This is a genomic window from Pseudoalteromonas sp. N1230-9, assembly GCF_032716425.1.
Lineage (GTDB): Bacteria > Pseudomonadota > Gammaproteobacteria > Enterobacterales > Alteromonadaceae > Pseudoalteromonas.
Genome location: NZ_CP090419.1, coordinates 1,028,015 through 1,258,700 on the forward strand (window position 1 = coordinate 1,028,015; position 230,686 = coordinate 1,258,700).

The window sequence follows — 230,686 nt, forward strand, 5'->3', positions numbered from 1 at the left end:
TTTCAACGGTGGCTTCATTTGCTGCCCTTTTAGCAAAATCTAAATTAATGCTGAGTGCGGTAAGCTTATGGCCGAGTGAGTCATGGAGCTCGCGTGATATACTTTGTCGCTCTTGCGCTGCATGCATCGCCCCCATCATGTGTTGGGTGGCTTTTAACTCTTTGTAGTTTTGGCGGGATTGGTAATGTGTATTTAAACTTTCGACAATACGCCGGCTAACAAACCAATTCATCAAGCAAAAGAAGAACCAAATTGTAAACGTGATCCAAGGAATGCCATTTTCCCAGCGCGAATAATGCGTTAAACCATACACCAGCATGGCGGCCACAACACAAGCCAGTATTTTAGGAAGCGAAAAATGAGGACTAAAAACCGCTGTGAACATCACTAGGTGGATAAAAACTAAGGACGTTGAACTCAGTTGTATCATGGTCAAAATAAGCAGGAAGTAGCCAAGCGCTACGCCATGAACAAATTTGTTGGGCTGCTTTAACACATACAGCAAAATGGCTAAAATGGAACCACTTACTATGATTTGCAAATATAGTGCTAATTCTGAGTTTGCATAATAGGCACACGCCGATGTCACCCCAAGCCACGATGCCAATGTTGAGAAATGCCAATCGGTTGTATGTCGTATAGTTGATTCCATTACTGCGGCCATCTTTTTTTAGCAATTATTGCAGAACTCGCGTTGTAAAAACAGTGACATCTGTCATAGCCCAAGCTATGAGCTTTGTGACTAGTGTCATTAAGCCCCATTCATTTATGCTTTATTAATAAAAATTAGTTGGGCACATTAATGAATAAAGACAGTCGATTACATTACATTGATAATTTACGCAGCCTCGCGCTATTGCTCGGCATTGTATTTCATGCCGCTTTAGCCTATAGCCCGTTTTTTAGTAATATTTGGTTTACGGCAGACCCAAGCACACATGGCCTTTTTGATTATATTACGCATACGCTGCACTTATTTCGGATGCCTTTATTTTTTATTATTGCAGGGTTTTGCAGTGCGTTATTAATAGTTAAATCGAGCAACACGCGATTTTTACGCCATCGCAGTCAACATATATTTCTGCCTTTTATTGTATTTTTACCGTTAAGCTTTGCTATTTACTACCACGCATTGAGTTTTGGTGCCGATATAGCCAATCCAACACCGCCAATTTTTGCTGTGTTTCAAGTCATTAAAGAGCCTGTTGTTAGCACTATGCACTTATGGTTTTTGTGGAATTTATATCAGTTTTGCTTAATTCATTGGTTGTTGAAAGCAACTAACTTATTTGGTAATAAATTCGATGGGCTTAGCGTTCACCCTTTATTTATGTGGGTTGTGCTTCCCATCGTGTTAACACTTTCTTTGATGGGGCAATCTATTCCATTTCCTGCTCCCGATAAACTCACGCCACAGTTGTGGTCGTATGGTTTTTACGGCAGTTTTTATTGCTTAGGAGTGGGGCTTTATAAAAAACAACAACTCATTTCGTTATATCATAGGTACTTATGGCCTCTAATTTTGGGTGCTGCAATATCACTGACTGGTTATTTTTCTCTATTACCAGCCGCACCAAGCTTAGATGAAGTGATTGCTGCCGCAACTACGGGTTATTTTGCCGCGGCGGGAGAGCTATATGTATTGCATGTTTTATCACAAGGATTGAGTGTTATTTTGTTAACCGCCATAACGTTTTTACTTGGGCATCGCTTTTTAAATCACAAAAGTAAGCTCAGTCGCAGCATATCAAATGCATCATATTGGGTTTATTTAATACATGTGCCAGTGCTGATTTATATTCAGATGCTATTGATTAATACTAATTTACCAGTTTTAGTAAAGTTTATAGTTAGCGTGGCTGTTACATTACTTATAGGTCAAATAAGTTATTTATTATTAATTAGAAATACATGGTTGGGCGCACTGCTTAACGGTAGGCAAACCAAGAGAAAGATAATACAGTCAGCTTAAATATCGTCACGAGGTAATGACTTAAAATCAGCAAAGCTGACACATTAAGAGCTACATAAAGGGATACCATTATGCATGCAATAACAATCAAATCGACAATCGCCACGATTCAACAAGGGGCAATCAAAGCCGACGGCAGGTTTTGGCTAACCAACACCGATATTCATTTTGCACCGTTTAATGCACAATTTGGGTTAGGTCCTTATACGTTTGCACGGCGTGAAATTGTAAAAGTGAGTAAGTGCACTGGTAAAGTTGCGGGTATTTTGTCTTATACACGTGATGCAATTGAAATCGTATTAGTAGATGGTAATAAATATCAATTCATTGTGTCGAATCCAATTGAGTGGATTAAATTAATTAACCAATAGTTTGAAGCACAAACGCTTGTAGTTCATAAAAGTAACTATTGTTTTAATGTACCTAATAATGCACGGTAAAACATGTCACTATTTTATTGGGAATATAGTAAGCACATGGATTTGATAAAAACGCTTTTGCTCAAGCTCCATTTAGGTAAAAAAGCCTACCCCCATCGTTTTAGGGAAAACTATCAAACAACAATAACGTGGTAGCTAAGTCGCTTGAGTTATATTGTTTTTCGCCTGATGTATATTTCGACGATATCAGTGAGTTGAGAAAGACAATTGTTTTATTGAACCTGTAGATGATGTAAGCCCTGTTGATGCATTGGTGGGAGGCAGAGTAGTGCAAGTGCCGTTTTTTGGAACACCATGGGTCAGGCCTTTCTTTTGTCTGACCTTTTCACCAAGTCAAAACCAATACTATGCTGTTAGCACCTAGCACCTAGCACCTAGCACCTAGCACCTAGCACCTAGCACCTACAACTGATCTTTCATATACTGCAATTGTTTTTTGTGGCGTCTTTTATGCCTTTTTATAACAAGCGCACTTGTTTTAAGCTGCTTACTAAAAAATAACACCGCTAGTAATAAATTAAGAAAAAGAAAAAAGCTTGATACTTTTAAGGCATTAATAGATTGAGCATGAAGGTCAGCGAATAAAGTCATAAACAATGTGTAAAGTGAGATTAAAATCGCTGTGAGAACTAGCCCTTTAAAAACTTTTATGACCCATGTTTTCCCGATAGATAAAAGTACACCTAGTGTTATACATGCAAATGTTCCAGTGAAGAAAACTATTACTCTAGGAGTTAAATCGTTAATAGATTCATAAGGCCAAAGAACCATTAATACTAAAAATGCAACCGATGAGTAGCTAACAACGCTAGCAACTATAGAGATAGCGCGAGTTAAAATATATTTTAACTCAGGGATGGAGTCACTTAAGGGGAGATCTTCAGCTTTCACTTTTTAAGCTCTCATTTACCAATTGCAATTCCTTTAATTTCATCATTGTGCGCTCTTAGGTTCAATATGTATTTTTAACTTCAAGCAATGAGTTGGTAGTTTTATTGTTGGTGAAATTAACTGTATTAATGGCAGGGCATGACCTTTCCCCCAAAACTAAACTGATTTATAGTAATTGATACAACTTAGAGCTCTTTGAGCGCGACAATGAAGTTGCTATCACTCATTACCTGTGTTTATATAAATTTTAAATACCTAGTTTTTTCAGGTCTATTTTAATTTAGTTCAGGAAAGTACAATTATAATTAAATGGAGTTTATTTTATATGGAAGTTCATTTCTATCCTGGTCAACACCTTTTAATTGTTAAGAAGAATGGCATTAAATTTGCCGAATTCGAAGCAATGGGGGGTCCTTCAAAAGTTGGTAATGACCCTTATATGGCCGAAGAGCCAACTACTGCTGGGCATTTTATTATCGATAAAACTGAAGCCTATCGAACGCCAACGTGGCCTATGTCAAAATTATCGTGGGGGACAAAGCTCAGGGATATGCCGTCAAAAGGAGACATCTGGTACGCCTTACCTAGCGGTAAGTGGGGAAGTTTAAATCAGTTATATAATACGCCTGTTCGAAGCGCCATAATGGAAATGCATAAAGAGCTATATGGTAAAGCTATTGTACCTGAAAGTTGGGTTTTTAATGATTTTGGCCCCACAGCTATTCGTTGGTTTAAAGATCTTAATGGTAATAAAGTACTTGATGGGAATGAGCGTCTTTCAGGGCAGATGTTTCATACAACGCCAGAAAATGAAGCAGAGGAAGCGACAGGTTCAACAATTCGGTTAGTACCTTCACACGGTTGTATTCATCTAAAACCCAACGATAGAGATCGCTTGTTCACCCTAGGCGCTTTTAAACGAGGCACATCCTTTACGGTACATAAATATCATGAACGTTATAAACCTAATTAGTAGAAATATCTGCACTTTATTAATATTTTTGAGTACTTGCTTTTTTAGCTCTTACCTTTTTGCCTCGGCTTCGCATTTGTTACCGAATGACATTAAAGTACCTAATGATCTCGATAGTATTAACACAACTTTTGAGTCAAATGATGGCTGGTTTATTGGCGGTTATAAAATAATAGATGAGAGTAATGCAGCTGTTGTAGTTTTTGTTCCTAACGATGAAAGTGCAATAAAATACTGGTCTTTGGACACAGGATATGTTTCTCAGTTTTTTAAGGTTAATGATAGCTTTTATGTTCTAAGTTCTGCCGGAGAGGCTTTAAAAATAGAGAAAGACAGGCTTGTTGCAACTAGTTACAAGGTTAAACCAAAATCGACTTTAATCGTTGAGGAACCTTATTTAATTGCTTGTCATCCCAGAGGGTGGGCCAAGCTTAGCTCTGTGAATACCGGTAGTTGTTACAGGTTAGATGGGGTTTGGGATATTGATTTATCTTGGACTCATATAGGTACCCCACCAAAACTGTGCGATGGAAACTTAAAAGTATTAATAACAACTAACAAAAGTTGGAGTGTAGTTTCTATTGATCTCGAAACAGGGGAAACCCTACAAAGCAGAAAAGTAGCCAAACCTAAAAGTGATGTATCATTATGTGAGCTTTAAAAGTAGCCAATCAAACAAAGTTTTATTTTGGGAAGCACCGTAATGTTGAAAATAAAAGCAATTTTTATTTCTCTCGTTGTTTTGGTTAGTTGCTCTAGTGTTGCCACAACTAAAAAGGAAAGTGATGCGTTGCTGGAGTTTGCTAGCGCAAATTGCTTGTTTTGGTATTTTAAGGCAAATGAAATTCCAACTAAAGATATTCAAACTATATCTGGTGGAATCGTAGAAAAGAGTCGTTATTCTGCTGACAAATTCCAACAGGTTGCTCTATTGGTTAAAGGTTACACTCCAAAAATAAAAACAAAACATGAGGTAGATTTGCACTTAGCTAGATGCTTCATGCTACGAGAAGATCATGAATTTTTGAAAGAAATTAAAAAAATTAGTGACTCTTAATAAGTTTATTTAAAAAGACAATTTGTTTTTAATAAAGCCCTATCTTTTTAGAGCTTTTATCTTTTACTTAAACAGACTAGCAGCTGATTAAAGCTCAGTGCCTTATAAAAAGTTTGCTATGAGAAGTAAGCTCGCAAGTACTTTATCGCAAAAAAATCGATAATGAGGGTTTTTCCATGAATTCTAAAACATTGGCACTATCTCTTGCTATTTTTAGCTGTTTAGCTTGTTCTCAGGAGTCGAGTTTAGAGAGAATTGGTAATAATCAACCGATTCAGGTAATTAAGGGTCAGTTAAATAACGAAGCTGTTACTTATTTGCGCTATAACACTGAGGTACAACCTTGTATTACACTAAAATTGGACAGTGTGGATAAACAAAAGCAGCTATGTATTTTTACCGATCAACAAGGGAATACTGTTGATGTAAGAACAGATGTTGCTGGAGTTGACTATTTATCCCCCGCCTTTTCTGAAAGTGCCTTCACAGTAACTTTAGATCTATTTAGCTATTACTTAGATTGCAAAATTACCCTTACAAATAAATCAGTAAAAGATCCTGTGTGTCAATTTAGAGATATGGATTAAGAAGATTTATAAATAAAAGTTAATTCTGAGGGCTTTTGTCTAATGATTAGCTTTAAAACCTACCTAGTAGGCAAGTTTCACATATTCATTTAACAGTTTTTGCCAGTGAAAAACCTAATGATTTGTACTTAAAAAACACATAAAAGTTAAATTTATGTAAATATTTCTTGCTTTCGTACCTGTTTGGTCTATGTTTTTGGTCGGAGGTCACTCCTCCAACCTGATAGATAAAATGACAATCAACAGGAACACACATGAAAATAAAAACACTCTCACTAGTGCCAGCTTTAGTGTTGGCAGCGGGTATCAGCCACAGTGCTTTTGCTGCGCAAGGAGTCGCGTTTGTGCACGGTACAGGCCAGCAAAGCGATGCGTATAATGACTATTGGACAGGTAGCTTTGTCGACACGGTTCGTCAAGGTTTACCTAATAGCAGTAATTACACAGTCATTAATTGTGATTTTGAGCAGTATATGTGGGCAGATGCGGCATCTGGCTGTTTAGCGGGGCAGCTTACTACATTTATCAATAATAAAAACATCACCGATTTAACTCTGATCACTTATTCTAATGGCGGTAATGTGGTGCGTTGGATTTTATCTAACCCAACATGGGATAGCCGTTACCCAAATATTATTAGCAAAGTCACGCGTACAATTGCACTGGCTCCTTCAAGTGGTGGCACGCCTTTGGCTGATGCGGTTATTGCAGGTAATTCGTTTGAGCAAAGCTTGGGTTGGCTGTTAGGTTATGGCAACGATGCGGTTAAGCAACAACAGGTATCTTGGATGGCGTCGTATAACGCACAGTGGCTATACGGCACACCGAACCGCCCAAGCTTACCGTCTCGATTCGAAACTGTAGTAGGCAGTGACGTTGAATCAGCGGTATGGGACAGCGACAGTTATTGTGGTGGCTACCAAAATCAAGTGGGTCTTGAAGTAACACAAAACTGGTTAGACAGCTGCTCAGATGGCTTTTTAAATTGCAGTTCTCAGTCGTTAGCTGGGGTGGTGTGGTTTACCGATAAGTCGCGAACTCAAGGTAGCGAGCCTTTGAGCCATCAGCAAAGTCGTCGCAATTGTTTTGGCTTACCAAACATACTTAAAAATCGAATTTAGGAGCTAAGCCATGATTAATAAGTTAACCACACTTTGTGCTGCAATGATGCTTGTAAGCACTGCGTCGTATGCTAATGAGCAAACGGTTTATCAATTTCCTCAGGTGCAATCTTCATCTGCGGTGCAGTTACAAATGCTTGAAAAAGATAGCGTTGAGTATTGGCAAAAGGTTTCGGGCAAAGAGCTTAAGCGCGGTGTGCCACTGTATGTAAACCAAGTTGATAATTTTATTCGTATCGCCCCAAAAGCACGCTTTGATAGTGGTGAGGTGTTTAAACCTGATGATTTACAGCTCGATAAGTTATCAATTAAAGATGCAAACTCGCAGCCGTTATCAGTACAAGCCGTTGCGTCACAACAAAAAATGCAAAATGCTGGATTTAATGACGGTAGTGTAGGGCTTAGGCTTGGTCAGGTAGGTGCTAAGGCAATGTTAAAAACAAGCCAAGCCCTAAACGACAGCGACACTTATTTAGTACATGTAATTGAAAAAGGCTCACGCAACGCCTTACATGCTAAAACACAGTTTAAAGTGAAGGATCAGCAGCAACGTTTAGGCATACAGCTAAGTATGGGTCAAAAGCGCTTTAAAGATAAGCAGGTGAAACTAAGTTTATACAGCCCTGAAGGCGAACAGCTTGATGTGCGTTATGAAAATGGTGAAGCGGTGCTTAAATACCCACTTGAAACCCTAGGTGCCGTAAATGGTTACTATGAACTTGAGGCAAGTGTTAAAGCGGTGGTAAATGGGCAAATAGTGAAACGCTCTATAAAAATGCCGTTTGTACATAGTTCGCAAACCATCACTATGGATAACGCGAAAGTGACAGCACTTGGTAATAACCAATTCCAAGCTCAGGTACCTGTGCAAGTAACCGATGCTGGCCGCTACGCGATTCGCGCAACGTTAACAGGCATGGGCGATAAAGGTAAACGTGTAAAGCTTGCGACGGTTGAGGTTGCAAAGCAGATTAATGGTCAAGATAACTTTATGATGCCGTTTTCTGTGGCTAAAGCTGCCAAAGCACCATTTGAGTTGGTGGATATTGAACTTACCGATCAAACGCGAATGTTAAAGTTTGCAGGAGAATAAAGGCCAAGCAATATGCAATGGGTTGGAGGTTGTAGTGCAACCTCCGACTTTTTAGGGGCTATTTTTAGTTGCTTTAGGGAGTTATTTAGCGAGTATGAATACGGTGGTAATGGGTTTATTCGTTATTCGCCAAAACGGGTTTTTCTGTCATTGTGTTTACTATCTTTTCAATACATGCGTGCTTGTCTACAACCCACAGTCCGTAGCTTATGGGTAGCATCTCAATGCCGGCACGTTTGAATCGTTTATAGGTGTTTAGCTCAAAAAAGGTGGCCCAAGGGCCAGGAAAACCAATGAGATCAACCGCTAAGTAGCGGCCATTGTGACGACATAAAATATCAACTTCTGTACCTGCTATTGTGTAACCAGGCCATGTTTCAATGGCTCGTTTATTCAGTTCATTGATCACCTCATGCTGAAATTGATCAAGTTGGTTTTGAATAGAGTGTTTAGCTTCAAATTCACTGATGCTTGTAAGGTACTTTTGTAATAAATTTTGTTTGGGAAGTTGGGTTTCATCAACCGATAAAAATAGCACTTGTAGTTGGCGTGCTCGGGTGATTGTGACGTTAAAAACATCAGCTTTATTTAAATAGGCTGCGGCTCGTTTAGATTTATTGTCGAGTGAAAAAGAGATCAACATTATATCCCTTTCTTCGCCCTGAAAGCCAAACGGGGTAGCGGCACGTATTTTATGTTTTGTTATCTCCGATTCACTAAAGGTTGTGGCTATTTCTTTAGCTATGTCGTCGGCTTGTTGCCTAAACGGTGAAATTACCCCTATGCTATGGTTAACCCCCGTTTTTTCATCTTCCTGTATTTGTGTTTTTATAAACTCTATAACACTCAAGGTTTCTTGATGATTTACCCCTGTTTTGTTTCTGGTGCCGTTAATGCGTTTTACATGTAAATAGCCGCTGCTGGTACAGGGTTTATGTTGCATTACTTTCAATTTATTTTGATAAAAGTGCTGGTTACTAAAGTGAATAAGCTCTGGCTTACTTCTAAAGTGTTCATCAAGAAACGCAATGTTTGCTTGGCTATTAATTGAGCTCAGTGCTAAATCTAAAATTGAGTTATCACGATAACTTACAACACCTTGGCTATTATGAGATAAGTTATGCTGTGTTTTAAATTGTGCTTCTTTATGTTTTGCCAAAAAAGAGTAGTGCCTTAATTGTTTAGTATCGCCTACGATAAGTGCTCTTTTAGCGCGATAAAGGGCAGGAATACAGCTACTAATATTACATTGGGTTGCTTCATCAATAATAACAAGATCAAACATTTCTGCTTTTAGTGGCAGAACACGGTGTAAGGTATTTAAGCTCACTAACCACACAGGAAATGCAGACAAAAGCGCACTGTATTCAATATTATCAAATAACTCGAACTGTCGTTTTGATGTGCGGCTACGTATTGCTTTATTAAAGGCCTGCAGAGATTGGCGCTGTGTTTCTACAAGTGTTTTAAGGTTTTTGAGTTTCAGTGCATTTAAATAGTTACTCGCGAGTAACTCTCTTTGCATATGTTGCGTGTTTATTTCATCTAAGGCTGACCACTGCTTTGTTAGTTGTTGAATTTTGCTTTTCACTAAAGTTAAGTAAAGGCGCTTTAGCCATTGAGGCGATTTGTCTTCAATATTTTTTAACCGTTGTCCTCTGATAATCGCTTTTTCACAAAACTTAAGGAAGCGTAGTTCTAGCGTATTTAATTGGCTGTTGAGCTGTGTAAGCTCTTGCTCACACTCATTGGGCTCTTTATTTAATTCATTTGAAAAATAGCCTGCAAGTAAAGATTCTAAGTAATCTTTTAGCTTGGATAAAAACGCGTTTTGACCGGCTCTTATAGAGATATCACTTAAGTTGAAGTTTTCATCGAGTTTACTGGCAATGACGTCTAAAGCCGCATCATTATTTGCAACAACAAGCACTGACTGACCCCTTGCTATGTGCTCAGCAGCAACAGCGGCTATGGTGTAGCTTTTTCCTGTTCCTGGCGGGCCAGATACACACCCTAGTGAGCTATTAGCAGCAATTTCAATCACTTTTTTCTGCGAAGAAGAGAGTAATCCTGGCAAGTAATTAAACTTTAGTTGTGCTGCGTTACCTGTTGTATTTGTATGGGTAAAGAGACTAGCCAGTGGGGCAGGCAATGTGTTTGAAGCTGTAATTTCTTCTAACTCATGGAGTATACCGCGAGAGCTTCTTGAGCGCTCAACAAAGGTAAGCATAGATACCGGTAATAACGAGGCTGTTTTTCTTTTTAAAGCACGCTGAATGGCGTCTGCATCTGTAAGCTCGGGATAGTTAAGTAACTCAAGTAGGTTAAGCTCAATAGGACTGCCTTTGAGTAGTGAAGTCCAATAATGAGGTGATTGAATATCTACAGAGTTGGTAATGTGGTGAACTGAGTCTTCCTCAGGCATCAGTAGTTGAATCAACGATTCATTGACTTCAGGCACTGGGTTATTAGTTGAAAAGTAATAATCCTCACCGTCTTTTTCTATGCTTGCTTCGTTGAATAAAATAGGGGAAACAACCGATTTCATTTCACCTTTTATTTCTAATTTACCAACGACAATAAACCTGACATAAAGCAAAACCCGCTCGCGTTGATATATTTCAACACGTTTAACCATTTGCTCGGCAAATTCGCTAGGCAATGGAAGCCGAGGTAAAAAGCCTGAGCCCAGCTCATCTTTTCCTTCGAGAACGAAACTGTCTTCCTTCTTTAACTTATTGAGATTCCATAAATTAAGGTCTGCGCTATCTTCTTTATAGCAATCTCGATAATAAGAAAGGATATTTTGAACGTTCAAGATTAAATTCCATTTTTAAAAGTCAGTTTGCTGGTAATTTATAACATAAAACTTGTGGGTTAACAGTGTTTCTGAAGGGGAGGCTGATGCTAGGTATCGGCATAGATTATACAAAGTTCGTTCGTAAAAAGTGTTACATCCGCTTTTGTAATCGCCTAAATGAAGTCATATTTATATACTATGGGTTTTAGTAAAAATTATTTATTATTTAATGCGTTACATTATTTGTAACGCATTAAATCGGGTTAATCAATAAGAGGGGAAACAAGTTATTTGACTTTTAAGGTTATCTTTATCGCCAGTAAAAGTTATCCGGCAAGTATACTTTTTGGCTCTACTGTAATTAACAATTGCATTGTGGATTTTTTGAGTTCTTTCCCAATAGTTTAAATCATTGCCTTTTTCAATTTCAAAAACTAATTTATTATTAGCGAGACTTAAAACAACAACTTCCGGCATATCCTCACAACCAGATGCTGTAATTTCACAGACCGACATTGCAACTCCATTTCTAGAGTTTACAACAAATTTTATTGGGCTTTCTTTTGTCTTCTGATCCTTTGCTTTATCAAATATTTCGTTGACGGAACGGGTCCCTAACTGGGTTGCGATGCCTTCGATAAATTTGTTTGCTATATTTTTTCGGCCAGAGACTTGTTCTCTTACAAGTGGTACAGATGAGCTTACATCGCTATTGCTTCCAGAGCCCACAAAGTGAGCTACATTGCATGTAGGACAAGGAGCTCCATTTTGAGTATATATGTAATTTTGTTGAGATAATGTTGAAACAACATAGTCATAAAAGGCCTCTTCAGGCTCTATATCGTCAGGAATAATGAATGTGTAATCTATTTCTCCCATAGCAGAGTCGGAAGCAGAAACCTGTATTTCCTCTCCATACCTATTTTCGTAAAAAAAGATTAATTTATCGTTACTTAGTACAGGGGCAGAGTATGTAAATAGGTAAAGTATGATAGATACAATTAAAAGTTTGAAGTTAGGCATATAATTTCCTTATTGTTTTATAAATTTGCGATTAATCTAAAAACGTACCAATCCATATGGTTCACGCTAACCCTAAATTTCTCTTCATATGAAGTCAAGCTGTACTCGACAACAGCTATTAGTTTTGGAGGAATGTGCTTGATGGCCGTGGAGAAAAGAAAGAAGGCTTTAGCTGTACAAGGCAATTGAAAGTGGATGATATTGTATTAACGTTTGATTTGGAAAACACTCATATCCCTGTTTCTAAACACATTGATGAGTTTCTTGTAAATCAGTTAAATAACTGGCGCTGTGATTAAGGTAACTTTTTAATTAAATGATGTGTATAGTATTATATTTTTATAGGTGTTAAATACATCTTAAATATTCTCACGTAAATGAGAGGACTTTGAACTACTTAGCTCACCTTTATTTTGCAAAACCGACAGCAGATTCACATTTTGGTAATTTGCTGGGGGATTTTGGCGGGCGTAGACATGTAAACGGTTTGCCCGTAACAGTCAAAAATGCGCTTGAAAATCACTATTTAGTAGACCGGTTTACCGATGCACATCCTTTAGTAAAAGAAGCTAAGCACTTCTTTTCACCACAGCGTAAGCGTTTTGCCAGTGTTGCCATTGACGTGGTTTTTGATCACTTTCTTATTCAGCATTGGCATCGTTTTAACGACCAGCCATTAGCAGATTTCAAACATCAAAGTTATGGGCTGTTAAATGCACGTCAGGCCTTGATGCCCGCACGTATGCAACAAGTTGTCACGAGTATGACCAATAATGACTGGTTCAAAGAATATGAAACGGTCGCTGGAGTAGGGCTTGCGCTTGATAATATCGCAAGGCGTATTCGTTTTAGTAATAACTTTTCAGGGGCTGCTGAGGATATTACCCGTCACTACCATGAATTAGATGCCTCTTTTTTAGCATTTTTTCCAGAGCTAGTTGAGCACGTGAAGATACACAATCTTGAAAGATGAGAGGTTGTAATAAATAGTGATATGCCTTTACTGTTTAGCTAAGCAAGTATTGGTACTTTATTTATAAAAATAGAATAATTAATGCGCTGTGTTTTTCTTTGTACTATTTATAATATATTTTAAGCTAAGTTTAATTTTTACTTATTTTATTCTTTCGCTCGGTTTGATGTTTGATAATTATTTGATTCTATATATTTCATGTGCGATTTAAATTAATACAGTTGAAGCCTTAAGCCTTATTTAGTATTGTTTTTTCGTAATATATTTAACAAGGAATTTAATAATGTTTAAAAAAGTAACTGTTGCGTTAATTGCAATTTCGACCTCGGTTTTAGTGGGCTGTGGCTCGACTCCACCAATTCAAGCGCAAGATAAAACAGTTTCTTATCAAGGAAAAACACTTACTTTTGGCGGTCAGTACGATAAAAGTCGTAATGAATTAGCGCTGACTGTAAATGGTGATCCTGTGATGAAAGGGCGTTTTCCTCCTTACACACCAACATTAAACTTAAACGCAGATTATCAAGAGCTTGATATTTCAAGTTATTGCTACTTTGGTTCAGTGTTAAGTCGTGATGGCGGTGTTTTCGGTATTGTTGCCGGTGCAGTACAGAGCGCAACGTCAAAAAGTGGCGATAAATGCGAAGTTAAAATTGCTGGTGAAATAGTAGAACATCTGTATTTCTAAGCTCGTTTTAACTAGCTGATGTTGTAATAAAAAGGTTTAACACTGTTGATAAATGAAATGACGTATTAAAAATAAAATTTTATCTACTGGTGTGGTTAAATCGTTTATTTAAAGGTGTGAGCTTTACTTAAGTTCACACCTTTTTAATTATAGGCTCAAGTTATACCATGTACGGTATTAAAACAGCTACTTGTCGATAGACAAAGTTAATCATCAGGGCCTTTTAAGGTAAACACTAAGTGCCTGCGCATGTCTTTTAGAATCACGCCTTTTTTCAGCATTGCTGCACTCAAGCGTTTCTGCCATTTCAACAGCTCAGGGGTCGCTGCATCGAGTGATTGTTGGTTTTCAAATTGAAAGCACAAAAGTAAAGATCCTGGGAATAAGTGATATTCAACATCAAACCAGCATTGCAGCATACCTTCAAGTTCAGCGCGGCCTTGCTCTTCAAGGGCGTCGGCAACATTAAGAACCAGTGCCTGTTGCTTTTGTTGTACTTTCGAGAGTGTTTTCATTGGGTGCCTTGTATTCATCAACAAAATTTAAATCATTAAAAGTAGCCACTTCTAATGATTGCGTGCAATTTACCATAGATTTTTTATTTGATGGCATTTTAGTTTTGAGCGAAGTTCGTTTTATGTTTACTCATAGTGATGGTTCAGGTATAAAATCTTTAAATAGCAATAAGTTACTTATTACAAATTTCAATATAAAAAGGAATTTTTATGGGGTCGATGGCCAAGCACTCACTTGAATTAGATTTAAATGACAAAAACTGGTTTCGATACGCCGCTTTTAAAGGGAAGTCATCATTAACCGAGGATTCAATAACTGAGTTAGAGACATTACCAGGCCTTGCGGTTTTATCTGGCAGGGCAGAAGTTCTGTTTGCATTTATGGTATTCGCTATTTCGCTTTCGGCCTTTTATTTAAAAGATGCAGTGCTCCCTTGGTTGGCTTTTTTGATTTGTCTTGGCAGTTTTTTAGCTGTGTTTATCACAAAACGCATCATGACTTACAAAAAGTATGGCTTTGGCTTTAAATGGGCAATGAGCATAAGCAAGAATGAGCTTAAAATTGATAAATTGACGTTTAAAAAGCACACAAATCGTACAGTCACAATTGCTAGAGACGACATTGCAGAGGTGATATTTAATTATACAATGGATCTTAAGCACAGGCGGAAGTTTGGTGAAGCACATAGGAGGCTACCAAGTTTGCATGTTTGTGAAATCCACTTAAAAAATGGCGATACGCTTGAAATTGACGGGATGCGGGTAGGGCTATTTAACGTTTTATACTTAATGGTTTTCCATGATTACCCGCTTAGTTTTAGGGGGACGCTAGCGGGTGGAGCAGGCAATGTTTCAATTTTACTGCTTCGCATGTGTGCTCTTTCGGCAATTGCGAGTTCACTTAGTATGCTTTTTTTTAATTTGAAATAGAGTGTATGTCAAAGCTCACATTACAGACGTTCTGTGAGCTTTAATAATCGTATTAGTTTGCTAATTGACAAGCATCATTAGCAAGTTTCCAAACGCCCCATTGATCTGAGGTAGTCGGTTGTTCACCTTTAGTCCACCAACCGGCTCTATAAATATTTCCTTCATAGTTTACTAGTTGGTTTGCTAGATAGACTGTGTCTTTATCCCATTGGCTTGCACATAGTGTGCTGTCAGAAATTGTGATAGTTCTTACCTCTGTTGAGGTTTGTGAAGCACTGTCAGATACTGAATAGGTAAGGGTGTATTGACCAACTCTTGAGTTATCAACATGACCTGAAACCGAGACATTAGCTGTTAAATCACCGTCCTCAGTGTCATTTGCTGTGACACCCGCCATTGGGTCAAAAGCACTACCTAGGGCAAGCTTCACGTTGTTGACCCCACTGAATAAAGGCTTATCACTAAACACCTCGACTTTGCGGCTTTCTTTACTTTCGTTACCTGCAGAATCTTTAACAGTATAAACGAGAATATATTGTCCGAGAGTTGATGTATCGACACTACCCGTGACGATAATACTACTGGTGAGGTTATTGTCTTCTTTATCGATGGCGCTTACATTTGCTAGCTCGTCAAATGAGGCTCCTTGGCGAACTCTTGCGTCAGTGATACCACTCAGTACAGGTGCATTTTTTGGTGGTTCAATAATTTGACCATGAATAAAGGGGCCATAGTTTTTTATAAACGTGCTGTTATACATTGTACCTGCGGCATTCGTCCCCATGTCCCAATTGATAGACCAAGTCATCACGCCTTTAAGCGGTTGTCCTTGCTGTGTTAATTGATTAAATGCATTGTAGAGGTTTTCAGGATTTTGAATAAACCCAGATGCTGCTGCATCCATATTGGCAGGAATACCAAACACGAGTTTATCATTCGGGATTTTATGAAAGCCGCGAGTACCATTTGCTAAAGAGTCAGCCATATAGTAGATGAACTCCTGCTTTAGAGATTCATTTGTTTGGGCAACCCAACCTACGCCATCAACAAAAACACCGTCACCACCTTGATTGTAAAACTGCGGGTTTATCCAGTCATAATATCCTGCAAGTGCGGTAATATAAGGAATGTACTTACCCCCTTGTCTAAGATAAGGAAATTCTGGAGCCATGGTAATCAAAAAGTTTTTACCTTGCGCTTTGTAATGATCTTTTACCAAGCGAAGTGCGGCAGGTATAACGGTTTGATTATCAGCTGCTGTTACGGCTGCTTGCTCAAGATCAATATCGAGTCCGTCAAAGCCAAATTTATCGGTAAGGCGAATTATTTCGTCGGCAAAAGCGCGTTCATCACCCTGTTGTAACTCTATATGGGCATCGGCACCACCTAAAGCGAGTAATACGCTACGCCCTTGGCGGTTTAATTCACTAATTTCATTAATAAACGCTTGTTCTGATAAACCTATGTTTGGATCTAAGCGAAAAGTGGGAATGCGGCCTTCTGCTACATCAAATACTTTCATAAATGAGACATTAACCACGTTATATTGGCTATTAACTTGTTTTAAGCTAACACAAGGTGCCTTACCGCCTTTATAGCCTGCACCATCACACCAATTGTGCCAATAACCGACGACCACGCCACTTTGTTGATTGACCATTAGGTTACCATCATTTGCATTTGCTGGGAGTATTGAGAGTACAGATACGCTTATTGCAGTCATTGCAAACAGGTTTTGGGTTATTCTGATCATGTTGTTTAATTCCTTTCATAAAAAGTTACTTTCCTACTAAAAGCATACGTGCGTTTAGTTGATTAAACTGAACTTTGAACCGCTATTGGGTACAATGTTCAGTGTTAAGTTATCTCTCTTGATGTGAATTTAATGTGAATAACAAGCAGCTTGATAAGCGTTTAATTAACTTTTTATGTTTGGAATTAAAGGCGTTATTTTTAGCGCCTATATCAATACAGGCGCATTATTGTGTTTAGTTTGAGGTTTAATTAGGCAATAAAATCTAATGTGAGTAGTAAGCGCTTTTCCCCAGTTGCAACCTGTGGCGAGCGATGTACAAGGCCTAAACCTTCATTGCCTTGCCATGTTTCTCCTTTTAATAAGGCAACATCACCGACAGTTAATGATTGCACTTTAGTGTGTGGGGCAATTAAACCAGAGTCCTGATCACTTAAACCTTGGTTTCCTGCGCCAAGTTTACTGCGGTCGAGTCCGCTATTATGTAGCCATTCAGAGCCACTACCGCTATAGGTACTCACTAATCGACAAGGAACACGATCCACATGAAAGCGTGGACACATAGCCCGCTCAAGTACTTTTAGTCTTAAACCCACACGATTAAGCTCAAATAAATAGCAAAACATATCAACCAGCTGAACAAGGTCGGCTTTAAGCGCTTCTGCTTGAGGTAGTTTTTCGAGTGCTTTATCAATGTCTGCCACAATCGCGTTTTGATTAATTACAGCGTTAATACTGAGATCTGCAAAGGCTGCAACAGTCTCGGTTACTTCAGTTTGCAGCTGCTGTGATAAGCTACGCTGCCAAATCGCGATGTTATGCTCGGGTTTATAGATTTGTGAAAATACCACTGGGCTCAATGCTATTGCTGCCTCTGTTGGTAGGTTATCAGGATTATGTTCAAATGCGTGGGCTGTCATTTATGCTTCCTCCCAAATTGGAAACGGATCGGGTAGTGTTTGCCAAAGCTCTTTTCCTGCTAGCAGTTCATCATCGCTAAGCAAGCAGTTGTCGAGTGCGCGTGTGATTTCTACTTGATTGAGGTTTTGACCAATAAAAACCAGTTCTTGACGCATATCGCCAAAGGGTTCTTGCCAAACTTGGTTAATTGAATTTAGGTAATCGTTGTCGGTTGGCCACTGATCTTTTGGTAAGGCCTTCCAAAATATCCCGCCAAAACCATAACGTGCAATACCGCCAGCTTGGTTCCATTGACAAGCAAACTGTGGTCGAGAGGCTAGCCAGAAATAGCCTTTTGAACGGAGTAGTTTGCCTTCGCGTTGATTATTATGAATAAAGTTATAAAATTTCTCGGGGTGAAAAGGACGCCTAGCCTCATAGGTAAAGCTACTAATACCGTATTCTTCGGTTTCTGGGATATGCTCACCGCGCAGCTCTTTTAACCAGCCTGGTGCTTGTTGTGCTTTTTCAAAATTAAACAAGCCCGTGCCTAAAATTTCATTGATATCAATTTGGCCATTTTCAATGGCAATAAGCTCTGCGGAGGTATTTAATGAGCTTAAAATGGCTTTTAAACTTTCAAGTTCATCTGCGTTAATTAAATCGGTTTTACTAATCAAAATTACATCGGCAAATTCAACTTGATCAATCAGTAAGTCGGCAACGCTGCGCTCATCTTCGTCACCTAAGTGTTCACCGGTTTCTTGCAAAAATTTGGCTTCGTTAAAGTCTTTTAGAAAGTTTACGGCATCAACTACTGTGACCATGGTATCAAGTCTAGCCACATCTGAAAGTGATACGCCATCTTCATCGGCAAAGGTAAATGTTTCGGCGACCGGAAGGGGTTCTGAAATACCGGTTGATTCGATAACCAGATAATCAAATTGCCCCGTCTCTGCTAAAGCGCGTACTTCTATGAGTAGGTCTTCACGCAGAGTACAACAGATGCAGCCATTACTCATTTCAACCAGTTTTTCTTCGCCGCGACTAAGCGACACATCGTTTTTAACTGTCGCTGCATCTATGTTTATTTCGCTCATATCATTGACGATGACAGCGACTTTTTTGTCTTGACGGTTATTCAAAATATGGCTGAGTACAGTGGTTTTACCTGCACCCAAAAAGCCAGAGAGCACGGTGACGGGGAGTTTGCTCATGTTAGTGACCCTTAAGTAGATTAAAAAAATAACGCTAAATGTTTTGTTATAATATATCAACTTTGTGTCGTTTAGAAATAGCTATACCTGATCTCGTTAGACTATTTGGCAGTGTACTTATAGGTACAGCTCACTTAAGCTTTATAATCGACTGCTTAATAAGGATTTATATGCGCTTAACCAAACTGTTCTTACCGCTTTTTATTACTTGTTTGCCTTACACTTTATCGGCAAATGAGGAATTCGCACCTGAGCTTCCCGAGGCTATACAAGAAATTTACCCAACAGTAATGAATAAACAAATCTGGGTTGCTGGCGGTATCTCTACTGAGTTGTCAGAGTCAACGGGTAAAATGACGGAAAAAGTTCACTTTTGGTCACCTGATTATGCAACTTGGCAATCAGCTCCTAGCTTGCCTGAAGGACGCCACCACACCTATTTAATTGCAGTAGAAAACAAATTATTTGCCTTTGGTGGTTTTGTTAATACCCAAGGTCAGTGGACGAATAGCCGTGATGTTTTAATGCTAGATAAGGGCGCCAAAGCATGGCAAAAGGTGGCGCGCTTACCTTTTGCGTTAAGTGAAACAGTAGGTGCAGTGCTTGATGGAAAGGTGCATTTAGTGGGTGGCCGCAGTCCAAGTAATGAACAAAATGGGCAGTGGCAACATAGTTTAGATAAAGCAGAACACCTTGTGTTCAACCCAAATAATTATGAGTTTGCTAAAGCAGCACCGTTACCCTTTGCACGTAATAGTGCGGCAACTGTGCAGGTGAATGGCCGTTGGTTTGTGCTTGGCGGCAGAACCGTTGGTGGCGAACCTTTAAAAGATGTACTTGAATACGTGCCAGAGCAAGATCAGTGGCTAACTCATCCAGCCTTGCCAAAAGGTAGGGCAGGGCACGCTGCGGCAGCAATCGACAACATGATCTACATTTTTGGAGGGGAGCATAATCAAACTGTCGATAGTGAAATCTTTAAATATGATGTACTTAAAAAGCAATGGCATAAAGTGACAACGTGGTTAGCCCCTCGCCATGGCTTAGGTGCTGTAACTTTAAATAATCAAATTTGGCTCATAGGCGGCGCAAAGGCTGTCGGATTATCACAAACGACCAATGAACTCACATCTGCGCATGAGCTATTAAATAAGCGCTAATACAAAAATGTAGGATTTTGACTTGGTTTTAACTCATTAAAATCAAGTCAGAAAAGATTACAAACGTTATGTAATCTATTTACTTTATATCGTAACGTCCTTTCTTAACTTATTGTTTATAAAGCTATTCTTTGTTGGCTTCTTTTTTGCTGACTAGTCTTTCACGTGTATTACGCGATGTTATATAAACGAGTAAATAAGAAAGGGAAACTCATGGCAGAGTCATTTAAATATTCAGGTCAAAAAGGGCATGGTGGCGAGCTTCACCAAACAGCGAACAATCAACATCCCACCATGACAACAGCACAAGGTTGTCCTGTTAGCGATAATCAAAACTCCTTAACCGCAGGTAAACGTGGTCCAACATTAATGGAAGATCACGTCTTCCGTGAAAAGATATTTCATTTTGATCATGAACGTATTCCAGAGCGAGTTGTGCACGCAAGAGGCTATGGTGCACATGGTTACTTTGAAACATACGATACACTTGAAGATCTTACGTGTGCGGATATTTTTCAACGCAAGGGAGAAAAAACACCTGTTTTCACACGTTTTTCGACTGTAGCAGGTAATAAGGGCTCACCCGATTTAGCACGAGATGTGCGTGGGTTTGCAGTAAAACTTTACACCAAAGAAGGTAATTGGGATTTAGTTGGCAATAATATCCCTGTTTTTTTCATTCAAGACGCAATGAAATTCCCAGATTTAATCCACAGTGCCAAAGCCGAGCCTGATCGTGGTTTTCCGCAAGCACAAACGGCGCATGATAACTTTTGGGATTTTGTGAGTTTATCGCCTGAGTCTATGCACATGGTCATGTGGGCAATGTCAGACAGAGCGATTCCACGCTCATTACGTTTTATGGAAGGCTTTGGTGTGCATACATTTAAGTTTGTTAATGCGAAAGGTGAACAGAAGTACGTTAAATTTCACTGGAAACCAAAAGCAGGAATGCAGTCTGTGGTGTGGAATGAAGCATTAAAACTTAATGGTGCAGATCCTGATTTTCACCGTCGTGATATGTGGGAATCAATTCAAAATGGCGATTTTCCAGAATGGGAGCTAGGTGTACAAGTATTTGACCAAGCTTTTGCAGATAAATTTGAATTTGATGTTTTTGATGCTACAAAACTCATACCTGAAGAACAGGTGCCAGTAAAAATTATTGGTCGCATGGTGCTCGATAGAGTTGTCGATAACTTTTTTGCAGAGACAGAGCAAGTTGCTTTTTGTACTCAAAACATAGTACCTGGCATTGATTTTACCCCTGATCCACTATTGCAGGGTCGTAACTTCTCCTATTTGGATACGCAAACAAAGCGTTTAGGCGGGCCAAACTTTACTCATATTCCTGTTAATGCACCTAAATGTCCAATGCATCATTTTCATCAAGATGGTCATATGGCGATGCATAACCCTAAAGGGCGAGTAAATTACGAACCCAACTCTTGGCAAGGTGATGAAAACAACCCTCGCGCATGCCCTGCATATGGTTTCAAAAGTACAGACGAAGACACACAAGGTGGCAAGCTGAGATACCGCTCAGACACCTTTAGCGACCATTACAGCCAAGCAAGGCAGTTTTATTTAAGTCAAACTCAAGTAGAACAATCACATATTCAAGATGCGCTGGTTTTTGAGCTTTCAAAAGTTGAGCATTTAGCGATAAGGGAGCGTGTCGTGTCTCATTTACTTAATATTGATAGCGAATTAGCTAAATTAGTGGCCTCTGGCTTGGGCTTACAAACAATGCCAGAACCTGCCGAAGCAGCACTCGAAACACGCCAAGACCTTCCAGTGTCTGATGCTCTAAGTATTCAAAAAAGTGCGTTAAATACATTTAAAGGGCGTAAGCTGGGTATTCTTGTGAGTGATGGCTTTGATGCTCAGTTATTTGATTCATTGCGTTGTGCGCTTAAAGAGCAAGGTGCAAATTTTGAAGTTATAGCCGCTCAAGTTGGTGGTGCGAAAAGCTCGACTGGTGAGCATCTAAGTGCCGATCAAGTTATTAATGGTGGTCCTTCGGTTTTGTATGATGCGGTGGCGCTACTAACAACAAAAGAAGGGGCTGAAAAACTGAGTCAAATTCCTGAGGCAAAAGACTTTGTTTCAGATGCGTTTTCGCATAACAAATTTATCGGTTATACCAAGGATTCAGTTGAGCTGCTAAAAGCGGTTGGACTTACTGAAAACCAAGATGATGGCGTCATTGATTTAGGCACCTGTCAGGTAGATGAGTTTTTAAATACATTAAAAAACCTTCGCTATTGGAAACGATAGAAACACACCTTAAGGCGGGCTTAGCTCGCCTTGAAAGGCTGTATTACTTAAGGTAGTGAGGAAATGTGATGAAACTGATTTATGTTGATGATAATTTGCCTGGAATTACTCGAAAACGGCATTCAAAGTGTTGGCTTTACTACGACCCTACCGGCAAACGAATTACAGCAAAAAAGGAAATTAAGCGTTTAAATGCGCTGGCATTCCCTCCTGCTTACAAAGATGTTTGGCTTTGTCCTGAAGAAAATGGGCATATTTTAGCGACAGGCTATGATACAAAAGGCAGAAAACAATACCTTTATCATCCAGATTTTAGAGAGCAGCAGGAACTAAAAAAGTTTGAGGCCTGTGAGCTTTTTGGCACCAAACTTCCTTTGTTGCGAGCTAAATTATCTGAATACTTACAAGGTAATGAGCTGGATTATCAACGGACATTAGCTGCGGTTGTCCGGTTAATGGATTTAGGTTCATTACGCGTAGGCTCAAAACGAAACGCGAAAGAAAATAACAGTTTTGGTGCAACAACGTTACGTAATCGCCACGCTAAATTAACGGGTAAAAATATTCGCTTAGAATATAAAGCTAAATCTGGCAAAGTGAGAGAGGTTAATCTTACAGATCGTGTTTTAAGCAGCATTATTAAAGAGTTGCAAGATTTACCAGGGCAAAATCTCTTTCAATATAAAGAGGGTGATGAATGTATTCCCGTGACCTCCCGTGAGGTTAATCAGTTTATTCAGCAAGTGATGGGAGAGGAGTTTAGCGCTAAACACTTTAGAACGTGGCGCGCTAGTGTTTTAGCATTCGAAGCTTTTTATAATGCTAAGAAAAAGCTCCCTTTGTGCGACATGCTAGAAACGGTATCGAGCCATTTGGGTAATACGCCAACGATAGCCCGTAATTCTTATGTTCATCCTGCACTGATTGATTTGTGCAAAGAATGTGAAGCCACACAGGTACGTACAAGACAACAACTTAAGTTACCTCGTAAAACAAAATACTTGAGCCGGTATGAACGTGGCTTACTACTTTTTTTAGCGCAGTAACAGCTGCGTTGTTTTAAATGGTGAACAGTGCAATACAGCTATAGATACCAAAGCTTGAAGTAAAACCCAATAACTCATAATGCGTCGTCATAAAGATAATAAGCATCGTGTCAATACGATGGTTTAGGTATGGCTGCGCTAGTTTAGTTAACTCCTCCAAATTAGCGGTAAAGTTACTTTATCAATAAGGAGGTTAATTATTTAGAGTAAATTAAACGATATAAGTATAAATAGTTTTAAACCTGCTATTGACCTAGATTCCCTAGTAAAGGAGAATCGCGCGCTTAAATTTGTTCAATTAAGCAACTTAATTTTGAACACTTCTCAACAAGAGGGAATTTCTTTTTTGCTCTTGATATGAGTACGGGAACATAACAATAATTTTATACTGTTTAGGATAGGGAAATGACCAAGCTACCATATCTTGCGTTGCTGTTTTGCTCGCAATCACTTTTAGCCACAGAAAATACTACGTATTATAACCAATATGGTGATGCGACACTTTTGAGTTCGCAACAGATTAACTATGAAAAAACTTATTTTACTAGCCGCGATAAAAACAATTCACAACCAAATTTAGATAGAACTTCTGGGCTAAACTTATCTAATGCCCTTGCAGATGAAAGCTTAGAATTAACATCTATATACCGTCGTTACTCTTTGGGTAACTCAACAGGTCTTAAAGGTCTTTATTCTGTTGATTTGTACGGTAACGGTAATAAGCAAATTATTTCAGTGCAACGAAACAATATTAATATTATTGAGTATAAAGATAATCAATATTCAGTTGTTGAAGATTTCGATTATCAGGATTACATCATTGATAGTGCATTGGTAAGAAGCATTGCTGATGATACATATTATTTAATTCTTGTGATGAGGAATCAGATAGTAAAAATTAACTTACTAACAATGAAAACGGAAAGTACGAAGGAAGTATTTTCTAGCCAATCAGTGTTGGCGAGAGATATTAATAATGACGGTCAGGACGAGCTTATTGCTGTTGCCAATAGCCAGATTCTAATACTAGACCAATCAGACCTTTCAGTTATTTCAGAGCTTGAGTATAACGGTAACAAGTTTGTTGTTGGCTCGTTTACAGAACAAAATGTTCACGAATTAATGCTTGAAGATGGCCAGTTGTATCGTATCTCTGAAAATACAATAGATTATATAAAAACATTAAATACTCAACTAACAGGTATCCATTTACAGAGTGTTGATACAAACCAAGATGGCTTAGATGAAGTTATCAATGGAAATAGTTGGTATTCGATTGAACTAATTAGTCCAAACACAGACAGTATCATGTGGACAGCTAATAGCGATTTAGACATTTCAAGAATTATAGTTGCAGATGTTAATAATGATGGTGTCCAAGACCTAGTATATGGCGATGGTCAATGGGGACAAATTCATGCTTTATCTTTAAGTACTGGTCAGGAGTTTTGGCAGATCAATAATCCTGAACACAGTGTTTCAAGTATTTTGGTGGACGATTTTAATCTTGATGGTAAAACAGATATCGCGTGGGGGGCTGGTTATACGTCTTCAGGTCATGATGGGTTTCACATTCATACTGTTGAAGATAAGTCTAAGCAATTGTCTCAAAAGATCTTTACCTATTCGCAGTCTTTATTAGGACTTGCAGATATTGACGGTAAAGGTGGGATTGATGTTATTTTCTCTGAAAATGGCACAAATAAACTTCAAGTTATTGATATAGAAACAAAAGAGCAATTACTAACCAATGTCAATTTAACCGATGGCTGGAATGACTACCAGTATATGGTTACAGCTGATTTATTCAATGATGGTAAAAACTATTTAATCGTCGCTGGCTCAGAAACTTACACAGGAAACATACAAGTATTTTCACCAGATAATGGAAATTTACTGTACACAGTTCCTTTTAAAAGTGGTGACCAAATTTCAACGATTGAAGCCTATGACATTAACCAAGATGGTTTCTTAGAGCTAATTGTTGGTAACGGCGCATCTCACAGCGGAAGCGAAGGCTCATATATACGAGTTTTTAACGGACAAACGGGTGAACTAATTAAGCGTTCACCTCGTTTACAGGATTTTGGGAGTGGGGTATCTGGCATAGTCGTAGGCATAGATACCCAAGTAAATAACAAAGAGCTATTTGCTTTAATTGGTAACCAATTAGTTAAATATAACTACGTTGATAATAGTATAACTAATTACTCATTAGGTAGCAGTTTTAAGGCGCTAGAGGGGATTGTTATTAATGGTGAGAAGTCGCTTTATGCAGCAAATGAATACGGCCTTTTATTCTCTTTGACAGAATCAGGAGAAATGTCAGAAGTTGCGAAACTATGTGACAATTCATTAAACAATGTTGTTTCTACACGTGCAGGCTTCATTCAATTCAGTTGTGAAGATAAGTTTGGAGAATATGACTTAAATAATAATGAACTGGTATATGAAGTAGCGCGTGCAAACCAGCAAAGTTCTATCGTTAGTGCAACTTATAAAGGTGTGGACTATTTATTACTTTCTGGAAAGTCTATAGAAGTGTTCTCGAATGAAGCAGCAACGACGTTAGTTAAACCTGATGATAGTCAAGCTACATCACACGTATTGATGCCTGTAGAGGTTAATCTTTCGTTAGCTGATATTGATTTCGTAGTATTCGAAAGTAGCCCAAGTCTAGGACAATTAACGTTTACTGACCGTCAAACAGGACAGTTTACTTATACACCAAACGGTGATGTAGGCGTAGATGAGTTAGCTTTTTATACAGTAAAAGGTCGTTCACGTTCTGAGCTAGCAACGTTTACTGTTTACTTAACTAACCAAGCTCCAATGGTTGAAAATTCGACGATTAAAACTCACTGGAATACACCGTTGGTACTTAACTTGCCAGCCTCAGATGCAGATAGTGAGCAACTTATTTTCACTGTGAAGAATGCGCCTCAGCATGGGCAGGTCGAGTTGCTTGATCAAAACTCAGGTGAAATAAGATATACCCCGAGTGGTGAATCTTTGCAGCCAGTTTCTATTACTTTTACTGCCAAAGATACGCTTGAAGAGACTGCGCTTGCGAATGTTGTTATTGAATTAACGAATACATCACCAATCGCCACAAATCTAAGTTATGAAACGTATTACTCAACAGTTGTTAATGGTCGCTTAATTGGTACAGGTGCTGACGCAGATAGGTTGGAATTTGAGGTCATATCGAATCCTAGTTCTGGCGAGCTTAGCTTTGATAAAGATACAGGTCTATTTGTGTACAAGCCAGTCGGTGAGTCTTCTCACTCAGTTAACTTTAGTTATCTAGTAACAGATAAGTTTGCCACATCAGAAACTAAAACAGTGACGATTAACGTTGTTGGTAAAGGAAATAGTTCAGATTCAGGCTCCGGTGGTAGTATGTATTATTTAATACCTTTGTTAGTGCTCTCTATTTTACGAAGAAGAAAATACCAAATGTAAGTGGTTTACTTTAGTATTCTGTAATTACGCTTTAGATATGTGCTGTGTCGACTGGATTGGTACAGCGCATTTTTTAGAGTGCATAAAGCCTGACTCAACCCTTAGTATTCAACTTACATTTATCCTCACTGTCTGCTAAAAATGATGTTATATTTGTGTTTTTGACTAAAAGTAATAAAATAATACAAATTAAAATTAACGATCAGGTTTAAACATGACATTACAAACAAACAGCCCGTTAGTCGAACAGCGTGCCGACCCGTTTGTGCATAAGCACAGCGATGGTTTTTATTATTTTACAGGCTCTGTACCAACGTATGATCGCATTGAACTTCGTAAATCTGCGACATTAGAAGGCTTAAAAGACGCTGAGACCTTTGATATTTGGTTTAAGCATGACAATGGCCCAATGAGTCGCCATATTTGGGCACCTGAAATTCATTATCTGGATGGTAAGTGGTATATCTATTTTGCAGCCAGCCAAGAAGACGATATTTGGGCATTACGCCCGTATGTGCTTGAGTGTCAAGGTCAAGATCCGCTAAATGATGAATGGGTTGAGCTTGGTATGATGCAAGCGGCTGAGGGTGATGAAAAGTCGTTCACAGACTTCTCACTGGATGCGACTATTTTTGAGAACAATGGCAAACGTTATTTCTGTTGGGCAGAGAAAACCGGCGGCCAATTTGCTGCATCAAACCTGTATTTAGCTGAGATGGAATCACCAATTAAGTTAAAAACAGCACAGTTTATGCTGACTACACCTGATTACGATTGGGAGCGTGTGGACTTTTGGGTAAACGAAGGCCCTGCAGTGCTTAAGAATAACGGCAAAATTTTTATCGCTTTTTCTGCAAGCGCAACAGGTGCATGTTACTGCATGGGCTATATGGAAGCCGATGAAAACAGCGATTTACTTGATCGAAATTCGTGGACTAAAACACGCATGCCAGTGCTTGAAACAAGCGTTGAAAAGAAAATTTTCGGCCCAGGTCATAACTGTTTTACGGTTGCTGAAGATGGCGAAACACCATTATGTATTTATCATGCCCGTGACTATGAGCATGCAGTCGGTGAGCCAAGTGTGGTGCCAAAAACGGATACACGTCCGCTTGAGGAAATTGTAAAAGATCCGCTTTACGATCCAAACCGACATGCCCGCATAATGGAAGTAAAGTATGATGAAAATGGTCGACCATTATTCGAATTGTATTAATTAATGTTAGCTTCAATTCAAGCCACCTCTAGGTGGCTTTTTTATTTCTGCCCCCCACAGCCTGTTTTCTTAAAGTTAAATTCATTTACATAAAATAAACAAAATACTTTATTTTGGGAACGAATGGTTTAGACTTTACTTCTTAAGTATTTTTATATTACAAATTTAAGAGGGATAGTTTTGAAAACAATAAACGTCATTAAACAAATTGGCTTGGCTAGTCTACTTCTGAGCTGTTTGACATCTTTACCACTACAAGCGGAAGATTGTACTGCAATGCCAGAATCAGGTCAGTTGTATTCCGTTATTAACCGTGGGTCTGGCTTAGCGTTAGATATCAATACAAGTGATACAAGTGCAGCACCTAATGTCATAACTTATGACTATTGGGGGGGAAACAATCAAAAGTTTCAGTTCATTAAAGAAAGCGATGGATATTGGGTTATCCGATCTAAGTACAATAATAAGGTATTGGATGTACTTAACTCATCTCAATCAAATGGCGCTAATGTTATTGTTTATGATGATTGGCAAGGAGCCAATCAACGTTGGCAGCTTAAAGCATCGTCATCAGGTGGGTTTAATATTATTAATAAGTTAACCAATAAATCACTGACTGTGGCAGGCTCAAACAATGTGGCTAATGTGTATCAAAATGATGACGCAGGAATAAGCTCTCAAAGATGGTTTATAAACCCTGTTGATGCAACATGTGGCAGTGACGGAGGCAGTCAGCCAACGCCAAGTGATTTAGTTGGGTTTGCTGCACAACCAGGTCAAGATGGCCTAACGACAACAACCGGTGGCGGTAATGCAACACCTGTTAGGGTTACAAGTTGCAGTGCTTTAAGTGACGCTTTAAGCTCGCCTTCTGCCAAGGTGATCCACATACCCGATAATACGACGATTAACTGTCACACTAACAATAGAACAGTGCAAGCATGTCCTTTAGATTGCGGCCAATGGAATGATTACGGTAAAACATGGTATCGAGTGCCTGTAGGGAATCAAAGCTGTAGTGAGCTGGGCAGCTCTTCCAATTCACCAGTTAATGTAACGCGCAATGACCGTCGTATTATTGTTCAGTCTAATAAAACGTTACAAGGTTTGGGTAAGAACTCAAAAATTGTTGGTGCTAGCTTAGTCATCAGCAAGCAACGTAATATTATTATTAAAAATGTCATGCTGGAAAATATTAACCCAGCACTCGTCGAAGCGGGCGATGGAATTTCAATTGATGATAGTAGCCATGTTTGGGTTGATCATATGGCGTTTAATAAGATCAGTGATGGTTATATTGATGTTGATAATAGTCAGAATATTACCCTAAGTTGGAATCGTTTTTATGGGTATAACACTCAAGTTTGCGCTAATCAGCATTGGTACACGCATTTATTCAGAAACTCACAAGTCACAGCTCATCACAATTTTTGGGATACTGCGGCAGGGCGAAACCCTAAAATAGATGGTTACAACTCACGAGTTCATATGTTTAATAATTACTGGAAAAACATTACCTATTTTGCAATTAGTGCCAGTGATGGTGCAGAAGTACTTGTTGAGAATAACTATTTTGAAAACTCAGCGAAGCCACATTGGAATCAAGGTTCGGGTTACTTCAGTGCATCAGGAAACATTTACACCGGGCGCTCAGCAACAGATCAATACCGTGATAATGGTGCAACAGTGTTTAGTGATGTTCAGCTTTACCCGTATAGATTAGATAATGCAAATACTTTGGAGAGCCAAGTAGATGGAGGAACGGGCCCGCAATAGGCCGTAGGTTTTATTGCTCAGCGAATGCATTAAACACTCGCTGAGCTAATTAACTAGAGTGCTACAAGGCTGTGTTCGAGCATCGCTTTGATTTGTTTAACTATTTTTGCTTCTGTTTCTGGCTCAAATTGCGCAATACGAGGGGTATGAATATGCCCTGTTGGAATATCTGAGTTAAGTTCATCACGAAGGCGAATACTACGGTACGAAATTTCGTTTGATAAGTAACCACCGCCACCACCTTTTACTGCGACGGCACCTTCAAGTTCTTTGAGTGATTTTGGCTCAAAAGCCTTTTCAAGTGTAACGACCTTGTGGTTATCGTTAATTGGGAAGGGGCCTTTCGCTTTTTGCATTTGCTCTACGGGTAGGCTAAACGTCACAAACTCATTACCTGGTAAGGGGCGGTTATGCAAGCTTGATATTTTTGGATTAGTCTCTGTTCCACCATAAACAATATTGGCGTTATCGGGTGCTGTTACGCTGCGACGTTTACCTGGGAAGCGTTCTAAGTCAAAGTCTTTACTACCCATACTGATAGTGGCAATCATATCTACATTGTTCAGTGCATAGTACGGCGCAAGTAATGATTCAATAATACCTTGATCAAAGTCTTCATAGCGCACTGGCACCATCACTGTGTTGATCTCAGCAGTAATACCCTGATAGCTAATTACTTGCCCGTCGAGTAATAATGCGGCAACGCCAGATGGGTTACTTTGGTTGATATTTCTATCAAGTAAAAAAGGATCAAAGCCGGTAATTAATATACGTTTGTCGGTTTTTTTACTGAAATCAAGGTCGGTACGACCACGGCTACCATTTTCTAGCATGGTTAACAGCGCAGCTTGCTCGCTGTCAGTTATTGCAAACTGTGGCTTGTTGGTACGAATAACTTTACTTGAAAGTAAGCGTGCCCAATAAAGTTCACGGTCGTCGTAGCTGTTGGTTTTTTTGATCCGTGCTTTTGCATCACGCCATAATTGTTTTGAGTAGTCATAAATAAGATCACTTGCTTGCTGGTAGCTTGTGGTTGCTTGCCAAGCATTTTTAAAATGACTTATGTCATCACTGAAAGCGTTTAAGACCTTTGGCATTGCCTCTGTCGCTTTTTCAATACGCAGTTCTTCAACAGTTAAATTGGCTGCAAATGCCGTAAATGACGAAGCGATGAAGCTGGTGGCAAGTAAAACTTTTTTCATGATTATCCTATTGTGTAACAGCAAGTTTTTAGGCTTTTGTTAACTATCCTATGGATAAAAGCTGATCGCAAATAAAATCGCCCGTTGGCAAGTAAGTTCATGCTATTTAAGTGAGTTTGATAATTGGTATAGAACTTTTATTTGATGAATTTAATATACCGATTTCAACGCATAATGAGTTTGGTTTTTTTAGTATGCGTATTATTCAATAGTTTGCGGTATCTTGCCGGTGTAATATGCATTATCGCTTTGAACTCTTTAATAAAATGCGGCTGATCAGTAAAGCCACACTGTTGAGCAATATCTGCAAAGCTCATCGTCGGGTTATCTTTTATTGTTTGTTTGGCCATTTTTACGCGGTAAATTCGTTCGAAATATTTAGGTGTAACGCCGCACTGGCTTTTTATTTGCCGTTCGAGCTGCCTCTTACTTAACGGAGCTAGTTGATAGGCGGTTTGCAGTGGTGTTAACTCAATCAGTTTACTAATTAATTGTTTTGCATATGTGTGACCAATGCTATGTCGGTAGTTAAAATGCGTGCTAATGAGCGCCTCAAAAGCCTGCAGATTGGCACTTTTTTGAAGACCTTTGGCAATAGCCATTAATGATTGCTCACAAATAAGTGGGTGATTGTGCTGTTTGAACTCAGCTAAAACAGTTGGATTAAAGCGAATACCACAAAATTGTGCATTTTCTGAAAATGTGATCTTTGCTGCGTGAGTAGACGTTTCTTGAAATGCATAAGGTGGAGAAAGCGCTTTATCATCAAGTAAAAGCGCCCCTGCAAGAGGAAAAATAACCCCAGTCGCACCATCGCAAGCAAGCCATTGCTCACCGTGTGAATGCGCCGTCGCATACCAGATAGCTTGAATATAATTAGCTATATCACCCTCAGGTGTTTTTAGTTCTAAAGTTAAATGGTTACTCATTAAACTCAACGTCAGGTTTAAACATTTTCACAATGCGATTCCAGCTGTTGATTGCGTTAATAGCAATCGTCAGTGCAACTAACCCCTGTTCAGAAAATGTATCACTAAGAGATTGATAGAAAGTATCATCAATAGGTTGGGCAAGTGTCAACTTTTCACATAATTTTAAAGCCAGACATTCTTGTTTTGTATAAATTGGCATGTCTTGCCATGCACTTAAACCAATAATACGGTTGGTCGTTTCACCGTATTCTCTTGCTTGTTTGGTATGCATTGCAATGCAAAAAGCACATTGATTTATTTGTGATGCTCTTAGTTTGATCAGCTCCCATATTGTTAGACCAAAACTTGTTTCAACCGCTTTTTTAATTAATTGCTCTTGCTCAACAAGGTGTTTGATTAATGCAGGTTGAAGGTTGTAATAGTCACCACGTTTCATCGTAAATTAGCCTTTTAAAATTAAATGAGTATTCAGTTTAGGCCGATTGCAAAGTCGAGGATTGCAAAAAAACGACGTTTATATGGGGAAATTCGGTTTACCTAGTTCGCACCAAAATTTCAATCCTGTTATGCTAGGCCGATTAGCAATCACTGAGTATTTAAGATGATTAACGATAACGATGTAATCGAAACTTTAGACGAATTAGAAACGTTTTTACGCCTTGTTGAAAATGGTGGCTTGGGGCTAGAAAATGTTGCGGGTGTTGCGGGTGTTGCGGGTGTTGCGGGTGTTGCGCTTGCTACAAATAACAGTGATGGTCGTCCATTTGTCGCTGTGCTGGATGATAATCATCAGCTTTTATTGGGACGTTATGTGAGTAATGACGTTTATGAAAATGGTAAAGATATGGTGAGATACGGCACTAAAAAACCACATTAAGTACTATTTTGTACCTAAAAAATTTTATTTTAGGCTAGCGATATAATAGTATGTTCTTAATAAACACTGAATCAATATAAAAAAGGGAAGTCTATGAAATTTTTAAGTGTTATTTTATTAGCCGTTTTAATGAGTGGCTGTGCAAGTTCAAGCGACGAGCAAGCAAGCAATGATGGCTTAATTTGTAAAAGGGAAAAACCAACAGGCAGTAACATACCAACACGTGTATGCCGTACTCCTGAGCAAATTGCTGCGATGGAAAAGGAAAGTAAACAAGGTATTCGTGATATCCAGCGAAACAGTACAAATACAGTAAGAATGAATTAGTACAAGTACTAAACGCTTCTGTAGTACAAAAAATGGCCGCACTCATTAAAAGTGCGGCCATTTTGTTTATATCTTTGCGCGTATACCTACAGCAATACTCCGCCCTGGTTGTGGCGCTAGATAGCGTAGATAACTTTGGTGAGGGCGAATTTCTTGGTTTGTAAGATTATTGATATTTATAAAAAATTCATTCTCAAAACCAAACAGTGAACGACTATAACTAAAATTAGCGCCTAAGCTATAGTAACTTGGTGATGCGTGTTCAAACTTTGCAAGTTGTTGTTGCGCTTTGTTGTGTTGGTAATCAACTGACGCCTTAAAACTTTCAAATTGCCAATGCACTGCTGCCCCATAGCTGTCGGCTGGCGTGCGAGGAATACTGTCTCCTTCGAGTCGACGACGAAAGTACTCAGCCATTTGCGCTTCGTCTGGATTAAAAAAGGCCTCAGGAGTGAAGGGGTTATAGCTTCCATCAAATTGATAGACTGGGGTGTTTTTTGTTTCATCTACATAAGCGCTAAAGCTAAAATCGCCTATGTTTTGCGTATTGAGTGTGTAATTAAGCTCAACCTCAAAGCCTTTATTGAGTGTATCCGCTTGACGCCACTCTTTGACATAAACACCTCCTCTGTTGACGCCTGTGCTGCCAAGATAAATATAGTTATCGTAGTTATTTTCGTACCAATTGGCGGTAATACTTAGATTTTTAAATTGCAAACCTGTGCCAAACTCTTCTGCTTTATTGCTCTCTTTTTTGAGATTTGAGTTGCCTTGCTCTTCAATTAAAAGTGCGTAGTGAGGATTGCTTGCATAAAGCTCATTCATGCCAGGTGCACGCTCAGCGTGAGTGAGGCTTGCAGCAATATACCAAAATGAGGTGATGTCCCAATTTAAAGAAACCGAGTGGTTGAATAGGTCATATTTATTATTTTGAACCAGTGCTCCAAGGCCTCGGCCTGGTTGATAGTGACTATTTATAGTGGGTGTGTACTTTACTTCTTCGTAGCGTGCGCCAAGTTGAAGTGAAAGAGGTCCAAACGCTGCGTTTTGCATCATATAGGCAGCTTCGCGTTTGGCTTTAATATCTGGCAAATAGTTATTGTTACCACTGCCTTGCTTTTCACTTTGGTCTATAAACAGGCCAAATGTACCGGTGAATTGTTCACTGAATTGGTAGTTTAAAGTTGGGCTAATTTGCCAGTTTTTCAAAATGAATTTATTTACTCTACGGTGATCAAGGTTTTCGTCATCTGATTGTTTTGAGTAGGCTGCTTTTACATTAAACTGGTTCAAGTATAAATTAGCTGAAAATTGTTTTTGGTAAAGCGCATCAATTCGATATTGCGATGAGTAAATTCGAATATTTCCTGACTGGTTACTCTGTTGTGTGTCATGTGAGTGTTCTCGTTCGCGTATCGGGTGAATAAACCCAGGTATTGCACGGTTGGCGGCATTATAATTTACAGATAAACCGAAAAGCTGCTCATGTTCAAAACGTTGACTCCCCCCAAACGTTAAATTGGTTTGGTAATAACTTGAATTGACCACTTTGTTTGCGGAGTTGGCAAGCTGGTGAGTAATAATTTGCTCATCAATGGGTGTCACATCAACAAATTTGGTGCCGTCATGTTCCCAAGTGGGTCTTGCGAGAGAAACCTGACATTGGCTCGTCAGTTGGCTATTTAAAACTAGTTTCCCCCAGTTGGAGCAATCAGCAGCCTTTGCTGTATTAGGAATTTTATAGTCACTGTGTTCTCGGTAGAGCAGGTTTACGTTATACGCAAAGTCATTTTGCTGACCACCTAGCGTACTAAGTAAAGAGGTTGCAGCATTATAACCCGTTTGAATTTCTACTTTGTCTTCTTTTTCGGCTTCTTGTTGTAAAGGTATGCGACCATCATTAACATCAACAAGACCCGCCATAGCTTCACCGCCAAAAGGAATTGTTGCACGTGCCCCTTTTAGAACAGTAATAGACTCAGCAAAAAAGGGTTCTATGGGAATGAGTTGATCATCGCTGATCGCTGACATATCACGAATTGGCATACCATTGCTTGTGATTAACACGCGTTGCCCACCTTGCCCCCTAATTTGCGGTCGACCCGCAGAAGATCCAAAAAAACTGCTACTTACACTTGGAGTTTGCGATAGGGTATCACCTAAGGTCGATGCTTTTTGTTGCGCTAATAGCTCGCCAGATAGAACCGATTTGCCCACAACAATTTGACTCACGGGAGAGTAGTCTTTTACATAGCTATTTACTTCAATGTGTTCAATGTGTTCAATGTGTTCAATGTCTTGTGCATACAGCGGGGTCGATAATCCTATGCAGAGGATAGGGGATTTGAGTCTCATTATTCACTCTTTGATATGTTATAGTATATCGATTTTACTTTGTATCTGAATGAGGTTCAAATGATAGATTCACTATTTAATCTAGCTTTACTTAAAAATGTTTTACTTTAGGACAGGTTAGCGTGCTCCACTAATTAGGGAGCACGGTAGATTTTTAAAGCATTACTGAGGGAGTTGTTGGTGGATGTTATCAACCAGTTCATTTGGAATACATAATTGATTTGCTAACGCTTCTAAATAATGTTTAGAGATACTCTGATTTAAGTCAATGGCACTAGCGCTTGCAACGTACACTTCAATGCCCATTTGAGCGTTGGGTACAGCATTAACAAGTTCTGATAATTGCATGGGTTTTCTTAGTTCATCGAACAACATCGCTTTTTCTTGTGCACTCAGTTCTAGGGTATCGACTTGTGCAAAAATCTTTTGTCTCTCTGTGTCATCGATATGCCCATCTGCATAGGCGGCAGCGATCATTGCTCGCATTAATAAGAGTTGCCCGTCGGTGTGGTTATCATCAATGACTTCATTAAATGAATGCTCTGGCATTACTGCTGGAGTAAAGTCAAAAGTGCGCGAGGAGGTGGGTTTAGCTGTTGTTGGTTTTTGCTCTGAATATTGTTTATATGCTTTCCAAGCTAGGCCACCAATGGCAGCAAGCGCGCCATATTTTATAGCCTTTTTACCTGTTTTCTTGCTTTTTCCTCCCATCATGCTTGTAAGTCCACTACCAGCCACACCACCTAGCAAGCCACTCAGCGCACCAGATTTGTTTAAGTTACCTACCAGTTTTTGCAAGTCTTTCATTGTTGTCTCCTTATCATCTACTGCTCAGAGTAGAGTTTTTAGAAACAAAATTAAATATGTTTAATGTTACAAAGCATGATAGCTCGTATTTTTTTGACTTCTTAAGTTAATAAAAAACAATGTTAAACATTCTTTATTTTATGATAATCATAAAATATAGTTTGACAGTCATAAACTGGTTGTGTAGTTTTTGAACTATGAAAATACGTATTAATTTAGATGTTGAATTAGCAAAGAACAAAATGCAGCTCAAAGAGTTGTCGCAACGTATTGGTATTTCTATGACCAACCTCTCTTTGCTCAAAAACTCAAAAGTGAAGGCTATTCGCTTTAGTACACTTGCGGCCATTTGTGAGGCATTAAATTGCCAACCAGGCGATATTTTAGAGTACCAAAAGGATAGCGACGAAGATGATAAAGAAAGCAGAATTTAGGAGCGCAAATGCTTAATCGTGATTTTTTACTACCAGGAATAGCGGCGGGGGTGTTAGCTGTTATATTTCCTATGTATTGGATTTCAATTTTTGGCAACACACTCGAAGGATTAGGTGAAGCACTGAAGCTTGATCTACAAAGCTTGAGCTTCTCTGATGCTGTATTTGTGCTACTAGGTGCGTTAGAAATATATGTGTATCTAAGCTTACGTAAAGCACTTAAAGATATGTTTGATGTCGAAATTGTACGTATTATGTTATGTATATTAGCTGTATTGGTTTTATCGTTTCATGCAACAGTTTTGTGTGATGTTTTCCTTGCTGTGAGTAGTGAAACTGTTTCGGCTGCTACTGCTGAAACGGTGGCAGGTATCGCCATGATAGTATCCGCTGGCAGTCTTGGGTTGTATGCTTTAGTTGGGTTAATAACCGCAGCTTTATTATTAACAAAACGTCATGGTACGCCCACTTTATTGACGGTTTTTTCAGTACTTTTATTGATTATGTGTATTTTCCAACTTACCGTGATATTTGCATATATGAACCTAGTTTTATTCCCTGTTGCGTTAATTGTTTTAATGATCTTCTTTATAAAAAAACCAGAGTTAGTCGAGGTTGTGTAACAACTAATAAGGTTATGCTACTGGAACATACCAGTAGCATAGGCATTTTTAGCTGAGCGAGAATGTTCCTTGCATTATTGCGTAGTGACCAGGGTATGAGCAGAAGAATGCATAGCTTTCACCTTCTTTTAATAGGCTTGTTTTAAATGTGACACTTGTTTGTTCACCTCCACCGATGATTTTGGTAGCAGCGAGAACACGCTCATCACCCGGTTTAAGGTAGTTTTTATCAAGCCCTGCACTCATACCGTCACTGGCAATATCAGGAATATTAGCTTGTTTCGATAACACCCAATTATGACCCATCGCATTGGCAGGAAGTGTTCCTGTGTGCTTTAACGTTACAGTGACCTCTTCACAGCTTTTTGGGGCTGATAATGACTTAGTTGAAAATTGCATCATATCATTTGACTCAATTGTTAATTCACACTCGTTGGCATTTGCTGATGCAGCCAATACGAATAAAAGTGAGCCTATGGTTAGTTGTGTGATCTTCATGAATTTCTCCTTGGGTTTATAGTTCGCATTAGAAAGGTTAAACAGTACTTCTTGCTTCTTTAGTAAGCTGAACAAGTGCAACACGTACTGCTTGTGGGCTATCACATTCCTCACTAAAAGGAATGTAGTAGTTTCTCTTGTGGCTTCTGATATAACAGCCTTGTGGTAATAAGCCATTCATGACAGGTGCATGGGCATCTACCTTGTAATGGTGTTTTAAGATCAATCCCATAGCGTCTTGATGATCTTCGTTCATATGATCGATCATCTGTTGTTCTTGGGTGTTATCCCACACTTTTTTCGCTGATTGCCATTCGTCTTTTTCTATCCAGAAAATTTTGCCAAATCCACCAATATAGCGAATACGCACAGGCTCAAGTTGCCATAAATTAAAGTCATGGGCACTACGGTATGTATCAGCTTCAGGGTAAAGGGCAATGTATTTATTCAGCAATTCATCAGCGAGTGCTTGAGGTACTTTAGAGCCGTCACCCACAATTGTTACTCGGCCATGTTCGTTTTGATCCCCTGTATCGGCAGCATCAAAAACGGTGAGGCTCATGCGCTTGTCGTGAGTTAGGTTTTTGGTGTGTTGTGCAATATCGCTAATAAAAAAATAAAGTTTGCCTTGCTCATCACACATATAAGGCGTGACAGAACCAAATGGATAACCACGTAAATTATATGAAAGGGTCGACATAACACCGCTATTTTTTTTATATACCAATTGTTTGGCATGATGGACTGCTTGTGTTCTCATAAAAACTCCTGACGTTGAGAATAGATCATAGGGGCGTCATGCAATGGATGAGGCTTAACATGCAATGGCATGGCATAAATATGATTTAAATTTTGTTCTGTAAGGACATCGGGTGTAGCACCGGATGCTAAAATCTGTTTTTGATGCAACATGATAATGTCGCTGGTATACAGGCCGGCTAAGTTTAGGTCATGAATCGCGATGATAGCTGCATTTCCCATGTCTACGAAGTGCTTTACGCAACTCAGCAGAGTATGTTGATGGCGCATATCAAGGGCAGATGTTGGCTCATCAAGAAGCATCAGCTTAGGCTCGCTATTATCACTAAAAGCATCAAGTTGCGCTAAACAACGGGCCATACTGACCCGTTGTAGTTCTCCACCTGATAGCGCAGTTGTACGACGTTCCTTCAAATGACTAAGTTCCATAAAGTCGATATATTGAGCTACTTTTTTGGCACTTTGTTTAGCTGACTCTTTGTATGAATAACGACCCATTGCAACCAGTTCTTGTACTGTAAAAGCAAAACCCAATTGCTGAGACTGCATGACAACAGCGCGTTTATGTGCCAATTCTATTTGACTATAGTGCGCTAAAGGTTGACTGTGTAATGTCACATCTCCTTGATAGGGGATAGTTCCTGCGAGAGTATGTATAAGAGTTGATTTACCGGCGCCGTTTTCGCCTATCAAACCAACACATTGACCTACCTTTACCTCGCCGGTGATATTTTGCAAGATGCGTGTTTTGCCGTAGCTGACATTAAGATTTCTAAAACTAAGCACCTAGGCCTCCGTGTTTACTTTTAAGGATGAGGTAGATAAATAAAGGTGCACCAAGCAGGGCTGTGATAATACCAATGGGCAGCTCCGCTGGCATAACGAGCGTACGTGCAAGCCAATCAGAGAGCAGTAAAACAATAATCCCGAGCAGCATAGATAAGGGCATCATTATTCGTAAATGCGGGCCAACCATGAGTCTTGCAATATGGGGTACGACTAAACCTACAAAGCCAATTAAACCGGTTAGAGCAACACTTGCGCCAACACCAAGGGCAACTAAGATAATGATTTGGAATTTAAGCGTGTGCGTATTGATCCCCAAATACTGTGCTTGTGATTCGCCAAGTAATAAACAATTCATGGGTTCTTTTAAGTACCAAAGACCGATAGCACTTATCAATAATAAAGGCATTGCTTGGCTTAGATTGGCCCAGTTTGCACCACCTAACGAGCCCATAGTCCAATAGTTGATTAGTCTTAAAGCACTATCGTCGGCATAAAAACTCAATAAACCAATGAGTGCAAAGGCTAAAGCATTAATTGCAACGCCAACTAAAATCAATGTTGTTACATTTACTTGGCCTGCTTGCTTAGCAACTAAGTAAACAAATAGGGTGACAACGAATGCGCCAATAAATGCTGCATAGGGTAAGTATTTATTAGCTTGAAAATCAAATTGAGTACCTAACGCAATAAATGCAACAGCAACAACTGCAGCTCCTGAGCTAATGCCGATAATTGACGGATCAGCAAGGGGGTTACGGCACAGAGCTTGTGTTGCTGTGCCTGTTTGCGCTAAGACTAAACCTATCATTACAGCAAGCATGAAACGTGGCAGGCGTATTTGTGTTACCACGTTAATTTGTAATGCATCAAACTGGGTAAAGTACTCAGGTGCAAGCCATGCGATTGCTAATTGCCAATCCCAGCCAGCAGGGCCAAAGCCTATGCTTATTAGAGATAAAACAGCAATACATAACACGCATGCAATAATCCACTTATTAGGAAAAAACCGAGCAGTCATCTGCAAGGTTATCGAAGCGAATGTACTCATAGGTTATTTTTATAATTGCTTACTTGATTAATGGCCTGTGCAATGCGTGGTGTTAAACCTAATGATAATAAGCTGTCCATCACTAACAACTGACAACCTTGCGCTGCTTTTAATAGCGTTAAACTCGGTTGTTTACAAAATGCTTCTTTGCCACCAAGTGAATAGACTACGTGTGCAGGAGCAACAATAAAATCAGGCTGATTAATTGCGAGAATTTCGCTGTTTAATGGTTTAAAGCCGCGATGTGTTTTAGCCAAGTTTTTAATGCCTGCATAATCAAAGAGCATGTTTGGTACTGTATCAGTACCAGCAGCGACTAACCCACGGTCATTCGCAGATAAAAGAAAAAGCGCTTTGAGCTCAGTTTTTACCGCTTTTTTAGGTAAGGTTTGTTGAATTTTTTGGTTTAAAGCTTGGGCTTTTTTGCTAGCGTTTAGGTGATTACCTAATGTAGTAATCAAGTGTTGAAGGTCATCCACGGTGTCTGGTTTTTTGTACACGCGTAAATTAACACCTGTTGATGCAATTTGCTCTAAAACTTCAGGGCGGCCTGCACCTTCTAATGCAAATACAGCAGTAGGTTTAAGTGAAAGGACGCCTTCAGCGGCTAGATCCCTGTAATAACCGACTTGGGGTAGTTCAGCTGCTGCTTCAGGATACACACTAGACTGGTCAACTCCGACTAAGCTTTGTTGTTTTTCTAGTGCATAAATAATCTCAGTTAACGTGCCACCTGCGCTGACAATACGTTGCTCGGCAAACACAGTTTGAGAAAGTAGTAATAACACGACACTTAGGTATTTCATACGCGAACTCCAATTTTGTTTGTTTCATTATATACATTCATTCGCAAATGAAAATAATTATCATAACTAATTGGATTTTGTGTTTTTACTTTTAAAAATGATTAGCAAGATTACGCTTTGCTCTTATGGCTAATTTATTGTGTTGCGCCCAGAAATTTATTTGAAAAACCAGTGTATTTAGCGTGATAGTTACTGGTACTATTTTGTCACGTGGGTAAAAAAGAGTGGGGCATATGTTAAGATTTTTTTCAATCAACCAAGGCGTAATAACACAAATAGAACCTGCCCCCGACACGCCATTGGCCACATCCATTAAAAATGCCCATTGGATTGATACGATTGACCCAACAGACGAAGAGCGTCGCGCCCTTGCTAGTACCTTAAACATTACTTTGCCTGCGGCTGATGATGTTGAAGAAATCGAAGCATCGTCGCGTTGCTTTATTGATCATGAAGGGCTTCATGTACATGCTCTGTTTATGTCGCCAAATGAAGGACGTTTTAATACGGTGACAGTTGCGTGTTTATTACAAGATAATTGTTTATTGACGATTCGTGATGATGAATTAGCTGATTTTCGTTTATTAAGACTTCGTGCTCGTAAAGGGCAAGTGGCATGTGATAACCCTAAACAATTACTGGTGACTTTATTCGATCAAAAGGTCGAAAATCATGCGGATATGCTTGAAGACATGCATCATCAATTAGAAAACCTCAGTGCCTATGTACTTGAAGAAGATGATTCAGACTTAGAACAAGCAGTAAGTCGAATTGCACGGCTTGAGGACAACAACGGTAAAGTACGTTTATGTTTAATGGATACCCGTCGCAATATTTCGTTTTTACTACGTTACCTTGGCGCACCCACAGAAGATCGTGAGTCACTTCGCGAGATTGTACTTGATATCGATACCCTGATGTCTCACTGTACTTTTTTGTTTGATAAAGTTAATTTCTTGATGGATTCAACCCAGGGTTTTATTAATATTGAGCAAAACCAAATCATTAAAACTTTCTCGATTGCGTCGGTGGTTTTTTTACCTCCCACAGTTGTTGCGAGTATTTATGGTATGAATTTTAATAGCATGCCAGAGCTTGAGTGGGCTTGGGGCTACCCGTTTGCTATTGCCATTATGCTACTGTCCGGCTTCGCGCCTTATTTATTTTTTAAACATAAAGGTTGGCTGTAAGGGCATAAAAAAGCCCAGCGCTAGCTGGGCAAGGGGTCTTCGGAAAGAAGTGTTAACCTTTTAATTCGCCTGTAGATGATTCGATATGTGCACGAACAAACCATTGGAACTGTTCAAGCTCTGCAAGTTGACCTGTGATCATATCTTCAGAAACAGGGTCTAATTCAGCAAGTTGCTCAAGCGCCTTGCGGTGATCTTTATTAACGCCGTTATAAACTTTATCAAGAGCAGTTAAGTGATCAGACACCAGCCCTTTGCCTAGCGAATAATCTTTCCACTCGCGGCGATCAACAATTGACTGTGGTGTGCCAACCGGAACACCGCCCATAGTTGCAATGCGCTCGGCAATAGTGTCGGTCATTTCTTGAACGGCACTCACTTGTGGATCAAGCATTTCATGCACGCCGATAAAATTTGGACCTACAACATTCCAGTGGATATGCTTAAGAGTAAGATGTAAATCGATTAAAGCGACCATGCGCTTGTCTAAAATAGCAATTGTATCGGCTGCTGATTCGTTATTAACGCCTGGGGCCGTGAATTCAGCGACTTTTGATGATGTATTACTCATTACTCCTCCGAGATTCTCTAAAATTGTATTTCCATAAAGCTTTTAAGTTACTTAGTCGTTACTTAAAAAGCGAAGTTATTAGAGTAGAAGCAATCGTTATGCCGATATCTTAAATGATTTTAAGTTTTTGTTTTTAAATGGTTTGCTTTTATTTTTGCTTTGATGGCGCCCAACATGATACTGAATGAATATGAAAAGTCTGCACACTCTATGTAAAAAATTCAGTGTGCAGAAGCGAGGAACAGAAATCGCTAAGAAAGCAGGGCCGCTGCTAAACGAACAAAGTCAGAAGAGGTTAAAATGCCAACTAAGTTATTATCATCATCGACAACGGGCATACAGCCGTGACGATTTTCAACAAAAAACTTAGCTACTTCGTGTAGTGGTTGATTAGGTGAAATACTTGTGAAATCAGTGGCCATAATATCTTGCACTTTAGTTTGCTTTTCTTTGCGTTCAAGTGCACTGGCACTGAAGTTAGCCATAATACTCATAACTTGAGCGATCATGATCTTTTGTGTCAGCATGCCAACTAAACCACCATGCTCATTAATGACAGGAATGTGTCGAATGTTTTTTTCTTTCATTAAGTTATGAGCATCATGCAATGAGTTTTCTGCGGTGATCGCCAGCGGATCGGGCGTCATCAGGTCTGAAACAAGGTGTGTCATGGTAAAGTCCTAGTAATTTAATCACGTTGGTATCAGTGTAGTCTGAATATGATTGGGTGCACTTCACCTAGATCAAAGTTTATGATTAATTACTTAAATTTTTTAATGATAAGGAATTAAAGTTAAACTGTGCAAATGATTAAAGTATGGTTTCAATTCGGTTACGGCCATTGTTTTTAGCCGAATAGAGGGCTTTATCTGCTCGGTTAATTAAGTCGTCAAATGTATCAGCTTGTTGCCAATGAGTTAGGCCAAAACTGGCTGTGAGTGAAATGATTTGTCCCTTATATTCAATTTGACTTGATTCGATAGTTTGGCGAAGCTCTTCAAGCTTTTGGTAGGCTTGATCTGGGGATTTTTCAATACTGAGAATGAGAAATTCCTCGCCCCCTAAGCGGCAGCAAAGATCTTCTTGGTGTAGATGATGTTGCAAAAGTTCGGCAAATACTTCTAGTACTAAGTCTCCTGCTTCATGCCCGTAATTATCATTTATACTTTTAAAAAAGTCGATGTCTAAAGCGCTTGCATAAAGAAAAGCCGCATGCTGATTAGTCAATAACTGCCGTTTTTCCAAAATATACTGAAGACCTCGACGATTGTATAAATTGGTTAGAGGATCCTTGAGTGATAGTTCAGCGTAGCGTCGTTTTTCATCGATTAGCAGAGTAGTGATAAGCCCAAGCCCTGTCATGACAAACACTGTGGCATGAGCAATCACTGTTAATGAGTAAAGTGTCAGTAGGTTATGTGAATGAGTGATAATAGTTAACTGAGTAATAGGCACTAAAAGTAAAATACATTGCGCTGCCAAAAGTACTGTATTGCCTATATTGCTCTTGTGTAGTGCCCGGGTAAAAGTAAAGTAAATAAGGGCAGGTAACACAGTTAGCGTAAAGCATGCCTCAACTAAAGCAAGTTGGTTGATATCGTTTGTAAATAATACGAAAACTGAAAAAATAGCACCGTGGCCAATCATTAACCTATTAAAGCGGCACTTTTCATCGTGGTTATAAATCGAGAGCTGAAGTAGTACCATTGATAGGATATAAATAATAACACTGGGCCGAAAATCACTGGGAAGTCCGAAAATATTTTGTATCCACAGCCAAGCAAAGCCAATAACGCCTAGATAGAAAAAGAAGTTAAAGAAGACAATTGACTTACTTTTAAAACGGCTAATCATGAGCCGAGTAGCAATGACCGAACAGGTTATTACAGTGATCAGCAAAAAAACAAAGAAGCCGTGATAAAAATAACTGTCAAGGTTAATAGCCATAACTCACATAGAAAAACGAGCAATAGTTAAAAGCTTAGCATAGAAAGATTTTTACACTAAAATCTACTCTGTTGTGGCGTTCGCCTTTTGTGCTGCGACAAGTTCAAAATAAGCTAAACAATACAGAAACGATTAATAGCCCTGCCATAATATAATTAAATACTTTTAAGCGTATCGGGTTCCCAAGATAGTGCTGAAGTTTTTGTCCGAGCAAAGTCCAAGAGCATACGCATGGTAAGTTAACGACTCCGAAAACGATACTAACAATAAAAACAGAGAGTAGATTTTTATCAGGTGCGTAAAGACCAATAGCACTTAGTGCCATTGCCCACGCTTTTGGATTAACCCATTGGAATAATGCAGCTTGGGTAAAAGTAAAAGGATCACTGTTGTGGTTAGAGGCTTGTTGCCCATTGCTGGTGGCAATCTTAAACGCAAGATAGAACAGGTAAGCAACACAAAATACTTTGAGAATGAGGTAGCTTGATGGAAATAAGTCAAACACTTGCATAACACCTAGTCCAACAAGTATTAGCATTAACATGAATCCAAGTGTTACGCCAAGTAAGTGTGGCATTGTTCTACGAAAACCAAAATTCGCGCCTGAGCTCATTAACATCAAATTATTAGGACCTGGTGTAATTGATGAAACTAAGGCAAATAGCGCTAGTGCAGTAAGGATCTCAAAAGTCATTATCACTTCTCCATATTTTTAGAAATGCAATTATAGCTTGAGGATGATGCAATTTTGTCGCTTAATATTGTTTATATGGATAGCATAGAGCAACAATAAATGAAAAGAGATAGTATAAATGAGAGAATATTGCATGAGCTAAGGCGCAATGGCCGAATTGCTAATGCTGAACTTGCAGAGAAAGTTGGATTATCACCATCAGCCTGCCTGCGCAGAGTGCAGGAACTTGAACGCTCTGGTGTTATTTCTGGTTATCGGGCAGTGATTAATAACCAAGCAGTGGGTCTAGGGTTTATAGCCTATGTGGGGGTTGGTTTGAATGAACACTCAACACGATCACAGCTAGCATTTGAGCAAGCCCTTGAGTTTATAGCTGAGGTTAAAGAGTGCCATAATGTGACAGGCTCGTACGAATACTTGCTAAGAGTCGAAACAGTCGATCTTAAAGCGTATAAATCATTTCACGCTGATATATTGGGCTCAATACCTCAGGTAAGGACAATTACTTCACATGTCGTTATGGACTCCCCAAAGGATGAGCGAGCCTGAAAGGATAAAATGGTTACTCAATAAAGATATTAAGTAGTTTTATACTACTTAATATCTTATTAATAAAAAATGAATCTCAAATTAATATAAATAACAAAAATACAAATAATAACATTACCTCTGTTAAGCCAAAGTTAATTCTTGTATTGACAGAATGTCCCGATAAAAGACGTATACCGTTAAATATAATAATATTTATAGTGCTTATGTTCTGATGCAGGCTGTTGGACTAATAATTTTTGTTGGTTTATTATCCACGCCTAAAATTTCACATGCAGGGACAATAATAAGAATGGATCTTCACACATTGCTCATTTGCACAGCCTTGGTTAGCTTTATTATGATGCTTACAATGGCTGCGCTTTTCATCGTTAGTCGTAATGAAAAATACTTGCTTGATTGGCTTGTATGTGGAGTCCTATTTTTTGTCTCTAACTTAGTCGGAATTGTAGCGACGCAAGTTTCCCTTTCTTGGATTTTTCACCCCTCGTTTGCTAATGCTTGTTACCTTGGCGCGCATGCCGCCTTATTTAGTGGTGTATCACGTTGTTTGTATGGCCGCTCTACTTGGTTATTAGTTGCTATAGTGTTTGTGGGTATTTACTTACTTAATCTGCTACCTCCAATGGTTGAGTCTGTCGAGTTAAGAATTGTAGCCTTGTATCCGGTGGTTGCAGCACTTGATATTTCAGCAACTATGGCACTTTGGAAACACCGTAAAGAAGAAGTTGGCAGAGGGTATTATTTATTAATAGGCATTTTATTTATATTCGCTGCTCAACTTTTAATACGTGGTTATTTTTTATTAGCAGGTGTAGAGAATTATCCGTGGTTAGATAAAGGCCTATTATTAGATGTTGGCAGTTTAGCTGTTATCGCATTTGTATTTTTATTAACCATTTCCTTTTCAGTGGTCGTAACATGGCGAAAAGAGCTAGCCCTTAGAGAGTATTCTTTTACTGACCATTTAACGGGGTGGTATAACCGAAAAGCACTCGAAAAGGTTGCTAGTAATGAAATTAAACGTTGTTCCAGAAATAATTTTCGCCTTGCATTTATCGTGTTTGATATTGATTTCTTTAAATCAGTGAATGATAGATTTGGTCATATACAAGGTGATAAAGCCTTGAAACATGTAACTAAGATTGCAAAGCAGCAGTTAAGAGGATATGACCATAATTTTCGTTTAGGTGGTGAAGAGTTTGCTGTTTTAGTCAGTCACTTAAAGCCTCAAGATGTCGAATTACTTGCACAGCGTATTCGTAAAAAAGTCGCGAGAACACCCTTGTATATTGAAGGTGAAGCAGTGCATTTAACCATTAGTGCGGGTGTTGCAATATCAAAAAATCAAGAAACCTCTTGGGAAGATGTTTTAAAGCGTGCGGATGATGCCCTTTATCGCTCTAAACATGATGGCCGTAATTTAGTCACTAGTTATGGTGATTTAGCCGAAGCTTAGCACTAGCTTGGTCTAGATTAAGCCTAAATCAATAGCCTTCAGAGCGGCTCGTGTTCTATCGCGCACATCTAGCTTTCGTAAGATAAACGATACTTGATTACGTATTGTACCTTCTGATTTATATAATGCTTGGGCTATTTCTGAATTTGAGTAGCCCGCAGCAATTAAATTAAGTACCCTAAGCTCACTTTTACTTAACTTATCAGGTAATAAGGTTGGCTCACTGTGAGACTTAATTGGGTTGTTAAGTATTCTCTGCGTAATTGCTGGTGAAAGTGCAGAGCCGCCACTAGCCAGTGTTTCGATGGCAGACACTAGTCGTTCTAAATTAATATCCTTTAATGCATAACCTTTTGCACCATAGCGAATACATTCAAGTACTTGCTCACTATCATCGAAAGTTGTAAGCACTAATACGGGTTGAGTTAATCCCTGTTTCTGCATTGTTTTGAGCACGCCAATACCATCCAAAATAGGCATGCGAATATCTAAAAGCACAACGTCCACAGCGCATTGATTAAGTACAGTCAAAGCGGAACGACCATTATCTGCTTCAGCGACAACATGAATGTTGTCTTTTAAGGCTAATAAGCTTTTGAGCCCTTCTCTTAGTAAAGTTTGGTCATCAACCAATAGCACATTAATCATAATGTTACGCCAATGTATGTGGATTAAGTTTATGGGGTAGGGTTGCATCAATCGCAAAGCCGTTATCACTGTGCTTGAACTCAATGGCTCCTTTCACTAAAGCCAATCGCTCTTGCATGCCTTTTAAACCATTACCTAAATTAAGTTCAGCGCTTTTATTGCCATTATCTTTTATATGCAATTGCACCGTTTGATTTTCGAGCCGTAAAGTAATGTTAAGCTCATCGGCATCACTGTGCTTTATGGTATTTGTTATTGCTTCTTGAATTGCATGAAATAAGGTTTGCGCTAAGAGTGCATCACTGATTTTGATTGCCGGATCATATTCAAGTGTGACATTTAAGCCTGCGACATCACTGCATAAAGAGTTCAATGATGCGTATAAGTCGATAGTTTGGTTTTCACGCATTGATGACACTGAATCACGCACGTCACTGAGTAATAAGCGCGTTATCTGCTGGGCTTTAGCAACATGCTTAGGTGCTTGAGCACTTGCGCAGTGACTAGCTACTTCTAAATGAATGCTCAGCCCTGTTAAATGATGGCCAAGCGTGTCATGTAAATCACGGGCTATGCGAATACGCTCATCGCGAGTTGCAGTGTCGTTTAAAAGTGATTGAGTTGCTTTTAATTCGCGTAACAAATGCGCAGCTTGCTCTTTCGCTTTACGTTCAGAAATAAGCCGTGTTGCAAAACGATATGCAAAGCTATTGTACAAGGTAAATGCCAGACCATTTAACAAAACAAACTCTTTTTCGAAACCATAATGAAGAACCAATGCCATAAAAAAGGGCAAGCATATAAGGAGGTAAAGTACTGATTTTCTTGGTTCGTAATCACTGAATTTGACTAAGAAAATGATCAATAAAATTGCCACAAAGCCAATATTAAATAGCCACATTAGTAGTAATACATTGATGATAGTGACGTTTAAAATAACTGTTTGATAACTTTTCAAACGACGCCTAAAAAACTCAAAGTAAATTAAAAATGCGAAAAAGCTAATAAATAAACAGCTGACTATTGCAACATGCATTGGTGTGTAATCGAGTGTTAATGTTTGCCTGTTGAGTGACCATGCATGCGAGGTGTAAATAAATACAAATAGCCAAGTGACTGCTGAAAGCAGAAAGTCGCTGCGCTGTACAAAAAGACGTAAAAATTTGTTCATGTCTTTATTTTAATCCGCATTTATCTGTTTATGTATATGACAAATGTCACGTTTAAACTTGTGACATTTGCAGCATGTTTGCCCATCAGATGAGCGTTATATTGTTATTAAACATCAATATAGGGACATTATCATGACCAAACATGAAATTCTGCGAAATAGTTTATTTTCTTATCCGTTCATCCTTGCTTATTGCTTTGCATCATTATTTATCAACGGTGCTCAAGCAAAAGAGCAAACAGATAAATGGCAAATGGATGTGGGGGCTGGGCAGCTTGCAATCGATACTCCTTGGCATGGTTACGATATACAAGCGATGTCGCTTCCATATTTTAATGTGCGTAAAGGTGCGTGGCGTATTGGTCCTAAATACGGCCTCGTGCAATATGCTTTTTTATATGGAGCAGAATTTGAAGCCACCATGGGGCTAAGTTTTCGTGATGAGACCTACGATAGTAGCTTAATTTTTAGTGATGAGTTGTCAGACGACGAGGTATTTACAAATTATAAAGATGGTAAAGGGGAGCTTACTTTTAGAACTCAGTTACAGTATAAACAGCTGTTTTTACGTTTAGCGCAAGATATTTCTAACCACTCAGAAGGACTTACCTTACTTGCGAGGTATCACCTACCTATTTATGGTAAAGGTTTGGGTTTACAGCTCAGTGCTGATCTTGGTCTCTACTGGCAAGATGAAAAGTACACCCAATATCTCTATGGCATCTCTGAGAAGAACATTGCCCCAGAATACGGTCGATATGCTTATCAAACTCGCTCTGCTATTAATCCATTTACTGCGTTGAATCTTGCTTATATTTTTAACGAACATTGGTCCATCCAAGCGACTTACCGTATTGAAACGTTAGACTCAACAATCAAAAAAAGCCCGTTAGTAGGAGACAGTGCTAAGCAGCAGTTGGCCGTTTTTGTAAATTATCGTTTTGAGAAGTAAAAAAGAAAATGAATCTTGATCACAACTAAAGAGTAACTACAACAGTGATTTATGACATTTTCGTGAATATTGTGATAATGTAACTTTTTGGTGGTTTATTGCTTTATAATGCTTTTTTATTTGTATGATAAAGCTGCTTTCAGCTTGGAGTTAGCATGGTTTCACGTCGAGAATTTTTAGTCGGGGCGGGTACTTTAGCTTTTTTAGGATTGTCTAAAAGTGCCATGGGAAATGTTTCATTAAGTGATCTTAAAACATCAATAAGTGGTTTTGGCCCATTACTTTCAGATCCTAATAAATTGTTAGATCTACCAGCTGGGTTTAGTTATCAAGTTATTTCTAGGCTTGGTGAAAAAATGTCTGATGGATTTACGGTCCCTGATAAAGCCGATGGTATGGGCTGTATCGCACTTGGTAATGATCACGTTGCTTTAGTGCGTAACCATGAACTCAAGCCAAAAGATTTAGCAAAAGCTGAAGCGAGTATTGCAAACCATAAAACCCCCCTCGCATTCGATACCAACAGTGACGGTGTTGCATTACCAGGTGGAACTAGCCACATCATTTATAACTTAAAAACACATCAAAAAGAGCAAGAGTATTTGTCGTTAGTAGGGACTATTCGTAATTGTTCAGGGGGGATTACCCCTTGGGGAACATGGCTAACTTGTGAAGAAACTACCGATACAAAAGCCGATGGATTCAATCAAGATCATGGTTATATTTTTGAAGTGCCAGCAAATAGTAAAGGCCTAATTAAACCAGAGCCATTAACAGCAATGGGGCGATTCAACCATGAAGCTGCAGCGGTTGACCCGCGTACGGGCATTGTTTATTTAACGGAAGACAAAGGCGACAGTGTTTTTTATCGTTTTATTCCTAATGAATATGGCAAGCTGCATAAAGGCGGGCAATTACAAGCTATGGTGGTAAAAGGTAAGCCACAATTCGATAGCCGTAACTGGAATAAAAAAACCATGGGGTTACATCAAGAATTTGAGGTTGAGTGGGTAAATCTAGATAACCCTGAAAGCCCAAAAGACGACTTACGCCTGCGTGGATATAAACAAGGAGCAGCATTATTTGCCCGTGGTGAAGGTATTCATTGGGGTGATAAAGAACTGTATTTTTGTTGTACCAACGGCGGTAAAAAACAACTGGGTCAGGTTATGAAATATCAGCCATCAGCGTTTGAAGGCACGGATAAAGAAGCTGAGCAACCTGGTAAAATCTCCTTGTTTGTCGAAAGTAGCAGCAAAACCCTTTATAACTTTGGCGATAACCTAACCGTGTCACCTAATGGCCATTTAATTGTGTGTGAAGACCAATATACCGATGTAGTTGATAATCACTTGCGTGGTGTAACACCACAGGGCCAAGTTTATAATTTTGCTCGTTTAGTTGCGCAAACTGAGCTGGCAGGTGCCTGTTTTTCACCTGATGGTAGCACTTTGTTTGTGAATGTTTACTCTCCAGCAAAAACATTGGCTATTAGAGGTCCTTGGCATCAATTTAGTGCTTAAGTTATTCGCTCTCATAGTCATTTTTTAAAGTGGCTATGGGCATGCTTTGCTTTAGGTATACTTTTTTGTGACGCTTTATGGGCGTGTTTGCTAATCCATTTGGTTATCTTTTTCATTAAGGCTGGCGGAAAATCGTGACCCATCCCTGGTATAACTTTGAGCTTGCTACGCTTTATAAGTTGCGCCGTATGAATCCCACCAGATAATGGCATAACAGGATCTGCACTGCCATGGATCACTAAAGTAGGGGCTTTAATTTTCTTTAAAAGTTGCTCACGATATGGCGTTGCGGCAATGGCCGCAAGCTGACGTTTAAAACCCTTTTGGTTATTGTGAGCGCGTGTTATATAGCGTTCGGCGTTGGCATATAAAGTGTGTTCATCTTGCGGGTAAGCAGGGCTGCCAATCAATTGGTTTAGCCGAACATTATATTCAATAGCGGCTTCTTTATTGCTGCTGCGAGGCCTTATTTTGGCAAGCTTTACCAGCAGGTTAACATTTGAACTTGAAAACGACAAAGGCGAGCTGCTCGACATAATAGAGGTTAAGCTCAGTATACGTTTTTTATACTTCGCTGCGGCAATTTGCGCAATCATACCGCCCATAGAAGCCCCCACTAAATGGGCTTTTTTTATGTCTAAAGCGTTCATGAATTGCTTTACATCACGAGCCATGTCATCTAACGAGTAAGGTAAATTAGTGCGAATAGGAAAGCGTCGACTTAGCCAATGTTTTAGCAAGCTCGGTTTGCCAAACTCATCTAGTTTTGATGACAAACCTGCATCTCGATTATCAAAGCGGATGACCCTAAAACCTTTTTCAACGAGTCCATAATAAAGGCTATCTGGCCACACCGTGTATTGCGCCCCTAAACCAATGATCAAGATAATAACTGGCGCATGTTTATCGCCTTCATCTTGATAACTAATAGATATGCCGCTGGCTGTAAGGATATGTTCCATAGACTGACAAATAAGCTTACGCAGGTATCATCAGTTTAGTATGTGTAGTTGGCAGTTTAGTGACAGTGAGGTATCGCTACGTAGAAATAAAATGGCAGCCCCGATGTGCTGCCATTTTTTATGTGTAATTGTGGGTTATAGCTTAAAAGTAAGCGGTAACGCCAATCCAGAAGTTACGACCTTTATCTTTCACGTTGTAGTCGTCTGTGAATGTTACTTCGCTAACTACACCGCGACCTGTTAGGTACTCATATTCACCATCACCATTTAGGTCGGTATAGCTAGTGCTATAAGATGTGAAATCTTCGTCTAATAGGTTGTTTACACGGGCATTGATTTGCACGTACTCATTTACATAGAACTGCGCACCTAAATTAAGTAGGTTGTAGTTTTTATAGTAAAGCGCTTTGTCGTGCACGTTATCCCAACCGCGGTAACGGTCAGAACGATACACACCTTGAAGGTACAGATTCATAAAGTCAGTGGCTTCCCAGTTTAGGGTAAGGTTTGCCATGTGCTCAGCTGAGTTAGTTAATGGCTGACCTTCTTCTGGACCGCTCTTTTGTTCGCTATCAGTCCACGTATAATTACCGTTAATCGATACCGTTTTAGTAATAGTGTATTGACCTGCAATTTCAACACCTTGTAGGTCTACTTCATCGATATTGATTTTTTGGCTGTAGCTATCGTAGCCAAGTTGATCGTACTGACCTAAGTTTACACAAGGGCGAACATTGTTCGTTTGCTCACAGCTTAAAATAGTATCGCCGCGGGCAATTTTGTCTTCAAACTTGGTGTTGTAGTAAGTCACATTGATATTGTGATCGCCGTCTAAAGAGTTCCAGTAAAGTGCGATTTCTGAATTCACACTGGTTTCTGGCTCTAGGTCTGGGTTACCCGCAAATGGGCTTGTGCCCTGACCACCAAACCCTGTGATACCGTCGTAAAGATCGGTTGTTTGTGGTGTTTTATAACCTGTACTCACACCCCCTTTTAACGTCCAAGTATCTGATAAGTTGTACACACCGTAAACGCGTGGTGATACTTGGCTGCCAAATACATCATGGTCATCGTAACGAGCACCTAATGTGAAGGTAAAGTTGTCAGTTGCCATCCAGTTATCTTCGGCAAATACTGAGTACATGTTTTGCTCTTGTACTTGACCTGCTTGATCGCTTTCAAGGCCGAATACACCGTCTTTTAACTCACCGTCGATAAGTTGGCCACCAATTGCTAGGTTATGGCTACCAAAACGCCCTGTAATTGGAATATCAAAACGTAAGTCATAGGTGTATTGGCTGCTTTCAAGTGGACGAGCAGGGCGTGGTAAGAAGGTTTCTTCTGCTAAGTCTTTACGTGCCTGCTCATCCAACCCTTCGTATTCGCCAGTGCCATCGTACATAGCTTGCAGCTCTAAACGCTCGCTTACACTAAGTGGTAAAGTACGGCCGTTATTTTGCGTATCAACATAAGAAACAGAGGCCTTAACAGTTGCCCATTCAAGCTCGCCATCGTAACTGAGTGACCACCATTCACGATCAAACTCTTGATCAGCTGCATAACCTGCGCGCGGGTTAACTTGACCACGGCGGTCTTGCCAAATTGATTCAATATTGTCTTTTGTGCCAAGCGGGTAGGTAATCGTGCCCGATTCAATGTCGTAGCTTGGCGTGTTGTCATACACTTGGCTTGAGTTATCATAATCAAAACGTAAATGATGAGACTCAAACGGGGTATAAGTTAAAGTAAAGCCATACTGCTCGTTTGTGTTATCAACCGTACGACCACCACTACCAAAGCCGAGTGAGCGGTTATGTACAACACCATTAGGATCAGTTGCAGGTTCGAATGTTGGCGATGATGCTTGTTGTTCGTATACACTGCCGCGTACACCTAAACTTAATACGTCTTTGATAAGCGGACCCATCACACTAAAGTCAGTGGTAATGTCATCACCAAAATCATCGTTTTGCTGTAATGAACGGCTAAATGAAACAGCACCGCTCCAGCTATCAGTGTGCTTTTTGGTGATGATATTAATTACACCGCCCAGTGCATCTGCACCATAAAGCGTTGATGCAGGACCGCGAATAACTTCAACACGTTCAATGGCATCGACCGGTGGTACGTGGTTAAACGCGTTGCCACCAAAATTGTTTGGATAAATGTCGCCATGGTTATTTTGGCGTTTACCATCAATCAATAACAGGGTGTACTCGCCTGTTAAACCACGCATACTCACACTGCCTTGGCCCGTTTTATCTCGTGTCGTGCCAATGTCGATACCTTCTAAATACTGCACAGCATCTAGCACTGATGTAAATGAGTGAGATTTTATATCTTCGTTAGTAATGATAGAGATACTTGCGGGCGCTTCAGTTACTTTCTGTTCGAAGCCCGTTGCAGTGATTACTAAGCGTTCCATATCTTGCTTAGGCTTAGCATCGTCAGCAAACGCTGAAAACTGAGCTGCAATAGCCAGTGTTAGTAAGCTTGGTTTGATTGATTTCATTGTAGGTTCCAGTTCTTTTTATAAGTTATCCATTTATTGGACGTGCGTATAGTACAGAAATGGCGAATACAATCAATAATAATTTCTATTTAGATTGGTCTTTTTAGAGTAGTTATGACCTAAATTAACGCTTTTTAATAGCATTTAATTCGTTCGTATGAGTTTAAAATATAATGGAATATTAAATGATTACAGAGAACGCCATACTCGAAAAGCTACCTAGGCCCAACTTTACAAAGCCATTAGCAAAGTAAATTTATAACGTGAAATTGCACAACAGCTGCTACCTTTATAAATCACACATTTAACGTTGAGGTGTAACATGGCTGTTTCTGCAATTCCTAAAGGTTTCCATGCGGTAACCCCGTATTTGGTTATAGACGGTGCCACTAAGGCGATAGAGTTTTACAAACAAGCATTTGATGCCGAACTTGTAATGCAAATGCCCTTGCCTGATGGCGGTGTCGCTCACGGCGAAATAAAAATTGCCGACTCTCATATCATGCTATCTGATAATTGCCCTGATATAGAATTTAAGTCTCCACAGCAATTAGGGGGCTCTCCAGTGAGCCTTATGCTGTATGTTGAAGATGTTGATGTGGTATTCGCCAAAGCCCTATCGCTAGGGGCAAAAGAGCTGCGCCCAGTGCACGATCAATTCTATGGCGACAGATCAGGGACGTTAGAAGACCCGTTTGGTCATATTTGGACTATAGGCACACACAAAGAAGATCTTACCGAGCAAGAGCTTATGCAGCGTATGAGTGAGTTGATGAGTAAAGAGCAAGATGCCTAAAAAGTTGTTTCAACCGACATTCCTATTTGCCATGAATCAACGTCTTGGTAACTGCCAAGAGGCGTACTAAAGTCGATATGGATAACATTGTCGTTACTTGAGCGCGATGAATATAGGCGAATACCTACGCCAGCACTGGTTAGCATTGAATCTGAAATATTCGCGGTTTCAGTGCTGCCAAATGCTTGGCCTACATCAATAAAGCCAACAAAGCCTACATCTACAAACTGATACAGATTGATATTAGGGTACATTCTTAGTTCAGCCGTTGCTTGTACGCTTGAAGTACCATGTTGGTAACTTTCTGGGAAGCCACGCATGCCTTCTTCACCGCCAACAGCCAGTGGTTTGTCAGCAAATTCATGGTTTTGCCAATGACCATTTAGATGCGCATAAAAAGCAAATGAGTCTGACCAGCGATAGTTCATTTGTGCTTTTGAATAAAGCGCTAAACGGTCATCAAGCTCAGTTCCGACATTGCCTTTCATTCCAGCGGCAAATCGATACAAGACGTTATTGTTGAACCACGCTTTGGTAAGATTTGTATCAAATAAAAAGCCTTGGCCAAAATTTACGGTATCGATGGCAAACTTTGAATTTAGCTCCCAACCTAGGTTAACGTCTTCGTTGTGGTTTATTAGGTCAATATCGTGTAATACGGCGTAATTGTCTTCTAGCCAATGTAATCCGACCCAAGGCGCTGCAATGGTGTAATCGTTAAGGCCTCCAAGCAAAGGCCCTGTTTCAAAAGGGCGGTAACTTACATCTTCGTAATCAATCCCTGCAAGCCAGTGAAAGGTTTGCTGACTGTCTTGCGATAAAATTTCGCCGTAAGCAAACTGGGCGATTAATTCATCAGTAAAAAACTCTGAACGAGTCATGCCATTTTGATAGATATAACTTTTTTGCTTTTGTGATTTAGCAAAGTAGCGCATTAGTGCGTCACTGCTGCGTTGATAAAAAGGCTGATGATAATCCACTAAAAAGACTTGCCCGTCATCGTAATCATCAGCTTGTAAAGTGAGGGTTGCATGAGGCTGCCAAGGCACTGGCATTTGCAGCACTGAGTGGTAGCCTGAGCGTTCATGATCTGATTTATACTTTAATGATGCGCGAATACCGTAGCCTAAAAAGTTTTCTTCTTTAAAGCCTAAGCTGTATTTATTATTGCCGCTACTACGGCCAAAATTAATGGTTGGCAATAAACTCCAGGTATCCCAAGTATCGATTTGCACCACGCGGGGTTCATCTTCAAGGCAATCTTTTGTATAGCTAACCTTGGCATCTCTTAAGTATTTTTTGCTGCGCAGAATGCGCTCCGCTTCTTGTAGCTGACGCTCACTGACTTGGTCACCCTCTTTGAAGGTAATTTGCTCACTAACAACTTTGTTTTTGGTATCTATGTGCAGCCAGTTTATAAAGCGATGTAGTGCGGTTGTTTCAGGGTCATTTGGATCGAAAATCGTATGCGTATCAATGTTGAGTTTATCAACAGTGATGTCTTTGTCTTCGCTTAACTCTGCAGTAGGTTTGCTTTTTACTTCACAAACCACATCTAAGCTTAAAGGCTCGTTTGCATAAACAGTCCCTGTAGCAGTGCATGTTATTAATAAAACGGGTGTTATTTTATTCATCATTATTATGCCTGCTAAATACCAAGGAGATGCAGCGTGTTTGGCTTTATCAACCTTCAAATTCTTTACAGTTATCAGCATAAAATCGCTAACTTAAGAAAAACTTAACTAAAACTTAAACTTCATTGAAGATTGTAAGTTTATGATTAATAAACATTATGCTAACTAACTGTGACGAAGTTAATCGAGAAATAGCTGGCTTACGTATGATTTCTTAAGGTTTCTAATAGAGTAAATAATGAAAAAGCGTGTTTTATATTGGCTGCAAAATGATTTACGCCTAGTCGACAATGAAATTCTATCTGAGTTAGCTGATTTTGATGGCGAGCTTGATTTAGTGTTTGTGATTGAGCCGCGCTGGTTTAGGCAAACTAACTATCAATCAAAACCGTATGGGACGCATAAATACCACTTTTTACGTGAGAGCCTAGCAGCATTTTCACAAGCTGTTGAGAAACTCGGGCAAACGCTTCATGTGATTACTGGCGAGCCTGAGCAAGTAATCAGTCAGCGTTTGCAAAAATATGATATTGAAACATTGGTTTGTACCGAGCAAGTGGGTTATTACGAGCAAAAGCAGCTAAGTAAAATCAGCGAGTTATGCCCTGATGTTATTATAAAAACCTACCAGCAAGATACCTTGTTTACAGAACGAGACTTACCATTTCAGCTTCATAATTTGCCTAAAAACTTTACTGCCTTTCGCAAAAAAGTAGAGTCTGAGCCAACATTCGTTGCAGCTTCGCTTGAGGCAGTATCTCAACTGCCACATCCTGTACAGCTATGTCCAGAAAACGTGCTCCCTGAAAGTTCAGCTCAGTCTGGGAGTTTTTGTGGTGGTTTAATTGCAGCCCAGCAGCATTGTAATGACTACTTCTCATCTAAAGCACCCAGTAGTTATAAAGAAACACGTAACGAGTTAGACGGCTTTAGCAATAGTACAAAATTCAGTGTTTGGCTTGCCAGCGGTACAATAAGTGTTAAGCAACTTTACCACGAGGTTGCCAAATACGAACAAGAAAATGGTGCGAATGAGTCAACCTATTGGATTAAGTTTGAGCTACTTTGGCGTGAGTATTTTAAATGGCATGCTAAGTTGTTTGGTGCAAAGCTGTTTCGTTTTAATGGGCAAAAAGAGTCACCTCCCTTACATACATTTAACAGTCACCGATTTTTAGCCTGGTGCCAAAGCAGGACGCCATTTCCACTAGTTAATGCAATTATGAACGAACTCAATTCGACAGGCTATATTTCTAATCGTGCACGGCAAATAGCTGCAAGTTGTTTAGTCAACGAATTTGCAGTGGATTGGCGATATGGGGCAGCTTATTTTGAGCAACAACTTATTGATTACGACGTAGCTGCGAATTGGGGGAATTGGCAATATATCGCAGGTGTGGGTGTTGACCCTCGGGGCGGTCGCCATTTCCATATAAATAAGCAAACAGCCTTATATGACCCAACGGGATGTTACGTTCGGAAATGGGACGGAGAAAGGCAAATTACACCGAGTATTGATAATACCGATGTGGTTGATTGGCCCATTTAATCCTTGATTTGCGCTAAATCAAACATTCAATTTTCATTTTTAGAGTTTTTAACCTTTGTTATCTAAAATAATAAATAAGGCTTGCTTTTTCGTGCTAGCCAGATAACAAGGCATGCTATGACATTCAGTGATGGTTATGAAAAAATAAAGTCCCAATTAGGCTTTGATATAGCAGAGTCAATATTAGAGTGTGGTGACGCAGGCATTTGGCTGTGGAACGTACAAACAGGTGAAACCGTTTTTAATGAAAAATGGGCAAAAATTATTGGTTTTTGTTTAGCTGATTTACAACCTGTTTCAATTGAAACGTGGTTAAACCACGCTCATCCTGATGATTTACCCCGTTCACAAGCATTATTAGAAGCACATTTTAATGGCCTTTCAGAACGTTATATCTGCGAAGCTAGGATGAAACATAAAAATGGGCATTGGGTAAAAGTTCTCGATAAAGGTCAAGTAAAAAGCTGGGATAAACATGGCAAACCTGAGTGGATGTTTGGTGTACATATTGATATTACCGAGCAATGGCAAAAAGAGTGTGAAGTAGAATCCTTACATAATAAATTACAAAGGTTTACAGATAACTTACCTGGCTTTGTGTATCAGCACGTTATAGATAAATATGATAACGAATCATTTCCTTTTGCCTCTTCTAAAGTGAAGGACATTTACGGCTGCTCTGCTGAGCAAATTCTTCAAAATGCTGAGCTGGCCATGCAAGCTGTCCATCCTGATGATCTGCAACGTGTTGAGCAAAGTATTGCAGATTCAAAAACAAATCTCACTCAATGGCATCAAGTGTATCGTATAAATCATCCAATAAAAGGGGTTATATGGGTTGAAGGAAAGTCATCACCAATTGCTCAAAGTGATGGCAGTATTGAGTGGAATGGTTATTTAGAGGATGTGACAGATGAGGTTAAGCGTAATGAAAAAATAAAGTTACTCACGGCGGTTTTCTCGACCACAAGTCGGGGGATTTTAATTACCACTCCCGAGCCTAAAATTGTTGATGTAAACCCTGCATTTGAGCGTATAACGGGTTATAAAAAAGAAGATGTCATTGGTAAAAGTCCCGCAATTCTTTCAGCAAAACAACAACCCGCAGAGTTTTATGCAGCTATGTGGAAAGAGTTGCTGTTGTCAGGTCGCTGGCAAGGAGAAGTATGGAACAAGCGTAAATCGGGCGAGGTGTTTCCTGAAATGTTGTCGATTGATGCACTTTATGATGAAGCTGGCTGTGTTAGTCATTATATTGGTGCGTTTGATGATATTTCTTCGGTCGTCGAAAAACGTCAGTTTTTGACAGAACTTGTAAATCAGGATCCACTGACAAAATTGTTGAACCGGCGAGGCTTAGATATTCAGTTACATGCTTTTATGCAAGATAAGCAAGGCACACAGCACTTTGCGATTATCTATATTGATTTGGATAACTTTAAACTCGTTAATGATACATTTGGTCATGAGCAAGGAGACAACTTACTTATTACGATTAGTGAACAGCTATTACTCCAGCTGCGAGAACAAGATATTTTAGCCCGTATTGGCGGAGATGAATTTGTAATTGTGCTACCAACACTAACTAAGCTCAGCGTATGCCAAGAAATTGCACTGCGTTGCCAAAAAGCCGTAGAGTCTGTTGCCCAAAGCTATAAAACGGCAATATCAGTAAGCTCAAGTTGTGGAATTGCGCTTTACCCTGAAGATGGTAAAAATGCTAAAGAGTTATTAGCAAGTGCTGATGAGAAAATGTATAAGATGAAGCTAAAGAATAAAGCCTCGCCATGCGGTTAAGATCTCATTTGTAATACACGGCCAGACTTTATTCAAATTTGCTTTATATTCAGTGTCATCACTTTTGTTTTTTATAACCAATAGCATGCCAAGTTGCTTGTTAAAATTCATCTTTACTTAGCCTACAAACAACGTGCTGAATACGATAAAAGGCAGCAGAGAAAATGTTTGCTTTTTACCACTGGCAAAACCGTTGGGCAATACGAATATTTGATTGTGCGTTCTTTAAATGCGTTAACTGAAGTAAACATAAAGCGGTAAAGTGACTGCGTTTAATCAGCTGGTGGCGATCAAAGCGCATAATCTCATACCACAGCTTAAAGAGCTCATTAAAACGCATCAAGTTCTTATTGTTTAATTGCCATTGTGATTGATAGTCTACCTTGATCGGGCAGGGAACGTGCCCTGGATAGGCTTGCCATGGTGCAAGCATTGCGCGGGGATAGCTGGTTTTTAACCAACGCTGATAAAAGCCATGTCTACGTACATACTCCACTGGTACTGCAAGAGGGTACTGTAATACTTTCCACGAATAAAATGGATGGAAGAACTCCATTTTAAATTCGCATACTTTTTCGTTTGGAATGCTCAAATGATGGTGTTGATCATTGAGCAGTAAAAATAGCTGAAATGCTTTTACGAGAGGGAGCTCTGCTAATGGTTTAAAGCTGAGCTTCAAGTTATCAATAAGCTTTTGTTGCAATTGATTGGCGTTATGCACAACAGATTTTGGTAAATAAGCATATTGCTGCTCCAAATATGCTTGAATTAGCTTATCCAGGTCGTTTTCTTTTGCTGCTGCATATATGTTATCACCATAAAAAACAGCACCTAGGCCAACACTGCCGCCATTACCAGACCAACTTATCTGTGGCCTTGAAACGGTTTTATAGTCATTATGTTTAGCTTTGCGCCAATGTTTACCAAGGCGCTGTTCAACGGATAGTTTTTGCGTGTCGTGCACTTGGATCACTTCAAGTTCAAGTGCGTTTTGAGATGCATATTGTTTCGCGCAATAGAGATCTTGGCTATCTGATTTGGAAAAATTAAACGACTTTAACTGTACGCCTTGACGTAGTAATTCACAATTTATGAGCCGTGAATCAAGGCCACCAGAGAGGGTGCTCAGTACTTTTTTGTCAGTGTATATCGCTTTTGATACGACACTTTGAAATGCCTGCGTAACGCCTGCAATAGCATCGGGGATGGGCATATCTTGTTTAGCAAGCATCACCCAATCAAAGTATTTCTGTTTTATCACACCATGTAGTGCATCAAAACGTAGAATTTCACCAGGGTATGAGCACTTAACATTTTTATAAGGAGTGTGATCAAGTAACGGGTAACCCAGTACTGCAAGTTCTGTGAGCGCTTCGGCATCGCTCTCAAGTTTAATGCTTAACTGTTTAAATAAATTTAAATTGGTAGAGAAAAATAAGCCACATTCAGTTTTTAATGTGTAAAAAGGTTTTAAACCAAGGGGATCAGTGGCGAGCACTAACGTACCTAACTGGCTGTTAAACTGGCAAAAACTGAATACTCCTTCACACTGCTGCAAGCACGTGCTGAGTGATGTTGTTTTTGCCATAGTCTGTAAATCATCACTACGAGAGCTTGTTAGTAATGGGTGACCAATTAGCGTTGCAATTTGCGACTCAGTTTGCAACCAACTTGCTTGTTGGTAAGCATCAAAGTCATATTGAAAAATAGCGCCATTATCACAATCATAGCGATGAACATCAGCTTTTCTATACTGATTAAAAACAGTAGCTAGTTGATTTATATAATGAAGTTCTTTTTTACTAAGAGTATTAAATTGGATATAACCTGCGATAACAGCCATGTTAACCACCTTTCGTTTATTAGCTTAATAGGAAAGTTGCAAAGCACAGGCCAAAACGAAGAAAGGCCTTTCACTACAAGGCCTTTGGGTAACATTACAAAAGCAAATCAGCGATTGCGTAGTTGTTGGTTGATTTCATCAAAAATGCTCGCATCATCAATGGTTGAGGGAATTTGCAGCTCTTCACCATCGACCAATTGGCGCAAGTTCTTTCTGAGTATTTTTCCAGAGCGGGTTTTTGGTAGGCGTTCAACGTGCAAAATATTCTTTAAACAAGCAATGGCTCCTATTTGATGCCTAACCGAATGAATAAGCGCTTGCTCCACCTCTTTGCTGTCGCCCAAATAGTCATCTTTTAGTACAATCATTGCCATTGGCAGTTGGCCTTTTAATGTATCGTTAACGCCAAAAACGGCACATTCGGCTACAGCAGGGTGGGCTGCAACAATCTCTTCCATTTCTCCGGTTGATAAACGATGCCCTGCCACGTTAATAACATCGTCCGTGCGCCCCATAATGAATAAGTAACCGTCATCATCGATGTAGCCGCCATCACCAGATAAGTAATAGCCTGGATACTCACTTAAATAACCCACTTTAAAGCGCTCATTATTTTGCCAAATAGTGGGTAAGCAGCCAGGGGGTAAAGGCAGCTTTATCACAACAGCCCCATTTTCGTTCGGCGCACAACGCTCGCCATTCATATCTAAAATTTGTACATCAAAGCCAGGGGTCGGCACCGTCGAGCTTCCAGGCTTTGTAGCAAGCTGTTCTATACCAATAGGATTACAAGCAATAGCCCAGCCCGTTTCAGTTTGCCACCAGTGATCAAGTATCGGTAATCCGGTGTGTTCTTGAAGCCATTCGTAGGTGGGTGGATCGAGCCGTTCACCCGCTAGAAATAAACGCTTCAATGACGACGTGTCGTACTTTTTAAAGCCTTCTGCGTTAGGATCTTCTTTTTTTATTGCTCTAAATGCTGTTGGGGCACTAAAAAGTGCTGTGACATTATATTCGGCAACAACTCGCCAAAAGGCGCTGGCGTCAGGTGTTCTAATGGGTTTACCTTCGTACAACACCGTTGTACAACGATAAATTAATGGGGCATAGACTATATATGAATGACCTACTACCCAGCCGATATCTGATGCAGCCCAAAAAACCTCACCAGGCTTCATGCCATACACAGTTTCCATGCTGTAATGCATAGCTACCGCATGACCGCCATTTTCTCTAACAACGCCTTTTGGTGTACCTGTTGTGCCAGAGGTATAAAGAATATAAAGGGGATCGTCCCCATTCACTGCAACAGGTTGAGCTTGAGGTACATTTTCACTTGCAGATTGCCAATCAATATCACGGCCATCTTGCATTGTCGCAATAGCTTGTTCACGTTGAAACACAATGCAGTGTTCGACTGGGTGTTTTGCATTGTCTAATGCTTCATCGAGCAGAGGTTTGTATTCAATGACGTGATTAATTTCAACGCCGCAAGAGGCCGTAAGCACCAGCTTTGGCTTCGCGTCGTCAATACGTACAGCAAGTTCATGTGGAGCAAAGCCGCCAAACACCACAGAATGTATTGCACCAAGTCGTGCGCAGGCTAGCATACCAATCACTGCCTGTGGGATCATGGGCATATAAATAACGACTCGATCGCCTTTTGTCACGCCAAGGGATTGCATGAGACCCGCAAATTGAGCCACTTGAGTTTGTAACTCGCCATAACTGTATTGTTGTTTAGTATTGGTAACAGGGGAGTCGTAAATAAGCGCAGTTTGCTCTGCAAATCCAGCCTCGACGTGCTGGTCAAGGGCTAAGTAACAGGTATTCAGCTTGCCGTCGGCAAACCAATGATAAAAATCGTTTTTGTCATATTGATACGGTTCAGTGGGTGCATTAAACCATGGGATCCGTTTACTTTGCTCAAGCCAAAATTGGCCTGGGTCGCGCTGAAATAGTGTATAGTGTTGTTTATATTCGCCCGCCATGGTGAGGCTCCTATATTTTTAGTGAGAGATGTTTACAACATGTTAAAAATATAGGGCGGTTTTTGATTAAATAATATGCGACCTTGGTCGGCAGTAATTCAATGCAGAGTATTAAATACTACTCTTTCGCTGAGGCTTTACTGCGTGGTGCGCCAAGTAAAATCCCGATGTGACAAATACATACGGACAAAAACGCACTTAACCCTAATGCTCCACCATAGCCATCTAGTAGTGGCACTAAATACTCAAATAATATTGAAAAAAGCAATGCCGAGATAGCGAGTGTAAAAATTCCAAAGCGTTTTGGGGCACTCATACCAATAAACGTACCGCCAAAAAAAGCAATGCTATACAGCTCAACATCTGGTGTAATAAAGTACAGTACACAATATGCAATAATTGATAATGATGCAGACGCTCTAATACCGTCAAAGCGATTATGATGAGCTAACAAGTAGGTTGCAAATGCGGCCAGCACAACAAGTAATATGATGACTAAGTTCATGCAACAACTCCTTTAGCTAACATGTAAAGCGCAACACTGGCAAACGCTATACTACCTAATCGCCCACCAAAGCCAGCAAATAGGTTCATGGTTAAAATGTATAAGCATGCACCTAAAAATGAAATAAGCCCAAGCTCCCAATAATTTGCAACTAAGTTTGAAGAGCACATACCCGCGAAACTACCCGCATAAATAGCTGAGTAAGGGTGGGATTTAAAATACCTTGGAAAAGGAATAAAGGTACCCAGTAAACCAGCCCCTGCCGCTGCAATAACAATCGGTACGTTAAACTTGTCGTGCAATATAAAGCTTAAAAAGCAGCCACAAAAGAAACAAATATACTTAACTAAAAAAAAACTAAAATGAGAGGACAAGGTATGAATATAAAGTTTAGAGGATTGTCGAAAGTGCGGCTTGAGCGGTTTCATACTTACTTTTAGGTAGTTATAAAGGCGTTAATTTTCACATTTTATACTCATAAAGTACAATGTGAAAAAGCGCAGTCAATTGGCAGTGCTCAATTTGCGCTTAGCCGTGATTATTTTTAAGCAGGCGCGAGAGCAACGCGCCTGCTTAAATGATTACTTATGATATTGCTTGAACCACGCAAGCGTGTATTCAATTTTTGAAATCATACGTGAAGGGCGACCTGCAATACCATGAGGTGAACCTGGTACACGAATAAGCACGGTATCTACTTTTTGTAGTTTTAGTGCTTGATAGAATTGCTCTGATTCTGAAATAGGTGTGCGGCGGTCTTCTTCACCTGTCATGATAAGTGATGGCGTGGTCACGTTACCCACTAATGAAAGCGGTGAACGTTTCCAATAGTGCTCAACATTGTCCCAAGGCATACCCGGAAATTGGTTGCGAATTTGGCCAATATAGCTGTCGGCAGTCAGGGTTTTACTTAACCAGTTGATCACCGGTTTAGTAATCGCCGCAGCATTAAAGCGGTTTGTTAAACCAACTGCATAAGCCGTTGCAATACCACCCGCTGAACCACCAGCAATAAACAGGTTATTTTTATCAATAAAGCCCTTTTCAATCATCGCATCAACCGCTGAGTTATGATCGGCAAAGTCTTCCTCTGAGCTGTATTTACCATCAAGTAATAACGCAAAGTCTTTACCATAACTTGTTGAGCCACGGTAGTTTACATACACAACTACGTAACCTTCTGCGGCATAGCGTTGTAACTCAGCGGTAAAACTTGGGCCATACGCAAGGTGTGGGCCGCCGTGAATTTCAACCATTAGTGGGTATTGTTTGTTTTCATTAAAATCAGGAGGGGTGATATACCAACCTTGGATTGCTTGGCCATCGAACTGAGACTTAACATTCAACTCGTGTACTTTACCGAGCTTTTTATGGCCTAATACATCTTCATTTAATGACGTAAGAGTTTTGCTTTTACCTTTGTAAAGGTAACCTAGATCAGCAGGGCGGTATTCACTGCCTGTTGTAAAAGCAACGGCCCCATTATTTGCCATGCTAAAACTACCACTAATATATGGGCGGCCAATTGATGTACCCGAGAGCGTGTCTGTTAAGTCAGTGACTTTGCCGCGAGTAGAAACCTTAGCCAATTTACGCTTACCAAAGTCATCATACTGAATGACAAAATCGCCATCTCCAGACCACTTATAGTCTGCAACTGAGCGGTCTAGCTCTTTGGTAATATGATTAACAGACTTATCGTCTAAATCAAGCATTGAAAGGGTTGAGTTAATGTAAGGCACAGGGGCATTGTCGCGAGCGATAAATGCAAGCTCGTCGCCATCTTCACTATAATGAGGATTGGTTTCTCGCCCTGGTTGGTCGGTTAGCTGAGTTAATTCAGCTGTTTTGATATTAATTTCGTAAAGATCAGACTCGGTGGTACGGTATTCCCATTCACTATTTCGATCTGCTGAAAACGCGAGTTTTGTATTATCAGGGCTCCATGCGAGTGGACCTCGATGTTGATAGTCTCCAGAGGTTAATTGACGAGGTGTGCCGCCCGATACAGGGATAACAAATACATGACGGTAGGCAGGCTCAAGCATACCCGCACCATCCGCTTGATAACGTGCTTTCTCGATTACTTTTACAGGTTTTGACCAGTCTGCGCCTTTTGGTTTTTTAGGAAGTTTGACCGATTTAGCAAAGGCTGTTTTGCCTTCAGGGATGTTCATCGTAAAGGCGATTTGCTCTGAGTCATGAGACCAAGTTAAATTGCCAACTGATTTTGGAAGCTGAGTTAAGAGGGCTTGTTTGTCTTGCGCTAACCAATAAACATGTAATTGATTAGAACCACTTACATTGCTGGTAAAAGCAATTTTTTTGCTATCCGGTGACCAAGTCGGTTGGCTGTAACTGTGTTCATCAGCGAAAAGAGGTGTGTGCTGACCTGATTTTAGATCGTATAGCCAAAAGCTACGTTTATTACCATCTTTCATGATGTCGTAGCCGCTGCGTACGTAGACAATTTTTTTCCCATCAGGACTAATTTGTGGGTCGCCAGCGTACTCTAATTGAAAGATATCCTCAGAAACAAACTTGTCGTTTGCATAAACATGGGCCGTATTCGCAGCGCATAGCAAGCTGACCCCGATTATCATTGTTTTTTTAAATTGCATGGTATGGTCTTTTTTATTTAGAAAATTTCATCCTAGAAGTAGACCTTTATTCACGCAAGCTCAATGAGATAAAGTAGCATTAACCAAAGGTGAAAAATCCATCCCAGCGCGCATCTAAACGTTGCTTTGCTGTTTTTAAATCAACCGCTTGATATAAACCGTGAGTTTCTTCAACAAGGTTGAGCTTGACGAGTTTGCTAAGTGCATCGTCAATTTCAAAGTCGAGTTGGCATTGCTGAGTGCTGTAAAACCATGCTTCAATGCGTTGATCTAATTGGGCAGAGCTAATTGCTTCATCTGCTTTGAGTAAAAACGTATAAGCGAGCAGGGCTTCTTTTACATCTTCCTCTTCGGCTGCATCTACTAAGGTATGAAAGACGCCCGCATTATTATCGAGATTTTTAAAATATAAGTTATCTGCCAAGGCTTTCATAAAGCGAATTTTACGGTTTTTAAACTTGCTCCATTCCTTAAAAATAAAGCTGCCAAATACACCCATACCAATGGCAAAAGTAATAAAGTGCTGTTGGCTCATGTGGACTTCTTCGCTGCGCCAGCCTCCCCAAAAAGCAATCATGGCAATTAACAGTAAAATAGATGCACCTAATTTAGTAACCAATACCACAGTTCCGCCTACCAAAGCTGAAGAGCCAATAATAAGTTTATCGATAGGGCGCATTTTCACTTCGCTATTTGGAAATAGCATTTCCAAGTCAGCTTTAGGAACATTCTGAAATAGCTTAACAATGGTTGATCTAGGCTCAAAACCCATAGGCTTTTTGCCCTTCTCTAAAAAATACTGTTCATCTTTAAAGCGAATGAATATGGCAACACGATCGTAATTAGTAAACTGAACTTGCTTTTTTCTTAAGCCCCACCAAGTACGTAACGTTTCTGTTTTTTGAGATTCTCCACGGCGATAAAACACCACTTCGGCAAAGTCATCAAACTCCACAGCTAAACGTACTTTAAAAAGCGACTCTTCATTAAGTGCTTCTTGTAAGTCCTGATTGGTGATGGTTTCATAATTTGCTGCATTAAGCACAGTGGCAAACTGTTGCGCGAATTTAGCTTGGTGCGCTTTACGTGTTTTATCGTCAATCGGGTTTAACAAACGTGTGTCTGCATTGGGATCAAACGGGGCATAATTATTTTTTAATGACTCTAATAGGTCATGGTATTGGTAATGAATAACACTTTGCAAAATAGTCGAAAATTCAGCGAATGACTGATGATCCTCTTCATTTAGATAGGCTTGGCACAGGGAGATAATGTCGTATTTACGAAAAGGAATAAAGCGAGCGTTCGTCATTACTAAATAGCGTGTTATTAAATATGCTTGGCATCATAAAAAAATAATCACGTAAATGCGATATTTTAAACTGAATAAGGCTTAATTTGGGACGTTGGAGTGTTAATCGAATTTGATAGTCGCTTAGAACTCCAGTACGTAAATTACAACAGATAGGTGGTAGTTTATTAGGCAAAACTATGACTTTATTGCCAAACCTTAAAATTCGACGAACACTCCGTATCCCAGCGTATGGCTTCTTCAATTTTAATGCTTTCGTTGATAATTTAGTTAATCCTCGCTGTAATCAAGGCTTTTTTGTCCTTGGGTTATGTTTATTTCAAATGGAGTAAAGTGCCATTGTAAGTATATGTTAACCACGAAGCCAAAATCGCTTGGCCCACAGGGTTGAGTTCTTTAAACCATTTGATAAGGTTATCTGGAACTAAATCTTCAAGGCTTTCATTTTTATGTAATAGGCTCCCAGCTAAACTATCAGAAAAATTTAATAAATGTCCGAGAGTCTGTTCACATTTGATTTTTCTCTTAATAACTTTTTTCTCTATTCCATTTTCAGCTAAGATTCTTTCCACTTCAGAGACTAAACTTTTTCCATTAAACTCAATGGGATCTACCAATATATAAGCTACATATTTCCAATCAATACACTCAGTTGAACTTGAAAACTCTAAACCTTGAGAGCCTTTATTAGGGTAATGAACTTTATCTTTTTCAATAAAAAAATCAGCCAAAGTTGAGAGGGGGATATCATGTTCATTTGGATTGTATTTTTGTTGGCTAACACTCACTTTTGTTACTTTAACATCATCAAGTTCACTCAATACTTTCTCAGAAAGGACGATATTGATAGGGCCAAATGCATTAGGAACGCTGTTTGCAAATTGACCAAAGCGGGCGCCTAAGTCAGTAAAGTTTCCAAAAGTTCTATCCCAGCAGCCTAGTTTGATGTCCTTAGGATCTGAAAAAAAACGTGTGAAGTATGGATTAGCTCTTGATAAACGCTCTCTTGAAAGAACCCCACCTTTTTTTGCATACGTTTTAAAGTCATTCAAAGATATTGCGTGGTATAGCTTTGTATTTAAATCTGAAATACTCAATACTTACTCCTTTAAGTTCTACAGTTTGTTAATGTAAAGTTCCGATAAGTCTCTGTTTTACCTGAGTAGATGACGAGGCTTGTTAATAGTTTTGTTTATGTATGTTAAAAGTTATCAGCATTTTTTATTAATGACAATTAGATTATGGTCTGTAGTGGGTTAGAATAAGGATAGGTGTTAATTAACTTAACTCTCTAAGCTAAGACAGCTGTGCCACAAGCAATATCCTATAAGAGCTAAGCACATCCCTTTAAGCTCATTGGTTCTACTTTAGGTAATTTAAATCATCCTGAAGGATTGCTTTTAGATTAATTACTCCATTCCAAATACTGTTTTTCTCTGAAGATTATTGCAATTTTCTGTACTTATTTTGGCTCTTTGTTACTGTTTTACTCACTTGCCGTCATGGTGGTTGTGCTTGATGAAAAAAACAATGATACCTGTAGAGGACGGTGTTAACTCCCCACCGGCTTCTAAACGATTAAAACAATGCTTTATTAGCTTATTCATTATCACCTTGTTGGGTGTAGTTGTTGGTTATTTGTCGATTTACAATCATCTAGAGGCAGATATTTACATAAATGGCGTACTGTCGGATGTCATCAATTTATTCATTCTGATTTTTATCTTTTCTTTTGTGCAAACCTCGGTAGTTGTCAAAGTCAGCTATCTATTTTTAAGCAGTGGTATATTTCTATGGAGTGTCGGGTTAACGTTTGATTTTTTAGATGAGTTTGTTTATCAGCCTAAGTGGATAGGTATTTACGTTGAAGACATGTTTAGAACAATTGGCATGCTTATTACGGGAGCAGGGCTTTTTTTGGCGCTATCAGATTTATCTAAAGCACATAAAAAGTTAGCTGATGAACTAAAAACAGATGTACTAACCAAGGCTTATAACCGCCGCTATTTCTACCACTTTATGCAGCAAAATCAAATAAAAAAGCATAGTCTAGCAATAGTGGATATTGACCACTTTAAAGCAATTAACGATCAATACGGGCATGATGTGGGCGATCAAGTGTTAATTGATTTTGTTGATAGGTGCCAGCAGAAGCTGGATCCTGCGATTTTGTTTGCCCGTATCGGTGGTGAGGAGTTCGCACTCTATATACCAACAGATGATGTGCTACAGCTAAGGAAAATATGTGAACAATTGCTGTGCTTAGCAAGTAATGTGATGGTTACACCTAATAAAGCATTAAGTGTAAGTGTAGGCTCCGCAATCAAGCGTCACGCAGAGACTTTTGGCTGTACGATGAAGCGTGCCGACCAAGCGTTATATAAGGCTAAAAATGAAGGGCGAGGACGCTATAACCACACTCCGTAAGGGACGGTTAAGGATTTTTGCTGTACGCTAAAATGAATACGACTCTTAAGGATAGATGATGGCAATAGGAAAAAAGCTTAAGCAAAAAACACGGCAGTTTGTTGATTCTAAACATATGCTTAAATCGATTACGGTAGCATCCTTTTTAGAGTCAACCATAGTGCCCATCCCGTTAGAAGCGGTGCTTGTTCCTTTAATGCAAGCGCGCCGTGAAAAACTCTGGCTTATTGCGCTAATGGCGACTGTTGGTTGTATTATTGGTGCAGTATTTGGCTATGCCTTGGGTTATTATTTGTTTGATATTGTTGGTGATTGGGTCATAAATACCTTCTCGAATCCAGAGCAGTTCGAACAAGTGAAGCAAAAAATGCAGTCACAAGGTTTTTGGTTTGTTTTAACGTTAGGTATTGTGCCCATTCCGTTTCAGATTGCGATGCTCGCTGCTGGAGCCACGAAATACTCCATTGTATTGTTTTTATTAGCGACGGTTATTGCCCGCTCAATACGGTATTTTGCTTTAGCTGCCGTAGTATATTATGCGGGTAATCAAGCTGAACGTATTATTCAAAAGCATAAAACCAAGGCGCTTGTAGGTATCTCTATTCTGGTCTTGCTGCTTTGGTGGTTAAGTACACTGATTTAATCCCTACCGCTTGATTTGCTACGGGTGATAGAAAAAAGGTGCTGAGTGACCTCAGCACCTTCCTATTAATTATTTAAGTGCTTTTTTCACTTCACGCCAGTCAATAATTTTAAAGTTTTGCGGCGCTTGTGGCATTCGGTTATACCCATCTTGCACTATGAGTACACCTTCAGGGTAACCAGGTAAAGATGCAGGTGTAACGGTTAAGCCATCAGTTTCTGATACACCGTCAATGGTTTGTTCAAGGTTATTGCTTATTGCAAATTTACCCGCAAATTCAAGGCTAGGTGTACTGCCATCAATTATTTTATAGAGCACATATGTATAGTCACCTTGGCTAGAAACCACTAAATAACGGGCATCTTTAGCGTGGTAGATTTCCATGCCTTCGATATCATCCACCAGTATATCGTTTACGGTTTGTAGCATGACAGGTTTACTGCCAGCGTTTGGCTCAGCACCTATAAACCAAATACCTTCATCTTCTTCGCCTAAGAATAATTCTGCGGTTGTATCATCAGCACTACAACCCTCAGGTTGGCTTGGAACACTAAATTCACGTACTAGTTGTGCTGATACGCCCTCATTATTACCAGTTAGTTTATATTGTTGAAAAAGCCCCGATTTATCATTCATAAACACATAGTTGCCAGTGTTTGATGAATACATACACATACCGTAAATTTCTTTTAGAGTAGTTGGCAGCTCAGCTAAGTGTTGTACTTTATTTCGTTTATCAACGGTATACACACTAATACTGTTATAAGTACGATTACTGCCTGTGATCCACGTATTTGTAGAGTTATCAATGCTTGAATGTTGGCGTACATCTACATTATTTAATCGGCCTGTTTCCAATGCTTGTAATTCTTTTCCTGCAAGATCGTACACCATCAAGCCACGACGTTTATCAGTACCCAGAATTAAGCTGTTAGCTGCATTATTAGGGTTAACCCAAATAGCAGGATCATCGGCGGCATCACCAAAAGCACGCACTGCATCGGTTTGTGCTTGTGCATGGATATAAGTAATAGCCGTTGTTTTAGCCTTGTTTTGCTGCTCTGGCAGGGCGTCGATTTGCCCTTTAAGATAATGACCTGATTCATCATCGTAAAGCACGATATCGGCTTGATTGCTGTTAAAGCGTATTGCAGCAGATTCAATTGCAAGTTCATCTGCAAATTGCCAGTTGTTAAAGCGCTTTGTTTTGCTCTCAAGGCGGTGCAATTGGTTATTTTCTGAGGTCGTGAACCATAAGCTACCGTCACTTGTTGTTGTTAAACCGCCGACCTCAGGGGCTAAAGTGCCGAATGGTGCCATCATAGCAAGGGGTTTTTTATCGGCACGAGATTCGGCATCAGCGTTAATTTGCCAAATGCCTACTTCGCCTTCACTTACATAAAGGGTTTTACTGTTATCATCAACCGCACAGCCTGATGTTTCACTAACCCCTGCAAATTCGCGCAATTCAATATTTAATGAGCGCTTATTTTCAATATCAAATACTAAGGTTTCACGAATAAGACCACGAGCGTCTGCTACAAACGCCGACACAGCTTGAGTCGTTGGGTTTGCAAATAAGCACACTGCCTCTGGTTTTGCTTTTGGTGGTGTAATACGGCTAATTTCAGTTAACTGCCATTTCGGTGTTTTTTGTAAGCTAAAAATAACCGCTTGGTCGGCTTCGTTATCAATACTTGCAACGAGGTAGTTATTATTATTGATTGATTTAACAGATAAGGCTTCAAAATTCCCTTTTTTAAGAATATGCGTAGCGCCTTTCGCATCTATCAGTTGTAAACCTTGGCTTTGTGAACTTAATAGCCAAGCGTCATCAGCAATGGCTGCTGCTTGTGAGCCTTGCATATTTTCAGTTGTGCCAAAGGTAGTTAATTGGTTTTTAACTGGTGCCTCGGTTGCCGTTGTTTGGCTACAGGCTGCGAGGGTGCTTAGTAATATTGCACTGGCAACAAGGTTTAGTGGTTTTGTAAAATTCATGGGATCCCCAATTATAAAACAAGGCAGCAATGAGCTGCCTTAATAACTCTTTGTGTATTAAAACGCGTAGCGCAGCATTAACTGAATGACTGGGCCTGCTTCTTCAGATTCCAGTTCATACTCGTCAAAGTCGCGGTTGATTTGGTCATCAACGGTGTCGAACTTGTTAAAGCTCTCGTCTTTGCTTGCATCTAGTAGGTTTGAACCCACTAAACGAAGCGTGACGTCTTGCCAGCGTTTTTCTACGAATACTTCAAGGTCTGCGCCGTAGTGTGTAGTCACTTCTTCACCCACGATACGACCATAAGCATCACCTTGTTTACGGTAAGTTGCACCGAATGAAGCGCCTAAATCAGGTAGGTCTTGAATAAAACCAACGTTAAATACATAGTCAGATTGGTCGTTAAATTTACGGCTACCAAAGGCGTCATCTACTTCTGAATCAAGCCATGAATAGTTAAAAAACACCCCAGTGTTTGGCATGCTAAGGGCCGAAAGAGGCGTTGATAAGTCAAGTTCAACCCCTTTCACAGTACCATCACCTGTGTTACGTGGTTGTAATATATAGGTGCCTTCGCCTTCTGAACCTTCTACGCCAGTATTCGCAATTTCAATAAGGTCCGAAACATCACGGTAGAATACATTGAGTCCCACTACGCCGCTTTTGCCTAAGCGATACTCATATCCTAGGTCCATACCCCACGATGATTCTGGCTGAAGGTCTGGGTTACCTAAAAAGTCGTTATCGCCTAATTCTTTTTCAAGTAGAGCAGGGGTGATGTAATCAAAGTCTGGGCGGCGTAAGCTGCGTGCAACAGACGCACTTACACGGCCGTTTTCAGAAACGTTGTAGCGTAAATGAGCTGACGGTAAGAAAAAGTCGTAGTCATTGTCTGCGGTTACACCTTCAGTTTTATCGGTAATGTTTGAGTCGGTTGATTCATAACGCACACCCATTTCCCATGAGAAATCTTGATCTTCATGTTTTATCAATGCAAATACATCTACGCGGTCTTCTTTTAGTGTATTTACACCGCCAGCCGCTGCTTCAAACTCGTTGTTAAAGCCTGCCAGTGACAGTGGTGTTTTGCTGAACTGATCCCAGCTTGCAAAGTTTTGTTCGCTTTCCCCTTCGGCTTGATAAACCGCTGTATCACGTTCTTTACCTTGTAAGAACGCGCCAAATTGAATGGTTTTATTTTCACCCGCAAATAGGCTGTGTTGCCATTGCAATGACCACTCTTTATCGTCAATATCAACGGTTTCTTCCTCTTCTTCGAATACCATAGGAAGTTCAGAGGTATCAATTTCTACTTCTTGCTCGTACACAGACTCTTCAAAGCGTGCAAAGCCTAACTTGAATTTACTGGTGCCACCAAAGAGTGGTAGCTCATAGCCTGAGTTGATGTTGTAGTTGGTTTGATCAATATAAGACACATTGGCATTGTCGGTTTCAAGATTACCCCCTTCAATAATCGAATTGCTGGTGGCAGTTGGGTCATCGTATTCAAATGAACGTTCATCTTCTGTTCGGTCGGTATCAACCCAAATAGCGCTTATATCGAATTTACTACCATTATCAAAGGCGATTTCGTAGCTGGCATTGAGTGATGTATCGTCACCGTCGCGGGTGTCGGTTTGATCTTCTCGGTTATCAAACTCTTCCGTTTGATAATTGGCGTTATTTTCAGGGCTGTCGCCATAGCGTCGGCTTGATTTTTGTTTTGGGTTATAACGGCCTTGTAAGTTTGCACCAAGTAATAAGCGGCCACCTACAAACTCAGTACCGTAAACGCCTGCAAAGCTTTCTTTTAATTCGCCATCGTCATAACGTAGGCCACCCGCACGCAAATAACCGCCATCTAAACTGTAGCCATCACGAAGAACGATGTTAAGTGTACCTGCAATCGCATCGGCTGAGCGGTTTGCACTTGATGCACGAATAATTTCTACACGCTCAATTAGCTCAGCAGGAATGCGGTCAACAAAAAATGAGCGGTCTGCACCTGCGCCTGGCACTTCTTCGCCATTAATAAGCACCTTAGTATAAGCAGGGCTCAGGCCTCGCATACGTGCTCCGTCTGACTCTAAAACGTCAGACAAAAACGTCACACTCGGTACACGCTTCAATGCGTCACCTGCGGTAAGTGGTTCAAAGCGCTGGAAGTATTCTTGCGAATACTCAAGTGTGGGGGCAAGTTCTTGTGAACGGTTGCGATAACCAATTTCACCATACACAACAAGCTCTTCAGAGACTTTTACTTTTTTCTCATCTGTCGTTTGTGCATCTTGTGCATAGGCACCGAATTGACATAAGGCGAGGGCGCTGACTAACGCCTTCGTTTTAAATTGTTTCATGGGTTTGCTCCTGGTTGTCCTTGGTTTTGAGAGCAAACTACCCAGCTTAAATGACGCAAATGTGACAAAAAATCGCTAACAGCCAGTAAAAACAAGCAATTAGAGGTGTTTTAAAAGCATTTTGAGCTGCAATCACCCCATTCAATTAAAGTAAATACAACGCTTAAAGGGTTTAAAAGGGGAGCATTGTCGTTTTGCTGTCACATCATTGAGCTAATATGACCCTGCTGCTTTAAATGCTAACGGGTTAGCATGGCAGTGTGATTTATTGTTAGGTATAGAGAATGCGATTTAACCCTTTTACTCATCATCGATTGTTAACCAATGTTGTGATTGCCCTGTTTGTAATTGCATTTTTGCTAAGCGCACAAGCAGGGGAGTTAAAACCACTTGCCGATATTGCATGGTTAGATATTTTAGGTGAAGGTGGCATTGTGTTGATGACACTGACATGGATTGCAGCACTGCTTATTTCAAGGCCTCCCAGTAAAGTCACCACTTTTTTAGTTTTAGGGCTTGGGCTTTTTATGTTTTCAGCCTCTTTGGATTTATTTGATGAGTGGTTACATCAACCAACCAACACTTGGCTAACATGGATCGAATCTTTACCTGCCCCCATAGGGATGATTTTTACAAGCATTGGGCTATATCAATGGCACAAGGAGCAATATGTATTAAATCGCCAACTAAAACGTCGTGAAGCAATGCATCGCGAGCATGAGTTAGTGTGCTCGATAACAGGACTTTACAAAGCCAATTATTTACAAAACGTACTGAAAGACCAATTAACTGTGCCACAACCTTTGCAGTTGGCGGCAATTGATATTCGAGACTTTTCAAACTTTAATGCTGAATTTGGCTTTATGGAAGGCGATCGCTTATTGAGCGAGGTAAGTGAACTGGTGTTAATGAACTGTCGCTTGAGTGATGTTGTATGCCGCTATGCAGGCGACTGTTTTATGGTGTTGATGCCAAATACAACTGAGCAGCAAGGCAAAGAGCTGGTAACGCAAATAGTCGCTGCACTGACACATTGTGCTTTTAAAGTTGAAGGCGCTAAACAGGCTAAGTTTCAACATGTTTCGTCTGCTTTGGTGAGCCGAAAACAAGATGATTCAGCGCACAGTTTGAGCGCTCGCTTGCATACCCAGTTACAACAACAAAAACAACAAAGAGTGAGTCATAGTGAAGCCGTATCTTAATCAAGATGACAAATACCTAACTGCACAGGGGCTTATTACCACGCTAGTAGAGCTTGCTTTGAGTCGTGGAGTGGAGCTTCATAAATTACTTAGAGGCACAGGGGTGTTTGAGCAAGATTTAATGAGTGTGCAACATCAGTTTAGTATTTCACAGCAAGTACGTTTGCTGGCTCAATTTAAGGTCTTGATGAAATCCGCGGACAGTGGGTTTTTGCTTGGCAGCCAGCTTGCTAACGATACCTCCGTTGCCGCCCAAGGCGTACTGCAAAGCCCAAGTATTGGTAAGGCACTTAAGCAATTGCACACGCTGCGTATGCAATTGGCTCCGTTATTGTTTAGCTATAGTTATCTACATAATGAGCAATATCATATTGTGCTGCAAAACGCTGTCGGCCTTGATGATGAAATGAGCCAATATGTTATGGAAATTTACAGTGCAGCGTTTTATCAAACCCTTAAAAAAGTAGCGGGCGAGCGCATTCATTGCCACTTTGATTTTGCTTATAAACGTGCCAGACATAGCCAAGAATACGAGCAACATCTAGGATTAAAAGTCGCGTTTGAAAAGCCAATAACACAATGGATATTTAATAAAGAAGTATTGCGAATGGAAAACCCTGCTTTTAGTAGTTTTCGTTTTTCGCAAATTAACTCACAGCTTGCAGCATACAATTATGCCAATACAACGTTTGTCGAGGCTGTAGGGCGATTAATTTATCAAAATCCTGCTCTTAACTTAGATCAAGTGGCTCATGTTTTTGCCATGAGTTCAGCAACCTTCAAACGCAAACTCAAAGCGCATAATGTGCGTTTTTCAGCATTGTATGATGAGCAAAGTAAGCGCAAAGCGATTTACCTACTTGCCATGCGTAAGCAATGCAATGAGCAAGTGGCTATGCGCTTATCGTTTTACGATATAGCAAACTTTAGGCGTGCGTTTAAACGCTGGACGGGGATCACCCCAAGCCAATTAAAAATTTAGTTAAAAAATAAATTTATTGAGTAGCAGTTATTTTTATAAAGCTAGGTTAGACTGTTGTTATTGATGTATTTAACCGAGTTTGCAGATGATTGAATACCCTGTTGACCAACTTCCGCAGCTCATTGATGAGCTATTACAGTGTGATACCACCACGCGTAAAAACAAGTTACTTGCTGATGCCAAAGAAAAACTCTCTACAGAGCATCTTTCGCTTTTATTTGAAGCCTTACCTAAAGAGCAACGTTTAGAGATATGGCAGCTACTTGATGAAGATACACAACACGAAATTTTCATTAATTTAGGTGGTGATAGTTGTCGTTGGCTATTACAAAGCTTAGATGAAGCTGAGGGTTTCAAGTTACTTGATGAAGTCAGTGTTGAAGAGTTACTTGAACTTGAAGAAATCATTCCTGAGCGGTTTGTTGATTATGCCCGTCGCCAACTCGATGAAGTTCAAACAAAACAATATGAGTTAGCACAACAATATAATCCAGAACAATTAGGTCACTGGTTAGATTTTGATGCCTTAAAAGTGTCGGAAAAGCTCACCGTAGCAGGTGCCCGTAAGATTTTTCAAAAAGGATTACCGCAATATACCGAAGTTATTTATTTAGTGAGCCGCAAGGGCACATTGATCGGTGAAGTGGCAATCAATACTCTATTTAAAGCCAACGATAACGACAGCTTACTTGATTACGCGAACCTTGATGTGTCGGCTTTGCATGCGGATGATGACCTATACGAAGCTGCTGAAGTGGTTATTCATAGCGAAAAAATGGCCATGCCGGTGGTGAATGCCGACAACAAACTGCTAGGCCGCTTATCAGTGTCATCGGCGTATGAATTGCGCCAAGAAGTAACCGACGAAGCCGCTGCTAAAGCCGGTGGTCTTCGTGAAGACGAAGATCTGTTTTCAAGTGTAACAAAGTCTGCAAAAAACCGCGGTATTTGGTTGGGTATTAACTTGGCTACTGCGTTTTTAGCCTCTTGGTTTATCGGCTTATTTGGCGCGACCATTGAGCAGGTTGTAGCACTTGCGGTATTGATGCCTGTGGTTGCGTCGATGGGCGGAATTGCAGGAAGCCAAACGTTAACGGTTATTGTGCGCGGTTTAGCACTAGGTCAGGTGACAGACTCTAACCGCAGAGCATTATTGAAAAAAGAGCTTAGAGTGGGGGCATTAAATGGGTGTGTATGGGCGTTTGTAATTGGTGTGCTCACTTACTTCTGGTTTAACGACGGCATGCTGAGTTTAACAATTACGATTGCCATACTATTAAACTTAGTTGCTGCATCACTATCAGGTGTAGTGATCCCGTCTATTTTGGATAAACTTAAAATAGATCCCGCACTTTCGGGCTCAGTTATTTTGACTACAGTTACTGATATTGTCGGCTTTGTCACTTTCCTTGGTTTGGGTAGCTTACTGCTACTTTAGCGTCAAAAATAAACAAGAAGCCTTTATAAAGGCTTCCTGTTTAATTACATTTGTAACAATAAATTAAAAAATCACTGTCAAAATTAATTCTTTTTTGTTACTTTTTATGTGTGTGCTCACTGAGAAAGTAGTGAATGAAAAATAGATTAATGCTGTTATTACTCGGCTTGTTGCCTTTTCAGAGCAGTGCTTCTGAAAACTTCAGTGACCATGAGGTCTATTGCGCGCAGCAAAAGCAATTAAGTTGCCTAGACTATATCAGCCTACAACTCAAAAACAGTGAACATCATTCAGACCGTTGGTATGAAATTAAGTCGTATCAGTTTGATTATTATTATGATCAAATGGACTTTCTTACCTTAAAAGAACATACCGAACCTTTCATTCAACTAACTGAACTGCCTCAAGTATTTCAAGTTCAGGTGTACTTTTATTATGCTAAATCAATGCACTACCTCGGGGAGCATGATGTCGCTCAAAAGTACGCAACTAAAGCGTTTGAAAAGCTACAGGCTATTTTTGACTCGTTTGGTAATCCAATGCGCATGGTTGAATTGGCAAATTTACAGCATGTATTTGGTAATAAAGAAACGGCTTTACAAATTCTTGATAAAGCCGAGCGTCGATTTGGTAAGAGCAAAGACCCTATTTTTCATTTTGAGTTGTCATCAAACAAAGCCCATGTATTTCATTCTTTGGGTGATTTAGAGAGTGCTTTGATCAGTAGAGAGGCCGCAGTTGACTGGATTTTAAAGACCAGTCATGCTCGTAAAATAACCCTTGCACTAGGGAACTTGGCACGTACTCATCAATTATTAGAGCATTACTCAAAAGCGGCGCATTATTATCAACAAGCACTTGAGCATATGAGTGAATCGACTGATCAACTTATTCTCGCTATCTATAAGTTACGTTTAGCTGAGCTAAACTGGCAAGCAGGTAATCATGAGCAAGCTGTTAAGTGGTTTAAGCAAGTGCATAAAGACGATATTCGTCAAACGCATACCGCTCTTTATACACAGCTTAAAAGTGCGCTTTAGATAGAGTAAAAGCAGCCTGATTTTTCAGCTTCGCCTGGCGCTAAAATTTGCAAATGAGTCGATTCACCCTGCTGCATCATAGGTTTCATAGCCTCATCAAATAACTTAGCCGCTTTTTCCATCTGTTTAGCTTGCTCATTTAACGCTTTAAAGTCGGCATCATGAGAAGCAATGAGCGAATCAAGTTTATGAGTTAATGCATCTTGCTCTTTTAATAAATCTTTGTTGATTCTTAGGTGGTTTTCATCTTCTACCACGGCCTTTTCTGTAATTGCTTCTATTTGCTGTGAATATTCTGTGACTTGCTGCTCCATATCAGTGAGGGGCAGCTCCAGTGACTCAAGCTTTTGTTGCTCACGCTTTAATTGTTGATAGGCGGCGATTTGCTCGTTGTTTAACGTGCCTTCATGCACTTTTTTACAGTCCTTAAAGGTGATAACACGGTAGTTGTTATCGTCAATTGTTGTGCTAGCGTTAGAAAGACCAATACAGGCAGTGGTGGCTGCGGCTAATAGAGCTGATGCTGTGATGCGTACTAAATTCATAATGCTGTCCTTAATGGGTTGCGTTATTAAGTTAGTCGCAGCAAGTGTGAAAAAAGTTGGTTAAATTTTAAATTTATAGCCAACACCATAAATTGACTCAATATAATGATTTTGAGGATCTGCAACCGTGAGCTTCTTACGTAGGTTTTTAATGTGAGAGTCAATACTGCGCTCATAGCTTTCAAAGTACTTACCTTGTGTTAGCGTGAGTAGGTCTTGTCGTGAGAATACCTTGTTGGGTGATGCGATTAAAATTTTCAATAAACTAAACTCATTGATGGTCAGTTTTAGTTCTTCATCTTTTACTAGCACTTTATGTTCACTTGGGTTTAAAACAATTGTGCCTGCTTGAAAAGTGCTGCGGGTGTTAGTCGGCATACGGCGGCGTTTTAAAATTGCTTTCACTCTTGCCATCAGCTCTTTTGGTTTAAAAGGTTTAGTTACGTAGTCGTCTGCACCTACATCAAAGCCAATTAAATGATCAATTTCTTCTACGCGAGCGGTAAGCATTATTATGGGGACATCGCTGGTTTGTCTTATTTTACTGCAAAGCTCAATACCATTAACGCCAGGAAGCATAATGTCTAAAATAATAAGGTCAGGATTAAGTTCGTTTACTGCATTGAGAACCAAGTTACCGTCGTGTATTAAACTTGTTTGATAGCCTTCAAGGTACAGGTATTTTTCGAGAAGTTCGGCAATTTTAACTTCATCTTCAATTATTAGTATGTGCTGCTTAGCTTGGTTTTCTGACATATTATTACGCCTCTAGAAGCGGTAGTTTTAGCGTTATACACAGACCGCCAAGGCGGCTTTTAGTTGCATTTATTTGACCTCGGTGGGCGAGAACTATTTTTTGACATATTGCTAAACCAAGGCCAAAACCACCTGTTTTGCGGTTACGTGAGCTATCTGTTTTAAATAGTCGATCAAATAGCTTGTCAAGAGCATCATCAGGTACCCCAGGGCCTGAATCCTCGATAGATAAAAATACATGTTGTGTGGTTATGATTAGATCTAGCCACACGGTTTCGTGCTCGTCGGTATAGCGTAAATTATTTTCTAAAATATTTTGTAGTACTTGAGTCAGACGGTTTTGATCAGCGTTGATCATGACTGCTTGCTCAGGAAAAGTGGCATTGAGTGTGAGGTTCTTTGTTTGAAACTTTAGTTCATATTTACGAGCCAATGAAGCCGTTAATGCTTTAAAGTCTATAGCTTGCATTTGGTAACTAAAGCTGTGTCTGTCTAGTGTGCTCACCTTGTGTAAATCATTCACCAACCGACTCAATAAAGCGACCTCTTCTTGTAGTGAGGTAATGGCTTTTTGATTTGGTTCGATAATACCGTCATTAATGGCTTCGAGTTCGCCTTCTAAAATGGTTAGCGGTGTACGTAATTCATGTGAGATATCCATAATCCACTGGCTTTGTTGAGATTCAAAGCGTCTTAACTCTGTAGCAATACGATTAAAATCATCGGCAAGCGTGGCAAATTCATCACTAGTTTTAATACTGATTTTAGTATCAAACTTACGTTCGGCAAGCGAATTTGCAGCTTGCTTAAGCTGACCAATTGGATTCGTAAAGTGACGTGCAAGTAAGTAACTAAACAATAGCGAAAGTAGTAATCCAATGCCTGCAGCCCATATACTTATATTTATTTGAGTATTTAGATAATGCTTAGTGAGTGCACTAAGGTGACTTCGATTGGCATGTAATTGTAGTTTAGCGACCAGTTTTCCGTCTAAGTTGATCGCTTGCTCATTTATAATCTCGGTTGTGATGTTTTGGCCAATTAATGTATTGCCATTTGCATCCACTAAAGTTAGTCGTTTTTCAAAAGGAATAAAATTGTCGGCCATGGGGTCACTATGTGGCGGAGGCCTCATACCTTCAAAGCTGGGAGGCTCACCCAATGGGGGGGGCTTATTAAATTCATTCGGGGGTGGTCTGTTGTTCGCCATCTCAGAGGGCGGCATTTTTCCATTAGGAGTGACACCTGCATTAATGGGCATGGTTGGCGAAAACAGTAAGCGGCTTGAATGAAAATTGCGATTTATTAGCTCATACCACAGTGCTTTTGAATCGATAAACATGCCAATGGAACCCGTTTGTTGGTACTGCTGGTTAATTTCTGTAGCAATACGGTGAAAGGCTTCGTTATCTATATCTGCAAAGACATTATTAAGCATGCGCTTGTTAGCCAAGGCATTTAAACCAAACATAGTGAGTACAAGTAGTACAATAATGATTAGGTTAGCAATAAATAATTTGTGAATTAACTTCATAGTTCTGAAAAAACAATACGGACAATGTTCACTATAATGCAGCAGCTTCTATGATGTCTATTTTATGGCATATTGTTCATACACACTCTATAGAAACACCATCATTTCTCCACATTATCTCTACATTTGTTCATTAAACTTTGTATCGTTTTCGCAATGTTGGCAAAGAGGTAGATGATGAAATTAAAACCAGAACTATATTCGCGCAGAAAAATGCTTAAAACTTTGGGAGTATCTGTTGCAGCTGTGCCTATGCTTGCGTTTTTAGGGTGTAATTCAGATGGCATGGGATCAGTGCCTACGGCTGACTCTAATACCGACACTGATACAGGCTCAAACGACACATCAACGCCCACGAATGACAGTGACTATGTTGCTGGCACCACGGCACTCATTACCGAAGATTTTCCGGATGATAGTCTTTTTGCTACGGCTTCCTCTTGTGTTGTGGCGCTAACTAAAGCAACAACCGAGGGACCCTGTTATTTTCAAGCTGATTCAGATGAGGATATTTCTCAGGGGTTAACTGGTCTGCCTATGATGCTTTGTTTACAGCTTATTGATAGTGACTGTAACCCGCTTGCTAATCATGAAATTTCGGTATGGCATTGTGATACGCGTGGTATTTATTCTGCAGATACAAGTAGCAGTTCAGATAGCGGCCGTTTTGCTGGTGACTTTTGTACCGGAGGAGATCAAGAAGCTGAGCTCAGCACTTGGTATAGAGGTTCATTAATTACTGATAGTAGTGGTCGAGTAAACTTTAAAACGCACTTTCCAGGCTGGTACTCTGGCCGAACAATTCATATTCATTTTAAAGTGACAAACAATAATATGGACTCGGTTATAAGCCAATTTTGTTTTAGTGATGAGTTTGCTAAAGAAATTTGTACAACCCATAGTGAATATAAATCTCGTGGTGAACAAGATACGACACTTGCAAGTAACGACAATGTATTTGGTCGTGATTATGAACAATTTATTATGAATACGGCAAAAAATAGTGATGGCACGTTATTGGCGTACCATACTATTCAAATAAGTTAATTGATCATTGTAGGCTAGGGCGTGTTAGCACTGGTTGCTTTCACGCCCTATTTTTTAGAAGTTATAAGTGATGTTACCGTAGATGAAACGGCCATCTAAACTATAAGGTGTAAACGCACTATAAGTGAAAATTTGATTAAAGTCGCTGTAACCTATGTTGCTTACAGTATCTTGTGGGTACTGATCAAATAAGTTGTTTGCGCCAACAGCAAATTTCCATTGTGCAGATGGGCGGTATGCCACCTCTAAATCAGTGATCCATTTTGCATCAATGACTTCATCACCTTCTGGTGTGCTTGATGTATCCACCACTTCGCCGTAACGCGTGGCGCGAAGTGTTGTTTGGAAGTTTTCAACGTCCCATGTTGCAGACAAGTTCCACTTATTTGCTGGCGTGCCTTCTTCGAAGCGAGTAATTTCACGACGCGCAAAGTATTCGTAGCTATCACCAAGGGCTTCAAGCTCAGCAGGATTTTCTTTAACATGAGTGACTTCGGTGTCATTAAAGTTAACGGCTGCACTTAAGCGTAAGTCACCGTAGTTCTCAAGCCCTAATGAATAGGTTGCAACAATATCAACACCTTGCGTACGTGAATCAATGGCATTGGTAAAGTAGCGAACGCTTTGAGTATTTTGCTCACCGGCCCCGGCTAAAATAGCTTCTACGGCAGGGCCACTTAAGTTTTCAGACAACACAATACGGTCATCAATGTCGATACGATATGCATCAAGCGTTAAGCTAAAGTTACCTTGCGTAAAAATAAAGCCCGCAGTCATGTTGACTGATTCTTCTGCATCAAGGTCACGAGCACCCAGTGCGCGTGCCGCAGGTTCATCAACAGGGAACAAACCAACTTCACTTGGAATACCATTTTCAAATACCGTGCTTACCGATTTGTAAGACGTTTGTGCAAGTGATGGTGCTCTAAACCCAGTACTAATTGCACCACGCAGAGACAATGATTCATTTACGCTGTAACGAGAAGCCAGTTTTGATGTAAAAGTACTACCAAAGTCACTGTAATCTTCAAAGCGGCCAGCAAGAACCACATTCCAGTCGCTTGTGAGGTAGGTATCAAACTCAGCAAATACAGCGACATTATGGCGGCTTTCATCAGTTGCACTGTCAGGTGAAAAGCCTGCTAAAACTTGTGCACCACCGGCAGCAACAGGGTTGCCTGCATCATCAAGTACCGTGATATAAGAGGCTGTTTCACCTGCTTTAATTTGGTAGTTTTCGTGGCGATACTCTGCACCAATGGTAACAAACACATCGTCAGGTAAGCCTAAATCAAGCGTGTTGCTGGCATCCATGTTAACTAAGTATTGCTCGTACACAAGCGCACCGTTATCAAACTCAGTTGGGCTATTTACGCCCATTGACGTGTTTAAACTGTTGCTAACACCTAAACCAAAGTCATTACGACCATAGTTGCTGCTTAGATCCCATGTCCACTCATTGGTTTCGCCGTTAAGGCCAATAGCAAATGAGTAGTCATCTACGTCGGTATCAATTTGTGGCAAGAAACCGTCAGGATATACGTCAGGTAAGTTACGAGAGTCTTTCGCACGGCGGTAAAAACCAGCCGAATTACCTTTACGGTTTGAGTAACTAGCAAATGAATACAGCGATAACGTGTCGTTAAACTCATAACCTAGGTTATAGAATAGGGCGATATCTTCAATATCGGCTTTACCAAAACGGTGATTATAGCGGTCAAAGTCGAATTCACGTGGATCTAGGTTACCGTTTGCATCGCGGCTATATTGTTCACGCTGGTCAATACCTGAGCGGTTAGTTGGCTCGTTATTACGTGATTCAATTGAAATATTAATAAAGCCATTATCTGCAAATGAGAAACCCGCATTAGCGCTTGCGGTGCGCGAAATACCATCGTTTAACTTGCGGTCAGCACCTTTTGCAAAGCTTAAGTTGCCTTCGCTATCTGCGCTTGTGCCTAATAATTGTGGCGAGCCTGCCATTTGTGTGTCGTACTCACCATAGGTGTAGCTTACACTACCGCCTTCGTCGGCATCTTTTAGTACAATGTTAATTACACCAGCAATGGCGTCAGAACCATATTGCGCGGCAGCGCCATCACGCAGTACTTCTACGCGTTTAATTGCTGAGGTAGGAATATTATTTAAATCAACCGCCGTTGAACCACGGCCCACTGTGCCACCTAAGTTTAATAGTGCACCCGCATGACGGCGTTTACCGTTGACTAATACCAGAGTGTGATCAGGTGCAAGGCCACGTAATACGGCAGGTTTTGCATGGTCAGTGCCATCGGCAAGGGTTGCACTTGGGTAGTTAAAACTAGGCAACTGAGAGGCAAGTACTTGGCTAATTTCAAGCTGACCTGTGCTTGCTAAGTCGCGGCTTGTTAATAAATCAACCGGAACAGTACTTTCTGACAAGCTACGTAAACTACGACGTGTGCCCGTCACTGAAATAACTTCAATATCTTTTGCTGTATTTTCAGCAGGTTGCTCAGCAGCGATTGCAGTCACTGATGCAGCAAGCGTACTTGCGATTGCAAGTTGCAAAGGTAATTTGTTGAATAATGCCATTATTGATTCCCATCTGACTTATCTATTTTAGCGCAGTGTAAAACGCATAATGGGAACAAACAAATAACATAAAAGTATAGTATATGTGTAACTAACGCGACTTGTTAATTAGTTTTTTACGTTGTTAATTATGTGTTTACGCGCTAATGCTGATCTTGTTGCGTCCCTCTGTTTTGGCACGGTACAACGCGGTATCGGCTGCGCAAACTAACGCCTCTGATGTACGGTATTGGTTATTAAATTCACACGCAATGCCTTGGCTTACACTTATTCTAAAATCACTGGGTAAACCTATATCTGTAAATGACATTGTATTGATTTTAATTTGAATATGTTTTGCAATTGCTGCGGCTGTGTCTTTTTGACATCTTGGTAATATAACGGCAAATTCTTCACCACCATAACGGGCTGCTAAACAGTCATGAGAGGGCAGTAATTCTGCAATTATACTCGCTACTTTTTGTAAGCACTTATCGCCTTTAACATGACCGAACCGATCGTTAAATAGTTTAAAATAATCAATATCAATTAATATAGTGCTAATAGCTTGATTTGTTTGCACACTTTCTTGCCAATGTTTTTTTAATGACTCTTCTAATGTAAGGCGGTTTGCAAGGCCTGTTAAGTGATCGGTTGTGGCTTGTTTTATTAAGCGATTATACTGCTCTTTATGTGATGATAAATCATGTAAAACGCAAATAAATAAGTTATCTGCAATAGCGATATTTTTAGGTAAGCTTGATATACATAAATCAGCATCAAGGGTTTTATTGTCGGCACGATTAATTTTAACCTCATTCGGCCCTAAACTAATTGGTGAGTCTTTATGATCTAACCAGCTTAGTAGTGTATACATGTATTTATCGCGGTCGGTATCGTGCAGGTAATGTAATAGGTTTTGACCAATTAACGCCTCTTGATTATCACCAAAAAGTTGCGCAGCCATCGGGTTGGCAAATTCAAACGTACCTTGACCATTGATGATAAAAACACCCTCAGCCATGTGTTGAAACATCTGTGCAACTAAAGCGAGCTGATCTGAGTTTATAGAGTTAGGTAACGCAGCCTCAGCGTGGTTTGTGATTTTGCTTGTTTGTTTATTTTTGTTGTTGGAAATAGACACTCTCGTTCCTTTTTGCCAATGCAAACGTTTTTGGTGTCTATAAAGTTACTTAAAAAAGTGCAAATAAACCTTCTGGTAACCTTCTGGTTTTAAGTTGTTGTTTTTAAAGGCTCCAAGAGTGGAGCCTAAACTAATTTTCCGTATGGAATTTAAAGTTCTTTATCGTTCTTTACTTGGGGGTCTGTGCTTTCATAATTCGTCCCAGCTTTTTCTGCTATAAAAATCATACATACGATACCCTCATTTTCGTCAGTATCGTAGATACTAATTGATTTGCCTCCATCATTGATAATGTAACTAAAATCATTCTTACAGTTTCCCTCTTTATTACTAAATTTGGCACCAGTAAATAAGAAGCCTTCGTCTAGTGTTTCTTTATCAAGGGTATAGATGCCTAAGCTATTTCTTTCATTGACGGTGCCACCACCTGAAACTTCTTTACCACCTTGGTAGTAAGAAAAAATAGCACTACCTTTGTTATCTAAAATAATTTTAACTGAAAAATTATATATCTTATTTTCGCTCATGTTCTTCCTTTGTTTTCTTATAGTTTAAAGTTGTTTATGCCAATGTTTTTTAACTTTTCTGCTATATTTTTCGCTTTTTCTTTCTCTTTGGAGCATATGTACACTTTTATAAGTGGGTAGTTTAATTTTATGCTCTCTGTTTTTTTTGAAATTTTTAATATTGAATTAATAGATTTTTTGCATGTTTCTATTTTTTTTGTTTCTCCGTCAGAAAGAGTGGAAATTAATAGGTTTAACCTGACTTTTGTAATGATGCTTTCTATGCTTTTACTATTAAATATCTTTGCTAATGCGGTTTTGTCGTTTCTTAGCTCGTATAAAAGATGGGTGGCCTTCTTTTTTTTATTAATTTTAATTAAGTAACTTATGATATTTATCATGATGTTTATAGATTCTATATCATTAAGTTTTCTTGCTGATATGAAGTTAATGATTTCACTCTCTACATTAATATCTTCAGCACCCTTCAGCAATAAGTGAAATGCAAGAGAGCGATAGTACGACATTTGAAACTTCTTATTTCTAGGATCTTGTAACAAAGCTTGATGTGCTTTTTCAGATGCGAATTGAGCTTTGAAAAGTGCTAAAGTTTTGTCTGGAAGGTAGCCAAGAAGGTAGCTTTGCTGAATATATGTATTAGAAACATCGCTTAGGATGCTCGCATCATTAGGAAAGCTTTCAAGCATACTTTCGAGTTCATTTGAAGCGCTATCGTACATACTTAATGCTTCGTGAAAGTTACCTAAATGTTCTTCTGTACTAGCTAACCAGCTAATAGTATCAGCCTTGTCTCTTAATAAATTTTTATCATCAGGTTTTAGCTCTAGTGCTCTGTTTTTGAGTTCTAAGGATTGGGTAAAACTCTGTTTTGCTTGCATGTAGTTAAATTGCTTTAAATACAATGAGCCTAACGAGTTGTAAGAATAAGATAACTCCATAATTGAGTTAAAGTCATTGGGGGCTAACGTGTACATTTGCTCGCTGTATTCTTGATACCGTTTAAACCAAGGTTCGGTCGCATTGTAGTCGCTGTTATCATAATGTAATTGCCCAAGCCAAAAAGCATTGGCACCTGCGAGCATCAGTAAATCAAGGTTATTGGGTTGAATTTTTAGTAAAGACTCTAGTCGAACACGGGCATTTTCAAAGGCGGTGAAGGCTTCGTCGGTTTTGCCGCGCGAGTAGGCCACTTCGCCCATGGCCTCTAAGGTTTGAGCGTACTGAAAGCGGTTATTAAACTGAGCTTGTTTATCACTAAAATCAAACAATGACGCTGCTTCTTCGTCTTGATTGGAAAAATACTCAAGAGCCTTATTGCTAATACCATCCAGTAAATCCATGCGCTTAACGCTTCTGAGTTTGTCGGCAAATTCACCGACCATAAAACCCAGTAAACTCTCAGCTTCTTGGCGTTTTTGTTTTGCTACTTGTTCTGCATGGTAGCTGCGCACGCTCATAAATGTGGCAATAAAGGTTAAGCACACAAGTGTTGCTGCCGTGATTTGTAACACACGTTTTTTACGTTTTGCTTTTTTATTCGAGGCTTTTATTAAAGCAAGTTCATCGTTCGACAAGCTAAACATAGGGTTATTAACAAGGCTATGTGCTTCTTGTAAGGGTTTACCTTGCGCTAGTAGAAAGTCGGTGTGTTTGTGCTCAAGCAGCCATCGCTCGGTGGCAAGTTGTACGCGGCTTTTTATCGCTAAGCTTTGTTGATGCACAGCTACCCAATCGATAGCGCGCTGCCAATGGCGCAGCAGTGCTTCGTGGGCAAGGCTAAAACAAGCTTGTTCATTTTTAAGGTGCGATACAAACAAACGGCTGTCGACCATGGCTTGCACAAGCTTAGTTTGTGCGGGGTTTGTAAGCTCGCTCCAACGTGCAGCGCGGCTGGTGAGTGTTTCACCGTCTGGGTTTAGCGTGATAAGCCTTGAAAGCACAACGGCAAGTTCTGCTTGTTGCTCATTGGGTAATTGGCAAAATACCTGCTCGGCTTTTTGGCCAATCGCTCCTTCGATAGTGCCTAGGGCTTGGTACTCAGAAAATAGCAGTTCGTTGTCTGGGCTGCGTTGCAAATACAGCTGCTGTAAAGTGTATTGCAGCATAGGCAGTGCATCAGGGTTATTGGCGGTGTCGTTACACAGCTGCTCATCAAGGGGGGTGTGATGTTCTGGGTGTGTTTGCCAACTTAAACCCGCTGCAAGTGCAGGCAAGCGGATCATTTGCTTTAGCTCTGAGCGTGTGGGTGCTAATAAATCAAAATGTGCGCCATTGGCTTTACCTGCCATTAAACTTGGTTGACTCACCACTTGTGGGTAAAAATCATTACGACAAGCGCTAAAAATGATTATACAGTCACTGGTTGCTAAGCATTCTATGAGTTTTAAAAACTGACTGCGTTCGTCATTTGTGAATAAAGGTGACGATAATAAGACTTCTAAGCGGTCAATAAATAAAAATAAGTAGGGTTTGGTGTGTTCATTATTAAGCTCAGCCAGTGCAGCTTTGCAGCGACTAATAATATGCTCTGGCTGTGAGGTTAATAACTCGCACAGTGTCTCAGCACTCATATCACTGAGCACGGGGGCATCGTTTATTTCTAAATCGAGTAGGGTAGAGGCTAAATCGAGCAATAAGCGGTCTTTATTTACATCGGCAAAGTCTAGTTGGCAGTAACTATGAACACGTATGCCATCATAGCCACTGGTATTCATTAAGGCAGGTAATACACCCGCGTTTACAAGGGATGACTTTCCTGAACCACTCGAACCTAAAATTAAACAAAAGGCACGGCCATATTGAATCTGTGCAGATACTCGCTGTAATAAGGTTTCTATTTGCTTGTTGCGACCAAAAAACACCCCTGCTTGATCAGGCGAAAAAGCACTTAACCCGACAAAAGGCGAGTCACCTTGCCAAGCTGTTTGGCTGGCTTTTTGCTCTTCATCAAGGGGGAAGTTTATATTGGCAATCACGCGGTAACCACGCTTACGAATGGTTTCGATGTACTGCGGGCTACTGGCTTTATCGTCAAATGCTTTACGAAGCTGCGTTATTACCTTGTGTAGTGGGTTATCGCCAAGCGCTACATTTGGCCAGCAGTGGCTGATAATTTCTTCGCTGGTTAACAGTTCACCCTGTTTTTCGCACAACAGCAATAATACATCCATCGCTTTTGGTTCAAGATGTTTGACTTGTTCACCACGTCGTATTGAATTTGTGCTTGGGGTAACTTGCCATTCGCCAACAAAAAACAGCGCCGTACTCATAGTTTATCTTCTTTTTATTATTATCGGATGGACAGATTCAGATTCTGTTCAGGTAATTCTAGATTAATACAATATTATGAGTTTAACAGCAAGTCTGTTGTCTTTTTTGAAACTAAAAAATTCTTTATATGTCGTGTTTATAAAACTTTTTGTAAAGTTTGTTTGACTTTTTGTTTTTGTAGTTTAATCTTTAGTCAAGTTAACTTTACTTTTAAGGTGAGAATAATGAATCAAACAGGATTAACATTTAAACAGCGCAATAAGCAAAATACCTTAAACCTAGCTAAGTGGACGGTAGCGTGGTTGCTAACGCTTGCTATTGCTTCGTTTGGGCCGCATTTTTTATGGCAAGATCAAACGGTGATAACTGTTGCTGCAATCGTTATAAATGCACTTGTTGGCGTGATGATGATTTTAGCAAACAAGCGACAACTTCAGGGCATGGATGAATTACAGCAACGGGTACAACTCAACGCCATGGGGATCACGCTAGGTGCAAGCTTGGTATTTGGGTTAGCCTATTCGTTGTTACAATCGAGCGGATTAGTGCATTTTAACGAAGATATATCACATTTAGTTTTGTTTATGGGCTTGACCTATTTAGTGTGCATTTTAGTTATGAATAAGCAGTTGAATGACGAGGATGAAGCATGAAAAACCGCTTGAAAGTGCTGCGTGCTGAGCATAATTACACTCAAGCAAAATTAGCTGAGTTACTTGATGTATCAAGGCAAACAGTGAATGCCATCGAAAAAGGTAAATTTGACCCAAGTTTGCCACTAGCATTTAAGGCCGCACGTTTGTTTAACTTGAGTATCGAAGAGATATTTCAGGATGAATAAAGGTGTGCAAGCAGTAGGTGGCGTTTAACAGCGAATGTTAAAGCATTCTTGTTAAACGCCATTTCTCTGGACGATATAAAATCGCAGCTACATTTTTGCTAACTTTCGACTCGTAGCTTTTTCATTTGTATCGCGCTTAATGACCACATTAAAAAGCCACCCAAAAAGAGTGCTGCAGATACATAGCCTGTTTGGCTTGGCAGTGCGCCTTCGGCAATCGCCATACCACCAAGCCAAGGACCAATGGCGTTGGCTGTATTAAACGCACATTGCACGAGTGCGCCTATCATTGCATGGCCTTGTGGTGATACATCCATTAACAGCGATTGGATCACAGTACCTAAACCAACGCTAAAGCCAATAAAGAAAATAACCGCATATAACAGCCAAATATTGTGGCTGGCGCTTACATAACTGGCTGCAAATACAACAGCACCAATTAGCGCTGCCCCAGTGGTTTTTAATGGCGAGCGGTCGGCGGCTTTACCCAGTATATAGTTCCCTAAAGTACAGCCAATTCCAAACATAATCATGGCAATAGAAATCGTGTAAGCTGGTGTGTGAGTCACCACTAAAATAGTGTCGGCTATGTAGGTGTAAACACAAAATACGCCACCAAAACCAATAATAATGATACCTAGAATCGTCCACACCAGCTTGTTTTTAAGCACACTGAGTTCATCTAAAATCGACGTGGGTGTCGTATTTTTTACGTTAGGTACGTACTTAACAATGAGTACCAAAGCCACTAAAGCGAGTAACGCAGTACCTGCTAGGCAATAACGCCAACTAAAGTTTTGCCCAACCAGGGTAACCATAGGCACACCGACAATTGTTGCAATGGTTAAGCCCATAAATACTTTTGACATAAAGCTTGCGCGTTTGTCGGCAGGGGCAATGTCGGCGGCGAGTAAAATAGCCGCGGCAAAGTATGCACCATGTGGTAAGCCACTCAAAAAACGAAATAAAATCAGTTGTTCGAGTGAGTTTGCAAAAGCGCTTAAGCCATTAAATAAAAACATCATACTGACAAACATTAAGAGCGCATTACGTTTACGCATATTTGCTGTGGTGATCATAAAAAGCGGTGCACCCACAACGACACCAATTGCATAGGCACTAATGGCATACCCGCTTTGTGCTGGGGTTGATGAAAATGTTTCGCTGATAAGGGGCAGCATTGGCATCATAGAAAATTCAGACAAGCCTAAAATAAACGTGCCCAAAGCCAGTACTATCAGAATGGTAAACGTGCTTACGTTGCCTTGATTATTGGCTACGGTAGTCATGGAGATCCTTTAAAAATTGATTTTGAAAATGCCAGCAACAGGCAGGCTGTTCTGGTATGAGATGTGTGCCCATTGCTATTGTAATACAAATTAACCACACTGATATAGTACTTTTTGGAACGTTCTACATTTGTTTGTTATAAGAAATTAAGCTGAACTTCTTAAGTCTTTGCTGTTCAAAATAAATACATATAAAAAGCCGACTATACTTGGTTTTACTGGCTTGGTTTGAAGGAGAGCATAATGAAAAAGATATTCGCCTGTATCGATGGTTCATGTATGACCAGTGCAGTGACAGAAGCTGCTATTTGGATAGCCAAGCGTACTGATTACCCAATTAACTTTTTACATGCGTTAGAGCCTCCCTTGCCACAAGGCCGCGATGACCTAACCGCGATTATTGGTTTAGGGTCGCAAACGTCCTTACTTGAGCAATTGACAAAACTGGAAGTTGAACGCAACAAAATGGCCTCTGAGCATGGCAAGCTGCTACTTGAAGAGGCGGTAAAAAAAGCACAACATGCAGGAATGACTGCGGTTGAGCATCAGCAGTTTTCTATGAGTTTAGTGGACGCTTTACTTGATAATGAAGACGATGCAAGGGTGATGATTATTGGCCGTTCTGGCAAGGGCCACTATGATGACTTTAAAGTATTAGGCTCACATATCGAAACTTTAATTCGCCAAGTGCATACACCCGTTGCGATTGTGCCGCCACACTTTCATGAGCCAACTAATTTTATGCTTGCCTATGATGGTAGCGAACATACAGACAAAGCAATAACACAGATTATTAACGGGGGGATTTTAACAGGGTTAGATTGCCATTTAGTGATGGTTGATAAACAAGACGGTCAATGCCAAGACAAGCTAGATACAGCCTCGGCAAGGCTGGTTGAGCATGGTTTTAATGTTAGAACCCGTATGCTTGATGGTGATGTATACGAGGCGTTATGGCGTTATAAAAGTGATCACGCCGTTGACTTAATGGTGATGGGCGCATTTGGACACTCTAAATGGCGACAATTCTTTTTAGGCAGCACGACACTAAAAATGCTCGAAGATAGCCGGATCCCTTTGGTGGTGCTGCGCTAATATTCTGACCCCTGCGCACTGGGTGCGACAATATGTCGCGTGTTCAGACTAATTAATGAGTTTTATAATCTACTCATTAATTAACTATCTTATTTTTAAAGAGTTATGAACACGCAATTCTCTCGTCTAGGTTTTTCATTTTCTAAAATTGCAGCAGCACTTAGCTGTGTTTTAAGTATTTCTGTTTTTGCTGATGATTCGATTGAAGTAATCGAAGTACAAGGTCGTGCCCAAAATAATCATCAACTCGTTGGCTCTGCCGATTCATTGTTATCTGATTTAGGCGTTGATTTTTCAGCGGCAGGTGGGGTGTCTAACTTACCTGTTATGAATGGCATGATGGGCGATAGAGTTAAAGTACTCGTTGATGGTGCTGATGTCACTGCGGCGTGTGCTAATCAAATGAACCCGCCATTATCTTATGTGTCGGCGAATCAAATTTCGTCTTACAGCGTGGTTGCTGGTGTGTCGCCGGTGAGCAGTGGTGGCGATAATATTGCTGGTGTTATTAGGGTAAATACGATTGCCCCCGAGTTTAGTGATACAGATTCACTCAATTGGCGTACAGGTTATGTTACCGCTCAGTACAAAAGTGTTAACGACAGCCAAGCGTATGGCCTAGGTGCAAGCCTTGCAAGTAAACAGTTTAGCTTGTCTTATCAAGGCAGCTTTGAAGATGCCAATAGCTATGATGATGGTCATGGTGATCGCGTACTCGATACTTTATACCGTGTGCAAAATCATGCCTTAACGGGTGCTATCCGTGATGACAAGCAGCAGCTTGTAGTTAAATTAAGCCATCAAAAAATTCCCTACCAAGGCTTTCCCAATCAATACATGGATATGACCGATAACACCAGTTACGGATTAGTTGCTCAGTATCAGCGCGAACTTGCAGACAGTCATTTACATGTGCAAGTGAACTATCATGATGTGAAGCACGAAATGGGTTTTTTTAGTGCAGAAAAAACAGGCATGATGCCAATGAATACAGATGCTAAAGACTACAGTTATCAAGTACATTGGCGCACTGACTTATCAAAGCAATCATCATTAATGCTAGGGCACGAATATTATAATTACCGTATTGATGATTGGTGGCCTGCGGTTGCAGGGTCAATGATGATGGGTCCGAACGAATACATTAATATCAATGAAGGAAAACGCGATCGCCTAGGGGCATTTGCTGAGTATCAAAATCAAGTAAACCAAGCTTGGTGGTTATCGGCAGGTGTGCGTGTTGAGCAAGTAACTACAGATACTGGCGAAGTACAAGCTTATAATGAAGGCGGCATGGGTCATATGGGCTCGATGATGGATATGTCGAAAACCGATGCGCAAGCGGCGATGGAATTTAACCAATTAGACCGTAAACGTGACGACACTTTAGTTGATATGAGCCTACTTGCGCGCTACCAATTAACTAACAACGATGAGCTGCAATTTGGCCTTGCACGCAAAAACCGTGCGCCCAATTTATATGAGCGTTATAGCTGGGGTGTTGGTACGATGGCAACCACGATGATCGGTTGGTTTGGTGATGGTAACGGCTATATTGGTAACCCAGATTTAGAAGCCGAAACGGCTCATACTTTGAGCGCTAGCTACACTAAGCTCGCTAAAGACGATAGCTGGCAAATAACAGCAAACATCTGGTACACACAAGTAAGTGATTACATTGATGCTGAGGTGACTAAAAGCTTTAACCGCACTGACATGGTGCATACAAAACGCAATATTCTGACGTTTACGAATCTAGATGCCACACTTTATGGTGCTAAACTTGCTGGATTAGTTGAGCTTCATAATTCAAAGCAAGCAGGAAAGTGGCAATTAAAAGGCTCATTAACCAGTAGTCATGGCGAACGTGATGATAGTAATGAAGACTTATACCAAATCATGCCACTAAACACTAAGCTGAGTTTGGAGCACGAATACAAAGGTTGGCAAAACGCATTGAGCTGGCAGTGGGTTGATAGTAAAACCAATGTTGATGAGCGTCGTTTAGAAAATAAAACCGACAGCTATCAATTATTGGCTATCTCAAGTCAGAAAACCTGGCAAAATTTAACCTTTAAGTTGGCAATTACTAACTTACTTAATGAATACTACCAACAGCCACTCGGTGGGGTGAGTATTGCTAATTACAAGCAAGATATGAGCGCGGGTTTTGAGCAGGTTGCAGGGCAAGGCCGTTCGTATAATGCCAGCATTAGTTATCGGTTTTAGGGAAGAGGCTTTGTATTTGTAGGCATGAAATTTATTCGCGTGTTGCGCGATGTAAAATCGCGCCTACAATCTGCTTACACGCCTCGTGTTACTTAATCGGCAAATAAATATCTGTTTGCAAGTCGCATTCATCAACTTCATGGATGAGGTTGAGGTAATGAAAGAAACACGGGAAATCACGGACTTCTTCACCACTTTGCACTAGCCACTCACGATACAAGTAGTAAACCGTATCGCTAATAGTATCGTGAGAACCCTTGTGGCGCACAACTGCGCAGCGACCTGCTGGAATTTCACCACTTCGCACACCTTGCGGGTTTTCTGTTATAGGGTGTGTGATACTGCCGGCAAAGTCAAAACGAAATGCATGATCTTCAGTTGTGGCAGGGTCGCTATACGGGATCCCGTAAGTGCGACTGGTTTTAACGGGTGAAAAACCAGATTCTTTACGCCACTCAATAAATTTTGCGGCGGTATTCATAAGTGTATTCGCAGAACCTTGGTGCGTAAGTAACGCCACCGGTTGTGCTTTAAAATCAACAATGTTTACATTCATAGGGCAAACCTTTTTGTCAGGTAATGAAAATTCAAACTGTGTGTGCCAATTAGGCCAGTTTGGTTTGCTTCTGAACTCGCTGGGCGACTGCGTAAAAGTGCGCTTAAAAGCACGGCTAAATGCTTCAGGGCTATCGAATTGTGCCTCTAGAGCGATGTCGATAATTTTTATTTGCTGCTCAAACGCGAGCCGAAATGAGGCGCGTTTTAAGCGAGCAAGTTGCGTGTACTTTGTGATGCTTATGCCTACACCAGCAACAAATAAACGATGAAAATGGTATTTTGAGCAACACGCCACCTCACTTAACTTTTCCAGTGATAGGGGCTCATCGAGATGTTGGCTTATATAATCACAGGCCAGCTCAATACGTTGTTGTTGCTTCGTTTTCATGGTTATTCTTTAATGCTTTTCAGAAGTGAGGCCAGTGTGCCATCACCTAAAAGTACCTACCTGATTGAAATTGCGCATTTTGTTTAACATTCACCAATTGTAGGCGTGAAATTTATTTCGCGCGAAGGAAAGTTTATGTTTTGCGTGGTCTTTAAAACGCGCCAAGCAAGCGTGACGCCTACGTATGATATGGGGGAATTTATTTCGTATATTGCGCGATGTAAAATCGCGCCTACGATAACTTTTTAACTTTCTTGTTCAGCTTCTTGCTGTGCTCGCTTTTCGCGTTCTGCTTTTGAGATATAAGCAGGTTTATTGCTTTTATGCAGTTTCTCATTGGCGCGTTTATCTTTTTGTTTAAGTTTAGTGAAGATCTTTTTTCTACGATTCATGGGGTCAACAAACAATAAAATGGGGTGAGCCGACATTGTACCTTGTAATTAATTTTAAGCCGACATATTTTGCTTAAATAAGAGATTTCATGTCAGGGCTATAACCGTTACAATTAAAACGTACTCTCTAAAAACCTTTAAAACTCTGGAGCTTATCTTGAAACATTCATTACTTGCAGCACTTTTATTAAGTGCATTTTCTAGTCAGGCAGCCGTGTCTGAGCAAAGTGAAAAACTGGCTAATTATGCGGTAAAACAGTATCAACAAGCGCAAATACATACCCTTGGAAATTTGGTCTCTTATCCTACGGTAAACAAAGAAGGCCTTGCAACACCAGATAACCCAGACTTTATTGGTTTTAAGTCGTTTTTAAAAATGAAAGCGGCGCAGTTTGGCTTTGATTATCAAGATTTAGGTTACACCGTTCTGATAGGTATGGGTGATCAAAAAGACAAAGTAACGATTGTCACTCATGGAGATGTACAACCTGCTGATGCCAGTAAATGGCAACAAAGCCCATTTAAAATGGATAAAACCTCAGAGCCTGGCAAGCTTATCGCTCGCGGTACTGAAGACGACAAAGGAGCGATTGCGACTGCGCTTCATGCGATGAAGGCGATTAAAGATAACGGTATTACTTTAAATAACCGTATTGAGCTTATGGTTTACCTTGCAGAAGAGTCTGATTGGGCACCATTACAAGAGTTTATGAAAACTTACCAGCAACCAAAATATGCTGTAACCATTGATGCGTCATACCCAGTGGTTGTAGCTGAAAAAGGCTGGAGCTTAATTGCGCCGACTTTTTCTGCAACGTCAGCGCAAACAAGTTTATATGTGAGTGATTTAAAAGGGGGAGCTTTTGTTAGTCAAATCCCTGAAGATGCGAGTGTACTCGTACATAATGCAGACGCGGCAACAGTGGCTAAATTACACGACAATGTAGCGAAACTTAAAAACGTAAAAGTAGCGATTAAAGAGCAAGCAAGCGGTTTATTAGTGCAAGTGAAGGGTACTTCAGCACATTCCTCTGAGCCTGAGTCAGGTGAAAATGCCATTGCCCACTTAGCTGAGGTGTTTAAAGGGGTTGATCTTGAGAACAACAGTGATGGTCAAGCAATTGAGTTTATTAACCAGTTAATTGGCCTTGATTTATATGGTGCACAATTTGGTGATATTGGTTACGAGCATGATTTTATGGGCCCGATGACAGTGTCGCCAACAGTGCTTACTCGCCAAGGTAATGATATTAAATTGTCTGTTAATATGCGCCGCCCTGTAGGTAAAGAAGAAGCTGTGCTCAAGCAGCAAATTAATGAAGCATTGAGTAAATGGCAGTCACGTAATAATGTGACTTTAAAAGACACGGATATCGTGATTGGCACACCAATGTTGTTAGATGGCGCTCCGCATGCACAAGCACTACTTGATATCTTCAAGCACTTTAGCGGTGACCAAGACGCAGGGTTTGTGTCAATCGGTGGCGGCACAAATGCAAAGCTATTTGATAATGCGGTTTCGTTTGGTCCATCAATGCCTGGTAAAAAATACACTGGCCATTCAGAGCATGAGTTTATTACCGAAGAGCAGCTTGCGCTTAACTTAAAAATGTATACAGCGATGATGATGCAGCTTGGTAACATGTAATAGCAATGTTTAAAATGTAAAACGCCACTTTAAAAGTGGCGTTTTCATTTAGAGTTTTTGACTAGAACTGAGCAACAAACCTAATATTATAGAGCTCTCCAGAGCCTCTTTCAGTGTAATTAGCAGTTACATAGTATTGGTCGTTAAAAAAGTACTTACCTTGTAAAACTAACTCAGAATCATCAATACCTGCACCTATGGCATAGTGATTACCAAAATAGTAGCTTAACATGGCATTGCTTGCAGAGTCATAAACACTGTCTTGGTGACCGACATCAACAGTAATATATTGACTACCGCTTAAATGATTAAAGTATCTGGCAGAGATGTTCCAATAGTCGAGTTCATCATCTGTTTCAGCTGTAAAGCCTAGATAATCTTTCTCATTGATTTGGTGGTTATACTGGGCTTTTAGACGCCAATAATCATCACCATACTCACGCTCATTTTTATTTACAGAAACTTTTAATGCATCTGCAAATAAGTAGCCTACACCGACTGTATAGTTATCTGCATCATCAACATCGTAAATTTCACCTGTAACAAACCAGTTTTTGTAAAACCCTTCACCAAACATACCCAGGTAATCATTGTTATCAGCATTAAAGTAATTTACTCGTATGTTTGAGTCTGTATCGAGGTAGCCATAATCATCGAGTACTCCAGAGCTTTGCTGCTCTTCAAAGTAGTAATGGCTTACTAATTGGTAGCCATCAGAGTTATAATCGTCATGCTCGAGGTAAGTGTAATCAATACTGTTGAACCACTGCTTACTCACTTGTTGCTCTGTTGCTAATGAGCAGCTTGAATAGGCGAGTGTTGCAAGTGCAATGGGGGCTAGTTGTTTAAACATACATATCCTTGTTGTATTTTGATTTTCAAGTACTTTGACTTTCAGGTACATAGTACAACAAGTTGGTTAATGTATTGTAATAAAGTGTTAGAAGTACACGAGTAGAGTTAATTTCGAAGTAGATATAAAAAGGCTCAAAACAAATCGTAGTCGCGACTTTATGTCGCGTGATTTATTAACAAAAGCCACCTTGGTTAGAAGGTGGCTATTTTATTTTAATTGAGCTGAGCTGTTAGCGATATTTCTGCATTCATTAATTTAGAAATAGGGCAGCCTTGCTTGGTTTGTTGGCACAACTGGTTAAATTTTTCCTCTGAGATGCCTTCAATTTTGGCACTAACATCAAGTGCAATGTGGCTTACTTCAAAGCCATCATCTACTTCGTCAAGGCTAACAGTTGCCTTGGTTGTAATATCATCAGCTACAAAATCAGCGTCGGTTAACGCCAGTGATAATGCCATGCTAAAGCAGCTGCTATGTGCCGCAGCAATGAGTTCTTCTGGATTGGTGCCTGGCTTGTCTTCAAAGCGGGTGTTGAAACCAAAAGGTTGGTTATCTAACGCGCCACTTTGTGTACTGATTTTACCCTTGCCTGATTTGATATCGCCAGACCAGTTTGTATGAGCCGTTTTTTTAATCGTCATCGTCATCTCCTTTGTAAATAATTTCGGCTAGTGTGAAATGATTTCAGAGTAGTAGGCCGAAAAGTATGATTCAGTAAAGAAGTTGCAACTTAAACGCCAATTTTTCGCTTGGCTTCACGCTTGCAGCGCTCTGAACAATATTTTACATTTTCCCAATCTCGCTGCCATTTTTTACGCCACATAAAAGGCCGCTTGCAGACAGGGCAAGTTTTGCTCGGTAAGTTAAGCTTTTTATGAGCCATGGCGTTGCCTTTTAAGGCTTTTAACGTGTTTTTGAAGCACAACTTTTGCACCCTGTTTCACATCATCGCGTTCTCTAAAAGACCATAATCGGTCCCGAGCTTGTTTTGCTGCTTGCTCTAAATCGACCATGGGCTCTGGGTAGTCTTCGCCGAGTTTAAAGTCATTAAAGAGGGCTTCCATCGGTGGCTGTAGCCATGGCTGATGAAGATCTTCTATGGGTAAACTTTTAAGTTCAGGACACCAGGTTTTAATAAACATACCCTCTACATCTTTGTCCTCAGATTGTTTTATTGGGTTATACAAGCGAATGGTGTTGGTCCCTGTAACTGACGCTTGCATTTGGATTTGTGGGTAATGAATTCCAGGTTCAAAATCTAAAAAATAACGCGATAGAATTAAACTGACAGGGTGCCAATGAATGTTCATATGATGGGTCATAAAACTCACTAACATGGCACGCATTCGAAAGTTTATATAGCCTGTTGCTGCCAAGCAACGCATACATGCATCGATAATAGGGATACCAGTTTGACCTTGTTCAAAGCGTTTTAAGTGCTCTGTAACAAGTTCATCATCTCGGTAAGGATAATGCAGGTAAGCAGGGTTTTGAGGTGAAAACTCCATACCGCACTGGCTTTCAAACTTTTGCATAAAGTGGCAATGCCAATGCAGCCTTGATTCAAATGCATGTAATGAGCGACGCCAGCTTAGAGGCTGCTTTGCTAAATAGTACTTTAGGGTCTGATAAACTTGCCGAAGGCTTAGGTTCCCCCAAGCTAAATAGGGTGAAAGGCGAGAGCAAGATTCTCTACTTTTTGATGGGCTTGAGATACCGCTTTGATAGCCCTTAGCACGTTGTTCAATAAAGCTTTGTAAACAGGCTCTGGCAGCATGAGGGCCGCCATATTGAAACTTTTCATCTTGTTCTGAAAAGCGCTCAGTGTATTTAGCAACTTGATAATTTTTAGGTAAAACGGTTTTAAAGTTGTGCCAATCTGGCGTCACAAGCGGTTGGTTCATCACGCTGTGCCAATGAGCTTGCCAATCAAATTGTTTTGGTCGCGCTCTTATAACAGCACCAAGCGGGGTTTCATGCCATGGGATTGCTTTGTTATTTAACCAGAGTTTTACCTGTCTATCTCGCTCAAAAGTGTTGTAAAGACCTATTTCTTGATGACTATAAACCCCTGCAATATCAAACTCATCACTTAGCATTTCCAGTAATGTAACCATTTCTTGGTTATAAATTGCGATTTCAGCCTTGTATTTTTCGAGTTGCTGGTTGATGTCTTTGAGAGACTGAGCGACAAAACGCCAGTGCCTTAAGCTGTAATGGGGGTCTTCGAGTAACAGCGGCTCAAAATTATAAATAAGTAAGCAAGGCAGGTCTGATGCAATCGCGGTGGCAAGTGGTTGATGATCAGACAGTCTTAGGTCACGTTTGAACCAAACAAGATTCACTTTTTGTTTTTCTGAGCTTGCCATAATAGTTAGGTTGGAAAATTGCCTTGCCCTTTGTACGTAAAAAGCCACAACTTCGATTAATTACTTATGTGATCCACAAAGTTTCCATATTTGTAGCATATTGCCCACACACTTTTGAATGGTATTCAGATTATGCTTACGGTTAATTGAATGACATAAAAGGTTCGCTATGAAGCAATTATCTGTACTTTCTGTTTTAGCTATTTCGTTGTTAGCCACAGCGCCCGCTTGCTTTGCTCGCGATCATCAAGGCGGTCCTCCCCAGCGACCTGACTTTACGACTATTGATACTGATGGTAATGGAGTAATTGATTTTACTGAGTTTAGTGAACAGTCTATGCCAGAAGATATGCTGCAAACCATTTTTAATGACATGGATGCTGATCAAAATGGTGAAGTAACTGAAGACGAGTTTAATAACCACAAACCACCAAAACGTAAGGAAAATCAACGATGATCAACAGTGTTTCATCGGGTGCGAATTTTCAGCCCATGCAACGACCTCAAGCAGAGCCGTTAACCAGTGAACAAACAGAGCTAATGAATGAAACCTTAGCCCAGTTTGACCCTGAAAACTTAACTACAGAAGACGCGCAATCAATTATGCAAACATTTATGGACGCGGGTATTCAACCGGGTCAGGAAATGGAAGCAATTATGGCTGAAGCTGGCTTTGATGCCGCTGAAGTTGGTGAATTAGGTCGTCCTGAAGGTGAACGTCCTCCTGGTCCGCCACCACCGCCGCCAAGTGGTAACTCACTTGAGCAGGTTAATAGCGAAGAAGTTGTCAGTTATTTAGATGAATTGTTAGCGGAATATTCTGATCAACTTGGAGAAGAAGATAAAGAAGCGATACTCGCCTCTGTGCAAGAAAAGTTTGGTTTATCTGAAGGTGACTCGCTGTTATCGGTCACAGCGTAAATTACAAAGCGGTCATGATGACCGCTTTTTATATCTAGTTTTATTTGTCACTTATTAAAGTGAAGCGGCCAAAGCCTTTATTTCATTTTGAGCTGTTTCTAAGCTTTGTTCAGCCCCAGGCATTGCTAACCCTTCCGCGTAGATAAAATCAACATCAGTCATACCAACAAAACCAAGCACATCTTTTAAGTATTTAGTTTGAGTGTCGATATCACTACCTTGGTACACACCACCACGGGCAGCCAGTACCACGACTTTTTTGTTTTCAACTAAACCAACTGCGCCTTGTTCTGTGTATTTAAACGTAATACCAGCACGTGCTATACGGTCAATCCATGCTTTAAACGTTGATGGAATACCAAAGTTATACATTGGCATACCGATAACGATCAGATCGTTGTCGTTAAGTTCGCCAATTAACTCGTCAGAGATGGCTGCAAGTGCTTTTTGCTCATCGCTACGCTCGTTTGCATCAGTCATCCACGCAGCCATTTCTGTTTGCGTTAGGTGATCAATTGCGTTGCTGCTTAAGTCGCGCTGGGTGATCGTTACTTGGTCTTTTTCAGTCAGTTGACTTACAAATGTGTTTGTTAATTTAGTTGAGTTACCGTTTTCACCATTGAGTGAAGAATTTAAAACAAGTACTTTTTTCATTGTGACACCTGCGAATTAGGAAGTTGTTCTAAGTATAAAAAAGTACAAAACAAAATAATAATGCTATTAATCGAGCAATTTGTTCGTTTTAAGCGAATGTTTGTCTGTGGGGGAAGGGAAGCATCATTGTTATTTAGGACGGTACATACGATAAAGAAAGGGCGACCTAAGCCGCCTTTTTATTGATATGCTAATTCAGCATCAATATTACGCATCAAGTTTGTTACCCAGTTGATGTATTGACGGTGAATCTTCTTACCATCGTAATCTAGGTTGATAGAGTCTTTGTAATCAATAGAATATTCTTTTTCATTAAAGCTAATTTCAACTCGTAATTGATGTTTACGAATATCTAACGTGCCTAAAACCTTACCTTCTTGATTTGCACGACATGTCCATCCAAGCTTCATACATGCCTTGAGTATATCGTTCTCGATACTTTTAAGGTCATGGCTCTTATTGGCTACTGTAGGTATAGGGTTAGAGTCAAAGTTACGAATAGGTACACTCGTGCTACATGCGGACAAAGTCAGCAGTGTAAAAAGTGCAAATACTATCTTTTTCATGGTAAGTCCTTTTTGGAATTAAATCAGCGTGATTATGCGCTTTTTTAATAATTTGGTCTAGGTATCTTTTAAAAACCAAGCACTTACTGCACCAGCAAATCCAAGCACACTATAAAATAAGATCAGCTCAGCGGTGCTTAAATAGCTATTTAGCAAGCCTACGCTACCCAATAGCAGCAGTATTAGCCCTATCACAGTATTACTAACTGACACATAATCAGTACGTTTATTCCCTTCAGCCATATCAACTAAGTAGGTTTTTCGGCCGAGGCGAACGCCTTGATGAGCAACTGTGAGTAAAAAATAACACAGTGGTAGTAACCAAAATTCATTGAGTGTTGTGGGGCTAAAATACGCAACTAAATACACGGCTAAGCCATTAAGTGTGACAAGTACGGCTGCGAAAACTAGCACTCGGCGACTCGATAAGTCGCTTAATCTACCCCAAATTGGTGCTGAAACCAGACTGGCAAGGCCAGAAAGAGCCATAAACGTGGCTAGTAGTGAAAAATCAAAGGCTTGTTCACTGGCAAGTACAATATAAAAGGGAGCGCTTAAAGCTGAGCAAAGTAACAATGCACGGGTAATAATAAAGTGGGCAAATTGTTTATCTTGATAGAGAAGTTTTAACTTTTTTAGAGCATGCAACAAGCCGTTTTCAGCGCCTTCGGTTGCACCTTTATATTCCTTTATTTGGCTGTAACTCAGTGCTGCAAAAAGCCACATGAGCGCAGCTAATATGAGAGCAACATAAACCCCATTGTCATAACCTAAATGTTGTAAATACCATAACCCAAGGCCAAAGGTAAGAGTCGCAAAGCCTGCAAAACTGGCTGCAAGACCACTAATGCTCCCTCGTTGCTGTTTTGGAATAACCTTACCCAACACATCTTTTGCTGCAATTGAATTAAAACCGCGGGCAAGGCTAAAGATAATCAAAATACCTATAATCGCAAAGCCTGCACTCGTGCCTTGTAGAGTGAGGGCGCAAATAAGCATAGCGATAATACACACTGCCTGAATGATAGCCCCAACCACCCACACCCATTTTCTAACCGCCAGCTGGCGAATTAAGTGAGCAATAGCAAGCTGCGGTAGCATAGAACCCGACTCACGTATTGGCACAAGCCACGCTATAAAGCTACTAGGCACATTAATACTTTGTAATAACCAAGGAAGCGTAACTTTAGGATTTAAAAGGGCATCGGCAAACTTGCTAAATAACTGACTCACTAAAAGGGTGATAAAGTTACCTGGCACGACCTTGCAGGCCGCTTCATCTATGGCTTTACATGCGCGCGCATCTTCGGTGTTACTAAGGCGTTGGTAGATCTCTTCTTTACTGAGCTTTTTCATGTTTCAAAGTTAATGAGGGGGTTGGTTGTCGCAATGGGCTGCATGGCAGCCCGATAGTTAAAAGTCATTTTTGCTGTGTCGCTCGGCAAGTTGCTCTGCTTCATCACCCCATGTACGGTTAACACGGCGACCACGTTGCACTGCAGGGCGGCGTTCAACTTGTTTTGCCCAGCGCACAACATGGGTATAAGACTCAACATCTAAAAACTCTGCTGCGTCATATAAATAGCCAAGTACAAGGCTTCCGTACCAAGGCCAAATCGCAATGTCAGCAATTGAATACTCACTGCCTGCCATGTAGTCATGATCGCTTAAATGGCGATTGAGTACGTCGAGTTGGCGTTTAACTTCCATAGTAAAGCGGTCTATTGGATACTGCATTTTAAACGGTGCATAACTATAAAAGTGGCCAAAACCACCACCTAAATAGGGCGCAGAACCCATTTGCCAAAATAGCCAGTTGCGACACTCGGTTTTACTTGTGTGGTCGCTTGGAATAAGTGCATCAAATTTTTCGGCCAAGTACTGTAAAATCGCACCCGATTCAAAAACACGGGTAACAGGCTTGGTGCTGTGATCCATCAATGCGGGGATCTTTGAGTTAGGGTTTACGCTAACAAAACCCGACGAGAATTGGTCACCATCAGCAATTTTGATCAAAAACGCATCATAGTCAGCGTCATCAATGCCAAGCTCAAGTAGCTCTTCAAGCATAATAGTGACTTTTTGACCGTTTGGTGTAGCAAGTGAATAGAGTTGTAATGCATGCTCACCCACAGGTAGATCTTGCTGGTGGGTAGCACCTGAAATTGGGCGATTTGTCTTAGCCCATTCGCCACCATTTTCGGCATCCCACTGCCACACTTTAGGCGGCGTATAACTGTCGTTATTACTCATTGAAACTCCTTTATTTGTGCTTTTGTGAATGTCACTACGAGACTACCATCCTAGTTGATCAACGTGAGCAAGGGAAGTAGAGTAATCAAATTATAAATATTAAGGAGGATGGTATGAAAAAACACGGTTTAACGATTGGCTTAGAGCGCGTTGGCAGTACATTTTATTTAACTTTTAAAGTCGTTGGAAAACTCACTCATGATGACTATACAAAACTCACTCCTTTAATTGAAAATGCGCTAGCGTCAGTCCCTCACGCAAAAATCAGAGCCTATGTTGATATTACAGAGTTAGAGGGATGGGAGCTTCAAGCAGCTTGGGATGACTTAAAGTTGGGGCTTAAGCATAACAAGGAGTTTTGCCGCATTGCTTTATTAGGAAATGCGAAATGGCAACAAGTGGCTAGCAAGGTGGGTAATTGGTTTACCAGTGGTGAAGTGAAGTATTTTGAGGATGCGAACATTGCACGTGAATGGTTACATGAATAAGGTGGCCTGTGATAAAGCATAACCAAATAAAGGTGGCGACATTTAACCTTTATAATTATTTAGCGCCACCGAATGCATTTTATGATTTTCAGCGTATTTATAGTGCACAGCAATGGGCAAAAAAACAGCGCTGGTTAGCTGATTATCTTGAAAACCAACAGCCTGATATCATTGGTTTCCAAGAAGTGTTTAGTATTGATGCTCTAAAACAGCAAGTAAGCGAACAAGGTTATCCTTACTTTGCTGTCGTTGATGAACCCACTGTTATTGATGAGTTTATTTATCGTGATCCTGTTGTTGCGATTGCTTCACGCTTTAAAATAGTGGCTGTTGCCAAGGTAGAGTATGATACAGATTACGCAGCGCAAATGGGGCTTAAAGGGTTTCGTTTTAGTCGCGATATTATTCGCGCTACGATAGATGTGCCACATATTGGCGTTGTTGATTGCTATGTACTGCACTTTAAATCAAAGCGTAGCATGATTGATAACGAATACGATGACACCAGCACTGAGCAACAAAACTTACTTAAGCAGTTAAAAGAGCAGATAGCAGGGCGCTGGGCATCAAGCATACAGCGTGGCAGTGAAGCTGCACTATTATTGATAGAAGTCATCAATCGCAGAGCGCAAACTAATAACCCTGTTATTGTAATGGGGGATTTTAATAATGAGTTGCATGACGGTGTACTCAATCATTTAATTGCCGAGCATTTACGCCTCACTGGAAATCGACAAAACAGTGTGTATCGCTCACATTTTACCTTACAGGATAGTTGGCAGCTTTATCAGCGTCATGTAGTGACCGAAAGCGACAGAGAAGCAACCCATTACTTTGGCAGTAGTAGTTCAGTGTTTGATTATATTTTGCTTTCAAGGGAATTTGATGCAGGGTTTCAAAGCAGTTTTTTTGAAGTTGTTGATTACCATACCTATGATCAGCACTTGATCAACCCACAGTTTGCTTATGATGATCAAAGTACCGACCATGGTGTTGTGATGATCACCATGGCACTTAGGAGTTGAAAATTGATAATAGACATAAAACTGATAAGGTAACTATTAACTTAACAGGGAGTATTTTGTGTGAATGTAGTTTACCTTATCGGAAATGGTTTTGATTTAAACCTGGGGCTTAAAACTAGTTATAATGATTTCTATAATTTTTATATAAATAAGAAAAGTACATCTTCAATTGTTCAGAAATTTAAAAATAGTATATCGAGTGATTTAAGCAAGTGGGCAGATCTAGAGTTAGAATTGGGAAATTACACTAAATCAATTGAAAGCCTTGATGCATTAGATGAAATTCATGCAGATATTGTTGATGAATTAGCTGATTACTTGGACGAAATTCAAAGAAATTTTTCTCTTAATGAAGTATCTGAAGTTAGTAAATCAAATTTTCTTCAAGACTTCTTTCATCCAGAGAAATTTCTTAGGAATAGAGATCAAATATCATTAAATAATTTTTTTACTAGTAAAAGTACAGATAGTAACATTTTCTCTATCATAAGTTTTAATTATACACATACAATCGAACATATTTTAGGGATCAAGGAACTTGCTAACAATTATAAAGGGCTTGATATTCAAGAAAAATATGAACGAACTTTAAATAAATTATTTTTCATCCACCATGTACATGGTTCTTTAACCTCAAATATGGTTTTGGGGGTGAATGATTCTACACAAATCGCAAATTCAAGCCTCAAAGATGATACTGATGCTAAAAATCAGCTAGTTAAGAGGGATTGTAATTTAGTTATGAAGCACGGGGTTGAAATTGATTGTACCCATAGGCTTACTCATGCAGATTTAATTTGCATTTTCGGCTCTTCAATTGGTCAAACTGATCAAATTTGGTGGGACTTGATAGAGACTCAGTTAATAAAAAGAGATTGTAGACTTATTATTTTTGACCGAGTTTTCGATATTAGCTCAAGAAGATCTCATCTTTTTAATAGAAGAGAAAGAGAAGTTTTACAAAAATTTATAAAAAGCGTGGATATTGATACAATATCCAGTAAGGTTTATTTTGCTTTTAATTCAGAAATTTTTAGATTGAGTGATAAGTTGTAACAAATCTAAAGCTATTTGCTACAACTTTTTTAAATCAGCTTTTTATCACGCTTTGCCATCAGGTAACCCATAAAAGCACCACTTATGGCACCAAATAAATGGCTCTCGAAAGAGATATGAATACGCTGCGGAAATACACCCCAAATTAAGCCGCTGTAAAGTACAACAACGGCAATGCTGATTAAAATTGCTTTGAATGAGCGGTGCATGATGCCATAGCAGATTAGATAACCCCATAAACCATAAATTACGCCACTCAAACCTACATGAATATTACTGCGGCCGAATAACCAAACGAGTAGTCCACCAAGCAGTGCAGTGCCAGTAAACACTAGCCAAAAACGTTTTACGCTGTATTGGCATACCAGCCACGCAAGAATAGCAAAAGGCACTAAATTACTGACCAAATGCGCCCAGCCGCCATGTAAAAATGGGGCAAAGAACACGCCTGACACACCAGATATTTGACGAGGTAATATGCCAAAACCGTTAAGGTTTACACCGGGGAGTGAGTTGGCAATTTGCAGCACCACACAAAGTAACATGATGCCCAAAATAGCAAACCGTTTGCTACTGATAGGGGGAAGTTTAGCAGCTGATTTTTCAGTCATGGTTGAAGGCTCTTAAATCAATTCGACCGAATCAGTATAACTTATTAATAGTGAAGGTAAACACCTTGATGCACAAGGTGTTTACTGAGTAATGAATTGTGATTTTTAACCTAATTTGGTCAGTAGTTTTTTCGCTGCAAGTTCTGAACTTGCAGGGTTTTGCCCTGTGATTAATAAACCGTCTTCAATGGCAAGTACGCCCCAGTCATCGGTTTTTTGATAGTGACCGCCTTGTTTGATTAGCTCATCTTCTACGAGCAGCGGTACCACATTGGTAAGCTGTACGGCATCTTCTTCAGAGTTACTAAAGCCAGTAACTTTTTTATCAAATACGACTGATTTACCTGCTGCATTTTTCGCATTGAGTAAGACAGCACTTGCATGACATACCGCGCCAACAGGCTTGTTTGAATTTAAAAATTGTTCAATCAAACTAATAGAATCCTGGTTATCAACTAAGTCCCATAATGGACCATGGCCGCCTGGGTAAAATACTGCGTCATATTCCTCTGCATTAATCTCGCTCAATGGTTTAGTGTTTGCCATTAAGGTTTTTGCTGCGCTGTCTTCTTCAAAGCGTTTGGTTGCATCTGTGGCAGCGTCAGGTGCCGCGCTATTTGGATCGACTGGAGGTTGGCCGCCTTTTACTGATGCAAGGGTTACATCTGCACCAGCATCAACAAAGGCGTAGTAGGGGGCTGCAAACTCTTCTACCCAAAAACCTGTTTTATGACCGGTATCACCTAATTCATCGTGTGAAGTAAGTACCATTAAAATTTTCTTAGCTGACATAGTGAAACCTTTTTTGTGTATTAAACATCGTTGATAACACTATAGGGATGAAAACTTAGTTAAACAACGCAGATAAACTTGACTTCATTGGTTTAATAATTGATACAATTATTCAGGTCATATTAGGAATCCATATGAAAGTATCGTTCGAGCAATTAAAAAGCATGGTGGTGTTTGCCCATATTGTGCAGCAAGGTAGTTTAACCAAAGCGGCTCAGCAACTAGGCTTGTCGCGAGCTGTGGTGAGTTATCACTTAAAAAAGCTAGAGCAACAATTGCAGCTCACTTTATTAAACCGTTCGACTCGCACTATGACGCTAACAGAAGCGGGTATGGCTTATTACGAACGCTGTCAGGCCATTACAGAGCAGGCTGAGGCAGCTAACCTGCATCTTGAAAGCTTAAAAAGTGAACCCGTAGGGGTAATTAAACTGAGTTGTCCGGTGAATGTAGGCTTGCAACTTGTGGTGCCTGCGTTGGCTCAGTTTAAACGTTTGTATCCTAAAATCGATATAGACTTACAACTGAGTGATGATGTGGTTGATATTATCAAAGAAGGCTATGATTTGGCTATTCGAGGGGTTGCGCTTGAGAGTTCAAACTTGCAAGCGACTAAGCTGGCAAGTATGGCTACATGTTTATGTGGTTCAGTTGATTACTTTACAAAACATCCCATACCAAAGAGCATTGCTGATTTAGCAGTGCATACTTGGGTCGTGTACCAACCAAGCAGTGCGACTGTAACACTTGAAAAAGACAAACGCCGCTTTGATATAGCTGTTAGTGGTGGCATTAGTACTAACAATGCCGCAGCACGTACAGCTTTTGTTGAAGCGGGACATGGTTTAGCTAAAATCCCGGCTTATGATGCGCTTCCTAAGATTAAGGCCGGTTTCTTGCGAACAGTATTAGAAGATTACAAAACCGCGGATATTGAGCTTTATGGTGTGTTCCCGCCAGGGGCGGCGGGAAGCAAAAAATTGCGTGTTTTACTTGATTACCTAAAGGACTATTTCGCTAATCAAGTGGCAACGCTGGCGATTTAAACAAGCGTTCGATTAAATAAAGCAACGGCTTGTTGATACATGGTGATTGCAAGGGCAGGGTCGTAACGGTCGCCTTCATCGCGCATAAAGGCGTGTTGGGCATTAACTTCTTGCCACTGGTAATTAATTCCTGTTGCCACCGCTTGTTGGTAAATTTTAAGGCGGCCTTCTTTTGGTACATGTGGGTCTTGCTTACCCCAGACAAAGTGAATCTCACCTTTGATATCAGCCATGCGCTCAAATGAGTTATTACCTGCTTGCGCCACTAAGGTATCGCTGTGTATATCTGTTGCATATAAACAAAATGCAGCTTTAATATTAGAGTTTAACGCTGCGCGATATGCAAGGTGACCACCAATACAGACACCCATCGCACCGATGTGGCCTGTGCAGTAATCTTGAGTGCGTGAAAATGCAATTAAGGCTTCAGTATCGGTATCGTGGCTCTCAAGTGGTTTTGCCCACTTGTCGGCATTGCCTTTATCCTTACCCGCATCATTGTAGGCAAGTACAGTACCGATAGGGTTTAACTCATGAAACACTTCAGGCACTAATACCACAAAACCATGACCTGCCAGTATTGCAGCAGAGCGTGCGATTGGCGCAGTTTCTTGAAAAATCTCTGAATAGAAAACAATGCAAGGGAACTTCCCTTCATCTACTGGGCGATAAACACTGGTGCGCATTGGCCCTGTTGGGGTGGCTATATCGTGGCTATGGTGTTGAATGATCATAAAATGCTCGGCTAAATAAAACCCTATGTTAACCGAGCACGATTAAATAAACGACTGTAGCCGTAAAACTTTTAAATACTGGCAGGCATGTTATTACAACTTGCGTAATAACTAACCGTTGCAGGCCAATCAGAGAAGATACCTATAACACCAACATCTTTGGCTAATACATCAAGCACGGTCATCATATCGCCATCATTATCAATAACATCGGCAACCGATTGATAATAATAGCCGCCACCATTATTTAACGGGCCTGAGCGTTCAAAGCTCCACGCTATGATTTTAAGGCCCGCAGCTTTGGCATCGACTGCGTATTGTGAAGGCACTATGTTACTGTCGTTATCGATGGTTAATAGCATCCAGATTGGTGGTGCAATAATCTTAACACCGTCACTGTAAAGTGCAGCCATACTGGGTTGCCAAGTGTCAGAATTATTAGGGTCAAAGCCTGCATCACTATCACGGCCATCCAAGTAAACACTTTGAGCTGCAAAGTCAGGATTGTTATTAATCCAATATTTTACATCATCTAAGTTAAATGACTGTGGAAAAACATGATTCGCGGGCACATCCATTTGTATGTACTCATCGAGCATTTTTTGTGCGTACTGCTCTTGGCTCATACCATCAAAAGGCATGCTAACAGCTGGCGACTTAAGTTCAGGAGTCATTTTTACGCCTAACTCTTTAAACAAGGCGATACTTTGTTTATGTGTCATTAGGGTGCCTGTATTTGCATATAAATCAGTTCGCCAACTAGGCGTTCCTTTCATATACTCAGCCACATTAGTTGCGTTGGGGTTTGCACCATCCATTTTGCCTTCAAGGGTTAAAAACTCTGCGAGGCTAAGATCGCTAGTACAACATTTAGCGGAAGCAGGCGTACCACTGTTAGGATCTGCTGGAGTAAAAGGTTCACTGCATTTTGCAGCTAATTCTGGAATAGCTAAAATATTTGTGGTGGTATGTAAGTCACACTGAGAATGGCGACATACTAATTCTTTATCGTTTGTAAACGTGACATCACACTCGACAATGCCAGCCCCCATGCGAGCCGCAGCGATATAAGACTCTTTAGTGTGCTCAGGGTATTGCATAGGCGCTCCTCGATGACCGATTGAAAAATCAGTACGGTAAAAGGGGCCTTCTTTACACGATTCTAGTTTTGTTTTTAGTGTACTGTCTGCCATGTCATCAATGAGGTAGTCTGGGCGAGTGCCAAGCTGAATATTGGTGCCTTGCGCCACTTCTACGACAATGGGGGTTGGAACTTCAACAACTTGAACATCAGTATTTGTGACAACAACTTCTTTTTCGACAACTTCTACATCATCATCACAACCAGCAAGAACGCTTATGAATAAGCAACTAGTCAGTAAGGGTATGTATTTCACTATTTTCGTATCCTTTTAAAATAAATGAGTGCATCACCTTAATCATCATTAATGACAATAAAACGACAGTAAGCTTAATTTATTTTTTCACAATAGCTTGGTTCACTATCAAAGCTAACAGTATAACGGCTGCGCCAATACTTAATCTGAGAATGTCGGCATCACGGTTCCAAATAATAATATTGACGATAATCCCCGCAGGGATTAGTAAGTTATTCATGACTGCCAGCGCACCCACGTTGACAATAGTCGCGCCTTTATTCCATGCAAAATAACCAAGTCCAGAGGCAATTGTTCCAAGGTAAATCAGGACACCCCATTGTGTGGTTGTGGTAGGGAGCTTACTGGTATCACCAAATAAACCATAGCAAACTAATGCGACGATGAGTGCACCAATGAAAAACCATGCGAAGACACGAGAATGCGCAATGTGTTCGTGTTGCATTAATCGTTTATAGGTCACTTGTCCTGTTGCAAAGCAAATATTGGCAGCCTGCACAAGTAGCATTCCAAACAGGTAGTTTTCATCAATGCCTTCGTAACGAATAGCGACTGCTCCCACGATGGCCAGCATGGCGGCAAGCAAGAATTTAGCATTGAAGCGTTTTTCAAGAATATCGTTTAATAAGGTGATGTAAAGCGGTGTCATAACCGTGAATAACAGCACTTCAGGCACACTGAGGTACAAAAACGAATGGTAATAAAAGCTGTACATTACACCCAGCTGCACCGCACCTATTGCCATCAGTTTAAGTGCTAAAGCTTTAGGGGTTTTACGCCAGTGCAGAAAAGGTAAAAATACGCAAGTTGCCAAGCCAATGCGCATTAACACACTAAACCATGCATCGACTTGTCCTGCTAAATAAACACCAATAAGACTAAACGAAAAGGCCCAAAGCAGGGTAACAGCAAATAAGTAGGTCATGTTTTATAGTCATTGATTCTAAAATTGCACTATAACAAAAAGCCCGCAATAATTGCGGGCTTTCATCATTTTGCGAATAATTTTAGATTACTCAACTAAACCACGGCGCTTTAATAGTGCGTCTGTTGTTGGTTTTTGACCACGGAATTCAATGTAGCTTTGCATTAAATCGCGGCTATTACCTTTAGATAAAACCTCTTTACGGAAATTATCACCGTTTTCACGGGTTAAGCCACCTTCTTCTGTCATGTGTGCAAACGCATCTGCTGCGAATACTTCAGTCCAAAGGTACGCATAATAACCTGCTGAGTAACCACCGGCGAATGTGTGGCTGAAGTAGCAAGACTTATAACGAGGTGGTACCGGGTAGTAGGCAATACCGTGCTTGTCTAACGCATCATGTTCAAACTTTTGCACATCTGTAATATCAGCATCAACACCAAATGAATGCCATTCCATGTCAAGCAGTGCCGCGGCTAAATACTCTGTTGTATCAAAACCTTGGTTGAACTTTTGTGATTCAAGTACTTTTGCAAGTAATGCTTTTGGAATTGGCTCACCTGTTTTGTAATGCTTGGCATAGTTTGCCAGTACAGTCGGTTCGATGTTCCAGTCCTCATTTGCTTGTGAAGGGAATTCAACAAAGTCACGAGCAGTTGCTGTACCTGCTAAGCTTGGGTATTTAACATCAGAGAATAAACCGTGCGCAGCATGACCAAATTCATGGAACATCGTTGTTACTTCAGAGAAGGTCATGAGTGTAGGTTGGCCGTCAGCTGGTTTAGGAATGTTTTGTGCATTGTAGATTACCGGCATGGTGTCTTTTAGACCGCTTTGGCTGACATAAGAGCTCATCCATGCACCGCCGCGTTTGCCTTCACGTGCGTAAGGGTCCATGTAGAATAGGCCGATAGCGCTGCCATCTTCGTTAAATACTTCAAATACCATTACGTCTTCATGATAAACAGGTAAGTCTGTACGCTCTTTAAAGGTAATGCCGTACAGTTTATTCATCGCAAAAAATAGGCCGTCGTGGATCACTGATTGCATTTCAAAGTAAGGCTTAACTAATGCAGGGTCTAAGTCGTATTTTTCCTGACGTACTTTTTCAGCATAGAATGCCCAATCCCACGGTTGCAGAGCAAAGTTTTTGCCAGACTTTTTAATTACTTGCTGGATTTGTTCTGCTTCAGCTTCTGCTTTGGCAACCGCTTTTGGTGCTAAGTCATCAAGAATGCCGTAAACGTTTTCTGTTGTTTGCGCCATACGTGTTGTCATCACATACGAAGCCCAGTCTTTGTAACCCAGTAATGCTGCTTTTTCTGCGCGTAGTTTAGTCTCTTTAATGATGATTGGGCTATTAGTTGCTTGTGCGCGAGTTGCAGAAGTGGTCCATACTTTTTCACGTAGCTTGCGGTTTTCAAGGCTTTGTAAGATAGGCTGGCGAGTCGTGTTGACAAGCGTGATCATGTAACCTTCTTTACCAGCTTTTTGTGCCGCAGCTGCAAGGCTTGCTATTTCACCTTCAGACAAACCAGCCAGCTCGCTTTTATCTTTTACTAAAATCACATCTTCTTTGAATGATTTTAAGATATTTTGTGAAAACTCTGTTGAAAGTTTGGCAAGTTCTGCGTTGATTTCACGCATTTTTGCTTTTTCAGTTTCGTTAAGCTTTGCACCCGCGTTAACAAACTTTTTATAGTAAAAATCGACAAGGCGTTGATCTTCAGCATTTAAAGATGATTTGTCGTCGTAGATACTTTGCACACGAGCGAATAAGGCTTTGTTTAGGTAAATATCATCAGTATGAGCAGACATAATAGGCGCCATTTTAGCGGCGATTCGTTGATACTCACTGTCAGAGATCAAACCTGATAAATTAAAAAATGCCGCAGAAGTGCGGCCTAGTAGCTCACCAGATAGTTCCATTGCAACAAGGGTATTTTCAAATGTTGCAGGCTCAGGGTTGTTTGCGATCTTTGCAATTTCAGCTTTTTGCTGTGCAATACCCGCTTCAAATGCTGGCTCGTAGTCTTTGGTTGAAATTTTATCAAACTCAGGAGCCATGTATTGTAAAGGGCTTGGCTTGAAAAGAACGTTGGTAACATTAGCTGTTTGTGTTTCAGCAGCAGTGTCAACTTGAGTTTGTGTGTCAGCTTGCTGTGAACTACAAGCTGAAAGTAAAAGTGCACTAGCAATCGTTGTTGCTATTAGGGTCTTATGCATGAGAACTCCAATATAAAAATGTGCTTGGTATTTTCCAAATATGAGGGATTACACCAATGATGAGAGCTTTTTTAAGTTACCAAATTTTAGACCAGAAACAATTAAATCTATCGGTTTATTAGGATGGTTGAGCGCAAAAAAGGAAGTAAACGCGGTAAAATTGCACAAAAAAGCCGTCTTACTATAAATGAGACGGCTTTAATATTTAGTAAAGTAATAATGAGATAAATTGGTGTGATTTATACATCGATGGTTATGCATGAATCAATTATAACCCAGTACAAACTTTTTCTCAGAGCCAAAATTTCCAGGCATCGTATTTCCGAATTCTTTGTTGATCAGTGCTAACGTGTTTTCTTGTTCTGCAAGTAAGTTTAAAATACGATTTCTGTAATCTAGGCTCGACTCAAATAAGTTTAAATCAACCATTGGCTGAAGTGTTGCTAGCTTCTGTGTAAGTGTCATTTGTGACATTGTGCTCTCCTCATGCTATTCATAGTTCTCACTATTTATATAGCATCTATGTTCAATAATAGTTAATAATTAGCGCTTTTCGTGCATAAAGAACTTAGTATTTACCAAGTTTTCACTTATTATGCCGTGTTAAACTTAGTCACAACTGAACCAAATTCATTTTTTTACTAGGAATGTTAATTTATGACCCTTGCTGATCTGCAATCTGTATTATCGTTTGTATTGTTTACGTATAACGATGTGCAAATTACTGTGCTAAAAATTATTCAAGTGCCTTTGGTGCTTTTTTTAATGTGGTTTGTGGTCACGTGGATTGGTCGATTAATTAAAAAAGCATTACTTGCAAAAAATCTAGGTCCTGATGCTGTTCATTTATTCACCCGTATATATCTTGTCGTTACGATAGCGGTGCTTGTGTTTACCTCACTTGAGGTACTCAATATTCCATTAACAGCGTTTGCTTTTGTCTCTGGTGCAATTGCTATCGGCGTCGGTTTTGGTGCACAAAACATTATTAATAACTTTATTAGTGGTTGGATACTCATGTGGGAGCGACCAATACGTATTGGTGACTTTCTAGAAGTAGGGACTGCGAAAGGGGTTGTTGAAACAATTAACACACGCTCTACACGCATTCGTCGTAACGATGGTGTGCATATGTTAGTGCCTAATAGCCAACTGCTTGAAAATACCGTAACTAACTGGACTCTGATTGATCGTAATGCGCGCTCATCCGTAAATGTCGGTGTTGCTTATGGTTCAGATGTAGTGTTGGTTGAAAAATTGATTAAGCAAATTTTAGATGAGCATCCGGCTATTTTAAAAACACCCGCCTCATCAGTCTTATTTGATGACTTTGCAGATAGCTCATTAACGTTTAGTGCTATCTTTTGGGTATGTGCGGAGTCAGAAGCACCTCTTCGACAGGTACGAAGTGAGTTACGTTTCAGTATATATAAAGTGTTTGCTGAGCACGATGTTACCATCGCATTCCCGCAGCGCGATATTCATATCGATGGCGAAATTGCCTTAAAACGTCGAAGTAAACAAAAATGAAAAAAGCGGCTAAGCCGCTTTTTTTACGCTTGTTCATTTAGTTTTTTAAGCTTAAATGCGAGCAGTACCATCATAGTGCCAAACACAATGGCGTAAGTTGCTACTAACCAAAGTAAGGTTAGGATACCTGCTCCAGGGTTAAACATTAAGTAAGCACCAAAAATGATGGATATGACACCACTGGCAATTAAAATCCACTCATTACTGATTTCTTTGCGAAGCTTACTGGCGATAATGATTTCAATTACCCCCATTGCGATAGCCCATGCAGCAATAAAATATAACATTAAAATAGCGGTGACATTGGGCGCAAACAAAGTGACTAATGCCGCAGCAATCGAGATAAGGCCGCCAATAAGTAGCATCCACCATAATGGATTGTCTTTTTTAGAAGCAAAAGCTAGCCATGCGCGAATTGCGCCATCTACAAAGAAATAAGCAGCAAAAATAAACATCAACACAGCAAGTGATGCCTCGGGTGCAAGCCAGCCACAAAGCCCGAAGATTATCGCAATCACGCCATGAATAAATAGTGATGACCAATGTGGAATCAACGAATTTGAAATATGCATAAAAAGTTCCTTTGCCTAGGTTAGAGGGGCTAACACGTTTTAATAGATCTAACATTTAAGCTACTTAAAGCAAAGGAATTTAATTAATATTTGTACAGTTAAAAAAGCATGCTCTAATCTAATATTATGAATTTGAGTCCATTTATTATCTTGCTACAAGGATGAGAGAGTGAAAAATTTAGCCACTACTTTTTTGTGCGTCACGTGTTACCTATTGGTTATCTGTTTGGCTGGAGTAGGGGGTAAGGCATACGCTATGAGTTCGCCAGAGGTCACTGTAAAGTCACTTATTGATAAAGATGATAAAGAAAAGGCTGATGAAAAAAAAGAAGTGGCCAGTGCAGAGGTAGGGAGCTCACTTACTAGTCTGCAAATTGATGAGACTTCATTTTTCGATGAATTTAATCGAATTACTCCGCGAAATACAATGTATGGCTTTTTAACAGCTGCACGGGCACGCGACTTTGAATTAGCTAGTCACTACCTCGATTATCGTAACTTACCGCAAGATGTTGCTGCCATTGGTCAGATGAAACTGGCTGAAAATCTATCTTTAATTTTAGATAGAACTTTATGGGTTGATATTGATAACCTGAGTAATAATCCTGACGGCAAAAAAAATGAGGCGGTACCAAGTTATCGCGATCTTGTCGGTGAAATTTCCACTTCTCAAGGAAAAGTGCAAATCTTATTACAGCGTGTTCCTAATAAAGAAGGAACGCAAACGATTTGGAAAATTTCCAATGCGACAGTGAGCAAAATACCCTTATTAATTGAAGAGTATGGGTATAACCGCATAGGAGAGTGGCTATATCAGTCTTTACCAAGTTTTGAGTTTTTAGGTGTAATGCTGTGGCAATGGGTCTACTTTGCATGTTCTTTTGTTTTCTTTGTACTTGTCGCAATTGTGTTAACACGGCTTCTTTCTTTTGTTTTAGTACATTTAAAGTTTCCCATACAGCAAGACATTGTTGGTTTTATCAATGGACCAATCTGTTTATTAATAGCAGTAATAATGTCGCGTTCTTTAAGTGATGAGTCTAATGTAACCATTGCTTTTTTGGCCGTAATTCATGGCGCCACGGTGTTGCTTTTAGCATGGACTTGGGTGTTTATACGTATTGTTGATATTGCGAAACATCGCTTGAGCCAGCGCTTTATCCGCCAAGATAAACCTCATGCTGTTTTCTTGCTAAGACCTGTGAGTAACGTCATAAAAACCAGTATCGTGATTATTATGTTATTTGTCTGGTTTGAGAATTTGGGCTTTAACGCGACGACTTTACTTGCTGGTCTGGGTATCGGTGGGCTTGCAATCGCACTTGCTGCACAAAAAACGGTTGAAAATATCATTGCAGCAATCACGCTTTATACATCAGCACCTGTACGAATTGGTAATTTGTGTAAGTTTGACAATCACCTAGGAACAATTGAAGAGATAGGTTTAAGGGCAACACGTATACGCACACTTGACCGCTCGGTAATTTATGTAGCGAATGCTAAGTTTGTGGATATGCAGCTTGAAAATATTTCTGAGCGAGAACGCATTTCATATCGACCTAAGTTAATGCTCAGCGCGAAAACAGAGCAGCAAAACTTACATGCTTTTATGGCGTCTGTTCGTGTACTACTGAAAGAGCATGAACATATTGCCGATGAGCCTTGTCGAGTGCGATTTAAAGGTTTTACGCCTTGGGCTTTACAAATCGATGTACTAAGCTATGTAGAGACAGTCGATTTTGCGTTTTATATGGAAATAATTGAAGAGTTAAATATGGCGATTTTAGGCTTGCTGAACGAACATAATTGTGAATTAGCCAAGCCAGAATTTGCTCGTGTAGTGGGGTCGTAATGAAAACTGTCGCAAATGAAAGTAGTTCTCAGTTGTACATATTCTCTACACATTGTTGTTGCATATTGGACAGGACATATGTCCGCTAAAGTGTAAAATAGTTGCATAATTTCTTCTAAATGCTTTGATGTTGCCGCTAATTGTTGTAAAAAAATTGTATATTTATAATTTTTAATGCAGTAAAAGTGTCATAAAGTGTTATAATCGTCAGCGTTCGTTCAGCCTCTTTACCTCGTTTTGCACTCTCGATTTAGAGGTCCGCGCAGCTTATTATAAGGCGCGAAAAATTGGCCGAGCCCGTCAAATGATTTGACGCAACATCATCACCGTTGAATAAGAGTGCATAAAAAAGGTTAAAACCCGACATGAAAGCAATGAAAAGATCTACGTTAGCAACCCTAATCAATGCAACGTTGTTCTCTGCCGTAGCAGGTACTTCATTTTCAACTCTTGCTGCAGACGAAGCTCCAGCAGCAAAAAACAACCAACTAGAAGTTATCCAAATCACTGCTCGTAAGCGTGTAGAAAATGCTCAGGAAGTACCTGTTGCAGTATCTGCGCTGCAAGGTGATAACTTAGATGCTTACAGCTCAGCTGGTATGGATATTCGCTTTATGAATGCGAAAATCCCAAGTTTATCAATCGAATCTTCGTTTGGTCGTTCATTCCCACGCTTTTATGTTCGTGGTCTAGGTAACACAGACTTTGATTTGAATGCTTCTCAACCTGTTTCTTTAGTGGTTGATGAAGTCGTTCAAGAAAACGCAATCTTAAAAGGTTTCCCTGTATTTGACGTAGCACGTGTAGAAGTTCTACGTGGCCCACAAGGTACATTATTCGGTCGTAACACGCCGGCTGGCCTTGTTAAATTTGATACAGTTAAACCATCACAAGAATTTGAAGGCTATGGTTCAGTATCTTACGGTAGCCGTGGCGCAGTTGATTTCGAAGGTGCTGTTGGCGGTGGCCTAACAGACCGTTTATCAACACGTGTTTCTGTACTTTGGCAAGAAAAAGACGATTATATTGATAATCGCGCACCAGGGTTTGAGCAAGACGACGTATTAGGTGGTTACACTGAGAAAGCGGCTCGTGTTCAATTCTTATATGAAGGTGATGATTTCACAGGTTTATTCAACTACCACACGCGTGATATGGACGGTAAGCCAATTGCATTCCGTGGTAACGCAATCAAAGCAGGTACAAACGATTTAGTAGATGGCTTTGAACACGATGTGGTTTACCACGATGCTGCTTCACGTGCTACACAGCAAGTTGAATCACAAGGCGCAAGCTTAAAGCTTGAGTGGGACATCAACGATTTAACACTTACGTCAATCTCTGCATGGGAAAGTGCTGAAATCTATTCACGCGCTGACATCGACGGTGGTTACGGTTTCTTTAATGCAGACGACCCAACAGCACCTATGGGCCCAGGTTTTATTCCGTTCACTTCTGAAAGTGCTGACGGTATTCCAGATCAAGACCAATACACGCAAGAACTTCGTTTATCAAGCAACTATGCTGGCGACGTAAACTTCCAAGTAGGTGTGTTCTACTTTGACGAAGCGCTAACAATCGAAAACTTCAGCTACGACACATATGGTGCAACACCGGGTGAGTTAAACGGTTATGTTATCCAGCAGCAAGATACCAAAGCATGGGCGGTATTCGGTTCATTAGATTACACAATCACTGATGACTTAAAAGTAACAGCGGGTCTTCGTTACTCTGATGACGAAAAAGAATTCTCAGCGAACCGTACTTTAAGCCCTGTTGGTGGTGGTGCGTTATTCTTAACAGAAAACCCAAGTGACGATCACATTAGCTGGGATTTATCTGCTAACTACAAGATCAACGACAACGTAAACTGGTACGCGCGTGTCGCTAATAGCTTCCGTGCCCCAAGTATTCAAGGTCGTATCTTATTCGGTGATGAAGTAACTGTTGCTGAGTCTGAAACTGTAACATCTTTCGAAACAGGTATTAAATCAGACGTACTTGACGGCCGTGGTCGTGTAAATGCGACTGTGTTCTACTACACAATGGATGACCAACAATTAACAGCAGTGGGTGGTGGTGCAAACTTCAACCGTCTAGTTAATGCTGATAAGACAACTGGTTATGGTTTTGAGTTAGACACTGAGTGGGTATTAACTGATAACCTAAATGCGACGTTTAACTTAAGCTACAACAACACTGAGCTTAAAGATAAAGATTTAGCCGTTGCTGTTTGTGCACAATGTACTGTCACAGATCCAACATTCCAAGTACCTGGTGCATTTGGTCCTGAAGACCGTGCTATCTTAGATGGTAACAGCCTACCACACGCACCTGAGTGGATCTCTAACGTCACATTACGTTATAGCCGTGAAGTTGCTGACGGTGAATTCTTCACTTACGCTGACGTGTCTTACCGTAGCGAAATCAACTACTTCTTATACGAGTCAGTTGAGTTTGAAGGCAAGCCATTAACAGAAGTTGGTTTACGTGCAGGTTATGCTTGGGCTGAAGGCGACAACGAATATGAAGTATCAGCATTCGTTCGTAACATGTTTGACGAACAACAATCAATCGGTGCTATCGACTTCAATAACAACACAGCAATGGTGAACGAAGAGCGTTACATCGGTGCTGAGTTCAAAGTAAGCTTCTTCTAAGCTGAAATAATAAGTCCTATTAAAACCCGCTGTATAGCGGGTTTTTTCGTTTATAATCGCGTTGGTAACTGCTAAAGTGGCAGGATTAATTTAAGAGAAAGAGAATACCTATGGCTGGATTTTGGAACTACCGTGTGATTTTTTGTGAAGCAACAAAAGATGAAGCGGCACAATATCAAATTCATGAAGTTGAATATAACTTAAATGGTAAAGTGACTAACTGGTCAGAAACTGGAGCTGCGCCTTTTGGTAATACAGTTGAAGAGCTAGAAGCTGACGCTGATCGTTTAAAAACGGCGTTTTCTAAGCCAGTTTTAAAAGTGGTTAGAAAGCAACGTGGCTACGAGTTAGTCGACGTAGAAACAGGCGAAGACGCCTTTGCTGAGCCACCTGCGGGCTTAACTGAATAATCACGCTGAATTAATTAAAGGTGCCAATGGCACCTTTTTACTTTAACTTTGAAGGAATGAGGATGACTTTAAAAGCAGTATTATTTGATATGGATGGCACGCTGGTTGATTCTGAAAGTGTGCATTTTAATATTTGGAATGATTTACTCGCGCCTTTTGGCGTGCAATATGATGAGGCTACATTTTGCCAACGCTTTTCAGGCAGACCGACTCTTGAAGCCGCAAAAGAAGTGGTTGAAAAATATCAGCTTACGATTAGCCCTGAACAATTAACAAATGATAAGTATGCTGCATTTGGTCGCTTCGTGAGCTCGAATTTGCCAGCGTTTATGCCTTACGCAAAAGAAGTCTTAGAAGAAATTAAAGCGAGCGGTTTAAAAATGGCGTTAGTAACGGGCAGTGCTAAAGATGAAGCGTATCCTATTTTAAAAGGCTATGGCATTTTTGATTGGTTTGATTGTGTGGTCACGAAAGATGATGTGATAAACCCCAAGCCTGCAGGCGATCCATATCAACTCGCTCTTGATACCTTACAGATTAAGGCAGATGAAGCAATTGCAGTTGAAGATACATTCACTGGTGTAAGCGCTGCAAGTAGCGCAAACGTGCCTGTGTTTGCTGTACCAAATCACTTCACATTAGAGCATGACTTTAGTAAAGCGGCAGGAAAGTTCGAGAATCTAAAAGAACTTCTAAAATGGGTACAAAGTAAGCTATAGTTTAGAAAATGATTCATCGCAGGGATGCATTTATGACCTTTCTATTTCGCAGACTCGTTACTTTATTGTGCTTTAGCCTGTTTACAGCAATCGCTGTGGCAACACCAAAAGTTCAACTCGCTAAAGTATATGACGCTGATAGTGTTGTTGTCAGTGATTACCTCGTGAGTGAAAAGTACGATGGCGTACGTGCAATCTGGACTGGCACTCAGTTTCTAACCCGAGCAGGAAATACGATTAATGCGCCTGCTTGGTTTACTGCTCCTTTACCTAAGGCTTGGCTAGACGGCGAACTTTGGAGCAAACGCCAAGACTTCGCTAACCTGAGTGGCATTATTCGAACACAGCTTCCCGTTGATAACGACTGGCAGAATGTAAGTTATATGGTCTTTGATATGCCAGACTCTAGCATCCCTTTTAGCGAGCGTTATAAAAATTATCTAGGATTGGTAGCGCAGTTAAACGCTAAACACATAGTAGCAGTAGAACAAAAACGCTTCGAAAGTAATCATCAACTTAGCTTGTACATGGATGATTTAATAGCAAATGGTGCTGAAGGAGTGATGCTACATTTAGCGTCTGCGGTGCATCGCTCTGGGCGCAGTGACGCTTTATTAAAGCTTAAACCCTATCTTGATGCCGAGGCGATTGTTATTGCGCATTTGCCGGGAAAAGGTAAGTATAAGAATATGTTAGGTGCACTTAAGGTGCGCAGCGCTGAAGGCGTAGAGTTTAAAATCGGCTCGGGGTTTTCAGACCATCAGCGGCAATTTCCTCCGGCAATAGGCAGTACCGTTACCTACAAATACCATGGTTTTACCAAACATGGGCTACCACGTTTCGCCAGCTTTTTACGTGAGCGAAATGCCTTATAAACTTTAGACATTCAAAAACAGCTGTAATTATGGTAAATTTCGCGGCCTTTTTATTGATGTATAGGTAAGACGATGTTTGCAGGCTTTGATTATGGTAGCTCTAATTGCGCAATCGGTGTAATGAATAATGAGCAACAAGTCTCTTTAGTGCCACTTGAGCAAGGCAAACACTATTTACCTTCAACACTTTATACTCATCACAGCGCGTTGGTTGTTGATTTTGTAGCAAAGCATTTAGCTGGTAGCCAATTTGAGCACGACTTTAAAACTCAGCGTCAAGCGCTCCTTAATACTTTAGCTCGCGTTAAATCCGACTTAGATATTCAAGCAGGCGATGAGACCTTATTTATAGGTCGTGAAGCCATTAGTGAATATGTGCAATTTCCTGAAGAAGGTTACTTTGTAAAGTCACCTAAGTCATTTTTTGGCGCGGTTGGCTTGAAACAAGGACAAATTAACTTTTTTGAAGACATTGCAACGGCGATGATTTTAAAAATTAAACAGCGCGCCGAGCAATCACTGCAAGAGTCATTAACAGAAACGGTTATTGGACGACCAGTAAACTTTCAATCAGTCGGTGGTGAAGAATCTAATCAACAAGCACTAGGCATTTTGGAGGGAGCAGCAAAGCGTGCTGGATTCAAAGAGGTGTCGTTTTTATATGAGCCGCTAGCGGCAGGGATTGATTATGAAACTTCATTGCAGGAAGACCAAAAAGTATTGGTTGTAGATATTGGCGGAGGCACTAGCGATTGTTCATTTGTACAAATGGGGCCGAGCTTTCGACAAAGTGAGTGTCGTGATAACGATTTTTTAGCTCACAGCGGAAAGCGTGTTGGCGGTAATGACTTAGATATCGCGCTGAGCTTTCATGGTTTAATGCCGTTGCTTGGTTTAGGCACTGAGTTTAAATCGGGTCTTGTGTTGCCTAATCAACCGTTTTGGCAAGCCTGTAAAATCAATGACGTTAATCTACAGAGCTTGTTTTACAGTGATGCACACCATCGAGAGCTTGTTACACAACTACGTGAAGTGCAACAGCCTGAGTTATTTAAGCGCTTAATTCATTTACAACAAAATAAGCAAGGTCACCAATTAGTACAGCAGGGGGAAGCGGCAAAAATTGCACTATCGTCAAGTAACGAATTTACCGCTGATTTAGGGTTTTTAGACCCAGAGTTAAGTCAGTGCTTGACGTTAAATGATCTATCTTTAGCGGTAGATGACTCTATAAGCCAGATAGTAAGGTTAGCTAAACAAGCTATAGCGGATGCCGGTACAACACCTGACGTTATTTATTTAACAGGAGGCAGTGCTCAGTCGCCATTAATTAAAGCGGCGTTAAAAGCTCATTTAGGTGGAATTGAGATGCTCAATGGGGATCACTTTGGCAGTGTAACTGCTGGCTTAACTAAATGGGCACATAAGCTTTATCGCTAAATGTGCTCATTTATAAAGACTACAACGTAACTTGACGTGTTGCTAAGTATTTCTCGTAATCAGGTAGCGTCCGATTAAGCTCGCTCTCCATCATGGGTGAGCTTAAAAGCATATCGGCACTGACCTCATTACAGGCTACAGGAATATTCCACACGGCGGCTAAACGTAGGAGTGCTTTTACATCTGGATCATGCGGCTGGGATGCGAGTGGATCCCAGAAAAAGACCAACATATGTACTTCATGTTCAGCAATTTTAGCACCTAACTGCTGATCGCCACCCATTGGACCACTTAATAATTTAATGACTTCAAGCCCTGTTGTGCGCTCGATTAAATGGCCTGTTGTACCTGTACCATAAAGTGTGTGCTTGCTTAAAATACCTTGATGCTTTTCACACCACGCTTGCAGTGCCGCTTTTTTGCCATCGTGAGCAACAAGGGCGATATTTTTCTTGGCAGGTAAGGCTTGTTGTTTTTGTTCCATAAGTGCTCTTAAATTAGTAGGTTAATTGCTAAGGCTATAAAGACCAGCCCCGTGATTCTATCAATCCAAATTTGGGTTTGTGGGTGCTCACGAAAGTGACTGGCAATTTTATCGCCGAAATAAATATACGTGCAGTCGATTGGAAAAGCAAAAAGTGGGTAGAGTAGGCCAAAAAATGCGAGTTGAAATGTCGTTGATGATAAGCTCGGATCGACGAACTGTGGAATAAAGGCAATGAAAAACAAAGCCACTTTAGGGTTGAGTACTTCGGTCATCATGGCTTGAAACATCACATTTTGCTTTTTACTGGTGCTGACATGAGGTTTTTCGTCGCAATGTGGTTCTGGCTGGTTAAAAGTACTTTTTAAGGTCATTAACCCTAAATAGCAAAGGTATGCAGCACCTAAGTATTGTACCGTGGTATAAGCGACTGCAGATGCCTTTAATATGGCTGTTAACCCAATGACGGCAAAAAAGGTGTGCACAACGCCGCCGAGTGCAAATCCGAATGCGCTTTGCAGGCCCGCAGCTCTGCCATTGGCAAAGGTTTGTGCCATTAAAAATGCGTTAGAAGGCCCAGGAGCTACGGCAATCAAAAAACTGGCGCCGAGAAACGAGAGCAAAAATTCGGGATTAATCATTGGCATAAGATAAAAAAGATGGATAGCTGATTCTAACAAGCTTACAGAAAAAGAAAAAGCGGGCATCATGGCCCGCTTGTCATGATAAGCGCTTATATTTAAATAGTAAGTAGGCAAATGGGATGAGCATTAAAAAGTGCACGCCAATCAATACTGGCGTTGCTAGATCCAGTAATTGGGTTAAAAATACCAAAAAGCTTGCGCCACTCATTTGCATAAGTCCCACTAATGCCGACGCTGTTCCAGCTTGTTTTGGGAATAAACTTAGCGCTCGCCCAGCAGATGAGCCGAGTGTTAGCGCATAGCCAAAGGCGGCAATGAACATAGGAAACATTAAAGCTAAGGCTGAGCGTTGTTGGCTAAGAGCAAGCATAATACACCCAGATAACACTAATAAAATAAGTCCAGCTTTTAAAGCACGTTTGGGCTGTCTTTTTATATAGATGGGCATAATAAAGCTGGCAAGAATGCTCAGAGCGGCATTACAGGTAAACCAAAATGTGAAGTCAGCTACACTGCCATCAAGTTCAGTGATTAGCCAACCTGGTGCGAGGGTCACAAAAACTAAAATAGCCGACATAGTGACTAAACAAATTAAGCTATGAAATAAAAATAGCGGTGTAGAAATAATTGGTACAAAGCGTCTTAGGTCGAGAATATGGCCACTGTAAACACTATCTGATGGGCGTGTTTCTTTGAAGAGTAATAAAACGATACACAAGCTGACAAGCGCAAATCCAGCCATAAATAAAAAGTTCATTCGCCAACCAAATTGCACGGTTAACCATGCGCCTAGAATAGGGGCGAGGGCAGGAATAAAGCACACTATACCATTTAAGTAAGTAATGATCTGACCGCTACGTTCGCTACCAAATTTATCTCTGACTATTGCAAAAGCGACGACAAAAGTTGCGCATGCTCCTAAGCCTTGTAATGCTCTTGCGATCATTAATGTGGTAAAGTCTGGAGCCAAATAGGCCCCGAATGCAGCTAGACCATAAATCATAACACCGGTAATGGCCACAGGTTTACGGCCAAACTTATCGGCAAGTGGCCCCGCAATTAGCTGACCAAGACCCACAGTTAGCATAAAAATAGCCACTGTTTGCTGAAGCTGCTTTTCTGATGCATTGAGTTGTTCAGCAATGGTAGGGAATGCTGGAAGATAAATATCAATACCTAGAGGGCAAAAAACGACCAATAGGCCAAGGATGAATAATAAACTCAGATTTCTGTGCTGTGACTGCATTAGCTCTCCTTTAAAGCAATATTTTATGTGCCCGTTAAAGAAAAGAAAAGCGTTGATATCTATTTATCTGAGGTACATACGTAGTCATTAAGGAAAAGGAGATTTGCTAACATAAAATTTCCATTTCGCTATCTGGTCTGATGTGTTAATTTTTTCACTTACATCATAAAAATAATGGATAAACGTCTTGAGTTCACAATCATCATTATTAAAAATTTGGTCTAGATGTCAGTCATTGCCAAAAGGTAACTGGCTGTTTAGTAAGGCTGTGTGTTTTAAAGCTCCTTATTTTGGCTCAATAAAGCCATTAATTACAGATTTAACAGCAGGGTATTGCGGCGCAACCGTCAAAAATCGCCGAGCAATCCATAATCACATAGGAACTATCCATGCAATCGCACAGTGTAATGTGGCAGAGCTATGCGCTGGCTTGATGGTTGATGCAACCGTGCCTGCAAAAACGCATCGCTGGATACCAAAAGGGATGACGGTTAACTATTTAGCAAAAATTGACACCGATATGCGTGCTGTCGCAAAGATAGAAGTGCCACGAGAATGGCTAGAAAAGCAAGATTTGATTGTACCGGTGAAGGTCTACAATAACCACGATGAATTAGTATTCACCGCGGATATCACTATGTATGTAACAGCTAAGAAGAGTTAGGATTTATCGGCGGCTTGTTTATTTACAAATGAGAGATCATTGTCATCATCAGCAAGGATTGAAGAGGGAGAGTCCTCTTCGCTTTCTGGCTTGATAGGCGCAATGTTATCTTCTTCGTGACGGTGCTTAAGGCTACCTTCAATAATTGCACCTGCTTCGATGCTCAATGTATCGTGAAACACATCACCATGAACCTCAGCAGTACTTTCTATAACGACCTTATTTGCGATTAATGAGCCGATAATTTTGCCTTTAACAACGACACTATCAGCTTCAACAACACCTTCAACCATACCTGAGCTGCCTATTACAAGATGCTTAACACGCAGATCACCATCAATGCGACCATCAAGTTGTACTTCACCTTGGCTGGTGATAGAGCCAGTTAGACGCATGTCTTCTGCGATAATGGAAGGGGTAAGGTTTGTTCTTTTTAACGATGAGTTTGTTGAGCTAGTTGTTGTTTGTTTTTTTTTACCGAACACGAGTAAGCGCCTTTGTTATTTTTACAGGGTTGACATGTTTGCCATTAACTAGAACTTCGTAATGTAGATGCGTACTTGTGCTACGACCAGTACTTCCCATCAAACCAATCACATCATCTTTAGTAACGGCTTGGCCCTTTTTTACTTTAATTTTATTTAAATGGCCAAAGCGGGTTACGAAACCATTTTTATGTTGTAATTCAATAAAGTTACCGTAACCACCATTGCGGCCCGCACGAAGTACAGTACCATCTGCAGGGGCGAAAATCTCTGTTTTATGCCAGCCTGCTAAGTCGACACCTTTATGGAATGCACGACGACCGTTCATCGGATCTTTACGAAGCCCGAAACTACTTGAAATATAGTAATCAGCTGCTGGAAGCGTTTGTGGTAACTCACTTAACAGGTTCTCTAAGTTATTTAGAGTGAGGAGTTTATCTGCAACGGCTAAAAATTCAGCGGGAATTTTTGATTCATCAAATAAATCAAGTGGTCCACCTTGTGCTGTATCTGCTTGCTCATGTAGCGCTTCTGAGGCAAACGTTTCGTTTAAACCAGCTCCTTCTAACATGGCAATAATCGCCGCATGGCGTTGTGTTATCTGTGCATCGAGTAAGGTAAAGCTGCGGTTGTAGTTAGCATCAAGACGTGCAAAGCGCTCTGTAACAGCGTTAAAGCTATTGGCCTGATTTGGCTCATCTTCCAATGGTGCATGAAATTCTTCAGTATGCTGCTCGGTTGGCAATATAGGAGATGCTGAGTCATCAGTTGTCGTATCTGTGCTCATCGATTCAGGCAAAGATTCAAGCATACTTTGCAGTAAAGCTTGTTTTTGCTCAAGTACCGCTAGCTGCTCAAGCTGCTTAGTGTATTCGTTTTGTTGTTGTTGATGCTGTTTTTGCCATGCTTGTTGTTCGCTAAGCTGGCTTTGCTTTATATCTGTAATTTTATCGGCTTGGGAGATAATTTGCAGAGTAGAAACACTTAACCACGTCACAGCTGTTAATAAAGCAAGTAATGCAGTTAGTTGAACCCAAGGCGCTAATACTAGGTGTTTTACTTCGCCATTTTGACGGATCAGCAGCTGTCTAGCTGGAAAAAACGTACGATAAAAGGACTTAATATTAACAAACATGGCGTGCAAAAATTGGATAAATACCGAGCTAAGATAACAATCTGAACTAAAAAAGCCAGAAAAAAATTGTAACTCAAGAAAAAAAGCAGCAAAAAAGGGCACAAATGGCCCTCAAGTATGCTGCTATATCGTTATTTTGCAGGAAGTACCGTTCCTTCAACAGAACCGAAACCGATGCGTGCAAAGCCTTCTTTCTCGCACCAGCCACGCATAATTACGTTGTCGCCGTCTTCTAAGAAAGCACGTTGCTCGCCATTAGCAAGAGTGATTTTTTCTTTGCCGCCGCGCGATAGCTCTAGTAATGAACCAGCTTCTTCATGTTCAGGGCCCGATTGTGTACCCGAACCTAACATGTCACCTGGTTGGAAGTTACAGCCATTTACTGTGTGGTGAGTGACCATTTGCGCCACTGTCCAGTATGAATGTTTAAAGCTAGATTTAGATACCTGTGTTGGCGCTTCGCCAGCTGCACGCATCTTTTCAGTTTCTAGTTGCACATCCATTTTGATATCGAATGCACCAAACTCACGGTTATGAGCTGACTCTAAGTAGTCCATTGGTTGTGGATCGTTTTCGTCACGTGTCCAGTTTGTTCTAAATGGCGCAAGTGCTTCTGTCGTAACAATCCAAGGTGAGACAGTCGATGCGAAGTTTTTCGCAAGGAATGGGCCAAGCGGTTGGTATTCCCACGCTTGTAAATCACGTGCAGACCAGTCATTAAATACACAGAAACCAAATACGTGGTTTTCAGCATTTTCAATGGCAATTGCATCGCCTAATTTATTACCTTTACCAAGGTAAATACCTAACTCAAGTTCGTAGTCTAGGCGTTTACAAGGGCCGAATGATGGTACTTCTGCATCTGGCGCTTTAGTTTGACCATTAGGGCGGTGGAACGTTTGTCCAGATACATCAATTGATGATGAACGACCGTGATAACCAATTGGTACCCATTTGTAGTTAGGTAGAAGTGGGTTATCAGGACGGAATAAACTACCTACCGCTGTTGCATGGTAAATAGAAGTATAAAAGTCAGTGTAATCACCAATGCGACACGGCAGCGCAAATTCGATGTCTGCTTGAGCGATAAGTGCTTCGCTTAATTGTGCTTGCTCACTGGCACCTTCGCGGAGTGCTTTTGATAGCGCAAGACGAAGTGCAGACCAATACTGCTGACCAAGACCCATGAATTCATTTAATGTAGCTTGGCTTGCTGCTTTAACGGCAACCTGTGCATCACCAGAGAATAAACCAAGTTCGTTTACTTTTGCTAAATCGATAACTTGGTCACCAATTGCTACAGCACCGCGGAACGCTTCGTCTGAATTTTTACGACGTACTTCTGCAAAAGGAAGGTTTTGAATTGGGAAGTCACAGTTCGCTTCGTTAGCAGATGCAACCCAGCTTTTTAGATTAATATCGTGGGTTTCGTTAATTAGGCTCATACTCTTTCCTTATTGGTTCGCGCTGATTTATTAGTTATCTATATGGAGGCAATCAACGCAATTTAAACAGTTAGTTTAAAACAGAATTTAAAACGACAAAAAGCAGCGTGTGAATAACGCTGCTTTTTAGACAATATGATGATTTAGATTACACCACGACGCTCTTGATCACGTTCGATTGATTCGAAAAGCGCTTGGAAGTTACCTTCACCGAAACCGCCGTCATCTACACGTTGGATCATCTCGATAAAGATAGGACCAAATAGGTTCTTCGAGAAGATTTGCAGTAAGTAACAGTTTTCGCTTTGGCTATCTACAAGGATTTGATGCTTACGGATCTTCTCTTTGTCTTCTTTTACCCAAGGCACACGGTCAAAGATGGTGTCGTAGTACTCAGGAATGATATCAAGCGTGGCAATCGTTGATTGGTCAAGCTTATCAAGTGAGCTTACTAGGTCATTAGTTAGGAATGCTAAATGCTGCACACCTGGACCATTGTACTCATTTAAGTACTCATCGATTTGGTTGTTGTTGTTATCTTTACCTTCATTGATTGGAATCGAGAAAGTGCCGCACGGAGATTTAAGTGCGTAAGATAATAGCGCTGTTTTTTGACCTTTAATGTCGAAGTAACGAACTTCTGTAAAACCAAATACGTCTTTATAGAAGTTAGCCCATGTTTCCATCGTGCCTTTATATACGTTATTGGTTAAATGGTCGATACGGATGAAGCCTTTGTCTTCAACAATATTTTGCTCGCTTAAGTCTTCGAAATCTGACTCATAGATAGAGCCTTTATCACCAAACTGTTCGATGAAGTAGATTAAGCTGTCGCCGATACCGTAAATAGCCGGGTATGGTAAATTTTTATGTGTTGAGTCTGTTGCTGGTTTTGCACCGCGCTCAACAGCAACCTCGAATGCTTTTTGTGCATTCTCTACACGCCAACCCATAGAACAGATTGCTGGGCCGTGGCTTTTAGCAAATTCAGCAGAAAAACCTTCACGCTCATTATTTAGTAAGAAATGAATGTCATGTTGGTTGTAGTAAACAATGTCTTTACCCTTGAATTTTTTTAGCTTAGAAAAGCCAAAATCAGTAAACACTTTGTCCATGTAATCTGCATCCGGTGTTGCATATTCAGTGAATTCAATGCCCATTAGGCCTAACGGATTATTTACTTCGCTCATTGTCATTACTCCCGCAATTATAAGCACTGCGCTAAAAAAGAATTATTGTTCTGTAATGAGCGGATGATTAACCAGAAAACCGATAAGGGGAAGATCTCGGTGTTATTTAGCTAACGCCTCCTTTGTAAATTAAATGGGACAATGATTTTAATTTCAGCAATTGCACTATCTGAGGCGGTGAATGGGTCATCATTAAGGCAAGTGTTTGGTACCGTGATTTTAATTTATCTATATGTATTTAAAGGAAAATTAATAGGTTTTCTAGGCGTGAAAAAAGGCCTAAGACGGCCTTTTTTATTAAGTTTAATGTATCGATTAGTTTACACTTTGGCGTGCTTTGTTAAAAAACTTGCTACGTTGTTGTAACCAAGGGTTATTCATAATTTGAGGTGCAGCTTGGTAATGTCGCTCAATGACTTGGTTTAAGGTGCGAGTAGACTGCGTGAAGTTGAGTTGCTGTTGTGCACTACCCATGTTTGCAATTTCTGCGTCTGTCATAGCGCGACCTGCAAAGAGGAGTGCATTTAAATACCCAGGTTTAGTTTCGTAATCATTATCGGTTAAAAGTAGCGCTGCACTGTTGATTGCCCAGCGTTCATTGATTTCGCCTTCATCTTTAATACCAATTAGCTCGCCATCAAGGTAAATTTTTAGTGCGCCATTGTTTGGAGCAGCATAAAACACAAAAGCAATACGGTGCCAGCTGTTTGCCAAAAGCTCGCCAAAGTAACCACTGTCACGAGTGGCGATACCGATGGCATTATCTCGGCTGACGTAAAGGTCTGCATCATTGCTATTAGTGAGATCTGTTTGTAGTAATGCACGCCATTCATTGGTGCTTTGCTCTGGCCAAAGCACGTCCATCACCAGGGTGTGATCTGAAATAAATCCGTCAGTTTGGTAGTCACCATTTGCAGGGCTATTGGCCGTTAAGGTTAAGCCTTGTGTTGGGCTGTGGCGAGAAAACGCCAATACACCTGAGGCACCATTTGGTAAATCAGCAACTGCAAGCTCACTTGTGGTCGCAAATTGGCTATTCTCTGGTCCCCAGTTTTCTTCTTCAGGGTCGAAAAAGCTGAGTGTTGCAGGGCCAAAGTCACTGCTAAAACCTTGCTCAGGATTATTAAAATTCCATACCGTGACTGCATCGTCAGTTTTACAGGCGTTAAGTGTGTTATTAGTGTCGATGTATAAACATTGGCTAGTGCGTGCTCGTGCGTAGTTATCAAGTAGCCACCAACTTTCAGCGACTAATTGCGCGTCTAAGTTTGGCAGAGCAGGGAAGAACAACTCGCTATTAAGTGCAGGGCCTTTAAATAGAGCAACTTGGTATGTGGTTGCATCACTGATGTTATCAGGCACTAAAGCAACCCATTCAGGCTGGCTTGCGAGCATGGTTTTTAATTGGCTGCCAGTAACAGAGACTTGATAAATAGAGTTAAAGCCTGGGGTATTCGATGGCTGGCGCTCAACCTTATACGCCGCATGAAAGTCTTCTTGAGTTAAGGTGCCTGGAAGCCAGCGATCTTGTACTTGGCTTGCATCTAGCAGTGCGGCATCAATAGCAGGGAATTGCTGCATAGTGGCTTTGGCTGTAATACTAATGAGCTCTTTTGCACTTGGGTAATTTTCTGAAACGGCAATTTCAGTGTTTGCATCAGGGGCGTAGCGGCCCATGATTTCATCGATGGCGGCTTTTGTGCGCTCATCTAAACTGGTAATGCTGGTTGTTGGTACGGTATTGTAATCAACATCAGCGAGTGTTTTGTCTTCAAGGTTAAAGGTTAACGTGAGATCAGTTAGGCCTTGTGCAAAAAAGTTTGGCTGAATAACAATGCTGCCATTATCTAAAGTTTGATAGCTTTCACCACCATGGGTGTGGCCACCCAGTACTAAATCAATCCCCGTAACATTTTGCGCAATACGAGTGTCAGTGCCTTCACCTAAATGACTCACCATTACCATGTAATCAACATCTTGGCGGTACTGATTAACAATTTGCTCAGCCACTTCTTGCCATTGCCAGTTCATTTTGAAATTAGCAATAAAATCAGGAATTGGCTCGTCTTCAATAGGTTCGTCGAGTTCATTCCAAGGCACGGAAGTCATGCCAAAAAAGCCGATTCGAAGGCAACCTACTTGCACAACTGAAAAATCGACACCGGCAAACGGCGTATCACTGTTACCCTCATAGTCAGTATTGCTTGCAAGCACGATGGCATTATCGTCATCAGCAAAATCAAGTAATTGCTCTGGTCCCCATGCATAGTCGTGGTTACCAATCACGCGTACGTCAAAGGCCATGGCTTTTATTGCCTCGACCGTGGCTAAGCCTTGTGAAGTTTGCTCAGCTACGGTGCCTTTTTCATAATCATCGCCACCATTGGTGAATAAAGTATTTGGGTTTTCCAGTTTGGCATTATCGTAGTAACTGCGAATACGGCTGAATAATTGCTCTTTAAAACCAAAGCGCGCGTGTAAATCAGCAACATGAATAAAGCGCACTGTTTGTGAACTTGCTGTATCAACACATTGTTCGCCAATTGTTTTACTGACTGCAGGAATGCTGCGCGACATTAACGCGTAGGTACCAAAAGTGGTAATTTCACTTACCGCAAAGCCCTCTTCGTTGAAACTGGTTGTCAGAGGTTGCCACTGCTCATCTTGTAGCATAACAATACTAAATGCGAGGTTAGTTTGTTGCTGGGGGAGCTTTATAGAAAGGGTTAACGATTTAGAGAATACTAAATTATTGGGTCTAAAAGTATGTCTTGCAGAGACAATGTTTTGTTCAATATCTGCTGTAGTTGCAGTTGTTTCAGTATAGGTAAAAGTCGTATCGGTAGAAACGGTATTACTATCTGCATTTAGGCGTACACTACCATTAGCAAATTGTTCGGAAAAACCTGAACTGACTGAAATAATTAAACCAGACTGACTTGGGGTGGTGGCAACCTCTTTCGTTGTTTTATCGCCGCCACAGGCTACAAGCAGTAATGTGGTAAAAAAAATGATTAAGAGTTGATTGAAAAAGCGCAATGTATCACTTCCAAACCTATACAAACTATTATCAAATTATAGTATCAGTATTGCGGACAGCGATATAGCATTAATAAAGAAAAACCCCACAGCGAGCGCTGTGGGGGAACATTTTTTACTGCTTTTCGGCAGTTACTTCTAGCTCTTCAGCTAGAATGTGTTCAGTTGTTTGCGGCTCATGATGGCCTTCGGCACCATGCATCCATTTAACTAGCTTGTCGCTCAGTAAGTACATAATGACAGCAGATAGGATTGCTGTAGCACCTAAGCCGATGAAAATACCCATTGCATTATCAACAGCTTCTTCGCCTTCACCTAGGAATGAACCTACGAAACCAGCAATCTTATTAGCAACAGCTGTACATAAGAACCAAATACCCATAAGCATTGATGCTAAACGTAATGGCGCAAGTTTACTCACCATTGATAAACCAATCGGTGATAAACATAACTCACCTAAGGTATGGAAAAGGTAGAAAAGAACCAGCCACATCATGCTAATTTGCAGATTGTCACCTTGGCCTTGCGTCATTAGAGCAAAAATCATTGTGATGAAGCCAAGTGCTAAGAAAATAAGTGCAATAGCGAACTTAACAGGTGAGTTTGGCTCACGCTTATCCAGCTTCAACCAAACGATAGCAACTAATGGTGCAAAAACGATGATGAAAATTGAGTTTAATGATTGGAACCATGAAGCAGGGACTTCAAAGCCTAATAGCATACGGTCAGTGTAATCGTTAGCGAATAGGTTCATTAAACCACCCGCTTGCTCAAAGCCCATCCAGAAAATGATACTGAATACACTCATGGTGAAAATAACTTTAATGCGGTCAGTTTCAACTTTAGTAAGAGGCTCTTTAGTGTTTGATTCAGACTGAGCTTGTGAAAGCTTAGCTGATGGAACGACACCAATATCACCTAGGTATTTGTTACTTAATGCAAGTTGCATAAGTACAGAGATCACCATACCAACACCGGCTACGATGAAGCCCCATTGCCAGCCCATTGCAGCGGCAGCATAGCCCGCAACAAGTGGACCTAATGCACCACCTAGGTTGATACCCATATAGAAGATAGTGAATGCGCCATCACGACGTTGATCACCTTCTTTATATAAGTCACCCACCATAGTAGAGATATTTGGCTTAAACAGACCATTACCCAAACAAAGTAAGGTTAAACCAATATAGAAAACATTCTCTTGTTGACCTGCAAGGTAACTGTGCGGAATACCCATTGTGAAATGGCCAGCAGCCATTAGTAAACCACCAAGGATAATAGCTTTACGTTGCCCTAAAACGTTATCTGCTAACCAACCACCCAATAGTGGTGTGATATAAACAGCCATTGTAAAAGTACCGTAAAGGCTTAATGCATCGGCATTTGACCAGCCGAAACCACCTTCTTGAACAAGTGCAACTAAGTACAATACTAGAATAGCGCGCATGCCATAATAACCGAATCGTTCCCACATTTCTGTGCCGAACAACAGGAACAGCCCTTTAGGATGCCCTAAAAAGTCACCTGCTTTAGGTAATGAACTCATATTTACTTCCTAACTCTAAGTTTTTATTGAGGCCTTATTATTTTTGCTTTGGTCGTTCTAGTTTTTATTAAATGAACGGGTGGCCATGTTTTAGATGCAGCTAAGATAATGGTTTGTTGCTCAAGTTTTGAACTTGAAGGTAAGAGACACACCCTTATCCTAGCTACAAGTGCGCTACAGTATACATAGACCTTCAAGTCAGGGGAAGTGCTTGCGGTGGGTTCAAGCCAGAGGCCCTGTATTTAGTAGCTTGCATAAGGGATGACAGGTTTTCCAGGGAAGATCAGCTCACTATAAACAGGCTTAAAGTAGTATCTAAAATAAAGTTGTGCATAATTTGGTTCGTAGAAATCAGCTCTATCAAGATTAAAATAGCCACCAAAAAACCAATGTGGCGTAAAACGATACTCAAAACTGGCTGCTAAGTTGTAAGAAATACCACTACTAGTGTCGTCTTCAAAATAAGGTACAACCCCCGTTATAGCTGTTTGTGCTTCAGCTTGTGCTTGCAAAACAGGATCATTAGGGAAAAACTCAATTTCATCGGTGGTTGTGGTTGACCAAGATACGCCGCCACGTAAACGATAAACAAAATTATGGCCAATGCGTTGATCATAAATGACTGGCAGTGAAGCGCCTAAATAGTTTTGCGGACTGTAATAGCCACCATGTCCCCAGGTTTCTTCACTTAAATTGTGCTTGTATGACCAATGTAATAGGTTTAAACCAATGCTCAGCTCTTTATTTCTTTGTCGAATATACCGATAGTAACTTCCTCCCATTAAACTGTAGCTTTGATTATCTTTGACGTTTTTACCGGTTAAAAGCTGGTAATTGGTGCTTCCCCAAAAGCCCCAATCTAGCCCTAGATCATGAGATAAGCTTAGTTGCAATTGTGTTGCTCGAACGCCGCCCCACACTTGATTAGTAAAGACATCTTCAAGTCCTGCGTAAGATAAAACGGAGCTAGTAATAGGGCGTTTATTGAAGGTTACTCCATAACCGAAATCGCCAAAGCTTCCTTTGTAATTAACGCCCCACACGATATCTTCGACTAGAAAGCCAAGTGGAGTGGTACCAACATCAAAGCGCCATTGCTCGTTTTGCCAAGCAAAACCAATATCCATGCCTTGCTGTTCGGGTTCAATGCTTAACAGTGGACAGTCAAAAATACAGAGGGCTCCTTGACCATAGCGGCTGCCCGCAAAGGTTTCATCAAAACGGGTTTCTTGGCTCGATATCATCATTGGGTCTAATTTTATAATCCCAGTGCCACCCCAAAGAGGAAAACCGGCCTCGATAGGCGTTGCACCAGCGCCTAGAGTTGACTCATTTTGCGTGCTTGTTTGGCTACTTAAGTTGATAGCGGCTGTAATATAGGCTTGTTCTTGTTGTTCAATACGCTGTAATTGGCGTTTCGCATTATTGACATACCATGGAGCGTCATCATCAAGTGTATACAGGCTGTAATACTGCTCATCAGCTAAACGGCTATTGATGGTATTTGGTGCGATTGCCGCTTGATACCAGTTTTTTGCAAGCTGTGTTTGTTGCTTAGTCTCTGCTACAGCTGCAGCTTGATAGTAAAGCTCTTGATTATTATTAGATTTTGCTAACAACTGTTTGGCTAGATTGAGAGCCGTTGTTTGATCTTCAAATTGGCTAAGTGCTGCCATTAACTGTTGTTGTCGATAGCTTTCCTGATACGTTACTTGGTTGATTTGCTCTGCAACAATTCGATCAGCCAAGGTGTTATTTTGCATCTCACGACTAAGTGCTGCAATCGTCAGTGCAGTATCGGTGGTGACTGTGTGTCCCATTGCGGTGTGTTGCTGGTAGCGAGAAATAGCGAAACGAGTATCACCTTGCTCTATATAGGCATTAATTAGTGCTTCATTGAGCTGTGGGTTTTCACTGTACTGATTATCAAGCGCTGTTAGTTTTGTTATTCGCGTTTGGCCTTGGTAAAAACGATTAATGTAGTTTATTTGTAGCGCAAGCCATTGCGATTGTTCTGAGTTTGTTGCACTGCTGGGCAGCTGGTAATGACTAAACCACGTATCTATACCTGCTTGATCATCGTTATTAATAAGCAGGTCAGCATACGTCATATGCCAATATGGGCTGAGGCTAGAGTCGCGTTCAAGCGCTTTTTTAAGTTGCCTTATTGCGTACTGTTGCTCATTAATTTGGAGCCATTGAGTAGCAAGCTCTGCTTGCATTAATGGTGTTAATGGCTGAGCTTCTAACTCCGTGAGCTTATAAATAATAGTTGCTTTATTGGTGGCAGTATTATTTTCTGCAAGTTTCTCGAGCTTGGTATTAATACTCAGTTGCTCAGCAAGAACGTTAATGTCATCAGTGCGTGCGTTAGTTGGAATGTAATCCAGAGTCGCCAACGCGCCCTGATAATCATTGAGCGAACGTAAAAATAATGCATGGCTGTATCTGAGTTCTGCATCCAGCGGAAACTGCCACAAGGTTTTCTTATAAAGCGCTTTTGCGTGTTCAACCAAACCCTGTTGTTGGTATAAATTAGCGAGATCATAATATAACCAGCTTTGGCGAGGGCTTTGTTTTATCGCCATAAGTAACATATCTACAGCTTCATCCAGTCGGCCTTTCGTTGTTAAATCATCGGCACGTGCGCGCAATTGCTGGGTTTCAAGGAGCGTATAGTCAGCGGCAATAAGCGCTTGCTGCTGTTTACTTAAGCTATTATAAAATTGATGGCTACGTGCATAGTTTCCATCTGCAGCGCTTAAGATAAGCATAGCTCTTAGGGTTGATTGCTGTAATGGATCATTTTTTAGCACGTGTTTGTACAGCTTCATTGCTGTTTGGTAATGGCCGGCGGCTTCGGCAAGTTGCGCACGGTAAAACACGACCGTGTTCGGATCCTCATTTAGGGTATCAGCTAAATCAAGCTTTAATGTTGCGCGTTTGAACTCTTTCATAGACATCGCTGATTTCGCTTCGTCTATGTATTGCCAAAAACGCGCCGTGTTTGCTAGGCCTTTAAGTACTGTAATGCGATTTGTATCAATACTGTATTTTTCAGCTTTTTTAAAAAAATGATACGCTTGAGCATTATTGCCTTGTCTAAGATTGAGTAGTCCTAGGCTGTTGTATATTTCAGGATCTGTGGGTCGGCCTTTTAAGGCTTGATTGAACAATGCTTCAGCTTTTGCAAAACGGCGTTTTTCAAGCTCTACATTGCCTTTTAACCATGTTTGGTAAGCAGGGTCAGCCAGCTTTTCGCGTTCGGCCTTATATGCCTTTTTAAAGTCGCTAAATTGCACGTGCCCTTTACTGCTTTTAGGGTAAGCAGCAAAATAACGTTCATAAGCATGTTCGGTACTTTTGTTCAGAGGCATATCTTCAAGTGCATTTAACCATGCAAATTCAGCCTCAACACTGTATTGATTACTATGAGCATAATGGCTCAAAAGTGCCAGTGCTTCTTTGTTTGCAGGATTCTGTTTTAATAGATGACGGGCGTAAGCAAGCTCAAAGCGGCCGCTGTTTGGGTAGCGGTTCATTAATGAGCGGTATCCTCGTAAGGCCTGTTGGTATTGATTTTCGTCTTGGGCAAGCCAGTTTATATGTTCAAGTTCAAATTCAATATTAGGGTAGTTTGATTTGAACAAGCGATTGTAAATTTTTACAGCGTCATTGTATTGCCCTGCGCGTGCACGTAAACGGGCCTGTGCAATCGTTGCTTTTTCTTCATTACTGACTTTTTCCAGTAGTGTTAAGCTCTCCACACAAGGGTGTGCTCTTTGAGTTAGCTTTGCCAATAAGTTACGCGCTTGTTCAGTTTCTTTTTGTGCATACAAAACACGCACCTGCGCACATTGAACTTGGGTGTTTTGGGGGGCGATACTTAACAGTTTTTCTAAACTGTCAGTCATCAGCTGTGTATCTTGCTCAATTTCGCCTAATTGTACTTGGCTAATTAACCAATCAATTGACTGAGTATCAATATCGTTATTTGCAAGCGCAAAGGCACTAGGGCTTGCGATAATGACAGCAATGAGCCACTTTATTGGCATTCAGCGCTCCAATTCGTTATCAAGTTTCCTTCTTTATCAATCTTAAAGCGTTCGTTTAGACTGCTGGTGCCAAACAAGTACAATACACTGTCATAGTAGCGAGTCGTTGTGAAACGGGTATCCATCATTAATTGTTGTTGCAGTGCGGTGACTAATTGTGATGCTTGCATGGTTTTGAGCAGAGGGAGTAAAGCCCCAGTAAAACCACTTGGACCTGTGCCTGATGTTTTCCCTGAAAGAGCATTTGCTTCTAACGGTACTTTTCTTGATTCGATAATATGCTCGGCCATAGGCGTGAACTGCTGGATAAGTTCTTTTTTGTAAGCGGCATCATCGGCCATCATACTTGCCCAAAGATACACACGAATAGCATTGAAACTGCCTACAGCAGGGCTTTGTTTGTCATGGTAAAAGCCTTTTTCAACACTGTAGTTGACCCAATCAGGGCTAAAGCCTTTTGGTGCTGTATTAATCAGCATTTTAGCTGAGTTTTCATGTAACTCTTGCCAAGGTGAACGCGGATAAAGCTCAGCAAATTGCTTTAAAATAAATAACGGTGCATAGCTTGGGTTTAATTTCCATGAGCCCTGCTTTTCAAAGCCACTGGGGGCTGGCAGAAGTGTTAAGCCTAAGTTAGGTAAGCGGGCTGTTTCTTCGCGAATAATTCGTTCTGCAAGTACCGAGCTTAAAACTGCATAGCGTCTTTCTTGCCAGAGCTTTGCGGCTTGCGACAAGCTGTAAGCTATCCATAAATCAGAGTCAGCAGCAGGGTTAGAGTCTAATATTTTGCCTTCACCATTTTCAACACCCCATTGCCATGCAGGCAGACGAGTGCTTAGATCGCCTTCAGAGAGGTGAATCTCTGTCCAATCTAACAGCGAATCAAAGGTGCTTTTATCATTTGCCACCAAGGCAAAAAATAATGCATATGACTGACCTTCAGAGGTGGTGATATCGAACTGGCTGCCTAAATCAATAACCCGCCCTTGTGGTGAAATGAAGTGTGTTTTAAACGTATTCCATTGCGGCCACGCTGCACAAGTTTGCGCTGCAAAAGCTTTACTTATTAGTAAGATACTAATAGCTAAATAAGTCATAAATTTCATTATGCTTTATCTCCTTCAGACAAACGCTTTTGTGTCAGTAACATAAGTAGTCGCCATAGCATGTATGAAATCAGCAGTAGTGTAATAATCGATAATATGGCGAGTAAAATGGGTTGATCAGAAAAGTGAAACCAAATCAGCGTGTGAATAGGAAGATGGCCAACAAAGTATTGCTCATCCGTTTTTATGGTTTTGATTCCCTGACGGTTTATTATCGCTGAGCTACCCATGATTTGAGCTGTTTTCTCTGCGTTCAGAAGTACGTCGCTCAATAAACTATATGCACTATTGTCTGAGGCGATCATAGAGACAACTGAGCGCTTTGAGTCTAATGGAGATTGGAAGCCAGAAATGATAGCTAAGCGGCCTAGGCTACTGATATTTATTTTAATTTTTTCAGAATTTTGAGTGTCATATGCACCGTTGTAAATGGCTTGATTAACAACACGCTGATTGTTATTGAGCACAGCACTCAAAGAGCTATTCTGTGAAAGCTCAGCTAAAAGTGAATCGGGCTTGCCAATGATGATGATATCTTTATCAGTAAGTTCGTTCTTTGAATTAGGAAATTGAATATCCAAACGATGAGCTGGATAGCCTGTCATTGCACCCAAACGGCCTGCAAAGTTGAGTAATAAGCTGATTGCCTCAACAGGGGCGTTGCTTTGCATTATTAACACGCTTTGGTGAAGATCTGCGTATTTGGTATAAGGGAAACCGCTATTAGCAAAAGCACGTAAATTAGGCAATGAAATGTAATGATGAAAACCACTCACATCAATGCTAGAGCTGCCATCAATAACACCGAACTCACCGCCTGCTGGAATCGCACTACATTCTCCTGTTTTAACTAGTGCAAAGTTAAAGTCGTAAGTCAGTTGGTTGTTAGTTGTTAAATCAAGCCCTGTTAATTCGAAGTCTTGGCGCGTTTGACTTGGTGTACTTGTTGAAAGTAGCGGCAGTAGCGTCTGTGTGGTTACATTCTCATTGCGTTTATTATTAAGCGTGAAACCGTCAACAAATTTGCCATTGATAAGCATGTTTAGGCGCGACAGCATGCCCTGTTCAACAGGGGTATTGCGGTAATTTAATGTTAATGGGATACCATTTTCACGCCACGTGAATAGATCGGGTGCAAAGCGAAGATCCAAATTAACAGGTTGACCTCGATAACCCTCTGATTGGAGCTGTGTTGGGTATTCTATAAATTCATCAAATGTAACAGCACGGTCAGAACGGACCCACAGTGGCGCATCGTATGCTTGTCGAAGCGGTAAACTATCAATTGCATCAATGGTTGCACTGCGCCCTGTCATCACTTTATGGCCAAACATTAAGCCGACCACAGCTTCTTTTAGTTGTGCTGCGTCTTTACCTAGGATCAGTAACACTTTGGCGTATCTATGTGTTGGACTACTGATAATCTCAACCGTTGGCTTTTCAACATTAGGGTAATTTAATAAGAAATCTGGTTTGTTTGTATTGGTTGCAAACACCACGCTATGTTCAACAGGCGTTGCATTTATTTGCACTGGAAACTCAGCATTACGCCATTTGGCTTGGGCACCAAAAAAGCTTGAAAGTGCAACGGCTGCCTCAAGCGTTTCTTCATTTGGCCCAGAGGCAAAAATAAAGGGTAAATTAAGTTGGCTGTAATCCCGTTTATCAAAAAAAGGCGCGGGGAAATATTCAAGTAAACTTTCGAGCGCAAGTGATTGACGACCAAGTGTGATGGTACTGCTTTTACCTAATTCAGCCCAAATAGCCTTACTAAAATCATCTTGGCATGCCAAATCATAGTAACCAACTAACTCAAAACGTATTTGATTAAAATCTTTAATCAGTTTTGGGTTGAGCGACACGGTATGTTCGGTTTTTACCTTAATTGGATTAGTTTTATCATCAATGGGTAATACGGTTACGAGGTTTTCATTGAAGAAAACTTTTAAGTGCGACACGCGGCTAATTAATGAAGGAGAGGGCGTGTATGAAAAGTTAAGCATCAACTGTTTACCGAGCTTGTCTAGTCGGTTTGTAAAGTCGACGCGAGTGCTGTTGCTAACACCATCTAGTTTAAACTTTTTTAAGCCTAAACGTTCAAAACTTAAGGTTAAGCTTTCGACAGGTGCTTGTTCTGGATAACCATCATCAAAAATAGCTTTATTAGACAGCGGCTCAGCACTCATAGCCCAGTGTGGCAGGCTCAGTGATATTGCAGCGAGTAATAGTGTTAGTAGTAGTTTCATCATGATGGTGTAAATACTTTTGTTGGTTTTTTAGGTAATAAAGACACGACAAAGTGTAGTACCTTCGTTATAAAATTAATCAAGGGTCTCAACTCACTTGGTGCGTGGAAAATCAAATTCTTAAAGCCTCTGAGGCTAGTATAAAACACTTTCGAAAAACTGTATGAAGGTTTATCGTGTTTAAAGTTTTCTTGCCAATCAAGCCAAGCATCTGCGCGTGAGAATGTGCATTGAATAAATGCTTTTTGTTTTTCTAAATTTAAATCTCTCAGCGTTAAGCCGATTTGCTTATCACGGGTGTTACAGATGTAGGTCGCAAATGAAAACTGCTTAAAGCCACGGCTCATAAGGAGTTCAACTTTATCGTTGACCCGACATAAGTGGCTGTGTTCGGTTTCTAAACCGACTCCGTTGTCTGAATAATCCGTTATTTTAACTTTGATGGTGCGCCCGTTCGCAAGGCGAATTGCGGCAGGGAAGTTAGCTTTTATTCTATGCGAGCTACGTACTTGCTTTGCTTCGGCTGCGACAGCGACTGCTGCGCCTAAGATCACTATATTGTAGCTGGCCCACAACATACTAATTAGCAATACGCCTATATGAGACGTGTCACCGAATAATAATCTGATGATGCCATACGCCATACCGATAACGTTTACTAATAACAGTATTATATAGGGCTTTGAAATCATCCAGTCATAGTGGTCAGTACTATTTAATCCGCCTTTTTCAGTGACATTAAACTTACCTTTATTGGGGTTTATAAGTGCAACTGTGGTTGGCTTTAAAATGTACCAGGCTAAAACTGATTCATATACTTCACCCCAGAATGAGTAACGGTATTTCCCTTGAACCCGTGAATTCGTTATTTTCACTTGCAGCAAGGTGGGTACTATATATAAGAAAATAGCGATAAAAGGAGCGTAAATGATTTGTGCGTTTAGGTAAATTAGCGCCAAAGGTGCAGTTAAAAACACAATACGTGGTATTCCTGATAAAAAGTGCAGCATGGCATTGAGATAGCATAATCGTTGAGCAATATTTAAGCCTTTGCCGAGTAATGGGTTATCTAAACGAAAAATTTGTGCCATCCCTCGAGCCCATCGGATCCGTTGACCAACATGAGCTGATAAACTGTCAGTGGCAAGGCCTGCTGCTTGTGGAATATTAATATAGGTGGTTTTATATCCTGCACGCTGCATTCTAAGTGCTGTGTGCGCATCTTCGGTGACAGTTTCTACCGCAAATCCGCCAATTTCTTCAAGGGCACTGCGTTTTAATACTGCACAAGAACCACAGAAAAAGGTGGCATCCCACATGTCATTTCCATCTTGGATCAGGCCATAAAATAGCATGTTTTCGTTAGGAATTTTACGATGGTTTTTTAAATTACGTTCAAAGGGATCCGCAGAAAAAAAGTGGTGAGGTGTTTGTACTAAGCACACTTTGCTGTCATTAATAAATTGGCCCATGGTCATTTGTAAAAACGACCTCGCAGGAATATGGTCACAATCAAAAATCGCGATGTATTGGCCGTTTGTCACCTGCATTGCATGGTTCATATTGCCAGCTTTTGCGTGATTATTATCTGGGCGAGTTAAATAGCCAACGCCTATTTCTTCTGCAAATTCAGCAAACTCAGGACGTTTTCCGTCATCCAGAATGTAGATGTTAAGTTTGTCAGCCGGCCAATCAATACTTTGTGCAGCAATGGTTGTTGGTTTAACAACATTTAATGGTTCATTGTAGGTCGGAATATAGATATCAACGGTTGGCCATGATGATGTATCTTCATTAAGTGGAATTGGTTTTCTGCTTAAAGGGTTAATTGTTTGAAAAAAGCCTAAAATTAGCACCAGCCAAGCGTAGGTTTCTGCTAATAAAAGTCCAAACCCTAACCCTAATGCAAGTGGATCTCCCCAGTTAAGTGTTTCTGTGTAACGCCACCATAAATAGCGAGTAGAGGTGGTGACAGACAGGGTGATCATTGCAATTGTTGCCATTTGTCCTTCAACACGACGCAAAGAGTAGGCAACCAACAAAATAAGACTAATAAACACGGCTTGTGCTTCAACACTAAAAGGCACAGTGACAAAAATGGCGACAGCAAATATTAAGAGTGTGAAAAATGTCACTTTTAAGGTACTGTTTTTCCACAGACTTGAAGTACTTATTTGTTGATACGCTTTTGACTTCTGTTGCTTTTTAGTTACAAGCCAAGCTCGCCTAAAAAAGCGCACTAGCTTGCTGTCTATCACGCGAACAATCCGTGCTGAGCGTATGAGCTTTCGCCATGTTTTACGCTGTTCTTGGGCAATGTGTGCTTGAGAAGTGGTGGCTGTGTTAAATAAAACCAAGTAACAGCTTTGTAGTGCGATTCTGACGCAATTTGATGGCGTTAAAATTGGCTGTGTAACATGGGGATAGAAATATTTTATCGTCTTTTTTATGTTGTTTTTACGGTTTTTATCAAGCCTAAAAAATAGCGATAAAAATAACACTATAAAGGGCATCATGAATGCCCCAAGCAAACTCATTTTATGTTGATTGAAATAACCATGAAATTTAAAAAATACAAAGCGGACAATTCTCTTTGTAAAAATAAGTCCTAAGCATAATTTCATAATACGCTCAGTGTTACTCACCCGAACCTTATTAGTCATTATTACTCGCTCTACTTACCAGCCAGCCCGCTAATGTTTCAAAGTCGTCATTGGCAACACTGTAAGGAGCGCAATTAATGGCGACATTACGAAATGCTGTTGCTTCTTTTATCACTTCATCTTGGTTGATATACAGTGGTGCGAGTAAAGGAAGTTCGGATTGCCATAATTGCAGAAGATCAGATTCAAGCTCAGAGGCAGAGTTAAATCGATTTATCAAAAAGTAATGTTGCCAACTTGAAGTAGCGTGTTTAAGTGAATTTAAGCGCTTATAGATAAAACTGTGGCAAATAGCATCGCAGTTTACAATTTCTAGGAAAATATCGTCTTCTGAAATTGGGTAATCAGATACATCAATATGAGCAGGGCAGTCAAATAAAAACCACGCGTTTTCAGATTCTTTTAATTGCTCGCAGCTTTCAATGACTGAGGTAAAGTTTAAATTAGTGAGGCTAGCACTGCCATAAGGTAAAAACTTAATACCATCATTATCTTGATGAAATTGACAGCTGGCCGCATGAAAGCTGGAATAATCACTCCAACCTAATTGGTGCTCCCACGATAGACCTAGATGTAAGCCAACATCGCCTTTGGGATCAAGGTCAATAACGTATACGTTTTCGTTAGATTTTCTTAAGGCGCAAGCAAGATTAGCAACAACGGATGTTGTACCTGTTCCACCTTTAATACCTTTTACAAAAACTCTGTTCATTATTTAGTATGTACTTTTGTTAATATTTTTAACTTGTTGTGTATCTTTAACAGATAAAGCGATATCTTTAATTAAAGGATATTTTTCGATTGTTTGGCGATTTTTTTCTACATCAACTATTTCTATATATGTTTGGTTTTTTCCACCAAACTGATGGAGCAAATTATCAATGTCATATTGAGTTAAAATAGTTGATTTTTTTACTACATAATCATTCATCTAAAGTATCCGCTACAACAAAACTAGATTTGAAGTGTTTATAAAACGTGGACATGGGCTGCATTATATATAGAATAGCGCCTAAAACTAGTACTAAAGTATCTTTTTCAAGGGTTTATTGGTGCCTTATTTAAATATAACAGGGTTAATGACGGCCTATTCGGTGTTAAAACGCAGTGCAAATTATGCACTACTGGCACCGTTAGACAATCAGTTATTAGAGCTAGCTAGGCATGTTTTTGCTAATAACAAAGGCTCTGTATTCTTACTCTCAGAACAGGTTGATATGTTCTTTAATGGTGAGCAAGGTGATGTTTTTCATCAGCTATTTGAACAAGGTCACTTATACCCATTTCGTTTACATTATGATTCAATTTTAGCAAAAAAATCACATTTTTCACGCAGGGTGATTAATGAGCTAAAACACTATGACGAGCTTAAAGATAGTACCGTCGTTGTGCATTTGCATAGTGAACGGATTTCAACCCTTGACGAAGTGCAGTTAACCAAAACAATAAGTTATTATCGTGAACTTGCAATATCTCAAAGTGCAACTGTCATTTTTTTAATTTCGGGTGCTGAAGTAAATAGTGTGCGACGACAGTTTTTAGGTATTAATACACTTTTTGATGGCATGATTTTTATGACCCAAGAAGCCTCAATTCGTACCTTAGAATATGATTATTGGAGTCACAGCGAAGGAGTTATTGCTGTTAAAAGTGTTAATTTACAGCTGCTTAATAAGCAATTATCGGTATTTGAGAGTGATTTAGACGCGCACACAGACAAACGTTCAATGCATCAGGAGCTAGATGAAGATGAAGTTTGGGTGGTACGAAGCGCGGTACCACAAGGCACTAAACTTCCTGCTCTTTACAAGGTGGTTGAAGATAACGATGCGCTATATAAAACTGCGCTGACTCGAAAAGCTGCCACGCTCGTTTTTTCAGTTACACGCTACACTGACTTATCAGCTTTAGCACAAGAGTGTTTTTTGCTTCGTAAACAATGTGGACGCAAATTAAAATTAGTTATTCAAAATGTAGATGGCATTATTCGTCATCAAGATGAATGCTTGTTTTTAGCCTTGGGTGTGAACCTGATTTTGTATAGTTTTTCGGAGCCATCTAGGCTGTTATCTCAAATTCAGTCTATTCAGGGGTTTCAATTCTCAAGGCCTTTACCCGATTCAATTGATGATGTATTAAAATACAGTGAAAGCGTATTAAGCAAAGGGTATTTACCTATTCTGCGTTTTGCAGAGCAAGTGTCAAAACACAGTGATTCAGCAGCGAACCTGGGGGTTAGTGGGGTGTTGGTCATGTTGCAGCTTTTACCGCGGATTGAAGCGATTCACCCATTGCATTTGTTTCATGTAAAACGAGAGGGGGATCTATTTAGTTATGCCGATGGCTATATCTATTTATATTTGCATGCGTGCCGTGAGCATGATGTTGAAAGTGCGATTAAACATTTGTTTAAATTACAAGTGAGTGATTTTTTTACATCGAAAAATATTATTGCTGATCACTTTTACATACAGCAAGAGTGTCGACGAATTCAACGTGACTACAATCAACAGGAAGTACCAGACTACACAGAGCAATTAAAGGAAAATGTTAGCTATATTTTCGATGCCAAAGCGGCCGACATTACTAATTTAAACACTGAAACCCCTGAATTTAAAAAAATCATTAGACCGATATCAACACCTGTTTCGGTTGAATTTAAAAGTGATGAGAGATGAGCTTAAACCAGTTTTTAATTACCTTTTTAGTCGCCTTAATACTCGGTGTTTTACTCAGTAATGTAGGCAAGGTATTACTTAAAAAAGTAGTACATGTTTATCGGAAACTAACATTCAGGCATGTGCTGCTAACCCCATATACTCCCAAAAAACAGAAAAAGGATACCCAGTGAGGCTTTCAGGTTTAGGTGTTTGGAACTTATATTTCCTTATAAAGTTTTTTCTCTATAGTCGCTCAGATATCTCGTTTGACTTTTTAGCTAATTTAGCCTTTTTTGCTTTTTTGGCCTTATCTTTTCAGCAGCAATGGTTGATGCGTATTAAGCATGTTGTGAGTGTTGTTGTCGGCATTGCATTGTTTTATCACGATTCATGGTTACCCCCCATATCACGACTCACAAAGCAGGCGGGGAATGTCCAAGATTTTAGCTTAGGTTACTTTTTTGAAATAGTGTCGCGGGTGGTGAATATTGAGCTGATTCTGGCGTTATTTGTGCTATGTATAGTGTATTGGTATAGCGCTAGATGGCTCAGGTACACGAGCTTGTCTGTGATTGGGTTTGCATATGCTTATTGGCTAAGTGTGTCAGTGCCAAGCGATGGCTTAATTACCCCCATAGTTGTGCAAAATCAGTCAACGCCACGAGAAGAAAGCACAGCCGTATCTGGTGCATCAACAGCTGATACGCCAGATCAACAATTGCAGGCTTTTTATCAACAGCAAGCACAGCTAAAGACTCAGTTTCCAGTGTCTTTCAATGGTCGTCCTTTTGATGTTGTGGTGCTTAACATATGTTCCCTCGCTACGGCTGATTTAAATGCAATTGGTGTTAAGCCGCGTAATCTCTTTAGTGATTTTGATATTTTGTTCCGTGATTTTAACTCTGCTACGTCATACAGTGGTCCTGCTGCTATTCGGCTTTTACGAGCCAGTTGTGGCCAAACCAGCCAAAATAAATTATTTGAACCTGTTGATAAACAATGCAAGTTGTTCAGTAATCTAGCTGAGTTAGGGTTTAAGACCTCTGTCGCTTTAAACCACGATGGTCATTTTGATGATTTCATTGGCTTAATTAGACAGTATGGGGGGGTCTCAGTTCCTAAACTCGATTTTAGTCAGTTTAGTCCCGCTCAGTATGGATTTGATGGTAAGCCTATTTACTCTGATGGTGAGGTTTTGTCTGCTTGGTTAAATGAACAAGCAGCAGAAGGGTCGCTACCAAGAGCACTCTATTATAATTCGATTAGTTTACATGATGGTAATCAGTTAGCTGGGCGTTCACGCATGAATAGTCTTGAAAGTTATCCTGCTAGGCAGCAAAGGTTGTTCGCAGATATTGCTCAGTTTATTTCACAGCTTGAACGTGAAGGTCGAAATGTAATGTTAGTTGTTGTACCTGAGCATGGTGCGGCACTCAAAGGAGATAAGTTACAGTTTGCAGGGCTTCGAGAAATACCCAGCCCTGCGATTGTGTCAGTGCCGGCTGCTGTTAAGTTCATTGGCCCTGATATAAAGCACAGTGAATTATATGAAGTAGAAAAAACAGTGAGTTATTTTGCGTTGTCTGAATTAATCAGTAATGCAATGAAGTGGGATGCTTTTTCAGGTGCTGTGAATGTTCAACGCTTGGTTGATAGCTTACCGAGTGCAGCTAAAGTCGCAGAGAATCAAGACACAGTAATGATGTATATTAAAGGCCAACCATACATTCAATTGGATGGCGCCGAGTGGACTAAATACCCAAACAACTAATGCGTTTGGGTATATTTGTCCAAAAATCTTTACAATAGACTACCCACGAATGGGGAGTTAGCGTATTATTCGCTTACTATAGGTTCCCGTTCTTTGAGGATGTATGCGTTTAGATATTCACTGTGCCGACCGAATTGGTATCGCCCAAGAGATTCTCAATATTTTGGTTAGTTATCAGGTTGATTTAAAAGGTATCGAAGTAGATTCGGTTAATTGCCGAATGTATGTCAGTTTCCCGCCAATAGAGTTTGAGCAATTTCAAAAGATTATGCCATCAATTCGATTAATTGATGGTGTGAAGGATGTCCGAACAACCGCATTTTTGCCTTCTGAGCGTGAGCACAACGAGTTAAACACATTATTAAGAGCCTTGCCAGATGGCGTCATTTCGATTGATGCCAAAGGGTGGGTGCGCTTATGTAATGATGCTGCGTGTCGTGACTTACAGTTGTCTGAAAATGAAGTGATTGGCGCAAACATCAATAACTTATTGAAAGGATTTAACTTTACACGTTGGCTTGAGGGCAAAGAAGTGCTTGGCCAAACAACGCGTGTAGAAGTTGCAGGTGAAGATTTTATTGCTGATATATTACCTATTTCTGTTCCACAAGGAGCTGAGGGTGATGTACTTGCCGGTGCGGTTATAAATATTAAGTCTCAAAGTCGTTTAGGCCAGCAGGTGAGTGCGTTTCGACGTTATGGTCAAGAAAGCTTTGCGACTATTCATAATTTTAGTACTGCTATGCGTCGTGTGGTTAGAGAAGCACGCAAGATGGCACAACTTGAAGCGCCGATATTAATTACCGGTGAAACAGGCACAGGTAAAGAGTTGTTGGCACGTGCTTGTCACTATGCATCTAATCGCTCGGTTAAACCTTTTATTGCTTTATCCTGTGCATCTTTACCAGATGATGTCGCTGAGTCTGAGCTCTTTGGTTACGCTGGCTATGAAGAAAATGCAGCCCCTAAGCGTGGTGTTTTAGAACAGGCTGATGGCGGCACGGTATTTTTAGATGAAGTTGGCGAGATGTCGACGCAACTACAAACGAAATTACTTCGCTTTTTACAAGACGGTACTTTTCGCAAAGTGGGCGACGAGAACGAAGTAAAAGTAAACGTGCGTATTATTGCAGCGACACAAAAAGATTTACCAGCCATGGTACAAGAGGGCACATTTAGAGAAGATCTTTATTACCGAATCAATGTGCTAACTCTTGAGATAGCGCCACTTCGTGATAGAAAGGCGGATGTAGGACCATTGGCTGAGCACTTTATTCAAAAATATGCACAGCAAAATGGCCACTCAGTGCCTGTATTATCGGATGATTGTTTAAGCTTTTTGCAAGACTACCCATGGCCTGGCAATGTGCGTCAGTTAGAAAATGCGATTTATCGTGCAGTCTCGTTGTTAGATGATAACGAACTTAGAATTGAGCATTTGCAGCTGCCTACATTCACCCACGACCTAGGCTATTTGGAGTCAGACTTTGAAGGTACCTTAGATCAAGCTGTTAAACGCTTTGAGGCCACATTATTGCGAAAGTTATACCCTGCTTATCCAAGCTCCCGTCAGTTGGCTAAACGCTTAGGTCTGAGTCATACTGCGGTTGCTAATAAGCTAAGAGATTACGGCATAAATCGTAAGACCGTAAAGGTCTAATAGCAATTTCAATATTATTAAATAAATTGGTATATGGAGAAAATCAGCAAGCTGCATTAATTGCGGCTTGCTTTTAAGCCTTATTGTTTTGTGCCCATATCCTTGGTTACACCATCAAGAACAAGGTTACTGATGCCATTATCGTCAAATTTAATGACGATGCTGATGTTATTACGGGCGAAGAAATAGTCGCGGTTGTCTAAACTAATAACATAGTTTCCTTTCACTGAATCAGTAAAGTCACGTTTTTTAAGCGTCAGTGTGTGCTCACCAATTTGCCAATTAAACCCTTCAAAAAAGCCGTTATTAAACTCTTGAACCCATATCTGTTTTTCATCTTTACTTAATGTAATCGCTACCGAGTAAGATTCAGGGAGTGGCATATCATAAGTTTTGTTGCCAATAGTGAACTTTTCAGTATTTTGTTGCCATGCAAAGCCAAATTCAAACGCTTTTTCTACGCCGGTTGGATAGCTTAATACGCCTTGCCCTTTGTAGCTAAAATCTGCAAAAGCTAAGTGAGAGAATAAGCTTGTCGCCATTAGGAACACTAAATTTAACAATTTCATTAGACTATTCTTTTTTTATACTAATTTATGCACAGATTAGAGCAGAATATTCGCCATAGCAATATGCTGTGATACACTTTGGTTATTATCAACTGGTTAGACCTTTACCGTGAATCTCTACTTTCGACTTATCTTATTATTTTTTAAAATTAAACGTAATCGTGATTACCAACAATTACTCGATACAATTGATATTGATTTCAAAGCTTTACCGAGCGATTGTGATATCAATTTTCACCTAACTAATTCACGTTACTTGGCAATGATGGATATAGCTCGCACTTGGATGACTGAGCGTGTGGGTTTATTAAAACACATAATGAAACGCCGTTGGTTCCCAATCGTTAATGCCACAGCCATCACATACATTCGTGATATTAAGCCAATGCAAAAGTACACTGTGAGTACTCGCTTAGTTGGCTGGGATCACAAATACTTTTATATCGAACAAAAGTTTCATTCGGATAGAGGTTTACATGCAATTGCTTATGTACGCGGCGTTTTTAAACGAAAAAAAGGTGTAGTCAGTGTTGAAGAAATGCTTGAAGTTGCTGGCTTTAAAGGGGTTGCACCTATTTTGCCTGCCGAGGTTATGCACTGGAAAGAAATGCTAGAACAGAAAAAGTTAACCAATAAATAAAAAAAGGCCGTAAAGGCCTTTTTTGTGCGTATGGGCTTTTATACCAATTGAAAGTTAGAATTTGTATTTAACGCCAAACATAGCTACAACAGGGTCGATTTCGACAGTTGATGTAAGAGCTTTTGCGCCATTAGCATAAACAGTTGCATCTGTATCAATATCAATTAATGCAACCATGCCATGTAGACCCCAATTCTCGCTCATCATGTAGTTGAAGCCCGCTTGAGCTGCAAAACCAAATGAGTCGTCTAGTTTCACTTCAACATCATCAGTACCTAGCGTTGCTTTTAAAGCTGCTGATGGTTGCTCATCAAAGAAAGTCGTATAGTTAATACCTACACCAATAAATGGGCGGAACTTATAAGTTGAGTCCAAAAAGTGGTACTGCGCAATTAAAGAAGGTGGTAGCTGCTTGATGTCTGCAATTTTGTTACCAGCAAGACCGCCAGTACCTTGGATGTCGTGACTAAATGGTGTTGCAGCAACTAATTCAAGTACCCAATTATCATCAAATGCATAGTCGATGGTAAGGCCTAATTGTGTATTATCATCGCCACGTAAACCTAATGTTGGTGCTTCGTTGATTTTTGAGCTGTCGTTATCTGGGTTTACATTAATCGCACCCACATTAACGCTTAAATTTGCGTTTGCAACAGGAGAGAGTGCTAATAATGAAGTCAGTAATGCAATGCTTAATTTAGTTTTCATGCTGTTCTCCACGAACTACTTGTCTTGTTTGGTTGAGGCTATTATTACCGAGCTTGGCAAGACAAAACCTGTTCTAGATCAAAGTTTCAAAAATGTTTGAATAAAGTGAAGCTATTTTTTGATTTAGATTAAGTTTTTAATTAGGTACATAGAAAAAAGATTGACTCGAGTTCACTTTAAACTCAGGCAGGTCTGTTACAATAAAATGCGTATAAAATTCTAGGTGTGTTTAATGACAGATACTCAACATTTATTTCTTCATGGTTCGATAGCAAAAGCACTGTTGAAATTGGGTATCCCGATCATCTTAATCAATATTTTACAATCTGCTTATCAGCTTACAGATGCTTTTTGGGTTGGACGACTAGGCGCCGATCAAGTCGCCGCAGTGTCTGTGAGCATGCCTGTCACATTTTTAGTTATAGCTATCGGTTCAGGTCTTGCAATGGCGGGGGCTATTTTATCCGCTCAGTATATGGGAGCAGGCTTACAGGATAAGGTGAATCACGTTGCCGCACAAACAATGTTGATGGTCACAGTCACTGCAACAGTGTTAGGTTTGATTGGTTATTTTCTGTCCCCATATTTTTTAGTGTTACTTGGTGTTGAACAGGCTGTTTATGGCGATGCCTTGAAGTTTATGCATGTCTCTTTTATTGGGGTTGTTTTTGTATTCATTTACGCAATGTTTCAAGCGTTAATGCGAGGAATCGGCCAAACTAAAATTCCGCTTATTATTGTTAGTGGCACTGTATTACTTAATTTTGCCCTTGATCCATTGTTGATTTTTGGCTGGGGCCATTTTTCAGGATTTGGGGTGATGGGGGCTGCATTAGCAACACTTATTACCCAGAGTCTTGCGGCACTAATTGGCGTATGGGTCTTTTTGCGGGGCCGTCATGGTATTCAATTAAAGCTGTCGAGCTTTAAGCCTGACTGGCAATATATGAAACAAGCCTTCTTGTTAGGGGCTCCAGGCTCCGTTGAGTTATCAGCACGGGCATTTGGGCTGATAATCATGTCATTTTTGGTTGCCAGCTTTGGCACCTATACATTGGCCTCTTATGGGGTTGGTTCGAATATTTTGCAAATGGTGATGATCCCCGCAATGGGGTTGTCGATGGCGGTGTCTACTTTGGTAGGTCAAAACATGGGAGCTGGAAATCCAGAGCGAGCAGCGCAAATAACTCGACTTGCTTGTATATGGGGCTTAACTGGGTTGTCGCTGGTGGGAGGAATTGCTTATTTATTTGCTGAATATTTAGTTGCCTTTTTCATTCCTGATGATCCGTCTGTCATTCAAGGTGGCGCTGAGTTCATTCGTAAAATGTGTTTAACTTGGGGCGGGATCGGAGTGCAACTTTGTGTTGTTGCAACCTTTCGAGCATCAGGAAATATGCTCAATGCAATGATAGTTTCTTTGTTAGCGCAGTGTGTTATTCAGTTCCCAGCTGCGTATATTTTATCAAAACATACGGCGCTTGGTCCACAAGGTATCTGGTACTCGTTTGCTCTAACGAATGTACTTGTGGCACTCATAACCTATGCATGGTTCTCAACAGGACGTTGGCAACGTACAAAATTAACAAAAGAAGATAAAGATATTGCTAAAGTGACGCAAGAGACCTTAATCGAAGAAGGAAATCATTAATTTAATCTTCACACTGTAGTCATAATTTCGAGTTGTAATAATCCTATATAGTGAAAAAACTGGGGTTATTATGAGTACAGAGCTCGCGCCAAAGTTACAGCCACACAGCGATGTGGTTAAAGCATTACAAACATTAATCCAATTTAAGTCAGTCACTCCCCAACAGGCAGGGGCGATTGATTGGATTGCAACAAAGCTGACTCAGCTTGGGTTCGAGTGTGAGGTGTTTACTTTCAACCAAGTCACTAATTTAATTGCTAAAGTTTCATTTGGTAACGGCCCTGTGGTGGCGTTTTCAGGGCATATTGATGTAGTGCCGGCAGCCGAAGGAGATTGGCGAGTTGCTCCTTTTTCTGGTCACGTTGTTGATGGTGCTGTGTATGGTCGTGGTGCTGCTGATATGAAAGGCGGTGTGGCGGCTATGCTATGCGCTACAGAAAAGCTTGTTACTCAAAGCGAGAATAAGCAAGGAACCTTCTATTGGCTAATTACTTCTGATGAAGAAGGGGAGGCTGAATATGGATCGTTGCTTATCGCTGAGCGATTAGCAAAACAAGGTATAGTGCTCGATGGTTGCTTAGTGGGTGAGCCAACAAGTCACCTTCATGTTGGGGATACGATTAAGAATGGTCGTCGTGGTGCTTTATCGGCACGTTTATCAATCCAAGGTAAAGCAGGGCATGTCGCTTACCCAGATAATACCGTCAATGCTGCACACTTAAGCGCAGAAGTCGTCAAACGATTAACTGCAATTTGCTGGCACAAAGATGAAGCTAGCTCGGCGACCACTCTCCAAGTCACCGGTATCAACATTGCGAACGTAGTCGATAATTTAGTACCCGCCAGATGTGAGTTGACTTTTAATGTACGCTATAGTCATGGTTATAAAAGCACTGATGTGAAAAAAGAAATTCAATTTGCGCTGGCAGATCTTGCCGATACGATAAAAATTCAATGGGAGCGTCCTTGTGAGTCTTATTACACCGCTTATCAATCACAAGATTGCTTGTTGAATAAACTGGAACAAGCTGTGCTTGAAGTCACAGGTAACTTTCCATTACTCAGTACCAGTGGTGGCACATCGGATGGTCGATTTTTTGCTAATGAGCACACACAAGTTATAGAGTGTGGTGTTTGTAACAACACAATTCACCAAGTCAATGAACATGTTCCCATTATTGATTTACTGTGTATTGAAAAAATTTATTACGCAGCGCTTCGCAATATTTTTAGCTGAAGACTCATTTTTTAAAACAAAGAAGTCGACAATAAATGCCGACTTCTTTGTTTTTATAATATGGTAGGCATTACTTTTAGCGTGATTGACCTAAGTATCGCTTGGCCTTACTAGGTTTTACTTTGTCTAAATCAACGAGCACTAAACCATCAATACAATTATTAAATTCAGGGTCGATACTAAAACTTAGAAACTGTACGCCACCTGCTTCACAAAGCTCGGTGTATTGTTTGAACAAGGTCGGGACTTGTGCGCCAATATTGGCGAGCACATGTTTTAACTCAACAAAGTCCTCTTTAATATCATTACCCGTAAATAGCTGATCACATTGCTCTTTTTGTTGTTCGGTATGACGAAATTCATTATTAGGAATCGCCAATAGTTGCTCTGCACCATAATAATGCTGGTAATAATGAACCAGTAGCGATTTTGCTTGCTCGGGGAGTGCGTTTGACACACTTACTGCACCAAATAAATAACGGTATTGTGGGTAGCGATTCACAAATGCACCAATGCCGAACCATAAATAATCAAGGCTTTTTCTACCCCAGTATTTTGGTTGTACGAAGCTACGGCCAAGTTCAATGCCTTTTTCAAAATAAGGTGCCATGTCATCGCTGTAGTTAAATAGGCTGTCAGTGTATAGACCTTTGCGGCCATGTTTCTCAATGATGTCTTGTGCGCAGGCGAGTCTATATGCACCCACTAATTCAAGCTGCTTTGCATCCCATAAAACAAGATGCTGATAATCCATGTCGTATTTATCTATATCTCGACGTTTACCACTGCCTTCTCCAACTGCCCGAAAAGCAATTTCGCGCAGTCGTCCTAGCTCACGGAAAATCGGCGAGCTACCACAGTATTGATATAAGTAAATTTTCATACCATCAGAGGTTTCACCCAATAATTCACACTCTTCGATGGCTTTTTTTAAGTCTTTTGTTGCTTCTGGACTTGCGATAGGTGTTTGAGTTTTCAAAGGCAGCGGTTTTTTAGTGACAAGTCGATATAATTGCTTTCTTATTAGCTGCGCGATTTCTTTATCTTTTAAGTTTTCAATTAAATATGATTCAGGTGGAATTGAAGCACCAATTTCAAACTCTAATGATTTTTGACGCTGCTTGAACATTTCTTTTACTAACAACAAACTCGCTAACGGTTTATAGATCATTGAAGTACCGTAAAACAAAGGGCTATTTTTCGCTTTAATGTAAATCGGCAAAATAGGAGCGTTGGCTTTTTTGGCCATGCGTAAAAAGCCACTGTTCCACTTACAGTCCTTAATTCCTGTGGGGCTTAAGCGAGACACTTCGCCTGCTGGGAAAATTAATAGCGCTCCATCCGACTTTAAATGCTGTTGAATATTAGCCAGTTCTTTCTTTTTACTGGTGCCAGAAAGGTTATCAACAGGGAGTAGTAAAGAGTGCATAGGGGTGATAGACATCAGCATGCGGTTAGCAACCACTTTTAAATCTGGTCGCACACTAGATAAAACCTTAACTAATGCTAATGCATCGAGTGAGCCAATAGGGTGATTTGCCACAATAACGACGTTACCCTCACTGGGAATGTGTTCTATTTGCTTTGGCTTGTAGCGTGTGTCAAAGTCTAGCTCATCAAGAACCTGCTCAACAAATTCAAGTCCTTGTAGGTGTGGGTATGCATCACCAAAGGCAACAAATTCCTGCTCGTGTAGCAAGTAACCGAGGCCTTTTTTAACTAAGCCTTTTACTTTTGGTGAATTTTCTAACTGTGGTAAATTTGCTTCTATTACTTTATCGACACTGATCATACAAACCTCAAACATAAACGCATTCAGCGATGAGGTTAGAGTAAGAGTTCGCTGTGACAGTTAGGTTGCAGTTGTGTGACTTTTTAAAGAGCGCTTAGAGAGCGGTTCAAAATATGGAGAATACAATGATTTTACTTGTTGCTGTAACAGGTCGAGATTGCAGCCAATTAATTGCTCGATTACAAGCGTTATTACCTGAGGTTGATGTGCAGCTTTGGTCTGAGTGTTCCAACTATGAAGCAGTAGAGTTTGTGCTGGCGTGGAATGCACCGGCTGATTTATGGCCTAAGCTGGTAAATTTAAAAGCAGTGTCTTCATTTGGGGCAGGTGTCGATAGCATCGATTTGTCAGCGATAGCCGCGCATGTTCCCGTTGTTAGAATTGTTGATGATAATCTTGCAAATGATATGGCAGAGTACGTGTTGACTCATGTATTGGCACACAAGCTTAGGCTCAAAGAATATTATTTAAAACAATCAGCTTGCACTTGGAAGCCAAAGCGCGCGTATGCACATCAACATGTGGGTCTTTTAGGCTTCGGCGAGCTAGGCAAGGCGGCAGCGATGAAGTTAGTAGCAAATGGCTTTAAAGTGAGTGCATGGTCAAATAGTGAAAAGCAGCACCCAGAGGTTAGCTGCTATCACACACAGCAAGGGCTTAATGAGATGCTTCCTTTGGTTGACTATCTAGTATGTTTATTACCATTGAATCAGCACACAGCGGGTATTATTAATGAAGCGCTATTAACGATGTTACCTCCTCATGCGGTTGTCATTAATGTGGCAAGAGGTAAGCATGTTATTGATACAGATTTAATTTCGGCGCTAGATAGCAATAAAATACGTGCAGCCACACTGGATGTATTCACTGAAGAACCTCTAGATAAAGACCATCCATACTGGTCTCATGACAAGATTACGTTAACGCCCCATTGCGCTGCTTTATCTGATATTAATAGTGTAGTTGAACAAATTTCAGCTAATGTTAAACGATTAGTTTGTGGGGAAGAGCTAATTAATAAGGTTGATAGAACAAAAGGTTATTGACAAAGTGTGAATTAATTCGTTAAACGCCTTGTTAACATCTGTAACTTTGCTATGCTGAACGTGCATGATAAACAATAATAAGAAGAGGCGTTATGAAATCTAACCAAAATGGGGCGAAATTTAGTCTAGTCATTGTGTCTGTAATCGTTTTAGGTGTCTCTGCATGGTTTAATCAAGCGAATGCAAGTGAAACGAATGTTCAACCAGTAGTAAGTAACCAAAAGTAATCGTGTTATTGGTGCACAAAGTGGATGTGCACCAACTGCCTAGCTCCTTTTAGAGTGGATCTCTCTGTTTTCGTGCTTTTTCTCGTCCGACTTTTTCAGCAACACATAAGTTGCGCCATTTCCTCCATGGTGTTTGAGTGCACTATGAAAGGCAAGTACAGATGGAATTTCTTGTAGCCATTTATTTGTGTAACTTTTTAATATTCCGGGTTTAGATTTGTTTTTAATGCCAATACCATGGCGAACTAATACTACGCGTATGTTGCGTTTATGACAGTCATCAATAAATGTAAGAAGTGTCGTTCTTGCGCGTTGAAGAGGTTGGCCATGTAAATCTAGAGTCGCATCTAGCTGGTATTTAGCTAATCGCAGATTTTTAAAAACTTGTGCTTGCACACCTTCATTTTTAAAGCTTAAAACGGCATGAGGGTCTAATAGTTCCACATACTCGCTCTGTAGATAATTCTCATCCACAGATAAATCGCATTCGGCAGCTTTGCGCTTTTCTTGCTGAGCAAGTGACGGGCCTTGCTTGGTGCTTTTGAGCTTTACAGTGTCGTGTTTAAGAGGTTTAACATCTTCCATTGACATAAGAAATAAGTCGAAGTCGTCTAGTGACATAAGGCACCCCTAAATTACTTATATACGCTGTATATGGTATATCAGTTCAGCTATTTTGTAAGTAAAAAAAAGCCCAAACAGATGGCTGTTTGGGCGTAAACAGTGATAGCTAGGATAACCTGTTCTATCAATTTATCTTAGGAGAAGATTAACCTTGGTTTACATTCAATTGGCCAAATGTATAGACCTTGAATAAATAAAATGTATTGATCAACACTAAGCTCATATTTGAGATCACACTTGATGACATTAGATCTAAACTAAACGATAAAAATAATAAACTACACGCACTAATTGCTGCAAAACGCAGTAAATTTAGTTGGTTAATGAAGAAAGCACCTAATCCTAGTGCAAGTAACGTTAAGTTTAAAAGCCAATCTAGCTCGTTTAGCATGGTCGTATCTAATAGTGTCTGTGTTGAAAAAGGAGCGCCATTATGGTGATCTTTTGCACAGTTTTCAACCAAGTAATTTTATTGTTTTCAGATTAGATTTTTTAATCCATAGCTAGCTTTTTTATTGCAGCAAAAAAGCCACTTTTTTCAGTAATGCGGTATTTCTGGCAGCTGTTAGGGTCGCGTTTATCTTGGCATAGATAAATAGTATTACGGCTAAGGTCTGCACGTGGGATTAGTGTAGAGTCAAACACGTTGGCTCCGTAGCCAAATATGCCAGGCCAGAAGACACTTTGCGATACCATGCCTAGTTTTTCGTAGGTGATTAGAATTGGTTTAGGAGTGATAAGCAAAATTAATAATACGACTGCTAATATGTACCAACGGGCTGGACTTTTCTTTGCGGTCGGCTCTGCTACTGTTTGTTGTATTGGCTGCGTGGGTGTCTGAGGCTTGCTTATTGTTTTTGGTCGTTTGCTAGGGACTGGTTTCTTGCGAGCGGGTTGCTGCCCAAGTAAAGATTGTTTTTTTACATTTTTAGACATAAAGCTTATCTGGCCTTTTATTTATAGGTCTCTATAATGAGATTATAACGAAGTTTTTGATATAATAGTTAAATTCAGATCATATAACATTGATTGTCCTAATTTGCGTAAAAGGTGCATTTCAACATGCAATTAGTGTTTATCTTTAAATATTAAGAGGAATAGTATGGATACGCAGCTTTCAATTTTAATTGTGGACGATGTGGGGACTGTCCGCAGTTTTTTAAGTCAAACGCTAATGCACTTAGGAATTGACAATGTGCGAGAGGCTTCAACAGCTGCACAGTGCTTGAGTGCATGCAAAGAAAAAGAGTTCAATATTATCTTCTTAGATATAGAGCTACCCGATGGTGATGGTAAGGAGATTATTTCACAAATTAATGAAATATCGCCTGAAGCGAATGTAGTGATGGTGTCAGCTCATTCTACTGTTGAAAATGTAAAAGAAGCAATTGAGAAAGGCGCTAAGGGTTTTGTTGTTAAGCCATTCACACCTAAAAAGATTGCGGCTATGTTGAAAAAATTCTACCCAGATCTAGAAATTGTTTAGTGGCTGAGTATTTACACTAGGCATTAAAATTTAGGCAAAAAAAAACCGGCGTAGGCCGGTTTTTTTATATTCATCAAAAACAAATTATAGCGCTTTGATTTTAGCTGCTAAACGGCTCTTATGACGAGCTGCTTTGTTCTTGTGGATTAGACCTTTAGTTGCGTAACGGTCTAGGATAGGTGTTGCAACAGCGAATGCCGCTTGTGCAGCTTCTTTGTCGCCCGCTTCAATTGCAGCAACTACTTTTTTGAAGTAAGTACGCATCATTGAACGACGGCTTGCGTTATGTTGACGATTTTTTTCGCTCGTAATAGCGCGTTTTTTTGCAGACTTGATGTTAGCCAAGGTTTGCTCCTAACAATCTTAAAATAAGCTTAATTTAAAGGCCGTGGAATATGCCTGTTTTTATCATGAATGTCAACGAAATTTTGACATCTCAAGAAAAACTGCTCCTTATAACGAACATCAATTTGCCGCTTTAGCAGTTAATATCGCCATTGTAACAAAGGGTCGGGTTCGAGCCTAGTGCTTTAAAGATATTTTAGGCATAATCGCCCATCTTAGAGGTTTTTTGATAATGGGTTTAAGGTGGCAAAAGGATTATTTCGTTCTGGGATGATTGTCAGTGCAATGACGATGATCTCGCGTATTTTAGGACTAGTACGTGATGCAGTTGTAGCCAATTTATTGGGGGCAAGTGCAGCTGCTGATGTGTTTTTATTTGCTAACCGAATTCCTAACTTTTTGCGCCGTTTATTTGCTGAAGGGGCATTTGCACAAGCGTTTGTACCTGTTTTGTCTGATATTAAAGAGCAGCAAGGTGACGATAAAGTAAGATTATTTGTAGCTCAAGCAGCCGGCACCCTAGGGACAATTTTGCTCGTTGTAACTTTATTTGGTGTGATTGCCTCGCCAGTGATTGCCGCACTGTTTGGTACAGGCTGGTTTATAGACTGGTGGCAAGGGGGAGAAGATGCCGGAAAGTTCGAGCTGGCAAGCGCGCTTCTTAAACTAACTTTTCCATATTTGTTTTTTGTTAGTTTAGTTGCTCTGAGCGGTGCCGTGATGAATGTATACAATCGTTTTGCGGTCGCTGCGTTTACCCCAGTACTTTTAAATATTTCCATTATCACTTGCGCAATTTTTCTGCATGATCAGTTTTCAGTGGGTGCATATGCGCTTGCTATAGGCGTGTTTGTTGGTGGTTTAGTGCAGCTACTGTTTCAGTTACCGTTTTTGTATCGTGCCCGTATGCTGAGCCGTCCTCAATGGGCTTGGCAAGATGAAAACGTTAAAAAAGTACGAAAACTAATGCTGCCAGCGTTATTTGGCGTCTCGATTAGTCAAATAAACTTGTTGCTTGATACCATGATAGCTTCAATGTTAATGACGGGTTCCATTGCGTGGCTTTACTATTCTGACAGGTTGATTGAGTTTCCTCTTGGCCTATTCGGCATTGGTATTGCGACGGTAATTTTACCTGCACTATCTAAACTCCATAGTACGAAAAGCACACGTGATTTTCAGCACACGCTAGATTGGGGAGTGCGCTTTGTCATCTTTTTAGGCTTACCCGCCATGTTTGGCTTGATGGTGATAAGCCCATTAATCATCACCGTACTTTTCGATCATGGCGCATTTCAAAATGGTGAGATAGATCATGTTCAAGCGGTAAGTTATGGCGTAATGGCTTATTCAGTTGGCTTAGTTAGTTTTATGCTGATTAAGGTGTTAGCACCTGGTTTCTATTCGCGTCAGGACACGAAAACGCCTGTTAAAATTGGCATTAAAACGTTAGTGCTTAATATGGTCTTTAATATTATGCTAGCGCCGTTTATTGGTTATTTAGGGTTGGCACTTGCTACGTCTATGTCGGCAAGCTGTAATGCGTATTTGCTGTATCGTCAGTTGCACAAAGAAGGTGTTTATCAGTTTTCAGGCATGAGCCTTAAATTTAGTTTTAAATGTTTGTTTTCTAGTGTGTTTATGGCGGCGGTAGTTTGGTATGTTGGACAGCTCGTTGCTTGGCAAACTTGGCACTTTATGGAGCAAGTTTCGTTACTTGCAGGGTTACTCGTGTTAGCCGCATTCGTATACTTTTCGTCTTTGTTTGTAATGGGAATTCGACTAAATACGATAAAAAGTGTTGCAACTACTGAATCGAACTAAAAAAAAGATTATAATCGGCGTTTCACGCCCGATATCTGTGTTTGGGCTCGCTGATAAAGGCAAAAAGGTGGCATGGAGTTAATTAGAGGTATTCACAATATACGCGCGCAGCATTTTGGCTGTGTGTTGACTATTGGTAATTTTGATGGCGTGCATTTAGGTCATGCAGAAGTGATTAAAGGCTTGCTACAAGACGCACAGAAACATCAATTACCAAGTACTGTGATGTTATTTGAGCCTCAGCCACAAGAGTTTTTTGCTAAAGACAACGCGCCTGCACGTTTGACACGACTTCGTGATAAGCTCAGCTTACTAGCAAAGCTGGGTGTTGAACGGGTGATTTGCATTAGTTTTAATCAGCAGTTTGCCAATATGGAAGCTGAGCAATTTGTCAGCCAAGTTTTAGTTGAAAAATTAGGTGTTAAAGCACTGACTGTGGGTGATGATTTTTGTTTTGGTAAGCGTCGCCGCGGTGATTTTTCACTACTGAAAAACATGGGCACTGAGCTAAACATGGATGTGAAAAGTACGGCTAGTTTTAGAAGACTTAATGATAGAGTAAGCAGTACTCTTATTCGCCATGCGCTTGCCGCAGGGCAATTAGAAGACGCAAAAACCATGTTAGGTCATGGTTATGCGATTTCTGGGCGTGTGATTCATGGCTGGGCAAAAGGTCGTGAACTAGGCTTTAGAACAGCCAATATTGCATTAAAACGTCAAGTATGCCCAGTAAACGGGGTGTTTGCGGTACGTGCAATAGTTGGCAATAAAGAATTATTTGGGGTTGCAAATATTGGCAACAAACCCACATTTAATGGAACACGCGCATTGTTAGAAGTTCATCTTTTCGACTTTGCGCAAGATATTTACGGACAATTTATGCACGTGGAGCTGATTAAGAAGCTCCGCGATGAGAAAAAATTCGAGACATTAACACAACTGACGGCGCAGATTGCAGATGATGTAACCGCCGCGAAGCAGTGTTTTGGTTTAAACTAGGTAGCCGATACGGAAAGTAGGATTAATGAGCGACTACAAACATACTTTGAATTTACCGGAAACAGCGTTTCCAATGCGCGGCAATTTGGCACAACGTGAACCAAAGATGCTTAAGACATGGTATGAAGACGATCTTTACGGTCAAATTCGCAGCGCTAAAAAAGGTAAGAAAACCTTCATTTTGCATGACGGCCCTCCGTATGCAAACGGTGATATCCATTTAGGCCACTCGGTAAATAAAATTCTTAAAGATATTATTGTTAAGTCAAAAACCCTGTCTGACTTTGATGCACCTTATGTGCCTGGTTGGGACTGTCACGGTTTACCAATTGAGTTAATGGTTGAAAAGAAAGTCGGTAAGCCTGGCGTGAAAGTGTCTGCTGCTGAGTTCCGTGAAAAATGTCGCGAATATGCAAAAAAGCAAGTTGAAGGTCAAAAAACAGACTTTAAACGCTTAGGCGTATTTGGTGACTGGGATAAGCCTTACTTAACAATGAACTTTGACTTTGAAGCGAATGCGATTCGCGTGCTTGGTCGCATCATTAAAAATGGTCATTTACACAAAGGTGCTAAGCCTGTTCACTGGTGTACAGACTGTGGCTCAGCACTTGCTGAAGCAGAGGTTGAATACCAAGATAAACAGTCGCCAGCAATCGATGTGCGTTTTGAGTTTGCTGATCAAGATGCAGTTATTAATGCGTTTGAACTAGCAGATGGTCATCAAGGTATCGGTACTGTAAGCACCGCAATCTGGACAACAACACCGTGGACACTTCCTGCTAACCGTGCAGTAGCGGTTCATGAAAAACTTGAGTATGCCCTTGTTCAAGTTGACGATGAAGGTGCACAGCAGCGTCTAATTTTAGGTTCTGAGCTAGTTAAAGATGCTATGGACCGTTATGGATTTAAGCATTATCACGTACTTGGCTATGTGAAAGGTGCTGCACTTGAGAATTTACAGGTTGCTCACCCATTTTATGACTTCACAGTGCCAGTTATTGTTGCTGATCACGTAACAACTGATTCTGGTACGGGTGTTGTACATACTGCGCCTGGTCACGGTCAAGAAGATTTCGCGGCAGGTCTTGCTTATGGTCTAGAAGTAGCTAACCCTGTTGGTGCAAACGGTGTTTATTTACCAGACACACCAATGTTTGCTGGTCAGCACGTATTTAAAGCAAATGCGAGCGTTATTGACGTATTAACTGAAAACAATGCGTTATTGCATCACCATGCGCTTACGCACAGCTACCCACATTGCTGGCGTCATAAAACGCCAATTATCTTCCGTGCTACGCCACAGTGGTTCGTAAGTATGGATCAAGCTAACCTTCGTCAAGATTCATTAAACGAAATCAAAAAGACTGAGTGGTTACCTGAGTGGGGCGAAAGCCGCATTGCAAATATGGTTGAAGGCCGTCCTGATTGGTGTATTTCACGTCAACGTACATGGGGTGTGCCAATTGCATTATTTGTAGACAAAGACACAGGTGCGCTTCACCCAAATACCCAAGAGCTGATCGAAGAAGCTGCGAAGTTAGTTGAAAAATCAGGTATTCAAGCTTGGTATGACTTAGACCCTGCTACTTTACTTGGCGATGACGCTGAGCAATACATGAAAGTACAAGATACGCTAGATGTATGGTTCGACTCAGGTGTGACTCACGCATGTGTGGTTGATGCACGTGAAGATTTAACCGGTCCTGCTGATCTTTACTTAGAAGGTTCTGACCAACACCGTGGTTGGTTTATGTCGTCAATGATGACATCGGTTGCTATCAATGGTCATGCGCCTTACAAGCAAGTATTAACACATGGTTTTACGGTTGATGAAAATGGCCGTAAGATGTCTAAATCATTAGGCAACGTAATTTCGCCACAAAACGTGATGAACAAACTAGGTGCTGATATCTTACGTTTATGGGTTGCATCAACTGACTTTACAGCTGAAATGACTGTATCTGATGAAATCTTTAAACGTTCAGCAGACCGTTATCGTCGTATCCGTAACACCAGCCGTTATTTACTTGCGAACTTAAATGGTTTTGATCCAAAAACAGATCAAGTTGCTATTGAAGACATGGTTGAGCTTGACCGTTGGATTGTTGGCCGTGCAGCCGAGCTTCAAGATGAGATTTTAGCGGCTTACGATAAGTACCAAATGCTACTTGTAACGCAAAAGCTAATGAACTTCTGTACTGGTGAGCTAGGTTCGTTCTACCTAGATGTAATCAAAGACCGTCAGTACACAGCGAAAAGCGATAGCCACGCACGTCGTTCATGTCAAACCGCGCTTTACCACATTGCTGAAGCAATGACACGTTGGATGGCACCGATTTTAAGCTTTACTGCACAAGAAATTTGGGAAGCATTACCAGGCGAGCGTGGCAAGTTTGTATTCACTTCAGTGTGGTACGATGGCTTAAAAGCCTCTTCGCAGGGTAAGTTCAGCAACGATGATTGGTTAACAATCTTAAATGTACGTGATGAAGTTAACCGTGTATTAGAGGCAGCTCGTAAAGAAGACGTTATTGGTGCAACTCTACAAGCAAACGTAAGCATCTACGCAAGTGAAGAGTTAAGCTCTAAACTAGCTGCGTTAGGTGATGAACTACGCTTTGTATTATTAACGTCAGGCGTAACAGTTGAAACTGTAACAGCGCAGCCTGAAGGTACTCAGGCGACTGAGATTGACGGCCTATTCATTAAAGTTGCTGCAACAACCGCTGAAAAATGTGAGCGTTGTTGGCATTACTGTGATGATGTAGGTGCTAACCCTGCTCATCCTGAAATCTGTGGTCGTTGTGTAAGCAATGTTGACGGCGATGGTGAACAGCGTCAGTTCGCATAGGAGTTGTTTGTGAGCAAACTAGCCGGAAAAAGTGGCTTGGTTTGGTTATGGCTGAGTCTACTACTTTTAGTAGTAGACCACGCGACAAAAACACTTGTCGTTAATACCATGGCCTACAAAGAGTCGATAGATATTCTGCCTTTTTTTAATTTCACTTATGTACATAATTATGGTGCAGCCTTCAGCTTTTTAAGTGACTCTGGAGGTTGGCAGCGCTGGTTTTTTAGTCTGATAGCTGTGTCGATCAGTGTACTTTTAGTGTGGTGGCTTAAACGCTTACCAGCGACAAACAAGGTATTGTGCTCAGCTTATGCATTGGTGTTAGCAGGGGCTATTGGCAATTTATACGACCGTATTGCTTATGGTTATGTCATTGACTTCTTGCACGTCTATTATGAAAACTGGCACTTTCCTGTTTTTAATATTGCTGATTGTGCCATTTGTATTGGTGCCGCATTACTTTTATTTGATGCCTTTACAGGCGAAAGTCCTAAGGAGCAAAAAGCATGAGCCAAGCAGTAATTGGTAATAACTCTGAAGTGATCTTTCATTTCTCAATTAAGTTAGAAGATGGCTCAGCAGCTGATTCTACTAAAGTTCATAATAAACCAGCTAAATTGCGAATGGGTGACGGAAGCCTAACAGAGAACTTTGAAAAATGTTTGTTAGGTTTAGCGGCAGGTGACAATAAATCTTTTGAACTTGAGCCAGAGGATGCATTTGGCCAACCTAATCCTGATAACATTTATTATGTTGACCGCAGCAAGTTTGGCGCAGATACGCCAGCTGAAGTTGGCAATATAATCGCGTTTACTCAACCAGACGGTACTGAATTACCTGGTCTTGTTCGTGAAGTACAAGGTGAGTCTGTAACGATTGATTTTAACCACCCTTTGGCTGGTCAACGTTTGACTTTTGAAGTTGAGATTTTAGAGGTAGCGGGCTGATGGATATTTTATTAGCCAATCCGCGCGGTTTTTGCGCGGGTGTTGACCGCGCAATTAGTATTGTTGAGCGTGCACTCGATATCTTCGAAAAGCCTATCTATGTTCGCCACGAAGTTGTGCATAATCGTTATGTGGTTGATGGTTTAAAAAATCGTGGCGCTGTTTTTGTTGAAGAGCTTGACCAAGTGCCTGACGATAGCATTGTTATTTTTAGTGCCCATGGTGTATCGCAAGCTGTTCGCAACGAAGCAAAACGCCGTGAATTAAAAGTGTTTGATGCAACCTGTCCGCTGGTCACTAAAGTTCATATGGAAGTAACTCGTGCGAGTAAAAAAGGCATAGAGTGTGTGTTGATTGGCCACCATGGGCACCCAGAAGTTGAAGGCACCATGGGGCAGTATGACAACGAAGCGGGTGGTATTTACTTAGTAGAAACCCCTGAAGATGTCGAAAAGCTGAGTGTTAAAAACCCTGAAAACTTATTTTACTGTAGCCAAACGACATTATCTGTAGATGATACAGCTGATGTGATTGATGCACTACGTGCTAAGTTTCCAGCCATTGATGGCCCACGCAAAGATGATATTTGTTACGCAACGCAAAACCGCCAAGACGCAGTCCGTGATTTAGCGGATAAAGTGGATGTATTACTTGTTGTGGGAGCAAAAAATAGCTCTAACTCAAACCGTCTACGCGAGCTTGCTGATAAAATGGGCACGAAGGCGCATTTGATTGATGATGCAAGTAACGTTGAAGCGGATTGGTTCGACAATGTCAATGCGGTGGGTGTTACTGCCGGCGCATCTGCACCTGAAGTTCTGGTTCAGCAAGTTATTGCGCGCCTGAAAGAATTAGGCGGTAATCAAGTTGTTGAAAACCCTGGTGAAGAAGAAAATATAGTATTTGCCGTTCCTGTTGAGCTACGCTAATCTAAGCGGATAACTGTGAACAAAAAATAGGAGAGCCCATGAGCAAACAGCCAACTAAAAACGGTTTGCTGATTGAGGCTCTTTTTCAATCCAGAGGGGTACTCGCAACCCTTGTTGTTAGCCAAACCATTGCTGTTTTATTGGCTTTTTCGCCTGCCAGTTATGGCGATGTGTGGCTTCGCCTAGCTGTTTTTAGTTTCTTTTTACACCTTGTTTTTCTGACTAGCGTTGCCGTGCTTTATTTATCGAGAGGGCAGCTCGTTAGATTATCTAATACATGGCAAGTTATTGTCTTAAGTTCCTTACTTCTTTTATTAACATGCTTGTACAGCTTTCTTGTACTCAGTCTTTTTGATGAGCTTTACCAGGTTGACTCCCTAGCTCATTTTTTAGCAAGCAATATGCTGATTATCTTTTTAGTGACAGTGCTTTTTGTACAGTTTATTTCTATTCATAATCAAAAAGAGCAGCAGACAAAAGCGTTAATCCAAGCAGAGCTGGATGCTTTACAGGCACGTATTAGACCGCATTTTTTATTTAACAGTTTAAATACCGCGGCAGAACTGACCCACCATGATGCTAATGCGGCTGAGCAGGCTATTTTAGCTTTAGCCGCCTTGTCGCAGGCAGCAATGAGAAGCGGTAAGGCAATTAGTTTAAGTGATGAAATAAGCTTATGTCAGCAATATATTAGCTTAGAAAAATGGCGTTATGGTGAGCGCTTAGTGGTGTGTTGGCAATTACCTGATGAAATACCAGCATTGGATATTCCCTGTTTAACAATTCAGCCCCTGATTGAAAATGCTGTTTGCTATGGTGTCGAGCCGGCAGATAAGGGAGCGAGGATTTATATTTCTATGCATGTTTCAGATAAAAGTTACACGTTTATAATTACTAATCCGCTTTACAAAAATAAGGGTGCTTTGCCAAGTGGTAACGGTATGGCGCTTGAAAATATTCGCCAGCGTTTAGGGCTTTTTTATAACTATAAAGCTCAGTTACTGACTACTCAAAGAGAGGGGGAATTTAGAGTGAAACTTGTGCTACCAAGGCTAAAAATACAATGATAAGTACATTAATTGTTGATGATGAACCGCTAGCACGGGCCCGTATAAAACGCTTACTCGCAGCACATCCTCAATATGATGTAATAGCCGATGCTGAGAATGGTGAGTTGGCAGTTAAGTTATGCCAACAGTTACAACCTGATTTAGTACTCTTAGATATTAATATGCCAAAGTGCTCAGGAATGGACGTTGCTGCTGTGTTGAAACAGCTTACTATTCCACCTGCCGTGGTGTTTTTAACAGCACACCCTGAACATGCACTCGAAGCTTTCGAGCTTGCTGTTGATGGTTATTTAGTAAAACCTGTTACAGCGGATGCATTATCGAAAACGCTGTCTCAACTGAGAAGATTAAATCGTGCCCAAGTGAGTAAAAGTGACGACCTTTATATTAGCTATCAACTTGCAGGGGTCATTAAGCGAGTGCATATTGAAGATTTAATTTGTTGTACGGCTGAGCAAAAATATACGCGTTTAACCTTTGACGGAGGCGAGGCCCTAGTCGAGCAAAGTTTAAAGCAGCTAGAGTTACAGTACCCAGCGCAATTAATGCGCATTCACCGTAATACATTGGTGAATAAAAACCGAATTTACAGTATGGCCCATGATGACGGTGTGCACTCGTTGATGCTAGATGGTGCGTCGACAAAATTCGTCATTAGTCGGCGTGAAGTAAAGACGGTTAAGGCTATTATGGGTAAATAGCTTGGCTCAATGTACCGCTTATCAATAAAAACGACCGTTCATCCATTCTTATATTGCTATTTACTGACCCCATCTTATGCTTAATCTATGGAAAAGTATGAGTTGAATTCATCATGTTAAACAAATCACAAGCCCAAGGCTTTACGCTAATCGAAGTGCTTATTGCTTTTGTGATCTTAAGTTTTGGTTTACTCGGGGCTGTGGCACTTCAAGCAAAGGCAAAGCAAGCGAGTTTTGACTCAATGCAGCGTGCAGCGGCTATTGCATTGGGTAACGATATTATCCAGCGAATGCGTGCAAACGATACGGCAGGATTTGCAGGTCGTTACAACGGAACATTAACCAGTGACACACCATTAAATACTAATTTACAGTGCTTTAATAACGCTTGCTCTGCAGAGCAAGTAGCAGCACTTGATAAACAGCAGTGGGTGAGAGCTATTCAAGCGCGTGAGAATACGGGCGCTTTAGACGATACAACCGTGTGTATAAATGCAGCGTCGCTGGGCACAGCAAATGAATTTAATATTGAAGTGGTTATTAGTTGGCAAGGACGTCAAGAGATCAAAGCAAACAGCGATACAGCAGCGGTTGATTGCGGCGCATTGAATGATAAACGACGCTTAATTGTACTTGAAAGTTATATATATCTAAGGTCTTGATATGAAAAAGCATATTGGCTTTACATTGGTCGAAATGATGGTTGCACTGTTTATAGGTGGCTTGGTGTTGGGCGGAGTTATGTTTACTTATTTGAGCATGAAAGTCACAACCCGAGACACAATGACAATAGGCGAGCTTCAAGAAACAGGCCGCCTTGCAATCAATATAATGCAGCGTGACATTGAGCAAATAGGTTTTTGGGGAACATATTACGAAAAATCAATGACATCTGAAAATACGGATACTTTAACCAATCCTGGTAACGATTGTTTTGGGGGGCTCAATAACGGCAGTTTCCCTGACGCGGCATCCGTTACTAACTTTCGCTCTGTTTATGCGGTAAATACAAGCGACAATACCGCATTAAGCTGCATTAATAATGTAAAAAAAGATACCGACGTTCTGCAAGTAAAGTTTTTAGAAGGCTTAGAGATAGCACCTGCTGATACAAACAATAATTTTTACTATTTTATTGCTGAACAAGATAGAGGTGAGTTTCGTCGGGGCCCAGTTGATGCTGCGAGCATAAGTGGTAATGCGACTGTATGGCGGTATCGTCATCATGTTTACTATATTTCTGAGCAAACATTCACCATCAATGAACAGCAAGTTTCTGTACCTGTACTGATGCGCAAACGATTAAGACCTGGCTCCGGAATGGTGACCGAAACCATTATGGAAGGTGTTGAAGACATACGTTTTGTATTTGGCCTAGATACAACAAATAACAGCCGGGTTGATACCTACAAAAGCATTGAAAATATGACTAATTCTGATTGGGAAAATCGTCAAAGTATTTTAACCGTTCAAGTCTTTTTACTCACAAGGTCGTTAATACCTGATGCAAATCTAAAGTTGCAAAATCAAACCTACATGTTGGGCGAAGATACAAATAAGCGAGAGCTTACATTTAATGATAATTTCAGGCGTGCATTGTTCACCACGACGATCCGCTTAAATAATGTTGGAGCAAACCTATGGCGCATTTAGTATCGATAAAAAAACAGCAAGGTGTTGTGCTGATTGTTGCCTTGATTATGGTTGTAGCTGTAACTGGAATAGCGGTTACTTTAATGAGTAGCAGTAGCATTGATATAAAAATTACGAATGCGGCTCAAGAGCGGGATGCCGCAGAGAACAAACTAATCGGTATTGTTCAAGAGGTTATTGCAAAAGAAGCGCTTGAAGACGGTAAAAGTGCGTTTTTATTGAAACCCGCAAAAATACCCGCTGAGGGTTTTAAAATGAATAAAGTTGATAATGAGACAAGCACACTTAAAAATATGAACAAAGGGCCATCAGCACTACTTTGCCCTCGCAAGTTTGATCCGACCCCTGGTATTGTTTGTAATATGGTGCAAATTGACACAAGCCTTACTTATGGTTCCAAGAGCAAGCACACATTAACCGTTGTCACAGGTGTTGCCCAAGAGATGGCGAACGTGAATTCGGGTGGTTAACTGGAGATCTATGATGAAAATTAAACGTTTAACTCGCAGTATACTGCTCGGTTTCATAACGCTATCTGGTATGTCGGTGCAAGCAGAAGATATTGAGCTCTATGTTAACCATAATGTAGATTTAGATGAGAGACCACGCGTTCTGATTGTGTTTGATACGTCAGGAAGTATGGCATTTTCAACAGCCACAGGTAACAGTTGCGGCTATAACTATTATACCGGCTACGTAGTATGTCCTGATAGTCGCTTGGGGGTTGCACAGGGTGCAATTACCAGCTTGGTTGATGACAATGACGATATTGATTTTGGCTTGATGAGGTTTAATGGTACAGAAGGGGGCTATGTACTCGCAGGTATTGGCTCATCGACATCACTTTTAAAGCAAACTCTTTCAGCTCTCCCTGCTGATGGCGGTACGCCCCTAACGGAGACATTATGGGAGGCATATCTCTATATTACAGGGCAAAGCGTATTTTATGGACAAAACGTCAGTGAAGCCCAGCGTGACACAACTATTGAAACAAGGGGTCAATCAGGACCGTGGTGGCGACCTAGGTATAGCTATACTTATAACTCACCTTTTGATACTACAGAAGAAGCCAAACGTTGTGATAATTCAGTTAACGTTATTTATATGACCGATGGGGATCCTTCTGCTGACCAAGATGGTGAGCAAAATAGTAATATTAGCGCTTTGTATAACACTCATTTTAATCAATATCTATCTAGTACAGACAAAATAGCCGGTGTATACCTACACAAGCTTGCTCAGATTATTCACGGTACTGAGGATGTTGACGTGGATTTATTTCCTTCAACACCAGATATTCATGAAACAGGGCGAGTTTACACGATCGGTTTTGGTAGCGGTATGAGTAATAATGGTAAGCGCTTACTATCAGAGACTGCAAAGCTAGGGGGCGGACAATACCTACATGCCAATACCTCTGAGCAACTATCGCAGGCACTTAAAAACACCATAACCCAAATTCGTGAAGTAAACGATAGTTTTACCTCTCCGTCCATCGCGAGTAATAACGTTGATCAAACTCGTAGCCGTGAAGATATTTACTATGCGATGTTTTATCCAGAAACAGGTGCTCGTTGGCGAGGAAATCTAAAAAAACTAAAAGTGTCTGGTGAACAAATTATTGATTCGACAGGTAAACCAGCTTTAAATGAAGACGGCCTTATATCAAATAAAGCACGTACATATTGGCTACCAGATAACGAAGAAGCTGACGGTAACACAGTGCAACGTGGCGGTGTTAACTTGCTGTTGAGTAGCCTTGCAAGTCGAAAACTTTATACTGATGCAGGCTCGTCAGCTTTAATCAGCTTCACGAAAAGTAATGTATCTAATGCGCTTGGCGGAGATGATAAAGCGGCAGCTGCATTTGGAGTGGATAAGTCTCAATTACAAAAAACGATTGATTGGGCAAGGGGAATCGATGTTGATAATGAGGATGAAGATGCATCTTCAATTGATCAACGCCAAGATATTTTCGGTGATCCACTGCACTCAAAGCCTGTGACAATAGATTATGGTAATGACGATATACGTATTCTAATTGGCACCAACGCAGGTTTTATGCATCTTTTCCAAGATAAAAATGACGTGCTAAAAGAAAGCTGGGCATTTATGCCAAGTAGCTTATATAAAATAGTGAAACCGTTAAGAGATAATCAGTCCAACACAAAAGTGTACGGCGTCGATGGTCCTATTTCAGTGTTCTTTGATGATAAAAATGGTGATGGGATCGTTAACGGTAGTGACCGCGTATGGGCCTTCTTTGGCTTTAGACGCGGCGGTAGTTACTATTATGGTCTTGATATCACTAACCCTGACTCACCAAGCCTTATGTGGAATGGGCCTATTGTGGGTGGTTCTGCTGATTTTAAAGAGCTTGGCCAATCTTGGTCTAAACCGACGGTGACCTATATAAATCTAGAAGGGTACGAAGATCGTCCATTGCTGGTTTTTGGAGCAGGTTATGATACCAATAAAGATAATGTCATTCGGACTGCTGATAGCAAAGGCCGAGGTATTTATATTGTCGATGCACAAACGGGTAAAAAGGTATGGGCACTCACGCCAGCTGAAAATGGTTTTCAAGGAAATCACAGCATAGCCTCAGACATAACAACACTGGACTCTGACTATGATGGCTACGTTGACCGTTTATACGCCACTGATACCGGTGGCAATGTCTGGCGCGTAGATATGCCTTCAAATACTCCTAACGACTCGAAACAGCCATGGACTCATTTTAAACTAGCAAGTCTAGGCAATACTTTATCGACACAAGATCGTCGTTTCTTCTATAAACCGTCAGTGGCCAGAACAGTATTCAGCAAAGTGACAAAAACAACGGTAAATGGCCAATCGACAATTGCCCGTCTGGACACTCCGTATGATGCGGTATTAATTGGTAGCGGCAATCGCTCAAAGCCTACAGCCACCACGGCGAACGATCAGCTTTATATGATCCGTGATATCAATACAACTACACAATCGTTCCAAGGTAGTGACGTCCCCGTCGCCATTACGCAATCAGACTTAATGAATATGGATTCAGACCCATTTGGTAATGCATTAGACGATATCGATGAATTTACAGAGCTTGAAGTTGAGTTGTCTGAGTATTACGGTTGGTACTACAACTTACCTGCTGCCGGTGAGAAGTCACTGGCTGCTAGCACGGTGATTGGTGGTGTTGCTTATTTTACAAGTTATACTCCTTCTTCTGCCACTGAAACGGTAAACCAGTGCTCATTAACTGGTGGGGCAGGTGGCCTGTATGCATTTCATTTGCATTATGGCACCAAGGTTTATGACGAATTAAAATTTACTACATCAAATGATGTACCAGATACGCCACAGTTATACTTTGGTGTTGGTGATAGTTGTGTTGATAGAAATAACAATGGTTTTTGTGATGATTTATCTGATACTGAAAACCCTGACGTAATTAAAGATACAAATATAAAAGTGGAAGAAAAAAGCCAGTTTATGACCATAGGCCCTGGTATTAAAGGTCAGCAGAACCCATTCAAAGTTAAAAAAATAGTCGGGCCAAATCTCACTCAAGAAGATGGTAAAATTAAGCTTGTAAGCGATACAGATCCTGTTGGCTTTGGCTTCGAAACACAACAAACCTATATTTATAAGCGAGAAGTAAATGATAAAAGTCAATAAAGCGAACGCTGGCTTTACACTGATAGAGCTCATGATAACAGTGGCTATTTTGGGAATTATCGCCAGTATTGCCTTGCCTAGTTATTTTCAGCACGTCAAACGCACAGCCAGGACAGAAGCTATAACGGCATTATTAGATGCTGCAAATAAGCAGGAGCAATTCTTTGTTGATAATAGAGAATATACAACTGTGCTGGCTAATTTAGGTGTTGCAAGTCAAACTGAGAATAATTTCTATACGATGTCTGTGACTGTTGATAACGATGCGGGGACATTTGAGTTTACCGCAACACCTGCATCGGGACCTGTGCTACAAGATACCGAATGTACTTCTTTATCAATCTCAGATACCGGATTAAAGACCTCGAAAGGCTCAGCAAATGCGAAAGAGTGCTGGGGCCGATAAAAAGAGCCTATAACTGGCACTTATCAGTATCTTTTAAACGAGTACGGCCGGTAAAACTTAACGAAATAGCAAGCCCTTTCAGGCTTGCTTTTTTGTACTCAGGGCAATAGATAAAAGTGCCGTTATTAAAGCCCATAGGGGTACCATTAGGCCTAAAAGTAATTGCATGTCGAGGGTAAGTGAGTTGATCAAGTCTGTTAACTGCCTCTAGCTCAAGGATGATTGTATCGTTACTATCAAGTACACCAATTTCATTATTATCTACAAATACGGTGAGTGATTTGTGCCAGTAGTCCTTGTTACAGTGATTATCTTTTAGAGCACAAAATGTTATGAATGAATCGTTAGTTTGTGCATTATGACGGCTTATCCCCAGCGCACGCCTAATCTCTTGCATTTTGTTTTCTAGGCGATTTTTGGCAAGCAAAGGGGTATATTCAAACAATGCTATATTAAGAAGAATAGCTAAAATAGACAACACAACTAAGCTTTCTATAAGTGTTGTGCCTTTTAATTTCCACCAATACGTTTTTGTCTCCATCCGTGAAGATCTCATTTATTATAGTTTCTTCAACTATATTCATGTACCTTTATTGGTGTCAAATAAGTTGCTTAATTACAGCTTTTAGTCGTATTTCCATTATATAAAGCAGTCCCTGATTGAGTGACGGTAAGCTCTTTATTGTTATCTCCGTCTGCTTTTGAAGGGCAATAGATAAAAGCGCCAGCAGTTGTTGTGATCATCCCGCTTGTATCAAAGATTAATGAATTACCACCTGAAAATTGGAGCCTACTGTTAGTTGGAAGCTCTTTCATTACTCTGAGAATTTTATCGTTTTGAGCAGGGTTGTAGACACCGTTTTGGTTAGCATCATAAAATACAAATACAGTGCCTTCCTGCCAGTTTGAACAAGTAACGCGACTATTATTTTCAATGTTAGCGATATTTCCTGCGCACACAACAACTAAAGAGTCGGAGCTGGTGGCTTTGGCTCTTGCGAAACTAATATTGCGTTTTAATTCTTGAAGATAGCTTTCAGCACGATCTTTTTCGAGTAGATCAGAACTATCCCACAATGCTATAACAGCGATAATACCCACTATTGCGATAGTGACCATAAGCTCTAAAAGCGTAAAACCTTGTTGTGATGATTTCATTGTTGTCTCTATTATCAAACGCCTCATTTAATAATATCATGATTGCTGATTTAATCACCGAAATTCATAGCTTTGTTTGCCATCAGAGTCGGTATTGTCTAAAATCGAGGCAATTAAGAAATAAAAAGTAACCCAAAAAATGAAAAAAATTGAAGCAATCATAAAACCATTTAAGCTTGATGATGTTCGAGAAGCATTATCAGAAGTGGGTATTACAGGGATGACGGTAAGCGAAGTTAAAGGCTTTGGTCGTCAGAAGGGGCACACAGAGCTTTATCGTGGTGCTGAGTACATGGTTGATTTTTTACCGAAAGTAAAATTAGATATCGTGCTCGCCGATGAAGATGTCGATAGAGCAATTGACGTTATCGTTAAAACGTCACAAACAGGTAAAATTGGTGATGGTAAAATCTTTGTTACTGACGTTGAGCGTGTAGTTCGTATTCGTACTGCTGAAGAAGATGAAGACGCGATTTAATTAGTATACCCAAGCCACCTCAAGATGCAGAATTCAGCGTTTCACAGGTGCTTAATATCAAGGCGTTACTTTGCAAGAATGGTAGTCCCTTTTAAGAAGTAACAACGATGAGAGTAAGTGCCTGTGAGCGCCCAAAGGGTTGGTTTAAAAGCGATTTATACTGCGTTATTGATTTTAACAATAGAACCACTATTACTTGCAATCAATGCCTTGCCTAAATCGCTTTTAATTCCAACTGAAACTCGCACCTTGAGGTGGTCTGGGTATATTCGATCGCAAACATTAAAAAAAAGGCGCCTTTGGCGCCTTTTTAGTTTTCAATCAATTTTAACGATTATTCGCTTCTCGCGTTGCTTTAGCATGTTCACTTAGTTCAGGTAAGCCAAGTTTATCGTAGCTTTTTACCATGATCTCAAGAGCTTGATCTAAGTAGCTACTTTGTGAGTAATGCTCAACTACATATTTACCGCGGTTTGCAGCCGCAAGGTAAGCCTCGCGCTCATAATAGTATTGCGCTACTTTTAATTCATAGCGAGCCATTTTATTTAAAAGCCACACCAAACGTTTTTTAGCTTCTGGGGCATAAGCGCTATCAGGGAAGCGTTTTAGTAGTGTTGATAAGTCAGTAAATGCAACGCGAGTACGATTTGCGTCTCTGTCAGCGCGGTCTACACCAAAATATTCCTGAAATGCATTTTCATCCGCTTTAATATTAACTAAGCCACGCATGTAATACATGTAATCTAAGTCTTTGTGATTTGGATTAAGGCGAATAAAGCGATCAATAGTTGCCAGTGCCTGCTCGGTATTTCCTGATTGATAATGTGCATACACTAAGTCCATTTGCACTTGTTTTGACAAAGGTCCAAATGGATAGCGTGAATCAATTGCGCTTAAAAGTTCAATTGCACGGGCATAAAGACCTGAGTCTAATGTTTCTTTTGCATCTTCGTATAAAGCTTGCGCAGATTTATTAGGAACGCGTTGTATATCTTCTTGATCAGGCGCTGATGAACAGGCACCTAAGCCAAGTAATGAAACTGAAAAAACTATGGCGAACGCACGTTTCCCTATTTTATTTATCATTTTATTTATTACCTTTGATGTCTTCGGCTAGGCCAAGTGAGGAAAACCGAGTAAACTATACGTATTAAAGCGATTCTAACCCAGTCGAGCAAAGCTTGCACTGGTAAATTGGGTAAAGTTACTAATGTCAGAGCAAATTTCTCTCCAAGCCGAGGTTCCAATAGACCTTGGCGGTAAACGTCTAGACCAAGTATTGGCACAATTGTTCCCTGATTATTCTCGTTCACGTATAAAAACGTGGATTTTAGATGATAAAATAACCGTTAACGGTGAAATATTAAACACACCGCGTGAAAAACTACTCGGTGGCGAAACGGTGAGTGTCGAAACAACCATCGAAGCTCCGCGTGAGTACGAAGCACAAAATATCAAATTAAACATCGTTTATGAAGATGATGATATTTTAGTGATCAATAAACCAATGGGTTTAGTTGTTCATCCTGGTGCGGGTAATCCTGATGGCACCGTATTGAATGCATTATTACACCATTATCCTGATATCATTAACGTGCCTCGTGCTGGTATTGTGCACCGTTTAGATAAAGACACCACAGGTTTAATGGTGGTAGCAAAGACAATTCCTGCGCAAACACATTTGGTATCTGCTTTACAAAAGCGTGAAAATTTCACCCGTGAATATGAAGCAATTTGTAATGGTTCAATGACAGCTGGTGGCATGGTTGAAAAACCAATTGGCCGTCATGCAACTAAACGAACTCATATGGCCGTGCATGAGATGGGAAAACCCGCGGTTACTCACTATCGGGTTGCAGAAAAATTTAGAGCACATACACGCTTACGTTTACGCTTAGAAACCGGTCGTACTCACCAAATTCGTGTACACATGGCTTATTTGAATCACCCGCTAGTAGGCGATCAATTATACGGAGGCCGTCCACGTCCACCTAAAGGTGCAACACCAGAGTTGTTTCAAATGCTTCGTGAGTTTAAGCGCCAAGCATTGCATGCAGTTAAGCTGTCAATTGCTCACCCGATCACTGGCGAGATGATGACATGGCAGGCACCGATTCCTGATGATATGGCTGCGATGACAGAAGCTTTACGCGCAGACACCAAAGCAAACCCTAATATCGAGTTTTAAGCGTTATGATCACACCAGCATGGACTGCCCCAAAAACAATTAGCGCACTGAGTACCACCCGCAAGGGCGGTGTTTCTGTTGCACCTTTTGATAGTTTTAATGTGGGGTTACATGTTGGTGATGATGAGCAAGCCGTGCTTGCAAATCGAGAGCAGCTAACAAACCAGTTGCCAAATCCTGCTGTGTGGTTAAATCAAATTCATAGCAGTGACGTCGTGGTGATTGATGAAGACAGTGACTTAAACCAAGCCCGCTCTGCTGACGCGCTCTACACCCGTTTAGCAAAACAGCCGCTTGCGATAATGACCGCGGATTGCTTACCTGTGTTACTTAGCTCAACCTCTGGTGATGAAATAGCCGCGATACATGGCGGCTGGCGAGGTTTAGCACAAGGCATATTGGCCAATACGCTTACCCATTTTAAAGCCTTGCCAAACGATATTATTGCTTGGTTTGGCCCTGCCATTGGCCCTTCAGAGTTTGAAGTAGGGCAAGAAGTAAAAGCGTGCTTTTGTGAGCTAAATGCTAACCATCAACATGCATTTACGCCTAGAGGTGATAAATATTTAGCTGATATTTATTTACTTGCTCGCCAGCAATTAGCGCAATTAGGTGTGGTAAATATTTTTGGTGGCGAGTACTGTACTGTTAGTGATAAGTCACAGTTTTTCTCTTACCGCCGCGATGGCGAAACAGGGCGTATGGCAAGTTTGATCTGGCGCAATTAATACCACTTTTTTGCGATTAAATTATCGTCTCTTACTTGAACAAATCATTAAGCATACCCATTAATTAAGCAATTAGATTTTTTAATAGGTAAACCCTCATGCGTTTAGATAGATTTACAAGTAAATTTCAATCTGCGCTTTCAGATGCGCAGTCATTAGCGCTTGGGCGCGATCATCAATTTATTGAGCCAGTACACTTGATGTATTCTTTGCTTCAGCAAAATGGCTCGAGTGTGCGTGCGCTGTTAGCTCAAGCAGGCGTGAGTGCTGATGAATTAAACACCAAGTTATCGCAAGAAATCGAGAAACTATTTAAAGTTGAAGGTATTGGCGGCGATGTTCAACTATCAAATAACATGGTTTCGTTGATAAACCTGTGTGATAAATACGCGCAAAAACGTAAAGATAAATTTATCTCAAGTGAGCTATTTGTTCTTGCAGCATGCGAAGACAAAGGTCCACTAGGTGATATTTTTAAAGCACTTAATATTACTTCGAGTAAAATTGAAGCAGCAATCGAGGCTATTCGTGGTGGCCAAAAAGTGGATGACCCTAATGCTGAAGAAACTCGTCAGGCATTAAAAAAATTCACAATCGATCTCACTGAGCGCGCAGAGCAAGGCAAGCTAGACCCTGTGATTGGCCGCGATGATGAGATACGCCGCACGATTCAAGTATTACAACGTCGTACCAAAAATAACCCTGTACTAATTGGTGAGCCAGGTGTGGGTAAAACGGCGATTGCCGAAGGCTTAGCGCAACGCATCATTAATGGTGAAGTGCCTGAGGGGCTAAAGAGCAAACGCGTTTTATCGCTTGATTTAGGTGCCTTGGTCGCAGGCGCCAAATACCGTGGTGAATTTGAAGAGCGTTTAAAGTCAGTACTGAATGAACTTGCCAAAGAAGAAGGCCAAGTGATCCTCTTTATTGATGAAATTCATACCATGGTGGGTGCAGGCAAAACGGATGGTGCGATGGATGCGGGTAACATGTTAAAACCTGCTCTTGCACGTGGTGAGCTTCACTGTGTGGGTGCGACGACCCTTGATGAGTATCGTCAATACATCGAAAAAGATGCAGCACTTGAGCGTCGTTTTCAAAAAGTGTTTGTTGATGAGCCATCAGTTGAAGATACCATTGCAATTTTACGTGGCTTAAAAGAGCGCTATGAATTACATCACTCAGTTGATATTACCGATCCGGCCATCGTTGCTGCAGCGCAGTTATCGCATCGTTACATTAGCGATCGTCAATTGCCTGATAAAGCGATTGACCTCATTGATGAAGCTGGCTCGTCGATTCGTTTGCAAATTGACTCAAAGCCAGAGTCTTTAGATAAGCTTGAGCGCCGTATTATCCAGTTGAAGTTGGAAGATAATGCCCTTGCTAAAGAAAAAGACGAAGCGAGCCAAAAACGCCGCACCGAAATGCAAGAGCTGATCACTGAACTGGAAGCGCAATACCGCGAGCTAGACGAAGTGTGGAATGCCGAGAAAGCATCATTACAAGGCACGCAAGTGATTAAAGCTGAGCTTGAACAGGCGCGTCTTGATTTAGACGTGGCACGTCGTGCTAGTGACTTACAGCGCATGTCAGAACTTCAATATGGTCGTATTCCTGAACTTGAGCGTAAACTCGACCTTGCATCACAAGCGGAAATGCAAGAAATGAGCTTACTAAAAAACCAAGTTGGTGAAGATGAAATTGCGGAGATTTTATCGCGTTGGACAGGTATTCCTGTATCGAAAATGCTGCAAGGTGAGCGCGAAAAGTTACTGCAAATGGAAGATCAATTGCATCATAAAGTAATTGGTCAAGATGAAGCGGTTGTGGCTGTGGCTAATGCCATTCGCCGTTCTCGCGCAGGGCTTGCTGATCCAAATCGTCCAATTGGTTCATTCTTATTTTTAGGCCCAACAGGGGTGGGTAAAACTGAGCTGACTAAAGCGTTGGCTAGTTTTATGTTTGATACTGAAGATGCCATGGTGCGCATCGATATGTCAGAGTTTATGGAAAAACACTCGGTTGCACGTTTAGTGGGTGCGCCTCCAGGCTATGTAGGTTATGAAGAGGGTGGCTATTTAACCGAAGCCGTGCGTCGTCGTCCGTATTCAGTTATTTTACTGGATGAGGTTGAAAAAGCGCACCCTGATGTATTTAACATCTTACTACAAGTTCTTGATGATGGCCGCTTAACGGATGGTCAGGGTCGCACCGTTGACTTTAAAAATACCGTTATCATTATGACCTCTAACTTAGGCTCGGACATTATCCAAGAGCAAGCAGGTTCAAATGACTATGCGACCTTAAAAGAGAAAGTGATGGGCGTTTTAGTGAGTCAGTTCCGTCCAGAGTTTATTAACCGTATTGATGAAACGGTGGTATTCCATCCACTTGCCAACGAGCACATTAAAGAAATCGCTGATATTCAGTTAAGTAAGCTTCGTGAGCGTTTAACTGAAAAAGGCTATCTTCTTGAAGTGACCGATGCTGCCCTAGAGGGCATTGCCGCAAGTGGCTTTGATCCGGTTTATGGGGCAAGGCCTTTAAAACGCGCTATTCAACATACCATTGAAAACCCGTTGGCGCAGCGCTTATTAGCTGGAGATTATCAGCCAGGTGCCATTATTCATATTGATGCCGATGAAAATGGATTGGTTTTTTCTAATCGCTAAATTAACCGCATATAAAAAAGCCGCATCAATTGATGCGGCTTTGTTTTTATCAATATATTTTATACTTTAAAAGTTAACAGCATATCGTTCACTTTGCGTGAGCCCTCAACGAGGCCCGCAGCATCTTTTGCTACGTTGTAGCTTAGCTTTAAGTTTTCTTCGCTGTGTCCTTTGATACTGTCTACATTTGTACGAATATCAACACTGACCACTTGTTGCTCTTCCGCAGCAGTTGAAATCTCTGTTGCAAGGCTAGAGATCTCATCAATTTGCGCAAAAATACTAGCAAGCTCGGTTTGTGTATGTGTAGTTGTGCTTACACAGCTATCAGCTTGCTCTTTAGTTGATTGCATTACTTTTGACCAACTGAATAAAGTATCTTGAATTTCTTTGATTGAGCTGTGAATTTGTGACGTCGCATTTTGAGTACGAGATGAAAGAGCTCGTACCTCATCGGCTACCACAGCAAAGCCGCGACCATGCTCGCCAGCACGGGCGGCTTCAATAGCTGCATTGAGTGCTAATAAGTTGGTTTGCTCTGCAATACCTTCAATTTCACTCATAACTTGGCCGATTTTATCCGCCTCACTGGCTAGGGAGTTAGCCGTGGTTGCAGCTTGTTCAACTTGGTTTGCAAGTGCAGACACCATGCTGCTGTTATCTTCTATGTGTAGCTTAATGTCGTTACAGCTTTGATAAGTCGTATTTACTTTCTCTGCTGTGTGGTGTGTATTTGCAGATATTTCACCAATGGTTGCACTCATTTGCGTCATTGCTGTTGCAATATCACCTAGGCGTTGACCTTGGGCTGCAATTCCTTGCTCAGTTAATGAAGATTGTCTATCTAAATTTGTAGCAATATCTTTAAATGAATAGGTCGAATCTTTAATACGGCCAAGAACCGTACGCAGTTTTGCTGCTAACATTTGCTGATTATAGGCCGCAACACTAAATGGATGAGCGCCTGAATACACATAACGAGACACAGAGTCAAACTCAGCACGCTGTTTTTTAAGCTCTGTAGGGGTCACTATTAGCTCGTCATAATTAAGAGCAACAAGAAGTGCTGCAACCATAAAAGTGCTCGCCGCGATGACTGCTGATGTCAACAAACCAAGCGCAACAATAGCCACAGCTGCGATAACAACAGAAGTGAGTTGTCGCAATGAAATATTTTCACGAAAAGATGAAATAGATTTACCATTATTTATTTTTTCGTATAGTGTCATGGCTCGTGTTTTGAGCTCTTCTGATGGTTTTGTGCGTACTGATTGATAGCCAACTAATTGCCCGTGTTCATAAATAGGGGTTACGAATGCATCAACCCAATAATATCGACCATCTTTACAGCGGTTTTTCACCATGCCTCGCCATGAGTGACCTTGTTTGAGTTTTTCCCACATCTCCTTAAATGCAGCTTTTGGCATATCTGGGTGCCTAACCATATTGTGATTCTTACCCAGCAGCTCTTCCTCGCTATAGCCTGCGATGGTGCAAAACTCTTTGTTTACGTAGGTGATTACTCCACGTAAATCGGTTGTTGAGACAAGCTCTTGATGTTCAGAGTAGATTACTTCCTGATTGATTGTTTCTTGACCACGACGCATTTTAGTCCTTGAAATGTACTTTTTTACTATGTGCGGATTATAGTCTCAGAAAAATGTAAGGGAAGAGTAACCATGTTAATTAAGTGAAACTTTGAATTATTTCATATAAATATTGATCTAGAACAATGTCTTGTCTGAAAACATGTGTTTATGACTTAACCAAAAGGTCGTAATTGAAATAAATTTTATTGGCATGAGGTCTCATTATTGATTAGCGAAACAATTTCGCATCAATGAAGTGCTATCAAAGCAATTGTATTATAGTTATCTGAATGGCAAGATGATGACTAAGTGATGGAGTTGTCAGGGTATCGACATTAATTACAGTTGCATGGATAGAGATTCTAATTTTTCTCTTGAGAATTTATATTCTGCCCCCATACACTTGGGATTAAAGCCACGTGGCTCGAGGAAGCATTTTTGATAAAACATGATTTAAACAAAACGCTACAAGCGTTATCGGCACACTATCCAACCGCAATTAATGGGATTAAGCGTGGCATCGAGCGAGAAGCATTAAGAATTAAACCTAACGGTGTTATTTCAAAGAAGGGGCATCCTCAAGGAGTAGGGTGCGCACTGACCAATGATCATATAACTACAGATTTTTCAGAATCTTTATTAGAGTTTATTACGCCAGTTAGTACCTCACCTGAGCAAACATTAGCGCAGCTTAAAGATTTACAGAAGTTTACCTTGTCTCAAATGGGTGACGAATTGTTATGGCCTATTAGTATGCCATGCTTTATTGATAACCAAGATGACATTGTGCTGGCGCAATTTGGTGACTCAAATATTGGTCGCATGAAAACACTCTACCGTGAAGGGCTTAAAAATCGTTATGGTAGTATGATGCAAGCTATTGCAGGTGTGCACTTCAATATTTCGTTCCCTGACACGTTATGGCAGGGGCTACATGAGCTAAGTGATAGCACAAAGGACTTAGCAGATTTTATATCAGACGGTTACCTAGGTTTAATTCGTAATTTTAAACGTGAACTTTGGTTAATTAGCTATTTATTTGGTGCTTCCCCTGCGTTATGTCATTCTTTTCTTCAAGGGCGTCAAACTGAGCTGCCATTTAAAAAGTTAGGTAAAGGTACACTTTACTTAGAGGTTGGCACTGCTTTACGTCTTGGTGATTTAGGTTATACGAACAGTGCACAATCTTCTTTACGTGTGATGTACAACTCGTTAGATGAATACGTTGCTGGTTTAAAAGAAGCCATTAATACACCATCAAATATTTATAATCATATTGATGATTACACCAGCAAAGCACCAAAACAGCTGAATAAAAACATTCTCCAAATTGAAAATGAATTCTATTCACCGATTAGGCCTAAACGAAATGCTGCCAGTGGAGAAACCCCTACGGATGCTTTGCTACGAGGTGGAATTGAATACATTGAAGTACGTGCCTTAGATGTCAATCCATTTAGTGAAACGGGTATCGACTTACAACAGATCCGCTTTTTAGATGTATTTTTAACTTATTGCTTGTTAAGTGACTCACCAACGATGGACTGGCAAGAGCAAGGCCTCAGTACTAAAAACCTTGATGCTGTTGTAAACGAAGGGCGTAGTCCTGATTTGCAACTGACAAAACAAGGTGAGCAAGTAAGCTTGACGGCATGGGCAATGTCAATATTTGATAAGCTAAAGCCAGTGGCGCAATATATGGATGCTGCCTATGGCGTAAGTTATTACAGTGAAACAGTCGCAACGCTTGCGACCTGGGTCAGTGAGCCAAATAAAACATTCTCAGGGCGATATATTGATATGTTAGCAAACACTAACCAAGATAATGGTGAGTTTGCATTAACACTTGCACAGCAATATAAGCAAAACCACCAAGCTGCTGATTATCAATTTTATGATGACGCTTTTTTAACAGAGCAAGCATCTAAGTCGGTAGCAAAAGAGCGCGATGTAAAAGCTGAAGATGATGTGTCTTTCACTGCATTTTTAGATGATTACTTTGCAAAGGCGAAGTAATACATTTTAGGCATAAAAAAACGCAGCCTAGGGAGGCTGCGTCAAAGATTCTTCAGGGATGAAACAATGCTATACTACTGCATTCATAAGTTCAGACTGACCAACTAAGAAAAAGTTCAGCGAGATACATAAAAAAATGAAAAAAAGTATAATTATTTTATCGCTGGCCGCAGCTTTGGCTGGTTGTGCTACAGCTCCTCCTGAGCAACCTCATGATATTTGTAAAATTTTCGAAGAAAAACCAGATTGGTACTATGATGCTCGCGATGCTCAAGACAAGTGGGGCTCGCCAAAACATGTATTAATGAGCATGATGTATCAAGAAAGTTCGTTTCGTCATGATGCAACGCCGCCTATGGAATACTTTCTGTGGATCATCCCAATTGGACGTGTAAGTTCAGCTTATGGTTACTCACAAGCAAAAACCCCTACATGGTCAGACTATATTCGTGAAACCGGTAACAGCGGTGCAGATAGAGATGATTTCGATGATGCCATCGATTTTATGGCGTGGTTTGTTTACAAAACACATAAAGTAAATGGTGTTTCTAAGTGGGATGCTTACGCACAGTACCTTAATTATCATGAAGGGTGGGGCGGTTATAAACGTGGTACGTATAAAAAGAAAAAATGGTTGATGAGTGTGGCAAATAAAGTTAAGCATCGAGCAAGTCGTTATGGTGCACAACTTAGAAAATGCGAAGATGAGTTGGATAAAAACTGGTTTGAGCGATTGTTTAGTTAGCACTTATTTAATTAAAAAACCCACAATAATGTGGGTTTTTTAATGATAAATTATTTGCCAGGAAATTGGTGAATGTGTACATCCCGTTGCGGAAACGGAATGGTGATATCCGCTGCATCAAAAGCAATTTTTACTTTTTCATACAAGCCAAAATACACCGGCCAGTAATTCTCTGAATCAACCCATGCCCATACCAGCATACCAATATGACTATCGCCATGTTGACTAACATGTACCACCGGCTTTTTCGCTTCTTGATCTTTTAGCACTAATTCATAGTCATTCAACACCCCCATAAGCACTTCTCGCACCTTATGGACATCATCGCCATAACTAATACCAAACTCTATATCAACACGACGTGTAGGCTCTGCAAATTTGTTTTTTACACAGCCATTTGATAAAGCGCCATTTGGAATGATTATTTTTTCATTATCATAAGTAAGTAGCACAGTGACAAAAATTTGAATCTCAACAACTTTCCCCATATAACCTTGTGCTTCAATAACATCACCGACTTTAAACGGTTTAAAGAATAAAATCAGAACACCACCTGCAAAATTAGCTAAACTACCTTGCAGTGCCATGCCAACGGCTAAGCCTGCAGCACCTAACATAGCGATGAATGAGGTGGTTTCGATGCCAATCATAGAGGCAACAGAAATCAGCAATAGTATTTTTAAAATGACTGAAATAAATGACACCAAAAAGTGTGTGAGCCCTGCTTCAAATTTTACTCTGTTCATTGATTTTTCGGCCATGTTGGCGATGCGGCCAATCAACCACCACCCTATAACCAAGACTAAAATAGCTAAAATAAATTTTGGCCCATATAACATGAGTAATTCGATAGCTTGGTTATATACTTTTTCGATTGAAATATCGTCCATTATTGCTCCATGTAAATAAACTTAATCGGACACAATACTAGACGAATTAATATGAAAGTGTGCTCTTTAGCACAAAAATGTGAAACTTCAGAGGCGGTAATATACGTAATAAAAAAGAAGTAGCAAGCTACTCCTTTTCTTATTCTTGAATACGTTTACTGGGTATTACTTTAACCAGTTTTACCATATTTTCTTTTACTTCTAATACTTCGATAGGGTAGCCAGCAATACGCAAACTTAAGTTAGCATCTGGAATATCTTCAAGATATTCTACAATTAAACCACTTAAAGTTTTTGGCCCATCTATAGGGAGCTCCCAGTTCATTTCTTTATTTAAGTCACGAATATTAGCGCCACCGTCGACAAGCACAGAACCATCGTCTTGCTCTGTTACTTCTTCACTTGGAGTACGAGTTTGTGTTGTTGTGAAATCTCCGACCACTTCTTCTAAGATATCTTCGAGTGTCACGAGACCTTGAATATCACCGTATTCATCCACAACTAGACCAATTCGCTCTTTTGATTGTTGGAATTTTAAAAGTTGTGTATTGAGTGATGTCCCTTCAGGAATAAAGTAAATCTCGCGAACAGCACGTAATAGTGAAGGTTTATCAAATTGCTCTTTTGTTAATAGGCGTAGTGCATCACGTGAATGAATGAAGCCTACTGCATCGTCAATTTGGTCTCTGTAAAGCAGTACACGCGTGTGTTGTGCATGTGTTAATTGGCGACTAATAAGCTTCCAGTCATCGTTGATATCAATTGCAACAATCTCATTTCGAGGGATCATGATATCTTCTACGGTGACTTGCTCTAAATCTAAAATAGACGTCAGCATGCTTTGATGGCGAGCAGGGAGGAGGGCCCCTGATTCATTTACCACCGTTTTTAGCTCTTCTTTGCTTAGGCTGTGCTCTTCAATTTGTGCTGTGGTAATGCCAAAGAGGCGCAACATACCATTGGTCATCCAGTTCACGATAACGACAAACGGAAACAGTATTTTTAATAGACCTTTGAGGATAATAGAGCTTGGAAAAGCGACCTTCTCAGGATATAGCGCTGCGAGTGTTTTAGGCGTCACTTCAGCAAAAATGAGCACTACAAGTGTTAATACACCAGTGGCAATAGCAATACCAAGGTCACCATACAGGCGAATCCCTATAATCGTAGCGACTTGCGCTGCTGCGATGTTAACAAGGTTATTTCCGATTAAGATCAGACCAATTAGTCTATCAGGACGGCTTAACAGTTTACTGACGCGTTTCGCTGCACGGTGATCTTCTTTTGCTAAATGGCGCAAGCGAATACGGTTAATTGACATAATTCCAGTTTCAGAACCAGAAAAATAGGCAGAAATAAGTATCAATAATCCCAATACAATAAACAGGGTACTAGTCGATATGTCGTCCAACGATGGATCCTTTTTTTATAAACCAATGCATATTAAGCTAGAGACAGCTTGCTGAGTCAAGTTAAAACTTATTTAGTATCACTTCTTGTATGAAACGGCTGCCAAAATAAGCAAGAGATAAGATAAATGCGGCTATCATGATCGAAAATACCACAGGCTTCCCTCGCCAACCCTTACGCAGATGACCAATAGTCACAACGGTGAAAATAACCCATGCAAACAAAGATAGAATTGTTTTATGAATAAACTCACTAGCAAACATGCCATCAAGGAAAATAAAGCCAGATAGCAGGGCAAAGGTGAGTAAAATCGTCCCTAAAGTAAGTAATTGATATAGCTGACGCTCAACCACCATTAAAGGGGGTAAGTGGCTGTGCACGATTGCTAAATCTTTACGCTTTAAGCGTTTATCAATAAAGTAAAACTGAATGGCATAAAGAGTCGATATAATAAGCACACAGTAAGCTAATAAAGACAGGGAAATATGTGTAACCAGTCCAAGCTCGACATCAATAGTATGCAAAATTACGTGATGAGGAATAAACAAGCTTGCTAAGGTAAGTATTGCAGCAAACCCATATACAACAGGCAGTAATAGTGTTGCTGGGAACTTTAAAGAAACAGCTGTGACAGAAACAACAATAACCCAACATGTTAGTAAAGCAACATTCACAATACTTAAATCTTGGCCATCTGCACGAAATACAGAGTTAACCAATAACAGCATATGGGCAAGGATAGCAACCGTGCTTAAAATGACCGTGAGTTTCTGGCTCGGACCTTGTTTGTGAAAAAGGCGTGATAGTACGTGCGACGTTGCTAACACATAAAACAAACTAGCAATAATAGTTAAACTAATAATCATCGTGTTTTGGCCACTTAATTTATATCGATAAATCCTTGTCTCTTTGATGCCATTGTATTTTATAGCAAGGAAAAAGCATAGAGTTTGTAAAAAGAAACTCAAACTGCACACTTGAACACTGTATTGTCGACCACCATTTACGGTATACTGTTAAGAATTGAAATTTTAATTTCCCCTGTTTTGGCTTTTTATAGCCCAATGAACAGGCGAAACACGTTTTATCGGAACCTTTACATGTTTGAGAATCTCCAAGAACGCTTAGGTAAAACCTTAAAAAATATCAGTGGTCGTGGACGCCTAACTGAAGACAATATTAAAGATACATTACGTGAAGTCCGCATGGCATTTTTGGAAGCGGATGTTGCACTACCTGTTGTTCGTGAGTTTGTTAAGCAAGTTAAAGAACGTGCAGTGGGTGTTGAAGTCACTAAAAGCTTAAGCCCTGGCCAAGTCTTTATTAAAATTGTGCGCGAAGAGCTTGAAAAAGCCATGGGTGAAGCGAATGAAGAGCTAAGCCTTAATGCGCAGCCGCCAGCTGTCGTAATGATGGCAGGCCTGCAAGGTGCGGGTAAAACGACGAGTGTCGGTAAACTAGCTAAATTTTTAAAAGAGCGTAAAAAGAAATCGGTACTTGTTGTGAGTGCTGACGTTTATCGTCCAGCGGCAATTAAACAGCTTGAGACACTTGCAGATGAAGTGGGCGTTGAGTTCTTCCCAAGTGATATTTCGCAAAAGCCGGTTGATATCGCAAATAATGCTATCTCCCATGCTAAGAAGAAATTTATCGATGTCGTGTTAGTCGATACCGCGGGTCGTTTGCATGTTGATAACGACATGATGGATGAAATCAAAGCACTTCATAGCGCGATTAACCCAATCGAAACTTTATTTGTTGTTGATGCAATGACAGGTCAAGATGCTGCAAATACGGCAAAAGCATTTGATGAAGCGCTTCCTTTAAGTGGTGTGATCTTAACGAAAACGGATGGTGATGCCCGTGGTGGTGCAGCATTATCTATTCGTCATATTACCGGTAAGCCAATTAAGTTCATGGGTGTGGGTGAGCGTACAGATGCACTTGAACCATTCCACCCTGACCGTATTGCTTCTCGTATCCTAGGTATGGGTGATGTACTTTCATTAATCGAAGAAGTCGAAATGAAAGTCGATAAAGAGAAAGCGGCTAAAGTTGCTGAAAAAGTATTTAAAGGTGACGGCTTCACATTAGATGACTTTGCTGAGCAACTTCGTCAGATGAAGAACATGGGCGGTATGATGTCAATGCTCGATAAATTGCCAGGTATGCAAAACTTACCTGATGCAGTTAAGGGGCAAATGGGTGATAAAACGTTTGTACAAATGGAAGCGATTATTAACTCAATGACTGCAAAAGAGCGTGCGCGCCCTGAAATCATCAAAGGCTCTCGTAAAAAACGTATTGCAGCAGGTTCTGGTACGCAGGTGCAAGAAATTAATAAATTGCTGAAGCAATTTACGCAGATGCAAAAGATGATGAAGAAAATGAAAGGTAAAGGCGGCATGAAGAAAATGATGCGTGGCATGAAAGGCATGTTACCGCCCGGTATGATGGGCGGAGGCCCTAAGTTTTAATACCACCTTTATAGTGTTTATCTTAAAGAAGGAGCAAATAGCTCCTTTTTTAATGGATAAATTATGCGCAATCAGTATGCAAAGCTAAGATCTCTAGCGCAGATCAGTGTTTAATCAACTAAACTTACATTTTGCATCACTTCTTACTTGCAATGTTGCAAAAAACTCGTACAATTCCCCAGCTTCCCGTATTGGGGAGTAAATCTTATTAATGAAAACAGTCAATCTATTTAGAGGACGGTATGGTAACTATTCGTTTGCAACGTGGTGGCGCTAAAAAACGCCCTTTCTATCAAATTGTGGTTGCGGATAGCCGTTTCTCGCGTGACGGTCGCTTCATCGAGAAAGTAGGTTTCTTTAACCCAATCGCTTCTGGTCAGGAAGAAAAAGTACGTTTAGATTTATCTCGTGTTGAACACTGGGTAGGTCAAGGCGCATCTCTTTCAGATCGCGTAGCTAAATTAGTTAAAGACGCTCGTAAAGCGGCTTAATAGGCGTAAGTGTAACCATGAGTCAAGAGAACACCTCGATAATCGTTGTAGGAAAGCTCGGTGCCCCCTATGGTATAAAGGGCTGGCTTAAGGTGCATTCATTTACTGATGATCCCGAAGGGATCTTCGATTTCAGCCCATGGTTGATAGGGCAACAAGGTAAATGGCAGACCTTAGAAGTGGTCGACTGGCGTCGCCACAACAAAGGCTTTATCGCTAAAGTTGCGCAAGTAAACGACCGAGATGAAGCAATGGCTTTGACCAATGTTGAAATCTCTGTAGATGCAGCGCAGCTACCAGAATTACCGCAAGGTGAATTCTATTGGCGAGATCTCATCGGCATGTCTGTTGTAACTGATAAAGGTTATAATTTAGGCACGGTTGATGACCTAATGGAGACAGGGTCAAATGATGTTTTGGTTGTGAAAGCAAACAAAAAAGATGCATTTGGCCAAGCTGAACGTTTAATTCCATTTTTAACAGACTCTGTTATTAAAGAAGTTAAACACGAGGCAAGAGAAATTACCGTAGACTGGGATCCTGGGTTTTAATGTCACAAACGAGTTCATTGTGGGTAGGGGTGATAAGCCTTTTCCCGAACATGTTTGACGCTATTACCAATGAAGGGGTAACTGGTCGCGCAGTTAAAAATGGTCTAATCGACTTTAACTGCTGGAATCCACGTGACTATGCTACTGATAAGCATAGAACTGTGGACGATCGTCCTTATGGGGGCGGTCCTGGTATGTTAATGATGGTTGAACCATTGAAACAAGCCATTCTTGACGCAAAAAAAGCGGCGGGTGATGGTGCTAAAGTAATTTATATGTCCCCGCAAGGGCGCAAATTAGATCAGCAAGGGGCGAGCGAACTCGCAAGCTCTAAAAAGCTGATTTTGATTGCCGGTCGCTATGAAGGTATAGATGAGCGAATCATAGAATCATATGTTGACGAAGAATGGTCAATAGGTGATTTTATTCTGAGTGGTGGTGAGTTACCCGCTATGACATTAATTGATGCAGTCGCACGATTAGTGCCAGGGGTGCTAGGTCACAACCAATCAGCGGAGCAAGATTCATTTTCGGATGGATTGCTTGATTGTCCTCATTATACACGGCCAGAAACATTGGATGATAAACAGGTGCCTGCTGTATTACTCAGCGGAAACCACCAAGAGATAGCAAAATGGCGCTTAAAGCAGTCATTAGGTAGAACTTGGTTACGTCGTCCTGACTTGTTGCATAACCTAGCTCTGACTGAGGAGCAAGCGGCACTTCTTGCAGAATTCAAGCAAGAGTACCAACAAGCTTGTGGCTAGAAGACAGTTACACCTAGGAAAGTGAGAAATATAATGGCAAAAGTAAACCAAAATATTATTAAAGCGCTTGAAGAAGAGCAGCTTAAAACAGACGTACCAGCATTCGGCGCTGGTGATACAGTAGTTGTACAGGTACGTGTAAAAGAAGGTAACAAAGAGCGTCTACAGGCCTTTGAAGGTGTTGTAATCGCTAAGCGTAATCGTGGTCTTCACTCAGCATTCACAGTTCGTAAAATTTCGAGCGGTGAAGGTGTTGAGCGTGTATTCCAAACGCACAGCCCTCTTATCGACAGCGTAACAGTTAAGCGTCGCGGTGCAGTTCGCCGTGCTAAGCTTTACTATCTACGTGAGCGTTCTGGTAAATCTGCACGTATTAGAGAAAAACTTAACTAATACGCGCTGTTTATCAACGCAAAAAAAACGGGTTGCAGCCTTCGGGTTGCAACCCGTTTTGGTTTTTAAAAAGCAACTCTCTATAAGCTTATCCTTTGTTTCACCCTTCTTTGCACTTTGTCCTGTCATACATTGATGACTCATGTTTCCTCTATTTGTTAGCTCCTTAGGGCTTTGTACTTTGCAGTTTATGCTGTTACTATAATCTGTATTGTAAGCTTTACTTTTTTGTATATATATATTTACGTTTAGGGTTTGAGGTGTAGTAACGTGGCGACAGTGAATGAATTAGCTGATTTAAGAGCAGGAATAGATGAGTGCGATGCACAATTAGTGGCATTGCTAGCAAAGCGTAATAGCATTACAGAAAAAATAGGGGCAATTAAGCAACAAATCGGCGCCCCGTTACATGCCCCTGATCGTGAAGCAGATTTATTGGCAGCGCGTCGCCAAGAAGCGGTTAACCAAGGTGTTAACCCAGAGTTAGTTGAAGATATTTTGCGTCGTATGATGCGTGAAGCGTACCAAAATCAACAAGGAAATTTAGCCTGCTCAGCTCCTCAATTATCACCTATAGTCATTGTTGGCGGAAAAGGAGCGATGGGGCAATTATTTGCACAGCAATTTATTCGTTCAGGTTATGAAGTTCGTATTTTAGATAAAGAGCAGCAAGCAGAGAGTGAAGCTATCTTGGCGGGAGCTAAGCTTGTACTTGTCAGTGTGCCAATCAACGCATTAGAACAGGTTGTTGCAGCTTTGCCTAAGCTTGATGATGACTGTTTGCTTGTGGATATTACGTCGGTGAAGCAAAAACCATTAAAAGCACTAATGGCGGCACATAATGGCCCTGTTGTAGGCTTACATCCGATGTTTGGTCCCGACATTTCTCACTGGGTTAAGCAAACAGTTGTTGTTTGTGAGGGACGCAATCATGAGGTTGCACAGGGCTTATTAGCACAGTTGCAAGTGTGGGGTTGTCAAGTTGTCGAAATGGAAGCAAAAAAACACGATGAAGCGATGCAAATCATTCAGGTCATGCGTCACTTAACAACTTTCGTCTATGGTCAATTCTTAGCAAAGCAAAGCCATACACTTGCAGAGCTTCGTAGCTGTTCTTCTCCTATTTATCAATTAGAGCTGATGATGGTAGGGCGGCTTTTTGCTCAGTCACCAGAGCTTTACTCGGATATTATGTTAGCGCAATTTGATGATGTGGAAGATTTACTTGCTAATTATCAAGCGACCTTTGCCGACACGCTAGAAAAACTAAAAACTGGCAATAAAGCTGCTTTGATAGAGGGCTTTGCAGATGCCAAAGAGTATTTTAGTGATGCTACCGCACACTTCTTAACGCAAAGTCGCAGTCTGCTAAATAAAGCCAATGATGCCAAAGTACTTGATTGATTATTGCTTCAAGGGCATTAAAGAAGCGAGTTTATACTCGCTTTCTTTAATTTATTTTATGTGACTGATCTTCATAGGCTAGCAAGACTAAGCGCTTAGTGCTCTAAAGTCTTAGGTGATTAATTACAATCTTAGCTTAAAGTTAGTTTATTTTTTCATTGCGAAGAGATTTTTATCCGCAGGGTACTTACTTTGCTTGTTAGTTGCTGATCATCTGGTACAATCAGTGAGTTGATCGCTTTTTGCGATAGAAGTAGGTGCTAACTCAAGTGGAAATTGAATGAGAATTTTTAAAGCGAAAAGTCCAGCAGGTTTTGCTGAAGAATACATTGTTGAATCTATTTGGAATGGTGACTTTCCGCCTGGCTCAATTCTTCCTGCTGAACGCGAACTTTCAGAACTAATTGGTGTTACCCGCACAACGCTTCGTGAAGTGCTACAACGTTTAGCACGAGATGGTTGGTTAACAATCCAACATGGTAAACCAACGCGTGTAAATAATTTCTGGGAAACATCTGGGCTGAATATTCTTGAAACGTTAGCACGGCTTGATGAAGACAAAATGCCTGAGTTAACCGACCAATTACTGTCTGCACGTACCAATATTAGCGCCATTTATACGCGTGCAGCGATCAAGCTTGCACCTGAACGCGTAATCGAAATTTTATCGCAAAGTGAGCAGCTTGAAGACAGTGCGCAAGCGTTTGCTGACTACGACTACAAAGTACACCATGAGTTAGCTATTGCGGGAAATAATCGCATTTATGTACTGATTTTAAATGGCTTTAAAGGCTTTTATTCAAAAATTGGTTGCCATTATTTTTCTGATTCACGTACCCGTGAATTAGCGCGTCAGTTTTATAAAGACTTAACTTTACTGGCAGAGCGTCGTGAACATGATGGTGCGATTTCTATGATGCGTAAATACGGTCATCAAACAGGTGAAATCTGGCAGCAGATCCGTGGTGATATGCCAGAAGATATAATGGATTAATATTTCTAAAGTATTTACTATCACCTGAAAACCCAGCTTGATGCTGGGTTTCTTATTTTTAGCCAAAATATACTAAGTTATTGAAAGGATGGTTTATTTCTGTACTTTATTGAGTAGATAGAAGTTGACTTTAAGTTGCTCAGCCATCAATTTAGCGAATCAATTTTTTCGATTGCACATATCGCTTTTTTCGATTGTTCATTTGTCTGTAACCTCTTTAAACTATCTTGCTAATTATCAGTGCTTACCCTTGGTTTTTGATTTTTCGTAACCATATACTAGTAAGTATTGCGTAGGCAATTGGAAATAAACTCAAATATTTGGAGATTAAAATGGGTGTATTAGTTGGCCGTCAGGCACCAGACTTTACTGCAGCAGCTGTTCTTGGTAACGGTGAAATCGTTGAAAACTTTAACCTAAAAGAAACTATCAAAGGTAAAAAAGCAGTTATCTTCTTTTACCCGTTAGACTTCACTTTCGTATGTCCTTCAGAGCTAATCGCTTTCGACAAACGTTTTGAAGAATTCCAAAAGCGTGGCGTTGAAGTAATCGGTGTTTCTATCGATTCACAATTCTCACACAATGCATGGCGTAACACTGCCGTTGCTGACGGTGGTATTGGTCAAGTGAAATATGCACTTGTTGCAGACGTTAAACACGAAATCTGTCAAGCATATGACGTTGAGCACCCAGAAGCAGGTGTTGCTTTCCGTGGTTCTTTCCTAATCGACGAAGAAGGTAACGTACGTCACCAAGTAGTTAACGACCTTCCACTAGGCCGTAACATCGACGAAATGATCCGTATGGTTGACGCACTAGCATTCCACAGCGAGCACGGTGAAGTATGTCCTGCTGGTTGGACTGAAGGCAAAAAAGGTATGGACGCAAGCCCTGAAGGCGTTGCTAAGTTCCTTTCTGAAAACGAAGGCGACCTATAATTTAGGCCTGAGTTAAAGAGTTAAAAAAACCCGCCAGTTGGCGGGTTTTTGTTTTTAAGTCTGATTAGTTTAATTAAAACGCATCGTTAACTTAGTGTAGAAGTAACGGCCACGTGGATTATGTACACTTGATACATAGCCATATAAGTCGCCATCACCATCACCAATTGCGAATGGTGGATCTTCATCAAATACATTATTAACGCCCACAGAGACCTTTAATTTATCTGAGAAGTTATAAGCGGTCTGTAAATCGACTAATGTTTGTGAGTCAACCATACGCGAAGTATTGCTGTCAAAATCAAGGTCACCATCGAAGTTAATATCTGGAGTGTCCTCAAACTCGCCAATGTAACTAACGTTTACATTCGTATTAAAGTCGCCCATCTCCCAGTTTGTGCTGAAAATCCAGCGATGCTCAGGGTAACGGTACTCGCCAGTGTAATCACGACCATCTTTTTTGAACTCATCTTGGTAGGCCCACTCTAGATTGAATTTCAAGAATCCATAGTCATTCATTGCATGCGTATAGTTTGCTGATACATCTACACCTGAGACTTCTTGCGAAGAGACATTTTCAAATGTGCTGTGTACTTTTTGAATAACACCTAGACTCAAACCATCCTGAGGCGGAAGTCGAACACATACAGTACTGTTCTGGTCATTACAATTCTCATTGTAAATAGGGCCGAACTCTTGCTCGTCAATCTTATTATCTTGAGTGATACTCCAGATATCCACACCAAAACCAAACTCAGCCGTTGGCGCCCAAATAAAGCCGACGTTCCACGACTCAGATTCCTCAGCTTCAAGATTTGGATTACCTGCAAATTGAATGTTGTAGTCAAGCGCATCGCAATCTTGTCCAGTTGCTTGGCATCGGTAGGTATCTACAAAGAACTGACTTTCTTCTGAAGGTCCCAAGCCTATTTGTGCAAGCGATGGCGCTCTAAACCCTTGTGCCCAAGAACCTCGAACGGTAATAGAGTCAGTTGGAGCCCAGCGAACTGCTACTTTAGGATTTGTTGTTGAACCAAAGTCACTGTAATCATCGTAACGACCAGCAAGTTGTAGCTCTAGATTGTCGGCAAGTGGAATTGAAAACTCGATATAGGCAGCATATTGATCACGCTCAGCAGCCGCTGAAACAGATTCAGTACCAAAAATTAACCCGCGTTGGAATTGATCATCTGGAATGTCGCTAACATCTTCTTCGCGGTACTCAATACCGGCAGCCATCATCACAACATCATCGCCAAAGCTGAATGCTTCACCACTGATGTTTGCATCAAACGATGTCATATGTGATTCACCACGGCGCACTAGGCTTGTTGTGATACGATCAATAACATCTTGACTATTATAGGTGCCGCCGAATGGGTTGTAGTTACCCGCGTCGATTTCTTGTTGTAAAAAGTCAGTACGCACCCAGCCTTGGCTTCTGTCGCCAGTTTGCATTGATTTACTACGGCCTTTTTGTACCGCAGCTTCCCAGCTCCAGTCACTAATTTCACCTTTGAGTCCGGCAACAAAGCGTAGCGTATCTGATTCAATATCCCACTGACGTGCTCCTGCATCTACTGTACGATAACGACCAATATCAATATCTTGACTAAAAGGATTATTCGGATGGCTTGCTGGAACTGTTAGCCCTGCGTCTTCATCAAGTGGAGTAGGGGCCCCAGCTGCTTGTGATGAATTATGTTGAACCGCCACTTCTAAAAAGGCTGAAATACCATTATCAAAGTTGTATTCAAATTGTGAAATCGCACCAACTCGCTCAGATGCCGGCGTAATATAACCATACGGGCCATAGTCGAATAAACAATTACCATTTTCTTTAGCTCTGTCTGGAGGACACGATGGGTCAATCGTTTTTTCACCATCTACATAAAAGTAACCTGGAAAACCGCGCGATGAGCGAAAGTCCATACCACCATAGGGTTCTTGGTTTGCAGTACCTAGTCGCCCCATTTCATCTGATGATAAAGCTGTGTTATTGAAGTAATCAATAATGATAGATGCACTACTTTTTTCAGTGCTCGTACCCCAAACTAGACTGGCTGTTTTTTCTTCATAACTAGGCCCATCTGTACCACCATAACCTAGGTTAACTTCTAGCCCATTTATATCTTTCTTTAGAATGATATTAACTACACCAGCTACAGCATCGGAGCCATAGATAGCCGATGCTCCATCTTTTAAAATATCGATTCGCTCAATAGCTGATACAGGGATTGAGTTAATATCAACAAATGAATTAGTGATGCTTTCAGCAAATGCACTAATAGACACTCGGCGGCCATTTATTAACACAAGCGTGGCATCAGAGCCTAAGCCACGTAAACTCACTGCAGCAGCCCCGTTCGCTGTAGAGTCTTGGTTATTACCACGGGTAGAAAATGTACCATTACCGGCTACGGGCATACGTTCTAAAAGTTGTTGTAGGTTGTCGTAGCCCATATTATCAATGTCTGCACGACTGATAGATTGCACCGGCGAAGGGCCTTCAATATCAGAGCGTTTAATGCGAGAACCTGTTACTTCAATACGTTCGACCTTTTCAGCTCCATCTGTTTGAGCTGCAACAGACATAAAGCTTGTGCCTGCTAACGCTGCAATGGTAAATGCATAAAGTGGTCGTTGCATAAAGTGATGGGAGTTCTTCATAAAATTCAATCCTTGTTTCAATGTGAGAATATTGTGAACTAATATCACAAAAAAGATTGATACCATGTAAATGAAGTGTTTTCAAATAGCAAAAAGGTATGGATTTTCAAGCTGATAATGGTTTTTTGGAGAGTGAAGTGTGTGTTTTCAAGGGGTACAAGCCTAACAAAAAAGTTAGGCTTTAATATTATTTTTAAGCTTTGTGCTTCATTAGGCGCTCTTTTTCACGAGCCCAATCTTTATTTTTTCCGTCTTCGCGTTTGTCGTGCATCTTTTTACCTTTAGCAAGGTGGAACTCCAACTTCACCCAGCATTTTTTCCAGTACATAGCCGTTGCGATCAGTGAGTAACCTTCACGCTCTGTTGCACCGATAAGACGATCGATCTCACGCTTATTTAAAAGTAATTTACGATAACGAAGTGGATCGCAAATCACGTGTGTTGAAGCACTATTGAGAGGCTGAATTTGACTGCCAAGTAAAAATGCTTCGCCGTTTTTAATATGAATATAAGTCTCAGAGATGTTTACTTTACCTGCTCGGATACTTTTTACTTCCCAGCCTTGTAGTTCAACCCCTGCTTCGAACTTATCGTGTAAAAAATACTCATGGCGCGCTTTTTTATTCAGCGCGATGGTATTACTTGTCGATTTAGATGATTTTTTCTTAGCCATAGTGTCCCATATTATACGTAAATACAGCGTTTTTACATCGCTTTTTTAAGGCTTTGCGTAAATTATACTAGTACGAAAATTTGGGGAAATAGCTAAAGCTTGCTAAAATTCGTCGACACAGTTGGGAGTGAATATGCCACAAATAGAAAAAAGTGCGCTGGTAATGTACAGCAGCAAAGAAATGTTTGATTTAGTCAACGATGTAGATGCTTACCCAGAGTTTTTGCCACATTGCTCAGATGCAAAAATTGTTTCAAAACAGCCCTCTGGTATGACAGCCAGCTTAGAGATTTCTAAAGCGGGTTTAAAAAAGTGGTTCACGACTGAAAACACCTTCATAGATGATCAAACTGTGTCATTACGACTAATTGATGGCCCATTTAAAACTTTAAAAGGGAAGTGGCACTTTTTACCTTTAGATGACAAAGCTTGTAAAGTGCAATTACATCTAGAGTTTGAGTTTGCAAGTAAACTTATTGAGCTTGCATTTGGCAAGGTATTTAATGAAGTTGCGAAGAATATGGTGAATGCCTTCACTCAGCGCGCTAAAACGGTTTATGGAGCTCGTTTATGATCAGTGTAGAAGTCGTGTTCGCACTACCGACAACAGCAACCAGTTTGCTCGTTGAAGTGCCAACAGGCACAACGGCTGAGCAGGCAGTTATTAAGTCTGGAATTATCGAAAAGTGTCCAGAAATAGATGCAAGTAATTTGACCTTAGGTATTTGGAATCGAACGTGTAAATTGACGCAAGAAGTTAAACAAGGCGATCGAATTGAAATCTATCGTCCCTTGATTGCTGACCCTAAGGATGCCCGCAGACGCCGAGCAGAAAAAGCAAAGGAAGAGGGGCGAGCGAATAAAATAACGGGTGGACGGCCCAAATAAAAAAGGTAGCACGTAGCTACCTTTTCTTGTGTTAGAACTTATTCTTGTTCGAGAGGAGTATTGAATTCGCTTGGTTGATCGTAATCACCTGAAATAGAAACCAGCTTGTCGTTCTCAAAGTTTACAGTGAGCGATTTTCGCTGCTCATTATCACGACCAATGTTAAATACATAAAGGTAATGCCAAGTGCTTTTATCAAAAGAGTCTTCTGCCACGGGTTTGCCTAGGACATAAACTACTTGCTCACGAGTCATGTTTACTCGTAGCTTATCAACATCAGACTGCTCTAAAAAGTTACCTTGGGGAATGTTGATACGATAAACCCAGCTAGAACAACCTGCTGTAGCAGTTAAAGCAAGGGAAAGCACGAGCCAAAAAGAGAAAGTTTTAAACGACTGCATTATTTGTTTGAATCCTTATTTTTTATACTTTGCATGATACCGATTAGTCACAGAAGGTAAAACCCTTTTCAACAATTGTTTTTGCTGAGATTGACGTTTACGAGGCACAAATTTGACCACAGACACGATAAAAAGTTTACCTGAATCAATAAAAAAGCGCGAGAGTGTGGATGCTGTGTGGCATTTGTATATCGTTCAGACGCGTTTAGGGCATTGGTACACAGGGATAAGTACTGATGTTGAAAAACGTTTTGCCGCACACGAGGCTGGTAAAGGGGCTAAGAATTTAAAAGGCAAAGGACCTTTAACGCTAGTATACCAACAAAAGGTTGGCACCCGCAGCGAGGCGAGTAAATTAGAGGCGCGTGTGAAAAAGTTAACCAAAATACAAAAAAAGCAGTTTGTATTGCGTACTCAACTACCTGTTAAGTAAGTCACAAACTTCGCTATTTTTAAGATGGTTTGCTCATAAAGCTGAAAGTCGATATGTTCTAGCGTGTCTGTTACTTGATGGTGATGTTTATCATCACCCATGCCAAAATAAATAAAAGGAATATCCGCTTTGGCAAATGCGTAGTGATCACTTGCTTTACGCCAGTTAATGTTAGTGCCGAGTAATCTATTGAGTCGTGCTGATGAACTGCTGACTATAAATGTTAATTCCTTATCAGAGAGCATAGTTAACGCTTTTTTATACTGACTACTAGATTGCCTATCTAAATACGCATAAATGCGTGGCTTACGCTTATTAACTACTAACATATCAAGGTTTATACTTAATTTGATATCACTTAAATTAAGTGTGGAGACAAGATATTTACTGCCGTGTAAACCGTTTTCTTCAGCATCCGTAGCGACAAAAACTAAGTTGTATTGTTGAGTCTGATGCGCTAAATAATGTGCCAAGTACAACAGCGCAGCTACGCCACTGGCATTATCGTTTGCACCCGGGTAATAGCGGCTCCCTGTTGGCCCAAGGTGATCGTAGTGAGCGGTGAAGATGATCATTTTGCAATTAGTGCATGTTGTTTTCTGCGTGGCGATTATATTAACGCCTGAGCGTTTTTGATTAAAAGGAGCATCATACTCAAAATGTTGTTTACGTACGTTATAGTTTAGCTCCGAGAAGCGCTCACTAATAAAATCACCCGCACGTTTTGCACCAAGCGTATTTGTTTTCCTGCCATAAAACGGGCTGGATGTAAGTGCTGTAATGTCCTTTTTAAGAAAGGTTTGTGCATTTGCAACTGCCTTATCACTTAGAAGAAGTAACAGACAACTAGTAATGATTGAGCTTAGCTGTGTGGGAGCGAAGAGCCTGTAATTTGCTTTCATAGCGTTTTTTATCATGATCAAAATCAGCTTTGTTATTAGCGGATGTTAAGTATTTTTTGGCAAGTTTTAAATCCCCTAATTGGTAGTAGGTTTTAGCAAGACCAAAGTCAGAATCATGAAGCTTAATATTAAGACCACGTGCTTTTTTGAAGTGTTTGAGGGCATCTTGGTAGCGCGCTGCGGCATATGCATCATTACCCAACGAAATATGATAGTAAGGATTGGATTGGCGCTTGTTATCTAGCCTAGAGAGAATATCTTCTCCTTCTTTTTCACGGTCAGTGAGCTTATAGATAAGCGCTAAGTTGCCAAGCGCAGTGTGATTGTTCACATCAAGATCAATCGCATGCAGGTAAGCTGCTTCGGCTTGTTTAAAGTGTTCGGTTAAACGTAACAGTACCCCTAAGTTACCCCAAGCGCCTGAATATTTTGGATCAACTTTAATCGCTCCGGTAAAATAGCTGTAAGCTAAATCGTAGCTCTCATTGAGCATAGCGGCGGCGCCTTTGTTGTTATAAAACATTGCAGTAATGCGTGCTTTATCAATATAACTGGTTTTAAATGATTCTTTACGGCTATTAGGGTCAAAATCAATGACTAAAGCGCGTTCTTGCGGGTAAATGACCCTGAGGTTCGTGAGCTGTTTGCCTCTTTCTTTCACCCTTAGGTTAATGTGTCCTGTGAGTAAATTAAACCCATTATTCAAAGCCCAATACTCAGGGATGTGTACTTTTTGAAATTGTCCATATAAGCCCAAATGCTCAGCAAGACTGTACGCAAGTATAGAAAGTGATAAACAGTTCGCATTTAAGTCGTTATAGGCTTGCGCAGCAGTAAGTGTCGCACCTGACTGATAGGAGAGGGATTCATCACCATTATCGAGCAAAAATTGCATGAGTCGCTTTGCACTGCGGATAGAGCGTTGACCCTCAGGAAAACTCATGTCTAGGCGTTCTTTTATACTGGGCGTTAATGTAAAGATATCCTTTTGGCTTTCGATCTCCAAAATGTTGAAATCTTTAATCTGGGTAAGCGCTTTTGGGGGCGACAGAGGTTGATTAGCAGTACTATTGCACGCACTTAAAAAACAAAGGTTTAATAGTAGAATACATGTTGTTATCTTCATCTGACCCTCTTAAATTCACGGCCTAAATCACTTTAAGTATAGGCGGTGAACAAAAAAGGGTCAGTGTTAACTGTTACAAAACGTGTCAGCGCTTATCAAAAGTAGCGACTAAATCATCCAGAGTCTGTGCGCTGGCTGCTAAGTCTTTTATCGCTTGTTCGGTATCTATTTGTTCACGCATAACATTGTCACTGATATCGCTAATCTGCTCAATATTACGACCAACATCAGCCACAACATTACTCTGTTCCTCGGTGGCGGTCGCAATTAAAGTGGCCATATCATTTATTTCGTTTGCAGCATCATTGATCGCATTGAGTAATTCAACAGAGCTCTGCATTGCACCCACACTTAACTGAGCTTGTGATTTTGAGTGATTGATATGCTCAACCACTAAATCAGACGTATTCGTCAAATCGCTTATCATTGTTTGAATCTCATTAGTAGATTGTGACGTTCTGCTTGCTAATGCTCTCACTTCATCGGCTACAACAGCGAACCCGCGACCATGTTCACCTGCGCGGGCTGATTCAATCGCCGCATTGAGAGCCAGTAAGTTTGTTTGCTCAGAAATTCCTCTGATGGCATCAACAATATTTGCGATAGCTTGCGTTTTAGCTGCCAACTCGTTCACTTGTTCCGTTATGTTATCTATGTCACTGGCAAGCTCAGTGATCGCTTGCTGGCTTTGTGTGACCTGAACATGGCTTTGTTCAGTATTTTGTTTACTGCTTTCAGTGAGCTTTGCTGTATTTGCTGCGCTTGATGCAATTTCTTGCACTGTTGCACCCATTTCGTTAATTGCAGCAGCAACGGAAATAGTTTGCTCTTTTTGATTATCTAATGCGTCTGAATTTTTTTGAGTTTGTTTAAATACATGGCTTGCGCTTTGTCTGATTTCTCGGCTTTCTTGTGCAACTTGGCCAATGGCTGTTTCGATTTTGGTCATAAATTGATTAAAACCAGCGCTCAAATTTGCAAGTTCTGGTTGCTCTGAGCTCGGTAATCGATAGGCTAAATTTGCATCACCAGAGCCTAATCGGGTAAATAATTCCGCCATTTTTGATAAAGGAGATGACAATGTTCTAGCCAGTAGTAAACCTGCAAAACTGGCAACGAATGCGATGACAATTGCAAAGCTGATAATTTGCCATTCCAATGTATCAATGCTTGCAAAGACTTCACGCTTAGGCACTTGTGCAACAACAAATAGGTCTGTGTTTTTTATTGGGCTTGCAGCAACTAGGGTTTCTTCTCCCTTGATGCTAATTTCCTTAAGAGTAAACTCTTCACCAGTTAATAGTGTGCTTGTGATACCTGATTCATAAAGCGTATCAAGTTTTGCTTTGGCTACTTTACTGGCGTCTTTGTGCAGCTTTATCAAGCCATGTTTGTCAACAACAAAAACAAAACCGGTTTTCTCTATTTGAAACTTTTGCAGCATTGCTTGCATATCATCAATACTTTTAGCAAGACCTGCCAAACCTAAGCCATTAGTTTGTTGGTGGTTTACAAACATTTTTACGTCTGTAGGTGATTCTTGATAAATACTGATAGAAAAAGGGTTTGCTGATTGTTTAAACGCAAAAAACCAACCATCTTGCTCTTTAGTAAGTACTCTTAAAAAACCATCTTGATTCCAATATTGCGCTGTTTCACGGTTTGCCCATGAAGCTGTCGCAAGATCGTATTGTGCAACTAAGCGATTCAACTCGTTAAGTAAAATCGTATCATCAGTACCACCAGAGCGTGCCCAGTCGATAACAAAAGCGTTACTTGAAAGCTGCTCAGCGGCACTGATCATTTGGTTTATATCGTGGCTGATATAATTATCAATTGCTTGTAACTTGCTTGGTAGCTCAGACTCGATCATTCGTTGTTCAATGATTTGTTTAGCACTATAAATTGCGGTTACGCCAATTAACGCAGCAACAATGAGTGCAATAGAACTACCTAGTAGAGTGATTTTTTTAGTAATGGTAAGGTGATTTAACGCCATGAAAGTGTCTTAGGTTACAACATTAAGGTAGTCATTTTAGCATAGACTTTTCAGATGACGAATTAAACTAGGAACAAAAAAAGCCCAAAGCATATGCAATTGGGCTTGGTTTCTAACAAGCGAAACTTACTTTCTAGGGTTAAACTATTTTCTTCATTGCCGACATGTAACCACGTAATTTACTGCCAACAATTTCAACCGGGTGCTCACGCAGGGCCTTGTTCACTGCGATTAAAGTTTGGTTGTCCACCTGATTTGATGAATCACCTAAACCTCTACCAATAACATCAGTGTCGATATCTTTCATAAAATCTTGTAGTAAAGGCAAACATGCGTGGTTGTAAAGGTAGCAACCATATTCAGCTGTATCTGAAATTGTTCTGTTCATTTCGAAAAGCTTTTTACGCGCAATCGTGTTGGCGATCAGTGGCGTTTCGTGTAATGACTCATAGTAAGCTGATTCGTCGATAATGCCAGCAGCAGTCATGGTTTCAAACGCAAGTTCAACGCCTGCTTTAACCATAGCAACCATCAAGATGCCTTGGTCGAAGAAAGTTTGCTCGTTAATTTCTTCATCGGTATTTTGCTGTTTTTCGAATGCGGTTTCAGCAGTTTCAGCACGCCATGCAAGAAGCTTTGCATCATCTTCAGCCCAATCAGCCATCATGCCGCGTGAGAATTCGCCGCTGATGATATCGTCCATATGCTTGTTATAAAGTGGACGCATGATTGTTTTAAGTTGTTCGCTTAATTCAAATGCTTTAACTTTTGCTGGGTTTGATAAGCGGTCAAGCATGTTAGTCACACCGCCATACTTAAGTGCTTCAGTGATCACTTCCCAACCGTATTGGATTAACTTTGACGCGTAACTTGCATCAATACCTTTTTCGACCATTTTATCAAAGCAAAGTAGTGAACCTGTTTGTAACATGCCACATAGAATCGTTTGCTCACCCATTAAGTCAGACTTAACTTCTGCAATGAATGATGATTTTAGTACACCAGCACGATGACCTCCGGTACCAGCCGCATACGCTTTCGCTTGCGCAAGGCCATGACCTTGAGGGTCGTTTTCTGGGTGAACTGCAATGAGTGTTGGAACGCCAAAGCCGCGTTTGTATTCTTCACGTACTTCTGAACCTGGGCATTTAGGCGCAACCATGATAACAGTTAAGTCTTCGCGAATTTGCATGCCTTCTTCAACAATGTTGAAACCGTGTGAATAGGCAAGCGTTGCACCTTGTTTCATCAGCGGCATGATGGCATTAACAACAGATGTATGTTGTTTGTCAGGAGTTAGGTTTAATACTACATCAGCCGTTGGAATAAGCTCTTCATATGTGCCTACCGTGAAGCCGTTTTCAGATGCGTTTAAGAAAGATTGACGACGCTCAGCAATCGCTGACTCACGCAGTGTATAAGAAACATCTAAACCAGAATCACGTAAATTTAAACCTTGGTTAAGGCCTTGTGCACCACAGCCGACAATAACGAGTTTTTTTCCTTTTAAAGCGTCTACGCCATCAGCAAATTCTGATGGGTCCATAAATTCACATTGCGCTAATTGCGCTAACTGCTCTCTCAAAGGAAGAGTATTAAAATAATTCGCCATTGTTAGTGTCCTATAAATACAAGTTTTTTAAAAAACAAAGAATAAAAGTTTGCGTTCTTTGTATGGCTTAACAGTATGCAATTTTATCTCTTGCGTAAAATGATATATTTGAATTAAAGTGTTTCATAAAATGAAATGGTAGTCACAATGGATCACAAACATCTTAATTACTTTTTAGCCTTAGCTAAAACGCTCCACTTTGCTAGAGCCAGTGAGCTTTGCCATATTAGTGCTCCTACTTTAAGCCGTAATATCAAGCAGCTTGAAGATGAAGTGGGCGCAGTATTATTTAATCGTGACAACCGCACAGTTAAGCTAACTCAAGAGGGAAAAGCATTTTGTGATTATGCCAATGCGACGCTTGCCAGTTGGCACCGATTTAAAGCTGATATCCAAGAACCACAACAACATATATACGGAAATGTCAGTATTTATTGTTCTGTTACTGCCTCATATAGCTTTTTACATCAAATTCTTGAACAACTGCGGATGCAGCATCCTTATATCGAAATTACACTCAACACAGGTGATCCCGCGCTCGCCATAAATCGTGTATTGGATGGCCATGAAGCCATGGCGATTGCAGCAAAACCAGTTAAATTACCAGGGCAAATTGCCTTTACCAGTATCGGGTACTCTCCGTTGGTACTTATCGGACCTAAAATAGCCTGTCCTATCAGTGACCAACTTAAAGATTTAGAAACAATTAATTGGTCTAATTTAGAATTTATTGTTGCTGAACAAGGATTGTCTAGGCAGCGATTAGAGCAGTGGTGGCGAAAGAAAAATATTCATGGTCGTATTTACGCCCATGTAGCAGGTCATGAAGCCATGGTTTCGATGGTAAGTTTAGGTTTAGGTGTTGCGATGGTGCCTAAAATTGTACTTGATAATAGTCCGTTAAAAGAAAAGGTTCAGATTATTAGTGACGCAGAAAAAGATATTCCAGGCTTTGAAATTGGCTTAGCAGTGCTTAAGAAAGAGCGGCATGATCCCGCATTAAATGCTATTTGGGAAATTGCGCAGTCGTTACTAACTTATTAAGGCATGATTGGTCATCGTTTTAATAGCAGGAGTAAGCAGTTTTTATAGAATTGATGTGGAAACTTGACAGCGATGTCATTTTGCATCTAGTGTTAATAAAAGGTTAAAACCTATTTTAGAAACACACAATTCAAAGGAAAGACGATGAAAACCCACTCTATCAAACTGCTTGCTCTGCAAGTTGCTCTTATCGCCTCTGCTAATGCATTAACGATTGTTGATGACCCGAATAACCCAAACGGCTATTTGCTATCTCGTGCAGAACTAAATGCGGCTCGCGATGCTAAAGCATCCGACCCCATGTATCAAACCTGGGCAAAAGCGCTTGAAACGAGGGACAATAGTATTGTTGAAGCTATTACACCTAACAATGCAAGCAACCCTGAAAACGTGAAACGTGTTGAACGAGTCTTTGGTCAGCAAGAGTGGGACTTTCTGACGGGAATGGCTGCGCCTGAGTATACCTACACACGTTTTTTACGGGCAATTGGTAAGTTTCCTGCTTTTTGTGGTGAATACACTGATGGCCGAGATTCCGATGCTATTTGTAAAAAGTCTATCATCACTGCATTTGCACACTTTGCACAAGAAACCGGTGGTCATATCGGCAAAGATAATATCTCTGACAACCCATTACAACTCGAAGAATGGCAACAGGCTTTAGTCCATGTCCGCGAAATGGGGTGGTCAGAAGGGCAGGCCGGTTATACAACAGGGTGTGGTCAAAATGATTGGCAAAATCGCCGTTGGCCATGCGCAGAAGGACAAGGTTATTTCGGCCGCGGTGCGAAGCAGCTTTCGTATCATTTTAATTATGGTGCATTTTCGGAAGTGATGTTTAATGGTGATGCAACTGTGCTACTTAACAACCCAAGCTTAGTAGCAGATTCTTGGCTTAATCTTGCCTCAGCTATTTGGTTTTTCTTGACACCTCAAGCACCAAAACCGGCGATGCTACACGTTATTGATAGAACTTGGGTGCCATCACAAAAAGAGCTCAGTGCGGGAATCGGATACGGTTTTGGCACAACAATTAATGTAATAAATGGGGGAATTGAATGTGGCGAGCAAAACCGCACCAAGGGACAGCCAGTAAATCGCATTCGCTATTGGGAAGGTCTATCGAATTACTATTATATTCCGATTGAAACAGATGAAGAGAACACCTGCTGGCAGCAAACTCCTTTTGGTAGTTTAAACCTTAATGATTCAACCGATGTTCTCTATACAAATTGGGAAGCAGACTGGGCATATTACAGCGACAGACCAGGAGGCCAATCATTTGAGTGTAAGTTAGTTGGTTATCAAACTGCTTATTCAGCATTGGTTCCTGATGATTATGAAAAGTGCGTAACAAACTTCTATCAATCGCACGTAAACTGGCCTCAAGTAACAGTCGTTGACACGCTAACACCACCAGAAGGTAACCCTCCGGTAGGTGGTGTTGCTGCATGGGACAGTACAAAGGTATATGTTAAAGATGACAAGGTAAGCTTTAACAATGTTATATATATCGCTAAGTGGTGGACTCAAGGTGACTCGCCAGAAACAGCTAATGGTCCTTGGTCAGCTGTAAACTAATTTGAAACCAGTCAATAAAATCTAAGGCGGTTGATATAATTGTTATCAGTCGCCTATAAATCCCCAGTCGTTTAACTTTTGGCTAAATTGACGCGGTTATGTTTCACATCATTTTCTTAAATTAGCAGACCTCATCTTTTTTACTTAGGGTTTTTGGATTATTTTGTCCTGCAAAAATAGCCATGAAAAGTAGTTCTTTTGTATTGTTTTTTGTTAATGCTTTCCGTGTTTTTTGCTGGGATTTGGCGATTATTGCAGATTTTTTATTGATTTTTTTCAATGTGTTGCTAACGTAAATCAAAATAATAAAAATACTGATGGCATGGACACATGATTCTGTCAGCTCACGTTGAGCATTCGCTGAGCTACTCAAGTAGTTGTTTGAAGCGCGCTATTCCCTTAATGGTTAAATATAAAATGCCTATTACACCGCTTAATTATGCGTTGTGGTATTGCTATGTGAGTGGCAGAAATAAAGCGCTTAATGGAGAACTTGATAATATTATTCGCACATTCAGTACATGCGACCAAGAGCGAGCAAAATACCTTTTTAATAAATATTTATCTCAAGATGATCTGTCTTTGTTCTATCAACTATCGAATGATTTCAATGGTGTGGTAAGTAATGTTCAGCAAGGCATAAACGACACGCTTGTTCACTCTATTCAGTTTAATCAAACACTCCAAGAGTGCCGAGAGCAACTCAACGATGTAAATTTAAGCGATGGAGATAGCTTTGATAATGTGTTGGACTGTGTAGAGCGACTAAGTGGTGAGTCAGCCGCTTTACAGGACCGCGCACAGGATTTTCAAAACCAGTTAGCACAAGCCTATGCAGAAATATCCGAATTAAAGCAGGAGCTTACTCTATCGAAAAATAAAGCAGAAAAAGATACGCTGACAGGGCTTTATAATCGTGGCAAGTTTGATGAAGACATTTCTCGATTCTGCCAAGCGGCTCATTTGGCTGGTCTTGCGGTGTTGGTGATGGTTGATATTGATCATTTTAAGCAATTTAATGATACATTCGGACACCAAAAGGGAGACCAAGTTCTGAGAGCTGTAGCGAGTAAATTACTCAAACACGTTTCGAGTGTTGGGCAGGTTTATCGCTTTGGTGGGGAAGAGTTTTGCTTTACTGCACATTTTGCAAGTGTCAGTGATATGACTAACTTCACTCAACAGCTTCGCATCGCGATATCGAAGTTACAAGTCAAGAAACCTAAATCGACAAATGTGTTAAGTAAAATAACGGCAAGTTTTGGGATTGCTATTAAGTCTAAGAATAGTCAACCAGAACAACTGATTGCCAAAGCTGACCAAGCTCTTTACCTTGCTAAAGAGCATGGAAGAAACCGTCTTGAGATTGTTGAAGAGTAACAAACTTAGCTGATATATGTATCAAAATTGTGAATACTTGTAACCTATAAAAGACAGCCTATTCACACCTTGATACCATAGACTAACTGGAAACTGCCTGTGGTCGTAACAAACATGAAAACGATAACGATCAATAATTGGGTAATAATGTGCGTCTTGATTTTTATATCTATGAATCAAGTCTGTGCAGAAGACTCAACCCGAACAGAACGAGAAAGCCGTTCAGCATCTCAAGAAGTTGAAGCTAATAAGTGGTATTTGGGTGTCAATACGGGAGTTGGGGTGATCACAAACCCGCTGCATGGGGGGAAAAATCTACCGCTTATACTCTTGCCTGAAATTGCTTATTACGGTGAAAAGTGGTTTTTTGATAATGGCCGACTTGGTTATGCTTTTCATGAAACGTCATCTCATGTTTTTAATGTAGTGGCGGAGTTTAACCCTGAAACGCGCTTTTTTATTGATTTTCACCCTAGTAATGTTTTTGCACTGCAAACTTCGAGCAGTTTTGTCAATTCTACTGAAAAGAATGAATTGAATGCTGAGCGTATCTCTGTGAACGATATAAGTAAGCGTCGTTGGGCATTAGATGCAGGCTTAAGTTACCATTACATTCATAATAACCATATATTCTCGCTGCAAGCATTAGCAGATGTATCCAACGTATATAAAGGCACAAGAAGTGCAGTTCAATGGCAGACACACCAGCAAATAGGTCAGTTAGAACTGACTCCAAGTTTAGGCGTTTGGTATAAATCCGCTAAGTTAAACGATTATTTTTATGGCTTATCGGCGAAAGAAACCTCAGATGGGAAAATTGGTGTTGGCAGTAGTTGGCAACCTTATGCTAAAATCGACGCCCGTTGGCCCTTGAGTGAGGGCAACTCACTTCGTTTTCATTTAGCATATTACGATTACTCGGGCGTAGATGACAGTCCGCTTTTTGAACACACGTATTCGATGACTGCTTTTATAGGATTCAATCATATTTTTTAATATGAAGTTTTTTGTTTTTAGTCTGGGTGTGTTTGTTGCTGTTTTTTGGGGATTCCCGAGCCATGCACAAGCATCTCTCTTCGATGTATCACCTAAAGTGTGTGTTGTTTTTCAACAGCACGAATTTTGCGATCTTGAACTAAAAATAAGTTGGCAATTAACACACCCTCAAGATGTATGTTTGTATCAGAATGATCAACAAGTTCAGTGCTGGCAGAACATGCAAAAAGGCCGCTTCAGCTATAAAGCGCGGGTTCAGGTTGAAACAATATACTCCTTAGTCAATCCGCACACGGGGAGCAAAGTTGCGACAGCAAAAGTTGAAGTGCAGAGCACAGAAGCAAAAACGACAAGACGAAGATTACGCTCTCCGTGGAGCTTTTTTTAATTCAGGAGCAACCAATGACAAAGATTTTACTTGTTGAAGATGATCTCGGTTTACAACAGTTAACACGAGACTACCTTCAGCACAATGGGTTGGATGTTGCGGTCCTTGAACGCGGCGACGAAGTTTTCGAATACCTAGAAAATAACCCTGTTGATTTAATGATTCTTGATGTCATGTTACCAGGCAAAGATGGCTTTAGTGTGTGCCGTCAAGTACGCGATAAGTTTAACTTGCCAATTCTTATGTTAACCGCGAAAGGTGAAGATTTTGATCAGGTCATCGGTCTGGAGCTTGGTGCTGATGACTATGTAATCAAACCGGCAGAACCACGTGTACTACTTGCAAGAATTAATGCGTTACTGCGCCGTGGGCATGCAACGACTAAAGCCCCTGAAGAAATCACATTTGGTGATTTATCAATTGATAAAACGAGCCGCATTGTTACACTAAAAGGCAATGAGATTACACTTACATCACATGAATTTGAACTGTTGTGGCTTTTGGCTTCCAATGCAGGTGAAGTGCTAAGCCGTGAGCATGTCCATCAACATATGATTGGACGTCAATATGATGGTTTAGATCGCACTGTTGATGTTCGGGTATCAAGAATCCGCAAGAAGTTAGGTGATAACAGTGATAAACCATACCGTATTAAAACAGTTTGGGGACAAGGATACTTATTCGTATCAGATGCTTGGGAAATCTAGCTGTTAATGGGGAAGCTGTTTGCGAGTTTATATCTTTATATAATCGTTTCTCTGTTTCTTGTCAGTGGGGTCATCGAACAACTGTGGCCCTATGAAGACTCCCAACAGCAAATCGCACTCGATAAAGAGTTTGGTAAATCTCTTTGGTTATTAAGCCAAACTAAAGACGGCCTATCGAAACTCCAAAATGAATTTGATAGTGAAATCATCGACAGGAATGACTTAGCACTTCCTGATGATTTAAAAGCCGATTTAGCTTCTCACCATTATTTGTATTTATTTAACCAGCAACAAGAGGTTGTTTGGTACATAACTCTCAACGATCAGCAATTACTCCAGATTGGTCCATTAACTGTATCAAACCCAAGCTTTAGCTCTGTCTGGCCTTATTTTTTACTATTGATGGTCGTCGGTGTTCCCGTAGGCTTATGGAGTTTTTTACTGTGGAGAGATTTTAATAAGCTGACCCTTGCTTGTGAGGCTGTAGGTGGTGCGCAAGATTTTGAATTACATGATGCTTCAAAGTCTTTTTTCTTACCGATCACCGATACTTTATCTGCCATGCAAGAGCGTATTCAATACTTATTAGCAGCACAGCAGGAGCTAACCTCATCAGTTTCTCATGAATTTAGAACGCCGCTAGCGCGTTTGAAATTCGCAATAGCAATGCTTGAAGAACAAGTAGAGAATGAGCAGTCTTTTACCTATTTAGACAATATGCATGCAGATATTGTTGAACTTGAAGCGTTAGTGTCAGAAATGCTTGAGTACGCACGTTTAGAGTCCCACAAGCCTAACCTTATCAACCGCTCATGTGATTTAACTGCCCTCGTTACCAGTGTGGTTAATAAACTTGAGTTTGCGACAGATATAGACGTGCAAATAAAGGCACCGCTTAGCCTAATTTATAAGTGTGATGAGCACTTTATGGCTCGCTGTATTCAAAACTTATTAGGTAATGCGCAAAAGTATGCTGCACATACAATCATTGTTTCCCTTGAAGAGCATAATAAAGAGCTTGTCATTACCGTTGAAGACGATGGACCTGGAATCGCTAAAAGTGAGTGGGAGAGTGTGTTTAAACCATTCACGCGTTTAGATAAAAGTAGAGATAAGAAAACAGGTGGTTTTGGCTTAGGGTTGGCGATTGTTGCTAAAATTATCAGTTGGCATCGTGGTACGTATGAAGTGAATGACTCTGAGTTAGGCGGTGCAAAGTTTACCATCCGCTTATTTAATACAGAACATTATTGAGTTTTGATAAAGCATCCTGTTGGATAATAAAGCTTTAACGCTGATAGTAATAAGTTAAATCGTTTAAAGTGATTAACTATTATTAATTTACATGACTTATGTAGATATAAAAAGTTTAGATATAAAAAAAGCGCCTTGAGGCGCTTTTTTTGAGGTTAAAACCAAAAATAAACAAGTAGCAAATTAATAGACCGTCAGTTAGCAAAAAAGTTCTCAAAAATAAAATTATTTATTGTCTAAAAGAGGCATCAACATTTGCTCTAATCCGTTTAGTTTTACTTCATACATCATTGCGAGCTGAGCACCAAGCTGACCTGCTGGAAAGCCCTGTTGCTTAAACCACACCAAATAAGGTTCAGGCAATAGCAAAAGAGGGCGTCCAGCGTACTTGCCAAATGGCATTTTCGTATTAATGGCTTGTTTAAGTTGAGCTGTATCCATCTTTATCTCAAAGAATTGTAAAGCTAAATGATACGGTAAAAAGGGGAGAGAAAATAGGCTGTGACGGGCAAGAAACAGCCTATTTAGTGAGGGAGGTAGGCCCCCACAATAGCGTAGCGTTTATTTCGTTGATGACGAAAAAACTTAATGTAATTGGTGACGACTTTTTTTAGAAAAACCAAGTTCTTTTAATTTAGTAACAATACTTGGGTCATCAATTCGAGCGGGGGTTTTACCCTCTCGAAGAAAGTGATCATTTGGCACTTGATAAACATCGAGCATTTTATTAAACAATACAGTTCTAATGTCTGTTGCGCTCATACCATCGTGCTGTAACTCATCCAGTCGACGTTGTATGTCAATAAGTTTCCCCAAACAAGCATCATCTGCGTTTACTTTTAACGCACTGGTAAACTTATCTTTCATCTTAAACAACCTCAATTAGCTTAACAGTAGTCGCACAAATGAAATCGTAAACAGAATTAATAAACTTTTTTGTGCTAAAAATAGATACTTAGCAAAGTATCATATAGCGAGTTTACTCTTTTTTTAGATTGGATGGCTAATCTGGATGTAAAGCTTTGTAAATAAGCTTGACCTGCTTTCGGTACGACTATTAGAGCGTACTAAAAATAGCAATAGCAAGTCGCTGAATATAATGAAAATAATTCTCAGTACCAAATATAGGCCCTGAGAATTATTTTTTTACATTATGAGAAAAGTTTTTGTTTTACGTGCTCGGCAAAGCCGCTACCCGCTTCTAGATAAAAGTTATAGGTAGAATCTACACCCATATCTTCTAACTCTTTTTGCTGGTCAGGGTAATTTGCAATAGCTGTTACTTGGCCTTGGTATCCAGATGCTTTTAGCTGCTCTAGGGCAAAAATATTCTGCATGTGCTTTGGCATCGCAAGCATAACCATGCCAACATGAGAGTGGTTTACCCGTTGCCAAAAGTCAGGGTCTGTGGCGTCAGCTAAAAGAACGCGGCGCCCTCGTTTAATGTGCTTATCCACCACATCAGGTTTAATATCAATGCCAGCAACGAGATTTGGATGTGTTTGGCTAATAGTTTCGTACGCCCCCGTACCAATACGGCCCATACCAAAAATAACAATTTTGGTGTCGTTTAAGTTCACTGGTAACTCTTCGGTTAAGCGGCTATTACTTTCAAATTTAAGTAGCCAGTGCTCAATCTTTACATAAATTTCGTTAGAGCGTTTATTTAAAGGAGATGCCAAAATAAAAGTAATTGATACGGCAATCGCCATAACCGCGAGCCATTCGGAGGTGATCATATTACTGCTAGCTGCAACGGCACAGACGATTAAACCAAACTCACTATAGTTAGCAAGGCTAAATGCGCTAAGCAGTGAAGTACGTGCACGTAATTTGAAGGCGTTAGTTAAAACATAATAGAGTGCAACTTTAATTGGTAACACTAAAATAATCACCATCGCCACCAATACAGCATGCGCGGTAAGCTCTGCGTTCAAACCTATGTTTAGGAAGAAGCCAACGAGCAAGATATCTTTCAGATTTAGTAGTGATTTTGATAGCTCACCTGCTTTTTTGTGAGGGGCAAACATCATCCCGATGATAAGCGCACCTAAATCACCTTTGAGCCCAGCAAATTCAAAGGCTTGATACCCTAAAATCAGTGCAAAGAAAAAGCCAAATAAAGGCAGTAGTTCACCATGCTTAGAGCGGTTTAAAATCCAAAACATAATAGGGCGCAGAACCGGAAGCCCTATCAATAATGCTAATGCCCAAATATTAGGTGCTTTACCTGTACTAATCGCTAAGAAAATAACTGCGAATATATCCTGCATTACCAAGATACCTATTGCAATTTTGCCATGTAGACTAGACATTTCTCCCCGTTCTTCAAGGACCTTAACGGCAAACACAGTACTTGAAAAGCTAAACGCAAAACCAACCAAGAGTGCACTTTGCCAAGTCAGTTCGCTAAAAAGAGGAAGTGCGAATGCACCAAGTAACAGCATAAAGCCACTAAAGAGCGTGCTGCTCAACACAATATGCATTGATGCAGGTGCCCATACTTGTGGTTTTATAAGGTTAGAAACTTTTAATTTTAAGCCAATACTAAATAGCAGTAAGGTTACGCCTAAGCTCGCTAATGTGTTGAGTAATTCAGTGGTTTTATAGCCATATAAATTAAGCGCAAATCCTGCTAATAAAAAACCAATTAAAGGGGGGAGCTTTAACTGATAGACAGCAAAGCCGCATACGAACGCAGTAGCAAAGTATATTAGTTCCATAATTCTTCTTTTGACTTCATTTGTTAGGAGTGTAGCGAAATATTCACTAATGGAAAACAATATCGAATATAAAGAGTCTAAAAAATGAACACTTACGCACTATTTATTGATTAATGCGCTAAAAGCATCATTTTTTCGCTGACATTAGCTTTTAATTGTGGTTAAGATGCAACAACAAAGGAATTTAAGCCAATTAGAAAAGAGACGGCTTAAGGAGAAAAGATGTTTAAGAAAATCCTTGCATCAGTAGGTATTGGTGCAGCAAAGGTAGACACTGTACTGGAAACAGAGCATTTACAGCCAGGCCAAAAATTTAATGCAGTTATCGTTATTAAAGGCGGTGATGTAGAGCAAGATATTACTGGCTTAGACTTAGCATTAATGACGCGTGTGAAAGTTGAAGGTGAAGATGGTGAGTATTTTACAAATCATGTGATAGAAAAATGGCGTATCACGGATGTCGGCACGATTGCAGCGGGCGAAGAAAAGCATATTCCGTTTGAAGCGCGCTTGCATTCAGAGACCCCAATCACGGAAATTAACGCTGGCTATAATCAATCGCATGTTTGGTTAGAAACGGGCCTTGATATTGATATGGCGCTTGATCCAACAGATCGTGACTCATTGCATATTTATCCGAATGATGCTGTTAGCACGTTTATGCACGCAATGGATAAATTAGGTTTTAACCTAGTCAAGGCAGATGTTGAAAAGGGTTACTTACGCGCACCTACATTTCAATCTCACTCAGGGTGTTATCAAGAACTTGAGTATCGTCCAGATAGTCGTAGCCTTTTTGGTTTACAAGAAGTTGAATTGTCATTTGTGCCAGAAGCTCATAAAACGCATGTGTTAATTGAATTAGACCGTGCTTTTAGAGGGGATGGTTATGTTGATTTAACGATAGAGCACGATCACGTAAACCTGTCGCAATTATGTGACCAATTAGAGCGGTTATTCGCTTAGGGCTCAATTGAGTTAATACACTTTAAACCCAGCTACGGCTGGGTTTTTTGTCTTGCAAAAGGAATCTTATGTTTTCTGTTAAAAGTTACACTGAACTCAGTAAAGATGAGTTATTCGCAATTTTACGAGCACGGGTTGAGGTGTTTGTTGTAGAGCAAACCTGTGCTTACCCAGAGATTGACGAGGTTGATAACCATGACCTGACTCAGCATGTCTTTGTGTTTAAAGAGCAGCAACTGGCTGCCTACGCTCGGTGTTATGACAAAAATGAGCAGTTCAGTGCGTTTGGTCGTGTGCTTGTTGCTGAGCAATTTAGGGGAGAAGGACTGGCAAGTAAACTTGTGAAAATCGCTATAGAGACATGTCAGCAACACTGGCCAGAGAAAGCTATTTTGATAGGTGCTCAATGTTATTTAACGGGCTTTTATCAACAGTTTGGCTTTAAAAATGTCGGTGATGATTACTTAGAAGACGGTATTCCACATCAGGATATGTGTTTGGAGTAGCCCAAAAGAAAGGGCTACTTCAAGTAACCTCTTAGCTTAACAGCGAGTTTGCAAATACCAGTGCAATGGCCAATGGACAAATGAATTTGATATACCATGGCCACACTTTCCAGAAGAAGCTATTTGCAGCTTCTGGGCAGCCTTGTTGAATTTCTTTTAATAAAGATGCACGGTGCCAAATCCAACCTACAAATATACAACACATTAATCCTAAAATTGGTTGGCCAATCTTAGTGGTTAGTGTGATCACAAAGCCAAACAATGTGCCTAAGTTGAAAACGATCGTAAAGCTGACAAGGGCAATAATACCGCCAATTAACCATGTCGCTTGCACACGTTTTAGAGCGAAGCGCTCAACTGCATAAGAGACGGGGGCTTCCAACATTGAAATAGATGAAGTTAACGCTGCAATGCTCATTAAAGCAAAAAAGGCAAAGCCAACGAAAATACCCACATCCCCCATACTGGTGAAAAGTGCAGGCAGCACTTGAAACACTAACGTATCTTCAGACAGTAGTACGCCTTCAGCAGAGAAAATCTGTACGCCTTGTGCCTGTGCAACATACATCGCAGGAATAATCAATAAGCCGGCTACAAAGGCAATAAACACATCGATCAAAGTAACATAAGCACCCAAGGACACGAGATTCTCTTTTTTGCTAATGTATGAGCCATAGATGATCATCACACTGGTGCCCAAAGATAACGAGAAAAATGCTTGTCCAAGGGCATTAACTAACAGCTCTGGGTTTAAAATAGAAGAAAAGTCAGGCACTAAGTAGGCTTTTAAACCTTCAACTGCGCCATCTTGGGTCATCACGTAAATGATAAGCATAAACAAAATGCCTAATAGGGCAGGCATTAGGCGCTTTGACCATTTTTCAATGCCGTTTTCAACACCTTTAGAAATAATAGCAACGGTCAAAATAATAAACGCAGCTGTAAAAATTAGGTTTCTTGATAGTGACTGCTCACTTAACCAAGTGATAGCAGGTTCTTGACCCGTTAATTGTGCTACAGGCTCTAATGTTGCACTGAGCATCCAGCCAGCTACGATGGCATAAAAGCTTAAAATTAAACCTGCACAAATAATACCGCCAAAGCCAACTACAAAAGCAAATTTTTTCTGCCATGGCTGGTTTGTCACTTTTCTAAGGGAGCTGACAGCATTGGCTTGGCCATGACGGCCTATAACAAGCTCTGCCATTAATGCTGGGTAAGCTAGGCAAAATGCAAGGACTAAGTAAGCAACTAAAAATGCTGCGCCGCCATTACTTGCTGTTTGTGTAGGGAAACCCCAAATATTTCCTAAGCCAACAGCGGAGCCTGCTGCGGCCATAATAAATCCAAAGCGGGAGCTGAACTCCCCACGTGATGCGCTCATATTGTTGTTACTTCTCTATTTGTGACGGCGCTGACAATCTACTTGAATTAACACTAAATAAAAAGGGTTAATAGTGGGCATTTTTACTTGTAATCGCCTCGAATCTGCTGCCAGCATATATTTCGTTCAATTAGCTAATACAATACGTAACAATTAACACAATTGAAACATATTCAAAGGCTTTTATTTTGAATACTGAGGGTAAAGCACGCGCCACCAAGAGACTGGCTTTTTGATACGCTGACAGTGCCATGATGCCAATCAGCCACTTTTGCAACAATCGCTAGGCCTAAGCCATAGCTTTCACCATCACGATTTCGGTGACTCTGTTCTTGAAAGAACGGACTGAATATTTTCCCCCAGTTTTTTTTATGCACTCCTGGGCCATCGTCTTCTACTTTAATAGTAACCAAGTCTTGGTTGTAGGAGGCTGATAAAACTATTTCGGAACGTGCAAAGTCACAGGCATTACTTAATAGGTTTACAATCGCACGTGCTAACCAATCTAAGTCGGCACATATATGTCCTTGTTTTATGTCGTGACTGATACGCAAAGAACCTTGCTCAAGCTTAGGGTGAACTTGTTGAATCAAGCTAAGTAAGTAGTTTTCTAGGTCAGATTCGCTAAAGGTTAGTTTATTTGCTTTTTGCTCTAAGGTAGCAAAAGCGAGATAACTTTTTAGCATTGACTCCATTTGATCTAAATCTTGCTCCATTCGAGATAAGTACTCAAGACGCTTTTCTTCATTAGTACAGTCTTGTGCGGCTTCTAGACCGAAGCGTAGGCAAGCAACAGGCGTTCTAATGTCGTGCGATAAACTCGAAGCCATTAGCTTGTTTTCATCAAGTAGTTTCTCTATTTGATTCGCCATGCGATTGAAGGTGAGCTCGACGTCTTTAATATAGGTAAAATGAGATGGTTTAATGCGGGTTGTTAAATCACCTTTGGCGAAGCGTTGCGCGGCATCATTAAGGATGCTGAGACGTTTTGCAAGTGGAGTAATAATAAAGCCCATAAAGACACATAACCCAGCATAGAAGAGTAGGGTAAGGAGAACATCATTCCCTTGATCATGTAAATGCGCTTTCTCTAGACGCATTTTAAGATGGTGTGAGCCAAGTGCTTGCTCGCTATAGAGTAAGTAGTATCCTTGTTGATCTTCAAGTATTAAGCCTGTAGGCATTGTAATTTGTGAGAGCAAAGAGTGAGGAAGTGCTAATGCTTGAGTTGAGCGATACTCTAGCTGCACGTTGAAATCTTGCTCTAGTTGCTTGATTGCATTCGCGCGTTTTTCCGCAGGCAGTACTGACAACTGTTTAGTAAACCCTTTAATCATTTGGGTTTGGCTATGAAAAGTATCTTGCGGTTGATGAGTTTGCTGGCTAAATGCGTCAATTAGCCAGCCCAATATGATTATTGATAGCAGTGCACTGCCCAGTAATGAAATATAAAACTTTTTCACGCGTTATATCATCTATTGCCACGCTGTCGCGACGAGCAAGTAGCCACGCCCCCAGATGGTTTTAATTTTTTCAGGGTGTTGGGGATCATCATTAAATTTTTTGCGCAGTGACGAAATAAGCACATCAACACTTCTGTCTAAGCCATCATACTCTCTGCCTTTTGTTGCTTTAAACACGGCATCGCGCGACACAACCTGACCTGCATTGCTTGCCAAATAATGCAGCAATAGGTATTCCGCACTTGAAATATGCACTTCTTGATCAGCAAGAAACACAGTGCGTGATTCGGTATCTACAGTAAGTTTGCCAACAGTTATGTTTGGATTTTCTAAAAGCGACTCTTTGTTATCAATATTTGCACGTAAGGCCGTTTTTATACGGGCTAAGAGTGCTCGTGGTCGTACAGGTTTCATCATGTAATCACTTGCGCCGACTTCAAGGCCAATTACTTCGTCCATTTCATCGTCTCTGGCTGTGAGCATAATAATAGGCGCTTGGTAAAACTGCCTCAATTCTCGGCACACACTAATACCATCTTGACCAGGCAGCATGATATCTAATAAAACTAAGTCCGGTGGTGTCGCTCTGACTTGCTCAATTACTTGGTCGCCACGTTGACAAATTGTCGTTTTATAGCCTTGCTCAGTTAAGTACTCTGCGACCCACTTAGCCAGTGAAATATCATCTTCTACGAGCAGAATAGTGCCATAATGTTCCATCTTTTACTCCAAACAATTAAAACAGGCGCCAACGGCGTTTCTTTTGACGATTTTGATACACCCACTGCACCTGTATTTCAGTGGTATCAACGACCTTGCCATTGTTACTATTGACCAATTCAAAG

The 230,686-nt window shown here is 40.5% G+C and carries 209 protein-coding genes (2 of these 209 cut by a window edge); 104 read left to right on the forward strand and 105 right to left on the reverse strand.

Going from position 1 to position 230,686, the window contains the following annotated elements:
* On the reverse strand, nt 1-652 hold the 5' portion of the coding sequence (locus LY624_RS04840) for a sensor histidine kinase (RefSeq protein ID WP_341803987.1). 494 nt of this gene lie to the left of the window's left edge; 652 of the gene's 1,146 nt are visible here — the first part of the coding sequence; the start codon lies at nt 650-652; its stop codon lies beyond the left edge, outside the window.
* A 150-nt stretch (nt 653-802) separates the two neighbouring features.
* Between LY624_RS04840 and LY624_RS04845 the strand changes: the two genes are divergently transcribed.
* Both LY624_RS04845 and LY624_RS04850 read left to right on the forward strand, forming a co-directional pair.
* The gene (locus tag LY624_RS04845) at nt 803-1,972 is read left to right on the forward strand and encodes an acyltransferase family protein (protein WP_341803988.1); all 1,170 of its coding nucleotides are present in this window, start codon (nt 803-805) and stop codon (nt 1,970-1,972) included.
* A gap of 71 nt (nt 1,973-2,043) precedes the next feature.
* Nucleotides 2,044-2,343, forward strand: a complete 300-nt coding sequence (locus LY624_RS04850) for a hypothetical protein (protein WP_341803989.1) — start codon at nt 2,044-2,046, stop codon at nt 2,341-2,343.
* Between the two features lie 471 nt (nt 2,344-2,814).
* Here LY624_RS04850 and LY624_RS04855 read toward each other — a convergent pair whose 3' ends face one another.
* The gene (locus LY624_RS04855; RefSeq protein ID WP_341803990.1) at nt 2,815-3,303 is read right to left on the reverse strand and encodes a hypothetical protein; all 489 of its coding nucleotides are present in this window, start codon (nt 3,301-3,303) and stop codon (nt 2,815-2,817) included.
* 325 nt (nt 3,304-3,628) lie between these two features.
* Between LY624_RS04855 and LY624_RS04860 the strand changes: the two genes are divergently transcribed.
* The 6 genes from LY624_RS04860 (at nt 3,629) to LY624_RS04885 (ending at nt 8,134) form a co-directional block, all read left to right on the forward strand.
* A complete protein-coding gene (locus LY624_RS04860) occupies nt 3,629-4,276 on the forward strand; it encodes a L,D-transpeptidase family protein (RefSeq protein ID WP_341803991.1) in 648 nt (215 codons plus the stop codon).
* A 76-nt stretch (nt 4,277-4,352) separates the two neighbouring features.
* On the forward strand, nt 4,353-4,937 hold the full coding sequence (locus LY624_RS04865; protein ID WP_341803992.1) for a hypothetical protein: 585 nt from the start codon (nt 4,353-4,355) through the stop codon (nt 4,935-4,937).
* A gap of 42 nt (nt 4,938-4,979) precedes the next feature.
* Complete coding sequence (locus LY624_RS04870) at nt 4,980-5,333, forward strand: hypothetical protein (RefSeq protein ID WP_341803993.1); 354 nt, start codon at nt 4,980-4,982, stop codon at nt 5,331-5,333.
* Between the two features lie 176 nt (nt 5,334-5,509).
* Nucleotides 5,510-5,920, forward strand: coding sequence for a hypothetical protein (locus tag LY624_RS04875; RefSeq protein ID WP_341803994.1), 411 nt, complete (start codon nt 5,510-5,512; stop codon nt 5,918-5,920).
* Between the two features lie 254 nt (nt 5,921-6,174).
* Nucleotides 6,175-7,041: a hypothetical protein gene (locus tag LY624_RS04880; protein WP_341803995.1), complete on the forward strand. Its 867-nt coding sequence runs from the start codon at nt 6,175-6,177 to the stop codon at nt 7,039-7,041.
* A gap of 10 nt (nt 7,042-7,051) precedes the next feature.
* Entirely contained in the window at nt 7,052-8,134 is a 1,083-nt protein-coding gene (locus tag LY624_RS04885; protein WP_341803996.1) for a DUF4785 domain-containing protein, read from the forward strand.
* Nucleotides 8,135-8,249: 115 nt separating this feature from the next.
* Here LY624_RS04885 and LY624_RS04890 read toward each other — a convergent pair whose 3' ends face one another.
* Both LY624_RS04890 and LY624_RS04895 read right to left on the reverse strand, forming a co-directional pair.
* Complete coding sequence (locus tag LY624_RS04890; protein ID WP_341803997.1) at nt 8,250-10,952, reverse strand: ATP-binding protein; 2,703 nt, start codon at nt 10,950-10,952, stop codon at nt 8,250-8,252.
* Nucleotides 10,953-11,201: 249 nt separating this feature from the next.
* Complete coding sequence (locus LY624_RS04895) at nt 11,202-11,957, reverse strand: hypothetical protein (protein ID WP_341803998.1); 756 nt, start codon at nt 11,955-11,957, stop codon at nt 11,202-11,204.
* A gap of 134 nt (nt 11,958-12,091) precedes the next feature.
* Between LY624_RS04895 and LY624_RS04900 the strand changes: the two genes are divergently transcribed.
* From LY624_RS04900 to LY624_RS04910, 3 genes are all read left to right on the forward strand, one after another.
* Nucleotides 12,092-12,256, forward strand: coding sequence for a hypothetical protein (locus LY624_RS04900; protein ID WP_165381484.1), 165 nt, complete (start codon nt 12,092-12,094; stop codon nt 12,254-12,256).
* An 89-nt stretch (nt 12,257-12,345) separates the two neighbouring features.
* A complete protein-coding gene (locus LY624_RS04905) occupies nt 12,346-12,930 on the forward strand; it encodes an acyl carrier protein phosphodiesterase (protein ID WP_341803999.1) in 585 nt (194 codons plus the stop codon).
* Between the two features lie 283 nt (nt 12,931-13,213).
* Nucleotides 13,214-13,618: a hypothetical protein gene (locus LY624_RS04910; RefSeq protein ID WP_130151127.1), complete on the forward strand. Its 405-nt coding sequence runs from the start codon at nt 13,214-13,216 to the stop codon at nt 13,616-13,618.
* Nucleotides 13,619-13,824: 206 nt separating this feature from the next.
* On the opposite strand, the gene LY624_RS04915 is transcribed toward LY624_RS04910, so the two are convergent.
* Complete coding sequence (locus LY624_RS04915) at nt 13,825-14,133, reverse strand: hypothetical protein (RefSeq protein ID WP_341804000.1); 309 nt, start codon at nt 14,131-14,133, stop codon at nt 13,825-13,827.
* A gap of 210 nt (nt 14,134-14,343) precedes the next feature.
* Here LY624_RS04915 and LY624_RS04920 point away from each other — a divergent pair, with 210 nt between their 5' ends.
* Nucleotides 14,344-15,063 (forward strand): hypothetical protein, encoded by a 720-nt coding sequence (locus LY624_RS04920; RefSeq protein ID WP_341804001.1) that lies wholly within the window; start codon nt 14,344-14,346, stop codon nt 15,061-15,063.
* A 52-nt stretch (nt 15,064-15,115) separates the two neighbouring features.
* On the opposite strand, the gene LY624_RS04925 is transcribed toward LY624_RS04920, so the two are convergent.
* The 3 genes from LY624_RS04925 to zigA form a co-directional block, all read right to left on the reverse strand.
* Nucleotides 15,116-16,816: an immunoglobulin-like domain-containing protein gene (locus LY624_RS04925; RefSeq protein ID WP_341804002.1), complete on the reverse strand. Its 1,701-nt coding sequence runs from the start codon at nt 16,814-16,816 to the stop codon at nt 15,116-15,118.
* Nucleotides 16,817-17,067: 251 nt separating this feature from the next.
* Complete coding sequence (locus tag LY624_RS04930) at nt 17,068-17,736, reverse strand: DUF1826 domain-containing protein (protein WP_341804003.1); 669 nt, start codon at nt 17,734-17,736, stop codon at nt 17,068-17,070.
* A complete protein-coding gene (gene zigA, locus LY624_RS04935) occupies nt 17,737-18,933 on the reverse strand; it encodes a zinc metallochaperone GTPase ZigA (protein ID WP_341804004.1) in 1,197 nt (398 codons plus the stop codon).
* A 170-nt stretch (nt 18,934-19,103) separates the two neighbouring features.
* Between zigA and LY624_RS04940 the strand changes: the two genes are divergently transcribed.
* The 6 genes from LY624_RS04940 to LY624_RS04965 all read left to right on the forward strand — a co-directional run bounded on the left by LY624_RS04940 (nt 19,104) and on the right by LY624_RS04965 (nt 29,876).
* The gene (locus LY624_RS04940) at nt 19,104-20,093 is read left to right on the forward strand and encodes a Kelch repeat-containing protein (protein ID WP_341804005.1); all 990 of its coding nucleotides are present in this window, start codon (nt 19,104-19,106) and stop codon (nt 20,091-20,093) included.
* A 213-nt stretch (nt 20,094-20,306) separates the two neighbouring features.
* Nucleotides 20,307-22,373, forward strand: coding sequence for a catalase (locus tag LY624_RS04945; RefSeq protein ID WP_341804006.1), 2,067 nt, complete (start codon nt 20,307-20,309; stop codon nt 22,371-22,373).
* Nucleotides 22,374-22,441: 68 nt separating this feature from the next.
* On the forward strand, nt 22,442-23,419 hold the full coding sequence (locus LY624_RS04950) for a DNA topoisomerase IB (RefSeq protein WP_341804007.1): 978 nt from the start codon (nt 22,442-22,444) through the stop codon (nt 23,417-23,419).
* Between the two features lie 405 nt (nt 23,420-23,824).
* Complete coding sequence (locus tag LY624_RS04955; RefSeq protein WP_341804008.1) at nt 23,825-26,884, forward strand: Ig-like domain-containing protein; 3,060 nt, start codon at nt 23,825-23,827, stop codon at nt 26,882-26,884.
* Between the two features lie 214 nt (nt 26,885-27,098).
* Entirely contained in the window at nt 27,099-28,100 is a 1,002-nt protein-coding gene (locus LY624_RS04960) for a family 43 glycosylhydrolase (protein ID WP_341804009.1), read from the forward strand.
* Between the two features lie 180 nt (nt 28,101-28,280).
* Nucleotides 28,281-29,876 carry an RICIN domain-containing protein gene (locus LY624_RS04965; RefSeq protein WP_341804010.1) on the forward strand — a complete coding sequence of 532 codons (1,596 nt, stop codon included), beginning with the start codon at nt 28,281-28,283 and terminating at the stop codon, nt 29,874-29,876.
* A 53-nt stretch (nt 29,877-29,929) separates the two neighbouring features.
* Here the strand turns inward: LY624_RS04965 and LY624_RS04970 are convergent, their stop codons facing one another.
* From LY624_RS04970 to LY624_RS04980, 3 genes are all read right to left on the reverse strand, one after another.
* Nucleotides 29,930-31,078, reverse strand: coding sequence for a hypothetical protein (locus tag LY624_RS04970; protein ID WP_341804011.1), 1,149 nt, complete (start codon nt 31,076-31,078; stop codon nt 29,930-29,932).
* Between the two features lie 164 nt (nt 31,079-31,242).
* Nucleotides 31,243-32,007, reverse strand: a complete 765-nt coding sequence (locus LY624_RS04975) for a helix-turn-helix domain-containing protein (protein WP_341804012.1) — start codon at nt 32,005-32,007, stop codon at nt 31,243-31,245.
* A complete protein-coding gene (locus LY624_RS04980; protein WP_062570412.1) occupies nt 32,000-32,446 on the reverse strand; it encodes a carboxymuconolactone decarboxylase family protein in 447 nt (148 codons plus the stop codon). Before LY624_RS04980 ends, LY624_RS04975 begins: the two co-directional genes overlap by 8 nt.
* A gap of 165 nt (nt 32,447-32,611) precedes the next feature.
* Between LY624_RS04980 and LY624_RS04985 the strand changes: the two genes are divergently transcribed.
* Nucleotides 32,612-32,887 carry a hypothetical protein gene (locus tag LY624_RS04985; protein ID WP_341804013.1) on the forward strand — a complete coding sequence of 92 codons (276 nt, stop codon included), beginning with the start codon at nt 32,612-32,614 and terminating at the stop codon, nt 32,885-32,887.
* Between the two features lie 93 nt (nt 32,888-32,980).
* Nucleotides 32,981-33,214 (forward strand): hypothetical protein, encoded by a 234-nt coding sequence (locus tag LY624_RS04990; RefSeq protein WP_130151140.1) that lies wholly within the window; start codon nt 32,981-32,983, stop codon nt 33,212-33,214.
* Nucleotides 33,215-33,280: 66 nt separating this feature from the next.
* Here LY624_RS04990 and LY624_RS04995 read toward each other — a convergent pair whose 3' ends face one another.
* The gene (locus LY624_RS04995) at nt 33,281-35,569 is read right to left on the reverse strand and encodes a TonB-dependent receptor (RefSeq protein ID WP_341804014.1); all 2,289 of its coding nucleotides are present in this window, start codon (nt 35,567-35,569) and stop codon (nt 33,281-33,283) included.
* A gap of 162 nt (nt 35,570-35,731) precedes the next feature.
* Complete coding sequence (locus tag LY624_RS05000; protein WP_341804015.1) at nt 35,732-36,376, reverse strand: tellurite resistance TerB family protein; 645 nt, start codon at nt 36,374-36,376, stop codon at nt 35,732-35,734.
* A 197-nt stretch (nt 36,377-36,573) separates the two neighbouring features.
* Between LY624_RS05000 and LY624_RS05005 the strand changes: the two genes are divergently transcribed.
* Together LY624_RS05005 and LY624_RS05010 are read left to right on the forward strand one after the other, a co-directional pair.
* Nucleotides 36,574-36,810 carry a helix-turn-helix domain-containing protein gene (locus LY624_RS05005; RefSeq protein WP_237119548.1) on the forward strand — a complete coding sequence of 79 codons (237 nt, stop codon included), beginning with the start codon at nt 36,574-36,576 and terminating at the stop codon, nt 36,808-36,810.
* A gap of 8 nt (nt 36,811-36,818) precedes the next feature.
* The gene (locus LY624_RS05010; RefSeq protein WP_130151144.1) at nt 36,819-37,433 is read left to right on the forward strand and encodes a hypothetical protein; all 615 of its coding nucleotides are present in this window, start codon (nt 36,819-36,821) and stop codon (nt 37,431-37,433) included.
* A 48-nt stretch (nt 37,434-37,481) separates the two neighbouring features.
* Here the strand turns inward: LY624_RS05010 and azu are convergent, their stop codons facing one another.
* Genes azu through LY624_RS05035 form a run of 5 tightly spaced genes read right to left on the reverse strand, consistent with a single transcriptional unit; the run spans nt 37,482 to nt 41,333 of the window.
* Nucleotides 37,482-37,931: an azurin gene (gene azu, locus LY624_RS05015; protein ID WP_130151145.1), complete on the reverse strand. Its 450-nt coding sequence runs from the start codon at nt 37,929-37,931 to the stop codon at nt 37,482-37,484.
* A gap of 37 nt (nt 37,932-37,968) precedes the next feature.
* Nucleotides 37,969-38,691 carry a HugZ family pyridoxamine 5'-phosphate oxidase gene (locus LY624_RS05020; protein ID WP_341804016.1) on the reverse strand — a complete coding sequence of 241 codons (723 nt, stop codon included), beginning with the start codon at nt 38,689-38,691 and terminating at the stop codon, nt 37,969-37,971.
* Nucleotides 38,688-39,476 (reverse strand): heme ABC transporter ATP-binding protein, encoded by a 789-nt coding sequence (locus LY624_RS05025; protein WP_341804017.1) that lies wholly within the window; start codon nt 39,474-39,476, stop codon nt 38,688-38,690. The genes LY624_RS05020 and LY624_RS05025 overlap by 4 nt, the downstream gene beginning before the upstream one ends.
* Nucleotides 39,469-40,527 carry a FecCD family ABC transporter permease gene (locus LY624_RS05030; RefSeq protein ID WP_341804018.1) on the reverse strand — a complete coding sequence of 353 codons (1,059 nt, stop codon included), beginning with the start codon at nt 40,525-40,527 and terminating at the stop codon, nt 39,469-39,471. The genes LY624_RS05025 and LY624_RS05030 overlap by 8 nt, the downstream gene beginning before the upstream one ends.
* The gene (locus LY624_RS05035; protein WP_341804019.1) at nt 40,524-41,333 is read right to left on the reverse strand and encodes a heme/hemin ABC transporter substrate-binding protein; all 810 of its coding nucleotides are present in this window, start codon (nt 41,331-41,333) and stop codon (nt 40,524-40,526) included. The genes LY624_RS05030 and LY624_RS05035 overlap by 4 nt, the downstream gene beginning before the upstream one ends.
* Nucleotides 41,334-41,566: 233 nt before the next feature.
* Here LY624_RS05035 and corA point away from each other — a divergent pair, with 233 nt between their 5' ends.
* Nucleotides 41,567-42,523 carry a magnesium/cobalt transporter CorA gene (gene corA, locus LY624_RS05040; protein ID WP_130151150.1) on the forward strand — a complete coding sequence of 319 codons (957 nt, stop codon included), beginning with the start codon at nt 41,567-41,569 and terminating at the stop codon, nt 42,521-42,523.
* A gap of 52 nt (nt 42,524-42,575) precedes the next feature.
* Here the strand turns inward: corA and dps are convergent, their stop codons facing one another.
* The 4 genes from dps to LY624_RS05060 all read right to left on the reverse strand — a co-directional run bounded on the left by dps (nt 42,576) and on the right by LY624_RS05060 (nt 45,735).
* Nucleotides 42,576-43,094, reverse strand: a complete 519-nt coding sequence (gene dps, locus LY624_RS05045; RefSeq protein WP_062570417.1) for a DNA starvation/stationary phase protection protein Dps — start codon at nt 43,092-43,094, stop codon at nt 42,576-42,578.
* A gap of 251 nt (nt 43,095-43,345) precedes the next feature.
* A complete protein-coding gene (locus tag LY624_RS05050; protein ID WP_130151151.1) occupies nt 43,346-43,765 on the reverse strand; it encodes a CBS domain-containing protein in 420 nt (139 codons plus the stop codon).
* 139 nt (nt 43,766-43,904) lie between these two features.
* Nucleotides 43,905-45,041: a GGDEF domain-containing protein gene (locus tag LY624_RS05055; protein WP_341804020.1), complete on the reverse strand. Its 1,137-nt coding sequence runs from the start codon at nt 45,039-45,041 to the stop codon at nt 43,905-43,907.
* A gap of 103 nt (nt 45,042-45,144) precedes the next feature.
* Nucleotides 45,145-45,735 (reverse strand): LysE family translocator, encoded by a 591-nt coding sequence (locus LY624_RS05060; protein ID WP_237119539.1) that lies wholly within the window; start codon nt 45,733-45,735, stop codon nt 45,145-45,147.
* A 99-nt stretch (nt 45,736-45,834) separates the two neighbouring features.
* Here LY624_RS05060 and LY624_RS05065 point away from each other — a divergent pair, with 99 nt between their 5' ends.
* Nucleotides 45,835-46,284 (forward strand): Lrp/AsnC family transcriptional regulator, encoded by a 450-nt coding sequence (locus LY624_RS05065; protein WP_341804021.1) that lies wholly within the window; start codon nt 45,835-45,837, stop codon nt 46,282-46,284.
* A gap of 292 nt (nt 46,285-46,576) precedes the next feature.
* Nucleotides 46,577-47,743: a GGDEF domain-containing protein gene (locus LY624_RS05070; RefSeq protein ID WP_341804022.1), complete on the forward strand. Its 1,167-nt coding sequence runs from the start codon at nt 46,577-46,579 to the stop codon at nt 47,741-47,743.
* 12 nt (nt 47,744-47,755) lie between these two features.
* Here LY624_RS05070 and LY624_RS05075 read toward each other — a convergent pair whose 3' ends face one another.
* Together LY624_RS05075 and LY624_RS05080 are read right to left on the reverse strand one after the other, a co-directional pair.
* Entirely contained in the window at nt 47,756-48,391 is a 636-nt protein-coding gene (locus LY624_RS05075) for a response regulator (protein WP_130151156.1), read from the reverse strand.
* A gap of 4 nt (nt 48,392-48,395) precedes the next feature.
* Complete coding sequence (locus tag LY624_RS05080; RefSeq protein WP_341804023.1) at nt 48,396-49,562, reverse strand: sensor histidine kinase; 1,167 nt, start codon at nt 49,560-49,562, stop codon at nt 48,396-48,398.
* A gap of 133 nt (nt 49,563-49,695) precedes the next feature.
* Here LY624_RS05080 and LY624_RS05085 point away from each other — a divergent pair, with 133 nt between their 5' ends.
* Nucleotides 49,696-50,514, forward strand: coding sequence for a MipA/OmpV family protein (locus LY624_RS05085; protein WP_341804024.1), 819 nt, complete (start codon nt 49,696-49,698; stop codon nt 50,512-50,514).
* 155 nt (nt 50,515-50,669) lie between these two features.
* The gene (locus LY624_RS05090) at nt 50,670-52,037 is read left to right on the forward strand and encodes an alkaline phosphatase PhoX (RefSeq protein ID WP_341804025.1); all 1,368 of its coding nucleotides are present in this window, start codon (nt 50,670-50,672) and stop codon (nt 52,035-52,037) included.
* Nucleotides 52,038-52,054: 17 nt separating this feature from the next.
* Here the strand turns inward: LY624_RS05090 and LY624_RS05095 are convergent, their stop codons facing one another.
* Nucleotides 52,055-52,999 carry an alpha/beta fold hydrolase gene (locus tag LY624_RS05095; RefSeq protein ID WP_341804026.1) on the reverse strand — a complete coding sequence of 315 codons (945 nt, stop codon included), beginning with the start codon at nt 52,997-52,999 and terminating at the stop codon, nt 52,055-52,057.
* Between the two features lie 142 nt (nt 53,000-53,141).
* Nucleotides 53,142-55,511: a TonB-dependent receptor domain-containing protein gene (locus tag LY624_RS05100; RefSeq protein WP_130151161.1), complete on the reverse strand. Its 2,370-nt coding sequence runs from the start codon at nt 55,509-55,511 to the stop codon at nt 53,142-53,144.
* 322 nt (nt 55,512-55,833) lie between these two features.
* Here LY624_RS05100 and LY624_RS05105 point away from each other — a divergent pair, with 322 nt between their 5' ends.
* A complete protein-coding gene (locus LY624_RS05105) occupies nt 55,834-56,307 on the forward strand; it encodes a VOC family protein (RefSeq protein WP_341804027.1) in 474 nt (157 codons plus the stop codon).
* Here LY624_RS05105 and LY624_RS05110 read toward each other — a convergent pair.
* Nucleotides 56,304-57,944: a hypothetical protein gene (locus LY624_RS05110; RefSeq protein ID WP_341804028.1), complete on the reverse strand. Its 1,641-nt coding sequence runs from the start codon at nt 57,942-57,944 to the stop codon at nt 56,304-56,306. The genes LY624_RS05105 and LY624_RS05110 overlap by 4 nt on opposite strands.
* 235 nt (nt 57,945-58,179) lie before the next feature.
* Between LY624_RS05110 and LY624_RS05115 the strand changes: the two genes are divergently transcribed.
* A complete protein-coding gene (locus LY624_RS05115; RefSeq protein ID WP_341804029.1) occupies nt 58,180-59,490 on the forward strand; it encodes a DASH family cryptochrome in 1,311 nt (436 codons plus the stop codon).
* Nucleotides 59,491-59,607: 117 nt separating this feature from the next.
* A complete protein-coding gene (locus LY624_RS05120; RefSeq protein ID WP_341804030.1) occupies nt 59,608-61,287 on the forward strand; it encodes a diguanylate cyclase domain-containing protein in 1,680 nt (559 codons plus the stop codon).
* Nucleotides 61,288-61,462: 175 nt separating this feature from the next.
* Here the strand turns inward: LY624_RS05120 and LY624_RS05125 are convergent, their stop codons facing one another.
* The 7 genes from LY624_RS05125 to LY624_RS05155 all read right to left on the reverse strand — a co-directional run bounded on the left by LY624_RS05125 (nt 61,463) and on the right by LY624_RS05155 (nt 70,656).
* A complete protein-coding gene (locus LY624_RS05125; protein WP_341804031.1) occupies nt 61,463-63,130 on the reverse strand; it encodes an asparagine synthase-related protein in 1,668 nt (555 codons plus the stop codon).
* A 107-nt stretch (nt 63,131-63,237) separates the two neighbouring features.
* Nucleotides 63,238-65,121: an acetate--CoA ligase gene (locus LY624_RS05130; protein WP_341804032.1), complete on the reverse strand. Its 1,884-nt coding sequence runs from the start codon at nt 65,119-65,121 to the stop codon at nt 63,238-63,240.
* Nucleotides 65,122-65,239: 118 nt separating this feature from the next.
* Nucleotides 65,240-65,626: a hypothetical protein gene (locus tag LY624_RS05135; RefSeq protein ID WP_237119526.1), complete on the reverse strand. Its 387-nt coding sequence runs from the start codon at nt 65,624-65,626 to the stop codon at nt 65,240-65,242.
* Nucleotides 65,623-65,928: a hypothetical protein gene (locus LY624_RS05140; protein ID WP_130151168.1), complete on the reverse strand. Its 306-nt coding sequence runs from the start codon at nt 65,926-65,928 to the stop codon at nt 65,623-65,625. The genes LY624_RS05135 and LY624_RS05140 overlap by 4 nt, the downstream gene beginning before the upstream one ends.
* 279 nt (nt 65,929-66,207) lie before the next feature.
* Nucleotides 66,208-68,247 (reverse strand): S9 family peptidase, encoded by a 2,040-nt coding sequence (locus tag LY624_RS05145; RefSeq protein ID WP_341804033.1) that lies wholly within the window; start codon nt 68,245-68,247, stop codon nt 66,208-66,210.
* 79 nt (nt 68,248-68,326) lie between these two features.
* The gene (locus LY624_RS05150) at nt 68,327-69,559 is read right to left on the reverse strand and encodes a TMEM143 family protein (RefSeq protein ID WP_341804034.1); all 1,233 of its coding nucleotides are present in this window, start codon (nt 69,557-69,559) and stop codon (nt 68,327-68,329) included.
* A gap of 314 nt (nt 69,560-69,873) precedes the next feature.
* Complete coding sequence (locus LY624_RS05155; RefSeq protein ID WP_341804035.1) at nt 69,874-70,656, reverse strand: hypothetical protein; 783 nt, start codon at nt 70,654-70,656, stop codon at nt 69,874-69,876.
* A gap of 421 nt (nt 70,657-71,077) precedes the next feature.
* Here LY624_RS05155 and LY624_RS05160 point away from each other — a divergent pair, with 421 nt between their 5' ends.
* Together LY624_RS05160 and LY624_RS05165 are read left to right on the forward strand one after the other, a co-directional pair.
* Nucleotides 71,078-71,986 carry a GGDEF domain-containing protein gene (locus LY624_RS05160; protein ID WP_341804036.1) on the forward strand — a complete coding sequence of 303 codons (909 nt, stop codon included), beginning with the start codon at nt 71,078-71,080 and terminating at the stop codon, nt 71,984-71,986.
* Nucleotides 71,987-72,044: 58 nt separating this feature from the next.
* Nucleotides 72,045-72,629, forward strand: a complete 585-nt coding sequence (locus LY624_RS05165) for a YqaA family protein (RefSeq protein WP_130151173.1) — start codon at nt 72,045-72,047, stop codon at nt 72,627-72,629.
* 69 nt (nt 72,630-72,698) lie between these two features.
* Here the strand turns inward: LY624_RS05165 and LY624_RS05170 are convergent, their stop codons facing one another.
* Together LY624_RS05170 and LY624_RS05175 are read right to left on the reverse strand one after the other, a co-directional pair.
* Nucleotides 72,699-74,627, reverse strand: a complete 1,929-nt coding sequence (locus LY624_RS05170) for a phytase (RefSeq protein WP_341804038.1) — start codon at nt 74,625-74,627, stop codon at nt 72,699-72,701.
* A 57-nt stretch (nt 74,628-74,684) separates the two neighbouring features.
* On the reverse strand, nt 74,685-76,985 hold the full coding sequence (locus LY624_RS05175; RefSeq protein WP_341804039.1) for a TonB-dependent receptor plug domain-containing protein: 2,301 nt from the start codon (nt 76,983-76,985) through the stop codon (nt 74,685-74,687).
* Nucleotides 76,986-77,269: 284 nt separating this feature from the next.
* Here LY624_RS05175 and LY624_RS05180 point away from each other — a divergent pair, with 284 nt between their 5' ends.
* From LY624_RS05180 to LY624_RS05195, 4 genes are all read left to right on the forward strand, one after another.
* Nucleotides 77,270-78,187, forward strand: coding sequence for a GGDEF domain-containing protein (locus tag LY624_RS05180; RefSeq protein ID WP_341804040.1), 918 nt, complete (start codon nt 77,270-77,272; stop codon nt 78,185-78,187).
* Entirely contained in the window at nt 78,171-79,169 is a 999-nt protein-coding gene (locus LY624_RS05185) for an AraC family transcriptional regulator (RefSeq protein WP_341804041.1), read from the forward strand. The genes LY624_RS05180 and LY624_RS05185 overlap by 17 nt, the downstream gene beginning before the upstream one ends.
* Nucleotides 79,170-79,254: 85 nt before the next feature.
* A complete protein-coding gene (locus LY624_RS05190) occupies nt 79,255-80,607 on the forward strand; it encodes a magnesium transporter (RefSeq protein ID WP_237119516.1) in 1,353 nt (450 codons plus the stop codon).
* A gap of 134 nt (nt 80,608-80,741) precedes the next feature.
* Nucleotides 80,742-81,647: a tetratricopeptide repeat protein gene (locus tag LY624_RS05195; protein WP_341804042.1), complete on the forward strand. Its 906-nt coding sequence runs from the start codon at nt 80,742-80,744 to the stop codon at nt 81,645-81,647.
* On the opposite strand, the gene LY624_RS05200 is transcribed toward LY624_RS05195, so the two are convergent.
* Genes LY624_RS05200 through LY624_RS05210 form a run of 3 tightly spaced genes read right to left on the reverse strand, consistent with a single transcriptional unit; the run spans nt 81,644 to nt 84,482 of the window.
* On the reverse strand, nt 81,644-82,192 hold the full coding sequence (locus tag LY624_RS05200) for a hypothetical protein (protein ID WP_341804043.1): 549 nt from the start codon (nt 82,190-82,192) through the stop codon (nt 81,644-81,646). The two genes, LY624_RS05195 and LY624_RS05200, sit on opposite strands and share 4 nt — an antisense overlap.
* Before the next feature lie 60 nt (nt 82,193-82,252).
* Nucleotides 82,253-82,948: a response regulator transcription factor gene (locus LY624_RS05205; protein WP_130151181.1), complete on the reverse strand. Its 696-nt coding sequence runs from the start codon at nt 82,946-82,948 to the stop codon at nt 82,253-82,255.
* Nucleotides 82,949-82,952: 4 nt separating this feature from the next.
* Entirely contained in the window at nt 82,953-84,482 is a 1,530-nt protein-coding gene (locus LY624_RS05210) for an ATP-binding protein (protein WP_341804044.1), read from the reverse strand.
* Nucleotides 84,483-84,656: 174 nt separating this feature from the next.
* On the opposite strand from LY624_RS05210, the gene LY624_RS05215 reads away from it, so the two are divergent.
* Nucleotides 84,657-85,529, forward strand: a complete 873-nt coding sequence (locus LY624_RS05215; protein WP_130151183.1) for a dioxygenase family protein — start codon at nt 84,657-84,659, stop codon at nt 85,527-85,529.
* A gap of 54 nt (nt 85,530-85,583) precedes the next feature.
* On the opposite strand, the gene LY624_RS05220 is transcribed toward LY624_RS05215, so the two are convergent.
* The 4 genes from LY624_RS05220 to LY624_RS05235 form a co-directional block, all read right to left on the reverse strand.
* Nucleotides 85,584-88,103, reverse strand: a complete 2,520-nt coding sequence (locus LY624_RS05220) for a TonB-dependent receptor plug domain-containing protein (RefSeq protein ID WP_341804045.1) — start codon at nt 88,101-88,103, stop codon at nt 85,584-85,586.
* A 136-nt stretch (nt 88,104-88,239) separates the two neighbouring features.
* Nucleotides 88,240-89,220, reverse strand: coding sequence for a GGDEF domain-containing protein (locus LY624_RS05225; RefSeq protein ID WP_445936734.1), 981 nt, complete (start codon nt 89,218-89,220; stop codon nt 88,240-88,242).
* A gap of 155 nt (nt 89,221-89,375) precedes the next feature.
* Nucleotides 89,376-89,753: a DP-EP family protein gene (locus LY624_RS05230; RefSeq protein WP_237119509.1), complete on the reverse strand. Its 378-nt coding sequence runs from the start codon at nt 89,751-89,753 to the stop codon at nt 89,376-89,378.
* A gap of 17 nt (nt 89,754-89,770) precedes the next feature.
* Nucleotides 89,771-93,022 (reverse strand): nSTAND1 domain-containing NTPase, encoded by a 3,252-nt coding sequence (locus LY624_RS05235; protein ID WP_341804047.1) that lies wholly within the window; start codon nt 93,020-93,022, stop codon nt 89,771-89,773.
* A 225-nt stretch (nt 93,023-93,247) separates the two neighbouring features.
* On the opposite strand from LY624_RS05235, the gene LY624_RS05240 reads away from it, so the two are divergent.
* Both LY624_RS05240 and LY624_RS05245 read left to right on the forward strand, forming a co-directional pair.
* Nucleotides 93,248-93,676, forward strand: a complete 429-nt coding sequence (locus LY624_RS05240; RefSeq protein WP_341804048.1) for a hypothetical protein — start codon at nt 93,248-93,250, stop codon at nt 93,674-93,676.
* Nucleotides 93,673-93,864: a helix-turn-helix transcriptional regulator gene (locus LY624_RS05245; protein WP_062570454.1), complete on the forward strand. Its 192-nt coding sequence runs from the start codon at nt 93,673-93,675 to the stop codon at nt 93,862-93,864. Before LY624_RS05240 ends, LY624_RS05245 begins: the two co-directional genes overlap by 4 nt.
* A 98-nt stretch (nt 93,865-93,962) precedes the next feature.
* On the opposite strand, the gene LY624_RS05250 is transcribed toward LY624_RS05245, so the two are convergent.
* On the reverse strand, nt 93,963-95,153 hold the full coding sequence (locus tag LY624_RS05250) for an MFS transporter (RefSeq protein ID WP_130151188.1): 1,191 nt from the start codon (nt 95,151-95,153) through the stop codon (nt 93,963-93,965).
* 243 nt (nt 95,154-95,396) lie between these two features.
* On the opposite strand from LY624_RS05250, the gene LY624_RS05255 reads away from it, so the two are divergent.
* Both LY624_RS05255 and LY624_RS05260 read left to right on the forward strand, forming a co-directional pair.
* On the forward strand, nt 95,397-96,248 hold the full coding sequence (locus LY624_RS05255) for a universal stress protein (protein ID WP_237119506.1): 852 nt from the start codon (nt 95,397-95,399) through the stop codon (nt 96,246-96,248).
* Nucleotides 96,249-96,353: 105 nt separating this feature from the next.
* Complete coding sequence (locus LY624_RS05260) at nt 96,354-98,477, forward strand: TonB-dependent receptor (protein ID WP_341804049.1); 2,124 nt, start codon at nt 96,354-96,356, stop codon at nt 98,475-98,477.
* 88 nt (nt 98,478-98,565) lie between these two features.
* Here LY624_RS05260 and LY624_RS05265 read toward each other — a convergent pair whose 3' ends face one another.
* Together LY624_RS05265 and LY624_RS05270 are read right to left on the reverse strand one after the other, a co-directional pair.
* The gene (locus tag LY624_RS05265; RefSeq protein WP_130151191.1) at nt 98,566-99,423 is read right to left on the reverse strand and encodes an AraC family transcriptional regulator; all 858 of its coding nucleotides are present in this window, start codon (nt 99,421-99,423) and stop codon (nt 98,566-98,568) included.
* A gap of 245 nt (nt 99,424-99,668) precedes the next feature.
* The gene (locus tag LY624_RS05270; RefSeq protein WP_130151192.1) at nt 99,669-99,815 is read right to left on the reverse strand and encodes a DUF2986 domain-containing protein; all 147 of its coding nucleotides are present in this window, start codon (nt 99,813-99,815) and stop codon (nt 99,669-99,671) included.
* A 157-nt stretch (nt 99,816-99,972) separates the two neighbouring features.
* On the opposite strand from LY624_RS05270, the gene LY624_RS05275 reads away from it, so the two are divergent.
* A complete protein-coding gene (locus LY624_RS05275; RefSeq protein WP_341804050.1) occupies nt 99,973-101,463 on the forward strand; it encodes a dipeptidase in 1,491 nt (496 codons plus the stop codon).
* Between the two features lie 61 nt (nt 101,464-101,524).
* On the opposite strand, the gene LY624_RS05280 is transcribed toward LY624_RS05275, so the two are convergent.
* From LY624_RS05280 to LY624_RS05295, 4 genes are all read right to left on the reverse strand, one after another.
* Nucleotides 101,525-102,316, reverse strand: coding sequence for a putative porin (locus LY624_RS05280; RefSeq protein ID WP_130151194.1), 792 nt, complete (start codon nt 102,314-102,316; stop codon nt 101,525-101,527).
* Between the two features lie 215 nt (nt 102,317-102,531).
* Complete coding sequence (locus tag LY624_RS05285; RefSeq protein WP_130151195.1) at nt 102,532-102,960, reverse strand: OsmC family protein; 429 nt, start codon at nt 102,958-102,960, stop codon at nt 102,532-102,534.
* A gap of 89 nt (nt 102,961-103,049) precedes the next feature.
* Nucleotides 103,050-103,202 carry a DUF2256 domain-containing protein gene (locus LY624_RS05290; protein ID WP_130151196.1) on the reverse strand — a complete coding sequence of 51 codons (153 nt, stop codon included), beginning with the start codon at nt 103,200-103,202 and terminating at the stop codon, nt 103,050-103,052.
* Nucleotides 103,192-104,688: a cryptochrome/deoxyribodipyrimidine photo-lyase family protein gene (locus tag LY624_RS05295; RefSeq protein ID WP_341804051.1), complete on the reverse strand. Its 1,497-nt coding sequence runs from the start codon at nt 104,686-104,688 to the stop codon at nt 103,192-103,194. Before LY624_RS05295 ends, LY624_RS05290 begins: the two co-directional genes overlap by 11 nt.
* 169 nt (nt 104,689-104,857) lie before the next feature.
* Here LY624_RS05295 and LY624_RS05300 point away from each other — a divergent pair, with 169 nt between their 5' ends.
* Together LY624_RS05300 and LY624_RS05305 are read left to right on the forward strand one after the other, a co-directional pair.
* On the forward strand, nt 104,858-105,145 hold the full coding sequence (locus LY624_RS05300; RefSeq protein ID WP_341804052.1) for an EF-hand domain-containing protein: 288 nt from the start codon (nt 104,858-104,860) through the stop codon (nt 105,143-105,145).
* Nucleotides 105,142-105,609, forward strand: coding sequence for a hypothetical protein (locus LY624_RS05305; protein WP_130151199.1), 468 nt, complete (start codon nt 105,142-105,144; stop codon nt 105,607-105,609). The genes LY624_RS05300 and LY624_RS05305 overlap by 4 nt, the downstream gene beginning before the upstream one ends.
* Before the next feature lie 54 nt (nt 105,610-105,663).
* Here LY624_RS05305 and LY624_RS05310 read toward each other — a convergent pair whose 3' ends face one another.
* The 4 genes from LY624_RS05310 to yghU form a co-directional block, all read right to left on the reverse strand.
* On the reverse strand, nt 105,664-106,263 hold the full coding sequence (locus LY624_RS05310) for an FMN-dependent NADH-azoreductase (protein ID WP_130151200.1): 600 nt from the start codon (nt 106,261-106,263) through the stop codon (nt 105,664-105,666).
* A 179-nt stretch (nt 106,264-106,442) separates the two neighbouring features.
* The gene (locus LY624_RS05315; protein WP_130151201.1) at nt 106,443-106,829 is read right to left on the reverse strand and encodes a membrane lipoprotein lipid attachment site-containing protein; all 387 of its coding nucleotides are present in this window, start codon (nt 106,827-106,829) and stop codon (nt 106,443-106,445) included.
* 57 nt (nt 106,830-106,886) lie between these two features.
* On the reverse strand, nt 106,887-108,185 hold the full coding sequence (locus LY624_RS05320; protein WP_341804053.1) for an MFS transporter: 1,299 nt from the start codon (nt 108,183-108,185) through the stop codon (nt 106,887-106,889).
* Between the two features lie 57 nt (nt 108,186-108,242).
* Nucleotides 108,243-109,082 carry a glutathione-dependent disulfide-bond oxidoreductase gene (gene yghU, locus LY624_RS05325; RefSeq protein WP_130151203.1) on the reverse strand — a complete coding sequence of 280 codons (840 nt, stop codon included), beginning with the start codon at nt 109,080-109,082 and terminating at the stop codon, nt 108,243-108,245.
* Between the two features lie 113 nt (nt 109,083-109,195).
* Here yghU and LY624_RS05330 point away from each other — a divergent pair, with 113 nt between their 5' ends.
* The 3 genes from LY624_RS05330 to LY624_RS05340 are packed head-to-tail and all read left to right on the forward strand — an operon-like array spanning nt 109,196 to nt 111,651.
* Nucleotides 109,196-109,570 (forward strand): STAS/SEC14 domain-containing protein, encoded by a 375-nt coding sequence (locus LY624_RS05330; protein WP_341804054.1) that lies wholly within the window; start codon nt 109,196-109,198, stop codon nt 109,568-109,570.
* Between the two features lie 8 nt (nt 109,571-109,578).
* Nucleotides 109,579-110,595 (forward strand): endonuclease/exonuclease/phosphatase family protein, encoded by a 1,017-nt coding sequence (locus LY624_RS05335; RefSeq protein WP_341804055.1) that lies wholly within the window; start codon nt 109,579-109,581, stop codon nt 110,593-110,595.
* A 60-nt stretch (nt 110,596-110,655) separates the two neighbouring features.
* Complete coding sequence (locus LY624_RS05340; RefSeq protein ID WP_341804056.1) at nt 110,656-111,651, forward strand: AbiH family protein; 996 nt, start codon at nt 110,656-110,658, stop codon at nt 111,649-111,651.
* A 29-nt stretch (nt 111,652-111,680) separates the two neighbouring features.
* Here the strand turns inward: LY624_RS05340 and LY624_RS05345 are convergent, their stop codons facing one another.
* Both LY624_RS05345 and LY624_RS05350 read right to left on the reverse strand, forming a co-directional pair.
* Complete coding sequence (locus LY624_RS05345; protein ID WP_341804057.1) at nt 111,681-112,262, reverse strand: rhomboid family intramembrane serine protease; 582 nt, start codon at nt 112,260-112,262, stop codon at nt 111,681-111,683.
* 105 nt (nt 112,263-112,367) lie between these two features.
* On the reverse strand, nt 112,368-113,054 hold the full coding sequence (locus LY624_RS05350; RefSeq protein ID WP_130151207.1) for a type 1 glutamine amidotransferase domain-containing protein: 687 nt from the start codon (nt 113,052-113,054) through the stop codon (nt 112,368-112,370).
* Nucleotides 113,055-113,188: 134 nt separating this feature from the next.
* On the opposite strand from LY624_RS05350, the gene LY624_RS05355 reads away from it, so the two are divergent.
* Entirely contained in the window at nt 113,189-114,100 is a 912-nt protein-coding gene (locus LY624_RS05355) for a LysR family transcriptional regulator (protein ID WP_341804058.1), read from the forward strand.
* On the opposite strand, the gene LY624_RS05360 is transcribed toward LY624_RS05355, so the two are convergent.
* The 5 genes from LY624_RS05360 to LY624_RS05380 all read right to left on the reverse strand — a co-directional run bounded on the left by LY624_RS05360 (nt 114,097) and on the right by LY624_RS05380 (nt 119,856).
* Nucleotides 114,097-114,834, reverse strand: coding sequence for a dienelactone hydrolase family protein (locus LY624_RS05360; RefSeq protein WP_341804059.1), 738 nt, complete (start codon nt 114,832-114,834; stop codon nt 114,097-114,099). The two genes, LY624_RS05355 and LY624_RS05360, sit on opposite strands and share 4 nt — an antisense overlap.
* 71 nt (nt 114,835-114,905) lie before the next feature.
* Nucleotides 114,906-116,231, reverse strand: coding sequence for a glycerophosphodiester phosphodiesterase family protein (locus LY624_RS05365; RefSeq protein ID WP_341804060.1), 1,326 nt, complete (start codon nt 116,229-116,231; stop codon nt 114,906-114,908).
* A 79-nt stretch (nt 116,232-116,310) separates the two neighbouring features.
* Nucleotides 116,311-117,156 (reverse strand): carboxylate/amino acid/amine transporter, encoded by an 846-nt coding sequence (locus tag LY624_RS05370; protein ID WP_341804061.1) that lies wholly within the window; start codon nt 117,154-117,156, stop codon nt 116,311-116,313.
* Between the two features lie 87 nt (nt 117,157-117,243).
* Nucleotides 117,244-119,382 carry a M3 family metallopeptidase gene (locus tag LY624_RS05375; RefSeq protein ID WP_341804062.1) on the reverse strand — a complete coding sequence of 713 codons (2,139 nt, stop codon included), beginning with the start codon at nt 119,380-119,382 and terminating at the stop codon, nt 117,244-117,246.
* 264 nt (nt 119,383-119,646) lie between these two features.
* On the reverse strand, nt 119,647-119,856 hold the full coding sequence (locus tag LY624_RS05380) for a hypothetical protein (RefSeq protein WP_130151213.1): 210 nt from the start codon (nt 119,854-119,856) through the stop codon (nt 119,647-119,649).
* A 183-nt stretch (nt 119,857-120,039) separates the two neighbouring features.
* Between LY624_RS05380 and LY624_RS05385 the strand changes: the two genes are divergently transcribed.
* Complete coding sequence (locus LY624_RS05385; RefSeq protein ID WP_341804063.1) at nt 120,040-120,912, forward strand: mechanosensitive ion channel family protein; 873 nt, start codon at nt 120,040-120,042, stop codon at nt 120,910-120,912.
* 23 nt (nt 120,913-120,935) lie between these two features.
* On the opposite strand, the gene LY624_RS05390 is transcribed toward LY624_RS05385, so the two are convergent.
* Nucleotides 120,936-121,484, reverse strand: a complete 549-nt coding sequence (locus LY624_RS05390; protein ID WP_130151215.1) for an HdeD family acid-resistance protein — start codon at nt 121,482-121,484, stop codon at nt 120,936-120,938.
* A 256-nt stretch (nt 121,485-121,740) separates the two neighbouring features.
* Here LY624_RS05390 and LY624_RS05395 point away from each other — a divergent pair, with 256 nt between their 5' ends.
* The 6 genes from LY624_RS05395 to yegD all read left to right on the forward strand — a co-directional run bounded on the left by LY624_RS05395 (nt 121,741) and on the right by yegD (nt 129,440).
* Complete coding sequence (locus LY624_RS05395; protein WP_341804064.1) at nt 121,741-123,336, forward strand: mechanosensitive ion channel family protein; 1,596 nt, start codon at nt 121,741-121,743, stop codon at nt 123,334-123,336.
* Between the two features lie 365 nt (nt 123,337-123,701).
* Nucleotides 123,702-125,996 (forward strand): TonB-dependent receptor, encoded by a 2,295-nt coding sequence (locus LY624_RS05400; RefSeq protein ID WP_341804065.1) that lies wholly within the window; start codon nt 123,702-123,704, stop codon nt 125,994-125,996.
* 110 nt (nt 125,997-126,106) lie between these two features.
* The gene (locus LY624_RS05405) at nt 126,107-126,406 is read left to right on the forward strand and encodes a hypothetical protein (protein ID WP_062570481.1); all 300 of its coding nucleotides are present in this window, start codon (nt 126,107-126,109) and stop codon (nt 126,404-126,406) included.
* 62 nt (nt 126,407-126,468) lie between these two features.
* Nucleotides 126,469-127,125, forward strand: coding sequence for an HAD family hydrolase (locus LY624_RS05410; RefSeq protein ID WP_130151218.1), 657 nt, complete (start codon nt 126,469-126,471; stop codon nt 127,123-127,125).
* 32 nt (nt 127,126-127,157) lie between these two features.
* Nucleotides 127,158-128,000, forward strand: a complete 843-nt coding sequence (locus LY624_RS05415; protein ID WP_341804066.1) for a DNA ligase — start codon at nt 127,158-127,160, stop codon at nt 127,998-128,000.
* Between the two features lie 72 nt (nt 128,001-128,072).
* Nucleotides 128,073-129,440: a molecular chaperone gene (gene yegD, locus LY624_RS05420; RefSeq protein ID WP_341804067.1), complete on the forward strand. Its 1,368-nt coding sequence runs from the start codon at nt 128,073-128,075 to the stop codon at nt 129,438-129,440.
* Between the two features lie 19 nt (nt 129,441-129,459).
* Here the strand turns inward: yegD and LY624_RS05425 are convergent, their stop codons facing one another.
* The 3 genes from LY624_RS05425 to LY624_RS05435 all read right to left on the reverse strand — a co-directional run bounded on the left by LY624_RS05425 (nt 129,460) and on the right by LY624_RS05435 (nt 131,814).
* Nucleotides 129,460-129,924 carry a methylglyoxal synthase gene (locus LY624_RS05425; RefSeq protein ID WP_062570485.1) on the reverse strand — a complete coding sequence of 155 codons (465 nt, stop codon included), beginning with the start codon at nt 129,922-129,924 and terminating at the stop codon, nt 129,460-129,462.
* An 8-nt stretch (nt 129,925-129,932) separates the two neighbouring features.
* The gene (locus LY624_RS05430; protein WP_130151318.1) at nt 129,933-130,565 is read right to left on the reverse strand and encodes a LysE family translocator; all 633 of its coding nucleotides are present in this window, start codon (nt 130,563-130,565) and stop codon (nt 129,933-129,935) included.
* 79 nt (nt 130,566-130,644) lie between these two features.
* Nucleotides 130,645-131,814: a multidrug effflux MFS transporter gene (locus LY624_RS05435; RefSeq protein WP_341804068.1), complete on the reverse strand. Its 1,170-nt coding sequence runs from the start codon at nt 131,812-131,814 to the stop codon at nt 130,645-130,647.
* Nucleotides 131,815-132,001: 187 nt separating this feature from the next.
* Between LY624_RS05435 and LY624_RS05440 the strand changes: the two genes are divergently transcribed.
* Nucleotides 132,002-132,478, forward strand: a complete 477-nt coding sequence (locus LY624_RS05440) for a hotdog fold domain-containing protein (protein WP_130151223.1) — start codon at nt 132,002-132,004, stop codon at nt 132,476-132,478.
* Here LY624_RS05440 and LY624_RS05445 read toward each other — a convergent pair.
* The 12 genes from LY624_RS05445 to bcsR all read right to left on the reverse strand — a co-directional run bounded on the left by LY624_RS05445 (nt 132,475) and on the right by bcsR (nt 152,319).
* Nucleotides 132,475-132,963: a bactofilin family protein gene (locus tag LY624_RS05445; RefSeq protein ID WP_130151224.1), complete on the reverse strand. Its 489-nt coding sequence runs from the start codon at nt 132,961-132,963 to the stop codon at nt 132,475-132,477. The genes LY624_RS05440 and LY624_RS05445 overlap by 4 nt on opposite strands.
* Complete coding sequence (locus LY624_RS05450; RefSeq protein ID WP_341804069.1) at nt 132,953-134,098, reverse strand: M23 family metallopeptidase; 1,146 nt, start codon at nt 134,096-134,098, stop codon at nt 132,953-132,955. The genes LY624_RS05445 and LY624_RS05450 overlap by 11 nt, the downstream gene beginning before the upstream one ends.
* A gap of 131 nt (nt 134,099-134,229) precedes the next feature.
* Entirely contained in the window at nt 134,230-135,543 is a 1,314-nt protein-coding gene (gene fahA, locus LY624_RS05455) for a fumarylacetoacetase (protein ID WP_341804070.1), read from the reverse strand.
* A 143-nt stretch (nt 135,544-135,686) separates the two neighbouring features.
* On the reverse strand, nt 135,687-136,733 hold the full coding sequence (gene hppD, locus LY624_RS05460) for a 4-hydroxyphenylpyruvate dioxygenase (RefSeq protein ID WP_055021474.1): 1,047 nt from the start codon (nt 136,731-136,733) through the stop codon (nt 135,687-135,689).
* A 315-nt stretch (nt 136,734-137,048) separates the two neighbouring features.
* Nucleotides 137,049-139,772: a metallophosphoesterase gene (locus LY624_RS05465; protein WP_341804071.1), complete on the reverse strand. Its 2,724-nt coding sequence runs from the start codon at nt 139,770-139,772 to the stop codon at nt 137,049-137,051.
* A 115-nt stretch (nt 139,773-139,887) separates the two neighbouring features.
* The gene (locus tag LY624_RS05470) at nt 139,888-141,318 is read right to left on the reverse strand and encodes a peptide MFS transporter (RefSeq protein WP_130151228.1); all 1,431 of its coding nucleotides are present in this window, start codon (nt 141,316-141,318) and stop codon (nt 139,888-139,890) included.
* A gap of 242 nt (nt 141,319-141,560) precedes the next feature.
* Nucleotides 141,561-145,373, reverse strand: a complete 3,813-nt coding sequence (locus tag LY624_RS05475; RefSeq protein WP_341804072.1) for a cellulose synthase subunit BcsC-related outer membrane protein — start codon at nt 145,371-145,373, stop codon at nt 141,561-141,563.
* Complete coding sequence (bcsZ, locus tag LY624_RS05480) at nt 145,364-146,479, reverse strand: cellulose synthase complex periplasmic endoglucanase BcsZ (RefSeq protein WP_341804073.1); 1,116 nt, start codon at nt 146,477-146,479, stop codon at nt 145,364-145,366. Before bcsZ ends, LY624_RS05475 begins: the two co-directional genes overlap by 10 nt.
* The gene (bcsB, locus tag LY624_RS05485) at nt 146,479-148,728 is read right to left on the reverse strand and encodes a cellulose biosynthesis cyclic di-GMP-binding regulatory protein BcsB (protein WP_341804074.1); all 2,250 of its coding nucleotides are present in this window, start codon (nt 148,726-148,728) and stop codon (nt 146,479-146,481) included. Before bcsB ends, bcsZ begins: the two co-directional genes overlap by 1 nt.
* The gene (bcsA, locus tag LY624_RS05490; RefSeq protein ID WP_341804075.1) at nt 148,725-151,388 is read right to left on the reverse strand and encodes a UDP-forming cellulose synthase catalytic subunit; all 2,664 of its coding nucleotides are present in this window, start codon (nt 151,386-151,388) and stop codon (nt 148,725-148,727) included. The genes bcsB and bcsA overlap by 4 nt, the downstream gene beginning before the upstream one ends.
* Complete coding sequence (gene bcsQ, locus LY624_RS05495; RefSeq protein ID WP_341804076.1) at nt 151,381-152,100, reverse strand: cellulose biosynthesis protein BcsQ; 720 nt, start codon at nt 152,098-152,100, stop codon at nt 151,381-151,383. Before bcsQ ends, bcsA begins: the two co-directional genes overlap by 8 nt.
* A 3-nt stretch (nt 152,101-152,103) precedes the next feature.
* Nucleotides 152,104-152,319 (reverse strand): BcsR/BcsP family cellulose biosynthesis protein, encoded by a 216-nt coding sequence (bcsR, locus tag LY624_RS05500; protein WP_130151233.1) that lies wholly within the window; start codon nt 152,317-152,319, stop codon nt 152,104-152,106.
* 121 nt (nt 152,320-152,440) lie between these two features.
* On the opposite strand from bcsR, the gene bcsE reads away from it, so the two are divergent.
* The 3 genes from bcsE (at nt 152,441) to tyrR (ending at nt 157,479) form a co-directional block, all read left to right on the forward strand.
* Nucleotides 152,441-154,066 (forward strand): cellulose biosynthesis protein BcsE, encoded by a 1,626-nt coding sequence (bcsE, locus tag LY624_RS05505; protein ID WP_341804077.1) that lies wholly within the window; start codon nt 152,441-152,443, stop codon nt 154,064-154,066.
* A gap of 169 nt (nt 154,067-154,235) precedes the next feature.
* A complete protein-coding gene (gene bcsG, locus LY624_RS05510) occupies nt 154,236-155,819 on the forward strand; it encodes a cellulose biosynthesis protein BcsG (RefSeq protein ID WP_341804078.1) in 1,584 nt (527 codons plus the stop codon).
* A gap of 103 nt (nt 155,820-155,922) precedes the next feature.
* Entirely contained in the window at nt 155,923-157,479 is a 1,557-nt protein-coding gene (tyrR, locus tag LY624_RS05515) for a transcriptional regulator TyrR (protein WP_062570500.1), read from the forward strand.
* A gap of 80 nt (nt 157,480-157,559) precedes the next feature.
* Here the strand turns inward: tyrR and LY624_RS05520 are convergent, their stop codons facing one another.
* Nucleotides 157,560-158,048 (reverse strand): hypothetical protein, encoded by a 489-nt coding sequence (locus LY624_RS05520; RefSeq protein ID WP_130151235.1) that lies wholly within the window; start codon nt 158,046-158,048, stop codon nt 157,560-157,562.
* Nucleotides 158,049-158,157: 109 nt separating this feature from the next.
* Between LY624_RS05520 and LY624_RS05525 the strand changes: the two genes are divergently transcribed.
* Nucleotides 158,158-158,688 carry a thioesterase family protein gene (locus tag LY624_RS05525; RefSeq protein WP_062570502.1) on the forward strand — a complete coding sequence of 177 codons (531 nt, stop codon included), beginning with the start codon at nt 158,158-158,160 and terminating at the stop codon, nt 158,686-158,688.
* A gap of 54 nt (nt 158,689-158,742) precedes the next feature.
* Here the strand turns inward: LY624_RS05525 and LY624_RS05530 are convergent, their stop codons facing one another.
* Complete coding sequence (locus LY624_RS05530; RefSeq protein WP_130151236.1) at nt 158,743-159,396, reverse strand: OmpW/AlkL family protein; 654 nt, start codon at nt 159,394-159,396, stop codon at nt 158,743-158,745.
* A 232-nt stretch (nt 159,397-159,628) separates the two neighbouring features.
* On the opposite strand from LY624_RS05530, the gene LY624_RS05535 reads away from it, so the two are divergent.
* Together LY624_RS05535 and dapE are read left to right on the forward strand one after the other, a co-directional pair.
* Nucleotides 159,629-161,047 carry an MATE family efflux transporter gene (locus LY624_RS05535; protein WP_341804079.1) on the forward strand — a complete coding sequence of 473 codons (1,419 nt, stop codon included), beginning with the start codon at nt 159,629-159,631 and terminating at the stop codon, nt 161,045-161,047.
* A 70-nt stretch (nt 161,048-161,117) separates the two neighbouring features.
* Nucleotides 161,118-162,284: a succinyl-diaminopimelate desuccinylase gene (gene dapE, locus LY624_RS05540; protein WP_341804080.1), complete on the forward strand. Its 1,167-nt coding sequence runs from the start codon at nt 161,118-161,120 to the stop codon at nt 162,282-162,284.
* 76 nt (nt 162,285-162,360) lie between these two features.
* Here dapE and LY624_RS05545 read toward each other — a convergent pair whose 3' ends face one another.
* A complete protein-coding gene (locus tag LY624_RS05545; RefSeq protein ID WP_341804081.1) occupies nt 162,361-164,076 on the reverse strand; it encodes a lysophospholipid acyltransferase family protein in 1,716 nt (571 codons plus the stop codon).
* Nucleotides 164,077-164,201: 125 nt separating this feature from the next.
* Here LY624_RS05545 and LY624_RS05550 point away from each other — a divergent pair, with 125 nt between their 5' ends.
* Both LY624_RS05550 and LY624_RS05555 read left to right on the forward strand, forming a co-directional pair.
* Entirely contained in the window at nt 164,202-165,122 is a 921-nt protein-coding gene (locus tag LY624_RS05550) for a 2-hydroxyacid dehydrogenase (protein WP_341804082.1), read from the forward strand.
* 92 nt (nt 165,123-165,214) lie between these two features.
* On the forward strand, nt 165,215-165,349 hold the full coding sequence (locus tag LY624_RS05555) for a hypothetical protein (protein WP_267136365.1): 135 nt from the start codon (nt 165,215-165,217) through the stop codon (nt 165,347-165,349).
* A 39-nt stretch (nt 165,350-165,388) separates the two neighbouring features.
* On the opposite strand, the gene smrA is transcribed toward LY624_RS05555, so the two are convergent.
* The 3 genes from smrA to LY624_RS05570 all read right to left on the reverse strand — a co-directional run bounded on the left by smrA (nt 165,389) and on the right by LY624_RS05570 (nt 166,909).
* On the reverse strand, nt 165,389-165,970 hold the full coding sequence (smrA, locus tag LY624_RS05560; RefSeq protein WP_130151240.1) for a DNA endonuclease SmrA: 582 nt from the start codon (nt 165,968-165,970) through the stop codon (nt 165,389-165,391).
* Nucleotides 165,971-166,118: 148 nt separating this feature from the next.
* On the reverse strand, nt 166,119-166,364 hold the full coding sequence (locus LY624_RS05565) for a hypothetical protein (protein WP_130151241.1): 246 nt from the start codon (nt 166,362-166,364) through the stop codon (nt 166,119-166,121).
* Between the two features lie 101 nt (nt 166,365-166,465).
* Complete coding sequence (locus tag LY624_RS05570; RefSeq protein ID WP_341804083.1) at nt 166,466-166,909, reverse strand: hypothetical protein; 444 nt, start codon at nt 166,907-166,909, stop codon at nt 166,466-166,468.
* Between the two features lie 166 nt (nt 166,910-167,075).
* On the opposite strand from LY624_RS05570, the gene LY624_RS05575 reads away from it, so the two are divergent.
* Entirely contained in the window at nt 167,076-167,459 is a 384-nt protein-coding gene (locus LY624_RS05575; RefSeq protein ID WP_130151243.1) for a response regulator, read from the forward strand.
* 84 nt (nt 167,460-167,543) lie between these two features.
* Here the strand turns inward: LY624_RS05575 and rpsT are convergent, their stop codons facing one another.
* Nucleotides 167,544-167,804, reverse strand: coding sequence for a 30S ribosomal protein S20 (rpsT, locus tag LY624_RS05580; RefSeq protein WP_036967030.1), 261 nt, complete (start codon nt 167,802-167,804; stop codon nt 167,544-167,546).
* A 243-nt stretch (nt 167,805-168,047) separates the two neighbouring features.
* Here rpsT and murJ point away from each other — a divergent pair, with 243 nt between their 5' ends.
* The 13 genes from murJ (at nt 168,048) to LY624_RS05645 (ending at nt 182,853) form a co-directional block, all read left to right on the forward strand.
* Nucleotides 168,048-169,628 (forward strand): murein biosynthesis integral membrane protein MurJ, encoded by a 1,581-nt coding sequence (gene murJ, locus LY624_RS05585; protein WP_341804084.1) that lies wholly within the window; start codon nt 168,048-168,050, stop codon nt 169,626-169,628.
* Between the two features lie 72 nt (nt 169,629-169,700).
* Nucleotides 169,701-170,627, forward strand: coding sequence for a bifunctional riboflavin kinase/FAD synthetase (gene ribF, locus LY624_RS05590; RefSeq protein ID WP_237119466.1), 927 nt, complete (start codon nt 169,701-169,703; stop codon nt 170,625-170,627).
* A gap of 25 nt (nt 170,628-170,652) precedes the next feature.
* Nucleotides 170,653-173,478 carry an isoleucine--tRNA ligase gene (gene ileS, locus LY624_RS05595; protein ID WP_341804085.1) on the forward strand — a complete coding sequence of 942 codons (2,826 nt, stop codon included), beginning with the start codon at nt 170,653-170,655 and terminating at the stop codon, nt 173,476-173,478.
* 9 nt (nt 173,479-173,487) lie between these two features.
* The gene (lspA, locus tag LY624_RS05600; RefSeq protein ID WP_062570513.1) at nt 173,488-173,988 is read left to right on the forward strand and encodes a signal peptidase II; all 501 of its coding nucleotides are present in this window, start codon (nt 173,488-173,490) and stop codon (nt 173,986-173,988) included.
* Complete coding sequence (gene fkpB / locus LY624_RS05605; RefSeq protein WP_062570514.1) at nt 173,985-174,425, forward strand: FKBP-type peptidyl-prolyl cis-trans isomerase; 441 nt, start codon at nt 173,985-173,987, stop codon at nt 174,423-174,425. The genes lspA and fkpB overlap by 4 nt, the downstream gene beginning before the upstream one ends.
* Nucleotides 174,425-175,354 (forward strand): 4-hydroxy-3-methylbut-2-enyl diphosphate reductase, encoded by a 930-nt coding sequence (gene ispH / locus LY624_RS05610; protein ID WP_130151246.1) that lies wholly within the window; start codon nt 174,425-174,427, stop codon nt 175,352-175,354. Before fkpB ends, ispH begins: the two co-directional genes overlap by 1 nt.
* 38 nt (nt 175,355-175,392) lie before the next feature.
* Nucleotides 175,393-176,421: a sensor histidine kinase gene (locus LY624_RS05615; RefSeq protein WP_341804086.1), complete on the forward strand. Its 1,029-nt coding sequence runs from the start codon at nt 175,393-175,395 to the stop codon at nt 176,419-176,421.
* Nucleotides 176,418-177,125, forward strand: coding sequence for a LytR/AlgR family response regulator transcription factor (locus tag LY624_RS05620; RefSeq protein ID WP_341804087.1), 708 nt, complete (start codon nt 176,418-176,420; stop codon nt 177,123-177,125). The genes LY624_RS05615 and LY624_RS05620 overlap by 4 nt, the downstream gene beginning before the upstream one ends.
* A gap of 113 nt (nt 177,126-177,238) precedes the next feature.
* Nucleotides 177,239-177,787 (forward strand): type IV pilus modification protein PilV, encoded by a 549-nt coding sequence (gene pilV, locus LY624_RS05625; protein ID WP_341804088.1) that lies wholly within the window; start codon nt 177,239-177,241, stop codon nt 177,785-177,787.
* Nucleotide 177,788: 1 nt separating this feature from the next.
* Complete coding sequence (locus tag LY624_RS05630) at nt 177,789-178,778, forward strand: PilW family protein (protein ID WP_341804089.1); 990 nt, start codon at nt 177,789-177,791, stop codon at nt 178,776-178,778.
* Nucleotides 178,766-179,248, forward strand: coding sequence for a pilus assembly PilX family protein (locus LY624_RS05635; RefSeq protein WP_237119461.1), 483 nt, complete (start codon nt 178,766-178,768; stop codon nt 179,246-179,248). The genes LY624_RS05630 and LY624_RS05635 overlap by 13 nt, the downstream gene beginning before the upstream one ends.
* Nucleotides 179,249-179,261: 13 nt before the next feature.
* Entirely contained in the window at nt 179,262-182,447 is a 3,186-nt protein-coding gene (locus LY624_RS05640; RefSeq protein WP_341804386.1) for a pilus assembly protein, read from the forward strand.
* On the forward strand, nt 182,431-182,853 hold the full coding sequence (locus LY624_RS05645; protein ID WP_130151251.1) for a type IV pilin protein: 423 nt from the start codon (nt 182,431-182,433) through the stop codon (nt 182,851-182,853). The genes LY624_RS05640 and LY624_RS05645 overlap by 17 nt, the downstream gene beginning before the upstream one ends.
* 7 nt (nt 182,854-182,860) lie before the next feature.
* Here LY624_RS05645 and LY624_RS05650 read toward each other — a convergent pair whose 3' ends face one another.
* Together LY624_RS05650 and LY624_RS05655 are read right to left on the reverse strand one after the other, a co-directional pair.
* On the reverse strand, nt 182,861-183,394 hold the full coding sequence (locus LY624_RS05650) for a GspH/FimT family pseudopilin (RefSeq protein ID WP_341804090.1): 534 nt from the start codon (nt 183,392-183,394) through the stop codon (nt 182,861-182,863).
* A gap of 71 nt (nt 183,395-183,465) precedes the next feature.
* The gene (locus LY624_RS05655; protein WP_341804091.1) at nt 183,466-184,011 is read right to left on the reverse strand and encodes a GspH/FimT family pseudopilin; all 546 of its coding nucleotides are present in this window, start codon (nt 184,009-184,011) and stop codon (nt 183,466-183,468) included.
* 139 nt (nt 184,012-184,150) lie between these two features.
* On the opposite strand from LY624_RS05655, the gene glnB reads away from it, so the two are divergent.
* Nucleotides 184,151-184,489 carry a nitrogen regulatory protein P-II gene (glnB, locus tag LY624_RS05660; protein WP_062570524.1) on the forward strand — a complete coding sequence of 113 codons (339 nt, stop codon included), beginning with the start codon at nt 184,151-184,153 and terminating at the stop codon, nt 184,487-184,489.
* A 327-nt stretch (nt 184,490-184,816) separates the two neighbouring features.
* On the opposite strand, the gene LY624_RS05665 is transcribed toward glnB, so the two are convergent.
* Complete coding sequence (locus LY624_RS05665) at nt 184,817-185,575, reverse strand: outer membrane protein assembly factor BamD (RefSeq protein ID WP_130151255.1); 759 nt, start codon at nt 185,573-185,575, stop codon at nt 184,817-184,819.
* 124 nt (nt 185,576-185,699) lie between these two features.
* Between LY624_RS05665 and rluD the strand changes: the two genes are divergently transcribed.
* The 3 genes from rluD (at nt 185,700) to clpB (ending at nt 190,080) form a co-directional block, all read left to right on the forward strand.
* Nucleotides 185,700-186,677 (forward strand): 23S rRNA pseudouridine(1911/1915/1917) synthase RluD, encoded by a 978-nt coding sequence (gene rluD, locus LY624_RS05670; protein WP_130151256.1) that lies wholly within the window; start codon nt 185,700-185,702, stop codon nt 186,675-186,677.
* 5 nt (nt 186,678-186,682) lie between these two features.
* Entirely contained in the window at nt 186,683-187,405 is a 723-nt protein-coding gene (gene pgeF, locus LY624_RS05675) for a peptidoglycan editing factor PgeF (protein WP_341804092.1), read from the forward strand.
* Nucleotides 187,406-187,503: 98 nt separating this feature from the next.
* Nucleotides 187,504-190,080, forward strand: coding sequence for an ATP-dependent chaperone ClpB (gene clpB / locus LY624_RS05680; protein ID WP_130151258.1), 2,577 nt, complete (start codon nt 187,504-187,506; stop codon nt 190,078-190,080).
* Between the two features lie 59 nt (nt 190,081-190,139).
* Here clpB and LY624_RS05685 read toward each other — a convergent pair whose 3' ends face one another.
* A complete protein-coding gene (locus LY624_RS05685; protein ID WP_341804093.1) occupies nt 190,140-191,687 on the reverse strand; it encodes a methyl-accepting chemotaxis protein in 1,548 nt (515 codons plus the stop codon).
* A gap of 420 nt (nt 191,688-192,107) precedes the next feature.
* On the opposite strand from LY624_RS05685, the gene gshA reads away from it, so the two are divergent.
* A complete protein-coding gene (gshA, locus tag LY624_RS05690; protein WP_341804094.1) occupies nt 192,108-193,685 on the forward strand; it encodes a glutamate--cysteine ligase in 1,578 nt (525 codons plus the stop codon).
* Nucleotides 193,686-193,821: 136 nt separating this feature from the next.
* On the forward strand, nt 193,822-194,430 hold the full coding sequence (locus LY624_RS05695) for a transglycosylase SLT domain-containing protein (protein WP_130151261.1): 609 nt from the start codon (nt 193,822-193,824) through the stop codon (nt 194,428-194,430).
* 50 nt (nt 194,431-194,480) lie between these two features.
* Here LY624_RS05695 and LY624_RS05700 read toward each other — a convergent pair whose 3' ends face one another.
* The 3 genes from LY624_RS05700 to LY624_RS05710 all read right to left on the reverse strand — a co-directional run bounded on the left by LY624_RS05700 (nt 194,481) and on the right by LY624_RS05710 (nt 197,596).
* Nucleotides 194,481-195,320 carry a mechanosensitive ion channel family protein gene (locus LY624_RS05700; protein ID WP_341804095.1) on the reverse strand — a complete coding sequence of 280 codons (840 nt, stop codon included), beginning with the start codon at nt 195,318-195,320 and terminating at the stop codon, nt 194,481-194,483.
* A 139-nt stretch (nt 195,321-195,459) separates the two neighbouring features.
* On the reverse strand, nt 195,460-196,731 hold the full coding sequence (locus tag LY624_RS05705) for an HlyC/CorC family transporter (protein ID WP_083515358.1): 1,272 nt from the start codon (nt 196,729-196,731) through the stop codon (nt 195,460-195,462).
* Nucleotides 196,732-196,792: 61 nt separating this feature from the next.
* Nucleotides 196,793-197,596: a cytochrome C assembly family protein gene (locus LY624_RS05710; RefSeq protein ID WP_130151263.1), complete on the reverse strand. Its 804-nt coding sequence runs from the start codon at nt 197,594-197,596 to the stop codon at nt 196,793-196,795.
* A gap of 234 nt (nt 197,597-197,830) precedes the next feature.
* On the opposite strand from LY624_RS05710, the gene ffh reads away from it, so the two are divergent.
* The 8 genes from ffh (at nt 197,831) to LY624_RS05750 (ending at nt 204,745) form a co-directional block, all read left to right on the forward strand.
* Entirely contained in the window at nt 197,831-199,207 is a 1,377-nt protein-coding gene (ffh, locus tag LY624_RS05715; protein ID WP_062570535.1) for a signal recognition particle protein, read from the forward strand.
* A 242-nt stretch (nt 199,208-199,449) separates the two neighbouring features.
* A complete protein-coding gene (gene rpsP / locus LY624_RS05720) occupies nt 199,450-199,698 on the forward strand; it encodes a 30S ribosomal protein S16 (protein WP_036967110.1) in 249 nt (82 codons plus the stop codon).
* Nucleotides 199,699-199,715: 17 nt separating this feature from the next.
* The gene (rimM, locus tag LY624_RS05725) at nt 199,716-200,249 is read left to right on the forward strand and encodes a ribosome maturation factor RimM (protein ID WP_062570536.1); all 534 of its coding nucleotides are present in this window, start codon (nt 199,716-199,718) and stop codon (nt 200,247-200,249) included.
* Complete coding sequence (gene trmD, locus LY624_RS05730) at nt 200,249-201,016, forward strand: tRNA (guanosine(37)-N1)-methyltransferase TrmD (protein ID WP_062570537.1); 768 nt, start codon at nt 200,249-200,251, stop codon at nt 201,014-201,016. Before rimM ends, trmD begins: the two co-directional genes overlap by 1 nt.
* A 33-nt stretch (nt 201,017-201,049) precedes the next feature.
* Nucleotides 201,050-201,409 (forward strand): 50S ribosomal protein L19, encoded by a 360-nt coding sequence (gene rplS, locus LY624_RS05735; protein ID WP_004587324.1) that lies wholly within the window; start codon nt 201,050-201,052, stop codon nt 201,407-201,409.
* Nucleotides 201,410-201,679: 270 nt separating this feature from the next.
* Complete coding sequence (gene tyrA / locus LY624_RS05740; RefSeq protein ID WP_341804096.1) at nt 201,680-202,813, forward strand: bifunctional chorismate mutase/prephenate dehydrogenase; 1,134 nt, start codon at nt 201,680-201,682, stop codon at nt 202,811-202,813.
* A 280-nt stretch (nt 202,814-203,093) separates the two neighbouring features.
* Nucleotides 203,094-203,807 (forward strand): fatty acid metabolism transcriptional regulator FadR, encoded by a 714-nt coding sequence (gene fadR / locus LY624_RS05745; protein ID WP_062570539.1) that lies wholly within the window; start codon nt 203,094-203,096, stop codon nt 203,805-203,807.
* Nucleotides 203,808-204,139: 332 nt separating this feature from the next.
* Nucleotides 204,140-204,745 carry a peroxiredoxin C gene (locus tag LY624_RS05750; RefSeq protein ID WP_054551729.1) on the forward strand — a complete coding sequence of 202 codons (606 nt, stop codon included), beginning with the start codon at nt 204,140-204,142 and terminating at the stop codon, nt 204,743-204,745.
* A gap of 69 nt (nt 204,746-204,814) precedes the next feature.
* Here LY624_RS05750 and LY624_RS05755 read toward each other — a convergent pair whose 3' ends face one another.
* Nucleotides 204,815-207,415: a TonB-dependent receptor gene (locus LY624_RS05755; protein ID WP_445936722.1), complete on the reverse strand. Its 2,601-nt coding sequence runs from the start codon at nt 207,413-207,415 to the stop codon at nt 204,815-204,817.
* Between the two features lie 193 nt (nt 207,416-207,608).
* Complete coding sequence (gene smpB / locus LY624_RS05760; protein ID WP_062570541.1) at nt 207,609-208,088, reverse strand: SsrA-binding protein SmpB; 480 nt, start codon at nt 208,086-208,088, stop codon at nt 207,609-207,611.
* Between the two features lie 133 nt (nt 208,089-208,221).
* Here smpB and LY624_RS05765 point away from each other — a divergent pair, with 133 nt between their 5' ends.
* Both LY624_RS05765 and LY624_RS05770 read left to right on the forward strand, forming a co-directional pair.
* The gene (locus tag LY624_RS05765) at nt 208,222-208,662 is read left to right on the forward strand and encodes a type II toxin-antitoxin system RatA family toxin (protein ID WP_341804097.1); all 441 of its coding nucleotides are present in this window, start codon (nt 208,222-208,224) and stop codon (nt 208,660-208,662) included.
* Nucleotides 208,659-208,976, forward strand: a complete 318-nt coding sequence (locus tag LY624_RS05770; protein WP_130151266.1) for an RnfH family protein — start codon at nt 208,659-208,661, stop codon at nt 208,974-208,976. The genes LY624_RS05765 and LY624_RS05770 overlap by 4 nt, the downstream gene beginning before the upstream one ends.
* A gap of 38 nt (nt 208,977-209,014) precedes the next feature.
* Here LY624_RS05770 and LY624_RS05775 read toward each other — a convergent pair whose 3' ends face one another.
* Nucleotides 209,015-209,377: an outer membrane protein assembly factor BamE gene (locus tag LY624_RS05775; protein WP_130151267.1), complete on the reverse strand. Its 363-nt coding sequence runs from the start codon at nt 209,375-209,377 to the stop codon at nt 209,015-209,017.
* Between the two features lie 112 nt (nt 209,378-209,489).
* Here LY624_RS05775 and LY624_RS05780 point away from each other — a divergent pair, with 112 nt between their 5' ends.
* Nucleotides 209,490-209,810: a GIY-YIG nuclease family protein gene (locus tag LY624_RS05780; RefSeq protein ID WP_130151268.1), complete on the forward strand. Its 321-nt coding sequence runs from the start codon at nt 209,490-209,492 to the stop codon at nt 209,808-209,810.
* On the opposite strand, the gene LY624_RS05785 is transcribed toward LY624_RS05780, so the two are convergent.
* From LY624_RS05785 to ilvC, 4 genes are all read right to left on the reverse strand, one after another.
* On the reverse strand, nt 209,792-210,712 hold the full coding sequence (locus LY624_RS05785; RefSeq protein WP_341804098.1) for a M20/M25/M40 family metallo-hydrolase: 921 nt from the start codon (nt 210,710-210,712) through the stop codon (nt 209,792-209,794). The two genes, LY624_RS05780 and LY624_RS05785, sit on opposite strands and share 19 nt — an antisense overlap.
* A complete protein-coding gene (locus LY624_RS05790) occupies nt 210,657-211,838 on the reverse strand; it encodes a tetratricopeptide repeat protein (protein WP_445936723.1) in 1,182 nt (393 codons plus the stop codon). Before LY624_RS05790 ends, LY624_RS05785 begins: the two co-directional genes overlap by 56 nt.
* A gap of 85 nt (nt 211,839-211,923) precedes the next feature.
* Complete coding sequence (locus LY624_RS05795; protein ID WP_341804100.1) at nt 211,924-213,837, reverse strand: methyl-accepting chemotaxis protein; 1,914 nt, start codon at nt 213,835-213,837, stop codon at nt 211,924-211,926.
* 139 nt (nt 213,838-213,976) lie between these two features.
* Nucleotides 213,977-215,449: a ketol-acid reductoisomerase gene (gene ilvC, locus LY624_RS05800; protein WP_341804101.1), complete on the reverse strand. Its 1,473-nt coding sequence runs from the start codon at nt 215,447-215,449 to the stop codon at nt 213,977-213,979.
* Between the two features lie 147 nt (nt 215,450-215,596).
* On the opposite strand from ilvC, the gene ilvY reads away from it, so the two are divergent.
* The 7 genes from ilvY (at nt 215,597) to LY624_RS05835 (ending at nt 222,799) form a co-directional block, all read left to right on the forward strand.
* Nucleotides 215,597-216,493: an HTH-type transcriptional activator IlvY gene (gene ilvY / locus LY624_RS05805; RefSeq protein WP_341804102.1), complete on the forward strand. Its 897-nt coding sequence runs from the start codon at nt 215,597-215,599 to the stop codon at nt 216,491-216,493.
* Between the two features lie 144 nt (nt 216,494-216,637).
* Nucleotides 216,638-218,074, forward strand: a complete 1,437-nt coding sequence (locus LY624_RS05810) for a chitinase (RefSeq protein WP_341804103.1) — start codon at nt 216,638-216,640, stop codon at nt 218,072-218,074.
* 330 nt (nt 218,075-218,404) lie between these two features.
* Entirely contained in the window at nt 218,405-219,454 is a 1,050-nt protein-coding gene (locus LY624_RS05815) for a GGDEF domain-containing protein (RefSeq protein ID WP_341804104.1), read from the forward strand.
* Nucleotides 219,455-219,568: 114 nt separating this feature from the next.
* The gene (locus LY624_RS05820; RefSeq protein ID WP_341804105.1) at nt 219,569-220,450 is read left to right on the forward strand and encodes a MipA/OmpV family protein; all 882 of its coding nucleotides are present in this window, start codon (nt 219,569-219,571) and stop codon (nt 220,448-220,450) included.
* A gap of 1 nt (nt 220,451) precedes the next feature.
* On the forward strand, nt 220,452-220,838 hold the full coding sequence (locus LY624_RS05825) for a DUF3019 domain-containing protein (protein WP_062570553.1): 387 nt from the start codon (nt 220,452-220,454) through the stop codon (nt 220,836-220,838).
* Between the two features lie 14 nt (nt 220,839-220,852).
* Nucleotides 220,853-221,545, forward strand: a complete 693-nt coding sequence (locus tag LY624_RS05830) for a response regulator (RefSeq protein WP_062570554.1) — start codon at nt 220,853-220,855, stop codon at nt 221,543-221,545.
* 6 nt (nt 221,546-221,551) lie between these two features.
* A complete protein-coding gene (locus LY624_RS05835; protein ID WP_130151274.1) occupies nt 221,552-222,799 on the forward strand; it encodes an ATP-binding protein in 1,248 nt (415 codons plus the stop codon).
* A 225-nt stretch (nt 222,800-223,024) separates the two neighbouring features.
* Here LY624_RS05835 and LY624_RS05840 read toward each other — a convergent pair whose 3' ends face one another.
* From LY624_RS05840 to LY624_RS05850, 3 genes are all read right to left on the reverse strand, one after another.
* Nucleotides 223,025-223,240, reverse strand: a complete 216-nt coding sequence (locus LY624_RS05840) for a DUF3820 family protein (protein WP_062570556.1) — start codon at nt 223,238-223,240, stop codon at nt 223,025-223,027.
* Between the two features lie 144 nt (nt 223,241-223,384).
* A complete protein-coding gene (locus LY624_RS05845) occupies nt 223,385-223,666 on the reverse strand; it encodes a hypothetical protein (RefSeq protein WP_341804106.1) in 282 nt (93 codons plus the stop codon).
* 284 nt (nt 223,667-223,950) lie between these two features.
* Nucleotides 223,951-225,522, reverse strand: coding sequence for a cation:proton antiporter family protein (locus LY624_RS05850; RefSeq protein ID WP_341804107.1), 1,572 nt, complete (start codon nt 225,520-225,522; stop codon nt 223,951-223,953).
* A gap of 222 nt (nt 225,523-225,744) precedes the next feature.
* Here LY624_RS05850 and LY624_RS05855 point away from each other — a divergent pair, with 222 nt between their 5' ends.
* Nucleotides 225,745-226,488 carry a sporulation protein gene (locus LY624_RS05855; RefSeq protein WP_130151277.1) on the forward strand — a complete coding sequence of 248 codons (744 nt, stop codon included), beginning with the start codon at nt 225,745-225,747 and terminating at the stop codon, nt 226,486-226,488.
* Between the two features lie 68 nt (nt 226,489-226,556).
* Entirely contained in the window at nt 226,557-226,994 is a 438-nt protein-coding gene (locus LY624_RS05860; protein ID WP_130151278.1) for a GNAT family N-acetyltransferase, read from the forward strand.
* Nucleotides 226,995-227,025: 31 nt separating this feature from the next.
* On the opposite strand, the gene LY624_RS05865 is transcribed toward LY624_RS05860, so the two are convergent.
* From LY624_RS05865 to LY624_RS05880, 4 genes are all read right to left on the reverse strand, one after another.
* Entirely contained in the window at nt 227,026-228,378 is a 1,353-nt protein-coding gene (locus tag LY624_RS05865; protein WP_130151279.1) for a sodium-dependent transporter, read from the reverse strand.
* A gap of 173 nt (nt 228,379-228,551) precedes the next feature.
* Nucleotides 228,552-229,841, reverse strand: a complete 1,290-nt coding sequence (locus tag LY624_RS05870; protein ID WP_341804108.1) for a sensor histidine kinase — start codon at nt 229,839-229,841, stop codon at nt 228,552-228,554.
* A gap of 12 nt (nt 229,842-229,853) precedes the next feature.
* Nucleotides 229,854-230,561: a response regulator transcription factor gene (locus LY624_RS05875; protein ID WP_130151281.1), complete on the reverse strand. Its 708-nt coding sequence runs from the start codon at nt 230,559-230,561 to the stop codon at nt 229,854-229,856.
* Between the two features lie 16 nt (nt 230,562-230,577).
* Nucleotides 230,578-230,686: the final stretch of a DUF3019 domain-containing protein gene (locus LY624_RS05880; protein ID WP_341804109.1), read on the reverse strand. The gene runs 275 nt beyond the window's last position; only the last 109 of its 384 coding nucleotides appear in the window; the start codon falls outside the window, past its right edge — the gene reads right to left on this strand; the stop codon is at nt 230,578-230,580.

Bases quoted from the DNA above. Each gene is read 5' to 3' on its own strand.
- LY624_RS04920 (WP_341804001.1), top strand. From the start codon at position 14,344: ATGGGGTCGATGGCCAAGCACTCACTTGAATTAGATTTAAATGACAAA.
- LY624_RS05400 (WP_341804065.1), top strand. From the start codon at position 123,702: ATGAAAGCAATGAAAAGATCTACGTTAGCAACCCTAATCAATGCAACG.
- rluD (WP_130151256.1), top strand. From the start codon at position 185,700: ATGTCAGAGCAAATTTCTCTCCAAGCCGAGGTTCCAATAGACCTTGGC.
- LY624_RS05695 (WP_130151261.1), top strand. From the start codon at position 193,822: ATGAAAAAAAGTATAATTATTTTATCGCTGGCCGCAGCTTTGGCTGGT.
- LY624_RS05810 (WP_341804103.1), top strand. From the start codon at position 216,638: ATGAAAACCCACTCTATCAAACTGCTTGCTCTGCAAGTTGCTCTTATC.
- LY624_RS05000 (WP_341804015.1), bottom strand. From the start codon at position 36,376: ATGAAAGACTTGCAAAAACTGGTAGGTAACTTAAACAAATCTGGTGCG.
- bcsZ (WP_341804073.1), bottom strand. From the start codon at position 146,479: ATGAAATTTATGACTTATTTAGCTATTAGTATCTTACTAATAAGTAAA.
- LY624_RS04895 (WP_341803998.1), bottom strand. From the start codon at position 11,957: ATGCCTAACTTCAAACTTTTAATTGTATCTATCATACTTTACCTATTT.
- LY624_RS04850 (WP_341803989.1), top strand. From the start codon at position 2,044: ATGCATGCAATAACAATCAAATCGACAATCGCCACGATTCAACAAGGG.
- bcsQ (WP_341804076.1), bottom strand. From the start codon at position 152,100: ATGAACAGAGTTTTTGTAAAAGGTATTAAAGGTGGAACAGGTACAACA.
- clpB (WP_130151258.1), top strand. From the start codon at position 187,504: ATGCGTTTAGATAGATTTACAAGTAAATTTCAATCTGCGCTTTCAGAT.
- LY624_RS04845 (WP_341803988.1), top strand. From the start codon at position 803: ATGAATAAAGACAGTCGATTACATTACATTGATAATTTACGCAGCCTC.
- LY624_RS05345 (WP_341804057.1), bottom strand. From the start codon at position 112,262: ATGACTGAAAAATCAGCTGCTAAACTTCCCCCTATCAGTAGCAAACGG.
- LY624_RS04945 (WP_341804006.1), top strand. From the start codon at position 20,307: ATGGCAGAGTCATTTAAATATTCAGGTCAAAAAGGGCATGGTGGCGAG.
- LY624_RS05295 (WP_341804051.1), bottom strand. From the start codon at position 104,688: ATGGCAAGCTCAGAAAAACAAAAAGTGAATCTTGTTTGGTTCAAACGT.
- dps (WP_062570417.1), bottom strand. From the start codon at position 43,094: ATGAGTAATACATCATCAAAAGTCGCTGAATTCACGGCCCCAGGCGTT.
- LY624_RS05215 (WP_130151183.1), top strand. From the start codon at position 84,657: ATGATGAAATTAAAACCAGAACTATATTCGCGCAGAAAAATGCTTAAA.
- LY624_RS05105 (WP_341804027.1), top strand. From the start codon at position 55,834: ATGGCTGTTTCTGCAATTCCTAAAGGTTTCCATGCGGTAACCCCGTAT.
- LY624_RS04955 (WP_341804008.1), top strand. From the start codon at position 23,825: ATGACCAAGCTACCATATCTTGCGTTGCTGTTTTGCTCGCAATCACTT.
- LY624_RS05255 (WP_237119506.1), top strand. From the start codon at position 95,397: ATGAAAAAGATATTCGCCTGTATCGATGGTTCATGTATGACCAGTGCA.
- LY624_RS05830 (WP_062570554.1), top strand. From the start codon at position 220,853: ATGACAAAGATTTTACTTGTTGAAGATGATCTCGGTTTACAACAGTTA.
- LY624_RS05470 (WP_130151228.1), bottom strand. From the start codon at position 141,318: ATGAGTTCATTACCTAAAGCAGGTGACTTTTTAGGGCATCCTAAAGGG.
- LY624_RS04995 (WP_341804014.1), bottom strand. From the start codon at position 35,569: ATGAGACTCAAATCCCCTATCCTCTGCATAGGATTATCGACCCCGCTG.
- LY624_RS05210 (WP_341804044.1), bottom strand. From the start codon at position 84,482: ATGAAGTTAATTCACAAATTATTTATTGCTAACCTAATCATTATTGTA.
- LY624_RS05250 (WP_130151188.1), bottom strand. From the start codon at position 95,153: ATGACTACCGTAGCCAATAATCAAGGCAACGTAAGCACGTTTACCATT.
- LY624_RS05765 (WP_341804097.1), top strand. From the start codon at position 208,222: ATGCCACAAATAGAAAAAAGTGCGCTGGTAATGTACAGCAGCAAAGAA.
- rpsP (WP_036967110.1), top strand. From the start codon at position 199,450: ATGGTAACTATTCGTTTGCAACGTGGTGGCGCTAAAAAACGCCCTTTC.
- LY624_RS05575 (WP_130151243.1), top strand. From the start codon at position 167,076: ATGGATACGCAGCTTTCAATTTTAATTGTGGACGATGTGGGGACTGTC.
- LY624_RS05615 (WP_341804086.1), top strand. From the start codon at position 175,393: ATGAGCAAACAGCCAACTAAAAACGGTTTGCTGATTGAGGCTCTTTTT.
- rplS (WP_004587324.1), top strand. From the start codon at position 201,050: ATGGCAAAAGTAAACCAAAATATTATTAAAGCGCTTGAAGAAGAGCAG.
- LY624_RS05315 (WP_130151201.1), bottom strand. From the start codon at position 106,829: ATGAAAAAGATAGTATTTGCACTTTTTACACTGCTGACTTTGTCCGCA.
- LY624_RS05085 (WP_341804024.1), top strand. From the start codon at position 49,696: ATGACCAAACATGAAATTCTGCGAAATAGTTTATTTTCTTATCCGTTC.
- LY624_RS05755 (WP_445936722.1), bottom strand. From the start codon at position 207,415: ATGAAGAACTCCCATCACTTTATGCAACGACCACTTTATGCATTTACC.
- LY624_RS05770 (WP_130151266.1), top strand. From the start codon at position 208,659: ATGATCAGTGTAGAAGTCGTGTTCGCACTACCGACAACAGCAACCAGT.
- LY624_RS05030 (WP_341804018.1), bottom strand. From the start codon at position 40,527: ATGAGTACATTCGCTTCGATAACCTTGCAGATGACTGCTCGGTTTTTT.
- LY624_RS05380 (WP_130151213.1), bottom strand. From the start codon at position 119,856: ATGTCACAAATGACACTTACACAGAAGCTAGCAACACTTCAGCCAATG.
- LY624_RS04915 (WP_341804000.1), bottom strand. From the start codon at position 14,133: ATGAAAACACTCTCGAAAGTACAACAAAAGCAACAGGCACTGGTTCTT.
- LY624_RS05260 (WP_341804049.1), top strand. From the start codon at position 96,354: ATGAACACGCAATTCTCTCGTCTAGGTTTTTCATTTTCTAAAATTGCA.
- LY624_RS05165 (WP_130151173.1), top strand. From the start codon at position 72,045: ATGGCAATAGGAAAAAAGCTTAAGCAAAAAACACGGCAGTTTGTTGAT.
- LY624_RS05855 (WP_130151277.1), top strand. From the start codon at position 225,745: ATGTTTAAGAAAATCCTTGCATCAGTAGGTATTGGTGCAGCAAAGGTA.
- LY624_RS05290 (WP_130151196.1), bottom strand. From the start codon at position 103,202: ATGGCTCATAAAAAGCTTAACTTACCGAGCAAAACTTGCCCTGTCTGC.
- bcsB (WP_341804074.1), bottom strand. From the start codon at position 148,728: ATGATGAAACTACTACTAACACTATTACTCGCTGCAATATCACTGAGC.
- LY624_RS05565 (WP_130151241.1), bottom strand. From the start codon at position 166,364: ATGCTAAACGAGCTAGATTGGCTTTTAAACTTAACGTTACTTGCACTA.
- LY624_RS05050 (WP_130151151.1), bottom strand. From the start codon at position 43,765: ATGACACACCTTGTTTCAGACCTGATGACGCCCGATCCGCTGGCGATC.
- LY624_RS05270 (WP_130151192.1), bottom strand. From the start codon at position 99,815: ATGAATCGTAGAAAAAAGATCTTCACTAAACTTAAACAAAAAGATAAA.
- LY624_RS04970 (WP_341804011.1), bottom strand. From the start codon at position 31,078: ATGAAAAAAGTTTTACTTGCCACCAGCTTCATCGCTTCGTCATTTACG.
- LY624_RS05180 (WP_341804040.1), top strand. From the start codon at position 77,270: ATGCGATTTAACCCTTTTACTCATCATCGATTGTTAACCAATGTTGTG.
- hppD (WP_055021474.1), bottom strand. From the start codon at position 136,733: ATGAGCGAAGTAAATAATCCGTTAGGCCTAATGGGCATTGAATTCACT.
- LY624_RS05620 (WP_341804087.1), top strand. From the start codon at position 176,418: ATGATAAGTACATTAATTGTTGATGATGAACCGCTAGCACGGGCCCGT.
- yghU (WP_130151203.1), bottom strand. From the start codon at position 109,082: ATGAGTAATAACGACAGTTATACGCCGCCTAAAGTGTGGCAGTGGGAT.
- LY624_RS05145 (WP_341804033.1), bottom strand. From the start codon at position 68,247: ATGCAATTTAAAAAAACAATGATAATCGGGGTCAGCTTGCTATGCGCT.
- LY624_RS05150 (WP_341804034.1), bottom strand. From the start codon at position 69,559: ATGACGAACGCTCGCTTTATTCCTTTTCGTAAATACGACATTATCTCC.
- LY624_RS05650 (WP_341804090.1), bottom strand. From the start codon at position 183,394: ATGGAGACAAAAACGTATTGGTGGAAATTAAAAGGCACAACACTTATA.
- LY624_RS05230 (WP_237119509.1), bottom strand. From the start codon at position 89,753: ATGAGCGAAAATAAGATATATAATTTTTCAGTTAAAATTATTTTAGAT.
- LY624_RS05125 (WP_341804031.1), bottom strand. From the start codon at position 63,130: ATGGCTGTTATCGCAGGTTATATCCAATTTAATACTCTTAGTAAAAAA.
- LY624_RS05090 (WP_341804025.1), top strand. From the start codon at position 50,670: ATGGTTTCACGTCGAGAATTTTTAGTCGGGGCGGGTACTTTAGCTTTT.
- LY624_RS05200 (WP_341804043.1), bottom strand. From the start codon at position 82,192: ATGAATTTAGTACGCATCACAGCATCAGCTCTATTAGCCGCAGCCACC.
- LY624_RS05370 (WP_341804061.1), bottom strand. From the start codon at position 117,156: ATGACCTACTTATTTGCTGTTACCCTGCTTTGGGCCTTTTCGTTTAGT.
- LY624_RS05550 (WP_341804082.1), top strand. From the start codon at position 164,202: ATGATTTTACTTGTTGCTGTAACAGGTCGAGATTGCAGCCAATTAATT.
- LY624_RS04875 (WP_341803994.1), top strand. From the start codon at position 5,510: ATGAATTCTAAAACATTGGCACTATCTCTTGCTATTTTTAGCTGTTTA.
- LY624_RS05545 (WP_341804081.1), bottom strand. From the start codon at position 164,076: ATGATCAGTGTCGATAAAGTAATAGAAGCAAATTTACCACAGTTAGAA.
- LY624_RS05080 (WP_341804023.1), bottom strand. From the start codon at position 49,562: ATGAACAAATTTTTACGTCTTTTTGTACAGCGCAGCGACTTTCTGCTT.
- ffh (WP_062570535.1), top strand. From the start codon at position 197,831: ATGTTTGAGAATCTCCAAGAACGCTTAGGTAAAACCTTAAAAAATATC.
- LY624_RS05135 (WP_237119526.1), bottom strand. From the start codon at position 65,626: ATGAACTTAGTCATCATATTACTTGTTGTGCTGGCCGCATTTGCAACC.
- bcsR (WP_130151233.1), bottom strand. From the start codon at position 152,319: ATGAATGATTATGTAGTAAAAAAATCAACTATTTTAACTCAATATGAC.
- LY624_RS04980 (WP_062570412.1), bottom strand. From the start codon at position 32,446: ATGAAACGTGGTGACTATTACAACCTTCAACCTGCATTAATCAAACAC.
- LY624_RS05130 (WP_341804032.1), bottom strand. From the start codon at position 65,121: ATGGCGGGCGAATATAAACAACACTATACACTATTTCAGCGCGACCCA.
- LY624_RS05160 (WP_341804036.1), top strand. From the start codon at position 71,078: ATGAAAAAAACAATGATACCTGTAGAGGACGGTGTTAACTCCCCACCG.
- LY624_RS05845 (WP_341804106.1), bottom strand. From the start codon at position 223,666: ATGAAAGATAAGTTTACCAGTGCGTTAAAAGTAAACGCAGATGATGCT.
- LY624_RS05245 (WP_062570454.1), top strand. From the start codon at position 93,673: ATGAAAAACCGCTTGAAAGTGCTGCGTGCTGAGCATAATTACACTCAA.
- LY624_RS05630 (WP_341804089.1), top strand. From the start codon at position 177,789: ATGAAAAAGCATATTGGCTTTACATTGGTCGAAATGATGGTTGCACTG.
- LY624_RS04990 (WP_130151140.1), top strand. From the start codon at position 32,981: ATGAAATTTTTAAGTGTTATTTTATTAGCCGTTTTAATGAGTGGCTGT.
- azu (WP_130151145.1), bottom strand. From the start codon at position 37,931: ATGAAGATCACACAACTAACCATAGGCTCACTTTTATTCGTATTGGCT.
- LY624_RS05355 (WP_341804058.1), top strand. From the start codon at position 113,189: ATGAAAGTATCGTTCGAGCAATTAAAAAGCATGGTGGTGTTTGCCCAT.
- LY624_RS05535 (WP_341804079.1), top strand. From the start codon at position 159,629: ATGACAGATACTCAACATTTATTTCTTCATGGTTCGATAGCAAAAGCA.
- LY624_RS05815 (WP_341804104.1), top strand. From the start codon at position 218,405: ATGATTCTGTCAGCTCACGTTGAGCATTCGCTGAGCTACTCAAGTAGT.
- LY624_RS05750 (WP_054551729.1), top strand. From the start codon at position 204,140: ATGGGTGTATTAGTTGGCCGTCAGGCACCAGACTTTACTGCAGCAGCT.
- LY624_RS05360 (WP_341804059.1), bottom strand. From the start codon at position 114,834: ATGATCATTCAACACCATAGCCACGATATAGCCACCCCAACAGGGCCA.
- yegD (WP_341804067.1), top strand. From the start codon at position 128,073: ATGTTTGCAGGCTTTGATTATGGTAGCTCTAATTGCGCAATCGGTGTA.
- LY624_RS05875 (WP_130151281.1), bottom strand. From the start codon at position 230,561: ATGGAACATTATGGCACTATTCTGCTCGTAGAAGATGATATTTCACTG.
- LY624_RS04985 (WP_341804013.1), top strand. From the start codon at position 32,612: ATGATTAACGATAACGATGTAATCGAAACTTTAGACGAATTAGAAACG.
- trmD (WP_062570537.1), top strand. From the start codon at position 200,249: ATGTCACAAACGAGTTCATTGTGGGTAGGGGTGATAAGCCTTTTCCCG.
- LY624_RS05430 (WP_130151318.1), bottom strand. From the start codon at position 130,565: ATGATTAATCCCGAATTTTTGCTCTCGTTTCTCGGCGCCAGTTTTTTG.
- LY624_RS05300 (WP_341804052.1), top strand. From the start codon at position 104,858: ATGAAGCAATTATCTGTACTTTCTGTTTTAGCTATTTCGTTGTTAGCC.
- LY624_RS05425 (WP_062570485.1), bottom strand. From the start codon at position 129,924: ATGGAACAAAAACAACAAGCCTTACCTGCCAAGAAAAATATCGCCCTT.
- LY624_RS05405 (WP_062570481.1), top strand. From the start codon at position 126,107: ATGGCTGGATTTTGGAACTACCGTGTGATTTTTTGTGAAGCAACAAAA.
- ileS (WP_341804085.1), top strand. From the start codon at position 170,653: ATGAGCGACTACAAACATACTTTGAATTTACCGGAAACAGCGTTTCCA.
- LY624_RS05350 (WP_130151207.1), bottom strand. From the start codon at position 113,054: ATGTCAGCTAAGAAAATTTTAATGGTACTTACTTCACACGATGAATTA.
- LY624_RS04910 (WP_130151127.1), top strand. From the start codon at position 13,214: ATGTTTAAAAAAGTAACTGTTGCGTTAATTGCAATTTCGACCTCGGTT.
- LY624_RS04940 (WP_341804005.1), top strand. From the start codon at position 19,104: ATGCGCTTAACCAAACTGTTCTTACCGCTTTTTATTACTTGTTTGCCT.
- LY624_RS05310 (WP_130151200.1), bottom strand. From the start codon at position 106,263: ATGAAAAAAGTACTTGTTTTAAATTCTTCACTCAATGGTGAAAACGGT.
- LY624_RS05555 (WP_267136365.1), top strand. From the start codon at position 165,215: ATGAAATCTAACCAAAATGGGGCGAAATTTAGTCTAGTCATTGTGTCT.
- smrA (WP_130151240.1), bottom strand. From the start codon at position 165,970: ATGTCACTAGACGACTTCGACTTATTTCTTATGTCAATGGAAGATGTT.
- LY624_RS05865 (WP_130151279.1), bottom strand. From the start codon at position 228,378: ATGAGCGCATCACGTGGGGAGTTCAGCTCCCGCTTTGGATTTATTATG.
- LY624_RS05235 (WP_341804047.1), bottom strand. From the start codon at position 93,022: ATGAGTACGGCGCTGTTTTTTGTTGGCGAATGGCAAGTTACCCCAAGC.
- LY624_RS05240 (WP_341804048.1), top strand. From the start codon at position 93,248: ATGAATCAAACAGGATTAACATTTAAACAGCGCAATAAGCAAAATACC.
- smpB (WP_062570541.1), bottom strand. From the start codon at position 208,088: ATGGCTAAGAAAAAATCATCTAAATCGACAAGTAATACCATCGCGCTG.
- LY624_RS05120 (WP_341804030.1), top strand. From the start codon at position 59,608: ATGACATTCAGTGATGGTTATGAAAAAATAAAGTCCCAATTAGGCTTT.
- ilvY (WP_341804102.1), top strand. From the start codon at position 215,597: ATGGATCACAAACATCTTAATTACTTTTTAGCCTTAGCTAAAACGCTC.
- LY624_RS05710 (WP_130151263.1), bottom strand. From the start codon at position 197,596: ATGATTATTAGTTTAACTATTATTGCTAGTTTGTTTTATGTGTTAGCA.
- LY624_RS04880 (WP_341803995.1), top strand. From the start codon at position 6,175: ATGAAAATAAAAACACTCTCACTAGTGCCAGCTTTAGTGTTGGCAGCG.
- LY624_RS05435 (WP_341804068.1), bottom strand. From the start codon at position 131,814: ATGCAGTCACAGCACAGAAATCTGAGTTTATTATTCATCCTTGGCCTA.
- pgeF (WP_341804092.1), top strand. From the start codon at position 186,683: ATGATCACACCAGCATGGACTGCCCCAAAAACAATTAGCGCACTGAGT.
- LY624_RS04930 (WP_341804003.1), bottom strand. From the start codon at position 17,736: ATGACAGCCCACGCATTTGAACATAATCCTGATAACCTACCAACAGAG.
- LY624_RS05060 (WP_237119539.1), bottom strand. From the start codon at position 45,735: ATGACTTTTGAGATCCTTACTGCACTAGCGCTATTTGCCTTAGTTTCA.
- LY624_RS05655 (WP_341804091.1), bottom strand. From the start codon at position 184,011: ATGAAATCATCACAACAAGGTTTTACGCTTTTAGAGCTTATGGTCACT.
- dapE (WP_341804080.1), top strand. From the start codon at position 161,118: ATGAGTACAGAGCTCGCGCCAAAGTTACAGCCACACAGCGATGTGGTT.
- LY624_RS05285 (WP_130151195.1), bottom strand. From the start codon at position 102,960: ATGACGATTAAAAAAACGGCTCATACAAACTGGTCTGGCGATATCAAA.
- LY624_RS05070 (WP_341804022.1), top strand. From the start codon at position 46,577: ATGGATCTTCACACATTGCTCATTTGCACAGCCTTGGTTAGCTTTATT.
- LY624_RS05195 (WP_341804042.1), top strand. From the start codon at position 80,742: ATGAAAAATAGATTAATGCTGTTATTACTCGGCTTGTTGCCTTTTCAG.
- LY624_RS05305 (WP_130151199.1), top strand. From the start codon at position 105,142: ATGATCAACAGTGTTTCATCGGGTGCGAATTTTCAGCCCATGCAACGA.
- LY624_RS05095 (WP_341804026.1), bottom strand. From the start codon at position 52,999: ATGGAACATATCCTTACAGCCAGCGGCATATCTATTAGTTATCAAGAT.
- LY624_RS05415 (WP_341804066.1), top strand. From the start codon at position 127,158: ATGACCTTTCTATTTCGCAGACTCGTTACTTTATTGTGCTTTAGCCTG.
- LY624_RS04885 (WP_341803996.1), top strand. From the start codon at position 7,052: ATGATTAATAAGTTAACCACACTTTGTGCTGCAATGATGCTTGTAAGC.
- fadR (WP_062570539.1), top strand. From the start codon at position 203,094: ATGAGAATTTTTAAAGCGAAAAGTCCAGCAGGTTTTGCTGAAGAATAC.
- LY624_RS04925 (WP_341804002.1), bottom strand. From the start codon at position 16,816: ATGATCAGAATAACCCAAAACCTGTTTGCAATGACTGCAATAAGCGTA.
- LY624_RS05190 (WP_237119516.1), top strand. From the start codon at position 79,255: ATGATTGAATACCCTGTTGACCAACTTCCGCAGCTCATTGATGAGCTA.
- LY624_RS04950 (WP_341804007.1), top strand. From the start codon at position 22,442: ATGAAACTGATTTATGTTGATGATAATTTGCCTGGAATTACTCGAAAA.
- LY624_RS05450 (WP_341804069.1), bottom strand. From the start codon at position 134,098: ATGTTTGTTAATATTAAGTCCTTTTATCGTACGTTTTTTCCAGCTAGA.
- LY624_RS05520 (WP_130151235.1), bottom strand. From the start codon at position 158,048: ATGAAATTGTTAAATTTAGTGTTCCTAATGGCGACAAGCTTATTCTCT.
- bcsA (WP_341804075.1), bottom strand. From the start codon at position 151,388: ATGACTAATAAGGTTCGGGTGAGTAACACTGAGCGTATTATGAAATTA.
- LY624_RS04960 (WP_341804009.1), top strand. From the start codon at position 27,099: ATGACATTACAAACAAACAGCCCGTTAGTCGAACAGCGTGCCGACCCG.
- LY624_RS05860 (WP_130151278.1), top strand. From the start codon at position 226,557: ATGTTTTCTGTTAAAAGTTACACTGAACTCAGTAAAGATGAGTTATTC.
- LY624_RS05035 (WP_341804019.1), bottom strand. From the start codon at position 41,333: ATGAAATACCTAAGTGTCGTGTTATTACTACTTTCTCAAACTGTGTTT.
- LY624_RS05220 (WP_341804045.1), bottom strand. From the start codon at position 88,103: ATGGCATTATTCAACAAATTACCTTTGCAACTTGCAATCGCAAGTACG.
- LY624_RS05065 (WP_341804021.1), top strand. From the start codon at position 45,835: ATGAAAAGAGATAGTATAAATGAGAGAATATTGCATGAGCTAAGGCGC.
- ilvC (WP_341804101.1), bottom strand. From the start codon at position 215,449: ATGGCGAATTATTTTAATACTCTTCCTTTGAGAGAGCAGTTAGCGCAA.
- LY624_RS05850 (WP_341804107.1), bottom strand. From the start codon at position 225,522: ATGGAACTAATATACTTTGCTACTGCGTTCGTATGCGGCTTTGCTGTC.
- ribF (WP_237119466.1), top strand. From the start codon at position 169,701: ATGGAGTTAATTAGAGGTATTCACAATATACGCGCGCAGCATTTTGGC.
- LY624_RS04870 (WP_341803993.1), top strand. From the start codon at position 4,980: ATGTTGAAAATAAAAGCAATTTTTATTTCTCTCGTTGTTTTGGTTAGT.
- LY624_RS05395 (WP_341804064.1), top strand. From the start codon at position 121,741: ATGAGTTCGCCAGAGGTCACTGTAAAGTCACTTATTGATAAAGATGAT.
- LY624_RS05075 (WP_130151156.1), bottom strand. From the start codon at position 48,391: ATGATTAATGTGCTATTGGTTGATGACCAAACTTTACTAAGAGAAGGG.
- LY624_RS05530 (WP_130151236.1), bottom strand. From the start codon at position 159,396: ATGAAAACTAAATTAAGCATTGCATTACTGACTTCATTATTAGCACTC.
- corA (WP_130151150.1), top strand. From the start codon at position 41,567: ATGTTAAGATTTTTTTCAATCAACCAAGGCGTAATAACACAAATAGAA.
- LY624_RS05175 (WP_341804039.1), bottom strand. From the start codon at position 76,985: ATGAAACAATTTAAAACGAAGGCGTTAGTCAGCGCCCTCGCCTTATGT.
- ispH (WP_130151246.1), top strand. From the start codon at position 174,425: ATGGATATTTTATTAGCCAATCCGCGCGGTTTTTGCGCGGGTGTTGAC.
- glnB (WP_062570524.1), top strand. From the start codon at position 184,151: ATGAAAAAAATTGAAGCAATCATAAAACCATTTAAGCTTGATGATGTT.
- LY624_RS05775 (WP_130151267.1), bottom strand. From the start codon at position 209,377: ATGCAGTCGTTTAAAACTTTCTCTTTTTGGCTCGTGCTTTCCCTTGCT.
- LY624_RS04975 (WP_341804012.1), bottom strand. From the start codon at position 32,007: ATGAGTAACCATTTAACTTTAGAACTAAAAACACCTGAGGGTGATATA.
- LY624_RS05390 (WP_130151215.1), bottom strand. From the start codon at position 121,484: ATGCATATTTCAAATTCGTTGATTCCACATTGGTCATCACTATTTATT.
- LY624_RS05020 (WP_341804016.1), bottom strand. From the start codon at position 38,691: ATGAGAACACAAGCAGTCCATCATGCCAAACAATTGGTATATAAAAAA.
- LY624_RS05110 (WP_341804028.1), bottom strand. From the start codon at position 57,944: ATGATGAATAAAATAACACCCGTTTTATTAATAACATGCACTGCTACA.
- pilV (WP_341804088.1), top strand. From the start codon at position 177,239: ATGTTAAACAAATCACAAGCCCAAGGCTTTACGCTAATCGAAGTGCTT.
- LY624_RS05570 (WP_341804083.1), bottom strand. From the start codon at position 166,909: ATGTCTAAAAATGTAAAAAAACAATCTTTACTTGGGCAGCAACCCGCT.
- LY624_RS05475 (WP_341804072.1), bottom strand. From the start codon at position 145,373: ATGCCAATAAAGTGGCTCATTGCTGTCATTATCGCAAGCCCTAGTGCC.
- LY624_RS05005 (WP_237119548.1), top strand. From the start codon at position 36,574: ATGAAAATACGTATTAATTTAGATGTTGAATTAGCAAAGAACAAAATG.
- LY624_RS05645 (WP_130151251.1), top strand. From the start codon at position 182,431: ATGATAAAAGTCAATAAAGCGAACGCTGGCTTTACACTGATAGAGCTC.
- LY624_RS05170 (WP_341804038.1), bottom strand. From the start codon at position 74,627: ATGAATTTTACAAAACCACTAAACCTTGTTGCCAGTGCAATATTACTA.
- LY624_RS05685 (WP_341804093.1), bottom strand. From the start codon at position 191,687: ATGCGTCGTGGTCAAGAAACAATCAATCAGGAAGTAATCTACTCTGAA.
- tyrR (WP_062570500.1), top strand. From the start codon at position 155,923: ATGCGTTTAGATATTCACTGTGCCGACCGAATTGGTATCGCCCAAGAG.
- LY624_RS05330 (WP_341804054.1), top strand. From the start codon at position 109,196: ATGAAAAAACACGGTTTAACGATTGGCTTAGAGCGCGTTGGCAGTACA.
- fahA (WP_341804070.1), bottom strand. From the start codon at position 135,543: ATGAGCCTAATTAACGAAACCCACGATATTAATCTAAAAAGCTGGGTT.
- LY624_RS05640 (WP_341804386.1), top strand. From the start codon at position 179,262: ATGAAAATTAAACGTTTAACTCGCAGTATACTGCTCGGTTTCATAACG.
- LY624_RS05100 (WP_130151161.1), bottom strand. From the start codon at position 55,511: ATGAAATCAATCAAACCAAGCTTACTAACACTGGCTATTGCAGCTCAG.
- LY624_RS05785 (WP_341804098.1), bottom strand. From the start codon at position 210,712: ATGAAAGCAAATTACAGGCTCTTCGCTCCCACACAGCTAAGCTCAATC.
- LY624_RS05825 (WP_062570553.1), top strand. From the start codon at position 220,452: ATGAAGTTTTTTGTTTTTAGTCTGGGTGTGTTTGTTGCTGTTTTTTGG.
- LY624_RS05265 (WP_130151191.1), bottom strand. From the start codon at position 99,423: ATGAAAACGAAGCAACAACAACGTATTGAGCTGGCCTGTGATTATATA.
- rimM (WP_062570536.1), top strand. From the start codon at position 199,716: ATGAGTCAAGAGAACACCTCGATAATCGTTGTAGGAAAGCTCGGTGCC.
- LY624_RS05790 (WP_445936723.1), bottom strand. From the start codon at position 211,838: ATGAAGATAACAACATGTATTCTACTATTAAACCTTTGTTTTTTAAGT.
- LY624_RS05385 (WP_341804063.1), top strand. From the start codon at position 120,040: ATGACCCTTGCTGATCTGCAATCTGTATTATCGTTTGTATTGTTTACG.
- LY624_RS05665 (WP_130151255.1), bottom strand. From the start codon at position 185,575: ATGATAAATAAAATAGGGAAACGTGCGTTCGCCATAGTTTTTTCAGTT.
- LY624_RS05010 (WP_130151144.1), top strand. From the start codon at position 36,819: ATGCTTAATCGTGATTTTTTACTACCAGGAATAGCGGCGGGGGTGTTA.
- zigA (WP_341804004.1), bottom strand. From the start codon at position 18,933: ATGAGCAAACTCCCCGTCACCGTGCTCTCTGGCTTTTTGGGTGCAGGT.
- LY624_RS05795 (WP_341804100.1), bottom strand. From the start codon at position 213,837: ATGGCGTTAAATCACCTTACCATTACTAAAAAAATCACTCTACTAGGT.
- LY624_RS05055 (WP_341804020.1), bottom strand. From the start codon at position 45,041: ATGGCTATTAACCTTGACAGTTATTTTTATCACGGCTTCTTTGTTTTT.
- LY624_RS04860 (WP_341803991.1), top strand. From the start codon at position 3,629: ATGGAAGTTCATTTCTATCCTGGTCAACACCTTTTAATTGTTAAGAAG.
- LY624_RS05410 (WP_130151218.1), top strand. From the start codon at position 126,469: ATGACTTTAAAAGCAGTATTATTTGATATGGATGGCACGCTGGTTGAT.
- LY624_RS05840 (WP_062570556.1), bottom strand. From the start codon at position 223,240: ATGGATACAGCTCAACTTAAACAAGCCATTAATACGAAAATGCCATTT.
- LY624_RS05280 (WP_130151194.1), bottom strand. From the start codon at position 102,316: ATGTTTAAACAACTAGCCCCCATTGCACTTGCAACACTCGCCTATTCA.
- LY624_RS05700 (WP_341804095.1), bottom strand. From the start codon at position 195,320: ATGGACGATATTTCAATCGAAAAAGTATATAACCAAGCTATCGAATTA.
- LY624_RS05835 (WP_130151274.1), top strand. From the start codon at position 221,552: ATGGGGAAGCTGTTTGCGAGTTTATATCTTTATATAATCGTTTCTCTG.
- LY624_RS05115 (WP_341804029.1), top strand. From the start codon at position 58,180: ATGAAAAAGCGTGTTTTATATTGGCTGCAAAATGATTTACGCCTAGTC.
- fkpB (WP_062570514.1), top strand. From the start codon at position 173,985: ATGAGCCAAGCAGTAATTGGTAATAACTCTGAAGTGATCTTTCATTTC.
- LY624_RS05635 (WP_237119461.1), top strand. From the start codon at position 178,766: ATGGCGCATTTAGTATCGATAAAAAAACAGCAAGGTGTTGTGCTGATT.
- LY624_RS05320 (WP_341804053.1), bottom strand. From the start codon at position 108,185: ATGAAAAAGCTCAGTAAAGAAGAGATCTACCAACGCCTTAGTAACACC.
- LY624_RS05820 (WP_341804105.1), top strand. From the start codon at position 219,569: ATGAAAACGATAACGATCAATAATTGGGTAATAATGTGCGTCTTGATT.
- LY624_RS05375 (WP_341804062.1), bottom strand. From the start codon at position 119,382: ATGCATAAGACCCTAATAGCAACAACGATTGCTAGTGCACTTTTACTT.
- LY624_RS05205 (WP_130151181.1), bottom strand. From the start codon at position 82,948: ATGTCAGAAAACCAAGCTAAGCAGCACATACTAATAATTGAAGATGAA.